Consider the following 166,709-nt stretch of genomic DNA (forward strand, 5'->3'; position numbering starts at 1 on the left):
AGATGTGTATAAGAGACAGGGGCTACTCGGTGACGATGAACTTGCCGTGCTGGCCCTTCTCCGCGTTAGTCATGATGTGATTGACAAAGGAATAAGTACCGGGCTCATTGAACGTCATCTCGACGAATCCTCCTTGTGCCGGGAGGAGGTCCAGGGCTTGCGAGCCGGTCGAGTCCTCATTTTTGATGAGGTAGGCGCCTTCCTTGTAGGCGGTATCGAATTGCTCGCCCACAACGTGGAAGCTCAGCGGCTGGTCGGGGCCTAAGTTGGTCAACCACAGGCGGACGGTATCGCCTACCTTGGCTTTGATGGGCTCTGCGTCATATTGGCCAGGGTAGTAATTGAAGGCCATGAGGTCGAAACGGCCGTCGGCAACGCGCTGGGCGTCGGCACCGGTGGATTCCTCGCCCAGGAAGACATCGGTAGCCATGAAGTTATACTCCGCGTCAACGGGCTTGAGGTTCGGCGGATCGATGATGACATTGCCGGCCATGCCGTTGGCGATGTGAAGGGACATGGGCATCGTGGAGCAGTGATACATCCAGATGCCGGAGCGGTTCGCGGTGAACTTGTAGGTCAATTCCTCGCCCGGCTGGATAGATTTCATGGTCTTATTTGGGTTGACCTCGCCGGCGTGGAAGTCAATGGAGTGGGCCATGGAGCCCTCGTTCTTGATGGTGATTTCGAACTTATCGCCCACCTTGCCACGCAGGGTGGGCCCCGGGGCTTGGCCGTTGAAGAGCCAACGCATCTGCTTGATGCCGGGGGCGACCTCCACGACTTCCTCGGTCATCGTCCAGGTCTCTTTGTGTGTCTTCGTCTCAGCGGCCGGCTGCAAGGTGGCGTCAAAGGCGGAAAAATCGTCGCGCTGTGCGCCGAGTTCGGAGGCAGTTGGCACGTCTACGTGCGGATTGCTAGCTGAGGACACCGCATGGTCATGTCCTGCAGCGGCGCCGTCTCCCACGTTGACCTGGAAGGTCATGCCCTGCATCTTGTGGCCGGCGATGGTGCAATAGCCTTCCTCGGAGGAGTCGATGACTCCGGCGTCGAGTTGGACGGTCTCGCCTGGGTCAACGCGGCCGGTTTCGGCGTCGCCAATCTTAAGGTCATGGACTTGGTCCCCGGAGTTGGTGAAGTTGACCACCAGGTGGGTGCCGGGCTCGATGTCGATGGACGAGGGGGTAAAGGCCATACCATCCACGCCCACGTCAATGGTCTTCGTTTCGCCAGAGGATACCGGTGCGGCAGACTCCGTGCCCTTGCCGGTGGAATTGACCACCGCGAGCGCGATGACCGCCGCCAGCGCGATGCCGATGAGCAGCCACGAGGCCCACGATGAATCCTTCGGCGCGGGTTTTTCCGCAGGTTGTGAGGAAGAAACGCTCAGCATTTAACTCTCCAGTCTTTTCTGTAGGTAGATGGCTCGGCCGACGGCAATAACGTTGGTGGCAAGGCCTATCCCCATCATGATAAGCCCGGCCACGGTAGCGCCTAGCAATGTCAGCAGTCCGCCCACGTTGATGAGCAGCAAACGGGCGTAGCCGGTGCGCTCGGTGGTATCAGGGCGTGCGCCGGTAAGGATGGGTAGCAAGTGGTGAAGGACACCGGTGACCAACTGCAAGAGGCCGGCACCGAGGAAGGCGGGCAGCAAAACCAGCGTGATGGTGCGCGGGTAAGCGCCCACCGCTGCGGAAATGGCGTCACCGGCACACAGCGCCAACATCCACAGCAGTCCGGCGATGACGGCAACGGTGGCGGTGGTCAGCCGCGGCGAGCGGCCCATGACGGTGGCAAGCACCGGCTGGATGACGAGCACCGCCGCGAGGACCACGAGCAGTTGGGCCACGCCTGCGACGCGGGTAAGGCCCACCGCGTATAGCGCCATCGCCAAGGACAAGCCAACGCAGTGCACGATGAGCGCGCGAGTACACCGCGCGCGAGCGGTGGGTGAAATCGCGGTCGCCGATAGTGTGGGGAGCAACGTGACCACCGTGCCGATGACGGTAAGCCACGCGAAGCCCCAGATCATGCCGCGCGAGTGGGCGCCGACGAGGAGGGAATACTCGCCTACCCCATTACCGCTGAGGATGACAAGCACCACGGAGGCAATCATGAACACGGCCGCCGCGATATAAAAAGGCACGGTCACGGCAAAAGAACCAGACAATGAGCCGCGAAGGCGCCGCGCGACGAACCACAGGTGCCAGGTGAGGGCGGCGATGATGAGGGCAGAGGCGGCGTCGGCAAGCGGGCCCCAGTCATACCCCGCCCTATCAATGAGCAGCAGGATTAGCCCGAGCTGCACTAGGCCCACGCGACTGCCGACGCCCCGATAATCCCCACCCGCAGTCCGGGTCAACGCCTCAGTGAAATGGGTGGAAAAGACGATGATCGCCGTGGTCAGCGCGCCAATGGTAAAGGGGTGGATGATATCCCACCACACCACAGGTGCACCCAAGGATGCGACAATGAGAACGCCGAGGCCGATAAAGATCCACAAGCCAATAATGGCGGCGCTCAGGGTATGCCAGCGGCCGCGCGCGGCCAGGGATACGTCATGAATGCGCACGTCGCGCCTCCTTCGCAGTCAAGGCAATGCCGCAGGCGAGAAAAATTAACACTGCGAATATCGTAATCACCCCGCCGGTGTGGAGGGCAGTGGTGTGCTCAGCGCAATCGGCAAGGAGGCGCAACGCGAGGCCGCCATGTAAGAGCACCACCGGCACGTAGAGCACCGGGTGATACGGCAATCGGCGGCGGATAACGGAGGTGAAGATGATAGGAGCGTGCGCGAAAATCATGGACATGACAAAGCCCAAGAAGATGGCGTGCACTGAGGCATCATAGGCAAAGCCGGTGGACTGTCCGTGCAGCAGCCAGAGGTAACCGCCGAGGGCGAGCCAGCCATAGCCGGCCAACATGCACGTCGCCGAGTAGCGCGGCAGGCCGTGAGAGCGCACCAGATTCTTGGCCACGTCTACCCGCGCGGTGGCCGCAGCGATGGCGATGAGCACCAAGCCCATGGCGCGATATCCCACCGCCGGGGCAAGCACGTAGATGACGCTGGCCGCCGCCAGCCCCAGAACTAGGAGGGTCAGGTGGTTTTCGGCGCGGGTTCCGGCCATGGTGACGCGCGCTAGTTCCATGCGCTCGCCGATGATGGTGGCCACGGCGTAGAGGACACACAACGGCATCGCCGCAGCGAACCCCGGGCCCATGGCCCACAGTGCAGCGGCTGCTACTCCCCCGATTACGCCAGCTGCCTGCACCAGGATCGCGAGGCTCGCCTGGCGGCGATAGATGGTGGCGTAAATGAAGCCAAGCACAAGGAAGCTGGCGGCAAAACACACTGCGGGGACCGCTCGCGGCAGGCCGGCGAGAATGCCCAGCACGCCGGCAACGTGGCATACGGGCCCGGCCCATGCCCACGAGGTGCGCACAGCGACGGTGCGCTCCAGTCCGATGGCTCCGCCCACGAAGCCGAAGACCATGAGCGGTCCGTGGTCGGCGGCAAAGGACGCGCCGGGGGTGGCGGTCAACCCCAAAAGAGTGGCGCCCGCAGCTAGGCCTACCAGCAGCGATAGGCCTGCGAAGGCGAGGAAGATGAAGCGATGCGCCACGCTATTATTTTGCACGGGTTTTATCGTACTAATATTGCTAGCAGAGCGAAACTCGCACCCCTTTAGAAAGGACTACAAACCATGCAACTGCCCATTTCCGATGCCAATAAGCCGCACTCCATCCCGACCCTGAACGCCTCCGAAATTCCGCACGCCGTTCGCCACGGCGCCATCCATGGCGCGCTGGGCACCCTCAACGTGGGCGAATCCATGATCCTCATCGCTCCGCATAATCCAGTTCCACTGCTCAAGGAAGTCGAGGCTCGCGAGGAAAAATTCGAGCTGGACTACCTCAAGGAAGAAGAAAACGACTTCCACATCAAGTTCACCCGCGTGAGCTAAACCTTCGCAGAGCGGAGGGCTATCCTGGATAGGTCACACTACCGCTGTAGAAGGAGCCCTCCGCAGATGAAGAAGCGCGCCGCCGCACTCCTCGCCGCCATCGCATTCGCCCTTACATCCTGCGCTCCCCCAACGTCAACGACCTCCGCCCAGGACGCGGATGCTCCTACGCTTAATGTTCTGGCTGCGTCCTCCACCCGCGTCATCAATGAGAAACTCACTCAACGCGCAGGCCAGCTTGAGCCGCCAATGAATCTGAGCTTTGACAATGGCGGCTCCTCCGATCTCGTGAGCAAGCTGCGCGAGGGCGCCCCAGCAGATCTTCTCCTCACGGCGTCCAAGAAAACCATGGACCAAGCAGTAGAAGACGGCACCGTCACCAAACCTAAGGTGCTTGCCACCAACGTCATGGTCATGGTGGTGCCTAAGGGAAACCCGGCCAATATTCACTCGCTGCAGGATCTTTCCCGCGCCCGCCACTTTGTGCTCTGTGATCCGCAGGTACCGTGCGGCGATATCTCCTCTCAGATCATCGATGACAAGCAACTTGACGTCCATCCTTCCTCCCAAGAGCGCCAGGTAGCGGACGTTTTAGGAAAAGTGTCCGCGGGTGAAGCCGATGCCGGATGGGTGTATTCCACCGATGCCGCCGCAGCTGGCGATGATGTCGAAGTAATTGCCATTCCTGGGGCGGACAAATTCGCCAACCAGATCGTCGGCGCAGTCACTACCGAAGCCGAACACCCCAAGGAGGCGCAGGAAGTCCTAGATCTTTTGGCTACTGACTTTGCTTCCACCTGGCGCGACCGCGGCTTCACCCCGGCGGAGTAGGCTATGTCCGCACCCCAGCCCCTTCACCCCAAAGCCCCGCTTCTTATCGGCCTCATTGGCCTCATTGCGGTAGCCACCATCATTGTTCCGGTGGCGGCCCTCGGGCTGCGCGTGCCGTGGGATCGCATCGGCGACTACCTCGCGCGTGACGAGATCCGAGACATGCTACTCATCTCAGTGGCAGCCGCCTTCCAATCCATGGTCCTTGCGCTCGTGCTGGGTTTGGGGCTGGCCCTGTGGGTGCAGCAGCTCGGCCGCGGCAGCGCCGTAGTACGCCTCTTGGTCTACCTCCCTCTGGCCATGCCACCGGTGGTGGGCGGCTTGGCACTTACCGCAGCTTTCGGCCGCAAGGGGTATCTGGCCCCGCTTCTCGACGCCCTAGGTATCCACTTCGCTTTCGCCTTCCCCGGAGTCGTTATGGCACAGACTTTTGTGGCGCTGCCCTTTGTGGTGGTGGCGGTCGATTCGGCGCTGCGCCAGCTAGACCAGGAAATCCTCGCCTCTGCGCGCGGCGTGGGCTTGGGGCGCTGGGAGATACTCGGCAAAATCACCCTGCCTTCTATTGCGCCCGCTCTGGCGACCGGTGCCGGCTTAGCCTTCGCCCGATCCCTAGGCGAATTCGGCACGACCTTGACCTTTGCCGGCTCGCAGCCCGGTGTTACCCGCACCATCCCGCTGGGCATTTATTTAGAGCGCGAGGTCGACGCGGACGGCGCTTATGTACTTTCGGCGCTGCTCATCGGCCTGGCATTACTATGCCTGGCACTGGCAGGCTTGCCTGCCCTGCGGCGGCGAAGCTACCAGCCGCAGGCGCGGAAGTTGCACACCTTCGACGTCGACAAGCTGCGCGAGCTCACCCGACCCGCTGAGGTTCCGGCCGTCTCCGTGAAGGTCGATGGGGTGCGCACGGACTTTTCCCCACGCGCTATTACCGCCATAGTGGGCCCAAACGGCTCCGGTAAAACCACGCTCATGGGGCGCATTGCTGGGCGTCTGAGCGGCGGGGAGGTCTCCCCGGAGGGCGCCGACGTTGTCTTGCTCACCCAGCGGCCGGGGTTGCCGCCGCGCTCGACGGCCGTGGAGGCGGTTGCCATGGTCACCCGCGATAAGGTACGTGCGCAGGAGCTCCTGACGGCAGCGGGATTGCACGAGCTTGCCGACGTCCCCGTTCCCGCCCTCTCCGGCGGCCAAGCCGCCCACGTGGCGCTGGTGCGCGCGCTGGCCGCACGGCCGGCGGTGTTGATTGTGGACGAGCCCCTGGCCGCAGTCGACGTGAAATCGGCCGAGAGGTGGCGCCGCTTCTTGCACGCGGCGCGCAAAGACCGGACCACGCTGCTTGTGACCCATGATGCGCTCGACATTGCGAACCTGGCGCGGGACATGCTGGTCATGGAATCCGGCCAGGTGCGGGCGCACGGCGCAACCGCGCGTCTGCTTGAGGCACCGCCAACAGGATTCGTTGCGGCGCTAGCGGGTCTTAACCGCCTCGAAGGAACCGTAACCGAGATCGGCGCGTCCGCCGTAGAGGTCGCGTGCGGCGATATTACCGTTCTGGCGGCCACGGAGCATGCGTCTCTTGCGCCCGGCCAGAAGGTGGCGGTGACCTTTGACCCGCATGCGGCTACAATTGGCGCCGCGCAGGAAACGTGCAATCAGTGGACGGTGCGAGTCCTTGCAGTCGAGGCCACCAGCCTCGCGGCGATGCAGCTGCGCGTTGATCTGGGCGGCCACGAGGCGTGCGTACCGATAAACCGCGAGTTCGCTTTAGACGTTGGGGTGGGTAACATCGTATCCTTAACAGTGTCTAAAGCAAACGTTTTTGTCCACCCCAACTAATATTTCTGTTTTCGCAGATCCCAAGGCGGATTTCCACCATGCCTGATTCACTTCCCCGGCCCACCACCGAACTCTTTCCGGAGGCCCTCAACCTCTCGCCCAAGCAGCGCGAGGTGCTCACCGCTGTGCAGCGCCACCCCGAAGGCGCCAAGGCCGGCACCGTCGCCGAGGAACTAGGCATGCACGTCAACACCGCCCGCGGACACATCGATGAGCTAGTCAACGCTGGGGCCGTCAACGTAGTCTCCGCGCCGAGTAAGGGCCGCGGGCGCCCCTCCCTCATATTTCAAGCCCGCGTACCGGATAATAAAGCGGTAGCAGAGGAATACATCACCTTGGTGGAAGTGCTGACCACGATGCTGGCGGATAAGGAAGAGCTTGATGACGCCGCCTCGACCAAGGCCCTCGAGATCGGGCGACGCTGGGCGCGCGCCGCAGGTGCCGACGCCTCCGATGGCGCGCTCGATACGCTCTTTGCCACCCTGCGCGATATGGGCTTTGATCCTGCCACCAAGCCTGATTCAACCGACATCGAGCTCCATGCCTGCCCGTTTGTCTCTTCGGGGCTTAAGCCTTCGCCGTTCCTGTGCGCGGTACACGCTGGCTTCCTGCAAGAAACCAGCGATGAAGACACCACTATTAACTTGGTGCCGCGCCAGCCTCACAACGTGTGCAGGCTGGAAATTAAGCCTGCGTAAGCTCCACCCTGACGGGGCCGGCGACGGTGAGATCGATGACGCGGAGGTTCTGTTCGCGGGCGTCGGCAAGAATGCCCTCATCGATGTCGTCGGTGTGCAGCACCATCACGGTGGGGCCAGCGCCGGAGAGGTAGGCCGCATAGCCGCGATTGCGCAGGCGGTTCACCCACTCCGCGGTCACGGGAAGCACATCCGCGCGGTACGGCTGATGCAGGCGATCGCGAGTTCCCTCCCACAGGAGATCCGGGTAGTTCTGCAACGCCGCGACCTGGACCGCGGTGCGCGAGACGTTGAACGCCGCATCCGAATGCGTCACGTGCGACGGCAAGACGCGGCGCACCGCCTGGGTGGAGGCGTGGAAATCTGGCACGAGCGCGGTGGCGCGGATATCTTCGTGCACCTTGATGGACGCGGCGCGGTAGTCCGGCAAAGAATGGCCGTCGACGGGGACATTTGTCCACGACACCACGGCGTCGCCCAACACGGAGGCGGCGGCATTATCGGGATGACCCTCAAAGGCGGAAGAAAGCTGCACCACCTGCTCCTGGGTCAGGGGGCTTCCCGCCAGCGCATTGCCGGCGGCCACGCCTGCCACCGCGGCAGAAGCGGAAGAGCCTAGGCCGCGCGACTGCGGGATAGTATTATGCGAGACCACGCGCAGACCCGGCACGGTGGCGTCGGCTGCCGAGAGCGCGGAGCGAATCGCCTTGACCACCAAATGGGAGCCATCGCGCGGCAGGTCTTCTGCACCCTCGCCGAAAATCTCCACCACAAGGCCCGAGGTGGTGACCTCTACCTCAACCGTGTCATACAGACTCAGCGCCATGCCCAAGGTGTCATATCCCGGGCCAAGGTTCGCCGTAGAGGCAGGAACGGTCACGATTGCCTTGGTGCCGACTTCAACTTCAATACTCATAGCTGTCCAGTCTATTGCTCCGGGCTAGCTGCCGAGGCGGATTACGGAATGAACAGCCTTGACCTCTTCGAGCTCGCCCAAAGCAGCCACAATGGTATCCAAGGTGGCCTCCTTTGCGGCATGGGTGACCACGATGAGGCGGGCGGTGTCCGCGCCGTCTTCTTGGCGCACGGTGCGCAGGGAAACGTCATTGTCGGCAAAGACAGCGGAGATGGCGGCCAGCACACCGGTGCGGTCTTGGACTTCCATATCGATGTGGTAGCGGGTTTCTACCTCACCGAAGTCTGCGATAGGCAGGTTGGCATAGGTATTCTCGCCCGGTGCGCGACCGCCGTGGACGATATTGCGGGCTGCCCCGACGACGTCGCCAAGCACGGCAGACGCCGTAGGATTGCCGCCCGCGCCGTTGCCGTAGAACATCAGGGAACCTGCGGCCTCTGCCTCAACGAAGATGGCATTATAAGACTCGCTCACGGAAGCCAAGGGGTGCTCCTTAGGCACCAAGGTGGGGTGTACGCGGGCGTTGACGGCCTCGGAGCCATCGGCACGCTGGAGGCGCTCGCAAATGGCCAGTAGCTTGATGGAATAGCCGGCATCATTTGCCGCGGCGATATCCGCAGCGGTGACCTTGGTGATGCCCTCGCAGTGGACGTCCTCGAACTTCACTCGGGTGTGAAAGCCCAAAGACGCCATGATGGCGGCCTTAGAAGCGGCGTCGTGGCCCTCGACATCCGCGGTGGGATCGGCCTCGGCATAGCCTAGGCGGGTAGCCTCTGCCAGCGCCTCGTCATAGGAAGCGCCCGTGGACTCCATCGCGTCCAGGATAAAGTTGGTGGTGCCATTGACGATGCCGGAGATGCGCTCTACCTGATCGCCGGCCAAGGACCGGCGCAGCATGCCTACCACTGGGATGGCAGCGGCCACGGCAGCCTCGAAGTAAAGATCTACGCCGGCGCGGTCGGCGGCTTCCGCCAACTCGTCAGCATGCGCGGCCACTAGGGCCTTGTTGGCGGTCACCACGGACTTTCCCGAATTAAGTGCGGCGAGCACCAGCTCGCGCGGGAAGTCAATACCGCCGATTACCTCAACCACGAGGTCGATATCATCGCGGGCGACAAGCGCCTTGGCGTCATCGGTCAAAAGCTCTTGGGGCACGCCTGGGCGCAGCTTATTCTTATTTTGGATGGCTATGCCGCGAATCTCGGCTGGACCACCGATGCGATGAGCAAAGGCATCAGCATTTTCTCCCAGCAGACGGAAGACCTCAGCACCCACGGTGCCAAAGCCCAGCAGGGCGATGCCAACGGTCTCGCCCTCGCCCTTGCCGGAATGCTTGTGTGCCTGAAGCTCGCTAGTAGATGCAGCCATAATCCGTCTCCATTGTGCGGTTTGGGGGTAAAGGTGTTGTGCCCGCTAATTGCGGATACAGGACACTATACAGAACAAGCTGTCTACTTTCGCCGTAAATGGGTCTATAGATAGAAAATCCCCCGTCACAGGGCCTGAATTAAATTAGGCGCTGTGACGGGGACCGAGTAGCCGGGCTAGTCCACTTCGAGGGAAAGAAGATCCTCGATGGTCTCGCGGCGCAGCATAGGCTTGGTCTCGCCTACGCGCGTGGCGACGACCGCCGGGCGCACCGCACCGTTATAGCGCGAGGACATCATGTACTGGTAGCCGCCAGTCGCCGCAAAGGCGATCAAGTCTCCCGGCTGGATATCATTGGGTAGCTCGCCGTCCTCAAGGAGAATATCGCCGGACTCGCAATGGAAGCCCACCACGCGGGAGGGCACCTCTTCCCCATCGCTAAAGCGGTTGACCACCCGCACATCATAGGCCGAACCGTAGAGCGCTGGCCTGATATTATCTGACATTCCACCATCGACGGAGATATAGCGACGCAGCGGCAGATCTGACTTGCCAGTTTCTACATCCTTGACGGTACCCACGCGGTAGACGGTCACCGCAGAGCCGGCAACCAAGGAGCGACCAGGCTCAACCAAGAGGAAGGGCGCCTCAATGCCCAACTCCTCTGCGGTGTGCTTGACCGCGCCGAGCATATCGCCGGCCACGCGCTCGATATCCAGCGCCTCCTCATAAGGCATATAGGGAATACCAAAGCCGCCGCCCAGATCGAGCTCTTCCAACGTCACGCCCAGCTCGGTATAAATCTGGCGGTACAACCCCATGACGCGCTCCGCGGCAAGTTTGAAGCCCTCCGCATTAAAGACCTGGGATCCCACGTGGCAGTGCAGGCCGCTCAGGTGCAGGTTATCCGCCTCCAAGCAACGCTTGGCCGCAGCAAAGGCCGCGCCCGTGGCGAGCGAAATGCCGAACTTTTGGTCCTCATGCGCCGTGGCGATGAATTCGTGCGTATGCGCATCAACACCCGGCTTGACGCGGATCATCACCGGCTGGACCTTGCCGGCCTCGCCCGCAATGCGATTGAGTTCTTCCAGCTCGAGCTCGTTGTCAATGACCACGTGGCCCACACCGGCATCTACGCACAGGCGCAGATACTCTTCATCCTTATTATTGCCGTGCGTGGTGATGCGCTCGGCCGGAAACTCTGCGGCCAAGGCAATCTTGAGCTCATTGAGCGAGGCCGCGTCCAAGCACAGGCCTTCCTCATTGACCCAGTTCACGATCTTCTTTGAGATGAAGGCCTTGGAGGCATAGTGCACATGCTCGGGTCCACCGAACGCGCGGGCCATGTCCTGGCAGCGGGACCGGAAGTCATCTTCATCGAAGACATAAAGTGGGGTCTGGAATTCCTCCGCCAAATCCGGCAGCGGAACACCAGCAATGGTTACTACGCCGTCTTCCTCGCGCTTTGCATTGCGCGGCCAGACGTGGGCCGGCAGCTCATTGAAATCCGCCACTTACATCTTCTCCGGGGTGCTTACGCCCACCATGGTCAAGGCATTGGCCAAGACCACGCGGGAGGCTTGCGCCAACGCGAGGCGGGCGCCGTGAATAGGAGCTTCATCCTCGCCCGCCTTGGGCAAGACCTGGCAGGAGTCATAGAAACGGTGGAAGACCGCAGCGAGGTCCTCGGCATAGCGGGCGATGCGGTGCGGCTCGCGCAGCTGCGCGGCTTCTTCCACCACGGCCGGGAACTCGCCTAGGGTGCGGATGAGGTCACCCTCGCGATCATGGGTGAGCAAGGAGAGATCCGCACTTTCCGAATCGACGCCCAGCTCGGCTGCCTTGCGGCCGATGGAGCACAGGCGGGCGTGGCCGTATTGCACGTAATACACCGGATTATCCGAAGACTGGGATTCCCACAGACCCAAATCAATATCGATGCTCTGGTCCACAGAAGAGCGCACCAGCGAGTAACGCGCGGCATCTACGCCAATAGCCGAAACAAGATCTTCCATGGTGATGACTGTGCCCGCCCGCTTCGACATGCGCACCGGCTGGCCATCGCGCAGCAGGTTGACCAGCTGACCGATGAGTACCTCCACCGCATCGGCGTCATAGCCCAGCGCTGCTGCCGCAGCCTTCAGCCGCGGAACGTAGCCGTGATGGTCCGCGCCGAGCATATAGATATTCAAGTCATGACCGCGGTCAAACTTATCGGCCACATAAGCGATGTCGCCGGCAATATAGGCCGCATTGCCATCGGATTTCACCACTACGCGGTCCTTGGAGTCGCCATAGTCGGTGGACCTTAGCCACCAGGCATTCTCTGCCTCATACAGGTGGCCCTCTGCCTTGAGTTTATCCAAGGCGGCGTCAACGGCACCCGATTCAAAAAGTGAATTCTCGTGGAAGTACACATCGAAATCCACGCCAAACTCGTGCAGGGATTGCTTGATTTGCGCGAACATCATCTCCACGCCATCCGCACGGAAGGCCTCTTGAACCTCATCGGCAGTGCCCTCGAGCGCGGAAGGATTCTTTTCCACCACAGCGGCAGCAATGTCTTGAATATAGGCACCACCATAGCCGTCCTCTGGGGTCGGCTCCCCTTTAGCTGCGGCAACCAAGGATCGGGCAAAACGATCAATCTGGCCGCCGTGGTCGTTAAAGTAATACTCGCGGGTAACCTGCGCGCCGGATGCTTCCAATACGCGGCCGAGAGAATCGCCCACAGCCGCCCAGCGAGTACCGCCCAAGTGAATCGGCCCAGTCGGGTTAGCGGAAACAAACTCCAGATTTACTTTCTTGCCGGCAAAGGAGTCATTAGAGCCATAATCCTGGCCTGCCCGCAGGATTTGGGCAACGATCTCTCCCTGTGCATCGGCAGCAAGACGAATATTAATAAAGCCTGGGCCGGCAATATCTGCTTCAGAAATGGCCTCATCATCCGCGAGCGCCGCTGCCAGCCAGCCGCCTAGCTCGCGTGGGTGAGCACCGGCCTTCTTAGCTACCTGCAGCGCCACGTTGGTGGCATAGTCACCGTGCTCAGGGTTACGAGGTCGCTCTACAGTGACCGTTTCAGGCAAAACGGAGGAATCAAGGTCGTGGTCCGCCATAACCTTGGTGGCGGTTTCTTTGATTAGTGTGGCCAAATCAGCTGGAGTCATGTCGCACGATTCTAGTTCACTGAAAAGACGAGTGTGAAAAGGGCTATAGCAAAAAGTTCGCCTTTGCAGCGCAAACGGTTGATAGCAGTTTTCTGCAACACTAATATTGCGAAATAATTGCTGGTCAAGCGGGGGACACATTACGCACGTACTGCTTAAAAGGAGTAGAGTTATGGCTACCCCCATGTAAAAAATCAACGAGGAGCACCGTATGCGCATTGCGCTATTTTCCACTTGCATTGGTGACGCCCTTTTCCCGGACGTACAAAAGGCAACGGCACTGGTTCTCTCCCGCTTGGGCCACGAGGTGGTCTTCCCGGAGGAACAGACCTGCTGCGGCCAGATGCACATCAATACCGGCTACCAGAAGGAAACCCTGGGAATGATCCGCTCCTATGCGGACGCCTTTGCCGATCCCTCCATTGATTATGTCGTCGCGGCTTCCGGCTCCTGCGTCGGCGCCGTTCGCGAGCAGCACGAGCGCATCGCTGACCGATTTGGCAACTCCGCCGACGTTGACGGCGCGCGCAAGACCACCCAGAAGACCCTGGACCTGCCGGAATTCCTGGTAGACGTAGAAGGCGTTACCAACGTGGGGGCATTCTTCCCACACCGCGTGACCTACCACCCTTCCTGCCACGGCCTGCGCTTTCTGAAGCTGGGCGACCGCCCACTGCAGCTTCTCCAGGAAGTAGAAGGAATTGACCTAGTCACACTTCCCAATAAGGAAGAATGCTGTGGCTTCGGCGGTACCTTCGCCATCAAGAATGCAGAGGTATCCCGTGCGATGGTCACCGATAAGACCCGCCACATCAAGGAAACCGCGGCTGAATACGTCACCGGCGGTGACTCTTCCTGCCTGATGAACATCGGTGGTGCCCTGAGCCGCCAGCGTTCCGGTATCCGCGCCGTTCACATGGCTGAGATCTTGGCTTCTACCAAGGAGCACCCATGGACTCCTACCTCCGCCGCCTACTCCAAGGAGACGATGCTCTAATGACCTCTTTCCTCGATACCACCCCACCGCGCGCGCCGGAAGGCTACGGCAATTTGCGCGGCAGCAAGGCTTTCGTCCCACTGGCTCACGTTGGCCTTAATAACGCCACCCAGCGCCACAACCTGCAGCACGCTACCACCACCATTCGTGAAAAGCGCTCCAACGCTGTAGAAGAGCTGGATGATTGGCAGGAGCTGCGCGCTGCAGGTTCCGCCATCAAAGAAGATGTTGCAGCCCGCATGCCTGAACTGCTCGAGCAGTTCGAAGAGGCAGTCAAGGCTCGCGGCGGCATCGTCCACTGGGCACGCGATGCCAAGGAAGCCAACCAGATCATCGAAGGTCTGATTCGCGCCACCGGCGAGACCGATGTGGTCAAGGTTAAGTCCATGGCCACCCAGGAAATCGGCATGAACGAGCACCTGGAGGCAGCGGGCATCAACGCTCGCGAGACCGACCTCGCAGAGCTCATCGTGCAGTTGGGCGAAGATAAGCCGTCCCACATTCTGGTTCCGGCAATCCACCGCAACCGCGCGGAGATTCGCGATATCTTCGTCAACAAGATGCCAAATACCGATGACACCCTGCAGGCAGAGCCGGCGGAGTTGGCTGAGGCTTCCCGCCAGTTCCTGCGCGAGCAGTTCATGCAGGCAAAGGTCGCCATCTCCGGCGCTAACTTCGGTGTGGCAGAAACCGGCACCATCAACATCGTGGAGTCCGAGGGCAATGGCCGTATGTGCCTAACCCTGCCGGAGACCCTCATTACCGTGATGGGCATTGAAAAGCTGGTTCCTACCTTCCAGGACTTGGAGGTCTTCCTCCAGCTGCTGCCGCGTTCTTCCACCGCGGAGCGTATGAACCCGTACACCTCCATGTGGTCCGGCGTTACTGAGGGCGATGGCCCGCAGAACTTCCACTTGGTCCTGCTGGATAACGGCCGTACCGCGGCCCTGTCCTCCCCGATTGGTCATCAGGCTCTCAAGTGCATCCGTTGCTCGGCTTGCCTGAATGTCTGCCCGGTTTACGAGCGCGCCGGCGGCCACGCTTACGGCTCCGTCTACCCTGGCCCGATCGGCATTTCCCTGACGCCGCAGCTGACCGGCATGAAGGACCACAACGATCCTTCCGCCAGCCTGCCTTATGCGTGCTCCCTGTGCGGCCGCTGCGACGAGGTGTGCCCGGTGAAGATTCCGCTTTCCGACGTCATTTTGGAAAACCGCCACCAGAAGGTCACCCACGCCACCCCACCAATCGAGCCGAAGCTCTTCAAGACCATTCAGCTGCTGTGGAGCAACCCGAAGCTGTGGAACAAGGCAACCCACATGGTCGCCTTGGGCCGCATCTTGGGTGGCACCAACAAGACCATCGAATCCCTGCCACTGTTTATGTCCGGTTGGTCCGAAGGCCGCGATACCGCGGTTCCGCCAAAGAAGTCCTTCCGCCAGTGGTTCGAGTCCGAAGAAGGCAAGAAACTTCTTGCCGAGGCCCGTGAGGAGTCCAAAAAGTGAACGCAAAGCAGGAAATCCTAAGCCGCATCCGCTCCGCTCAGAAGCAGGCTGGTCTGCCCGACCACGTTGATGCCCCGCGCGACTACCACCACGAGGGCACCCTGAACGCGGACGAGCTGCGCGATATGCTCATTGACCGACTCGAGGATTACAAGGCCGAGGTGCACGTCACCGAGGAAGGCGAGCTCAAGCAGGCCATCGCCACGATCCTCAAGGACCGCGAGTGCAACGACATTCGTTACGCCGAAGGCATGGACGCCACCCTCTTCGAGGGCTTCGACGCCAAGCCAGACGATAAGTCTGTCGATCCGCGCACGCTGAATGAGACCGACGCTGTGGTCACTTATTCCCACGTCACCTCCGCCCAGACCGGCACCATCGTGCTCCAGTCTGATGAGCGTTGCGGCCGTCGCGCGCTCACCCTGGTTCCGGATCGCCACCTGTGCATCGTCCACCAGGATGAAATCGTCTACGGCATCCCCGAGGTCATCTCCCGTATGAACCCGGAGAAGCCGGCAACGTGGATCTCTGGCCCGTCCGCTACCTCTGATATCGAGCTCGCTCGCGTCGAGGGCGTACACGGCCCGCGTGACCTCATCGTTGTCATCGTCAAGTAGTACTGTGTAGCCCCTCTCCTGCCCCGGCCGGTGAGGGCACCCACCTACTGTGAATATGATGCCAGAGGCATCAAAAAGCATAGGCTAGGTCTACCAATCATTTTTATTCTGGAGACCTAACCTATGCTTTCTTTTTCTTCTAAGCTTGCGGCCACACTCGGCGCTGCCGCTCTCACCGTTGGCATCACTGCACCGATTGCCACGGCCGCACCTGCACCCGCACCGCAGGAAACCAAGCCCGCTATTTCCTGGGAAGACTGCCCCGAGCAGGTAGACATCGACAACGCCGAATGCGGGCGCATCGAAGTCCCCACGTACTACGACAACCCAAAGGCAGGCACGATTAGCGTCGGCTTCGTGCGCGTTCCCGCCGCCAACCCAGGCGCCCGCCGCGGCGCGTTGTTTACCAACCCCGGTGGCCCAAGCGGCGATGCTTATGGCTGGGCCGGCAATAGCACCATTCCGTGGCCACAGGCCGTGCGCGACGAATGGGAAACCATCGGCGTACAGCCACGCGGCCTGCCAGGCTCCACCCCAGTCAAGTGCGATGCTTCGGCTGCTAGTGACCCACTCCGAGATAGCCTGCAGGTAGGAAAACTCACTCGCGATGCCTGCGAGAAGAACACCCCGGGCTATACCAATTCTTTAACCACCGCCAATACCTTGGAAGACTGGGAGATGGTTCGCCGCGCCTTGGGCGAGGACAAGATTGATATCGCCGGTACTTCTTATGGCACCTACCTCGGTTCCGCTTATGCCACCAAATATCCGGAGCACACCGGCAAGGTCTTGTTGGACTCCGGTATGAGCCCCAAATTGGCATGGAATGGCATCTTTGCTTCGCAACAACGCGGCTATGAAAAGGCACTGCACGATCTCTTCGGGTTCATCGCCAAAAATGATGCCAAGTACCACCTCGGCACCACCCCGCTGCAGGTCTATGAAAAGTGGTCTCAAAAGGTAGCTCGTGAGGCAGGTGTACGCCCTACCGTTTTGCCACCGAACGCCAAGATTGGTGACCTACCTCCAGGACTCGAGTTTGCCGGTCAGCCTGGTGCGGACATCATGACCGCCACCGGCCCATTGCGCGTGCAGGCGGAGTTCCTCAGCCAGAAGATTCACAACCCCAACGCCGTGCAGGCAGCCTCCCCGTTACTGAACATGACTCGCCCCCTTGTTGTACCGACCCCTTCGCAATGGGATGCCTTTGCCAAGCACCTCAACGGTAGCGAACCTATGGATGCGGAGCAGGCCGATCCGGACGCCTTGCAGAAACAACAGGAGTCCCTCGCGCAAGCAATAAATATGCAAAACCTCATCGTTTGCAATGAAAACACCGTGCCCGGAAATCCGCTGCTGTACCCGAGCTACCTATGGTCCAACTTCGTCACCGCTGATCCCTTCACCCAAGTCAACTCTCTCTACGGCTCCGGCGCGGGCTGCGGTGGACGTGCGCCGGTCACGGGCCAGGCGCCTCTCGACGGTTCCAAGCTCGCCACCAAGCCCCTTCAGATTCAGGCAACGGGCGACCCGCAAACGCCGTACCAGTACCACACGAGCCTCTCGAAGCCGATGCACTCCCGCGTGGTCACCGTCCATGGCCCCGGCCATGCGCACTTTGCTTCTAAGAATAAGGTCGTTGATGACATTGGCGTGCACTACCTACGCACCGGCGAAGTCACTACTGCCGACGCCCCCGGGTTGATTTAGTCTCCCGCCAATCCATGCGCTAAAATCACATCGTTGGGAATTTTCCCAGCGATGTCTCCGTAGCTCAGCGGATTAGAGCATCGGTTTCCGGTACCGAAGGTCGCAGGTTCGATCCCTGTCGGGGACACGGTTAGAAGTGGGGTTTCACGAAACTGTTCCAATCTTTTCACGAAACCTCCTGCCGGCCGAAGGAAAACGGCCGCGAACACAAAAATGACCCGCTCCGTTCGTTCGGAGGGGTCATTTTTCTTTGTCTGAACGCCGTTGCTGCTCGGATTATAGCGCGGATTGTTTATGAGCGCGGACCGAGCCGCGGAAGAGTTTCCGTACTCATCTGGTGGCGCGGTTTTTTGCAGCGCTTCATAGCGGTCTTGTTGCTGTGATCCCACAGGACTGGCTACGGGTAGTTGTTGGGGTCTGAACCGAGAGGGGTGCGCCCGGTCGGGGCCGTTTGGAACACTGCTGCTCCGTCAGAGCCCGAAGGCTCCGCCACTGACGAGGATCACGATGCCGAGGCCGATGAGAACGATGTGAAAGAGGATACCCTCCCAGCGTTCGAGCACTTCCGCGATCGGGGGGCGGGTGGCGACGAACTTTGCCAGGGCCACCAGGACCGCAACGAGCGCGAGGAAGATAACGCAGTAGGCGACTACCGCGAGAGGTTCCACGCTGAGGAATACAGGGGTGTAGACACCGATGTTGTCGCCGCCATTGGCAAACGTGACGCCTGCGACTGTCCAAACGCCGACCTTCTTGCCGGCAACCTTGGCCTCGTCGTCATCGTCGTTATCGTCTCCGCGCCACGCCTGCCATGCGGCCCAGAGGCCGATGCACAGAGGGATGAGACCAAAGTATGGAATAGCGGCCGGGGGCAGAAATGCTCCGGCGCCGATGGTCACAAGGATCGCGGCGACGAGGATGCCGGCAAAACCGAGGTACTGGCCGGCCAAAATACGGGCGGTGGTTCCGTTCTGGCCTGCCCCTCGCGCGAAGAAGAGGGAGAGCACGATGATGTCGTCGATGTTGGTAGTTGCGAACAGGCCTATCGCCTGCAAGACCGTGGTGAGGATCATGCGCCCTCCCCAGCTACGTCGCATCCGGGAAGCGAGCAGGCGGAATCCATGCACGGGGCGTCTTCGTCTACTGCCAGGGTGGCATCGACCAGTGTCGTCAGCGCCTGCGCCAGGTGCGGATCGGCAATCTCGTATCGTGTCCGACGACCCTCGGGCTCGGAGACGACGATCCCGCAATCACGCAGGCATGCCAGGTGGTTGGACACATTCGGGCGTGTCAGGTCCAAAGCTCGAGCCAGTTCCGCCGGGTAAGCGGGATGGTCGAGCAGGGTCAAGATGATCCGCGATCGAGTGGGATCGGCCAGTGCACGACCCAGGCGGTTCATCACATCGAGACGTGAAGCAATAGTCAGCATGGACTGAACTATACAGCGATCACTGAACATGTCAAGTCCGATGTAGTGGTGTGTGCTGCTCAGAAGACAGTGGAAGTGGCAGAGATTCTGGCAAAGTTGCGAAACAGCGTCGCCAGCTCGAGATCCAAGTTGTGCGCGAGCCTGGCGTAGTTGGCGAGGTCTGTTTTCAGGCGCGAAGAAGAGACTCGAACGACCGAAACTCGATGATGTCGTCGTCTTGAACCGGGAAGGCTCAAACAAACTCATCGACCTCACCCGCAGCCTCGCCTCGATTCCCGTTACCGGCGAGAAAACCTCCAGGGTTGACGATGACGTCCTCAACCGCATCATCGCCGACCAAAGCGAACTTCAGCGGTTGTACAAGCGAGACCCTAAGGCGCTCCAGGCACTCGTAGAAACCGAGACCTCGGCCGCCGAGATCAAGGAACTGAAGAACCGTTGCGACGTCGTTAACACTATGCAATCGTGGCTCGACGACCACGAAGCGTTTGCCGAAGCGAAAAACGCGGCGGGTGGCGCTGAGAAGGCGTGGCAGAACCTTCTCGAAGCCAACCCATGGGCCCTCGGCGTTGGTCTCGGAGGTAGACTCTACACCACTTGGGACGAGGGAAAACTTGAGCAAACAGTTCGCGGAGCAAACCTGCACGCTTCCGGGAAACGCGCCGACGCCTTCTTAGTGTCCAACGGCCTGCTGCGTTCAGTGGCGCTGGCAGAGATTAAACACCCGGACACGCCTTTGCTGACATGGGACCAATACCGCAGTGATGTTTACGGGATCAGCCGCGATTTCTTCGGCGCAGTAGCCCAGGCCAAGAAACGGTTCTAGTCGCCAAAGAGAGCCACGCTAGCTGGATTGCCGAGAGGAACACCGAGGGAGGCAGCACTGGCGACGGTGCGAATTTGGTCGAGCCACGCTCGTTTTTGGTGATCGGCTACATGAGCGACTTGTGCAGCTCGCAAGGAAACCGGATTGACGCGAAGTTCCGTAGCTTTGAAAGTTTCCGCTCGAACCTTAAGTCACCGGAGGTGCTTACCTTTGACGAACTTGTCGAGCGGGCGCGGTGGAATGTGGAGCTTGCCGAGAAGCGAGAAGGCACGGAGACGGAGGTTCCTGACTTTGAGTTCTAAGACGAAGTTCCTCCTCGCGGCATTTGTTTGACTACTGTCGTGTAGCCGCGGATCTGATATAACTGGTCAGGGGTTTCGTGAAAGCCCCGAAGTCTTGATTCATCACCTTCTTGACTCATAGAGATATTCTGAACGCAAATTTTTCGCGCTAGCCAAACGCGCGATGATAGCGAACGGCCCCGCGGGGGTCTCGTGTCCAAAAGGCAGGACAGTGAAATACTCAGTCGGCGTGTCAGGAAAATACGGTCCTGGTATCTGCTTAAAGCCGAAGCGGCAGCAATATTCCGGCTCCTCTAAAATAACGGTGCCAGCAGCACCCGCCTGCTTTAACTGGTTTAGAGGGGCTTTGATGAGCGCACTGCCGATTCCATTTCCCTGCTGATCCGGCAAGCCTGATACGGGGCCAAGACCGAACCACCCTTCCGTAGAATCAAATGTGACTGGGGACGCTGCGATATGACCTACGCGGTGGTCGCCTTTATGCGCACCGAAACGAGGCTTCACCCGGGTAACAGATACACCACGCTAGTGGACGCAACCCTCGCGGACCGGGTCGAGCTACGAAACGGGTGCCGGAGCGCGGCAGTGACTTTCCAGATAAGCGTGGTGTCGTGGAACATTTCGGATGAGGCCGTGGAACACTGGGCGATAGGGGGTTGGGGTTGGAGCAGGTGGAGGAGTTTTTCGAACCCCCGCCGCTGGACACTAGGCTTTTCTAGAGGCCAGCGGTTTATTTGTTTTTATCGGACCGCGCAGTCTCGGATTTCTCTGAGGGCGCACGAGCCGCCTATCCCCACTCCGGGTTTGCGGTATCCACCCCTTGTGCCTTAGCTGCATGCTCAATCGCGTCTGCCAGCCACTGCGCCAACCCCTCCTGCTGAGTCTCATAGTGGGCACGGAAGCGTTCGTCAGCTACGTAGCCGCGCGAGATTAGGAAGTGCTTCGCTGGCGTGACGGGAAAGAAGGCGCTTAATGCTTCGCGGTGCTTTTCGACGATCCCCTGGGCCTCCTCCGACCCCGCAGCCACACCGCTCGCTACGGCCTGGGCCAGCTCTTTCTCTACCTCAGCCACTCCCGCCTGGGCATCGCTCCAGTTCTTCTCCGACCAGCCGGCAGTGCGCTGCTGATACATAGCCCAGTCCTCGCTCGATCCATAGGCCTCTTCGGCTTCTTGTTGATGCGCGGCGAAGTTAGCATCGCCGACAATCTGTCCGATTTCTTCCACAGTGAGCTTTCGGTTATCCATTGCATCCTCCATCAAGGTGTCAATCGCTGCCAGCATTTCAGTGAGGTTGTCGCGTTGAGCAAGCAAGCTTTGCCTTTGCCTCCGCAAATGTTCTATGTCTGAGGCACCGCCATCTAGCAGCTGTTTAATATCGGTCAATTTCATACCGGTGGCGCGGTAGATCAGAATCTTCTGCACACGGGCACAGTCCTGTTCGGTATAGAGCCGGTAATTGGACCAGCTGCGCCACGTGGGAGATAGCAAGCCTTGTGCCTCCCAGTGGTGCAAGGTGCGCACCGTAATGCGAAAAAGCGCTGCTACCTCGCCAACGGTATAAAGAACTTCATCGATGTCGTCCATGGCTACATTGTCGCGCCTAACGCCACGTCAGGGTCAACCTCAAAGAAAAATCTGCAGAAACTATTGCCAGAGTGTTGGGTTTATGCAACACTTGGGTGCATGACAGCAAACGACGCCCCAGTTTCAACAACGATCCGCGCCAAACGGTTCCGCCGTCCCGGCCCCACCCGTGGATTAATCGCGTCAATGTATGGCTGCGTAGCTGTATCCGTGATTTTCCTCATCCTCGCATTGGCACTTTCTTCTCACTGGGCACTGTTGGGAATGTCTATAACAATGGTGCTTTCTTGCATTCCATGGACCATTCTGCGGGTATCCATTGATTCCAAAGACCGCAAGCCGCTGTCCTCTCTTGATGAGTACGAGGCCCAGGTCCTCGACCAGTGGCGCCGCAGGGCCTTCAAGCTGTCTACTTCCCTGCTATTTGTCGGCGGTTTCGCCACGCTCCTCGTGGGAAATTGGTTTTTCGGAGGAGGGATTACCGGCACTATTGGTACCAAATACTTACTTGGGGCCGGCTATTTTCTGCTTTTTAGCTTCTTCATCTCTACCACCCTGCCCGCCGTCGGCTACGCACTAACCTTCAACCAGAACACGGAGCACTAATATGCCCACTTTGACCATTGACCACCTCAATAAATCCTTCGGGGAGACGCAAGCCCTGCGGGATATGACCTTTAGCGTTGGCGAGGGCGAAATCTTCGGGTTTGTCGGCTCCAACGGCGCCGGAAAGTCCACCACCATGCGCATTGCACTAGGTGTGCTGGCGAAAGACTCCGGCGAAGTCTACTTTGATGACGCCCCGATTAATGACGATAACCGCCGCCGCATTGGCTATATGCCGGAAGAGCGCGGCCTTTATGGCAAAGAGCCGCTGCTCAGCCAGTTGGTCTTCCTTGGCACGCTGCACGGTATGGACAAGTCTGCCGCCAAGCGCGCCGGCGCTGAGCTCCTTGAGCAGCTGGGCTTGGGCGAGCGCATGAACGATAAGCTCGATGACCTGTCTTTGGGCAACCAGCAGAGGGTGCAGCTGGCGGCCTCCCTTATCCATGATCCTGACATGCTGATTCTGGACGAGCCCTTCTCCGGCCTAGACCCGGTTGCGGTCAACGTCATGTCGGACATGCTGCGCGAGCGCGCCAATCGCGGCGTGCCCGTCATTTTCTCCTCGCACCAGTTGGACCTGGTGCAGCGCTTGTGTGACCGCGTGGGCATTGTGACGAAGGGGCATATGGTGGCTGAAGGGGGCGTCGATAAGCTGCGCAGCCAAGGCCCGCCTCGCTTCGAGGTCGCTACCCCAGCGCGCGGCTGGTACCCGGAAAGCACAGAGCTGGTGACAGAAACTGCCGATGCCGTAGTGCTCCAAGCCGATCCCGCCGTAGATGATCAGACAATCCTGCAGGCAGCCCTTGCCGCAGGCCCGGTGCATTCCTTCGGCCGCAAGATCCCAGACCTGACCGAGCTTTTCCAGGACGTCGTCACCAGCAACCAGAATGAGGAGGCCTAAGCCATGCAGTATTCTGCAATGAAGACCATCGGGGTTGTAGCCAAGCGTGAGATGGCAGTCGCACTGAAGTCGAAGATGGTAGTGGGCACAATGCTGCTACTCATCCTCGGCGCCATTATCGCACCCATTGCTATCAATTTCTTCAGCGGCGATGACGAACCGGATTCCGTAGCTATCGTGGGGATGGAAGCGTCTGCCTTTGATGATTCCGGTATCGATGCCACAGAGGCAAAAGACCGCGCGGAAGCCCAGCAATTGGTGGAAAATGACGAGGCCGATGCCGCCCTAGTACCGGCAGAGAACGACGGTTGGGATCTCCTCAGCAAGGGCGATACGCCTGCCGCGGTAACTACCACGGTCAACCAAATCGTTGCTTCTCAAGCACAAGCAACGGCGCTGGATAAGCTCAATATCGACCCGCAAGAGTTAGAAAAGGCTACCCCGTCCACCACGGTCAATCAGGTGAACCTAGAAGAAGAGGACGGCACTGAACAAAAGTTGGCCGGCGTTGCCACCGTCATGATCGGAGCCATGGTCGTAGTCTTTTCCGTCATGACTTTCGCTGGTCTGATTGGCGGCCGCGTCACCGAGGAAAAGTCCTCCCGCGTAGTGGAAATTATCCTATCTTCCGTGCGCCCAGCGGACTTCCTGGCCGGCAAGATTTTGGGCAATACCATCATCGGTTTCTTGGCCACCCTCCTCATCCTGGGCGGTGGCGCGATCTCGCTTGCTGCGTCCGGTTTGGCTAGTGACCTCGAGCTCGACTATGGCTTGGTAGCGGTCCTCCTTGTTGGCGAGATTCTAGGTCTGCTTTTCTTTGGCAGCCTCTACGCTGCAGCCGGCTCGATGGTGCAGCGCACCGAGGATCTCCAGTCCACGCAGACACCGATTCTGTTCCTTGTCTTTGCCACCATGTATGTACCGATGTTCGGCTGGATGCACCTGGATGCCACGTGGATGCAAGTCATGACCTGGTTGCCGCCGGTGTCCATGCTGGTCGCTCCGCTGCAGGTGGCCGGGGGCAACCTCAGCTGGTTGGGCTTGCTAGCTAGCTATGTGCTCATGGCTGTGGTGACCGCACTGATTATCGTGCTAGTCGGTCGCATCTACCGCCGCGCCATTTTGAATAATGGACGCAAAATGACCTGGCGCCAAGCCTTGGGCAAATAAAAATAATCCGGCTCCCCGCCGATTGTGCGGGAGCCGGATTCTTCTATGTGCCGAAGCTACTGAGTGATGAACTCATTGGTGATCGGCTGGGTGATGTCCAAGGTGCCGTGCTCGATGTAGTACATGCCGAGGAACATGGCTGCCAGCATCACTACGGATAGCAGCATGGAAGGAATCCACTGAAGGAATACTGGAACCCAGCCATTGCCCTTATCGCGAGCTGCTGCTTCGCGCTGTTCCTGAGCCTCACGCTCGTTCATAATGATAAAACCTTTCGATCCACCGAGGATTAACTACGGATATCTTAACAGTTAAGTGATTACAAGGCCGCATTCCTCGCACTTTTGATTGACGCCGAAGTCCGAACTCTAGATCCCCGGGTCCTCGTTATTAAGCAGCGCCTCTACGAAAGACTCGCGATCCGCGAGCATGCGCTCGATGTCTTCCTCCGCACCTACGATCCACAGCTCGGTGTCTTGGTCGTAGGTCAGCGCGGAGTCTGGGTACGCCTCTAACACCTCTTCCATTGCGGCGACTTGTTCTGCGCTAGCCGTATCCTCCAAGTGCGCCTCGGGGTCGCCGATTCGTGGGCTAAGCTCCTCCAGCGCGGTGATGCCGTAGGTTTTATATTGCTTTTTTGGGTGCTCAAAGAGCTCTTGGCCCATCATGGAGCTTAATCCTTTCCGTGTAGTAGTGAATCCGGCACATACCCCTCGTAGCCTGGCAGGTTAGTCACCTGCACAACTCCGGTGAAAAAGCGCTTAAGCGCCGGGATATCCTCGGGCTGCAAGTGATCAAAGACCATGCGCCGCACCGATTCCACGTGTTCGGGGGCGGCGCGGCGTAGGTGTTCTAAACCGGCGTGCGTTACGCACACATTGATACCGCGGGCATCGTCCTCGTCCGGTTCCTTAAACAATAGGCCGCGCTTTTCCATTCGGGTTACCTGGTGCGAGGCCCTAGAGCGGCCCCACTCTAGCTGCGTGCACAACTCACGCAGGCGCAGGCGCTGTTCGGGCGCCTCTGAAAGAGCGACCAAGACGGCAAACTCGGAGGCAGAGACTTCCCCGCCGGCTTTCAGCGTTTCATCCATTCCCCTATCTATTTTGCGCACAGCGGCAAGCAACAGGCGCCATAGCTCCTGTTCTTCGTCGTTTAACCAGCGAGTTTGATAAGGCATGGGGCCTAGATTACCCCTTTGAGGGAAGCTATGTCGCGCTCGTCGCGTCCCGGCACCCGAGAGTAGCGCTCCGGCATGCAGGTAAAGACCAATACCTGATTGTCCCGGCCGACATGGGAAAAGAGCGTGGCCATAAGTTGCAGACGGTGCGCGTCAGTAGAACCCAGCGCATCGTCGACGATGACCGGTACCGACTCCGCCCCCACTAATTGCACAATGGCAAAGCGGGTGAGGATGGCCAATTGCTCGCGGGCACCACCAGAAAGACTAGCCAAACTTACCGTCTCATTGTCCTGAGTGCGAGCGATCACACGTAGATCTTCATCCAGCTCAAAGGTGATTTCTCCACCATAAACGGTGCGCGCCAACTGTGAGAGCGCAGCCACGAAGGGCGCGGCGTAGCGCTGGCGGGCGGCATCGCGGTGCTTGAGCAATATTTCGCGCAGGTAACGGGCTGCTTGGGCGCGCTTGTCGACGCTCTCGTACACCGCCCGAGCCATATCTACCGCCGCGGTGGCCTGCTGTGCGCGCTCGGCGGCACCGGAGTGGAAGTTCACCTCGCTAGAGAGCCGGCCGAGGTCCACCTCGCAGCGCTGTATGCGTTCGGTGAGGTAATCCAGATGGGATTGCGCGCCTTCCACCAAGGAGTTGGCGGTCTTAAGGTCCACAGCTTCCATCTGATCCAGTTGCCCACGCAGGTCCGCCACTACGGATTCTAGGCGGATGACCTCGGCACGCAGGTCCTCGTCGGCGGCGCGTTCACGCGCAGAGGAAAGGTCTCGAGTCACGCGCTGCGCATTTTCGCGGGCGGCCTCCAGCTCGGCATCTAGGCGCACCACCTCGTGAGCAAGGCGGCTTTCGCGATACGGCATAAGCTCACGGTCGAGCGCATCGACTTTTTCGCTCGCGGCTTCCTCTGCGGCTTCGGCGGCAGGAAGGTCTACCTCGGCGGTATCTTCAAGGTCCGCGACCTTTTCAGCCAGCGCGGAATGCTGGGAGCGCAAGCCGGCCAAGTCATCTGGACCCAGCTCGGCACTAAGCGCACGGGTAGCGGCATCGAGGGCATCGTTCTGCGCACGGTGCGTCTCATGAGCTTCTTCAGCCACAGCTACTGAACCTACGCCCAGATTATCGAGCAGCTCGTGCAGCCGGGTGCGGGCCTGTTCCACATCGCGCTGGGTGTCCTCCGCGGAATAGGAACCGGCCGAGAAGCGGGCGGTGATATCGCCGATGGTGATTACGCGGGAATCGACAAGCTCGACGGCGGTGTCCTCCCCCACCTCGATGTCCTCGCCATCGACGCGAATGGTAGAACCCGCCGGCCCAGAAAAATGTACCTTGGCGGCCGCGGCCTCGTGCAGGCGCTTGGCCACCGACAGCGCTGAGTCCGCCTTATGCAAACCGGTGATATCGGCCGCCGTCACCTCGCGGCCGCGCTGCGCAACGACGGCGCGGGCTTGATCCGCCTCGGCGGCAAGGGCGTCAAGCGATTCCAGCCGCGCGCTGAGCTGCTCAAACTTCTGCTTATCTTGCTGGCGGCGCGCTTGCTTAAGTGCGCTACGGGCCGCGGCATAGTCCTCTTTGGCCTCCGCTAGTTGCTTCTCCAGCGAGTCTTTGGCCGCGGCTTCTTCTTTCGCCTTGTCTTGAGCGGCGGTGAGCTTGTGCTGGGCCGCCTCGGTGGCCACGGCAGCTTCCTCGGCGGCGGTGACGAGCTCGGCGCGCTCGGTGACTGCGGATTGCGCACGAGCGAGATCGTCCGTGGCACGCTCAAGCGCGGCTTTATGGGAGTCCAGCTTGGCCTGCGCGGTCGCGGCTTCCTCGGCCCGCGACTGCTTGTCAGTGAGATCGGCCTGCGCAGCGGGAAGTTCGGATTGGGCGGCGGCTTGGTCGCGCTCGAGTTGCTCATAGCGCTCGACCACGGAGTCGAGCTCACGCAGTACGCGGGTAGCCTCTGCGTATTCTTCTTCGGCGCGGGACAGGGCTTCGGCAGATTCTTTGTACTCGCCGGCCGGATTCCCCTTCGCCGCGGTGAAGTAGCGCTGGTATTCCTTGTCCACGCGGGCCAAGAGCGCGGAATCATCGCCGGAGACCTCTTCTTCGGCAAGACCCGATTCGCGCTCTAAGGCGCGGGTGAGGCTAGGAATGCCGACGGCAGAAATGGCCTCGCCGGTGTCGTCTTGGCGCATAAAGAGGGCATCGACAAGCGAGCGATCCAAGTGCTCTGAAAGGATACGCTCCAGTTCATCGTCGGCCTGACTGCCGGTAAATTGCGCCGGCCGTGGTGCAGTGACATTAAGCTCGCACGACTTCTTAGATAGCCAGCGTTTGGCAATGCGGAAGCGGTACTCCCCTACGCTCAGCTCGGCCGTAACTTCCGGGGCAACGTCCTTGCCCACCGGCTGCAGGGCGCGAATTCGCTTGGAGCGGCCGCTATGTTTTTCGGTGAGCACCACGTCAAGCGCCTCCACGATGGTGGACTTGCCTGCCTCGTTCTCGCCGTGGATGACCACGACGCCGGTCTCAGGCAGCTCATCGAGGGCCAAGTGCTCAATACCGCGGACATTGGTGAGTTCTAGGCGGTGTATGCGCATTAGGACTGTCCCTCCAGGCGGAATAGCAGGTTGGCGGCATCGCGGGCGACGGGATCCTCACGGTTATCCAATAGTTCATGCAGCGCCTCGGCCGCGTAGCCGGAAATATCGAGGCTGGCCAATTCTTCTTCGCTGGGTTCCAGGTAAAGGTCCATGGTGCGCTCACGCGGACGCAGGGACGCAAACACAGCCTCGTACTCATCCAATCCGCGCTGCAGGCGGGCATGCGCCTCGACCCCGAGCGTACCGCGCAGACTATATTTCACGGCCGTGCGCACCTTATCCGGGTACTCGCCCAGGCGCGCGAGGAAGCGCTCCACGTCTTCGGCGGAGTCCACGGCAGCGTCGAGGGCTTCAAAGGTCCAGCGGCCGATGCGGCGCTTCTCGACGTCCACCTCATCCCCCACGCGCACCACCAGCGCATTGCCGGAATCAGATTCGCCGCCGCCAGTACTCGTTTCCTTATAGTCCGTGGTCTCCGGGCTACCAGAGAACCACACTCGGCCGGTGGTGCCGAGGCTCGCAGTGGAGTGGGTATCACCGAGCGCTAGGTAGTCGATGACCCCGCGGTCCAGGCAGTCCTCGACGAAGGCAAGGTCAATGGTATCGGCGTCATCCTCGCCGGAGCGGGAATCCACCTGGCCGTGGCCGACGGCGATGCGAATGCCCGCAGCCGGCTCCAACGGTTCGAGCGCTTGGCGGACCAAGTCGTGGTTCGCGCGCTTGGACAGGTACGGCGCACCGACCAACTCCACGCCGGGTGCGACCTCGATGGGCTCCGAGTCTGCTATGACGTGGACATTGTCCGCGCTGGCCTTATAAAAGACCGAATCCGCCACCAGCGGGTCGTGGTTGCCGGGCAGGACATAGACCGGCACCGGCAGGCGCTTGAACGTCTCCGTGGCGCGGGCGAGCATTTCGCGCGAGAGGGAATTATGCTCAAAGACGTCGCCGGCCACGATGATGAACTCCGCGCCGGTGTCCTCAGCCAGTTCTCCTAGCCGCACGATTGCGGCCTCGCGATCATCGTTAAAGCGGCCCTGGGCCTCACCCTTCAAAAACCACCGGGTCATGCCCAGCTGAAAATCGGAGGTATGGATAAACGTGGTAACAGTCATTAGTGCGAGAGGTGATAGTAGAGGTCTTCAATATCGGATACCGCGCGCAGGAGATCCAGATTGGTGTGTGAAACCGAGCGCATGGCCTTGCGCAACAGGTCCGGATCGGAGTCATCGATGGCTGGGGCTATCTTGGGCTGCGGCAGCTTCGGCAGCTCGCGGCCGTTCCAGAAGATGTCATTCTTTTCTTCCTCGGACAGGTCGCTCGGGGTAAAGCTTTCGCGGCTGACCGTCTTGGCCTGCTCTAAGACCATGCGCTCGAGACGGACAAAATCCAGACCACGCATATTAAAGATGACGGCTGGGTCCGCATCAGCACGGGTGGCGAGCTTATCGCCCACCGCCACGATGTGCTTGCACACGTACTCGCCGTCTGGGCAGTCGCAGGTCAGGCGGAGGTCTTCGGCTTCGGGGGCGAAGAGGGTGTCCAGGGCGGCGTCGGAAAGCATGCCCTTGCGCGCATTGGCCACAGAATTGGGGGTGCGGGCGAACTCGGTGGCCAGCTGGGCAATATCATCGTTATTGCGGTACGGCAGCTGGATGAGCACCGCAAAGGGCTCATTCTGGGAGCCAGCCACGCGGCCGTGGATGGCGCCGTTGCGCACCTCGAGGCCTACGACGTGTCCGCCCTCGGCATACTGACGGCCGCGGGTAATCCGGCCGCGGTCCGCACCGTGGGAGGTAAAGGCCGCGATTCGCGAAGCCGTAGTGGACAGGATGCGCCCGCTGCGGTCGACGTGATTGACTTCGGCCGGGGTGCTTACCCGCTTACGGGTTCCAAAATTGGCATAGATGACGTTGTCGTCGCCTTTGACGGCCATGGATTACTCCCTCCCCCGGTAGCTCATGAGTGCGGCCAGCTGATCTGGGTCCAGCTCGGTGAGCCAGCCCTCGCCTTCGCCCACCACGGCGCCGGCCAGCTGCGTCTTACCGTCCAAGATATCCTGGATGGATTCCTCCAGCGTACCTGCGGTGATCATCTTATATACCTGCACATTGCGACGCTGGCCAATACGGAAGGCACGGTCCGTCGCCTGGTTTTCCACCGCCGGATTCCACCAGCGGTCCATGTGCACGACGATAGAGGCGGCCGTCAGGTTCAGACCGGTGCCGCCGGCTTTGAGCGAAAGGATCATCGCCGGCGGTCCGTCCTCGGACTGGAAATCTTCCACCATCTGGTCGCGCTTATTCTTGGTTACCCCGCCGTGGAGGAAGGGGATATCGCGGCCCAGCTGGTCACTCAGATAGGGCTGCAGGATATCTCCAAAGGCCTTGTACTGGGTAAAGACGAGGAATCGCTCGCCGGATTCGGTGGCCTCGTCCACGATGCGCATGAGCTCTTTGACCTTGCCGGAGCGATGCTTGCCCTTCAGCGTCACCGATGAGTTATCGCCCAGGTAATGCGCGGGGTGATTACAAATCTGCTTAATGCGGGTTAGCGAGGCCAGCACCAAACCGCGCTTATTGATGCCCGTAGCCTCCTGCAGGTCCTTCTTTACCTGGTTGACCAGTGCCTTATACAGGGCAGCCTGCTCGGTGGTCATGGATACGGTGAGGATCTGCTCGGACTTTTCCGGCAAGTCATCGATGATATTCGGGTCCGTCTTGACGCGGCGGAGGATAAACGGCGCGGTGAGCTGGCGGAGGCGCTCAGACATCTCCTCGTCATTATTGCGCTCGATGGCCTTGGCAAAGTGATTGCGGAAAAACGAGGCGGTGCCCAGCACTCCGGGATTGCAAAAATCCAGGATGGAGCGCATCTCGGAGAGTCGGTTTTCCACCGGGGTGCCGGTCAGCGCCACGCGGTGCTCTGAGGGCAGCGAGCGCACGGCCTTGGACGAGCGAGTCGCGGAGTTCTTGATGGCCTGGGCCTCATCGAGAACAACGCGCTGCCAGGCCACCTCGCCCATGTCATTAAAGTCGCGGCCCACGGTGCCATAGGTGGTGATGACGAGGTCGCACTCGCTGGCCTCCTTAAAAAAGTCCTCGCCGCGCGGGCGGCTCGAGCCGTGCTGCACCATGACCTTAAAATCTGGAACGAAGCGCTGAGCCTCGCGGGCCCAGTTGCCCACCACGGACGTTGGTGCCACCACGAGCGTGGGGCCGGTCTGCTCGCCGCGCTCCTTCTCCACTGCAAGGAGGGAGAGTAGTTGGAGGGTTTTGCCGAGGCCCATGTCGTCGGCAAGCACGGCACCAATGCCACTGCGCGACATCCAATATAGCCAGTCGACGCCGCGGCGTTGGTACTCGCGCAGCTCCGCATGTACGGATGCGGGAATCTCCACGCGCTCTGGGGCAACCTTATCCACCCCGCCGAGCAGCGCCGTGTGCCAGGTGCTGCCGGTGAACTCGATGGGCTCTTGGGTCATGGACTCTAGCGCCAGCTCGCGCAGTTCGGCCACGGTGACCTGTTCGTGCTCCTCGCCGCCCTCGTTGAATTCTTGGCGGCGGCGCTCCACGTCCGCCATCAGGGCTTCCCCCCCTGGCTGGTCGAGCTGCTTGGCCATTTCCGCGGAGGCAGCTAGCTGCTCGAGCTCCTTCTTCTTGCGCGCGATGGACTTCTGCTTCAGCGCGTCCATATAACCGGAGACTTGGGAGACCACCTGCTTATCGGCCATGACCCACTTGCCGCGCAGCTGGATGAGGCCGGACTTGGAATTGACCAAGTCCTCCATCTCTTCCTCAGTCAGTTCCACATCGCCCACGGACATGCGCCAGTTATAGTCCACCAGCTTATTCATGCCGATGTGCTTCTTCGTGGCGGCTTCAGCCGGATCGCGGGCCTCGTGGGTTTCCAGCTTGGCCTTAGTTTCCATCTGGGCCCACGCCTTGGGCAGCATGACGGTCACGCCGCTGGCCTTGAGCTTATCCACCTCGTGGGTAATAAAATGAGTGAGCTGGTGGGTTTCAAGGTAGACGTCCCAGTCGCCGTCGCCAGGCTGCGGCAGCTGCGCGGTCTCCCCCAGCGTGGGTGCGATGCGCACGGCTTTGCGGTGGGCCTCGCGCAGCTTTTCCACACTCGCCCTATCCAAACTCTGCGCCGACACCGGCCGCGGAGAATCCGTGCCCGAGCGTACCCGCACGCGCACCGGCCACTTGGCTGCATCCGGGTCATCGTCAAGCGGTTCCTCCACGATGTAGACCAGCTGGAGTTCTACCTCGTAAATGGAATTCTTCCATTCATTGAGCCCGCGCAAAAGCTGCGCGCGTCCACGCCGGATCGGCCGCGTATCGAGCAACGCGCGGGCGAATTCGTGCCATGGCATTGGCCGCGGTGCTTCCGCCACCGGCCGCAGCTCGCGGAAGGCAATCCAATGCGTCAGCTCATCGGCCATATCATCCGACAGCGCCCGATTATTCACGTGCAAGATGCCCGGCGCAGCTGCCATCATCTCCGCAAGCCATCCGCGCTCACCCAGGCCGGAGGCCAGCTGCCACATGGGGAACCACTCATTGGCTTCGTAAGCAAGCCGGAAGGTCACGCGCCCGGCGCGCACGAACTTGCACAGCCCACTGTAAGCATGGATCAGCCATTGGAGATCCGGCGCGATGGTGGCGGGCGGCTTGTGATTCAGGTGTTCCATTTGAGCAAGCGCCGCCACAGCCTCTTCTGGGCCGAACATTGCCATCGGCACCATCAAGGACACATCCTTACCCTTGGGCGTGCGCAGCGATACCCGAGCTCGGTTGCGGAAGGATTTCTTCGCCAAGATGGACTCCACCGCTGGCGGGAAGGTGCCCTCAGGAACGGCGTTGGGCATGACAATCTTGTGCCCTTCTACCTGTTCAATCCATAGACTAAGTCCCGTAACGGGGAGCCACAGTCCATGCACGAGGTAAGAAGCCATAGCCGCCAGCATAGCAGCCCTTCCCATTTTGTTACATGCTCGTTATGTTCCCCCCTTTTCCCAGTTGAACGATAGAAAATCCATACGGAGACATGCGCCACACCTGTATTCTCGCTTGGGTTAACCTTGTGACCTCGTTAACGTGGGTATGTCCTACAGATCACTACAAGGAGTAATGTCCTACAGATCACTACAAGGAGTAAAACGTGCAAGATTCAACTTGGTACGTCATTGCGATGATCGTGTACCTCTTCGCAATGGCAGCCATTGGCTATTGGAGCTACAAACAAACCGACCAATATGACGATTATGTTTTGGGCGGCCGTGGCCTGCACCCATTCGTAGCGGCTCTTTCTGCTGGCGCATCCGATATGTCCGGCTGGCTACTGATGGGCCTGCCCGGCGCCCTATTCCTTTCCGGTATGTCCGAGCTGTGGATGGCCATCGGCCTGCTCGTCGGTTGCTGGGCTAACTGGAAGTGGGTCGCACCCCGCCTGCGTTCTTACTCAGAAATCGCGGCCAACTCCATCACCGTGCCGTCCTTCTTTGAAAACCGCCTGCACGATAAGTCCCGCCTGCTGCGCATCATCTCCGCGGCCATCATTATCTTCTTCTTTACCTTCTACGTCTCCTCGGGCATGGTTTCCGGTGGCCGCTACTTCGAGTCCACCTTCGGTGGTGACTACCTCACCGGTATGCTCGTCATCGCTGCGGTGACCATCTTCTACACCTTCGTCGGCGGCTTTTTGGCGGTGTCTTATACGGACGTCGTCCAGGGCGTTCTTATGTTCGTCGCCCTGATGATCGTGCCGATTATGGCCATTGTCTCTCTCAGCGATCCGTCTTCGATCTTCACGTTTGCCGCAGATAATCCTTATGGCACCGATGGCGTAGTGGAAAATGACAGCTACTTCTCTATGTTCGCGGGCGTTTCCGCTGGCGTCATCATCGGCAACCTGGCTTGGGGCCTGGGCTACTTTGGCCAGCCGCACATCGTGGTCCGCTTCATGGCGCTGCGTAAGCCTTCCGACGCCAGCCAAGGCCGCTTCTACGGCGTAACTTGGATGGGACTATCCGTCATCGGCGCTATCTTCGTCGCCCTATCCGGCACCGTTTACTTCACCCAGACCGGCCACAGCATCACCGACCAGGAAAACTTTGAAACCATCTTCCTGGATATGGCGCAGGCCATGATGCACCCACTGCCCGCAGGCTTCGTCCTGACCGCGGTTCTAGCCGCCATTATGTCCACCATGTCGTCCCAGATGCTCGTCGTCTCTACTTCCCTCATCGAGGACCTCTTCCTCATCTTTGCCAAGAAGAAGCCAGGCGAGCAGGTCCTCATCAACCTCTCCCGCACCGCCATCGTAGCTATCGCGGTCATTGCCGCCCTGCTGGCAATCAACCCATCTGACTCCATTTTGGGTCTGGTTGGATTCGCTTGGGCAGGCTTCGGCTCTGCCTTCGGCCCGATCATCTTGCTCTCCCTGTACTGGAAGCGCCTCAACTCCGCCGGTGCGATTGCCGGCATGCTTACCGGTGCCATCGTTGCTATTGGCTGGGGTATGTCTCCGCTTTCCGACGTCCTCTATGAAATCGTCCCAGGCTTCTTCCTGGCCCTCATCGTGGCAGTTATTGTCGCCAAGCTCACCAAGGAGCCTAAGCCAGAGGTTGTGGCCGAATTTGAAGAGTCCACCAAGCTGGCCAAGCTCGTGGAAAATAACTCCAACCTCGACTTCGAGGAAGCAGCAGAGAAGGTCACCGATAAATAGTCGGAACCAACGCGGACTCCGCGCAGTCCAATAGGACATGAAGTCCTATTACCTGGCCGCGCTATCATGCGTCACCGTCCTTATCGGCGCATGGTATGCGTGGCCTTTTCCACGTTTTGATGTAGCTACCCTCCCAGCCCGGCCCGAGGCCACCGGCTACAACCGCGAAGACTTCGGCATTTGGCAGCCCCACGGTGCCTGCACCACACGCGAGATCATTCTAGAAAGCCAGGCCAGCGATCCCCTCCACGGCTGCCATGCCCGTAGCGGAACTCTCTATGACCCTTATAGTGGCACCACTATTCCTGCTACCTCACCCATTGAGATCGACCACATTTTTCCCCTCTCCGCGGCCTATGACATGGGTGCTTCCGAGTGGGACCGCGAAACCAAGGTCCGCTTTGGCAACGATCCGCTCAACCTCGTAGCCACCAGCCGTGAGCTCAACCAAGAAAAGTCAGATTCCCTCCCTGCGGAATGGCTTCCCCCGGCCAACCGTTGCGACTACTCGCGCCGCCTCGCCGACATCGCCCGCAAGTACTCCCTTCCTCTACCCTCCAAGGATGTACGCGCGATGCAAAGGCAATGTCGGTTAGCCCTCCTGACTGGAAATTGATTAGGGTTGACGTGGCAACTTTCCGCGATTGAAGGGTTCTTTCAATGACTTCTTTCCTTGTATTCCTCCACGTGGCCGCGGCCATCCTCTTGATTGGCCCGGTGTGTGTATCCACTTCCTCCTACCAGACCCAAATGGCGAAGGCAGCACAAGGTGACCAAGCAGCCCTTGGCTCCGCCCGCGTCCTGCATAACATCACTAATACCTACGGCTATATTTCTGCCATCGTGCCTATCCTGGGCCTCGGCGTATTCCTTTCCGATATCGACGCCTACAAGTCCGCGGTCAATTTCCACATCGCTATCCTCGTGGCCATCATCGCGTGGTGCCTGTTGTTCTTCGTTATTCTGCCTAAGCAGAAGAAGGCAATGGCCGCCCTCGAGTCCACTGAATCCTTCGACTACGCGGCAGCAAAGAAGCCACTGTCCGCATTCGGCGGCGTGTTCAACCTGCTGTGGATTGTCTGCCTTATCCTGATGTACGTCAACTTCTAAGTGGCCTTCTAAGAAGCCATTTATTCCTCTGGGACAGTGTCTTCACTGTCCCTTTTCTCGTTTTTGAGCTCCTCCTTCAACTTTTGTGCATCTTCGTGCGCATTTTCTCGATGCCGCCGCGTCGCCTGCGCCACCGTCTGTGCCCACCGCCGGTTCTTCGGTGCAAGAGGACCGCTAGCCTCGTCATAGACCCAAGTGGAATCCTCAAAGAGCCAGACGACGTCCCCGCTAATCGGGTCCTTAATATAGAAGGCTCGTCCATCGGTCTTTATGTTGTGGTGGTGTTGACAAAGGCAGGTCAAATTTGCTGCAGAGGTAGGACCCCCTTCGGCAAAATCGTGTCGATGGTCCATCTGGGAAGCCATCGCCGGCCGCGTACATCCAGGCCACCGGCAGGTTCCATCGAGCCCTTCCACAAAGGCACGGATATGCGGCGGTGTGACGTAGTTTCCGCTTTCATCCTCCGCTGCTGCATCCATGTCGCGCACGGTCGTGGCGCGCGACTGCATGTCATCCGCAACCTCCGGCGAAACCCAACCCAGGTTTTGGACGAAAGCAGGCGCATCCGGCAGGTCGCAGCGGTACATATTAAGCACCACTTTTGCCTTGGCCTCAGCCGCGCCAGTAAGCAACTCGACCGCCGCTTGCGCCAAAGGAATGTCCTTCTCCGCGGCCACACCGCGAATATTTCGGTCGATGATTTCGGCAGTCTCTAAGCCCACGTCGAGACAAACGGCGGCCCACTCCCCGCCCGTGGGCTCCAGGTGATAAGTCTCTTTGCGCCGCGGGTCGCGTGCGGCGATGGTTGGATCAAGGCGGACAATGAGCTCCCGCAGCTTTCGCCGCAGGTTGCGATGGGACGGTAATTTTTGGTTGGGGCGTTTGGGGGTGAGGTAGGTGGTTAATTCGGCGTCGATAAGCAGGCATTGTTCGGTACCAATCTCGCCCAACTTGGACAGCGTCTGGTCAATAGTAATTAACCGGTCTAAATCTAAGTGATAAAGCTCTTCCTGCCGGGCTTTAAGGCGCGGCAGCTCCTGTAATCGCTCAAAGGCGAAAATAATATTTCTAATTCGGGACTGCCGCGTTCCAGTGAGATCCGACAGTGATTGGCTAATTATTTCGATATCATCATCCGGGTCTGGATGCAGGCGCTTCCATAGGAGGTATTCGGCTTTGCGGATGTCTGTAGCTGCTTATGAGGTGGAATTTGCTGGATTGGTATTGGCAAAGTAAGGCGCATTCATGGACTTCCCCCGCAGAAGTTTCTCTAGAACATGTTTGCGCTTTCAGTATACAAAACCCCTCCGACACCCTACCCCCGTTTATAGTAAAACCACAGGTCAAAGGGCGCGAAAAAATGGGCCTCCGAAGAGGCCCATTGAGTCGAAAATGCTAGTCGCGCCAGCGTCCACCGCGCTTGCGTCCGCCGCCGTGATCACGGCGTGGCGGGCGGCCGGTGTCCTTTTGAATCTTGATCAGCTGGCCGGAAATGCGGGTATCCTTCAGTCGGTCCAGTACTGCCGGGTCAAGGTTCTTTGGCAGGTCAACCAGGGTATGGCCCACTGCGATGGTGATACGGCCGAAGTCCTTGGCAGACAGGCCACCCTCGTTGGCAATAGCACCCACGATGGCTCCCGGGCGCACATTTTGCCGCTTGCCGACGTCCAGTCGGTACGTCTCAAAGTCTCCGTCCGGCCGCTTAGGACCACGGCCCTTGCCGCCGCCCTTGAAATCGCGCTTGCGATCGTCGCGGCGGTCGCGGTCGCGCTTCGGCTTCGGCAGGGGCTTGTCTTCCATCAGGAAGTTCTTGCCGCCTTGAAGCATGACAGCGAGGGCCGCGGCAATGTCATCCATGGCCGCGTTATTGTCCTCGGAGTACTTGCGCACCAGGGTGCGGAAGAAGTCCGCCTGCTTATTGTCCATGGAGTTGGTAATGGACTGCGCGAACTTTTCCTTGCGCTTTTCATTGACTTCATCGACGGACGGCAGGTCCATCTCTTCCAGACGGGCGTTGGTCACGCGCTCGATGGAGCGCAGCATGCGACGCTCGCGCGGGGTGACGAACAGGATGGCTTCGCCAGAGCGGCCCGCGCGGCCGGTGCGGCCGATGCGGTGCACGTAGGACTCGGTATCGTTCGGGATATCGAAGTTGACCACGTGCGTGATGCGCTCGACGTCGAGGCCACGGGCGGCGACGTCGGTAGCCACGAGGATGTCTAGGCGGCCATCCTTGAGCTGATCGACGGTGCGCTCACGCTGCGCCTGCGCAATATCGCCGTTGATGGCGGCGGCGTTGAAACCGCGGTCACGCAGGGTCTGGGCTACCTCTTCGGTCTCGTGCTTGGTGCGGCAAAAGACGATAATGGCGTCGTAATTGATGACCTCAAGGATGCGGGTGAAGGCATCCATCTTTGCGCGGTGCGGAATGAGGAGGAAGCGCTGCGTGATGTTGTCATTGGTGCGGCGCTCGGACTTCACCGTGACCTCAGCGGGGTTATCGAGGTACTGCTTAGAGAGGCGCCGGATAGCGTTCGGCATCGTGGCCGAGAAAAGCGCCACCTGCTTGCGGTCCGGGGTGTCCTCCAAGATGCGCTCGACGTCTTCTTGGAAGCCCATGTTCAGCATCTCATCGGCCTCATCGAGGACGAGGAACTGCAGCTGGGACAGGTCCAGCGAGCCCTTCTCTAGGTGGTCGATGACGCGACCCGGGGTGCCCACGATGACCTGCGCACCGCGGCGCAGACCGGATAGCTGAATGCCGTAGGCTTGGCCGCCGTAGATAGGCAGCACCTCGACGCCTTTGAGAGACTCGGCGAAAGATTGGAAGGAGTCCGCCACCTGCAGGGCCAGCTCGCGGGTTGGGGCGAGCACGAGTGCCTGCGGATGGCGGGCCTTGGTGTCAATCTGTGACAGAACCGGCAGCGCGAAGGCTGCGGTTTTGCCGGTACCGGTCTGGGCAAGGCCGACTACGTCGCGGCCTTCCATCAAGATCGGGATGGTTTCTTCCTGAATGGGGGACGGCTTGGTGAAGCCTACTTTCGCAACGGCCTCCAGAATTTTCTCTGGCAGGCCAAGATGCGCGAACCCCTGGGAGTTGTCGTTGGCTGAATCTTGGGACTCAGCGCCGGTGTCCTCAGAAGTATTCGCAGCCCTGGTGTCCTTGGTGACACCTTGCGAGTTGTCCTGAGATTCCGACTTATTAAAATCTTCCGGCTCGTTGACGCCGCCGGTGGCGTTATCGGTAATGCTCATTGCTTCACCAACCCTACGCGATTGCCGCCCCAAACTCCATATCCTAAGCGCCCGCGACGAAAGTGCGGTAGCTCAGCGGCATGCCCGGGCGGTAGGCCAAGTGCACGGCGCTGGGGGCGTCGAGCACGTGCAGGTCCGCTGCGGCGCCCTCCACAATGGTGCCCTTAGCAGGGCGGCCCTGCGGGTCGAGGCCATTGCCAACGTTGTGGCGGCGCAGGGCGGTCGCCCCACCGGTGGTGGCGGCGTGAATGGCCTCATCGACGGAGAGGTGTTGCTGCAGGACCGCGGTGGTCACGCAGTAGTTCATCGAGGAGGTATAGGACGTGCCAGGGTTGAGGTTGGAGGCAATGGCGAGGGTGGCGCCGGCGTCGAGAAGCTTGCGGCCTGGGGCGAGCGGCTCGCGAGTCGACAGGTCACAGGCCGGCAGCATGGTGGCTACGGTATCGGAATTGGCCAGCAGCTCGACATCCTCGTCGCTCAAGTGATTAACGTGGTCTACCGAGGCGGCGCCCAGTTCGACGGCTAGGGCCACGCCCGGGCCCTCGCCCAGCTGGTTGCCGTGCACACGCAGGCCAAGGCCCAACTTCTTACCGGCTTCCAGCACGCGGCGGGATTGTTCCTCGTTGAAGGCACCGCGCTCACAGAAGACGTCGATCCACTGCACATAGGGGGCAACGCCTTCGAGCATGGGGCCAACGACCTCATCGAGATACTCCTCCGCGTCCGCTCCCGGCGGGACCAGGTGCGCGCCCAAGAAGGTCACGTCATCGACGTGGCGGGAGGCTACCTTGGCGGCCTCCACCTCGGACTCGGTGTTAAGGCCGTAGCCGGTCTTGGTCTCGAAGGTGGTGGTGCCACCGCGGCGGCCGGCGGCTACGCGGTCCGCCACCAGCTTGTCCAGGCGGTCGGTACCGGCTTGGCGGGTGGCGTCCATGGTCACCGCGATGCCGCCTGCTTCATAGGAACCGCCGGAGATGCGGGCCTCGAATTCGGCGGAGCGGTCACCATCGAAGACCATGTGGGTGTGCGAATCTACCCAGCCGGGCAGGACGGCACGGCCGCCCAGGTCCACCTTTTCGTCGGCCGCCGGCGCCTCGGAGGCTGGGCCGACCCAGGCGATGGTGCCGGATTGGGCGATAATTGCGGCGTCGTTAAGCGTGCCGCGCTCGCTGACCGTACGGAGTTCTGAAATGCCGGTAAAAAGTGTGCTCATCTAGTCCCTTGCCTTGAATTCCATTGGAATGCGGACGCCGCGTTCGTCGGCGACCTCCTTCGCGCGAGTGTAGCCGGAATCGACGTGGCGGATAACGCCCATGCCCGGGTCATTGGTGAGCACCGCGCGCAACTTGGCCGCGGCGAGCTCGGTGCCGTCTGCAACGGTGACCTGGCCTGCGTGGATGGAGCGGCCCATACCCACGCCACCGCCGTGGTGGAGGGAAACCCAGGTAGCGCCGGAAGATACGGCAGTCATGGCATTGAGCAGCGGCCAGTCAGCCACGGCATCGGTGCCATCGAGCATGGCCTCGGTTTCGCGGTATGGGGATGCCACGGAGCCAGAATCCAGGTGATCGCGGCCGATGACGATCGGCGCCTTGATCTTGCCCTCGCGCACAAGGTCGTTGAAGAGCAGGCCGGCCTTGTGGCGCTCGTTGTAGCCCAGCCAGCAAATGCGTGCTGGCAGGCCCTCGAACTCGACGTACTCTTCGGCGGCATCGAGCCAGTTGTGCAGGTGCTCGTTGTCTGGGAAAAGCTCCTTGAGCGCCTGGTCGGTGACCTTGATGTCCTCTGGGTCGCCGGAGAGCGCGGCCCAGCGGAAGGGGCCTAGGCCCTCGCAGAAGAGCGGGCGGATATAGGCCGGAACGAAGCCAGGGAACTCGAAGGCGCGCTGGTAGCCGGCCTTGCGAGCCTCATCGCGGATGGAGTTGCCGTAGTCAAAGACCTCGGCGCCCTCATCCTGGAATTCGACCATGGCCTGGACCTGAGCGGCCATGGATTCGCGGGCCTTCTTGGTAAAGGTGGTTGGGTCTGCCTTGGCCTCGTTATGCCAGTCCTCCACGGTGATTTCAGAAGGCAGGTAGGACAGCGGATCGTGTGCGGAGGTCTGATCGGTGACGATGTCGACGGTAAATTCCCCGGCGCGCTGGCGGCGCAAAACCTCTGGGAAGACCTCGGCGGCGTTGCCTACCAGGCCGACAGACAGGGCCTTCTTGTTTTCCTTGGCATCCAGGACCAGCTTGAGGGCCTCATCGAGGTCGGTGACCACCTCATCGAGGTAGCGCTTATGCTGGCGGCGCTTGAGACGAGTCTCGTCCACGTCCACGATGAGGCAGGCGCCGCCGTTGAGGGTGACAGACAGCGGCTGTGCGCCGCCCATGCCACCGCAGCCGCCGGTCAGGGTGAAAGTACCGGCCAGGCTGCCGCCAAAGCGCTTCTTAGCCACGGCCGCAAAGGTCTCGAAGGTGCCCTGCAGGATGCCCTGGGTGGCGATGTAGATCCAAGAGCCGGCCGTCATCTGGCCGTACATCATCAGGCCTTCATCCTCGAGCTTGCGGAAGTGCTCCCAGTTAGCCCAGTCTCCCACCAGGTTGGAGTTAGCAATAAGTACACGCGGTGCCCACTCATTGGTCTTCCAGATGCCCACCGGCTTGCCGGACTGCACCAGCAGGGTTTCATCAGATTCCAGATCCTTAAGGGATTCTACGATGGCATCAAAAGCTTCCCAGCTGCGCGCTGCACGGCCGGTGCCGCCGTAGACCACGAGGTCCTCGGGGCGCTCGGCAACCTCGGGGTCGAGGTTATTCATGAGCATGCGCAAGGGCGCTTCGGTCTGCCAAGACTTGGCGGACAATTCGGTTCCGCGCGGCGCGCGTACTTCGCGTGGTTGAGACATGGCTTCCTTTCGTCGTGCTTTTCGACACCCTCCCAAGCCCCCTAGGCCGGTTTCCCGGGGCTGTCCCCGAGGACTTGCTCGGTGTCACATGTCATAAGGTACTGTGACCCAGCTCTGTGTACCATGACACATAAGCCCTAACTGTCTCGTATATGAGACACCCGCGGAATGATCTACGATGGCCTGCATGCGCCGGTTCATCCCCCTCCTTTCCGCGGCCCTCCTCGCCGCTTGTTCCACCCCTGCCGAGGAACCGCAGCCACCCCACTATGTAGCGCTGGGAGATTCCTATGCGGCCATGGGATCGACCACGCTGCCACTAGATCCGCCCAATACCTGCGTACGCGCACAAGATTCCTACCCCGAGCTCGCGGCCAAGGAGATAGATGCGAAGCTCACCAATGTTGCCTGCCAGGGCGCTAGCACCCTCGACGTACTCTCCTCGGCCGGCGAGCACCCCGCCCAGGTGGACGCCCTACGCGAGGACACCGATCTGGTCAGCCTATCCATCGGCGGCAATGACGCCAGCTTCGTGCGCCTTACCCAGTGCGCTACGGACGATATCTGCCAGGCGGAATCCGGCGCGCAGATTGACTTGGAAATCCGCGATCTGCCCCGCCGGCTCGACAAGGTCTATGAGGAAATCCACCACCGCTCCCCTAATGCGAAGGTCCTCGCCACCGGCTATCTGCCATTGATTAAGCCTGGAGAGACCTGCCCCTACATAGAAAAAATCCCGGCCACTGACCGGGAATGGTTGGCAGAGTCCATCGAGCGCATCAACCAGGCGGTGCGCGAGGCCGCCGAGCGCAACGGGGCTACTTACGTGCTTGCCGACGCCGCCCTAGACCACACCGCCTGCTCCCCCTCACCGTGGGTGGATTTCACAGGCCAGGAGACTGATTCCTTTCCCATGCATCCCACCCACGCGGGACAGGTGGCAATGGCCCAGGCGCTACGCGCTGCCCTCTAGTCCGGCGCGCGCGGCCTCGTCGGAACCGGGCACGCGCATCTCGAACCGCTCTGTGACCACGGTGTAGTCAAAGTAGCCCATGCGCGCGATGGGCTTAATTTTGAGGATGTCCAGTTTGCCGTCCTCGTCAATGACGGATTCATCGATGTGAATGGTCTTGACATCCGCCACCACGAGGTCGATGCTGCCCACCTTGGAATTGCCAGGCACGCGCAGCGTGGTCTTGTACTGACACTCGAACTTCACCGGCGATTCTTTCACCATGGGAATGCGGTAATTGTCCGCATATTCCTTGGTAACGGACAGGCGGTCCCACTCGCTGTCGCCATAGTCGAGCACCTGGGCGGATTTATTAACTTCCTCGCGTAGGCCATAGGTGGCCATATTCCACACGAACCAGCCGGTCTCCTCCGCGTTAAGCACCGTGTCCTTGCGGCGACCATCCGGGTACTGGTTGGCCGAAAACATCACCATGGGCGGATCGAAGGTGAGGTTTTGCCACTGGCTATAGGGAGCGATATTTTCACGGCCTTGGGTGTCGACACTAGAGAGCCAACCAATAGGTCGTGGCACCGTGCTCGCCTTAAAGGGCGAAAATGGCAAGGGGTTAGGTTCGGTCTGCGGATGCCAGGAAATGGTCGACATATTAACCACGCAGCTTTCCAGTAGCGTCCTCGACGGCGTCGATAAGAGCGCCTTCCTTGACTAGGCGTACAGTCTCCTCGATTTCCGGAGACAGGTAGCGGTCCACACCTGGACCCTCGACGGTTTCACGCAGCTTCTCAATCACCGCGCCGGTTCCCTTGGCCGGGGTGCCCTCGCGCATGTCGATGGCGCGGGCGGCGGTGAGGATCTCTACAGCGAGCACGCGCTGTAGGCCATCCACGGCCTTGCGCAGCTTGCGGGCGGCGGACCATCCCATAGACACATGGTCTTCCTGCATGGCCGAAGACGGAATGGAATCGGCCGAAGATGGGTTGGCTAGGCGCTTCATTTCGCTCACGATGCCAGCCTGGGCGTACTGGGCAATCATGTGGCCGGAGTCAACACCGGGGTCGTCGGCAAGAAAGGCATTCAGCCCGCGGTTGCGCGCCGGGTCCAGAAAGCGGTCGGTGCGGCGCTCAGAAATGGAAGCCAAGTCCGCGGTGACAATAGCCAGAAAATCGAGCGCATAGGCAACTGGCGCGCCATGGAAGTTACCATTGGAGACCACGCGACCTTCCTTGGTTACCACCGGGTTATCCACCGCGGCGGCGAGCTCGCGCTCCGCCACCTGGGTGGTATGCGCCAAGGTATCGCGGAAGCCTCCGGCTACCTGCGGGGCGCACCGCACGGAATACGCATCCTGCACCTGGTTCTTCTTGAACTCCTCGAGCGCGGCCTCCAAGATCTCAGAGCCTTCGGCCACTTGAAGAATATTCGCCGCGGCATCGGCCTGGCCTGGGTGCGGGCGCAGCTGCTGCAGGTCATCGGCAAAGACCACGAGGGTGCCCAGCAGACCCTCCACGGTCATGGCGGTGGCAATATCGGCGGTCTTTGCGGCCGCGCGCAGGTCAGTAATGGCCAAACAGAGCTGGCCGAGCATGCCATCGGTGCCGTTGATAAGCGCTAGGCCTTCCTTCTCGCGCAGCTGCAGCGGCTCGATCCCGGCCGCGGCCAAGGCTGCACCCGCATCCTGCAGCTCGCCGCTTACACGCACCTCGCCTTCTCCCAGCAGGGCGAGCGCGCAGTGAGCAAGCGGCGCCAAATCGCCGGAGCAGCCCAGTGAACCATACTCTCGCACCACCGGCACAATGCCGGCGTTAAGGGCCTTGGCATAGGTTTCCACCACCACGGGGCGCACGCCGGTGCGGCCGGTGCACAGGGTGGACAGGCGCAGCAGCATCAGTGCGCGGATAACTTCTTCTTCTACCTCTGGGCCGGTGCCTGCAGCGTGCGAACGCACAAGGGAAAGCTGCAACTGGGCGCGCATCTCTTCTGGGATATGGCGGCGAGCGAGCGCACCAAAGCCGGTGGAAATGCCATAGACCGGGGTGGGATCCTGCGCGAGTTCTTCTACGCGCTCGCGGGTGGCGGCCACCTCTTCTAAGGCTTCGGGCGCAATCTCCACCTTCGCCCCATAGCGGGCAACGGCAACGACATCCTCGATGCTCAGTGCGCCGACATTTACAGTCACGGTGGTTGGGTAGGCGCTAGGCATGGCAAAAACTCCTTGGAGTAGGGATCAATAATCAAAAATGTGTCGCGCGACAACCCAACGCGATAGATGTATGCTACATCATATTTTCACCATGCGAGGGCTCGGTCGTTAATCCGCCGCCTTCTTGCCATAAATGCGACGCGAAAGTTCTGCTGCCAAGAGCGCCAGCCGGTCAACCACCGCGGCTTCCCTGGCAAGGTTCTCCTCGTTGATGGAAAACGTGACCGCCAATGCCGCCGACGGCCGGGCGAGGTGATCCTTGACTGCCACCGCAACCGTGGCCTGCCCCTTAGATACCTCTTCCCTCTCCTCCGCCCAACCGCGCGCACGCAAGGTGCTCACCTGCTTTTTATACGGAGCGAAATAGGCAGATGCCCCCTTATCCGAAAATGCAGCGCGCACTTCACTCTCCGATTGAAAAGCCATCATGATCTTGCCGGAAGCAGTTTTATAGGCCGGCAATCGAACCCCCTTATCCGTCACCAGAGACACAGCGCCCGGCGCGCGAACCTCTTGCAGGTAGACAATTTCAGCACCAGACATGCGGGCGATGTGACCGGAGCCAGCCACGAAAGTGGCAATCTCGCGCAGCTGGCTTGTCGCCAAGCGTACGAGGGGCTGCTGGGTCGAATAAGCCGAAGCCATGGAATATGCCGCGAGACCAAGTCCGTAGGTTTGATTTTCCTCAATATGCACCACGAATCCGGATTCGACCATTTCATTAAGCAAGTGATAAGTGGACGAGCGGGGAAGGTCCAGTTCAGAACGGATGCGACTGGCAGAGATTGGGACATCAATAGTGGAAAGCAGCCGCAAGATAGCGAGCACGTTTCTCGCCGCTGGAACATGAGATTTAACCACGGTCACCCGCCTCCACTATGGAAATAACTATTACTGTACAGAAATAACTTACTTCTTAACGGTCTCACATACAAGACTTTCCGCCCGATTCGACTAGTGCTTTCCCATTCCACTCACCGTAGCCTATCCCACACAGAGTGTTACAGATTACATTCTGTCACCGAATGTGTTTCGCCTAACTTATCGGATTGGAGAACCCTATGCCCGGCCGCTACCCAGACGGAGACTTTTACGGATTCGAACAGGACCTACCCGCGGAAGAACTTGAGATTCTCCACAAGGTCCGCGATTGGACCCACGACAAGGTTCGCCCCATCGCCACCGACTACTGGAATCGCTGCGAATTCCCCCACGAGCTACTCCCCTCTATCCAAGAACTCGACATCATCAGCTTGGTTCGCCACCAGGGCCGCTCCCATCTGCTGGCTGGCCTAGTCACGGCGGAAATTCACCGCGCCGATGCCTCCGTCGGAACGTTTTTCAGTGGCCAGGATGGTCTGTTCACGGGATCCATTGAGCTTCTCGCCTCCGAGGAACAAAAGGAGCGGTGGCTCCCAGACATCTACGCGGTAAAGAAAACCGGCGTCTTCGCCATCACCGAGCCGGATGCCGGTTCCGACGTCGCGCAAGATATGTCCACCACCGCCACGAAGGTCGACGGCGGGTGGATCCTCAACGGTGCGAAACGCTGGATTGGCAACGCCACCTGGTCCGATTACGTCGTAGTTTGGGCACGCGATCCTGAAGACAACCACGTCAAGGGGTTCCTCGTCGATACCTCCTGGGAAGGCTACAAAGCCACCCTCATGCACAACCGCATTGCGCTTCGCGCTGTGCAAAATGCCGATATCACGCTTAACGACGTCTTTGTTCCAGATGATTACAAGCTGGCCCACGCCAATACTTTTAAAGACACCAACAAGGTGTTGAAGTCCGCCCGCTCCACAGTGGGCTGGCAAGCAGTAGGACTGCAAATGGGTGTACTGGATACTGCCTTGGACTACACCGGCAAGCGCAATCAATTTGGAAAGCCACTGGCTAGCTTCCAGATTAACCAGTCCAAACTTTCCACCATTTTGGGTAACCTCATCGCTTCCGAATCCATGATGGCGGCCCTTACTCGCCTGGAGGCCCGGGGAGGCACCCGCGGCGAGCACTCTGCACTAGCTAAGGCACACGTATCCAAGTTGATGCGCGAGTCCGCCGCACTTGGCCGCGAACTCCTCGGCGGAAACGGCATCATTTCTGACTACACCGCCGCCAAGCACTTCTGCGATGCCGAAGCAATCTACTCCTACGAAGGCACCTTCGATATCAACCAACTCGTTGCTGCCCGTTCCATCACCGGCATTTCCGCCTTTGTCTAAACCACTTCCCTGGAAAGGAGCTCCCCCATGGTCGATACTGGACACCCACACTCCCTCGAAGGCCTGCGTGTGCTGGATATGTCACGCGTGCTGGCAGGTCCCTTTTGCTCGATGATTCTGGCTGACTTAGGGGCCGAGGTCATCAAAATCGAAACCCCCTGGGGTGATGACTCCCGCAATTTTGGCCCAGATTTCAAAGGTGACTCAGCCTACTACCGGCTATTTAACCGGTCTAAGAAGGGCATCACCTTGAACCTCAAAGAAGAGGCAGACTTGAACACGTTGCGCGAGTTGGTGCAGCGTGCCGACGTACTGGTAGAAAACTTCCGGCCCGGCGTAATGGAAAAACTGGGCATTTCTCCAGAATCCCTTATGGAACTCAACCCGCAGCTCATCGTCACCAGCATCAGTGGCTTTGGCCAAAGCGGTTCTATGAGCAAGGCCCCTGCCTATGACCTTGTGGCACAAGCGATGAGCGGAATCATGTCTGTAACCGGCTGGCCAGGCGGGCGCCCCACCCGTGTAGGCATCAGTCTGGGAGATCTGATCCCCGGACTCTATGGTGCTATCGGCACGCTCGGCGCCTTGCAGGAGCGCCATCGCACCGGCCATGGACAGCACGTTGACGTCGCCATGTTTGATTCCTTGGTATCCATCCTGGAATCAGTGGCCATGCGAGACCTGTATGAAGAAGAGGTACCCACGGCCGTTGGTAGCGACCACGCCATGACCGTCCCCTTCAGTACTTACCGTGTGGATGACGGTGAGGTGGTCATCGCTATCTTGAATGAGAAGCTCTTCGGATGCCTGACTCGCGCCTTGGGCTTGGAATACATGGTCGATGATCCGCGGTACAACTCCAATCCCGCCCGCAAAGAGCGCCGCGAAGAAGTCCGCTCCATTATTGAGGACGCCCTGCGGGGCAAGACCGTCGAGCAAGCGCTCGCCCTCTTCCAAGAACACGGGGTTCCCACCGCGCCGGTCCATTCCGTTGACGAAGCCCTGCACGGAGATGTAGGCACTGAACGCGAAGTTCTCTTTACCGAATCCGATGGATTTACTACCTTAAGCTCTCCCCTGCGTCTGACTGGCTCCCGCCAGCCGGAGCCAGCACCGCAACTAGGAGAGCACAACGCCCATATCCCCGAATGGCTCGCTGAGCCGGTGCGCGGATGATTCTGAAATGGAAACACCATGACTGACACCACAAATCCTCGCACTAAAACCTCCACCCCTCCAGTGAAAAACACCTGGCGATTCTTTGTATATAGCGGACTCGGCATCTTCGCCTTCTTCGTCCCCTTTCCCTTCGGAGGAGAAAACACCATCCTGCTCGATCACCTGGTGGGTTGGATTTCTGACACCCTAGGTAGCGGCTCCAAGTACGTAGTGCTGCTGCTCATCGTTGCCGGTGCCATCGCCCCATTTGCCACGGGCACATGGAAGTCCTCTGCCGCACGCATGGTCTTCGCCTTCTTGAATATCTTGGCGGTGCTCATCACGGCCATGCTGGTGTTTAATTTCGGCCCCGCCTTCGTCTTTGAAGAAGACCTCGGTCCATTTCTCCTCAATAAACTAGTCATCCCCGTAGGCCTCTTAATCCCTGTGGGTGCCATTTTCCTCGCCCTACTGGTTGGATTCGGCCTCATGGAGTACATGGGCGTGTGGGTACAGCCCATCATGCGGCCGCTGTACAAAACGCCTGGGCGCTCAGCTATTGATGCAGTGGCCTCCTTCGTCGGCAGCTACTCGCTAGGCCTGCTCGTGACTAACCGCGTGTATAGGGCCGGTGGATATACCGGGAAAGAAGCGGCCATCATCGCTGCTGGATTTTCTACCGCCTCCGCCACATTCATGGTGGTCATCGCCCGCGCCCTTGACCTTATGAGTGTGTGGGGAATGTATTTCGGAGCCACCCTTATCGTCACCTTCCTGGTGACAGTAATAATGGTGCGCATTCCACCCATCGCTACCATCCCGGAGGATTACTACCCCGGCGCGGAACCCAACCCGGAATCCGAGGTCAATGACAGCCGTGCGCACACTGCCTGGGAAGAAGCAAAGGCAGTTCTCCGTGATTCGCCACCGCTTTGGAAGGTACTGTGGCACAACTTCCGCGATGGCCTGCTCATGACCATGCAGGTTCTACCAGGCATCATGTCCGTGGGCTTCCTTGGCTTGGTAGTGGCCTTCTACACCCCGTTCTTTACTTATTTTGGCTACCTGTTCTACCCAGTGCTGTGGATCTTGGGAGTACCGGATCCGGGCCTTGGCTCCGAAGCCCTCGCCATTGGCCTATCTGAGCTCTTCCTACCAGCCACCTTGGTTGCCGGCGCGGAATCCGACGTCCTAAGGCTTATTATCGCTATGGTGTCAGTCTCCCAGGTATTCTTCTTCTCCTCTATGGTGCCTTCCGTGCTGGCCACGGACATTCCACTGAGCATTAAGAACATCATCATAATCTGGTTCGAGCGCGTCATTTTGTCCACCATCATCGCCGCACCGTTTGCCTACGGCATCGCTGCGCTGATGTAACTCACCGCCTAACATCGAAAACCATGAACACCGAAAAAGCTGAACTTTTCACCCCCGCCCCCGAATGGTCTGGCCGCTCCGATGGCCCAGGCCCAGAGCATGCCCGCTGGCATAGCGTTATCAATCAATCCACCGAATCCCCCGCCCCAGTAACCCTCCTAGGCTTTGCGTCTGATGAAGGCGTGCTGCGCAACGGTGGCCGCCAGGGTGCAGCCGCAGGCCCAGCCGCGCTGCGTTCCGCGCTGGGTTCCTTGGCAGTCCACCATGGGCATGCGCTTGCCGACGCCGGCACGATCACCACCCAGGCCGATGACCTCGATGGCGCCCACGACGCGCTTTCTAACAAGGTGCAGGAACTCGTCGAGGCCGGCACCCTCCCCATCATTTTGGGCGGCGGGCACGAGACTGCCTTTGGCTCCCACCGCGGCCTCTACCGCGCTGTAGGCGCCACCAAAATCATCAACCTGGACGCCCACTTCGATCTGCGCCGCGCGGACCACGCCACCTCCGGCACCCCGTTCAAACAGATTTCGGAGCTCACCGAGGACTTCGACTACACCGTGCTGGGTATCTCCCGCCCCAATAACACCGCAGTGCTTTTCGACGAAGCCGAGTCCCTCGGCGTGGCGATCACCCTAGACGAAGAGCTGGTCAACCTAACCCCAGCCGAGTGCGGCGAGCTCGCTGCCCGCGCCACGGAGGGCAAGGATAAGATCCACCTGTCTATCGACCTCGACGTTTTGCCAGCGTCCACCGCGCCGGGCGTATCCGCCCCGGCGTCTCTGGGCGTGAGCTATGAGCGCATCCGCGCCATGGCCGTAGCTATTGCGCGGACTGGAAAGCTGGCCTTGGTGGACGTCGTCGAGCTCAACCCCACCTTTGACATAGATAACCGCACCGCCAAGGCAGCGGCGCGGCTCATCGACGACATCGCCACGGCGCACCTCACTAGCTAAACGCCAACGGCCTTGGGGTTTACCCGGGCCGTGCAGTTTATCGGGTAGCTTTCTTACTCATCCAACGTTGGACTCCCCACCACATAGCGGGAGTAAAGGCAACGGCGATGAGCCAGTAGACAAGCCAGAAGCTACCCGCTAAGCCAGTCACCACAATGCCTATGAGCAGCAAAAGCGCTGCGCCAACACTTGCGAGGACACATTGTGTGAAACTGCGCTGGTTATCTTTGGGCCCTGTGCGAGTGCTGCCACCAGAAACTTTCTGGTCAACGAATCCAATAATGTCTTTGCCAAAGACAACCGAGAAAGCAATATAAAAGGCCGCGAAGCCGTGCATGAATTCGGCCGTACCGCCTTGGCTCAGGCTCACATAGAAAAATACCAAGAGCAGCAGGTCGATGATTGGGGTCGCGGCCATAAGTATCAAGCCAAGTTTGCGCAGATTAAAGACGTAGCGCAAGAGACAGCCAGCCACTAAGCAAAGCCAAAAAGCTACCTCAGCTGCGATAGTGGCTATAAGCATCATTGCCCTCCAGCGATATCGATCCTCTTATCCATCTTGGGTTCAACTTATCAAAACAGCAGGTGGGCAATCGGCGTGGCGATAAGAATGGTCAGCGCTACACGCTCAAACCAAATGATGACCAGGTGGGTCAGTTTCACCGGAATCTTGGTGGCCAGAATGCACGGCACCAGAGCGGAGAAGAAAATGATGGCAGAAACTGCCACCACGCCGATGACGAACTTGAGGACCATGCTGTCGCTGCCTGCCACTGCAGTGGCGGGCAGGAACATCTCCGCAATACCCATGGCCGCGCCCTTTCCGGCCTGGACCGGCTCCGGCAGCTGCACTACCCACGCGAATGGGTAGAACAGGTAGCCAATCCACTCAAAGATGGGCGTAAAGCGCGCAAGCAATAGGCCAATGAGGCCCACCGACATAATGGAAGGCACGATGGCCGCCGCCATGCGCACTCCATCGCGCAGATTCTCCCAGATGGACGCCCACAGGGACGGCGCGCGCTGCAGTGCCAGCATTGCTTCGCGCCACGCGTTCTTGACGCGCGAGCCCTCCACCGGCTTTTCCGGGTCTGGGTGCGCGTCTGCAAAGTACTCATCCGGAATGGTGCGCAGCGGCGGAATGCGCACGGTAATGGCCGTCACTACAAAGGTCACGATGAGCGTGACAATAAAATAGGTGCCCCAGATCTTCATCAGGTCAAGCTGCTTGGCCACGATAACCATGAAGGCCGCAGAGACCGTCGAAAAGCCAGTGGCAATGATGGCCGCCTCGCGCCCGGTATAGCCGCCCTTTTGGTAGACGCGGTCCGTCACCAAAATGCCCAGCGAATACGAGCCCACAAACGAGGCCACCGCGTCAATGGCGGAGCGCCCCGGCGTCTTCCACAGCGGCCGCATGATGGGCTGCATGAGCACGCCGACAAATTCCAGCAAACCAAAGCCAATGAGAAACGCCAGGAATGCCCCACCGATAGGCACAATGAGACCAACCGGAATCGCGATGGAGTTCCACAGGAACGGCACTAGGTCTTCATCGCCCAGCACCCACGGCAGCGCCTCGATGACCATAAGGAAGGAGACCACCGCACCCACAATGTTGAGCACCGCAAAGACCGCCTGCAGCGCGCTTTCCTTAAACGCCCCGGTGGTAAAGCTACGCACCGTGCCATAGACGGCAAGGGCAAAAATAATCCACGGCACTAGCGCCGGAATCCCTTCGCGCACCATGGTGACCATGTGGTCCAAAGGAATGGAGCGCTTATCCTGATACGTCACCGGCAGGAAGAATACGAACGCGCCGATGGCGCTATATAAAAAGAGTTTCCACCGTCCGCCAGGCTGCGGGATTTCCCCGTCATGGCTCTGAATGGAGGAATAGACCGATTCGGTAGAAGTCACAGTAAAACCGTCCCCTCAAGCTTGCCTACAAAAATCAAGCCCGCGTGACAGCCTTACGCGAACATTGGGGATATGTTAGCTAAGTAACAGCTCACTGTCTAGACGTTTTCGAGATCTAAGGCACAATAAAGTCATGTCTAAACCCATTCGCGTCGTCGGCGCCGTCTTCCATGATGGCCAGCGTTTCCTCGCCTGCCGAAAGAAACCGGGCAAACCACTAGAAGGCCACTGGGAATTTCCAGGTGGAAAAATTGAGCCTGGTGAAACACCTCAGCAAGCTCTAGCTCGGGAAATACGCGAAGAACTTAACCTCAAAGCCGAGGTGGGAGCCATGGTCGCGACAACAACCTACGAGTACGCATTCGGGACCATTGAACTAACGACGTTCTATTGCACGCTTGTCGACGGCGACCTACGCCTGACCGACCACGACGAGGCGAAGTGGGTTACCCCCGCAGAGGCCGCTAGTTTGAACTGGGCTCCCGCTGATATTCCGGCGGTAGAAGCATTAGCTTCTACTCACAACTAAGGAACGAGAGATCCCTTCTTTCGTAGTGTCCTTTCGCCAGCATTCAGCGGATATCCTCCGCTAAACGCAACACCAATTGCGGACCAGACTCCGCCAATGCGGCGATTTCCTGCGTTGCTTTTCCTCCGTTGGTCGCTTTCCCCTCATATGAAGGCCGCGCTGAATAGAGGTCAAAGTATTTTCGGCTCACGCCATTGACATTCCTAAACTTTGGTCCGGGTAGGAACTCCTCTCCATGCATGGTGCCGCTTGCCAGAAGGCTGGAGACCCGAGATACTTCTTCTGTCGGACCGGTAGTTGGCCAACCTAAAAGGATGCCCACCTCAGCCACTAAAAGAATTTCATCACGTAACCATTTCGGGCTTCTCAATCCGGGCTCCAATCAAAAGGGAATATAGGGTTCGGAATCTGTACACGCTTTTCTTCAAAGAGTTCACACTCTCGGGAAATCGATGCAGAACAAAATCAGCGGGAGAAAATTACTTCGCTAATCCTCTTATAGGCCAATTAAAAGTGCAAAGCCTTTAGAATTTGGTCATTATGAGCACCAGTCCCGATTCTTCCCTACCTTTTGGCGTATACGAAACCCCCATTACGACCCGGATTCGCGAGCGAATGGAGGAAACGCTAAACCAACACCCTGCTGCAGGATTCGGTATTGGAAGAAGTTCCGATCAGGAAGCTCAAGGCCGCTACACCTCGGCGATTGCTCAGCACATCGGCTCACTCTTAGAGCACCGTCTCCTCGGATTGAAGTCACCCGAAGACCGAGTTGCTCTGATTAACAACATTGCGCTTCTACTGGGCGATGATGAGGGAATCGATTCCGAGGAGCTTCTTTACGCTGTCTACAACTCGGGGTTAGCAGATCCGCCCCTCCTTCCAGACGTTTCACTCACCAAGAGCGCACTATTTACCAACGCCCTGGGAGAGTCTAGTTTAACCAGCGAAATCGAGAGAGAAATCAAGACGGCCGATTCGGTAGACCTGCTGTGCGCCTTCATTAAGAATTCCGGCATTAGCGTCCTTGATAGACAGCTCGAGTATCTCCGAGACAATAAGATCCCCTTCCGCCTTCTTACTTCTACGTACTGCGGTGCGTCTGACGCAGCCGCTCTCAAGCGATTGGTTGAGAAGTATCAGGCAGACGTGAAAATTTGCTACGAGCACAAATCCACTCGCCTTCATGCCAAGGCTTGGCTGTTCCGCCGAAAGTCCGGTTTCGACACTGCATTTATTGGTAGTTCTAACCTGTCAAGGTCCGCTCTAGTCGATGGTTGGGAGTGGAACGTCCGCGGATCTAACACCGCAACACCAGAAGTAATCAATAAATTCATCAAGACTTTTGAAAGTTACTGGCACGACAGCCATTTTAAAACCTTCGACCCTATTAGTGACATGGAGCGCCTGGAACGGTCTCTGCGCATTGCCAAAGGCGGTGAATCGTCCGGAGCGCTTCGCCAATTGGAGCTTTCTGGCCTAGAGGTAACGCCCTACCCATACCAAGAAGAAATGCTCGAGGCGTTGAGGTCAGAGCGCGAGATAAAGCATCGACATCGAAACCTCCTGGTAGCAGCGACAGGAACTGGAAAGACCGTAGTGGCTGCACTGGATTATCGAAATCTTTGCGAACAATGGAAGCGACGTCCCCAATTGCTCTTCGTGGCTCACCGAAAGGAAATTCTTCACCAGGCCCGACGGACTTTCCGGGAAGTTCTCAAAGACGCAGATTTTGGAGAGCTGCTTGTCGACGGCGCTGCGCCCCACCGTTGGGATTTTGTTTTTGCAAGCGTGCAATCTCTACACGCTTCTCGTCTACACAAGCTAGATCCCAAACGCTTTGATGTCGTAATAATTGACGAGTTCCATCACGCACAAGCTCCCACCTATAACGCGCTTTTAGACCACTTCCAACCACGAGAGCTCGTAGGCTTAACAGCAACCCCAGAACGTGGTGATGGCGAAAACGTTCAAAAATACTTTGACTACCGCGTAGCCCATGAACTGCGCTTGTGGGATGCTTTGCGTTTACAGCTCTTAGTTCCTATGCATTACTACGGGATTGCTGATGGAACGGACCTTTCTTCGTTGACCTGGAGCCGAGGCAGGAGAGACTACAACTCCAGAGAGCTCTCTGAGTTCTACATCAAAGCAGGAGAAAAGCGCACCCGCTTCATTATTAACGAGCTTAACCGACGCGTTTTCGATCTCTCAGAGATGAAAGCTATCGGGTTTTGCGTCACTATTGCTCACGCAAAATATATGGCAACACAGTTCCAACAATGTGGAATCCCAGCGCGCGCTGTAACGAACGAGCTCTCTGCCGTAGAGCGAGCCCAGGCCATTAGAGAGCTGGAGGCTGGCGAGATCAAAGTTTTGTTCTCTGTAGATATATTTAACGAGGGAATAGACATCCCGGCTGTTAACACCCTACTTTTGCTCCGCCCGACACAAAGCCCCGTGGTCTTTCTGCAACAACTAGGTCGCGGTCTCCGTCTATCTCCAGGTAAAGACTCCTGCGTCATTTTCGATTTCATTGGCCAACAGCATGCAGATTTTGATTTCGAGCGAAAGTTCCATGCCCTAACCCGGAAACGGGGCAAGCGCTTGACCGAAGAAATTGAACAGGGGTTTCCCACGACTCCGCCTGGGTCACATATTCAGCTCGACCAAACGACAACCGAGCAGGTTCTTCACAATGTCAAGAAGATCTCGCGAAATTCCCTACGCAAAGTACGGGCATTGCTCTCTGAAATTCGAACTACAGATCTCAAAGAGTTCCTTGAGGAAGCAAATCTCCAATTAGAAGACATCTATCGCCCCTCAAAATATTCATGGACGCGGTTACTTCGTGAAGAAGGCCTCATTCAGCAGAACGCCAGTGAGACCGAGGCGTTTCTACTTAATCGGGTTCGGGTTTTCCTCCACGTCAACGATCCGCACCGAATCGATGCCTACCTGCGCATCCTTTCCACCCCAGATCTCCGCTATGCCGACATGGAACCATCCGATCAAGCTTTCACCCGGATGCTCGTTCTCGGGTTCTGGGCAAACTCAAATTCTCCGCATCCCGGTTCTTATGACGAGGCACTGATGATATTGCGCCAGCACCCGCAGGTTGCTTGGGAATTGCAACAGGTTATGCAAATGTGCAGCGACTCCTCTCGCATTATTCCGCAGCATAGCGAGACCTCTGTGTTGGAGACGCACGCGGACTATTCATTGGCTGAACTAATTGGTGCTTTGGAGACTGGAAGCCTTGCACGACTTGTGAACCTTCCCCGCGAGGGCGTGAAATACTTCCCCGATATCAATACAGACCTGTTCTTGGTGACGTTCCAAAAAGACGAACAAGTAAGTTCCTCTACGAATTACCGAGACTATCCAATTTCACCTGATCTGTTGCACTGGGAATCTCAATCAACAACGACGCTGAAGTCGAAGGCGGCTAAACGCTACATCGGCCATCAGAACCGTGATGGCAAGATTCTCATAGCCTCGCGTTTTAACAAGAAGAACGAAGTCGGTACAGCGAGCGCTTATACCTATTTAGGCGCTGTGGATTATGTGTCACATCATGGAGAAAAGCCGATCCAATTCGAATGGAAGCTCCAGCGAGCAATGCCCAAGGCTCTCTACGCTGCGGGAAGAACGGTGGCCTAGACGGCCGATCGAAAAATTGAAATCCGCGTTTTCCTGATAGAAAAGCACCACCCTCCCTATAGTGATTAGAAACACAATCAATCGAGAGGGTGCCATGAGTCAGACCAGCGAATCGAGTTCTGCACGGCCTGCAGGCAGCAGACACAACGTAGACACTACCAACCAAGCTAGAGTGAAATGGACCTTAGTCGGTCCTGGATTAGTGGCCGCAGCGACAGGCGTTGGTGCGGCCGACCTAGTGGCCACCATGATCGCTGGCCAGCGCTATGGCTACGCGCTCCTTTGGGCGGTCATCATCGGCACAATTATGAAGATTGTACTGGTCGAAGGTGTCGGTCGGTATAGCCTTGCTACCGGAAACACTATGTTCCATGGCTGGCGCGAGTTGGGACGGTGGACCTCCTGGTATTTTGCCCCATATATCGTTATTTGGGGTCTCGTCTACGGCGCTGCATCGATGTCCGGCGCTGGCCTCGCTCTTAGCGCCCTTTTCCCAGGTACCAGTCTCGAAATGTGGGCAATTATTGCTGGAATATCCTGCTTCACTCTAACTTGGCTTGGGCGATATCAGCTTTTCGAGAAGCTATCAGCCATCTTGGTCGGAATCATGTTTGTCACCGTGGTGGGCATCGCCGCCATTACAGCTCCGAACCTTCCCGAAGTCATCGGTGGTTTGGTACCACAGATTCCAGATGGCTCCTTCGTCTATGTGTTGTCCATCGCTGGCGGAGTGGGCGGCACAATCACGCTTGCCGCTTACGGCTACTGGCTGAGAGAAAAGGAATGGTACACACCAACATGGATGCAAGTTATGCGCATGGACAATGCAGTGGCATACGCAGTTACCGGTATTTTTGTCTTAGCCACACTCGCGCTGGGTGCTGAACTCCTCTACAGCGCCAATGTCGCGGTCTCTGATAATGACCAGGGTCTCGTTGATATGGCAGACGTTCTCGAGGACCGCTACGGAGCCTTCATGTCCAAATTGTTCATCGTCGGGTTCTTCTCTGCCGCATTCTCTTCCTGCCTCGGTGTGTGGAACGGTGTGTCTCTGATGTTTGCCGACTACATCGGCCACCTCAAAAAGATCCCGCAAGGCGATCCCCGAACCAGTACTGGTGGAAAGTACTACCGCGCTTACCTCATCTGGCTGACCTTCCCACCAATGCTGCTTTTGCTCCTTGGAAAGCCAACCGGACTCATCATCGCCTACGGCGTTCTGGGCGCTTTGTTTATGCCGTTCTTAGGCCTTACGCTTTTGGTCCTGCTGAATACCAAACACACCCCAAAGCAATGGAGAAACGGCTGGATCGTCAACACGTTGATGGCGGTAATCTCCGTTGCCTTCGTTTATCTATGTGCTTCCCAACTGGGTGAAATTCTCTAGCCGAGAATACGTGCCTACTTCCCCTGCGGCACCCGCTTCGGCTTATTCCCCACCGCGGCGTGCGGGTCGCGGCCGAATGCCCAGGCAATGATGCCGATGAAGGCGATGGCGCCGCAGACGGTGAAGGCGAGGGGGAAGCCGGAGGCGTCGGCAAGCAGGCCAATGAGCATGGGCCCCAAGATTTGGCCGAAGTCTCCTGCCATCTGGAAGGTGGATAGCACCTTGCCGCCGGAGCGGTCATTGCCCACGATGTCTCCCACCGCGGCCTGCTGGGAGGGGTTAATGAGCCCGGAGGAGGCGCCGGCGAAGGCGGAAATAAGCAGGAGAAACCACACGCTGGTAGCCATGCCCATCAGCACCATGAAGATGGCTGAGCCGATAAGGCCGATGAGAATGAGTGGCTTGCGGCCGTGAATATCAGACCATTTGCCGGAAAATTGCAAGACGATGGCGTTGCCGGCCGCGAAGACTGCGAGCGCCAGGCCGGAGGCGGCCGCGCCATTGTGGAAGATGGAGGCAGCAAAAAGCGGCAGGACGGATACGCGCACGCCCATGTTGATCCAGCTATGGGCAAAGTTAGAGGTCAGCACCGCGCGGTAGGCGGTATCGCTCCAGGCCTCCTGCAGGCGCATGGGCGGCAACTTATCCTTGCTGGCTTGTTTGTGGTTCACGCGGGGCATTTGCCACCAGACGACGAACGCGGCCAGCGCCACGCCCACACCGTAGATGAAAAATGGCCACCGAAACCCCAGGAAGGACAGGCTGGCACCAAGAACGGGGCCGGCGACGTTACCGAGCAGGAAGGCCGTGGCGTAGGTGGCAGAACACTTGCCACGAATCGTCGGCGGGGACATGCGCACGATAAGGCCCATGGCGGAGACGGTGAACATAGTAGAGCCAATGCCGGCCAAGGCACGCAGGGCCACGATGTGCCAGTAGCTTTGTGCAATGGAGACTAGCCCCGTGGTTACCGCGACGGTCATGAGCCCGATGAGGTAAACGCGGCGCGAGCCGACGCGATCCACCAAAGAACCGGACATGGGCGCAAAGATAAGGCGCGAGGCGGCAAAGATGGAGACCACTAGGCCTGCGGCGGCCATGGAGACATCGAAGCTAACCACAAACTGCGGAAGGAGCGGGGCAATGAGGCCGTAGCCCAAAGCGATAATAAAGGCGGCGGTAACCATGACCCAGATTTCGCGTGGGATCTTTGGCGCTTCCTCGTGTTCTACTTCCCCGCTGTGTGTATTCATCATATCGGCTGCAACTCTAATCCTTGGCATCAGGGAAAGCCATTTGCAGGTTGTGTTCGAACATGCGTTTGCTTTTACTGGGGCTGTGTCCGCGTTGGGTTCTAGTGTGATGGCCATGCACAACGTACAAAAGAAGTTTCCCCAGCCCACCGCAATGAACCTGCCCCAGTCCGCCTCCGAGATTGCGGCGGACTTGCTCTACCACGAATATGACACCATCAATTCTATCGCCGCCATCATGCATCACCCACGCTCCCTCGCGCGCCCCACGCCCACGTGGCGCCCACCGATAAAGCAACTACCGACGCCCGCCGGTGGACCGAGCGGAGAGTATTGCATGAGCATCACCCGCCACCGCGTGGGCGCACGCGTGAAAGCTCGCGTGCGCGGCTTTGGGCAAGACCGCATTCCGGCCTATCTGATTACCATCCGCATTACCGAGAACTTTGGTCAGCCGGTAGAACCAGCCGTGGCCGAGGGCTGGGTGCGCACGCTCGTGCCGGCAGAGATGGTGGGTGCAGTCCACGAGGTCTCCCGTGGCCCGAATGCCACTTATGTCTGGCTCGTGGATAGCTCCTATCAGCCGGTCCACTCCCCCGAGTCACTCTTCGCCGGCTTCAGCCAAGCCGCCTAGGCGGTCGCGCGCTGTTTCGTTGACTGCGCAGATGTGTCTGGCCCTGCATGCGGGTCAGGCGCGTGGAGCACCTTCCTCAACACCTCATGGTTGAAGGTCACCGTGTAGTGCCGGGCGATTGCCTTTGGCATAAAGCGCAGGACCAGGCAGGCGATGAGGACGGTAAAGACCTTATCCAAAATGTCCGTGGTAAGTCCCTGCAAGATGATGGCCAGGCGCTCGTCTTGGAAAATCATCTCGTAGAACTTGGTGAGGTTTTGTGGCCCCTTGCGCGGTAGTCCGCTGAAGGAAAAGATAAGCACGTACACGCTCATCACGCCGGAGCCGATGCCCATTCCGAGGCCAGAGAAAATGATCCACGACAGCCTGTTGAATACCCCGCGGCGCGCCAGAATGCCTACGGCAGCGCCGATAAAGATACCTACGGGCGCAAAGGCGAGATCATAGGCAAAGTACACTCCGCCCAATACGGTGGTGGTAAGCCCCGTGGCCATGCCGAGCACGGGACCGGCGATGATGGCGACGATGGCGGTGCCGACGGTGTCGAAGAACATCGGCACCTGCGAGCGCACCGTCAACGAGCCCAACAGCAGGTTGATGGAGGCACCGAAGATGGGATACAGGAGGATGCAGTTAGGCACCAACCCATACTGCGAGGTATATAGCAGCACCGCGGCCACCAGGAGGAGGACCCAGACGCTGGCGGTCAGGTAGGACTCGAAAGTCACATTTACCGTGGAGTACACCCCAAGGACGGTACAAAGCCACGCGGCGAGCGAGAGTGCCACGGCTACTACAACAAGGACGTAGCGCCACGTGGTGTCGCGGGTCATCGCCATGGTCTCCTCCTCAGAAGGCTAGGTTTAGGGCGAATTCCCAGCTGCACGCTGGGATTGTCCTAAAGCCTAATTGGCGGCGCGCGAAAGTAGCAACACAAAAGGGCCTCTAAAATGGGGAAGGCCGGGACTACTTTTCGTCAGCTTCGGGGGCGTCGGATTCGTCGTCCAAGTCGGCATCGTCGCCGTCCAGGTAATCCTCGTCTTCGTCCTCGTCGTCTTCGCCGAAGATGTCGTAGACGTCAGGCTCTTCGTAGTCTTCGTCATCAAAGGAGACGAGCTGTGCTTCCCAGTCCAGGGCCTGCTCGGAGACGAGGCCTAGGACATCGAAGAGGCGATCGAAGTCGGTGTAGGTGCCAAGCTCAAGGGCCTCGGCCGGAACCTCCACGATGGGAACGTCATCAAACTCGGCGTTATCAAAGAGGGCGAGGCGATCAGCCTCATCGAGGTCCTCATCCTCTTCATCCACTTCCCACGCGAGGGCGACTGCCTCATCCTCCATGTCATCGAGATCGTCTTCGTCGAAGTCGAAGGCAAGGAAGCGCACGATGGCGGACGGGACGCCGTCGATGGTTTCCACGAGCACGCGCAACTCCGAGTCGTTGGCCACTTCAGCCACGACGAGGTGCGGGTTGAGCTCATCTTGGGCAAATTCTAGTTCCGCGATGCGCTCATCGGTGCCCTCCAGCAGGTCCCGCAGGACGGTGACGACCTGGTCGGTAGCGATGTGGCGGGATACCGCCTCCACGGCATCATCTACCGAGAAGGCAACGGAGACGAGGACTGCCTCGAATTCCTCATCGTCTTCATCGACATCCGCCGCGGCAATGTAGACGTTCGCGGCGGGAAGCAGCGGATCGATTTCAATAAATTGGATTTCCAGATCAGAGGTAATCGGAACAAACATGACGTCATCATTGACGCGGGACTCGATGCCCTCGGCATCCAATGCAGAAGCAATATCTTCGAAAAAGCTCATGGTGGTTTAAAATCCATCCTTCGGAAGCAGAGGTTCCCACGGTAGGCAAGCCGCCGCCCGCGGTCACTGTGGAGTCTACCGTTATTCCCACCCGGATGGTTGGAAGCCCAAAGATCTCACCAGCTCCGGGCGTCCGCTTCCCCACTCCAACATGTGGTATCCCTCCCAGGCTTGCCGCTTGAGCTCGTGCGGCGCGTGCTCAATATAGGCCTCGGCATCGAAGATCATGGTGGCGCGCTGAGTGGACCCGTAGCGCGGCCAACTCATCTCAGGGCGGCCGCCATGAATGAAGGCGGACCAGTGTTGCTGCATGGTGGCGGTAAGTTCTTCCATCTCCGCGCGCGAGCCCCAATTGGTAAGGAAAGATGCGCGCGAGGAGTAAGGGTCACCGAATACATTGCCCAGCTCCATCGAATGCATGGCGCCGAGGCCCAGCCACTTGAGCACGGCAGAGGCGAAGTCGAAGCGATACATCCACGTTGGTGCCACCTGCGCATGGGCGGTGGCGATGCGGGTGGAGGGTGCCCAAAAGAGGGCGTCGGCAAGCAGGTGCGCAAAGTCCTCCCGGGCCACCGCGCCGTCATAGGCGGCGACGACTTCGGGGGCGTGCTGGGGATCGAAGGAAGCCAGGAGGCGCAAGGCGGCGCGCTCGCGGGAGCTTTGGCGCTGGAAGAGGAATTTACCAAAGCTAGCCTCGTCCGAGTTCGTGCCGATGAGCAGCGGAACCTGGTGCTGGTGCCCATTTTCAAAGGCAGCTATGGGGTGTTCCGGAATGAGCTCATCATCCACCGTGGGTGCGTAGCAGGAGTTGAGGTGAATGAGCTCGCCGGCCCGCCACATCATGGATTGGCCCGAGCGCACTAAATCGGCAAAATTTTCCTGGCGCAGGTCCTCCACCGAGGTGCGCCGGGGCAAGGCCATGCGGTGGACTAACTCGCGCGCCCACAAGGTGGACTGGGCGCGGGAATGGATCATGGCAATCGGCGGGGACTGGGCAATGGCACGGTGGAAGAGGCCTTCCGCGGCCGGGCTCGTCATGAGGGTGAGAACCGCCGCGCCACCGGCCGATTCGCCCATGAGGGTGACGGATTCAGGATCGCCGCCAAAGGCCGCAATATTGTCACGCACCCACTGCAACGCCAGGATCTGATCGGCCACCGCCGGGTTAGCGCTGCAGTCTCCGCCCAGGCTGCGCAGATCCAAATAGCCCAGGGAGTTGAGGCGGAAGTTAATGGATACGTAGACCACGTCCATGCGGGTGGCCAGCTCAAAACCGCGGAGCATGAGCATGTGGGACGAGCCCATGATGAAGCTGCCGCCGTGTAGGTAGACCACCACAGGAAGCTTCTCTTCGGTGCGCGGGCGCACGATGTCGAGGTGCAGGCAGTCCTCGGAGCCGATAATGCGGTCAGTCCAGGAGTACGTGGGTTGCGGGGCCGGTGGGCCGAATTGGCTGCAATCGCGCACTCCCTCCCAAGCCGGTGCAGGCTGCGGGGCGCGGAAGCGGTTGTCCCCGGCGGTGGTATCGCCAAAGGGGATGCCGCGCCAGGTGAGCACCGGCCCGGCGCTAATGGGGCGATCGGTGCGCAGGTCCTCCTCTATAACGCCGCGCACCCACCCGGAGGTAGTGCGGACGGTGAGCTCATCTGCCAGGGCGTTTTGGGCCTCTTCGTGCGCGCGGCGGGCGCGTTCGTGGGCCTGCTCCGCTTTCAGGCGCGCCGCCGCGGAAGACTCCTCCGGAGGGAAGTTCCCGGAATCGCGGGTGTTCTCGTGCGGCGTAACCATGCCTTCTAGCTTAGGTGCCTTGCACGCCCTCGGCGATCTCTTTGCGGCGCTGCGGCGTATTAATAGAGCCTTTACTATGCTGGACACAGATAAGTTTTAGCGAAAGAGAAGGACACATGGGTTTCTTTACTAAAGACAAGAAGGACAACTCCACCGAGGTCGACAGCGTCGATACCTATGACATCGATCCGGAAGATACCAACCGCTTTACCTTCGCGCTCCTCAATTCCCTGGACCGCGCAGTAGCCGTGCAGTCCGGTGTCATCATCAAGTACGTCGAGAACCTGAAAAAGCGCAATAAGGACGCGAGCCCGCAGCAGCTACAGGAGCTCATTGACAAGCACTTCCTCAATATCACCTCCGGCACCGGTGCGGCCGCGGGCGCTTCCGCTGCCATCCCTGGTGTCGGTTTGGTAACCGGCGCAGCTACCATCGCCGGCGAATCCGTAGTCTTCTTGGAGGCGGCCGCGTGGTACATCTTGGCTTCGGCCTACCTGCGTGGCGATGACATCAAGTCCCCCGAGCGCCGCCGCGCCCTTGTACTTTTGGTGCTGACCGGCTCGAAGGGCTCCGCTTTGGTGGATACCTTTGTGGGCGATCTCAATAGCGTGGCGGGCATGCGCTCGGCCGCTAGCCTCTCCCGCTTCTCCGGCCCGACGCTGTCTGGCATCAACGGCCGCCTGACCAAGCTTTTTACCAAGCAGATCACCAAGCGCCTGAAGTGGGCGTGGATCAGCAAGCTCATGCCCATGGGTATCGGCGCCGTGCTGGGCACCACCGCCAACCGCAAGCTGGCCAAGCAGGTCATCGAGCACGCCAGCGAGCAGCTTTCTCCCCTCACCCAAGCCTAGGGGTAACCGGAAACCACTAAGCGGGGCTATTGATACCCCTAACATAGTGAGTTTAGGGGGATGACCCGTATCATGTAGGCAGACTCTTTGGCGAGTGACGCATGCGCTCGTGCAAAGGCCGCACTAAAGTCGAATAAACGACCATTTTATAGCAGAGAAATGAGGCGAATACCTGCCGTGAGCACATCGAATATCTTCGGCCCCAATGCGTGGCTGATAGACGAGCAGTTCCAGCAGTACTCCAAGGACCCTAGCTCCGTAGATAAGGAGTGGCGCGATTACTTCGAGGCAAACGGCGCGCCTAAGTCTAAGGCACCAGCCAAGGAGGCCACGAAGAAGCCGTCTAAGCCTGCCGCGAAGAAGACTGAGGGTACTACTACCGCCCGCAAGCAGGAGGCCCGCGAGACTAACGTGGAAAAGTCCGTGGCTAAGGCGCAGGAAAAGTCCGCTAAGGCCAAGCAGTCCGTAAAGAAGTCCGAGTCCCCGCTCGACCGCATCGCGGACTATAAGGGCGGCGAAGAGCGCCAGCTCAAGGGCATGTTCAAGGCCATTGCGAAGAACATGGAAGAATCCCTGGAGATTCCTACCGCTACCACCGTGCGCGATATGCCGGTCAAGCTCATGTGGGAAAACCGCTCCATGATCAATGACCACCTCAAGCGCACTCGCGGTGGCAAGATCTCCTTTACCCACATCATCGGCTACGCCATGGTTAAGGCCGTTCAGCTGCACCCAGACATGAACGTGCGCTACGAGCTCAAGGACGGCAAGCCCTATGTCATCCAGCCTGAGCACATTAACCTGGGCCTGGCCATTGACCTGCCGCAGAAGGATGGCTCCCGCGCTTTGGTCGTCGCCGCCATCAAGGAGTGTGAGACCAAGTCCTTCTCCGAATTTGTTGAGGCCTACGAGGACATCGTTACCCGTTCTCGCAAGAACAAGCTCACCATGGATGATTTCTCTGGTGTGACCATTAACCTCACCAACCCTGGCGGCATCGGCACCCGCCACTCCATCGCCCGCCTGACCAAGGGCGCCGGCTCCATCATCGGCGTGGGCTCCATGGATTACCCGGCCGAGTTCGCTGGCGCTTCCGCGGACCGCTTGGCAGACTTGGGCGTCGGCCGCCTAGTTACCCTGACCTCCACCTATGACCACCGCGTCATCCAGGGTGCAGAGTCCGGTGAATTCTTGCGCACCATTGGCCAGCTGCTTGTCGACGGCGCCTTTTGGGACGACCTCTTCTCCTCCATGGGCGTGCCTTATGAGCCGTTCCGCTGGGCGCAGGACGTGCCGAACTCCGGCGTGGACAAGAACACCCGCGTCATGCAGCTCATCGAGTCCTACCGCTCCCGCGGCCACCTGCTGGCCGATACCAACCCGCTGGGCTGGATCCAGCCGGGCCTGCCTAACCCAGATCACCGCGACCTCGACATCGCAACCCACGGTCTGACCATCTGGGATCTGGACCGCACCTTCAATGTTGGTGGCTTTGGCGGCAAGGAGCAGATGACCCTGCGCGAGGTGCTCTCTCGCCTGCGCGCCGCCTACACCTTGAAGGTCGGCTCCGAATACACCCACATCCTCGACCGCGATGAGCGCGGCTGGCTGCAGGACCGCCTGGAGGCGGGCATGCCGAAGCCGACCAACGCGGAGCAGAAGTACATCCTGCAGAAGGTCAATGCCGCCGAAGCATTCGAGAACTTCCTGCAGACCAAGTACGTGGGCCAGAAGCGCTTCTCTCTCGAGGGCGCCGAGACCCTCATCCCGCTGCTGGATTCCATCATTGATACCGCCGCCGGCCAGGATCTGGACGAGGTCGTCATCGGCATGCCACACCGCGGCCGCCTAAACGTCCTGTTCAATATCGTGGGCAAGCCACTGGCCGATATCTTTGGCGAGTTTGACGGCAACTACAAGGGCGGCCAGCTCGGCGGCTCCGGTGACGTGAAGTACCACCTGGGTTCCGAGGGCCACCACCTGCAGATGTTTGGCGATGGCGAAATCAAGGTCACCCTTGCCGCCAACCCATCCCACCTCGAGGCCGTCGATCCGGTCATGGAGGGCATCGCCCGCGCTAAGCAGGACATCTTGGACAAGGGCCCAGAGGGCCACACCGTTGTTCCAGTCATGCTCCACGGCGATGCTTCCTTCACGGGCCTGGGCATTGTCCAAGAGACCATCAACCTGTCTCAGCTGCGCGGTTACACTAACGGCGGCACCGTCCACATCGTGGTTAACAACCAGGTGGGCTTCACCACCACTCCGGACTCCGGCCGCTCCACCCACTACGCCACCGACCTGGCCAAGGGCTTCGACTGCCCGGTCTTCCACGTCAACGGCGATGACCCAGAGGCAGTTGTCTGGGTTGGTCAGATGGCAGCCGAGTACCGCCGCCAGTTTGGCAAGGACGTCTTCATTGACCTCATGGTCTACCGCCTACGCGGTCACAACGAGGCCGATGACCCGTCCATGACCCAGCCGGAGCTCTACTCCGTCATCGACGAGCACCAGGCAGTGCGCGAACACTACACCAACGACCTCATCGGCCGTGGGGACCTTTCCGCCGAGGACGCCGAGGCAGCCGCTCGCGACTTCCACGACCAGATGGAATCCGTCTTTACTGAGCATAAGGAAGCCGGCAAGGCTCGCCCGAAGGAGCAGACCGGTATCACCTCCTCCCAGGAGCTTACCCGCGGCCTGGACACCTCGATTACCGCCGAGGAACTCGCCGAGCTGGGTGCCGCCTATGGCAACCCACCAGAGGACTTCGAGTACCACAAGCGCGTGGGCAAGGTAGCCAAGGAGCGCGAGAAGTCCTCCCGTGAGGGCGGCATCGACTGGGGCTGGGGCGAGCTCATCGCCTTCGGTTCCCTGGCCGGCGAGGGCAAGGTTGTCCGCCTGGCTGGTGAGGATTCCCGTCGCGGTACCTTCACCCAGCGCCACGCCGTTACCTTCGATCCACGCAACGGCAACGAGTACAACCCGATGCACGCCCTCGCTACCTCCAAGGGCAACGGCGGCAAGTTCATGGTTTACAACTCCGCTCTGACCGAGTTCGCCGGCATGGGCTTCGAGTACGGCTACACCGTGGGCAACCCAGACGCTCTCGTGGCCTGGGAGGCACAGTTCGGTGACTTCGCCAACGGCGCCCAGACCATCATCGACGAGTACATCTCCTCCGGTGAGGCGAAGTGGGGCCAGCTGTCCAGCCTGGTACTCCTCCTGCCACATGGCTACGAGGGCCAGGGCCCGGACCACTCCTCCGCCCGCATCGAGCGCTACCTGCAGCTGTGCGCTGAGGGTTCCATGACCGTGGCTCAGCCTTCCACCCCGGCTAACCACTTCCACCTGCTGCGCCGCCAGGCACTCGGTGAGATGAAGCGCCCGCTGGTCGTCTTCACTCCGAAGTCCATGCTGCGCAACAAGGCAGCTACCTCCGCTGTGGAAGACTTCACCGAGGTCAAGCGCTTCCAGTCCGTTATCAATGACCCGAACTACGTCGACATCGACGGCAATAAGGTCGGCGATACCGACAAGGTCAAGACCATCATGCTGGTCTCCGGCAAGCTGTACTGGGATCTGGAAAAGAAGCGCGAGGCCGACGGCCGCGATGACATCGCCATCGTCCGCGTGGAAATGCTCCACCCGATTCCGTTCAACCGCCTGCGCGAGGCATTCGAGGCTTACCCGAACGCCACCCAGGTCCGCTTCGTTCAGGACGAGCCGGCCAACCAGGGCCCATGGCCGTTCTACAACGAGCACCTGCGCACCCTGATTCCGGATATGCCGGAGCTGGTTCGCGTTTCCCGCCGCGCACAGTCCTCGACTGCCACCGGTAACGCCAAGGTGCACCAGATTGAGCAGAAGAACCTACTGGAAGAGGCCTTCGACATCTAGTCGCCTCTACCCCGTTTAAACCCCAGTGAGGAGGTCCTCACTGGGGTTTATTCACGCCGAAGCCAGCACTTATAGAGCTTCTGCTCTTGCTTCTGCCAGAGCACTCCTTCGGCGTTCTTGCTCTCTCATGTTTTTCTCATCTCCCATTCCTTCGCGCTCACCAGCGGAACACTATTGTCTTGGCGGTCGCTTTCCCATGAGCGCCAAGGGCGCGGGTTAAGAATTAGCGCCTTACTCGATATGTCTAATCGTGTCGCGGATGCTTGTCGCTCAAACCAGGCTGCAATGAAAAAGCACTAACGTCGGTATTCACAAGCCCAGAATTGCTCCACATCGAGTCACGAATGAGTTTGCGGGGTCAACTCCTGTGGAGGTGTTGGTCTGCCGGTTTACCCACCGTCAGCAGCTCCGAGTTGCCAACGATCAAATATTAAGAACCAGTGAGATTCGACCCGCCGGAAGAATCGGAGTCGCCCTCTTCATGGGCGATGTCGCCGCCGGAGGAATTCATCCAGGAACGCACGACCTTCTCCGCGCTGGTGTCGTCGTTTTCTACCTCTTCGGCCATGTCAGAGAGGTCTTTTTGGGTTATGAACTTGGTCAGCGAGGCCACAGCCTGGCGCTCTTCGCGGTCGAAGAGATCGTCTTGAAAGAGCACCACGAAATTCTCTGGCAATTCGGGATCGGAACCCTCGCAGCCACTGGCACCGGAAGGCTCAACCGTGGAGGTATCCGTGGGCAAGCTCGACATGAGCGCAATGTGGGTACGGGCCAAGTAATCCTCGCCTCCGGGCTCAGAGGCTTTCTGTGCCTTCTTGTAGTCCTTCGAAATAGCCCGCGCCTCACCGGGGTTGAGGATATTGAGGAACGCGCCGGTGCAACCCACATAGAAATTGCCACCCGGGTTCATGGAACGCCCACCCTTGGTGTCGTGGAAGATGTCTCCCTTCACAATGGACGCCTCGCGGCCCTGCCCCATCAGCTCCTGACGGTAGATCTCTGCGAGGACCAGCTGGTCGGTCTTATTGGCATCGACCACAATGCCGATGGGCTCGCTCTGGGGGTTCTTAGCAAAGGGGTTGGTATCGAACTGGGAGGAACAACCGGAAAGCAGCGTTGCGGACAGCACCACACCGGCAATGACACGAGTGGGGCGGGCAAAGCTGCGCATGGCGATACTCTTCTCCTTTTGGTTGGCGGCGCGTGAGCGTCTAGCTGATTCTACACCGAGGGTGTGTTTACCTCCTGTTGCGGCGTGACTAAGATGGCAAGGGTTATGTCTAGCGTTATTACTGAATCCGCCGTACGCGAGGCACTCTCCCGCGTCGAAGACCCAGAAATTGGCCGCCCCATCACCGAACTCAACATGGTGAAGTCCGTTACCGTCACCGGTAATGACGTGGCCGTGGAAATTTACCTCACCATCGCCGGCTGCCCCATGAAGTCCACCATTGAGTCCAATACCCGCGCTGCGGTAGAGGATATTGAGGGCGTTGGAAACGTCACGGTGACGATGAAAGCCATGAGCGATGAACAGCGTCGCGAGCTCAAGAAGAAGCTCCGCGGCGGCCAAGCCGAGCCCGAAATCCCGTTTGCAAAGCCGGATTCCACCACTCGCGTTTTCGCGGTAGCCTCCGGAAAGGGCGGCGTAGGCAAATCCTCCATGACCGTAAACCTGGCCGCGGCGCTGGTCCAGAAGGGCCTCAAGGTCGGCATCGTGGACGCCGATATTTACGGCCACTCCGTTCCCAACCTACTGGGCTGCACTGATGGACCGACCGTGCTCGATGATGAAATGCTGCTGCCGCCGATTTCCCATGGCATTAAGCACATTTCCATCGGACAGTTTGTGGAGGGCAATGCCCCGGTGGTCTGGCGCGGGCCCATGCTCCACCGCGCGCTACAGCAATTCCTGGCTGACGTTTTCTGGGGCGACCTCGACGTGCTGCTCTTGGATCTGCCTCCGGGCACTGGCGACGTCGCCCTATCCGTAGCCCAGCTCATTCCCAATGCAGAGCTACTCATTGTCACCACCCCGCAGGCCGCGGCCGCCGAGGTGGCAGAGCGCGCCGGTTCCATCTCCCAGCAGACCCGCCAGCGCGTGGCCGGCGTAATTGAAAACATGGGCGCCATGGTGATGCCGGATGGCTCCACCATGGATGTCTTTGGCACCGGCGGCGGACAGATTGTGGCCGATCGCCTAGGCGTCATCTTGGGCCATGAGGTGCCGCTGCTGGCTTCCGTGCCGCTGGATCCCACCTTGCGCAGCGGTGGCGATGCCGGCACGCCGATTGTCCTCGATTCCCCCGAGTCCCCCGCCGCCCAGCAGATCCAGGCGGTGGCCGATAAGCTGGCCATCCGCTCCGATTCCCTGGTGGGCAAAAACCTCAACTTGGGCGTGAACTAACGCCCTAGGTTACATCGCCCCACATGCCGCCGCCGGTGGATTCTTCCCCACCGCGTGGCGGCTTTTTCTCGGGCGCGGGCTGCTCCGTCGGCTTGGGGGCTTCGGTGCATTGCTGCGGCCGGGGCTCTGGCTGCGGCTGCTCAGCGTAGATCTGGGAGTAGTCGAAGCTCGGGCGCTGCTGCTGCGGTTGAGACTGCGGCTGCTCCTCCGGCTCCTGTGGAGCGGTAGCGGTCTTGACGTTTTCTGCCATTTTCTTGGGGTTGAAATCGTCCCAGGCGGAATCGTCGCCATCGAAAAGCGCCTTGGTAATTGCCCCCTTCGGACCGAGGCGAGTCCACTGGGCAGCTTGGGTGAGCGGGCCGCGGATATCATCGAATTCCGAGGTAATCGAGCTCATCTCGCCGTTGAGCTCCGCCTTGGCGTTATTGATGGCCTTGCGGGCCGCGTAAATGGCCGCGCGCACATCCTTAATCACCTCGGGCATGCGCTCCGGGCCGATTACGATGATGCCCAAAAGCACGATGACGAAAATCTCGGGCCAACCAATGGAAGAAAACACGGTTAAATACTAGTCCCTCACTCTTAGCCGCGCTGATTGTGCTTGATTGCGCGAACCACCATTTCCACCTTGTCCAAGAAATCCTGCTGCGGCCGGTGCGCAGGCGTTGCCGCATCCGGCCCGGGCGTCACCCCTTCGGTGGCAATGCCCGCGAGCTTTGCCAGCAGGGATTGCGGCGCCTTGACTTTAGCGGAATCCGCGCAGTGGCGAACCCACTCTGAGGCATGGCGCTGCTGGTGAACATCCGCCCGGCACTCGGCGCAGTGCACCAAGTGGATGCGCACGCGGTGCATGAATTTCGGCTCCATCTCCCCGTCTACGAAGGCAACGACAGCCTCCGGGCCAAGGTGCCCGATGGTATCGCTGCGCCGCGCCTTAGCCTTCGCCTTATCGCGGGCCTTGGCCTGGGCGGCATCGAATCCGCCGCGCACGCTCAGCGTGGACAAGGTTCGACGTCCCCGCAGCGAGTCCATCAACACCCTCCTCCAGTAGTTGCTTGGCCTTCAGTGACACGGAAAGTCCCCGCCGGTAGCGGGGACTATGCAGTTTCTTTAAAGTTTAGCGCGCGGTGGTTTAACGCGTGCGCAGCAGCATGCGGGTTTCCGCATTGGTTTGCGCTTCTTTTTCGAGTGCCGCACGCAGCTGCGAGCGGCCACGGTGGATGCGGGAGCGCACCGTACCCATCTTGACGCCCAGGGTCTCCGCAATCTCGTCATAGCTCATACCTACGACATCACATAGCACCACGGCCACGCGGAAATCGGGAGCCAGGCCATCGAGCGCGGATTGCAGCGCCGGGTCCAGGTTGGCCACGGTATAGGCCTGCTCCGGGGTCATATCCGTGCCGGGCACGCGTTCATAATCCTCCGGCAAGGCCTCCATGCGGATCTTGGAGCGATGGCGAACCATGTCCAAGAAGAGGTTGGTGGTAATGCGGTGCAGCCACCCCTCAAACGTACCGGCCTGGTATCTATCCAGGGAGCGGAAGACACGCATGAAGGTTTCCTGGGTGAGGTCCTCTGCATCGTGCTGGTTGCCGGAGAGGCGATACGCTAAGCGGTAGACGCCATCAGCATGTTCGGCCACTAGGTCACCCCAGGCGGGCATGTCAGCTTCGCCGGCATCGAACGCCGCGGTACCGGTCAACTCCGCCTCAGGGGTGGCGGGCTGAAGAGATTCGGCATCGCGCTTCGTTGTTGTCATGCATGTCATCTTTCTACACTTCAAAGTGAAACTCCAGCCACAGTGCTGATAATTTCCTGTGAGTCCGTCACATTATCCCCACCCACCACAACCTCGCTGGCTAAGCGCGTTTTTGCCACATTTGCGGACACTTTTCCCTAAGGTTCATTGTGTGACTACTACCGCATATGAAGCACTGCGTTCTTATATCGAGACCACCAGCGAGCCCTCCGCAGCCCTGCGTGGGGCGCGCGACCACGCCGATGAGTACGGTCTGCCCGTTCCAGATGAATCAACGGGCCAACTGCTCACCACGCTGACGGCCGCCTCGGCCGGCTCTACCGAACGCCCCCAGTCCGTGGCGATCACCCCAGCCGCCAATGTGGTAGGCCTCTACCTGCTTGCCGGCATGCCCGATAATGGCATCTTGACCTGCATCGACCCCGAGGCTGAGCACCAGCGCAGCGCCAAGACCGCCTTCCGCGAGGCGGGCTATGCACCTTCGCGCGGCCGCTTCCTGCCGTCTCGCCCACTCGAGGTCATGGGCCGCCTGGCTAATGATGCCTACCAGGTCATCTACGCCGACGTCGCCGCGCTCGAGCTCCCCGCCATCATCAAGGCAGCGTGGCCACTGCTGCACCAAGGCGGCACCCTGGTCTTGGCTAATTCTTTGCTCGATGGCACGCTTGCCGACGTCTCCCGGACCGACCGCGACACCGCCGCCGCCCGCGAAGCAGACGAGTACCTTCGCGAGCTGGAGGGCGCAAACGTCACCCGCTTGCCGCTGGGTTCCGGGGTCACGCTCGTGACGAAGCTCTAGACCTTCTGGTTTTTGCCGACGACAACCACGCCGCCGTCAGAAACCTTGAAGCGCTCCTCATCGCGCTCGCGGTCCACACCGATAATTGCGCCATCGCTGACGACGACGTTCTTATCGAGGATCGCGCGGCGTACCACCGCACCACGACCGATGCGCACGCCCGGCAGGATGACCGATCCTTCGACCGTGGCACCATCGGCCACGTGGACATCGGACGCCAGCACGGAATTGCGCACCGTGCCGCCGGAAACAATACAGCCCGGCGCCACCATCGAGGATTGCGCGATGCCATTTTGCACGAACTTCGCCGGCGGGAAATTGGAGTCATCCGTGGAGTGAATCGGCCAATTCTGGTTATAGAGGTTAAAGATCGGGTGCACCGAAATCATGTCCATGTGCGCTTCATAGAAGGAATCGATGGTGCCCACGTCACGCCAGTAGCCGTGATCGCGTTCGGTAGATCCCGGCACCTCATTTGCCATGAAGTCATAGACATGCGCTTGCCCACGCTTCACAAAGTACGGAATAATATCGCCGCCCATATCGTGGGCGGAGTCCTCGTTCTTTTCGTCCTCCAAGAGGGCGTCAATAAGCGCCTGCGCCGTAAAGACATAGTTTCCCATCGAGGCATAGCTCATATTCGGGTCATCCGGAGTGGCCGGTGGGTCCGCAGGCTTTTCCACGAACTCCGTGATGGTTCCCATGCCATCGGCCTCGATGCAACCAAAGGCCGTTGCCTCCGCGCGCGGCACGCGAATGCCGGCCACCGAACAATCCAGTCCCGCAGCGATGTGTTCTTCTACCATCTGCGCCGGATCCATGCGGTAAACGTGGTCCGCGCCGAAGACAATGACATAGTCCGGTTTTTCGTCATAGATGAGGTTGAGCGATTGCACAATGGCATCCGCCGAGCCGTTGTACCAACGCTTACCGCGGCGCTGCTGGGCAGGCACCGAAGCAATGTATTGCGGCGTCGGCCCCGCCAAATTCCACGCCTGGGAAATGTGACGGTCCAAGGAGTGGGACTTGTACTGGGTCAACACCGCAATCTTGAGGTAGCCAGCGTTGACCAGGTTGGACAGGACAAAGTCAATGAGGCGGTAGTATCCGCCAAAAGGCACGGCGGGTTTGGCGCGGTCTTCGGTCAGGGGAAAAAGGCGCTTTCCCTCGCCGCCGGCAAGGACAATGGCTAGGACATTTGGCAGGCTTCTCACGTTTTCAAACCTATCTGCAAATCCCACATTTCGCAGCAGATATATGCACATTTCTACCCCCATCCCGTATTTCTGCACGCGGCACCAGAGATACGTATTCTGGGTGGGCATGAGAGCCGGAATCTTTTCCAAAGAATACCCGCCGGAAATCTACGGCGGGGCCGGAGTTCACGTAGCTGAACTCACCCGTTTTATGCGCGATATCATCGATGTCTCCGTGCACTGCATGGGCTCGCCGCGCGAAGAAAAGGACGTTTTTGTGCACGGCGTGGACCCCGCACTCGAGGGTGCCAATGGAGCGCTCAGGACCTTGTCTACCGGGCTTCGCATGGCCGATGCCGCCTCCGATATCGACATCGCCCATTCGCACACGTGGTACACGGGCCTTGCCGGCCACCTCTCCGCCCAGCTATACGATATTCCGCACGTGGTCACCGCCCACTCCCTGGAGCCACACCGCCCATGGAAGCGCGAGCAGCTCGGCGGCGGCTATGACGTCTCCTCGTGGTCCGAGAAGAACGCCATGGAATATGCCGACGCCGTCATCGCTGTCTCTGCTGGCATGAAGGACTCCATCCTGGATGCCTATCCGCGCATCGACGCCTCCAAGGTCCACGTTGTCCTCAACGGCATCGACACCGACCTGTGGCAGCCGCGAGAGGGAGATGTGTTGGACAAGCTGGGCGTCGATAAGCAACGCCCCATCGCCGCCTTCGTTGGCCGCATTACCCGGCAAAAAGGCGTGAAACACCTGCTGCAGGCAGTGCAGAAGTTCGACCCGGATATCCAGCTGGTGCTGTGCGCCGGCGCGCCCGATACGCCCGAAATCGCGGCGGAGACCGAGGCGCTGGTAGATGAGTTACGCACCCAGCGCGATGGCATTTTCTGGGTCAAGGATATGCTCCCGCGCAACGAGGTACAGCAGATTTACTCCGGCGCGGATGTGTTTGTCTGCCCGTCTATCTACGAGCCGCTCGGCATCGTCAACCTAGAAGCTATGGCCTGCGGCACGGCCGTTGTTGCCTCCAACGTGGGCGGCATTCCGGAGGTTGTGGTCGATGGCGAGACCGGCGTACTGGTGCCTTACGACGCCGCCGATACCGCTGCCTTCGAAGCCGACCTCGCTGCCGCCGTCAATGACGTCGCCGCCGATAAAGAGCGCGCCGCGGAATTTGGCCGCGCCGGCCGCGAGCGCGCCATTCGCGATTTCTCTTGGGCTACGATTGCCGCCCAGACCGTCGATATCTACCGCAGCTTGATTTAAGGAAGGATAGCCGTGACAACTCACCGCCCCGAACTGCATTTTGTCCCTGAAGACGGCGTCCTCGACGCCCCCGCTGGTATCCTGCGCGACGGCGATACCTGGCACCTGTTCTACCAGTACCGCCCCACCGCGGACTCCCCTGCCCGCTGGGGACACACCTACTCCGAAGAGTCTCCCTTTGACTGGTTGGACTGCGACGATGTCCTCGCCCCCGTCGGCGGCGAGCTCTCCCTGCGCGCAGGATCCGTAGCCCAAGGTCCGGACGATATCCATCTCTATTTCACCTCCGTGACCGCCGCCGGAATCGCCGTTCACCTCGCCCGCTACGCTGACGTGGACGAGATCTGCGAGGTCTCCGATGACCCCCAGGCCCTCGACCCCAATGTCGTCCGTTTTGGCGAGGTCGTAGGCAATACCCGCAACTTCGATCACTTCCGCTCCCCCTGCGTGGTGCCCGATTGGGCCTCCGAGGACCGCGATAACGGCCACGACGGCTGGCTCATGCTCGCGCTCACCGGCCACTCCGACGCCCCGGTTCCCGTCATCCTCGAATCCACCGATGGTGTGTCTTGGCGCCTGCGCGGCAGCCTCAAGTTCGACGGCGACCCTGGCTTCCTAAAGGGCGAGGTCCCCGCTACCTCGCCCATTCCGCCGGTCGTCTCCCCGCGCCTAGTCCGACTGCGCGACGAGGTTGACGGCAATATCTACGACGTCCTCTTTGTCACCTTGGAGCGCGGCGGCCGAGACGTCTCCGGCTACCTCGTCGGCCGGCTGGAGGGCACCACCTTTACCGTGGTCTCCGGCTTCCGCCGCGTAGACTTCGGCCACGATTTCTCCCGCCCACGCAGTACCAACACCACCACCGGCACGCTCACTCCGGAGCAGCGCTACGAGCGCGCCGTCATCGTCGGTCTCCTCAACGGCAACGGCCGCGGCGATGATGCCACCGCACACGCCTCCTGGGAGGCCGAAGGCTGGGCCAATGCCCTCTCCCTGCCTCGCCGGGTCACCCTCGAAGGAGGCGTCCTCTATCAAGCACCCGCCCGCGGCCTGCCCGATGCCGTCAAGCTCTCCGATTACGCCCGTTCCTGGACCGGCGTCATGGAGGTCCCTTCCGGTTCCTGCGTAACGGTCACGCTTCTCGACGGCGCCGGTGACCCCGCCGCCACCATCTGCCACTCCGGCGATGACATCAGCCTCGATCGCTCCATGAACAAGGCCTTCGACCACTGTTTCGCCGATTCCGAGCCCGCCACGGCCACGCTTGCCGAAGGCGATTCCGATACCCTCACCATCATCCAAGACGGCTCCACAGTCGAGGTTTTCGTCGACGGTGGCCTCATCGCCATGGCATCCCGCGTCTACTTCGAGGGTGGCTGCTCCGGCCTGCGAGTCGAGACCTCCGGCGATGCCGTCATCGAGCAGGACTGGCAGCGCTCCGGCTCCAAGCTTTAATCCTCTAGGCTCGCCACACCGCCCCCTCCTCACCCCCGCCCTTCGCGCTCACCGGCGCAGCCGCCCACCGCGGTTCCGCTTCCCTCAGTGAGCGGCAAGGGCGGGGTTGCGCGTTTTCGGCCTCACTCCGCTGGGCCGCGTCTCCCCCTCGCTCCCTCACACGCGTCCTTCGCGCTCACGGGAAGATGCTGGGACGTCGGAAAGCGTGTGCCGGTGAGCGGCAAGGGGGGAAACCTCCCATCGCGCTCACTGGGGAGACGAAAAGAACCACCCCACGCGCTTCCGGTGAGCGCGAAGGGCGGTGGAGGTGGCTGTGGCCGGCCCGGAGCTAGACGGTGCGGAGGCGGTCCAAGCGGGCGCGGGCGGTGACCGTGAGCGTCGGGGGCAGCGCGGCCATGCGCTCGGCGAGTTCGCCGGCGCTGATGTGGCGCGCGGACGGGCTCATGCCCACCTGAGCGGCGACGGAGGCCTTATCAAGCTCGATGGGGAACGAGATATCGACCGGGTCGGCCGCCTGCTCGAGGAAGCCCTCGGCCTGCTCATACATGCGCTCGACCTTGCCTTCTTCCACGCCGAGGATGCCGAGCGGCTCGCGCAGCTCATCCAGGTGTCCAGCGCCGGGCGTCAAGACGATGACCTGGCCGCCCGGGGCGAGCACGCGTTGGAATTCGGCGGGATTGCGCGGGGCGAAGACTACGGAGATTGCGTCGACGGACTCATCCCGGATGGGCAGGCGCTCCCATACATCGGCCACGACGGCGCCGACGCGCGGGTGGCACTTGGCCAAGTGTTTCGCGGCGTGCGGGGAAATGTCGAGACCGACGCCGCGGGCCTCCGCGATGGAGTCCAGAGTATGGGCCAGGTAGTAGCCGGTGCCGGCGCCCACCTCGAGGAGGGAGGCGGGCTTGGACTCAGCCAAGGAGGCGGAATCCAGTGCGTCCTGGACGGCCCCGGTTACCGCCTCAACGAAGGGCGCGAAGTGGCCCATGGCCAGATAGGTCTCACGGGCGTTGACCATATCCATGTCATCGCCCTTGTGCTTGAGCCCGGCTCCGGCGGCAAGGGTGACATAGCCCTTCTTGGCCACATCAAAGGAGTGGCCGGATTCCGAGACGAGTCGAGAGAAATCATCGGCACCAGAAAGCGCGGTGCCATCGTTGGGATCGGCCAGAATGTCGACGATATGAGAAAGCATGTACCTAGACTAGCTAGAAACCTCGGTCAACAGGGAACCGAGCTCGGCGGCTTCGTCTTTGCTCAGCTCGATGACGATGCGTCCGCCGCCATCCGAGGGGATGCGCATTACAATTTTGCGGGACTCCTCTACTGCTTCCATTTCTCCGCCCGTGGTGCGCGGCTTCATTGCTGCCATAGTGAGTCTCCTTTAGTTAACTTCTTTTCCTTCCAGCTTAGACCTTTTCTGCGCGGAAGATAGTTGTTCCTCCAGTTGCGCGAGGAGATCGTCCACCTGATCCTGGCGGTATCCACGGGGAACAACCTCAAATTTTACCTGGTCAAGGCGGCCTTCGCGGAGGGCGGCGCGGTTATTTTCCCGCACCTTCTGCGGCTCGTCGAGCGGGTACATGACCTCGCCGCGGCCAAAAATGGAGCCCCAAACCCAGGTACCGATGACGGTCAGGGCGATCAGGACGAGAAGGAGCATAATCCAAGACAGCATGGCTTAAACCATACCTTTTAGCGGCGGGCGTTGAGCAACGGGCGCGAGGACCCCGGCGCGGGCGAGCAGCGTGCGCGCGACTACCTCGGCCATCGGCGCCAGCTCGTGCAGCGGCCGGTTACGGTGCACCCGCGTGCCCAGGTCTACCTGTGCGACTATGCCCCGCTTGCCGACGTCCACCATTAGCCCCGCTTCCACCCCATACCCCTCCACGAAGGGCAGTTCTAGGGCGGTGGCGCGGCGCAGGGCGTATTCGCCTCCGAGGGGCTGATCGATGTGGGCCAGCTCGGGAAAGAACTGCTTGATGAGCGGCTTGGCAGTCAGTTCAGTCACGCGGCCGCCGCCGGTGGGCTGGCCATTGAGGCTGCGGCGGTAGCGGGCTTTGACCATCTCCACCGCGGGGTCGGCGAAGGGCGCGGCCAAGGCCGAGACCATGCCGGGCGCGGCGGATTCGAGGTCGGCGTCGACAAAGACGACGATATCTCCCTTCGCCGCGGCAACCCCGCGCCAGAGGGATTCGCCCTTACCGGGTCGCGGTTTCTCTGGGAGGATATCGCGCCAATTGCGCACATCCGCTCCGGCGGCGGCAGCGTGGGAGGCGGTGGCGTCGGTGGAATCGGCGTCGATGACGAGCACCTCGAGAGGTTCATCGGCGAGGCAGGCGCGCACGACGTCTGCGACGGTGCCCTCCTCGTTGAGCGCTGGAATGATCACGGAGACGCTCATGCAAGGCCTCGCGTGGTTGCTAGCGGGGCTACCTCGCCTTGGATGGCGGCGGTCATGCGGATGACATCGGCGGTCTCGGCCACCTCGTGCACGCGAAAGGCGGCCACACCGCGGGCGGCAGACCACGCGGTGGCGGCCAGGGTGCCGGCCACGCGCTCGCCTACCCCGCGGTCGAGCGTCTCGCCCACGAAGTCCTTATTGGATAGCGCCATGAGCACCGGCCAACCGGTGGCCACAACCTCGTCGATACGCCGCAGGAGCTCGAGCCCGTGGAAGGTGTTCTTGCCAAAGTCATGCGTCGGATCGATGAAGGTCAGTTCCTCCGGGCAGCCGAGAGTGGCGGCGCGCTCGGCCAGTTGGGTGGTTTCCGCGATGACATCGGCCACCACGTCGTCGAAGTGGACGCGATGCGGCCTGGTGCGCGGGGTGATGCCGCCGGTGTGCGAACAGACGTAGCCTACACGGTGGTGGCCGGCGACCTCGATGAGCCCGGGGTCCCAGCCGGCCCACGTGTCATTGACTAGGCCGGCGCCGGCTGCGATGGCGGCCTCTGCCACCTCGCTGCGCCAGGTATCGACGGAGATGAGCACATCCGGGTGGCGCTGGTGCACCTTCTCGATGATCGGCACCACGCGGTCGATTTCCTCCGCCGCGTCCACAGCCTTGCCCGGACCAGCCTTCACGCCACCAATATCGACGATCGAAGCACCGGCCGCAATCACCTCATCGCAGCGGCGCAGCGCCGGGTCAAGGTCAAAGGTTGCGCCCTTGTCGTAGAAGGAATCCGGGGTGCGATTGACAATCGCCATCACACGCGCGAGGCTCAACGCGGCTCCCTGATGCGCTTATCGCTCATGACTTGGTGGCGCTGGATGATGTGGGAGAGGGCCTCATCGGGGTCGTCGGTAAGCAGGAAAAGCTCCCGGTCGCCCTCGTTGATATACCCGCTGGCCGCGAGCGTGTTGTCCATCCATTCCAGCAGGCCGGACCAGTACTCGGTGCCCATGAGCACGATGGGGTAATTGGTCACCTTGCCGGTCTGCACCATGCACATGACCTCGAAGAACTCATCCATCGTGCCCATGCCGCCAGGCAAGCAAATGAAGGCCTGCGAGTACTTCAAGAACATCGTCTTGCGGGCAAAGAAGTAGCGGAAATTCAGGCCCAGATCCACATACTCGTTAAGCCCCTGCTCATGGGGAAGCTCGATGCCCAAGCCCACGGACAGCCCGCCGGCTTCGTGGGCGCCACGGTTGGCTGCCTCCATGATGCCGGGGCCGCCACCGGTGATGACGGCATAGGAGTGCTCGGCCAGCTTGCGGCCGACCTCGACGCCCAGCTGGTAGCTCGCGTCCTCGGGCGTGGTGCGTGCGGAGCCGAAGACGGTGACGGCCTTCGGCAACTTGGATAACGCATCGAAGCCGGCGACGAATTCGCCTTGGATGCGCAGCACGCGCCACGGATCGGCATGCTGCCACTCGTGGTCTGCACCGGACTCCAAGAGCCGCTGGTCAAAGGTGGAGGCCTGTTCGCCTTCGGTGCGCAGCAGCATCGGGCCGCGCAGAGTGCGCATCTGCTCAGGAGTCATGTCTATCCCTTCAGGTATTTCAGGAGGGCGGTGGATACTTCACTAATCTGCGCGGTGGGGACCTGCTCGTCCTTTTTATGCGCAAACCCTGGGTCACCGGCGCCGAAGTTCACGGCCGGGGTGCCCATTTCGGAGAAGCGGGCGACGTCGGTCCAGCCAAACTTGGCGCGGACGTTGCCCCCGACGGCGTCGATAAGAGCTTTGGCTGCAGGCTGGCCCAACCCAGGCTGGGCGGCCGGGGCAATGTCGTCGATGTCGATGGTGACGTCTTCTTCCTCACCGATGATGGACTTCATATACTCCAGCGCCTCGTCGCTCGTGCGGTCCGGGGCGAAGCGGAAGTTTACAAACATCCATGCCTCATCCGGCAGCGTATTGGTGGCCACGCCGGACTCGAGGTGGACGATGTTGAGGCCCTCGCGGTAGGTGCAGCCATCGATGGTGACATCGCGGGACTCATAGGCGGCGATGCGGCTCATGATGGGCGCGAGCTTGTGTGCTGCGTTGGAGCCGAGCCAGGCGCGGGCCGAGTGTGCGCGGGTGCCGTGGGCGGTAACGCGCAGGCGGATGGAGCCCTGGCAGCCAGCCTCCACCATGGCGCCGGAGGGCTCACCCAGCAGCGCGAAATCGCCCTCGAGCCACTCCGGGTGGTCCTTTTGCAGGTGGCCCAGGCCATTAAATTCAGTGGCTACTTCTTCGCCCTCATAGGCGATGACGGTGAGGTCATGCTTTAGCTCGTCCGCTTCGTGCAGCTGGGCAAAGGCATTGAGGTAGACGGCCATGCCAGACTTCATATCCACGGTGCCGCAGCCCCACATAATCTCTACCCCGTCTTCAGAGGTTTCCGTGTGATGCGGTACATTTTCTGCCAACGGAACGGTATCAATGTGGCCGGCGAGTACTACGCGGGAATCTAGCCCGCGGTTCGTCCGGGCGCACACGGTATTGCCGTAGCGGGCAACCTCGACGTCCAATCCGCGCAGCGCTTCTTCGATGGCGTCTGCGATGGCCTCCTCATGGTGGGAGGGGCTCGGAATATCCACGAGCGCCTTGGTTAGTTCGATGGGGTCTGCATATAGATCTAAAGTCACAAAGCGCCATGCTAGCGCTCCGCGCAGCTCACCGCATTGTGTAAAGTTCACTTCACTGCAAATAATTCGTCCTCCCTAAGGTGATAACAATGGCCGAAGGCACTCAATTGAAATCCCGCCATCTCACGATGATGGGCCTTGGCTCCGCCGTAGGCGCCGGCCTCTTCCTCGGCGTGGGCCTCGGCATCCAGATTTCCGGCACCTCCGTCCTCATCTCCTATGCCGTAGCCGGCGCGCTCATCGCACTAGTGATGTGGATGCTTGGTGAAATGGCCGCCGCCCGCCCCTCTTTGGGGTCATTTTCCACCTACGCCGGCCAGGCCTTCGGTCACTGGGCGCGCTTTACCATGGGGTGGATTTACTGGTTCATGCTGATCATGGTCATGGGCGCCGAAATCACCGGCGCGGCCGCCATCGTTTCCAATTGGTTCGATATTGCCCCGTGGATTCCGGCACTTATCGCCGTGGCCTTCTTCGCGGTGGTCAACTTCGCGGCCGTGGGCGGTTTTGGTGAGTTCGAGTTCTGGTTCGCCATCATCAAGGTCGGAGTCATCGTCGCCTTCCTCGTCATCGGCGCACTCATGGCGCTGGGCATCCTGCCGGGCATGGATGTCTCCTTGGCCGGTACCAATTTCACCGATAACTTCCTACCCAATGGCATGCCTGGCTTCGCCGCCGGATTGCTGGCCGTCGCCTTTGCCTTCGGCGGCATCGAGCTGGTGACCATCGCGGCCGCCGAGTCCGAGGATCCGGCACATAACGTCGCCACCGCGGTGCGCGCCATCATCGTGCGCATCATGATTTTCTACATCGGCTCTATCGTGGTGATCACCATGGCGCTGCCGTTTAGCTCCATCCAGGACGCCGATGTCGCGGCCGATTCCCCCTTCACCCTAGTGCTCGCGGCCGCCAAGATTCCCTTCGCGGCAGGCTTCATGGAGGCCATTATCGCCCTCGCCCTGCTCTCCGCCTTCAACGCGCAGATTTACGCCACCTCCCGCCTGGTCTTTGATATGGCCAAGGACCACTGCGCCCCGGGATTTTTCCTCAAACAAAATCGCGCCGGTTCCCCCATCAACGCAGTCATCTTGTCCATGGTCTTCGCCTTCGCTTCGGTGGGGCTACAGTTCTGGAACCCGCCGGGACTCCTGGCATTCCTCTTCAACGCCGTCGGCGGGTGCCTGCTGGTCATCTGGGCATTCATCGTGGCTTCCTTTATTAAGCTGCACCCCGTGCTGCGCAAGAACGGCGAGCTAACGGAAATCCACGTACCCGGTTTCCCCTGGCTGCCCTGGATCACGGCCGCCGCCCTGGGCGGACTAACCCTGCTGATGCTCTTTGATCCGGCCGCACGCAACCAGGTCATCTCGGTTCTCATCCTGGCTGCGGTGCTCGTCATCTTGTCCTTTGTACTTCCCACTGGCCAGCGCGCGGGGGCGCAGAAATAGTTGCTAAGCTAGCGGGCATGACTTCTGCATCCGCACGCGGCCTAGCAACCATCACCCATGACGGCACCGTCTTGGACGTATGGTTCCCGGCCGTATACACCGATAAGAACGTAGAGACCACCGAAACCAAGCGCTTGGAGGAGGTCCCCCAGCAGTTCTCCGCGCTGGCAGGCCCAGACGAGGAGCGTGGCGTGGCCCGCGTTGCCATTGAGACCTCCATCAAGGATCTGGATGACGCCCCCGTCGATACCTACGATGCTTACCTGCGCCTGCACCTCCTGTCCCACCGCGCGGTCAAGCCACACGGCCTGAATATGGACGGTATCTTCGGCCACCTCAATAATGTGGTCTGGACCAACTACGGTCCGTGCGCCGTGTCCGATTTCCAGATGGTGCGCGGCCGCCTGGCCTCCCGCGGCCCGGTCGTTGTTTACTCCGTGGACAAGTTCCCCCGCATGGTGGACTACGTTGTGCCGTCCGGCGTCCGCATTGGTGACGCAGACCGCGTGCGCTTGGGCGCCCACCTGGCTGAGGGCACCACCGTCATGCACGAGGGCTTCGTCAACTTCAACGCCGGCACCTTGGGCGCCTCCATGGTGGAGGGCCGCATCTCCGCGGGCGTCGTCGTGGGCGATGGCTCCGATATCGGCGGCGGCGCGTCCATCATGGGCACCCTATCCGGCGGCGGCAAGGAGGTCATCTCCATCGGCGAGCGCTGCCTCCTCGGCGCCAACTCCGGCATTGGCATTTCGCTTGGCGACGACGCCGTGGTCGAAGCCGGCCTCTACGTCACCGCCGGCACCAAGGTAACCGTCTTTGGCAAGGTCGCGGAAGCACTCGGCGTCGGCAATGGCGAGAACGTCAAGGGCTCCCAGCTCTCCGGCGCCTCCGGCATGCTGCTGCGCCGCAACTCCGTCTCCGGTGCGGTTGAGGCCGTGGAGTGGAAGTCCGAGGCCGTCGCGCTTAACGACGAGCTGCACAAGAATTAATACCCCCGATTCCTATAGACCAATCGGGCAAAATAAGATGGAGGGGTGACTGATAACTCCTCCACTCTCGGTTCTGGCCTGAAGGTCCGCCACCTGACGATGATGGGGCTAGGCTCCACCATCGGTGCCGGACTTTTCTTGGGCACCGGCGTTGGCATCTCCGCCGCCGGCCCCGCTGTGCTCCTCGCTTACGTCATCGCTGGCTTTCTGGCCATTTTGGTGATGCAAATGCTGGGCGAGATGGGCACCGTTATCCCCGCCTCCGGCTCCTTTTCCGAATACGCCGAACACGGCATCGGCCGCTGGGCGGGCTTTACCCAGGGCTGGATTTATTGGCTAGCTACCGTCGCCGTCCTTGGCGCCGAAATCACCGGCGCGGCCGGCTTCATTGGCTCTTGGTTCAACGTCTCGCCGTGGATCCCCGCCGCCGTCTGCGTGGTCCTCTTCGGCATCGTCAATCTGCTGCGCGTGCGCAGCTTCGGCGAATTCGAGTATTGGTTCGCCCTCATCAAGGTCATCGTAATCGTGGCCTTTCTCATTATCGGCGCGCTGCTCATCCTAGGCCTCCTGCCCGGCCATTCCTTCATCGGAACCTCCGTCTTCCTAGAGGACGGCTTCATGCCCAATGGCCTCGGCGGCGTCGCGGCCGGCCTGCTCGCAGTAGCCTTCGCCTTCGGCGGCATCGAGGTGGTCGCCATCGCCTCCGCCGAATCCGAAGACCCAGAAAAGTCCCTGGTCAATGCCGTGCGCTCGACCATCTTGCGCATTTCCGTGTTCTACTTGGGCTCCGTCCTCGTCATCACGTTCCTCCTGCCCTATTCCATCCTGGGCGGTGCCTCCACGGCCGCGGAATCGCCCTTCACCATGGTTCTCGAACGTGCTGGCATCCCGGGCGCGGCCGGCATCATGGAAGTCGTCATCGTGCTCGCGCTACTCTCCGCCTTCAACTCTCAGATCTACGCCTCCTCCCGCATGATGCACTCTCTAGCCTCCCGCGGTGAGGCCCCGCGCGTCTTCACCACCACCAATAAGGACGGCGTTCCCACCACCGCCATCGGCCTGTCCGTCCTCCTCTCGGCCGTCATGGTCGTGCTCAACTACGCCGATACCGGTTGGCTTCTTACCTTCATGCTCAACGCCGCCGGCGCCTCCCTGCTCATCGTCTGGGTCTTCATCGCCGTCAGCCAGCTGCGCCTGCGCCGCCAGCTCGAGGCCCTCCATCCCCTCCCCATCCGCATGTGGGCCTTCCCCTACCTCACTTGGTTCGCCCTCGCCCTCTTTGCGGCCATCGCGGTGCTCATGCTTACCGACGCCACCGCCCGCACCCAACTCCTCTCCGCCGCCGCCATGTTCGCAGTGCTCGCCCTCGCCGGCGTCATCAATTCCAAGGTTCGCGGCATCAACCCGACCTCGACGCTGCCTCTGACCTAGCCCAGGGGCTCACCTCGCCCCTTCCCTCCACCCTCGGCCACGCCCCACCCTTGCACACCCCCGCCTTTGGCCACTCCCCGCCCTTCGCGCTCACCGGCACAAGGCGGGGTCTCTCTTTTTCATCACCTGGTGAGCGCCAAGGGCGAACTCTGCCCACACCCCTCCCGCCGCGCTCACGGGGGAGCACAGATCAGGCCCACCCGGGGCCGCCAGTGAGCGCGAAGGGCAGTTATCCACAGCTATCCGGACCACGCAGCGGAAAATCGCCCCCTAACCCCGGGTTATCCACAGGATGCTGCGACGCGCATAGCTCCAGCCCAACACGACTGCTTAGGTTAAGCCCCATGGGGGAATAGACTACCACGGAACTACGCGGGCAAGGTTTGAGCAAGGATGCGATTCGTCGCAAGGTACGCGAGGGGAAGCTCTTTCGCGTGCATCGGGGGATTTATACCGATGAATGGACGCCCTGGGCGGTGGCGCGGGCGCTGGCGCATGGGCTCAGCCGCATCCATTTCACGGGAAAGACGGCGCAGGAGATTTACCTCGGCCGGCAGCTGACATTTCCTCTGGAAGCGGAGGGACCACGCACTTTGAAGGGAAAGAACTTTCGCGTTTCACACTCGCGACTTCAAGCCACGCACAAGGTCAACGGCCTTCCGGTGGTGCAACCCTTGTGGGCCGCGCGAAGGATTTCGCGGGCCTGCACACCTCTTTTGGAAGAACACTACCGGGGAAAGCACGGACCCGGCCGTCTAGAAATGGACCGTCGGCGAATGCGACGCGTCCCGAATTCTCTAAAGGAGACGATCCAGCACGCTGCGATTGGAGCGGATAGCCCGCCGGAGCGCACTTTAAGCAGAAAGCTGCGCACTGTAGGAATTTTCCCAGAACACAATGCTCTCATTGCTGGGTACCGCTTTGATCTCAGGATTGGAAGGCTCCTGGTGGAGGTCGATGGCTGGGAATACCACAAACACAGCGTGGCCTTTCAGGCTGACCGCTCCAAACAAAACGCGGCCGTCGCCCACGGGTATACGGTCTTGCGCTTTACTGCCGACGACATTAACTACCACCTCAGCGAAGCCATCCTGCTTATAAAAGCCACTATTGAGGTGCTAAAAGGCCGCAACCCTGAGCTTCCGTACTCAGCAACTCAGCCCTACTGGACATGGCACCTATGCGTACAACCCTTGCCGCATTGACAATTATTCTTTACATTAGGACATGTAAGCAAGACACACAGTAAAGGAGTCCAGATGGCCGACCACCCCAACATGGTCCGCAAATGGCGCCGCTGGCTCGAACTATCACAAGCCGAACTCGCTAAAAAAGCCGGCGTCTCCCGCCAGACCATCGCCAATATCGAACGGGGCAATTACTCCCCTTCCGTGCACCTCGCGCTGGACATTTGCCACGAACTAGGTAAATCCGTCGAAGAAATCTTTGGAGCCGAACAACATGATTAACGCCATCGCCAACTACACCCAAACTGAAATTGAACGCGCCACTCGCGATGAATTCGAACGCGATACGCTCTACAAAGCCAGCGCAATTAGCATCACTCTCATCCCATTCCTCGAGCTCGTCGTCGCCGCAATCCTCGCCTGGGTCCTCCCCGGCCGAATGAGCATGCTGTGTTTCCTCGCACTCGTACCGTCCATCCTGGGCAACACGATCGGCACCGCGTGGATGCGCCAACGCGTCGCCACCCCACCAGTGGGCCGAAATTGGACCGCAATGGCCGTCTACTTCATCCCGCTCATCGCCATGTTCACCGGCATTGCCTATAACGCCTACGCGCCTGCCGACGGCCACAGCCCCGCCTCTTACCTCCTCGGCACCGCCGTCGGTGTCATCGCCGTACTCATCCTCACCCCCTTCATTCGTCGCCGCCAGCACCGCCGCGACCAGGCTCGCCTGGATGCCGAGCTCGAAGACTAATCCCCCTCCCTTCCACCTGCCCTTCGCGCTCACCGAGGACGGCGGGTTCCCGCGTTTTCTGCCCCAGTGAGCGCGTGGGGAGGTACCGCCCCTTCACGCTCACCGAGAGGCTCACCCACCGTCGTCGAAGGCATGCCGGTGACCGCGACAGGAGCTTTGTTTACCGACGCCCCCTTCGCGCTCACTAGCAAGCAAGAAAAAGCCCCATAGCCGTGCGCTGGTGAGCGCCAAGGGCGATGGAGCCAAAGGGTGTTGGGGAGTTGGGGCGGATCGGAACGAGGCGGGTGAGGCCGGCCCGGGGCCTGGCTAGGCAGGTTCAGTTTCGTGGACAACCTGCGGGGCCTTAGGCTTGGAACGGAAGGTCCACAGCTTGTTAATAACGAAGTTAATAGGCATCGCCACGATGATAGAAATCGCATTTGCCCAGTAATACATAGTGCGCAGGCCGGTGGAATCATCCAAAATATCGGCCGGCAGATGCAGCGAAGAGGTGGGATTCATCAGCAGGTGCTGAATCGCCATCGACACCAAAAAAGCACCAATACCGGCGAGCAAGAAGGGGAAGAATCCGCGAATCCAGGACACCTTAGACACTGACTTGAAGGTCCACATGCGGTTGAGTTGGTAGTTCCACGTATTCGCGACCAAGAAAGCGATGGTGGAATACAGCATGAACCAGCGCAGGTGAAATTGGGTTCCGAAGAGGTTGACCAGCGGGTCATTGGGCATCGCTTCGAAGAACGCCCAGCCGCATTTTTTGGCGATGACTGAAGCAACCAAGTTCACTAGGGTTCCCGAACCGCCGACGATGCCGAATTTGAGAAACTGCCCAAAATTGGACACAAAGCGCGCCACGCTGAGGTCTGCCATGGGCCGCCTTTCTAGCCAGTGATTAAATAACTACTCGATTGTAGTTCTTAAGGCCTGGGAACTGAAAAATTGACGCTCGGAATGTGATAGAGGATCTATAAAAGTTATAGCCTCGTGGAGCAGGGCGAGCGGGGTTCGGAAGTCATAGAGGTCGAGCTTGCGCGGGGTGGGATAGGTATCATCGCCGAGCAGCGGGTGGCCGAGGTAATTGAGCAGCACTCGCAGTTGGTGGGTATGGCCGGTGCGCGGCCACATGGTCACCTCCCGGCCGGCCGCGCGCACATACGTAGAGGTGGGCGTGCCATCGGAAGCAACGAGCACCTGGCGCGAGCCACGGGGCTTGCGCATACGCAGGGCAATTTCCCGGTCCACATAAAGCGGCCGCTTGACGACGCCCCGATACCTCTTCACCGCACTCCCCTCCAGGAAGATGCGCTGGTAGGCGGCGCGGGTTTCGGGATTGCGGGAGCAGATGACGAGGCCAGCGGTCAGGCGATCCAGGCGGTGCAGAGGTACGATGTCGTCTTCGCCAAAATCTACGCGCAGGCGGGTTTGCAGCGTTTCGCGCTGGAGGCGGCCGTTAGTGGTCGTGGGCAGGAAGTGCGGCTTATCGGCCACGATGAGGTCGCGGTCGGCGTGGACCACGGAGTAGTCGAAAGGAATCGGGCGCTCCGGCGGCACCGCAGGGTGGTACCAGGCGGGCACGGGGTGCGGGAGCGCGGCGCCGGGCAGCAGCGCGGTGCCGGGCGAAAAGGGAGAGTCGCCGGCACGGGCAGCGAAGTACTCCCCTTCCTCGGGCACGCGGCCGCGCAGGACCGTTTTGCGCGGCGAAATGCCCGCGCGGGCGGGAGGCCTACCGGAATTAGGCACCGGCGAGGCGGTCCACGGCGGCATCGATGCGCTCATCGGTGCCATTGAGGCCGATGCGCACGTGCTTCTCGCCGGCTGGGCCGTAAAAGTCACCCGGGGCCGCGAGGATGCCCCGCTCGGCAAGCCAGTCGATGGTCTCGCGGCAATTCTCGCCCCGGGTGGCCCACAGGTACATGCCGGCATCGGAGTGGTCGATGGTAAAGCCGGCGTCGACAAGCGCGTGCATGAGCACCGCACGGCGGGAAGCGTAGCGGTTGCGCTGGAGTGCTTCGGTGTCGTCGTCGTTTAGCGCGGCGACCATGGCGGCCTGGATGGGACCTGGAACGATGAGGCCGGCGTGCTTGCGCAGCTGGAGCAGCTCGGCAATGAGGTCATTATCACCCGCGAAGAAGCCGGCGCGGTAAGAGGCCATATTCGCGGTCTTGGACAGCGAATGCATGGCGATGAGCCCGGTGTTATCGCCATCGGTCACGCGCGGATCCAGGATGGATACCGGCGGGTTATCGTCATTCCAGCCCAAGCTCATATAGCACTCATCGGAGGCGATGATGGCGCCGGTCTCCCGCGCCCACGCCACGATGCGGCGCAGCTCCTCCACGCCGAGCACGCGGCCGGTGGGATTGGACGGCGAATTCAAAAAGACCAGGGAGGCATCCTGGAAATCGGAATCCGCGCGCAGCGGCGTGGCGCCAGCGAGCAGGGCGCCCACCTCGTAGGTGGGATAGGCCACCGAGGGAAAGGCGACGGTCTCGCCGCGCATGCCCAGAAGCGTGGGCAGCCAAGCGATGGCCTCCTTGGTGCCGACCACCGGCAGGACGCGGTCAACCTGCATGTTATAGCGGCGAGTGAGCGCGGCGGCGATGGCCTCGCGCAGCTCCGGGGTGCCGGCGGTCTGCGGGTAACCAGGGTTCTGCGCGGCTGCGGTCAACGCAAGCTGCACGCCTGGGGATACAGGGTCAACGGGGTTGCCCACCGAGAGGTCAACGATTCCACCCGGGTGGGCCTGGGCCTTCTTCTTGGCGCCGGCCAGCGAATCCCAGGGGAAGTCTGGAAGCGTCTTTCCTAGCGGTGTGCGTGCCATGTCTTACTCCTGATTCTGTGGCGGAAGCGCGGCAATCATCGGGACGTCAAAGTCCTGTGGCCCAAGGGCCGCCGCTCCGCCCGGGGAGCCTAGGTCATCGAAGAAGGCCGCGTTGGCGTCGTTGTAGTCCAGCCACTGATCGGGAACGTCATCCTCGTAGAAGATGGCCTCGACCGGGCAAGCCGGCTCGCAGGCGCCGCAGTCCACGCACTCATCCGGGTGGATGTAGAGCATGCGCTTGCCCTCGTAGATGCAGTCAACAGGGCATTCCTCAACGCAGCCGCGGTCCATTACGTCAACGCAAGGCTGTGCGATCGTATAAGTCATGGAGATTCCTTGAAACTTCCTGATGTCACGGATTTGGGATGTTTAACAGTATGTCACTTCTGCTTGAAAAATGGCCAAACGCCCCCGCCTATCCCGGCCAAAAGCAGGAGCAGGCTGAGAATATTATTGGCCAAGAGCATGTCTCCTGTCATCGGTACGAGGAGCATGAAGGCAAAAAAGCCCAGGCACCAGACGATGAGCGGGATGGCGCCGACCATCGGTGCGAGGCTCCATAGCCGGGCGGTGCGGGTGAGCACGGAGTTAAACCACCACGCAAGCAGGATGGTGATGGGAAAGGCCACGCTCGCGCCGTTAGACAGCGGAATGCGCGCAGTGAGGTAGATGACCTCGAGGAAGACCGAGAGTAAGGCACCGATAGCCAGCCACACTAGGCCGGTGACCTGCTCGCCGCGGCTATAATCCGTGCGCATTACAGGCCGCCCAGCAGGTCATCGGCCGGCTCGCCCTGGCCCAGCTGGAAGTACTCGGCGCGCAGCAACGGCATGACCAGCAGGTTGGATAGACCATAGGCCCCGGGCACGTGCTCGGGTTCATGCAGCGCGGCCACGGCGGCCTCGGGGTTGGTGCGGGTGGTGGAGCCATCGGCCACCCAGATTTGGGAGGCGTGGGCGCGCATGGCGCTGCGCTTGGCGTCAAGGGCGGCGTCGGAAAGAGCGACGGTGACATCAGCGCCCTCGTTGGTGAAATTGTCTAGGTACTCCTGGCTGGGCTTGGTCCACCCTGCCGGCGCATCGAGGGTGTCCAAACCGGCATAGTTTGCGGCGCGTTCAAAAATGCCGTACCAAATGCGCGTGCTTGGCGACGCCGCCTTCATCACCGCTTTATGCACCGCAATGTGGTCGGGGTGGCCGTAACCACCATCGGGCCCGTAGGTGAGGATGGCGTGGGGTTGGATGGCTTCGAGCTCGTCGCTGAGAAATTCGGCCGCCTCCTCGATGCGATTGACCAACGCACGGGGGTTATCGTGCGAGGGAGAGCCCGCCATACCGGAGTCGCGGAAATGCCCGAAACCGCCCAATTGAACTCCCTTGACGCCCAGGGCATCGAGGGCATTGGCCAATTCGCGGGCGCGGAAACCACCGAGCTGATCATGATCGGCTAGGTCCTGGTAAGGCTCGCCGATGACCTCGCCATCCTCGCCCAAAGTGAGCGTGATGACGGTAACCTCAGCGCCACGTGCAGCTAGAGTTGCCAGGGTGCCACCCATAAAGAGGGTTTCATCATCCGGGTGGGCGTGCACTGCCACCACGCGGTAGCCGGTTAAGTCCTTAGTCTTCATCTATCCTCCAGCGGGGCGCGGTGATAAGCCCCTCGTCCCAATCATCAATGCTTTGGCCGGGGCCTACAATACCCTCCCCGAGCGCGTGGATACGCGTCTCATCCACCAAAGGCACGTAGAGGGCCTCCTTAGAGTTCACGTCGCGAATGCGTGCGAGCGCTTCCTTCGGGCTCATGGCGCCGGACAAAATCTCCTCGCGAATCTCATCCGCGTTCTCCGGGCAGATTCCGGACAGGTCGCCGGCGAGCGGCTGCTTGTCAGCACAGCTGAAGATATTTGCCGCGGCCACCGAGTTCAGGGAGATATCCTCCCAAGTCACCACGGCATCCACCTCCCCTTCTGGCAAGAGCTTGGAGGTGATCGTGGTAAGGCGCTCGGACACCACCTCGGCAGCGATCCCGTGTGCTTCGAGGACGTCATAAAGCGTATTGGCCGCGGCCAAGGCGGTGGGGCTGGTGGGGTCTACCGCAAAGCGAATCGGCTTCTTACTAGCGCGGGTGCGCAGCGCAGTGAGATCCGCGTCCTTACTTATAGGGTTGTTCCCGGGCTCAAGGTTGGAAGCGCGGCCGGTGGCTAAACGCGCGACCTGGTCCGTGTCAATCAGCGAGGCCAATCCGCGGCGTGCTGCCCTTTCTTCTAGTGCTCCATCCGCGGTAGACATGTGCAGGCGCAGTTGGCGCGGGCGGGTCAGGGCTTTATCGGAAACATGCCCTAAAAGGCCCAGTGCCTCCTGGGAGGTTTGATCCGGGGTAAAGTCCGCGAAACCAATCTGCCCGGAGCGCAGCATATTGAGCGCCTGGTTGCTATCGCGCACTTCGCGCAGCTGAATGACGTCCACCTGCGCCGGATTAGCGCCCCAGAAGCGGTCGTTCCGGTTCAAGGTAATGACTCCGCGGCCGCGGTCCACGCTATCGACGAGGAAGCGCCCGGCCGATGCTGGAATCTTATCGGCTAAGGCAGAGCCAAAGTTATCGTCTTGCAGCAGGTGGGAAGGCAGCAAATTATGGAAAAGCAGGTGCCAATCTTTCACCTTCTGGGAAAAGTCCACGGTGACTACGCGGCCGCCATCGGAGGTATTGACGGCCGATATGGCGTGGTAGCCGGCAGGATCGCGCACACCGGCGGTAGTGGTCATCTGCTTCCACAGGTAGCTGAAGTCCGCACCGGAAATGGGTGTGCCATCGGACCATTGTGCGGGCGAGGCAATGACGTAGCGCACCCGTTGCGCCACGCCCTTTGGAGCGGTGACCTCAGAGGCAGATTCGAGGATATCGGCATCCCTTTGCCCGTGGTGGAACGCCGAGGGCAGCACCAGTTCTGCAATCTGGTCGACCAGCTCGGAGTTATTGGCCACTAGGTGCGGGTTCAATCCCGCGCGCAGAGGGTCCACGCCCACCGAGATGGTCGGGCGCTTGGCGGAGTCGGCATCCTGCGGCTGCTCTTCTTCCGGGGTAGCCGTGGTGGTGGTCTGATCTTCTTGCAGCGCGGAGGCATTATCCTCCACCACCGGTGGTGGGCCGGGGTTGGCCGCGCAGGCGCTGAGGAAGGCAAGGCTGGCGGTGCTGAGTACCGCAGCGATTGCCGACGCCGCGCGCCTTGGTGAAGCCGGATTCTTTTTCATCGCGGACTACTTTAGTCCCTCTACCCCGCCGAAACGAAGATTATTGGCGCTAGACTCGGCCATAGACCGCTACTTTCGAGAAGGCCCCAATGCTCATCTGCCAAGAAATGTTCCTTCTACTGACCAAGGACAACGGCAAGAAGGAAGACTGGGTGTCCAATAATGAGGCCGCGCTGCGCGCCACCGTACTCGCGGACCTGCTGCTGGGCGGGCACGTAGAGCTCGGTGAGAAGAAAAGGGTGGAGACTACTCCACAGCGCCCGGAGCACCCCGTGTTGGCTTGAGCTTGGGAGGAGCTGCAGCAGCACAAGGCCGCCCGCATGAAGGACCTATTGGAAGCCTCGTGGTTTACCCTGCGGGAAATCATCGCTTTGGATTTCCACGCGAATGGACTGCTCGATGTGGAAAAGGCCAAGTGGTGGCAGATAAGCGGCGACCGCTACATCATGACGGACCTAGAGCTGGAAAAGGAACTGCGCGAGCGGTTGGTTGCAGTCCTGGAGGCGCAGCGCCCAGCCACGGTCAATGACGTCGTTATTCTCGATATTCTCCGCGAGATCAGCGGTGCCTATACCCTGCTGAAAAACGATGCGGAGGGAATGAAGCGCCGGGAGATGCGGGCACGCATTCAGGAAATCAAAAAAGAGGTCGAGTATGACAAAACCGCCTCCTCTGCGGTCAAGGCCGTAGTTGAGGAGGCGGCAGCGGTTGCGGCGATGGTGGCCACGTCAGCGGCAATCACCACCACCTAGGGTGCGGCTTTTTACTTATTCATCTGCTTGGCGCGGGCGGCGGCACGCTTGCGGTCGGTAGCGGAAAGCTCTACCTTGCGCACGCGCAGGACGTCCGGGGCGACCTCGACGCACTCGTCGTTGCCACAGAATTCCAGTGCTTCTTCCAAGGAGAGGGTGTGTGCCTTGGCTAGGGTGACCGTGGCATCCGCAGTAGCGGAGCGCATATTGGTCAGCTTCTTTTCCTTGGTGATGTTGATGTCGATATCCTCATCACGGTTATTGGCACCAACGACCATGCCCTCATAAGCCTCGGCGCCCGGCTCGACGAAGAAGTTGCCGCGGTCAGCCAGCTGCATCAGCGCGTACTGGGTGATCTGGCCGGTACGGTCAGCCACCAGGGAACCGGTCGGGCGGGACTTGATCTCGCCGGCCCAGACATCCAGGCCGTCAGAGATGGAGTTAGCGATACCGGCACCGCGGGTCTCGGTCATGAACTGGGTGCGGAAGCCGATGAGACCGCGGGCAGGAACGCGGAAGACCATACGTACCCAGTCGCCCTCGCGCACGTCCATGGCCTGCATCTGGCCCTTGCGGGAGGCCAGCAGCTGGGTGATAGCACCTTGGTGCTCAGACGGGGAGTCAATGGTGAGGATCTCGTATGGCTCGTAGGTCTTGCCGTCGATCTCCTTGGTCACAACCTGCGGCTTACCAACCGTCAGCTCGAAGCCTTCGCGGCGCATGGACTCAATAAGCACGGACAGCGCCATCTCGCCACGGCCCTGGACCTCCCAAGCGTCGGGGCGCTCGGTGGGCAGCACGCGCAGGGAAACGTTACCGATGAGCTCTTGCTCCAAGCGAGCCTTGACCATACGCGCGGTGAGCTTATCGCCGCCGCCCTGGCCTGCCATCGGGGAGGTGTTCACGCCGATGGTCATGGAGATGGCCGGCTCGTCTACGGTGATGCGCGGCAAAGCCTCCGGGTGCTCCGGATCGGCGATGGTGTCACCGATCATGACGTCAGAAATGCCGGAGATCGCCACGATGTCACCGGCGATGGCTTCCTCGGCCGGCTGACGCTCAAAGCCGACGGTACGCAGCAGCTCGGCGACCTTCACGGTCTTGGTGTGCTGGTTGCCATCCTCGTCGTAGTGGATCCAGGCCACCTGCTGGCCCTTCTTAATGCGGCCGGCGTAGATACGCAGCAGCGCGATACGGCCTAGGAAGTCGGAGGCGTCCAGGTTGGTCACGTGCGCCTGCAGTGGGGCGTCGACGGTAGCGGAAGGCTCTGGGAGGACGTTATAGATGACGTCGAAAAGCGGCTGCAGATCCTCGCCCTCAGGGACGTTGCCATCGCCCGGGTTCTCGGTGGAGGCAACGCCGGCGCGGCCGGAAGCGTAGAGAACCGGCAGGTCCAGCAGCTCCTCGGCGGCGGCTGCAGCTTCCTCATCCTCCAGGCCGGCGGCGATTTCCAGCAGGAGGTCTTGGGATTCGGAGACAACCTCGTCGATGCGGGCATCCGGGCGGTCAGTCTTGTTCACGCAGATGATAACCGGCAGCTTGGCTTCCAGTGCCTTGGTGAGCACGAAGCGGGTCTGCGGCAGCGGTCCCTCGGAGGCATCGACGAGCAAGACAACGCCATCCACCATGGAAATACCGCGCTCGACCTCGCCACCGAAGTCGGCGTGGCCTGGGGTGTCGATGACGTTAATAATCAGGTCCTGGCCGTCCTTGCCTAGGCCCTTGCGGTGGATGGCCGTGTTCTTGGCCAGAATGGTAATGCCGCGCTCGCGCTCCTGATCATTGGAGTCCATGACGCGGTCCGTGTGTTCACCGTGGTCACCAAAGGCGCCGGACTGCTCCAGCATGCCGTTGACCAGGGTGGTCTTGCCATGGTCAACGTGCGCGACGATGGCAACATTACGGAACTCGGTATTACTCACTAGTGGGGTTCTCCTTCGGAGGATCTACAGCGCTTGCGCGCGCGAAATTGATCTTGAACGAGCTCCCACGATACCCCCTTAAAGGGCCAAGTGCAGCATTGGGGTTGGCTTTACCCCGTAACGCACCGTATAGGGAGAGCGAAAATTCTTATAGATTGCCAAAGTACTTGACACCGCCCTTGCCATCACTATCGTTACTGTAGGTAATATTGTTACAGATGTGACAACTGGGGTTTAACTCCCCTTTCCGAGACCGCACCCAAGGAATTGATAACGTGAGCTACGCCCGCACCACCTGGCGCCTGTCCGGCCGTACCGGTTATATCGCCGCCGCCACGGCCGCGCTCATCGGCCTCGCTTCTCCGCTCGTCGCCCCTGCGCAGGCATCCGCACCGGATCTTTCTTCCTTAGTGCAGCAGGCATCCTCCCATAGCCCGCTGGACGAGCTCGGCCGCCCCAATCAGGAAACCCAGGACCGCATCCGCGCTTTTGCGGCACAACCTTGGATTCCCGAGGATGTTCGCAACGCTATCCTCTCGGGCCTCGCGTTCTTCGCCGGCGGCGGCGATGGCAAGGGCGGCGTAGCCATGCCGGAGGGCAATAACCCGAACTTCCGCCAGTTCTACTGGCCCACAGTCTCCGCACAGTGCATTGGCGGCACTAGCGATGCCATGGGCTCGGCCATCGCCGTTCCTGGCCCCACCGAAATGCCGGCACCGGGCGCAAAGTCCGGCGAAACCGTCTTCCTCTTCACCGCCCTCGGCACCCCACCGGCCGCACGCGAACAAGGCGGGATGAACGTGCAGTGGTTCAACCTTGACACCCTGCGCAGCGGCATCACCCCACTAAATAACAATGGCATCAATCAGGACGGACCTACCACCTTGTCCGGTACCGCCCAGACCGGCAAGGGCACCGTCATCGCGCTGCTTTCTGGCGGCGTGAACACCCAGGAATCCCGCTGCAATTTTGCCCCGACCGCCGCCTTCCTTGAGGTGAAGTAAATGCCGGTGGACCTCCATCCGGTCAAGCGCGAGACCTTTAATACCGCCGAGTACACCAATATCGACCCCAAGGGGTTCCGGCGAGAGGTCGACACGTACACCGAGACGGATTTCGGCCTCTACATGGCGCGCGGGGCCGATCATCCGCGCTTCGGGTACCTGGAATCGTGGCTTCTGCCCGATCTCAACCTGCGTGCGAATATCTTCCATTTCCGCCCCGGTGTAGACGTCCACCAAGACTTTTATATTGATGTGGCCGAAATCCAGCGCGATGGCACGGTGTGGACCACCCGCGATCTTTATGTGGATCTTGTTGCCACCCGCAGCGAGCCCATTTCCGTGCTCGATATTGATGAGCTCTCTGCCGCTACCTCCGCCGGCTTGATTTCTGCCGAGGACGCAGAGAAAGCGATCGACACTACACTTACCGCGGTCGAGGGCATTACTCGCAGCGGTGATGATGCGATGGCTTGGTTGGCGCATCAGGGGATACACTTAACGTGGTCCGATAACATCACCCTAACCCCAGAAGGATAATTTATGGCCGGTGGCCTTTTTGCCCTGCTTGACGACGTCGCCCTGATCGCCCGCTCCGCTGCCTCTAGCGTTGACGATGTGGCCGCCCTTGCAGGCAAGACCTCCGTGAAGGCCGCAGGCGTGGTGGTCGACGACGCTGCCGTAACCCCACAATACGTGGAGGGAATTAAGCCCCAGCGCGAGTTGCCGATGATCTGGCGCATTACCAAGGGCTCGCTCATCAATAAGCTCGTAATCATCTTGCCCATCGCCATGATCCTCTCTTGGATCGCGCCGTGGGCGCTCACGCCCATCTTAATGTGCGGCGGTACCTATCTATGCTTTGAAGGCGCGGAAAAAATCCTGCATCACCTTCTTCCCCACCGAGAGAAGGAAACTGAATCAGTCCAGGAAAAGGGCGCAGACGCCGAAGATAGCTTGGTCAAGTCCGCGATTACCACTGACCTCATCTTGTCATCTGAGATCATGGTTATCTCCTTAAACGAGGTCATCGACCAGCCATTCTGGATGCGCCTGGCAGCCCTCATTTTCGTCGGCATCTTACTGACCCTGGGTGTCTACGGCGCCGTTGGCCTCTTGGTCAAGATGGACGATATTGGCATGGCCCTTAATAAGCGCCACAATGGCAAGTCCACGGTGGGCAACGCCTTGGTCAAGGGCATGCCGATCGTTCTCGATATCATCGGCGTCATCGGTACCGCCGCCATGCTGTGGGTAGGCGGCCACATCGTGGTCAAGGGCCTGCACGAATTCGGTATGGATCAGCCCCACGAGTTCATTGCGTCCGTGACCGACAAGATCTCCAATGGCGCCTTGGCGTGGCTGGCAGATACCGGCATGTCCATGGTCTGCGGCCTGGTGCTTGGCGTAGTGGTTGCCACCATCGTGATGGCGGTCAAGGCCTCCTTTGGCAAGACCTCGGCCACCTCCGCCCAGCCGGCGGAGGCTTAAAACGCCGTAGCCCGGCTGCATAGCCGGCTACATAAATAGCATCAGCGAAACCGCCATCACGGCCATGCCGGCAATCAAGCCGTAGATAGCGTGATGGTGCTCGCCGGTTTCCTCAGCAGTGGGCAATAGCTCATCCAGCGAGATGAAGACCATAATGCCGGCGATGGCGGCGAAGCTAATGCCCATCGTCGCCGGCCCAATAACCGGCAAGAGAAGGCCGAAGCCGATGAGCGCGCCGAGCGGCTCGGCCAGGCCAGACAAGGTGGCCCACCAAAAGGCCTTCTTGCGGGAGCCAGTGGCCTCGCGCAGCGGAACAGCCACCGCAATGCCTTCCGGGATATTGTGAATGGCGATGGCCACCGCCACCGGCACCGCAACTTCCTTAGATTCCAGGCCGGATAGGAAGGTGGCAAACCCCTCGGGGAAATTGTGCAGGCCCAGCGCGCAGGCGGTAAATACGCCGGTCTTCATTAGCTTCTTGCGGCGGGCTTCTTCGGCCGTGGTGGCCGGCTCATGGGGGTTAATCTCCTCCGGCACGAGCCGGTCAATGATGGCGATGACGGCGATGCCAGCAAAGAACGCCCCGACGGCGGCCCAGGTGCCGGTGGTTTCCTCGCCGAGGGCGTCGGAAAGCTGCGCAATGCCTTCCGGCAGGATCTCCATAAAGGAGACATACAGCATCACGCCGGCCGAAAGCCCCAGTGCAGCGGCCATAAAAGCCGGCCCCGGCTGGCGCCTTCCCACCGCCAAAGCGCCGCCAATCGAGGTCGATAGACCCGACAGCAGCACCAAGGCGAAGGCAAAGGCAAAGGTACTAAAAGTCATAGCTGGCATCCTACCTGCCAATAATTGTCAAGTATTAATTTTCTTCCTTATCTTCCGGTACCGGAGAGATGAACTCGCCATTCTTGATAGATGGATCGTTGTCCACATACTCGCCCGCCTCGTAGTCATAGCCCACGGCGCGGCCCTCTTCGTCCGTGCGCGCGTACCAATCGGTCACCTCTGCTGCAGTGGAGTTAAAGTGCGCGCCCGTTGCGTAGTCGCCGTCTGTCGGCTCGATAGACAGGGCAAAGTTATCGCCATAATCGCGCACGCCCCGCACGATCGCATTAGAGACCGCTTCGTCCTCGTAGAAATGACGGATGGAGGCAGGATCATGGCGCAGCTCGCGCACCAACGCGATGCACATGAGCACGATGATGACCGCGAAAGGCAGGGCCGTCACCGTAATAAGGTTCTGCAGGCCCTGCAGCGCATTACGGCCACCGGCAAGCAAAATGACCACGGCAATGCCAGCCATACATACCACCCAAAAGACCGTTACTGCCGGGTTGGGCTTGGGGTTGCCGCGCTGGGTGAGCTGCGAATTCACAATGGACGCGGAGTCAGCCGTGGTAATGAAGAAGACCACCAGCATGATGATGACGATGGGCGCCATCCACTCCGCTCCCGGGAAATGGTCCAAGACCTTGAAAAAGATGTCTTCTGCCGCCGGCATGGAATCAATAGTGCCATCTGGGGCGATATCGCCATCGCGGCGCTGCAGCCAAATGGTGGTACCGCCCAGGATGGTAAAAGCGGCAACAATGATGGCGGAGGGAATAAGCAGCACGCCAAGCACGAACTGGCGGATGGTACGCCCGCGGGAAATCTTGGCTACGAAAACACCCACAAACGGCGACCAAGATACCCACCAGGCCCAGTAGAAGGTGGTCCAAGAGGACAGGAAGGCCACCATATCTTCCCCCTCGCCCATATTGGCAGAGAGCATCTGCGGCATTTCATCGAGATATTCAATCACCACGGCCGGCAGCATATTGGCCAAGAAGGCGGTCGGTCCCACAACGAAAAAGAACAAGGCCAGCGCCATGGCCAGCACCAGGTTGATATTAGAGAGCCACCGAATGCCCTTGGCCACGCCGGAGACGGCCGAGAAGATCGTTCCGATGGACAGCACCACGATGATCACCAGCGCCGCAGCATTGCCGGTGGTAGACCAGCCGCTAACCAATTCCACGCCGCGGCCGATCTGCAGCGCACCGATGCCCAGCGTGGCGGCGGTGCCGAAGAGAGTGGCAATAATGGCCAGGCCATCGATGATGCGCGCGGGCAGGGAATCAGGCCAGGCCATCGATGATGCGCGCGGGCAGGGAATCAGAGGAGCGATTGCCAAAGAGCGGCATCAGGATGGAGCTCATCAGCGGCACGCGGCCGCGGCGGAAGGACACGTAGGCCACGCACAGGCCCACGATGGCGTAAATTGCCCAGGCGTTAAAGCCCCAGTGCATGGCTGCCTGCGCCATGGCGCCCAGCACCGCTTCATCGCTCGCAGCCTCATAGGCACCAGGGCGCGGCGAAAGGTAGTAGCTCAGCGGCTCGAAGGGGCCGAAGAAGATAATGCCGATGCCAATGCCGGCGCCAAAGAGCATCGCAGCCCAGCTCACCGTGGAAAATTCCGGCTTCTCCCCATCTAGTCCGAGAGGGATTTTGCCGTACTTTGAAAAGGCCAAAATGATGAGCAAAAACATCAGGAACGTCGCCAGGGCGGTAAAGATCCAGCCCAAGTTACGCATCACCCAATCGAGCGCTACCGAAGAAGCATCGAAGACCTGCTCGGGCGCAATCACACCCCAGATTACGAAGGCGACGACCAGTCCGCCGACCACAAAGAGGATCGGCTTGTCTACTCCATACTTGACCTTCTGGTCCTCAATGGCAACGCCCGGTACCAGCGCGGGGTGGATATTATGCGGGTACATAATGTCTTTGAGAATGCGCTTGGCGTTGCGGGTGCGCTTTTTGCTTTCCTCCGAATTATTCACCCCACGCACAGGGCGGGATGAGGAAGACGGTGAAGAAGAGATGTTTCTACTCCTATTCTGTTTTCCGGGTTTCACTTTTAAGAGAGCTGTCTACACATTAATAGAAACTCGCGGGATATAAAGCTGGCGCCAGCCCTATCCCCCATATGCGTAAAATGAGCTACGCATTGTTTACCGGCCTTTAACCTTGGGAGTGACTTTCTATGGCGCTATACCCGCTCGCGACTAGTTACTTCGGCGTGGAGCATGTTGCGGTCCTCGAGCACCCAGTGCTGGGCACCGCATTGAGTATCCCCGGCGTGGCGAAGCACGCTGCGCTTGTCGATGTCTCCCTAGAACCCGATACCTACACCAACGGCTGGAGCGTTCGCTCGGACTTCGGCTTCTTAGGGTTTCTGGACGAGGTCGAGGCGGCGGAGTATCCCGCCTTGGAGCGATTGAAGGCCTCCTCTGCACAGCCGCAGACGATCGCCACCGTGGAGGTAGTTGACGGCCAGGTCGAGGTCGCCGTGTCACTGGGCCTGTGGCCGTGGATGGTGCCGGTCAATGACCAACCGCAAGGAACCGCGCTGCTCTCCGGCGGACGAGGCGTGCTGATCGATGCCGCCGCCGGCGACCTATCGCCCGCCCAGCTTGAGCAGATGGGCACGCAGCAATTTTTCGTCACACTGGACGACCTCGCCGGCACCGCGGTGGCGACCTGCGACGATACGGTTCTCGGTCCCCTCGGCGACAGTGCCGCGCTCCCTGGACTGCGCGCCGCATTCGCTGCGGCACACGGTTCTGGAGCGGGGCTTTCTGCCCGCGCCTACGCGAGCCACGGCATGCTTGCCGTCGATATCCCCGCCGATGAGGCCACCACCGCGGAGCTCTTCTCCCCCGCTGTTCCACCGCTGCGCGTACCCGCGCCACAACCTGCGATTCCCGCCGCCGCGCGCGCAGCCACGCCGGCTCAGCCCGAGGTCTGGGAGCACACGCTCTCCTGCGAGGCCGTCGTGACGGCGCTGCCCACCGGTTCGCGCCGCCCGAAAGGGCCACAGGCCCAGCCGGCTGCACCCGCTAAGCCAGATGCGTCAGCTCAGCAGCACAATGAGCAAGCACAACAACCGCAGGCCAGCGCCAAGCTGGCGGAGTTGGTCTCCTCCATCCCAGGAGAGCAGAATTTCAGCTGGCGTGCGCTGCCGGTAGCCGAAGAACCGGGCCGCTTTTCCTCCGAATCCGCGCGCGTGCGGGCCCTGCGCGTCGCGCGCGACACGTCCCACCACCGCGGGGGCAATCACCGCAAATAGGTGCGATGCTCAGCCACAGAGGCCACGCTAGCGCAATGTGCGTTGGCCCCCGTCGCCGCGGCGAGTAATCCGCTGGGCGTCGAGGTATTCCAGCAGCGGGATGGCTACCCGCCGCGTGGTGCCCAGCGCTTTACGGGCTGCCGAAAGCGTAAAGGGTTGCTCCAGTTCGCTAAGGCGCCGGCGCGCTTCCTCCGGTGCCGAGGGCAAGAGCACGACTCCCTGCTTGAGGCGCAGGAGGCGCCCGGCGCGCTCGGCGGCGGCAAGTTCCTTTGGGCCCAGGCCCAGCTCCGTTAGGTCATCTGCCTCGGGTGCTGCAAAGGGTTCTGCCTTAAGCCTTTCCTCGATGGCAGCGACCCCGCGCTCCGCCGGGCCAAGGTCCGCCCGCTGCCCGGGAAGGCGCAACACTCCCTCACTGCTTTCCGCCTTCGCAGCGGCGATGGCTAGGCCCAGCAAGCCTTCTTCTTGCAGGCCAAGGGCGTCCATGGCCACCTTGCGCGGCAGTCCCGGCGCTAGGGGATGTGCGGCGGTGTGGGCATGCAGGGCGTCGGTAAGCGCGTGCTTCCACCGAGTTACCTGGGAAGCCGCAATCCACCAGTCGCGGAAAGCGATGATTCCTGCGGGCGTCGCGGCAGTATCGAAGCCATCGCGGTCGAGGTCATCTAAGCGAGCGTAGCCGACGCGACGCAGATAGCAGGCAGGATCCCTAAATGACTCTTGGGCACTGAGCTCTTCTGCGCGGCGGCGGGCGGCACCGCGCCGATTAAGCTCCGGCGGCCGCAGATCTACTGCCTCTACCCCAGCGACGACGTGCCGGCCGCCAGGGCTGCGCACTACGAAACGATCAAGGAGCCGCAGCGGCAGCGGGTGTGCCAGGCTGATGCGCGCGAAATCGGCAGACAAGGGACGCAGGTGGGCCTCCACCCCGGCGGTACCGGTGTGCACGACGAGGTTATCGGGCAGCCCATCGAGATCCGCGCCAAAGGTGCGGCGGACATCGAGGTGGTCCACCAGGCGCCACGCACCCGGGGTAAGCAGCACGTCGCCGCGGTGGATATCGGCGGCATCCGCCCCACGCAGGTTGACGGCCGCACGAGTGACGGGGCCGAGTGCATCCTGCGCGCGATTTTCACTATGCAGGCCACGGATCTCCACGGCCCTTTCCCCACCAGCCGTGGCCACCTTAAGGCTATCGCCCACGCGCAGGGTGCCCGCGGCAAGCGTTCCGGTAACCACGGTGCCCGCGCCCTTCACGCTAAAGGCGCGGTCCACCCACAAGCGCACGGGTGCCTGCGCATCGGGAGCGGGCACAGTGGCAAGGACCTCATCGAGCGCCTGCCGCAGCGCCGCAATGCCGTCGCCGGTAGGGGCGGATACGGGGATAATGGGGGCGTCGGCAAGCGGGGTGCCGGCCAGCTGCGTTCGGATTTCTGCGGTGCGGTCCACGGTGGCGCGGTCGCTGCGAGTTAGCGCAATAATGCCGTGCTCTACTCCCAGCGCGCGCAGAGCATCGCGGTGGTCGGTGGACTGGGCCTGCCATCCCTCATCGGCCGCCACAACAAAGAGGACGACCGGGGCCGGGCCCACGCCAGCGAGCATATTGCCTAGGAATTTTTCATGACCGGGCACATCTACGAAAGCCACATCCGCGCCAGAAGGGAGCGTGGTCCAGGCAAACCCCAGATCAATGGTAAGGCCGCGGCGCTTTTCTTCCTCCCACCGGTCCGGGTCCATCTCCGTAAGAGCCCGCACCAGGGTGGACTTGCCGTGGTCCACATGACCGGCAGTAGCGACGACGTACACCTAGCCCACCGCCTTAATAGCGGAAATAACCGCGGCGTCGTGGTCGGCAGGGACGCAGCGAATATCCACCAAGCAGCGGCCCTGATGCACGCGGCCTACTACGGGCGGGTCCTGGCGGCGCAGCGCGTCCGCATAGGGCTCGGGCAGGCTCACCGCGAAGCCGGGCAGCGGGTACTCCGGCGCCCCGCCACCGCCCACGCGGCCATCGTGAGGTACCACTTCTGCCCCGACTGCCTGCGCGATGGCTTCCGTGCGCTCGCGGTGGGTCTGGGGATCAAGGTGGAGGGCATCCTGCACCGCATTCGAGGGCGTCGAAATGGCCGCCTCCAGCGCGTTGAGGCGCAGCTTATCTATGCGCACCGCACGCGCCAGCGGGTGCTTCTTCACCGCGGCAATCGCGTTCTTGGTGCCGAGCAAGATTCCTGCCTGCGGACCACCAAGCAGCTTATCGCCGGAGGCTATGACGATATCGGCGCCGGCGCGCAGCTGGGCCTGGATATCTGGTTCTTCTGGCAGCGCCGGGTCATGGGTGAGCAGGCCGGAGCCCAAGTCCACAATGAGTCGCGTATCGTGCTCCACCGCTAGGCGGTGCAGTTCCTCTACCCCGACTGCGGAGGTAAACCCCTCGATGCGGAAATTGGAAGGATGCACCTTCAAGATGGCGCCGGTGTTATCTCCCAGAGCGAGTTCATAATCGGCCAGGTGCGTGCGGTTAGTCGCCCCTATTTCTTTGAGGCGCGTGGCCGTGGACTCGATGAGCTCGGGCAGGCGAAAGCCAGCTCCGATCTCGATGAGCTCGCCGCGCGAGATGATGACCTCTTTGCCGGGAGCGAGCGCGGCGGTGGCCAAGAGCAAGGCGCTGGCGCCGTTATTGACCACGAGGGCATCTTCTGCACCGGGGCAGGCTGCGAGCAGCGCGGCCGTGGCTCCGGCACCGCGATTTCTGGATCGCTTGCCCGAGCCCAAGTCCATTTCCACATCTGTATAGGAGGCAGCGGCGTGCAGGGCCTCTACCGCGGCGCTGGGAAGCGGGGCACGCCCTAAGTTCGTATGAATGATGACGCCGGTGGCGTTAATGACTGGGTGCAGGGAATGCGTATTCTTTTGTTCTAGGCGCTGCGCAATTTCTGCGGGTATATCGCTAACCGGCAACTGACCGCGGCGCGCTTGGGTGACTGCGCCCTGGATTATCGCGCGGATGGTGTGCTCGGCTAGGCGCTGACGCGCGGATTCTACTTCCGGCAGCTGGAGCAGCTCGTCCATGCGGGGAATATTCCTGCGGGGGTCCGGGCTGGCAGCAGGCGTGGGCGTGGGCACTGTGGCATTCCTCCTTGCGCGCGGGTGGCGGAGACGGACAGGAATCGAACCTGCCAGACCGAGATACTCGGCCTCACCGGTTTTGAAGACCGGGGCGCCCACCAGGACACGTACGCCTCCGTGTGCTCACCTTACACGGGCATTCCCCGGTGCCGGCACACCTGTCACGCAATACATCCACCATGCCGCTCCGAGGTGGAAACCTCGGCGCCCTATGTCCTATCGCCACACACAGGTTCCCTACCTTGCTGTGCAGCCAAATAGTTCCTCGGGATGAGTAAAATGGCGATATGACCGAAGATATTAAACTCACCTCTTTCGCCGCAGGCGGCGGTTGCGCCTGCAAGATTCCCGCTGGCCAACTTGAGTCTGCCGTCGAGGGCCTGATAGGCAAGGCCGACCCTAACGTGCTGGTTGGCCTAGATGATGGCGATGATGCCGCGGCCGTCAAAATCCAGGACGGTTTAGCGGTAATTTCCACCGCGGACTTTTTCACCCCCATGCTCAATGACCCCTACGATTGGGGGCGAGTGGCTGCGGCCAACGCGCTGTCTGATGTCTATGCCATGGGCGGCACCCCGGTTACCGCCATTAACCTGGTGGGCTGGCCCAATGAAAAGCTGGGCCTGGATGTGCTGCGTGAGGTCCTGCGCGGCGGCATGGATATAGCCACCGAGGCCGGCATCTCCGTCACAGGTGGGCACTCCATCACCGCGCCCGAGCCACTGTACGGCATGGCCGCCACCGGTATCGTCGCCCCCGACAAGCTCATGCGCAATGACGCCGCCGAACCTGGCCTGCCCATCACCCTAACCAAGCCCATTGGCGTAGGCATCCTCAACAACAAGCACAAGGCCACCGGCGAGGTCTCCCAGGCCGCGGTCGATTCCATGACCACCTTGAACCGTGAGGCCGCCCGCACCGCGGTGGAGGCGGGCGTGCGTGCCGCCACGGACGTCACCGGCTTCGGGTTGCTCGGCCACCTGTACAAGATGTGCCGGGCCTCCGGCATCGCCGCGGAGCTCGACTTTTCCGCCGTGCCCACCGTCGAAGGCGCAAAGGAGGCGCTGGCGGAGGGCTTCATCCCCGGTGGCTCTCGCCGCAATCTCGACTGGGTGCGCCCACACCTCGATACCTCCTTGAACGAGGAAGAGCTGGTGCTGCTTGCCGACGCCCAAACTTCCGGCGGCCTCCTCCTCATCGGCGAGGTCCCCGGCTACCCCGTCATCGGCCATACCACCGAGCGCACCGGCGATGCCTATATCAAAGCCTAAGATGCAGCGACAGGTCCCTTTTCTCCTCGCCCTTTCCTCCACCACCCTTGCCGCGGCGGGGCTGGTGGGGTGCTCGTCCGAGGAGGCATCGACAAGCGAGTGCTCCCCAGTCGATCCCGCCGCGGTGCGCGAGGCCCTGCCGGATTCACTCGGTGAAGCTAAGCTCGACCCCCAGTCAGCTGAAAGCGATGATCATTCCTTTTCCGCGCTCTACCGCGCAGAGGATAAAGAGCAGGTCAGCTTGCTAGGAACCAAGTATGAGGACGAAGGAATGCCCATTTGTCCCTCTGACCCCGATGAAGCCGCCCGGCGCTATTTGGAGCTGCTACAAGATGACCTCAACGAGCAAAACGCCGCCCAGCAGCGCCCAGCCAATGACTACTCCCCCTTCGAGTTCACCTCCGATGACCAGCACTTTTATTGCAGCGCTTGGCCGGTGAAGGATTCGGTATCTACCACCTGCGTGACCACCGTGGGCGATGTGGCGCTGAACTACTACCTCCACCGTGATGGCCGCGACTCCGCAGCCGAGCAACAACGCATGGAAGACATCGGCGCGGAGCTCGCCCCCGCCCTGCAGGACCTAGACTAGTCCGAGCTCACCACATCGTGGTCGAGGCCCTGCTCGCGCCGGCGCCTTTCCGCTCGGCGCTTCTGCGGCCCGATTGTGGTCTCCGGATTCTTCACCGCTTCCAGCCCGGCGTTAAGCACGCCAAAGCGCGTGCACGCCGAACCTGCCAGGAGCGATAGCCCCGCAGCCACAGAGACTGCCCGCGACTTCGTCACCGCAGCCACTGCACTACCGACACCGCCGGCCGCGATGAAGCATTCCGAGGCCTTCATCAGCGTGCCTGGCTTTCCCTCGTGCAGAGCCTCGCGCGGTTCTGGCTCCATGCCTGCCTCAAGCACCTTGGTCGCTGCCAGATCGCTGGCCGCCGCGGCCATACCCAACACACGGGCCGGTCCCGCGTGCTCGACCGGAGTGGTCACCATAGCCAGGCCTGACGACGCCGCACCCGCCGAGGAAACGAAAACATACGGCAGGTGCTTTTTCATGTCATTCCACACCGGGTTCGAGGTGTTGGACAGCAATACCGCGGTATAGCCCGCTAGCGGGCCGCCAAGCACGCCCGTGACCGCGCCCGCCGGCCTAGCCGACTTCTTAAGCACCGTACGTACAAACTTCGGCAGCGGCAGCTTGTGGCCAGTCGCCGCATCGACTTCCGCGGCGGCAGGCAGCGCAGCCGCGCTGGCAAAGCCCGACAAAATCCACGAGCCCATGGACATTGGCGAGGTCACCTTGAAGACGCGGAACATGTTCAATGCGCGTTCCGGGCGGCCCAAATCCAGAATCAAAAAGACCGATCCCACGGCCGCCGCGCCAAAGGCAGAAAGGCGCGTGGTACGACGCAGCGGCGCATTGCCCACGGCCTGCGCGCCGGCGGCCAAGAGCCCCGAGCCACCACTCACGCCGCCCAAGAAGAGGTAGGCGCCGATAGGCCATTCCCACGGCGGGGCCTTCACCACTGGTCGGCCATAGTAAGACGAGAACTCGAAGTCCTGCGCCATGCGCTCCTCTTTGGAGCCGTCCTGCGCACCCGCGCCTGGACGCTTCCGCTTCTTCTTCGGTTTCGTACCGTCGAACTTCCGGTAGCGATTGCGACGCTCCGGCTGTGGCGGGCGATACTCATCAAAGTTGCTCATTTGCGTCCCCCAATCAGGAAGGAACCGGCCACGGCAAGCGCCATACCACCGATAGCCTTGGCTACGGTCTTATACATCTGCGGCAAATCGGCCGTCGGCACGCGCGGGTCCGGCGGCAAACCGTAGACCTCAGGTGAATCTAAAAGCAGGAAGATGGAGCCGGTTCCGCCCACGCCATCGTCCTGGTTGGCACCGTAAAGGCGGGCCTCGGTAAGGCCTTGCTCGTGCAATACGCGCACGCGTTCCTTGGCTGCGGCCACCATCTCCTCGTACGGGCCGAACTGAATGGAATCAGTAGGACAGGTCTTAGAACATGCTGGCTGTTCGCCCTGCTTCAGGCGGTCGTAGCACATGGTGCACTTCTGGGCCACGCCCAAGTTCTTAATCGGCATCGCCTCGCCCGGCGTATGGTCCGGGCCCTGCGGGGCAAGTTGCTTGAGTTTTTTCAACACGTTGACACCGGCATGGGAATTATCCACGTAATCCACCGTGGCCGTCTTGTCATACTTCAGCGCCACACCACCGTCATCGCGGCGTTCGATGACGCCAAACGGGCAGCCGGCCACGCAAGTGCCGCAGCCATTGCACACATCATCCTGGACCACAACGGTGCCAAACTCGGTGCGGAACAGCGCGCCCGTAGGACACACGTCCAAGCAGCCTGCATGCGTGCAGTGCTTACACACGTCCGAGGACATGAGCCACCGGAACGTATCCGTATCCGGCGGGGTGGTATCAACCTCTGGGGCCTGCGCGCCTACCGAAGGCATACCCAGGGAAATGAGATTCTTTCCTTCCTCGCGGGCCTGCTCGATGCGGTCATTGTTTTGCTCCACAAAGGCCACGTGGCGCCAGGTATTTGCACCCAGTGCGCCGGTGTTGTCATAGGAATCTCCCGTGACGTCATAGCCTTCTACCGGGTTGCGGTTCCACTCCTTACACGCCACCTCGCAGGCTTTACACCCGATACACACGGAAGTGTCGGTGAAAAAGGCCATGCGGCGGTACTTGTCATAGCCGTGCCGGCTAGCGTTTTCGGTCAGAAGATTTGTCATTTACTTACCTTCTTCGCTTTCCTCGCCCTTCTCGCCGTGCTCATCCGCGTCCGCGGGCTGCTGCGGCTCTGGGTTATAGGTGAAGGAATCATCCACGGTGAGCAGATCATTACCGGAATCCAGGTTCAGGTGCGCGCGCTTCTGATACTCCTTGAGCATCTCCACACGGGCTTCACCGCGCGGGCGACGCCCCGGCTGGATATCGCAAGCGCCGATCTTGGAATTCTGGATGAATACGTTCGGCTCCAAGGTAAGGCCCAGCAGATCATTGGCGCCATCGCCTGCAACGGCCGTGGAATCGGACTCGCCGTAGTGATACGGCAAACCGATCTGGTGGAACTCCTCACCATTGATCTTCATCATTTGCATACGGTCAGTGACCAAGACCTGTGCCTCAATTACGCCGCGCGGCGAGATGATCGTGGCCCACTTGCCGTTTTCCAAGCCACGCTTTTCTGCCAAGGCCTTATCGACCTCGCAGAAAAGGCCTGGCTGCAACTCCGCCAGATACGGCAGGCGGCGCGACATCGCACCCGAGGTATACATCTCGGTGAGGCGATAGGTGGAAAAGACAAACGGGAACACCTCCGAACCCGGCTCACCAGGTTCTGGGCGCGACAGGTTGTCTGGGCGCTTAATGGTCAGGCGCGTCGGCGATTGCTGTTGCTTGTACAGCACGTTGTGCACCGGGGACTCGTGCGGCTCATAGTGGGTGGGCAATGGGCCGTCGGAAAGCCCGGTCGGCGCAAAGAGCCAACCGCGACCATCCGCCTGCATGATGAAGGCATCGGTGCCGTCGAGGGCATCCGGGCCCACTGCGTCGATCGGAGCCTTGTAGTCCGGGGACTTGGTAGCCGGGAAGTCCGGCACGTCATCGCCAACCCATTTACCCTGTTCGGCATCCCACCACACATACTTCTTGCGCTCCGACCACGGAGTGCCGTCCGGCTTCGCCGAAGCACGGTTGTAGAGCAGGCGGCGGTTGGCCGGCCATACCCAACCCCACTCGGGAGCAACCTCGTTTTGCTCCGAACCCGGAACCTTGCGCGCGGACTGATTAATGCCGTCCTTAAACACACCGGTATAGATCCAGCAACCACCCGAGGTACTGCCATCGTTCTTCATCTCCACGAAGGCAGGCAAAAGTTCGCCCTTTTTCGGGCCCTCTAGGTAGTAGCCGTTGATCTCCTTGAGGACGTCCTCAGAATTCGGCTCGCCTTCCTCGGTTTCCACATAGTCCCACGTGACTTTCTGCAGAGGAATATCTCGCGGATCCGTGGAATCGCGCAGGCGCTCCTTGATCTTCTTGCCCAGTTGGTAGAAGAACCACAGGTCACTTTTCGCATCGCCTGGCGGCGGTGCTGCCTGGAAACGCCATTGCAGCATGCGCTGCGTCTGGGTAAAGGTTCCCGCCTTTTCCACGTGGGTAGCCGCCGGCATCAAGAAAACCTCAGTGCCGATGTCTTCGGTCTTAAGCTCGCCGTTTTTAATCTCCGGCGAATCCTTCCAGAAGGAGGCGGTCTCAATCTCCTGGAAATCGCGTACGACCAGCCACTTTAGCGCCGCCAAGCCACGGCGCTGCATACCGCCGTTGGACTGCGCCACGGCCGGGTTCTGGCCAAAGACAAAGTAGCCTTCCACCTGCTCATCCAGCATGGCCATGAGCGTTTCATAGGTCGAATGCGCACCAGAAATGCGCGGCATGAGGTCATAGCCCCATCCGTTGTCCTTGGTGGCTGCATCGCCCCAGTAGGACTTCATGAGCGAGACCGCATAGTTCTCACCGATCTGCCAAAAGCCCTTCTGTGACTCATTACGGATTCCATCAACGAACTCTGGCCAGCTTTGCTTATCGACGCTCGGCATCGGCAAATATCCCGGCAAGGAGTGGAACAGAGTCGGGATATCGGTAGAACCCTGAATTGAGGCGTGGCCGCGCAGCGCCATAATGCCCGAACCTGGGCGCCCCACATTGCCGGTGAGCAGCTGCAAGATGGCCGCGGTACGAATAAACTGCGCACCCAGGGTGTGCTGGGTAAAGCCCAACGCATAAGCAAAGCAGGTGGTGCGATCCGGCGTGGAATTCCGCGCGATCGACTCCGCTAGGTAATAAAAGTCCTCCTGCGCAATACCGCAGGTCTCCTCCACTACCTCGGGCGTATAGCGCGCGTAGTGCCGCTTGAGAATCTGGAAGACAGAATTCGGATGCTCTAGCGTCTCATCGCGTTCCACATTCCACGACGCACCCTGCGGCTTCTGCACGTATTGCCACGAATCCGTGACGTACTTACCGGTCTCTGGGTCATAACCAGAGAACAGACCGTCCAGATCTTCGGTGTCCTGGTAGTCCTCCGAAATGATCATCGGCGCATTGGTATACGCCACCACGTAGTCATGGAAATACAGGTCATTGTCCAGCAGGTAGTTAATGACTGCGCCCAAAAGCACCACGTCCGTACCGCCGCGAATGCCAATGTGGCGATTCGCAAAGGCAGACGTGCGCGTATAACGCGGATCCACGTGAATGATGCGGGCACCACGCTTCTTGGCTTCCACCACCCACTGGAACCCCACGGGGTGGCACTCGGCCATATTAGAACCCTCAATGACGATGCAGTCCGCATTCGCCATATCCTGCAGCGGTTGGGTTGCGCCGCCGCGGCCAAACGAAGTTCCTAGACTAGGAACAGTGGCGGAGTGTCATATACGCGCCTGGTTCTCGAGCTGAATCGCACCAGCGGCGGTAAATAGCTTCTTGATGAGGTAATTTTCCTCATTATCCAAGGTCGCACCGCCCAAACCGGCAATGCCCATCGTGCGGTTGAGCGTACGACCTTCATCATCCACATCCTGCCAACCGTTCCGGCGGGCTTCCAAGAAACGATCCGCAATCATCTCCATCGCGGTATCTTCATCAAGATCCTGCCACTCCGTCGAGTACGGGGCACGATACTTAATCTTGGTAAGGCGCGTAGCGGAGTTAATCAACTGCTCCGACGCAGATCCCTTCGGGCACAGGCGTCCACGAGAAATGGGCGAATCCGGATCGCCCTCCACCTGAATGACGCGGTCATCTTTGACATATACGCGCTGCGAGCAACCAACCGCGCAGTACGGGCACACCGACTGCACTACGCGGTCCGCTTCCACGGTGCGCCCATGCTTATCTTTACTCTTTTGAGACTGCGTATTGACGTCCCTTCCGAAGGGATCGCCACTGCGCAGCTGGCGCACAACCGGCCAGTTGAGAGGGCTAAAGCGAGACATATCCTTTAATCTATATTTCACCGATTAAAAAAGCCACAAAGGCTACCCTAACTAGCTTGCACCGCCCAGAGTGCCCGCTTAATCCCCTCAACGATGTCCGCCAGCTCCATCATGGGCTTATCCGTTTTCTCCTGCTCTGTAATGAACGGGACGTGGACAAATCCTGCGCGTACCTTCGCCCCTGCGAAGTGATGCAAGAGACCATAGAGCAGCTGGTTACACACGAAAGTCCCGGCCGTATTCGACAACCGCGCCGGAATATCCTCCATTGCCGCAACCATTTCTTTTACCGGCAGTGTAGAGAAATATGCCGCCGGGCCACCTTCCACAACCGGTACATCCACCGGCTGATAACCCGCATTATCAGGAATATCGGCATCCATAACGTTAATCGCGACCCGCTCTGGGGTGATATGCGCTCGCCCACCGGCCTGGCCCAAACATACAATTGCATCGACCGCCGAGCCCTCCGCCGCCTCAATCGCCCGACGCAGCGATTCCCCGAACTTCGTCGGGATCACCAGCTTGATGAGCTCCGCGTCTCCAATGCGATCCGGTAGTTGCTTAAGAGCTCGTTCCGTGGGGTTTATGCTCTCTCCGCCGAAGGCGTCGAATGCGGTTACGAGGATTTTCATGCTGCCAGTATTCCAGATATCCCCGGGCCCTCCCACCCTTCGCGCTCGCCGGCAGCACCTGAATGGCGCTTCCCCCTAGTCTTGGTGAGCGGCAAGGGTGTATGCCAGATTCTCCCCCTCCCCTCACGCTCACCGGGAATGGTGGTCCAAGCACTCGGGAGCCGGCCCATGAGCGCGAAGGACGAGGGCACCTAACCGATTTGTTGCTTGGTAGTGCAGTCGATCTTCGCGTATGAACGTCCATTCTTATCTACTGACGTCATGGCATAGTTCCCGCCATAAGCTCGGCACCCAGTGTAGTTATCGACGACCGGCGCCGGCTGGGGTGCGGGCTGCTGCTCGGGGGCTTTATAGTCAGCCACCTCGTCATGTGTTGGCTGCTCCGCTACCTCTACTTCCGGCGCGTCGTGCTCCTGCTGGCGAATCTCTTCTTGCCGCTGCTCTGCACGGCGGCGTTCTTCTTCCTGGCGCTCCTTTTCGCGCCTCTCTTCCTCCCGCTCTTTCTCCTCCAATTTCTCGAGCTCTTCGCGGGTTTGTTTCTCCTTCCCCTCAAGGTCGCGTTCCTTCTTCGCGGCAATCTCCTTGGGAGCATCCGGATACGCTGCTTTCTGGAAGGTGCTTCGATCATCCTTGTGGCGAGTCAGAACCGCTAATCCGGCCTTCGCAGCTGCTGACTTGTCCAGTACATCCTCGTACCCTGCAATATCAGCTTCCCCGGAAGCTGCAAATGCTGCCGCCGCAGCTTCAGCGCCGCTAAGCGCCTCGGCCATGCCCTTATCGCTGGAAACCTTGCACTCGTCCGAGACCCCAAAGATCCCTTCGCCGGCCTCTTTAGGGCCGCGTTCGGCATTGTGCACTTCGTCGTAGAACTTGTCATTTCCGCCAAATACAACCGCCGTGGCCAGCCCTTCGGCCGCGATATCCGCGTTAATGAAGTCATCGTCAATAAAGACACCGGCAAGAGTGCGGCCATACTTATCAGTCCGCTCGGAGTCATATTCCAACCGAACCTCCGTCCCCTTTGGCAGCCGTCCTTCCAAGTACTGCTTCGCTTCCTCCGCGAGGCACTCACTCGGTTCGCCGTTATGACCGATTTCCGGCGTATCAATATTAAGTAGCCGAACGCGGGTATTTTCGCCGTCTATGTCGACGTCAATGGTGTCGCCATCGATCACTCGATTGACCACCACAGTATCTTCGTCACCGCCGCCTAAAGCAACGGAAGCCACTGCGCCAACTGCGAAAATGCCAAGGAGAGGTTTAACCCAGCCCATGAATGTTCCTCCTGAGAAAGATAGAGAGAGTAGCTACTTAAAGTTAGCAATGGGACACGCGTGGCAGCTTAGGCTCCCCTCCCTTCGCGCTCACCAGCACCATAAAGCCAGCGCAAATCCACCTTTCCGTGAGCGCGAAAGGTGAGGTTGCGGCCACGGCAAAGCACTCGCACTTTGTGCCTACAGACGTAGAAGGAATAAGCTGAACGATGTTGAAGTTGAACAGGACAGTATCTGGAAAATAGTCCGATCTGTCCATTTTTATTTTCAAAGGAATCTTTATGTCCCAACAAGAATCTTCGCGCTCCAAGCTTCCCGGCTGGGCCACGGGATTCGGTGCTCAGGTCATCGCGGGCCTCATCATCGGCCTTATCCTAGGCTTCATTGCCTCCGGCATGGATACCGACCCAGATAACCCGGGCTGGTTGACCACCCTGCTCACGGGCGTCGGCAGCGCCTACGTCCAGCTGCTCAAGGTGATGATCCCGCCACTGATCTTCGCCGCTGTTGTTACCTCCGTCGCTAATCTGCGCAAGGTCGCCAACGCCGCGTCCCTGGCAATTTCCACGCTTGTATGGTTCGCCATCACCGCATTCTTCTCCGTCCTGACGGGCATCATCGTCGCCGTCGTGATGAAGCCGGGCATCGGCACGAGCATCGATGCTGCCACCGCGCAGGATCCTGCCCACGTCGGCTCGTGGACCGCGTTCTTTGAGCAACTTCTGCCCCAGAACTTCATGGGCCTTACCGCCTCGCTTTCCGACGGCGAAGTATCCCTCAGCTTTGGCGCCCTCCAGCTCCTCGTCATCTCACTGGCCATTGGTATCGCCGCCGTCAAGACCGGCAAGTCTGCTGAGCCTTTCCTGCGCTTTACCGAGTCCTTCCTGAAGGTCATTCAGGTCATCCTGTGGTGGATTATCCGCCTTGCCCCGATTGGCACCGCGGCCCTCATCGGTAAGGCGGTAGCTACCTACGGCTGGGATGCACTGGGCTCGCTGGGCAAGTTCGTCTTGGCCATGTACGTCGGCATGGGCCTGGTATTTGCCGTGGTCTACCCGGCAGTACTGAAGTTCAACAAGATCCCGGTCATCGGCTTCTTCAAGCGCGTATGGCCCGTGACCTCCCTGGGATTTGTCACCCGTTCCTCGATGGGCGTCATGCCAGCTACCGAGCGATTCAGTGAAAAGGCTATGGGCGTTCCGTCCGAGTACGCTTCCTTTGCCATTCCGCTGGGCGCAACTACCAAGATGGATGGCTGCGCTTCTGTATACCCAGCCATCGCTGCCATCTTCGTCTCCCAGTTCTACGGCATCGACCTTGACTTCACCCAGTACCTGCTCATCATCTTCGTGTCCGTTATCGGTTCCGCCGCTACCGCAGGCACCACTGGCGCAACGGTAATGCTCACCCTGACGCTTTCTACGCTCGGCCTGCCACTGGCCGGTGTTGGTCTCCTGCTTGCCATCGAGCCAATCATTGACATGGGCCGTACCGCACTCAACGTCACCGGACAGGTGCTGTGCGCCACCATCGTGGCTAAGCGCGCCGGCATCCAGGACAAAGCAACCTGGGATGCTGCCGAGAACGGCGTCAAACACATTATGGATTCTGACTCGGCCGAGACCATCGGAGTCAAGGCTTAAACCAGTCTCCTAAAAGGCAAAAGAAACGCCCGCAAGGTAATCCTTGCGGGCGTTTAGCTATGCGCTTTTACTTCTTGAGGCCGTCAACACCATCGGTGTCGATCTGCTCCTTGCGCAGCTCCTCGGTGTGAGTCTCGGTGTCGCGAACGGTGTCCTTCTTCAGGTTGATCTTCTCAACCGGAACGGTTTCCTTGTTCACGTTTACGCGCTCCTCGTGCAGGGTGACGGAAGCTTCCTCGGAGTCACCGGAGATGGTGCCGTTGTAGTTCTTGGCATCCTCAGCGTTGATCGGGGTGCGCTCGACGCTAACCTCTTCACGCTCAACCGGAACCTCAACGGTCTCGGTGTCAGTCACAACGTACTTGCGCAGGCGAGCCTCACCGGTAGCCACGCGCTCCTTGTTGACGTTGAGCTGTTCCTCGGAACGGATGAGCTCGCCATCGTTGTTGGTGCGTGCAGCTGCAGCGTCATCAGCCACGCCAGCCTTGCGCTCGGTAGCAGCAGCGTCGGTGGTGTGGGTGTCTGCCTTCTTCTCGTCAGCATGTGCACCTGCAACACCTGCGCCAGCACCAGCAGCGCCAGCACCTGCGGTCAGGTTGTGATCCTTGTCAGCGCCAGCCTGAGCGTCGCGCTTGGAGTCAAGGTTGGAATCCTTGTAGTCGGTAACGTCGTGTGCGTTATCCAGACCGTAGTGCTTGAAGATATCGGACTGTGCCTCAGGGGTCAGCGGCTTCTCGGAGTCAAAGTCCGGAGCATCCTTGATGCGGTCCTTGGAGAAGCCCAGCTTCAGGTCATCGCCGGAGAAGTCGTGCCCACGCAGCGGAACCAGGCTGGAGTTCATGCCGAACAGGCCGTGGTTAACCTCAACGAAGGTAGGCTGGCCGGACTGGTCATCAACGAATACCTCGTTAACGTCGCCCAGCTTCTCGCCGTTCTTGTCGTATGCGGTTGCGTTAAAGAGGTCCTTAATGTTCTTACCCATTGTCAGTAAATCCTTTCTGCTATTTGTATAGCTATCTCCAACCAAACAAAAGGACATTTTTTAACCCCGCCACGTGGAGTGTGGGGTGAAAATCTCCAATTGATTGCTGTAACAACCACCATACGGAGAATTCAAAATTTTTCGACCGATAGCGGAGATTTTTTTCGATTTCGTTCACCAAAGCCAAGCTTCATGCAGCTAAGAACGGTTGGTAACAGTTCTATAACATTGGAAAATCTGCACCATAAGTACCCGAATCGCGGAAACCGAATGTCGATTCTCTCGCCCGCAGCGCCCTAGACGCACCCCTTCACGATCTCCAAATCGTCCACTGTTCAACACACCCCCGAAATGCGGTGACAGCGGCACCACAGGATTCTCTCAAAAGAGTGTACCTTTTCTCCGAGTATCCACAGTGGTCGGCAGAAAGCTGAGAAGACTAAGCCTTAGCGGAATAAGTACGGACGCCGATTTTCCAGGCCGGCTGGTTCCACATGAATGAAAGCACTGCAGCCTGGGTACAGCTCGTCGAGGGCAATTTCCACTGCGTCTGCAACCTCGTGGGAGTGCATGACACTCCATTCCCCTGGCACCTCCATGGTCAGGTACACCAACCGCTGGCGGCCAGAGGCCACGGTGCGACGCTCCGTGAAGTTTACCGAGTGTTCCTGCTCCAGCCGAGCTAGGAGCTGCCTAATGTTCTGACGCTCGTCGTCGGGAAGCGCCTCAGAAAGCAGGCTACTTACCGAATCGCGCAGGAGGCTATAGCCTGTCCACAAAATATTGATGCCCACTGCGAGCGCCACTACAGGATCCAGCCACCACCAACCAGTAAGGAATACGGCGGCGATGCCTATAAGGACGCCGACGGAAGTCCAGACGTCGGTAAGCAAATGGTGCCCATCCGCATCCAAGGTGGCGGACCGGTAGCGCTTACCTGCACGGATGAGCGCGATGCCCACCGCGCCGTTAAGCACGGACGAAAGCGTTGACAACGCCAAGCCCCAGCCCGGTTCTTCAATCGGCTGTGGAACAAAGAAGCGTTGGATCGCCGTGTACACGATCATGCCGGCCGCAATAAAAATCATTGCGCCCTCTACCAAGGCGGAGACGTACTCGGCTTTGCCGTGGCCAAACTGGTGGTTATCGTCGGCCGGCTTAGAGGCAATCCGGAGGGCATAAAAGCCGGCGACGGCCGCGACTAGGTTCACGATTGATTCGAGCGCATCCGAAAGAAATCCTACCGAGCCGGTGAACCACGCGGCAAAGGCCTTGAGGAGGATGGTAGCCACTGCGGCGGCGATTGATAGCTGTATGAAGCGCTCAAGAATGCGCTGCTCTGATCCTATGGAGGACAAAGTCACTTCTCCCTTCGGTTCGGTTGCGGACCGAAGGTCTCGTTCACGGCCGCGGGCACTGCGGGCGCTGGCTGGCCGGGCTAAACGCCAGTATGTCGACCAGTCATCTCGGAATTAACCGAGGGAACTACTCCCCTTCAGGAAATCCTAACTTTATAGGGCAGGTGACACCGGCGCAAGATCGAAAAAGCCACGGGAAACTCCCGTGGCTTAAATTCGTGAAGCTTTAGTGCTGGCCCTCTGCAAACTCTTCTACCAGCTTGGCGTTAAAGGCTGGCAGGTCATCTGGAGTGCGGGAGGAGACCAAGCCCTGGTCGCAGTGGACTTCCTCATCTACCCAGGTGGCACCTGCATTGCGCAGGTCGGTCTGCAGGGACGGGAAGGACGTCAGGGTGCGGCCCTTGAGGGCTTCAGCATCAGCCAGGATCCATGCGCCGTGGCAGATGGCACCAAGCGGCAAATCCTTGCTCATGTGGTTGCGCACGATTTCTACTGCGGCCTTGTCCAAGCGGATGAGGTCAGCATTCTCGGTACCGCCAGGCAGAATGATGCCATCGAAAGACTCGCCAGTGGAGTCAGCGGTAGCGGCGTCAACGGAAATCTCCGTACCGTTCTTGCCGGTAATGGTGCCGGCCTTTGGGGCGAGGACACGCACGGTAGCGCCAGCGTTCTTCACGGCCTCTAGCGGGGAGGTCAACTCGGAGTCTTCGAAGCCATCGGTAGCGATGATGGCAATGGTTTTGTTATCTAGTTCAGCCATGTTGCAGCCTCCTTTGTTCGGGTACGCCGCCCACAGTAACGCGGAAGTTTCGTCTTCGCTACCTTCTTTTCGCTTCTACGGACAAGCCCCTCGCCCGCAGCCAAAACCAAGCTCAGACCGGCTGGAATTAGCCGCCGATCTTAAAGTCGCACACATCGCCGTCCTGCATGATGTAGTCCTTACCCTCTTGGCGGACCTTGCCATGCGCACGGGCCTCAGCCATGGAGCCAGCGGCTACAAGGTCATCGAAGGAAACGATCTCGGCCTTAATGAACTTCTTTTCAAAATCGGTGTGGATGACTCCAGCTGCCTGCGGTGCGGCAGAGCCCTGCTTAATGGTCCACGCACGGGCCTCCTTCTCCCCGGCGGTGAGGTAGGTCTGCAGACCCAAGGTGGCAAAACCTGCCTTAGCCAGGGTGGCTAGGCCCGGCTCATCTTGGCCTACGGCCTCGAGCAACTCGCGGGCTTCGTCTTCTTCCAACTCGAGCAGCTCGGTTTCGGTCTGCGCATCGAGGAATACGGCCTCAGCCGGGGCGACGAGCTGGCGGAGTTCTTCCTTCTTAGCGTCGTCGGTAAGCACTGCTTCATCCGAATTGAAGACATAGAGGAAGGGCTTAGCCGTCATCAGATGCAGATCGCGCACGAGGGCGAGGTCAATCTCGCCCTCCTTCGCCGCGGCGAAGAGGGTGCGATCATCTTCCAGAATCTCCTGGGCCTTCTTGGTTGCTTCCACCTCGGCGGCCAAATCCTTATTCTTGCGCGCATCCTTTTCCAGGCGCGGCAGGGCCTTTTCGATGGTCTGGAGATCCGCAAGAATGAGCTCGGTATTAATAACGGAGATATCATTGCGCGGGTCCACCTTGCCATCGACGTGAATGACATTGTCATCAGAGAAGGCGCGTACTACCTGGCAAATGGCGTCTGCCTCACGGATATTGGCTAGGAAGGCGTTGCCCATACCTTCACCCTGCGAAGCGCCGGAGACGATGCCGGCGATGTCCACGAAGGACACGGTGGCAGGAAGGATGCGCTCAGAGTTAAACATCTCCGCCAGTTGGGTCAAGCGGGAATCCGGCAGTTCCACCAGGCCCACGTTGGGCTCGATGGTGGCAAACGGGTAGTTCGCCGCCAGGATCTCGGAACGGGTCAGGGCATTAAACAAAGTGGACTTGCCCACATTGGGCAGGCCGACGATTCCTAGTGTAAGACTCACGGGGCCAATCCTAACGCACCCGCCTTCTTTTAAGGCAAGATGGTGGGGTGAATTCTGATAGCCAACCGCTGCCCGATGACCCTCAAGCGGGCTTGGGCGATAAGTTTGATGAAAGCTTCGACACCAGCAAGCTGGAAGATGTATCCCCACATCCACCGGGTGATCAGGTAGACCGCTCCGTCATCGCCGGCGAGGTGGTTAAGTCCGCCTCCCTATGGGCCGTTCGGCTGCTCATCATCTGCGTTTTCCTCTACGCCCTCTACCGTTTGCTAGGTAACTTCTGGCAGGGGCTTTTGCCGGTGCTTTTGGCCCTTATTATTTGCACCGTTCTGGCGCCGGTGGCGAAGAAGCTGCGCAATATTGGCCTGCCCGCCGCGTTGGCGGCCGCCGTAACCATTTTGGTTTCTTTCACGGCTGTTGGCGGCCTCATTGCGTTTGTTGCCCCAGATTTCATGCGGCAATCCCGGTCACTGTATTTGCAGACGGTCTCCGGCATCCAAAGCCTGCAGCTCTGGGCCCAGGGTCCACCACTTAACCTCGATAGCGATGACATGAGTAGCTATATCGATGAGGCGGCGTCCTGGCTGCAGCAGCGCGCCGGTGCCATCGCCGGATCGGTCTTTACCGGCATCGGCACCGCCACCTCCATCTTGGTCACGCTCTTCATCGTGTTGGTGCTGACCTTCTTCTTTCTGAAGGACGGCGCTAAGTTCCTTCCCTGGCTGCGCGATGCCACGGGCAAGCGCGCCGGCTGGCACCTCACTGAGCTACTTACTCGCGCCTGGAATACGCTGGGCGGCTTCATTCGCGCGCAGGCGGTTGTCTCGCTTGTCGACGCCGTCTTTATCGGCGTCGGCCTCGCGCTTATCGGCGTTCCGCTGGCCATGGCTTTGGCGATCATCACCTTTATCGCGGGCTTCATCCCTTTCGTCGGCGCGATCGTGGCCGGCGCTCTCTCCGTCACCATCGCGTTGGTCTCCCTTGGCGTAACCAAGGCTCTTCTCGTCCTAGGCTTGGTGTTGCTGGTCCAGCAGTTGGAAGGCAATGTTCTCTCGCCCTGGCTGCAGTCCAAGGCCATGGACCTGCACCCGGTCATCGTCCTGGTTTCCGTAACGGTAGGCTCAGCTCTCTTTGGCCTGATAGGTGGCTTCCTCGCGGTTCCGGCGGCCGCGATGTTTGCGGTGGCCTACCGCTACGGCCAAGACATGATGAAGCTGCAGTCGGGCGAAAAAACCGCCGCGGATCTGGACTTTTCTACCGTAGCTGGTTATCTCATCGGCCGCTACACCGAAGACCAAGGGCGTTATAAGCGCGAGGCATGGCTCAAGATGCCGGACTATGCAGCCCCAGAAGGCGCGTTTGCCGACGTCTCCGCGGACGGCGATTCCACTTCCCTCGACGCTGCCCTCAATGTGGAATCCACCCCCAAGGAGCATGAAAAGCCCGGCATGCGCACAAACCTGCGCCGCGCCCGCGATGCCTTCGAAGGCCTGTTGAACGGAGATTCGAAAAAATAGTGAGTCGCGTCGGCGGCGCGTGCCATGCTGGAAGCCATGACTTCCACTTTGCCCGTGCTGCTACTTTTTATCGGCCTCATCCTCGGCGCGGTAATGGGCTGGTTAGCCCATTATTACTCCGCTACGCGCTCCGCGCCGAGCGCCGAGCACCGCGCGCTGCAAGACTCGCAGCGTCGCCAAGCCGAGCTCCAACCGCTAGAAAAGGCCATGGACCGCTTGGGATTTCAGCTCCAAGAAATTGAGGAAGACCGCACCGCGCTGCTCGCCTCCCTCTCCAGCCAGGTGCAAGCGGTGACCCGCACCTCCTCCCGCTTGACCGAACGCACCGACAAACTAGTGACCGCTTTGCGCTCACCCAATGTGCGTGGCCGTTGGGGCGAGGTGCAATTGGAGCGCGTGGTTGAGCTCGGCGGTATGACCAAACACGTGGACTTTGATTGCCAAGTCTCCGCCCCATTGGGCGGGCGCGTCGTCCGCCCTGACATGCTCATCAATTTAGCCGGTGGCCGCCACATCATCGTCGATGCCAAGGTTCCTTTTACCTCTTACCTTGACGCCCTAGAAACCGATGACCCGGAAGAGCACGCCGGCTTCCTCCGCCGCCACGCGCATTTAATGCGCGGCCACGTCCAAGCACTATCGCAGAAGGACTATATTGAGGCCTTTCAACCAACGCCCGAGTTTGTCATCCTCTTCGTTCCCGCAGACCCCTTCCTTGATGCTGCATTATCGGTGGACCCAGAACTTATCGAGTACGCCTTTGAACGCAATGTAGTGATCGCCACCCCCAGCTCGCTTTTTGCGCTCTTGCGCACGGTGGCCATGGGGTGGCACCAGGAAGATATTTCCGCCAAGGCAAAGGAGGTCCAGCGCTTGGGGCGCGAACTGTATACGCGCCTGAATACGCTTTCTGATCACTACGGAAAGGTGGGCCATAACCTGGAAAAGGCAGTCGAAGCTTATAACGCCACGCTTTCCTCGCTCGATTCCCGCGTGGGCGTCACCGCCCGCAAATTGCATGAGATGGATATCCCGGGCCGCACGGATCGCACCCCGCGGGAGCCCTTGCCTATTGATACGTGGCCTCGCGGAAATTCGGCACTATAAATCCGCCGCTTTCGTGCGTGGAAATAGCCATGGGCCGGCGGCAACCGGTAGGATCTTCCGACGTGTCACAAGCCAAGCAAAGAAAGTCCTCCGCCGCCCAAAGCTCCGGTCTCCCCAGCATCCCGCTGGGCAAGGGCCTTGGGCTGCTCGCGGCACTCTTGCTCACCGGCGCGTTTATTTCCATTCTGATGGGTTCCATCGGGTGGGCCTACCTCGCGTTCCTTGTCATCGGCTCACTGCTGGTGGCGCTCATCGTAGAAGAGCGGGGTCTTTTCCTCACCGTGGCTTCTATCCCCATTGTGTATGCCATAACGGTGGTCGTGGCCGGTTTCTTTATCACCAAGGCCAACTTGCCAGAGGGCGCATCGGCTTTTTCCAAGACGGCGACCATCACCGCGGCTTTCCCCCTTGTCCAGAGGTTCCTGTGGCTCCTCATTGCCCTGGTGGGCGCGGCAATCATCGCCTGGCTGCGCTGGGTACGCTTCCGCAAGACGGCCAAGCGCACCGCCGAAATGGAAACCGCTTCCCGCCGTGCCGACGCCAAACAAGACCGGCGCAACCGCGAGGAGCGCCTATCGGTTGCAGACTTGATGGCGCGCGATAAACCGGCAAGGAACTTCAAGCAGTCTCAAGCCGCTCCGCAGCGCGCCCGCGCCTCGCACACGTTGAAGAAGTCACGCCCCGCGCCCAAGGATCGCCTCCGTGGTCGCGACCGTGAAGAGCGTCGCCGAATGCAACAAGAGGAACGCGACAATCCACTGCGCCCGGATCCAGCCCGGCGCGCTGGCGATTCCGTTCCGGCATCTCAGCAGCAGAAGGAACAGCCCAAGCAAGGTTGGGACGATAACCTCTACGACGAGGACTAAAGCAAAAAGAAAGGCCCGTTTCTGGGCCTTTCTTCCGTTTTAGCTGCCGTATAGGCAAACGCTACTTAGGTGCGTGCTGGGCGCAGGTCGCGCGGTAGGGCGAAGGTAATCGTCTCGGTAGAGGTCGTTACCTGTTCTACGTCGCTATAACCGCGCTCGTCCAGGAACTCCAGTACTTCGCGTACCAGCAACTCAGGTACCGAAGCACCGCAGGTTACGCCGACTGTCTGGACGCCTTCCAACCAAGATTCGTCGATTTCCTTGGCAAAATCCACGAGGTGGGAAGTCTTGGCGCCTGCCTCAAGCGCCACCTCAACCAAGCGCACCGAGTTAGAAGAGTTCTTAGAGCCCACCACAATCATCAGGTCACACTGTGGGGCGATGGCCTTGACGGATTCTTGGCGGTTTTGGGTGGCGTAGCAAATATCGTCTGAAGGCGGGTTCTCCAAGTGCGGGAAGCGCTCGCGCAGCTTATTGACGATGGTGATGGTCTCATCCACCGATAGCGTGGTTTGGGACAGCCAGATAAGCTTCTCATCCTGCAGGAACTCTGGCAGCTTGGCGACGCCCCCGATGCCATCCACGAGGTGGGTGACCTCAGGTGCCTCGCCGGCAGTGCCTTCTACTTCTTCGTGGCCTTCGTGGCCAACCAAGAGGATATGGTAGCCATCGCGCTGGAAGCGCTGGGCTTCCTTGTGCACCTTGGTAACCAATGGGCAGGTGGCGTCCAAAGTAAGCTGCTTGCGCTGCGTTGCTTCTGCGCGCACGGCAGGGGAAATACCATGGGCGGAGAAGACTAGGTGGGCGCCTTCTGGTGCCTCAGAGGCCTCGTCGACGAAGATGACGCCGCGGTCTGCCAGAGATTCTACGACGTAACGGTTGTGCACGATTTGTTTGCGTACATAAATGGGCGCGCCGTACTTTTCCAGCGCCTTTTCTACGGTCTCGACCGCGCGGTCCACGCCTGCGCAGTATCCGCGCGGGGCCGCGAGGAGAACATTTTTACCATCAGTCATGGCTCCCAGAGTATCGAAACACTACGCAAAACAATAGTGGGACCTAACGTCACCTTTCTGGCTACCCCGAGCGGGGCAATAGACCACGCTGGCCCCTAAACTAGACGGAAGAACACGGCAGACTGAAGAAAGGGAGGCTGTGTGAATCAACCGGCAAATACTCCGGATACTCCCTGGCCCGTTGGCAAGGTCAATGACCAAGTCAAGGGCTGGATCGAGCGCCTGGGTTACCTGTGGGTAGAGGGTCAGTTGACCCAAATTAACTTCAAGCCCACCTGGAAGCTGTCCTACCTCACTCTGCGTGACGTACAGCAGGAAAAGTCCGTGCAATTGACTTGCCCCTCATCGATGTTGCAGTCATTGTCAGCACCGCTGAAAGACGGCGATCGCGTCATTGTCCACGCTAAGCCCGCCTTTTACGCTGGACGCGGATCCTTTTCACTGTGGACCACCGAAATTCGTCATGTGGGCATTGGCGATCTGCTTGCTCGCATTGAAAAGCTGCGCCAACAGCTAGCTGCTGAAGGCCTTTTCGATCCCGCACGCAAGCGACCTCTCCCCTACCTGCCGCACAAAATTGGGCTGATTACCGGCCGTGGTTCTGCTGCAGAGCGGGATGTAATGGCGGTAGCCCATGACCGCTGGCCGGCGGTGCAATTCCGCGTCCTCAATACCGCGGTTCAGGGTGCGAATACCGTACCTGAGGTTATTGATGCGCTCCAGCGGCTTGATGCGGATCCCGAGGTGGACGTCATCATCATCGCCCGTGGCGGCGGCTCCGTGGAAGATCTGCTGCCCTTCTCGGAAGAAGCACTGCAGCGCGCAGTGGCAGCGGCCGGCACCCCGGTAGTCTCTGCCATTGGCCACGAGCCGGATAGCCCAGTGCTCGATAACGTCGCCGACCTGCGCGCCGCCACGCCTACCGACGCCGCAAAACGCGTCGTGCCCTCTGTGGCCGAGGAACGCGCCATCGTCGCAGAGGCTCGCTCTCGCATGGCGGCCGCGCTGCGCGGCTGGGTGGAAAGGGAACGTCGCGGCCTCGATAATATTCGTTCCCGGCCTGTCATGGCAGACCCGATGACCCCTATCCGTGCGCGCCGCGAGGAGGTGGAGCGAACCCGCGCCACCATGCGGCGAGAAATTGAAGTCATGGTGGAGCGGGAAACCCGCCACGTGGAATCGCTGCGCGCCCGCGTATCGGCGTTGGGACCGTCGGCGACTCTCGCCCGCGGATACTCCATTGTCCAGGTAGTGCCCAAGGACGGTTCCGGACCCGAGGTTGTCACCTCTTATAAGCAATCCCCGCCTGGCGCTCAACTGCGCATTCGAGTGGGCGATGGCTCTATTACCGCAGTTTCTATGGCCTCCCAGGCCGCCGATTAATCAACAACCGAGGAGAAAATCATGTCCGATGACACCATTGGTACCGGCCAGCCAGGCCAGGATGCTTTTACCCCAGTAGAAGAATTGAGCTATGAGCAAGCCCGCGATGAGCTTATTGAGACCGTGAAGATTCTCGAGCTTGGGCAGATGGGCTTGGATGAGTCACTAAAATATTGGGAGCGCGGCGAGGCCCTTGCGCGTGCGTGCGAGGCGCACCTCGACGGCGCGGCGAAGCGTGTGGAAGACGCGCTCGATAAGGCCGAGGACGCAGACGCTGAAGGAGACGAGTAGTGCACATCTATGGTTATCCAGGCGAGCGCGTGGATTTTGTGTCGAAATCCGCGGCCGCCGGTTCCATCATGGCGGGCGATTCCCGAGATTTCGTAGAAGAATTCTTCGGTCCTGCACACACCCGCGACGATAATGAGGTGAGCTACTTCTCCCGATCCGTGGTGCTGCGCTTTACGGACGACAAAGTACGCGAGATTGCTATTTATCCGCAGCGCTCGCAGCGTGAGCGCATCGATGTCTTTGCCGGAAAGACACGCCTCAGCGGCCTAGACGCGGAGGCTTTGGCGGAGGTTATTGCCCAGGCCGGCGACGGTCTTAGCGCTACCGCCGCGGAAGAAGGCTTGGGCGAGGTTATTTTTCGGCTATAGGTGCGGCGTCGATAAACGCAGCGGTAGCAGCCTCAAAGTCACTGTCGTCCGCGGCGCCGGAAATGATGAGGCGGGCATCGCCCAAATCCGTAACCCACAGGCGGCGCACGGAATCATCGTCGCTTTCTAGCACCCGCACTTGGTGCCCCTTGACCTCGCGGGCGGATTCAATGCCGCGGTAGTTGGCGTCGTACGTCTCGCCTGCCTTATCGGCCGCGACCTGCGTTTGAGTAGACTCCACAAACCCTTGGTCAGCGGTCACCCAACTGACCACGGTGGCGTTCTCGCCGCCCATATCTACACGGCGGGCAGCATTGGCCTCCCAACCCTCTGGCATTTCGGGATTGCGAATTGCACCGACCCCTGCGCGGGCTTGGGTGTCTAGGAAGGTTTGTTCATCCACTTCCTGCACCGCTCCCTGCTGGGTTTCGGAGTTAATTGAACACAGGCCGGTCGCTCCCACGGCGAGCAGCATCATAATCACCACGACAGCGAGGGACAGGGAGATGTCCTTCGCGCCTTCAAAAATCTTTGGTCTTTCTTCTGCAGCCACGCGCCTTAGTATCGCACGGCCAGCTTTCAAAAAGCCACACGGCCCCTTTTCCCAAAAAAGATCTGTCAACCCCCACAAATGGGGCGCAAAATCGAACCCATTAGAGCAAAAAAGTGCGAGAATGGAAAGGTAGAGCATCAAGGGGAACACCCCTCGATGAGAAAACTATGGAAGGCAACCACTACACATGTCCGAAAATACGTCTTATCTTCCTGACCGCAACCTGGCAATGGAACTGGTTCGTGTCACCGAGGCAGCAGCACTCGCTTCCGGCCGTTGGGTAGGCCGCGGCCAGAAGAATGAGGGCGATGGCGCGGCGGTCGACGCCATGCGCAAGCTCATCAATTCCGTAGCGATGAACGGCGTCGTTGTCATTGGTGAGGGCGAAAAGGATGAGGCCCCCATGCTCTTTAACGGCGAAGAGGTAGGCACCGGCGAGGGTGCCGCCATGGATATCGCCGTAGACCCAGTCGACGGTACCCGTTTGATGGCAGAAGGCCGCCCCAACGCTATCTCCGTCATCGCAGCCGCAGAGCGCGGAACCATGTATGACCCTTCCGCAGTCTTCTACATGGAAAAGATTGCTGTTGGCCCAGAAGCAGTCGGCGCTATCGACATCAACGAGTCCGTGGAGTGGAACATCAACTCCGTGGCCAAAGCGAAGAATATTCGCCCCGAAGATCTGACCGTGGTGGTCCTTGACCGCCCGCGCCACGAGCAGCTCATCTCTGAAATTCGCGCCGCTGGGGCCAAGGTACGCCTCATCATGGATGGCGACGTAGCCGGCGCCATCGCCACCTGCCAGGATTCGAACTCCATCGACATGATGATGGGCATCGGCGGCACTCCAGAAGGCATCATCACCGCCTGCGCTATGCGCTGCATGGGCGGCGAAATCCAGGGCAAGCTGTGGCCGAAGGATGAAGAGGAAGCAGAAAAGGCCCGTGCAGCTGGCCATGATTTGGACCGTGTTCTCAAGACCACTGACTTGGTCTCCTCCGAAAACTGCTACTTCGCTGCCACCGGCGTGACCAATGGTGACATGCTGCGCGGTGTTTCCTACCGCAATTCCGGCGCTACTACCCGCTCCCTGGTTATGCGTTCCAAGTCCGGCACCATCCGCTACATCGACTCCATCCATAAGCTATCTAAGCTGCAGGAGTATTCCGTAGTGGATTACACCGCCCCGACCAAAAACTAGGGTTCACCCCCGAAGGCGGCCCTCTTGGTAGTTCTCCGCCATACTGGATAGCACACACTCCCCAATTAACTGAGGTGATCTTCACATGACTGAATACCGCATTGAACATGACACAATGGGCGAAGTAAAGGTTCCCGCAGATGCCCTGTGGCGTGCACAGACCCAGCGCGCAGTGGACAACTTCCCTATTTCCGGCCGTGGCCTGGAAAATGCGCAGATTCGCGCTCTTGGCCTGCTCAAGGCTGCTTGCGCCCAGGTAAATAAGGATTCGGGCAAGCTGGATGCCGATAAGGCCGATGCCATTATTGCCGCCGCTACCGAAATCGCCGAGGGCAAGCATAACGATGCCTTCCCTATCGACGTTTTCCAGACCGGTTCCGGCACCTCGTCCAATATGAACACCAATGAGGTCATCGCCTCCTTGGCGCATAACAATGGCGTGGAAATTCACCCGAATGACCACGTAAACATGGGCCAGTCTTCCAATGACACCTTCCCCACCGCTACGCACGTGGCTGCTACGGAAGCTGCCGTTAATGACCTTATCCCGGGCCTGAAGGTTCTCCACGAGTCCTTGACCAAGAAGGCCAAGGAATTCGCTGATGTGGTCAAGGCCGGCCGCACCCACCTGATGGATGCCACCCCGGTTACCCTGGGCCAGGAATTCGGCGGCTACGCCCGTCAGATCGAGCTGGGCATCGAACGCATCGAGGCCACCCTGCCGCGTCTGGGTGAGCTGGCCATCGGCGGCACCGCCACCGGTACCGGCCTGAATACCTCCGCTGACTTCGGCGCCAAGGTCACCGAGGAACTTAAGAAGCTCACCGGCGTAAAGGAACTGAAGGAAGCGGAAAACCACTTCGAGGCACAGGCTGCCCGCGATGGCTTGGTGGAATTCTCCGGCGCCATGCGCTCGGTTGCCGTATCCCTCAATAAGATTGCCAATGACCTGCGCATGATGGGATCCGGCCCCCTGACCGGCCTGGCAGAAATTCACCTGAAGGACCTGCAGCCAGGTTCTTCCATCATGCCGGGTAAGGTCAACCCCGTCATTCCGGAGGCCGTCACCATGGTGGCTGGCCAGGTGGTGGGCAATGATGCCGCAGTTGCCTTCGGCGGCGCCCAGGGCCACTTCGAGCTCAACGTCTTCATCCCGATGATGGCGCGCAACGTACTCGAGTCCGCTCGTCTGCTGGCTAATGCTTCCCGCGTCTTCGCTGATAAGTGCATTGATCACATCGAGGCCAACGAAGAGCGCATGAAGCACTTTGCGGAGTCTTCCACCTCCATCGTGACCCCGCTCAACTCTGCCATCGGCTACGAGAACGCAGCAAAGGCAGCAAAGCACGCCCTGCACGAGAAGATCACCGTCCGCCAAGCCGTTATTGACTTGGGTTTCGTCGACGGCGAAAACCTCACCGAGGAAGAGCTGGATAAGCGCCTCAACGTGCTGAGCATGACTAACCGCGACCGCGATAACTTCTAAGTAATCGCCGGACCGCTTCCCCGCCCGGGCAGGACTCGGGCGGGGTTTTGCATGCCTGGGGTAAGGGGGGGCGTCAGCAAGCGCTATGACATAGCACACATTAGAGGAAACGCACCTCTAAAATCACCACTTCTGCACTTGGTGCAAGTTTGCACCGAGTGTAAAGTTGCATGGCGTGCAAGAAGAACTATCACTACGCGAGCAGAAACGCCTCGAGACGCGCCTGCGCATAGAGGATGCCGCCACAAAGCTGGTGGATGAACAATCCTTCAGCGCGGTTACCATTGAGCGTATCTGCGAAGTAGCCGGTATTTCTCGGCGCACCTTCTTCAATTACTTCGATTCCAAGGAATCCGCCGTTTTGGGCGCTCCAAGCACCGAGTTTACGGAAGAGATGCGGGAGTTCTTCCTCAATGAGCCAACGACCAGCATGGTAGAACTCGTCCTCCAGCTGGTCAGACAGCATATGGAAGGCCACCACATCAACCCGACCATCCGGGATCGCCGCAAGCGCATCTCCAATGATCCAGATGCAGCTGCAGCGGCAATCAGCCGGAAGCGAGCAAAATCCATTGAGCTCATCGATCTCGTTGAAGAGCGCCTTAACAAAGAACCGGAGCTTCGCGTCCTCGACAGCTGCTCTTCCAGCACCGAGGCGATGCTCATCGCCGGCCTCGTCCGTGAGGCACTGTGGTTGGCGATGGCCTCCCCGGATGCAGATTGCAGCCTAGACCTCGGCGCGCGTCTCGATACTTCCCTCACGCTAATAACAGACTTTATGAAAGGAATGCGATGGTAGATACGGCTGCTGAGGCCCCTTCCCAGGGCAAAACCCGCGCCGATAACCTCGGGCTTATTTTCTCGGCCCTGATGCTCACCATGCTGATGAGCTCCTTGGGCCAAATGATCTTCTCTTCCGCTCTCCCCACCATCGTTGGTGAGCTCGGCGGCGTCGACCACATGAGCTGGGTCATCTCCGCCTTCCTTGTCACCATGACCATCGCCATGCCTATCTCCGGCAAGCTGGGTGACATGCTGGGCCGCAAGTGGCTCTACATCGGCGGTATCGCCATCTTCGTCGTGGGCTCCACCCTCGGTGGCTTTGCTAACTCCATGGCGCTGCTGATTATCGCCCGCGCTGTACAGGGCTTTGGCGCAGGTTTTATGATGATTTCCTCCCAGTCCATCATCGCCGAGGTGACCTCCTCCCGTGAGCGCGGCAAGTTCATGGGCATCATGGGCGGCGTCTTTGGCCTGTCCTCGGTTCTCGGCCCCGTCCTCGGCGGCTGGTTCACCGACGGCCCAGGCTGGCGCTGGGGAATGTGGATGAACATCCCGCTGGGTATCCTCGCCATTATCGTGTGCACCCTAGTGCTGCACTTGCGCGTGGGTGATGCCGATATGAAGCGCTTTGACTGGCTCGGCGCCACCTTCATCGCGATTACTACCGCTTCACTTATCCTCATGACCACCTGGGGTGGCACCGAGTACGAATGGGGCTCTTCCATGATCCTCACCTTGGGTGCCATCACCATCATTGGCGCCATCATCACCATCCTGGTGGAGCTACGCGCTAAAGAACCTCTCATCCCGGTCCGTCTGTTCAAGAACCGCAACATGGCCCTAACCACCCTCTCCGGCGTGGTACTTGGCCTGGCAATGTTCGGCGTTCTGGGCTACATGCCAACCTATCTGCAGATGGTGCACACCCTGACCCCAACCAAGGCGGGTCTCATGATGATCCCGATGATGGTGGGCCTTATCGGTACCTCCACTGGCGTAGGCTTTATCATCGCCCGCACCGGTCACTACAAGGTCTACCCCATCATCGGCCTGGCAATTACTGCTGGTGCATTGTTCTGGATGTCTCACCTAACCGTGGAGACTTCCCTGAAGCAGCTGGGCTGCGAGTTCCTGGTCTTCGGCATCGGCTTGGGCATGGTTATCCAGGTCCTCGTGCTCATCGTCCAGAACTCCTTCCCACTGTCCCAGGTGGGTACAGCTACCGCAGCGAATAACTTCTTCCGCCAGATCGGTTCTGCACTGGGCGCTTCCCTGGTTGGCTCCATGTTCATCCACAATATGAAGGATGAGATGGCCACCCGCATGCCGGAGGCTTTCCAGAAGATGGGCCCGGAGGGTGCCGTCTATGCAGAGAAATTCGGCGATGCTGACGGCGGTGCCAATAGCCTCACCCCGGATTTGGTTGCCTCCTTCCCTCAGCCCATCGAGGAAGCAATCCTCAACTCCTATAATGACGGCCTGACCCCGGTCATCGCCCTGATGGTTCCGCTGGTTATCGTCGCCCTCGTCCTCCTCCTACCGCTGCGCGAGGAGCGACTGAAGGAAACGATTGACTAATGTTACTGTCACCTGCAGAAATATAGACCACTAGCCGGGAGCTGCATGCCCTGCGCGATGCACTCCCGCTTGCCGACGCCCCCATAGAATCCGCCCTCGGCTATGCCCCCGGCGGCCTTCAGGCGGCGTTGGATATTCAAGCCGACCCCATCGAGGTGTGCCGCACAAGGGACTATCTAGTTTCCCTAGCCCGCGCGCACGGCACCCCGATCCCGCGCTTTAGCTGGTTTAGTTCCGGATACGTTCCTGCAGTGTAGCGCCCAAAATGCCCCTGCCATCGTTACCACGAGTGTGGTACGAGCAGGGGCTTGCATGCGCTGGGAAACTACCGCTTCTTTTCCTCCGGCTTGGGCAAAAGCAACTCATATACGTCGGTATCGCGCCACTGGCCCGCAAGCTCGCCGTAGGTCATCTTCGCCATATGCGAGTAGGTGCCCACCTTCACGAAGCCGCGCGACTTATGCAGCCCCGCAGAACCTGCATTTTCAGGGAAAATCCATGAGTGGATAGCCCACTTGTGTAGGTCCTGACACACCTCAATCAGACGATCCAGAAGTGCGCCGCCGATGCCGCGGCCCTGTGCCTCGGCACCTAGGTAGATGGAATCCTCCACCACTCCGTGGAATACGGTGCGGGTAGATACCGGTGCTGCGGAAACCCACCCCAGGACCTTAGAATCATCATCTGCTTCAACGGCCACATGCACCGAAGGCATGATCTTGCCGGCTTTGAATTCCTCAAAGGTCAGGGATCGGGTCTCATAAGTAGCGTGCCCAGTATTGAGCCCCTGTTCATAGATCTCTCGCATCTGCGGGTAATCCGCCGCGGTAAAGGGGCGGATGCGGAAATCTTTCTTCTTGTCGTCCGAAGACGTCTGCTTAGCGTTCTCGCTCATATACAACATTATTACTGGGCCATGCCCAGCTTCGCCACGCTGTACACATAAAGATCGCCAAACGCGAACGAATTTGGCCTAGTTGCTGCCTTCCAACAGGTCAGTAACGAGCTCCGCAATGGCAGAGCGCTCGGAACGCTGCAGCGTAATATGCGCAAAAAGCTCGTGTCCCTTGAGCTTTTCAATCACTGCCTGTACTCCGTCGTGCCGGCCCACACGCAGGTTATCGCGCTGTGCCACATCGTGAGTAAGAACTACTCGCGAGCCCTTCCCCAACCGAGAAAGCACAGTAAGCAAGACGTTTCGCTCCAAGGACTGCGCCTCATCCACGATGACAAAAGCATCATGCAGCGAGCGCCCGCGAATATGCGTCAGCGGCAAGACTTCGATAAGGCCACGCTCGTGTACCTCTTCCATGACATTGTCAGACACCAAGCCCTCCAAGGTGTCATAGACCGCCTGCGCCCACGGGTTCATCTTGTCCGATTCAGTGCCCGGTAGGTATCCCAGCGACTGCCCGCCAACCGCATACATCGGGCGAAAGACCACAATGCGCCGGTGCTCCCCGCGCTCGAGCACCGCCTCCAAACCGGCGCACAGCGCAAGTGCCGACTTGCCGGTGCCGGCGCGGCCACCGATGGAGACAATTCCCACGTTTGGGTCCATCAGCAAATCCAAAGCGATACGCTGCTCTGCGGAGCGCCCCTGAAGGCCAAAGGCATTGATATCACCACGTACGAGCTCGACCACGCCATCAGCACTCATGCGCCCCAGCGCGGATTGCGCACCCGCCGCCAAGGTCAAGCCGCAGTGCACCGGCAGTTCCTCCACCGCGGTACCCTTTTCAGTTTCGACGCCGTCTAGCATGACTTCCCCATTACGATAGAGGGTATCGATGACATCCGAGCTGGTTTGCACCGTCGCCATTCCGGTATAGCCGGTCAAGACTACGTCCTGGGCGTGATACTCATCCGCCTGCACGCCTACCGCACCGGCCTTCACACGCAGTGGCACGTCCTTCGTGACGAGCACGGTATCCTTCCCCTCGTGCGCAAGGTTGAGAGCGCACGCCAAGATGCGGTGGTCGCCCTCGGGCCCGCGGAACGCGGTAGGTAGCAAGGATTGGTCTTGATGGTTCAATTCCACGCGCAGGGTGCCGCCATCCACATTGACAGGAACCGGCTGGTCTAAGGCCTCATAAGTAGCGCGCAGCTCCTCCAAAAAGCGAAGAGCTTGGCGGGCGAACCAGCCAAGCTCCGGGTGATGTCGTTTTCCTTCCAGTTCAGAAATAACTACAACGGGAAGGACCACATCGTGTTCTGCAAATTTACGCAGGGCCCAAGGGTCAGAAAGCAAGACCGAGGTATCCACTACATAGGTCTTGGTAGCGACGGTGTCATCAGTAGTGGCAAGCGGAGTAGAAAGTACAGAGGGACGAGACATGATGGCAGGGTTCTCCCTTAGTGTGCGGTAGATCAGACTTCTTCCGAATCACCCCGAATCCCCGGGGTTGCCACCCAAAGTAGGCACCGAAGGTTGAAATTACATGGGTGCAAGATGAACATTAAGAAAACGAAAAATCCCTCCGCAGCAGAAGCTGCAGAGGGAGAAGCTCTAAAAGAGCTATTTACTTCTCTACGGAAGAGGTGAACTTGCCGCTCTCGTCCTGGATCCAAGAGATAACGCCATCGTCGAACTGCTGGGTCCAGCCCTTGCCCTGAGCAGCCTTTTCCTCAGCAGCCTTAGGCAGGCCTACCTCAGAGTCCAGGCCACCCTGCTCCTTCCAGGTTTCAGCAATCTTGCCAACGATAGGCTGAGCGCCCTCATCGTCGTCGAAGGTCAGCAGGTTGCCGTTGTCGAAGTTAGCGAGGAACTCATCATCGTCACCCTGCTCGATGCTCTTTACGTCGCCCCACTCAGCCTTCTTCTCTTCAATAGCGGAAGCGAAATCAGCCGGAACCTCTACGTCGCCGTTAGCGGTAGCGATGGACTTGGTAGCGCCGTCCTTGTCGTCAGCGTCATCCTGGTCGTCCGCATCTTCAGAGTCAGATGCTTCTGCATCCTCGGAATCGTCCGCGTCGTCAGCGTCATCCTTAGAGGTGGCCTCAGCGGCAGCGGAGCCAGCAGCGTCGGTAGCGTCTGCAGCTACGGAGCCGGCAGTGTCCTTGGCGTCTTCAGCTGCATCCTCAGCATCGGAGCAAGCTACGAGAGCAACGGACAGGGTTGCTGCTGCGAAGCCACCTGCGATACGACGGGTCATTTTCTGCATTACTGCATCATCCTTTCAACGAGAAAGTAAGTTAATTCTAAATTTTTGTTTAATCGTCCTTAATGACGAACAACGCCCACCGTAATGGCAACCCCCAGCTAACGCCACCCGCACTGACAGGAAGCGGACAGCGAACAGTAAAGGACTACCTACGTTTGCGCTGCTTAGAGGCCTTCTTTTTCTTTTGTAACGAATTGTTAACGTTTCTCCGCACCTGCTTCGCCTTCGTCTTCTCCCTGGCGCTGCGTTTCGGCTTCTCCTGCCGCGAAGACCGCGCGGTGCGGCCCTTGGCGACGCCCACGAAGTCCTGAATTGCTTCCCCGTCATCGTCCTTGCGCCACACCAATGCGATCTCCGTTACCGGCACGGACTCATCCTTTAGCCCGAGTGGCACCACCTGTTTCTTGCTCAGCACCTTGAGCAGGGGGCGCGGCGCAATAGCGATGCCCACATTGGCCGCCACTACCTGCAGGGCGTTGCGGACTGCGGGGACATCGACAAGCCCGGAGTCGGCGAGGCGGTAGTTAAGGTGTTCATCGGCGACGTCGGCAAGCGTAAGCTCCTCGCCTACCTCCGCATAGACCGAGTCCTTGGGAACGGCAATGCCAGGGGCCTCTTGATAAAGTCGCACGACATGAAAAGTGTCGTCCACCCGCGTATCCGGCAGGCGTGCGAGGGCTAGGTCGACCTTGCCGGCTGCCAGCGGGGCGAGCGCATCGTCCGCATCAACGGTGTACAAGCCACCATGAGCAGTATTTTCTTCGAATCGGCGGAACCACTTTCCAGGCTCTGTACCGGTGGCAAAAGCTAAGCGCAGCATAGAGGACAGTCTACTGAAAGTGCTACGGTAAAAGCGTGACTGAAGAACAAAAGCAACCATCCGGCACCGCTATGCGTGCCCAAACCGCGGCGAAGAAGCTAGGCATTTACCTACCCGCCGCGCCGGACGAGTTTCAAAATAGTGCCATTAGCCACGAAGAGCTGCGCGAATTGCAGCATAACCCGCCCGAGTGGCTGCAAACCTTGCGCCGCGAAGGCCCCCATCCCCGGCCTGAGGTTGCCCATAAGCTAGGCATCTCGGTTACCGCACTCAAGAAGAACGATATGGATAAGCCGCTGACCACGGCGAAAATCAATCAGCTCCTCCAAGAGCAGCCGGAATGGCTCCAGCAGGCCCGCGCAACCATGGCGCAGGCCCGTGGCCATGAGGTGAAGGACTAGACCAGCTTCCAGTCCTCGAGGCCCTCATACAGCGGGTAGTGCTGGGCAATCTTGTCCACACGAGCGCGCAGGGCCTCCACATCGGCATTCTTGCCCTGTACCAAAGCGGTACCGATAATATCTGCAACCTCGGTGAAGGCCTCGACATCGAGACCGCGGGTTGCCAGCGCAGAAGTACCAATGCGCAGGCCAGAGGTGACCATCGGCGGACGCGGGTCATTCGGTACGGCATTGCGGTTAACAGTGATGCCTACCTCGTGCAGCAGATCCTCTGCCTGCTGTCCATCCAATTCGGAATTGCGCAGGTCCGCCAAGACCAAGTGCACATCGGTGCCGCCGGTCAGTACGTCCACGCCAGCTGCCTTGGCATCTTCGGCGGTAAGGCGCTCTGCCAGAATACGAGCCCCCTCCAAGGTGCGTTCTTGGCGCTCCTTGAATTCCTCTGTCGCGGCAATCTTCATGGCGATGGCCTTGGCTGCGACCACGTGCATCAGCGGTCCGCCCTGCTGGCCCGGGAAGACGTTAGAATTGATCTTCTTGGCGTAATCCTGCTTGGCCAAAATCATGCCGGAGCGCGGGCCACCCAGGGTCTTATGCACGGTGGTGGACACGATATCCGCGTGAGGCACTGGGCTCGGGTGCAGGCCGGCCGCCACGAGACCAGCAAAGTGGGCCATATCTACCCACAGGTAAGCGCCGACCTCATCAGCAATTTCACGGAAGGCCGCGAAATCCATGGTGCGCGGGTAGGCAGACCAGCCTCCGATAATGACCTTCGGCTTTTCCTTCAGCGCCTGCTCGCGCAGCTTATCCATGTCCACACGCATGGTCTCTGGATCCACCTCGTAGGCAGCGACATCATAAAGCTTGCCAGAGAAGTTCAACTTCATGCCGTGGGTAAGGTGGCCGCCGTGAGCCAGGGACAGGCCCAAAATCTTGTCGCCCGGCTCAGCGATGGTGGAAAGCACCGCTGCGTTCGCCTGCGCACCGGAGTGCGGCTGAACGTTGGCGAATTCCGCACCAAAGAGCTCCTTAGCGCGGCTGCGAGCTAAGTCTTCCACGACGTCGACATGCTCGCAGCCACCGTAGTAGCGGCGCCCCGGGTAGCCCTCGGCGTACTTGTTGGTAAGCACGGAGCCCTGTGCCTGGAGCACGGCGCGAGGCACAAAGTTCTCAGAGGCGATCATTTCCAGGGTTTCGCGCTGGCGGGAAATCTCTCCCTGAATTGCGCCGAATACGTCCGGATCGAGGTCGCGGAGGTCAGAGGTAAAAGAAGCCATAAAGGTGTGGTCCCCTTCTCAAAATCAAGCGGTATGGGATGCTGCATATCTTATCGTGCCATGCTCCCTAAGGGGGCGTACTTTTACCCACAGATCATGCAAGTGCAACAATGGAGCCATGGCGCGCACATTGGATTCGAGTCCCTACCTAGATTTTGACCGCGAGACCTGGCGTGAACTTCGTAAATCCATGCCTCAGGTGCTCACGGAAACCGAGGTGGAAAAGCTTCGCGGCCTAGGAGACCGCATCGACTTGGATGAGGTGGCTGATGTCTACCTCCCCCTCTCCCGCCTTATCCATATGCAGGTCATGGCACGCCAGCAGCTCACCACGGCTACCGAATCCTTCTTAGGCAACCCTCCGACGCACGTTCCCTTTGTCATCGGTGTGGCCGGCTCCGTGGCAGTGGGAAAATCCACCACTGCCCGCCTCCTTCAGGTGCTCCTGCAACGCTGGGACTCCCACCCCAAGGTCGCGCTCGTTACTACCGACGGCTTCCTCTTCCCCACCGAAACCCTCAAGAAACGCGGCCTCATGCAACGCAAGGGATTTCCAGAATCCTATGACCGGCGTGCACTCCTTCGCTTTGTCACGGACGTAAAATCAGGAAAGCCTCTGGTCAAGGCGCCACTTTATTCTCATATCTCCTATGACATCGTGGACGGGGAATACCAGGAAGTAAACCAGCCCGACATCCTTATTCTGGAAGGGCTCAACGTACTGCAGACGAGTCCCACGTTGACCGTGGCGGACCTCTTTGATTTCTCGGTATATGTTGATGCCCGCACCGACGATATCGAGCAGTGGTATATCGACCGCTTCCTTACTCTGCGCCACACCGCTTTCCGCGAGCCCAACGCCCACTTCTCTGCCTTCGCAGACATGAACGATGAGGAAGCCCGCGCTCAAGCTCGCGAAATTTGGCAGTCCATTAACCTGCCGAATTTGGTGGAAAATATCTTGCCGACCCGTGTGCGAGCCTCCCTTGTGCTGAAAAAGGGCTCGCATCACCTGGTAGAACAGGTGCGGATGCGCAAGCTCTAGAGCCTATTTGCCAAAGCGGCGCGAACGTTGGGAGTAGTCCCGCAAGGCACGGAGGAAGTCCACCTTGCGGAATGCTGGCCAGTAAGTATCCGTGAACCAGATCTCGGAGTACGCGGCCTGCCACAGGAGGAAGCCCGACAGGCGTTGTTCACCAGAGGTGCGGATGACCAAATCCGGGTCCGGAAGTCCCTTGGTGTACAGGTGTTCCCCAATGGATTCTGCGGTGACGCGGTCCGCCATCTCCGCTGCGGTAGTTCCCTTCTCTGCTTCCGCACGCACCAAGTACTGCACGGCGTCCACAATTTCTTGGCGCCCGCCATAGCCCACCGCCACATTGACGATGACACCCGTATTGTCTTTGGTTTCTGCCGCTGCCGTCACCATTCGCTGGCGAATATCATCTGGGAGTAGGTCGAGGTGGCCAACCAAGCGCACCTGACAGCCGACGTCGCTATGGGATAGGTGCGTGACAACGTCCGAGATGATGTCAAAGAGCAGCTCTACTTCCTGCTCGCTGCGCTTCAGGTTCTCTGTGGACAGCAAATAAATGGTGACCACCTCGATATCAGTATCGCGGCACCACGAGATCATCTCTCCGATCTTCTTCGCGCCTTGGCGGTGACCATGGCTGATATCGGTAAACCCAGCCTCACGCGCCCACCGACGATTGCCGTCGGCCATAATGGCTATGTGCTTAGGCTGCGGCTTTCCCTTGATCAGGCGCGCCAGACGGGCTTCATAAGCTGGGTAGGCCAGCTGCTTGAGAGAACTCACGCTCATTAGTCTATCCGCCTAGAAAATGGACTTCTTGCGGTTATCGTAAATGCCGGCTTCCTTCATCGCCTTATCCACGGCTTCCTCATCGAATGGATCGATTCCGTGATCCTCCGCAAACATCATGCGGCGGCGAAAGCGTGAGTAACGGCGATGGAAATTCCAACCCGCAAACAACACCGCAACTCCCATAAGCGCCAGGATCAGCAGGCCAATGGGCGAAGCTTTGCCAAATTCAGGGCCCATTGGGCCACCTTCGGCGCCCTCAGTTCCTTGGGCGAGTACAAATACGTCATGTGCGGCCAGAACGAAAGAGCCATACATACTCATGTCTTAGGCCTCCTCTTTCTTTTCGATGCCGGCAAAAAGGTCGTTTTCTGGCAGGGAGGTAGAAACGTGGGTCTTCGCCAGCTCAAACTCCTCGGTGGGCCAAAGGCGCTGCTGTACCTCCACCGACGTCGCCAAGAAGGCACCCGCCGGATCGATCTGCGTGGCGTGCGCCCGCAAGGCCTCCTCGCGATTGCTGAAGTAATCCGCGCATTCCACCTGGGTGGTTACACGCGCCATGATATCGCCAAAAGCGGTGTCCCAACGCGCCAACATTGGCCCATAAGGACTGGTATTACCTTCTTCTAGGAGCAGATCATGGAACATCTTCATGCGCTGATAAACAAAGCCGTGCGAATAGTACAGCTTCAGCGGCTCCCACGGCTTACCCAGCTCTGGGTGGTACTCGGCATCGCCTGCCTTCTCCCACGCGATCATGGAAGCCCGGTGCACCATCAAATGGTCTGGGTGCGGGTAGCCACCATTTTCGTCATAAGTGACAATGACGTGTGGTCGAAATTCACGGATAACCTGGACGTATTCCTGCGCGACGGTGTCATCCCCCAGCAACGCGAAACAGCCTTCCGGCAGCAATTCCTCCATAGTCTTGCCTTCAACCGGGTCCGGCAATCCGGAATCAACGTGGCCCAGCCAGCGATGGTGTACGCCCAGTGCCCGCGCAGCGTTAGCCATTTCTTCCCGGCGGACCTCGCCCATCTTTTCCTTGATTCCCGGGCGGTCCATGGCGGGGTTAATCACATCGCCGCGCTCACCACCGGTACAGGTCAGTACCAAGACCTCATTGCCTTCTGCGGCATAGCGCGCGGTGGTTGCAGCACCCTTGGAAGATTCATCGTCTGGGTGCGCGTGGATAGCTAGTAGGCGAAAACCGCTCACTGAAAATCCATCCCCTTATTAATCTAGGTTCTCTGAACAGATGATTATCCTAGTAGATAATTGGAAAACCGTGGTCCTCGACTAGAGTGGAAGCCATGACTTCCGCCGGAAACTCTCGCTCAGCCGCCCGCTACGGCTCCCGCGGCTCCTCTGAAAAGAACTCTGGTAGCTGGACTAATAAGGCGCTGGTGCTCATCTTTGTCGCCATTTTTATCGCGCTTATTTTCTTCGGATTCCGGTATTTCCAGGAAAAGGAGCGGGTGAACGCACAGGTGTCCATCGTGACCCAGGAGGTTTTGAGCGATGATTCCACCCGCGTTTGGGTCGATGTCACCCGCAATCACACCGATGAAGATGCCTACTGCATTGTCCAAGCCTATGACTATTCCAAGTCCGAAGTAGGCCGCCGTGAATTCCCTGTTCCCGCGGGCGGAAACGAAACCCAGCGCATCGCTGTCGACGTCCCAACCAACGCTCGTGCCGTAGCTGGCGGGGCCTATGGTTGTTCCGGCAATATCCCCGAATACTTGGATATGGATAACCCTGACTACGCGGAAAGCCGTTAGCCGCGTGTGCTAGGATTTGTAGCGCCTAGAACCGGGTATATGCCCGGTTCCACTTTTACCTATAGCCCCAGGGATTAGCAGGGGCTTTGACCACAATTCCTATCTACGGAAGGTTGCAGAATGGCTGAGCAGCAAAAGCAGTACATCACCCCAGAAACCAAGGCGAAGCTCGAGGCCGAGCTGCAGGAGCTCATCGACCACCGCCCAGTAGTCGCGGCTGAAATCAACGAGCGCCGTGAGGAAGGCGACCTCAAAGAGAACGCCGGTTACGACGCCGCACGTGAGATGCAGGACCAGGAAGAGGCCCGCATTAAGCAGATTTCTGAGGTTCTTGCGAATGCCACCACCGAGCGCGGTGCTGTTCAGGAGGGCGTTGCCCACACCGGTTCCGTAGTTCACGTTTACTACAACGGTGACAAGGACGATAAGGAGACCTTCCTCATCGGTACCCGCGCCGCTGCTTCCGATAACAAGGACCTAGAAACCTATTCCGAGCAGTCCCCGCTGGGCGCTGCCATCCTTGGCGCACAAGAGGGCGAGACCCGCGAGTACACCGCTCCGAATGGCAAGACCATTTCGGTCACCATCGAGTCCGCAGCGCCGTATGATTCTGCTAAGGCCGCTACTCCACGCGAGTCCTAAACTTTTAACCACTTACCACTCTGGAGAAAGAGCACATCCCCATGAAGAAGTTCTCCCGTTTCGCTGCCGCTGGCTTGGTCTTCACTGCTGGCCTCTCCCTCGCTGCTTGCCACCCACCGAACCAGCAGGATTCTGATTCCAAGGTAGAAAATGCCTCCACCTTCACCGGTGAGGCCCCGATGCAGAAAGATGCTGAGACCAGCTCTTCCGCACCCGAGACCGTTGTTGAAGAGGAAGCACCTGTAGTCGAGTCCGGTGTTCCAGAAGAACCAGCGCAGCCGCACTTGAACGGTACCGCCACCGAACTGCCACAGCAGTAATAAGGCTTGAAGGGCCGAGGGATATCCTCGGCCCTTTTTCATGCTATTTTTCTGGGTTCACTTCCCGCACCCAATCCCCGATGACACCGGGCACGACAGCGGGCGGCTCCCCCAAGAGGTCGCGCTTATTCGGGTCTCTTTCGACCTGCGTGGTGACGGACTTTACGCGCTTTTTCTCACTGTCTTTGCCTCCGCGCATCCCCATCATTGGACCATAGGCTCGCGCCCCTCCGGTTGAGCGGCCTGCATTGCCACCGCGCGCTGCCGCGGCACTTTCACTGCCGCCTACGCCGGGCCGCATGCCCGCACCAGCACCGTTTCCTGCACCACTGCCAAGACCAGCGCGCATGCTCGAACCGCCGCCGAGTGCATTGCTATGGCCAGCGCGCATGCCTGCACCGACACCAGCGTAGGGCGCTCCGGCTCCGCGTCCAAGGTGCAGGCCCGACTGCGCTCCTCTTCCGGCGCGCGCCACATCGGCGCTGCCACTTACATTTCCTGCAGCGGATCCAATTCCGCCTCGTAGCGACTGACCGATGCGTACGCCGCGTCCCGCATCCCCGGGCCGTCCGGCTGCCATCACCGGCGCCATCCCAGAATTGGCGGATTGCGCTGTAGCTACCGGCGCCATCGCACCGCTGTTATTAAGCGCGCCTCCATATGCTCCTGCGGCAACCGGATGCGCTGTACCACTAGGAACCTGCCCCATCGCCCCGTTCGGCGAAGCGACACTCGGCACGGACGCCCCTTGGGTGGACACTTCATTCCCACCGATGGCTACTTGTTCTCCCAGACCAAGCCTTTCCAGCGCATTCCTGCCGCTAGTATGCATCTGCTGGTGAAAATCATTAATTTCCTGTGGGCTCATCCCCACCGCTTCCAGCCCGTTTACATTGCCATTGACGACGTCAAAGTTCCCCGGCCCCAAATCACCTCGCGCAATCGCTTCCGCAATCTTCTTTGGCCACACCACGGCATCGGTGGTGTAGCGCTGCCCATCACCATCAACTCCAGCGAGGCCGGCGTCGACACCGCCGCCTCCCGACGCCGGCGATTGTTCCATCAGAGCGTGCTGGTACGGCATTGCTTCTACCGCGAAGCGCTGCAGGTCAGGTTGCAATGCGGCCAATGCGGCCTTTTCCGCAAATTCGCGCTCGACCGGTTCTGGAATGGCCATCACTTCCATCGCCATGGCCATCGCAGTCGGCTGCATACCCATCAACTTGGCGTGGAACCCGGTAAGTTTCTCCCCCATGACCTTGGCATTTGCTACAAAGTGGCTTCCCGATGCCGCCACTTCCCTAATCTTGGCCGCCGCCCTCGACGTGGCTTCGCTGTCGTTCTCGCCTTCCAAAGACCCAGCTGCTTCCTGCAACCCGCTAACGATATCGTCGACTTCCGACGCCAACGAGCTCCACCGCGCATTCGCCTCCGACACATTCCAAATCTGCGTCGACATCAGGTCCGTAGCCAGCTTCACAATGTCCGTACCGACATTCACCACCGGCATAGAAAACCCAAATGGGCTGTACCCCGGCTCCGGCTGGTTCATAATCGGCATCGCCTCAATACCGATACCCCCACCTGCATCCGCGATCTCCATTCCCCGACTATTCGCGTCCTCTTGCGCCTGAAAACCTCGAGCCTCCCGCCCGAGACTGTCGTACAACCATTCCAATTGCTCTGAAAAGTTCTTGATCGATTCACACGCAGATCCCGGGTCAGTCTCAAGAACCCTCTGATGAACCGCGCCTACATGATCAATTCCATTAACTGAAGAAAAGCCTGCATTAAGTGGAGAATTTATCCCCGCTCCTACTACACTAATTCTTGATTGAAACTCATTAATTGCCATAGAATTCAGCTCAAGATTCTGACTACTCAGTTTCATTGCTCCCCCGATTTTTAATTACATTGTAAGGTCTTCAAAAATTTGCTCGGCATTTCCGCAGGAAGTCTCTACAGCCCCTTCTTGAAGATTGGAAAAGCTAACTTTCACTGTTCCACCTTTAGTCTCTAGAAATGCCGAACAATATCGGCCCAAAGGACCATCTTCCGGATATGCTACGAGAGGTAGATTCTCGCCTGTCAATATTGGTTCACCGGTAAATTTGATTGTTTCTTGGTCGAGCCCCAAATTCTTTGACGCCAAAGTGATAGAGGCTTCTCCATACCTCGCCTCAGAACCACGAAAGCCACAAAAACTCCATCCTGACTCCCGATGAACCGAAATAGGCTCAGGATGTATACCAGAAGCTTCTAATCTGTCGTACGGAATCTCCGTACACGGATCAAAAAGCTCGAAGCTCGGGTCTGCCGGATCGAATTCCCCCAGTGGCGGTAGGACGCCGGAAGTGTCTCCCGATCCCGTGGCGCCGGCCTCCCCCGGTTGGCCGGCGCCGCCCGCATTCTTCCCGCCATTAGTGTGTGCCGTTTCCCCCTGATTGCCTTCCGCGTCATCCCCCGGGTCCCCGTTGGCTCCCCCTGCACCGTCGGTCGAACTAATGCCGCCAGACTCCTCCACCTTGGTGGGTTCCTCTGACGCGCTCCTCGTGCCGATGTCCGCAACGCAGCTACTCAGCATAACGGTGCTGCTGACCATCAACGTTGCTACGGTGACCTGACGCTTCACAACAATCCTTCGCGCACTCACTTCCTGACGAGAGGAACAGGAAAAGTGAAACAGAGAACTTTTCACTTCGCATTTCCCGTTCCGGTACACAGCATGCATGAGGCACCCAGAATTTTCTACGCAACCGCAAAGGTTAACGGCAATTTAACAAAATTATTTGTCCCATACGTCACACCCGTCACGTCCAAAAGGCGAAATTTCCTGCTCATGAGCTGTATCACCGCTGGTAGTGGTTTTGTAGACCAAATGAAGGTTAAACCCGCACTTTATCCCCCAGCACTACCCCAGAAATTACACGTTTGTAAGCGAATTTTCGGCAACAAAAAGGCCCGCACCGAAGTGCGGGCCGGTACAAAAGAATCAGTTAGTCACGCTGGAAATAGCTCAGCAGACGGAGAATTTCAGTGTAGAGCCAGACCAAGGTCACAGCGAGGCCCAGAGCAACGCCCCACGCGTTCTTAGCGGGAGCACCAGCGCGGATCATGCGGTCAGCCTGATCAAAGTCGGTCAGGAAGGACAGGGCACCAAGAACAATGCAGACCAGCGAGAAGATGATGGCAATCGGACCACCATCGCGCAACGGGTTGAAATCAAAGAAAATCGCGCCCAAGAAGTTAACAAGCGCCATGACAGCGACGCCAGCGATCAAGCCGAAAAGGATCTTGGTGAACTTCGGGGTCACCTTCACTGCGCCAGTCTTATACACAATCAGCATGCCGATAAAGACACCGATGGTGCCGACAATCGCTTGACCAATGATGGCCATGCCGCCCTCGCCCTGGAAGTTGACATTGGCGAACATCAAGGAGAAGCCGCCGACAAATAGGCCTTCAAATACGGCATAAATCAGGGTGACTGCAGCAGAACCCCACTTCTTACCAAAAGAGGCAACGAGCACGGTAATGAAGCCGCCGATACCACCGACCAGAGTCAAGGCCATGGCGATACCTGGGCTCACTAGCATTCCCAAGACGAAGTTGATGGCTGCGGCGACAATGATGACGCCGAGGGTAATGCCCGTCTTAGTCACTACATCATCCACGGTCATGGGACGAGTAGATACGTCCGCATAACCAGGATTTTGGCGGCTACTATTTTCGGTCAGAGAACTCATTACCGGATTGCTTGAACGCACGGTTGTCCTTTCTAAGAGAGGTGCAAATTAGCTATCTCACCCCATTCAACGAAACACCGCCCCATAAAGTTCCACATTCTTACCATTTAGCTAGAAGTTTTGTGTGAAGCTTCCGCATAGATGCTGTGGAGACATGCTGACGCAAAAAGTCTCGAGGCGCTTCCAAGAAAGATGTCTCGAGACTTCACATGGTGCCCCCAGTGGGACTCGAACCCACACTGAATCGATTTTAAGTCGACTGCCTCTGCCGATTGGGCTATGGGGGCAAGGCCAAGGAATATTTTAGGCCACCTCACCCTGCGGGAGTTAACGAGGGGTACCCTCTGCAGCCAGACCAGCGATAATGCCATCGAGAATGTCCTTTTCACTGATGAAAAACCTGCGCGCATCGCAATTGCGCTCGATGAGCTGCATGATGCCTTCGACGGCTACGGCCCCACCGCCGATGACATCGGCACGGCCGGGGTGAATGACGGGGTTGAGGGCGCGGACGTCGGAAGGCAGGCTAATAAGCTGCTGCAAAAGCACGCGCAGGGCATCGAAGCGGAGCTCAGACCCGTGAATGGCATCGGCGTCGTAGCGCTCAAGGCCCTGAGCCAATGCAGAAAGAGTGGTAAAAGTGCCTGCGCAGCCGACGATAGTACGGGCCTTAGAAATAGGTACTATCTTCTCTACTTCCGCCGTGCGCTCGCCGACATACTCGGAAGCGATCTCAATCTCCGACTCGGTTGGCGGATCGGTACGCATGATGCGTTCGGTTAGCCTGACGCATCCCATGCGGGCCGAGTGGGTGCCCAAGATATCGCCATCTGCGGTGCCTACGACGAACTCGGTCGAACCGCCACCCAAATCGATAACACAGAATGGCCCCCGGTCTGGCTCCACATCGGCCACGGCGCCGTTAAAGGACAACAAAGCCTCTTCCTCACCTGAGACGACCTCGGCCTGTGCGCCAGGCTGAATTTGGCCGAGCAACTCAGCGGTCATGTCGAAGAATTCCTGTTGGTTCTTGGCATCGCGGGTAGCGGAGGTAGCAACCATCCGCACGCGGGTGACCTTCTCAAACTTCATCTGGCGTACGTAGCCTTCCAAGGCCACGCGGGCGCGGTCTAGAGCCGCAGGGGCGATTTCGCCAGTGGCATCGACTCCCTCTCCCAGGCGGATGATTTCCATGGTGCGGGTAATATCGCGGACCTTGCCGTCATCCTGAATTTCAGAGATGAGCAAGCGAATCGAATTGGTACCGCAATCAATCGCAGCAACGCGAGTCATAGCAGCCCTCCTATTCCGCGTTAGAGAAATCGAACTGGGCCAAGTCAATCCCCAGTTCCTCTACGCTGGGCCAATCCTGCGGGATAGCAGAGCCTCGAAGCTTGCCGTGGTCGGCGGCCATGGCCACCGCCTCAGTTCCCAAACGGAAATGCTGTGGGCCTTCAGCAAGCGCGTACGCGATGAGCACATGCAGACACTTCACCCGATCGGGCATGCCGCCACCGGAGAAATCGGTGCCAAGGTCTTCGATGTCATTGCGCTTGGCCAAAAAGTATTCGTGGGCACGCTGATAGTCGGCAGCCAATTCCTCGTCCTCGCCCAAGCGGGCTTCCATCCACTTCATAACGTGAGCAACCTCCAAGCGTGAGGCTTCTGCCGTAAGCCGTGGGTCGGTGAGGTAGTAGAGGGTGGGGAATGGGGTGCCGTCGGCAAGCTTAGGCGCCGTCTTAATTACCGCGGGCTGCCCATCCGGCGTGCGATATGAAACCTCTAGGACCCCGCGTGGAGTGCGGCCCAATTGCTCAGTTACTACAGCGATATCTGCATCAGTGACGGTCATGCGGACAATTATCGCACATCTGGATTCTCTTCCGGCGCCGGCTCAATCGGAAGATGATTTACCTGCTCGGACGGAGCTTCTTCCTCCGGCGGCTCGGCTACAGAATCCCACAGAACTTCGTACCATTCGCGGGAATCTTCTTCCTTCTGACCATCTGTAGTGAGCTGGTCATCCGGCTTAATCTGCGGATCAATGATGCGGTAGGCGGTCTCGCCCTCATCAACAACGCCGAATCGGCGCCGCGCCTCCTGCTTGATGTACTCATCGGACTTATATCTATCAATCTTCTCCAGCAAAGCAGCTTTCTCATCCTGCTTGGCGGCGATTGACTCATTGAGGCGAGCAATTTCGGATCGGCCGTGGTAGTAATTGCGCAGCGGAATGGCGATAGCAAACAAAACAACGAGCACTATAGCTACGATTACGCCTACTCCGGCAATACTCATCCGATCCGGCTTCTGTTTCTGCTTCAGTTGTGCACGCTGCGCCTTGCGGATATCCGCAGCACGCGAGGCTACCGGAACCCTAGTACGGCTCCGGTTTCGCTGCGTCTTCTTTTCGCGTGCCATAGGCCTCTAATCCTAGCGCCGTCACTTCTGTAACAGGGACGTGGCACGCGCAATTTGGATACACTAAAAGAAATTCTCCCGCCCAGGAAGGAACTTTCATGTCCCTCAAACGCCTCCTGCCCGTTCTCACCGCAACCTTATTCCTCGCCAGCTGCAGCCCCTCCGCCCAAGACGGCGAATACCCCGTCTACGGTGACGGCTACGACCTAAACACTAAAGACGGCATGGCCGACTACCTCAAGGAGTATAAGACCCTGCCGGATGATTACATCAACCATGATGCTGACCAGCTCGAGGGAGACGATCAGCCCGAAAGCTTTGAAACCAACGCAGACTCTGTCAAGAAGGCCGGCGAAGCTGCCTGCAAGAATGATGAATTGCTCGACATTTCGAAGGAATATTTCCGAGGAAACACCGACAAATTTGGGGAAGCAGTAATGTCATCGGTCGACGGCTCTGATGACAAATATCGTGATGTTTTTGAAGCGCTAAACATCCCCGATGATGCACCGGACACTGACAAGATCATGGCTGCAGCGATGAGCTCACTCGGCGCCGTGATGTCTTGCGGTGATGAATTCAGCGATGAAGAACTGGAAAAGGTCGCTGAGTCGATCCATTCCAGCTAGAGCTTCGAACCAAATTCCCTGCCTAAGGAATAATAATGCCACTCAAGCGTCTCCTCCTCCTAGCCGCCGTAGGCGCCCTACTTGCTGGGTGCAGCTCGACCGGCCACAAAGAAGAAGTCGCCACCGAAGCGGAGTCCCCCACTAGCAAAAGCACTACCAGCAGCGAAGCTCCTACCACTACCACCAGCAGAAACCATGATCTCAACACCAAAAGCGGCTTCATTTATCACATAAAAGAACACGGCACGATCCCGGACTTTTACCTGGACGTATTCGGCGCGGGCGCTTCCGATACCGATGACGGCCCCACCAGCTACGAGGTCAACGCCACGACCCTGAAGAAGGCTGGAGCTGTTGCCTGCGAGAATGATCAGATTCTAGACGATGCCAAATATCTGCTAGCCCATGGCGACAGCGGATTTGAGGAGCTCGTTCCCGATTTAGAAGAGTTTGACAGGAAATACGCTCCCGTCTTCGAAAAGCTTGAAATGTCAGCGGCCTCTCCCCTCCCAGACAAGCTATTTACCATGTACATGGCTGGAGTGGGTTCCCTCGCCACCTGCGGTGACAAATATGACGATAAGGAACTCGAGGCAGTGGCTGACAAAATTTTCAGCTACTAGATCCCTCCTAAAGTTCGCACAATTTTTCGCTTCAAGCCTTGCGCAAGCCAGCAAGGCGGCTTATACTGAGGGTAGAAATTCGATTGGGTGTGCGATTTATTCCAGAGGGGGAACTTTCCGTGACGGCCAGCGACGCACCACCAAAGAAAGCTTATTTTTCTACCAATAACCTCGACGATACGGTTTGCATTTTGGGTATGCTCCAACGCATTCAATCTTGGCAGCTATACCAATCCGTACTTCCGCGATTAGAAGACGATGTCGAATGCACTACTGCTGCTTTAGCTAAGCGGGTGGGCTTGAGCTACTGGCGCGTTTTATCCGCACTGCGCTCTCACCTGCGCATGCTTGAGTTGCCGTTAACCACGTCGGTACAGACCGAACATTGGATTCTTGACCTCCCGCGGCTGCACGTCATTGATGCCGAGCTTGCCCCGCTTGGCGACGACGCCGAGGGCATCCAACTAGTCGATGCCGCCCTTGCAGACTTCCTCACCCCGAAGGAACCTGCTCAGCATGTCCCCACGGAATCTGAAATCCGTAGATTCTTGCGCGATTACATCGATGGCATTCTCAAGCCAGATATTGAGAAGGAAATCGAGCGCTCTGTTTCCATTTCTTATTCCAAAGGCCAAGCCACCATCACCCTGAAAACGGATAAAGCAACCGCCAGTGCTATTTCACGGCACATCGATAAAGCAGCGCGAAAGAAGAACATCACAAAGCCAGAGGCTTTGGAGGCGCTGATCTTTAATCGCACCCAGACAAAAGTAGTTATCAATACCTATGCAGCGGGTGAGGATGCTTCTCGGGTATATATCCCGTCGGCGGGATGGTGCGTTCTTACCGAACGCTTGAGCACTTACTCGATGACTCGCGAGTTGTGCCCAGAAGAAACATCCTCCTACGTCCCCACCGAGCAAATCAGGACATGGGTCCACGGTCGCGATGCCACGTGCCGTTGGCCGGGGTGTTCCATGCCGGCACATTACTGCCAGCTTGATCATCGGGTGGAGTATGCCGACGGCGGACCGACGAGTATCGATAATCTTGTCACCCTTTGTCAGCACCACCACAATGTTAAGACCGATGGTAGGGCCCGCTACATCATGGATCCCATCACTGGGGACGTCGCCTGGCTCTTTTCGGACGGCACTTTCGAAATTGACCGTGCTCAAGGACCTTTAGCACCGCGAACCATGAATTGGAAGCAAACCTGGCAACAATACCTAGACATGCGAAAGCGCCCCCGCGGCAATGCAAGGGCGCTACGAAAGGAGGCGATTAAGCCTTAAAGCGCGGGAAAGCGGAGCGGCCGGCGTAGACTGCGCCGTCGCCAAGCTCCTGCTCGATGCGCAGAAGCTGGTTGTACTTAGCTACGCGCTCGGAACGAGCCGGTGCACCGGTCTTGATCTGGCCGCAGTTCAGAGCAACAGCCAGGTCTGCAATGGTGGTGTCCTCGGTCTCACCGGAGCGGTGGGACATCATGGTGCGGTAACCATTGCGGTGAGCCAGCTCGACTGCGTCGAAGGTCTCGGTCAGGGTGCCGATCTGGTTGACCTTTACCAGCAGAGCGTTAGCGGCCTTCTTATCAATGCCTTCCTGCAGGCGAGCAGGGTTGGTGACGAAGAAGTCATCGCCGACGATCTGCACCTTTTCGCCAATAGCGGCGGTCAGGGTGGTGTAGCCATCCCAGTCGTCTTCCTGCAGTGGGTCCTCGATGGAGACGATCGGGTACTCGTCAATGAGGCCCTCGTAAACCTTGCACATTTCTTCAGCGGTGTGCTCGCCACCCTCGAAGTGATACTTGCCGTCCTTGAAAAACTCAGAGGAAGCAACGTCGAGTGCCAGGGCTACGTCCTTGCCAGGCTCGAAGCCGGCCTTCTTGATGGCGTCCACGATGACATCGAGAGCAGCCTTGGTGGAGTCAACGGACGGTGCAAAGCCACCCTCGTCGCCCAGACCAGTGGACAAGCCCTTGTCCTTTAGCACTGCCTTCAGTGCGTGGTAGACCTCGGCGCCCATGCGAAGAGCCTCGGCGAAAGACTCCGCACCAATCGGAGCGATCATGAATTCCTGGACGTCTACGCCGGAGTCAGCGTGTGCGCCGCCGTTGAGGATGTTCATCATTGGCACTGGCAGTACGTGTGCATTCGGGCCGCCAATGTAGCGGTACAGAGGCAGTGCAGCGGACTCTGCGGCGGCCTTGGCTGCGGCGATGGAAACGCCCAAGATAGCATTAGCGCCGAGCTCGGACTTGTTATCGGTACCGTCCAGCTTAATCAGTGCCTGGTCAATGAGGCGCTGGTCGTCAGCTTCGAAGCCAGCAATTTCATCGGCAATCTTCTCGTTGATATTCTCAACAGCCTTCAGAACGCCCTTACCCTGGTAGCGCTCGCCACCGTCGCGCAGCTCGTGAGCCTCGTGCACACCGGTAGAAGCACCGGACGGAACGCCGGCAACACCGCGGGCGCCGTCATCAAGGAAGACCTCGGCCTCGACGGTTGGGTTGCCACGGGAATCAAGAATTTCGCGGGCGAAAGTGTGGATGATATCAGCCATGCTGTTTTTCACTCCTCATAAATAAGTTCGCTCTGGACCAGCCGGCCCAGATACGTTGTCAATTGTTGCAGAAAACTTTACTGTGTGACACTACTTGGCACTTTGCGGAACCGAGTAGGCATTAGCGGCGTGTGCAACTTTATGCAAATACTCGCTGGACTGGTTGTAATTCAGGACTGCTTCCTCCCACTGTTCTGGGTTAGAGAGATCTCTATCACCAAAGCATAAAAGTCCGGCGGCGCCGACTGCAGCGTCGTCAATTTGATTGGGATCCGCCTTCCCATCGCCGTTAGCATCAGCGCCCACCGATTTCCATGTGGTCGGGATAAATTGCATCGGGCCGACGGCGCGGTCATATTCGGAATCCCCATCGATGTCGCCATTATCGGTATCTGGGGTGTGCGCTGTATTGTTCAGGCCATCGAGGGCAATGCCATTGATGGGTGGTTGGGGGTAGCCGGCGTCGTCAAGCTTGGAGGACTTAAACCAATTGCCGTTGTAGGTGCCATGGCGTGTTTCCACGTAGCCCAGGCCGGCAAGGGTATTCCAGCGCAGATGGCAATTCGGCCATTTTTGCTGAGCGATGAGTTCGGCGTTGCCATAAGCGCGCAGTGCGGCCGGCGGGATGCCCGTCTGCTCGGCTAGGTCAGAGGCCCAGTAAGTAAGCTTATCCGCAGTGCGGCCGGGAGCATTGACGTCAATATGCGCGACCTCTTTGCCTCCAACGGGCGGAATGTTCTCCGGTACGGGCTCCTGGGAAGTGCCGTGCCCCGTCAACAGCCATGCCACCAACGCGATGATCACGGCTACGGCCACCCCGCAGCCCCCGAATATCTGCAGGAGCCTCTTCATGAGAAGCCATCCTACATTCCCTTACCTTCGCGCCATAGCCTCTCTTGCGTGTCAACGTCGACGATCTCCGTGGTGCCATCAAAGAGGTATGGGGCGCGGGCGCGCATTTTGGTGAGGAAGCTCTGGGCGACGTCGTCAAGCGAAAAGGTGGAGATTTCCGCATGGAAGAGTACTTGGAGGAAGATATCGCCCAATTCTTTGAGCATCTCGCTTTCCGGTTCGCGGTTGCGCACGGCCGCGGCGAATTCGGCAGACTCCTCCTCAAGATAGGGCAAGAGCGAGGTATGGGTTTGCTCGCGCTCCCACTCCCCAATGCGCCGCGCCGTGGCCATGGTCTGGCGCGCCTGCATGATGGGGTCCGCAAGGGATTCGGCGCGAATGACGGACTCGCCGCTAGCGAGGCGGGCGCGAGTTTCCGGATCGTGTTCGTCGGTGCTGACCAAGGTTCCGGTGGCGTCCTCGCCTACCAGCAGATCGGAGAAATTCCACCGTACGGACACGGGTACCTCACCCGTGAAGTGGACAGGGCCACGCAGCTTCCCGTGCGCCTGCATGGGGATCATGGTGGGCCAGCGTTCATCGAGCAACAGCACAGTCATGTGCACAAAGTCTAGCCCGAGTTCCCATTATGGGGCTATTCAAGGTATTTTAGGCCAATGACCTCCAGCCAGAATAAATCCCACTCCGTGACGTTGTGGACCCTCGTCGCGCTGATCATCGGTTCCACCGTGGGCGCGGGCATTTTCTCGCTGCCCCAAAACATTGCCTCCGTTGCCGGCCCAGGCGCGATGCTCATTGGCTGGCTGGTAGCGGGCATCGGCATGCTGTCTGTGGCGTTTGTTTTTCAAATTCTGGCCCGCCGCAAGCCGCACCTTGATTCTGGCGTTTATTCCTACGTGCGTGCCGGCCTCGGCGATTTTATTGGTTTTACCTCCGGCTGGGGCTACTGGCTGGGCTCCGTGATGGCGCAGGTGGGTTATGCCACCCTCTTTTTCAATACTTTGGGCCATTACCTTCCGCTTTTCGACGCCGACCATTACTGGTCCTCCGCCATCGCCGTCTCCCTCCTATCCTGGGGCATTTTCGCGGTGCTCGCTCGCGGTATTAAGCAGGCCGCGTTCATGAACCTCATCACCACGATTGCCAAGATCGTGCCCATCTTGGCCTTTATCGTCTTAGTCGCGTTCATCGGCTTCAGCTGGGACAAATTCACCTTGGATTTCTGGGGACGCGCTTCGGAGGCCAGCGTTTTCGAGCAGGTCCAGGGAATCATGCTCTTTACCGTGTGGGTCTTCATCGGCGTGGAGGGCGCCTCCGTTTATTCCAAGCAGGCTTCTAAGCGCACCGATGTTGGTCGCGCCACCGTCATTGGCTTCTTCTCCGTGCTGGCGCTCTTGGTCTCCGTTTCCACGTTGAGCTTTGGCGTGATGACCAAGGAAGAACTGGCCGCACTGCCAGATAATTCCATGGCCTCGGTGCTCACAGAGGTCATTGGACCCTGGGGCGGCGCGCTGATTTCCATCGGCCTGTGCCTCTCGGTCCTCGGCGCCTACGTTTCCTGGCAAATGCTGTGCGCTGAGCCCATCGTCATGATGGCCATCGACGGCCTCATTCCTCGCCGCATTGGCACCATCAATGTGGCCGGCGCCCCGTGGGTAGCACAGCTGATTTCCACGATGGCCATCCAGCTGTTCATCATCGTCTTCTACGTCAACGAGGCTTCTTATGCCGCGATGGTGCAGCTCGCCACCATCATGTACCTCCTGCCCTATATCTTCTCTTCGCTGTATCTGCTGCTGCTAGCGATACGGGGCAAGGGCGTGACCCACCCGCACGCCGGAACGCGGTTCGATCTCTCTGGGCCGGATATTCCCAAACGCGAAAACCGGCGCCACTTTGGCATCGCACTGGTGGCCTTCGTGTACTCGCTGTGGCTCATTTATGCCGCCGACCCGGTTTATATTCTCTTCGGTGCTCTCGCCGTCGTGCCGGGAATTATCCCGTACGTGCTCACCCGGCTATCGCGCCGCGAGAAGCTTTTTAATGGATTTGAGTGGTCAATCGTCATCGTGGTGCTGGTGGCCGCCACCATCGCCGCGGTCGGCCTCACCCAAGGATCGCTGGAGCTCTAATCACCTGCCCCGCCAGCCGGGCCAGGTCGGTACCCTCACCCCGCCATCGCAAGTGGTCTTGAACACAGACAGTTTAGTACAGTTATAACACCCCACTAATTCTTGTGACTATCACTTTTGGAGCACTTGTGACTCAAACCAATGTTAGCGTCATGCCATCTTCCACTCCCGCTGGTTCGGACCCCGCGGCAGGCAAGGCTTGGGCAGAGCGGATTAAAGAGTTGGCGGAGCAGCGCAATGCGGTGATCCTGGCACATAATTACCAGATCCCGGAGATCCAGGACGTTGCCCACCACACCGGCGATTCCTTGGCGCTGTCCCGCAAGGCGGCGGAAACCGATGCAGATATCATCGTCTTTTGCGGTGTGCACTTCATGGCGGAATCCGCCAAGATTCTTTCGCCGAATAAGAAGGTCCTCATCCCCGATGAGCGCGCTGGGTGTTCCCTGGCGGATTCCATTACCGCCGATGAGCTGCGCGCCTGGAAGGCTGAGCACCCCGACGCCCTTGTGGTCAGCTACGTGAATACCACCGCAGAGGTCAAGGCGCTGACCGATGTCTGCTGTACATCCTCTAATGCCGTCGACGTGGTCAACTCGCTGCCGACGGATAAAGAGATCCTCTTTTGCCCAGACCAGTTCTTGGGCGCCTACGTGAAGCGCGAGACCGGCCGGGAAAATATATACATCTGGGCCGGTGAGTGCCACGTGCACGCGGGCATCAGTTCCCAGCAGCTGACCCAACAGACCCAAGATAACCCAGACGCGGACCTGTATATCCACCCGGAATGCGGGTGCTCCAATTCCGCGTTGTACCTGGCCAACGAGGGCTTGGTGCCACAAGAGCGCGTGCACATGCTCTCAACCGGGCAAATGATCACCCAGTCCCAGAAGCAGCCCCAAAACAAGGTACTCGTCGCCACCGAGACCGGCATGTTGCACCAGCTGCGCCAGGCCGCGCCGGACGTCGATTTCCAGGCCGTCAACGAACACGCCGAGTGCAAGTACATGAAGATGATTACCCCACAGGCCCTGGAGCACTGCCTGATGGAAGAGACCGATGAGGTTACGGTTCCAGAAGACATCTCGAATGCGGCGCGCAAGTCCCTCGAGGCCATGATTTCCATCGGCAACCCCGGCGGGGGCGAGTAAATGGAATCCGTGCGCCTGCCTGATTGCTCCGCTCTTATCGCCACGGCCTTGGATGAGGATTTCGCTTATGGGCCGGATTACACCTCGCTTGCCACGGTGCCGGGTGAGGCCCGCTGCACGGCGGAGTTCACCGCGCGCGAGGCCGGCACCATCGCAGGCTTGGGCCTTATCGAAGAGGTCCTTGGGGCCACCGCCCAGCACTTAGCCCAGTGGGGCGTGGATACTGCGGGCTCCGCGCTTGCCGATGCCCCAGCCCCTAGCATCACCCTCCACTCCACCGACGGCGATCGCGTTTCCCCAGGCCAGGTCATCGCCACGGTGCAGGCGCCTACCCTCCTCGTGCTGGCCGCTGAGCGCACCATGCTCAATATGGTCTCGCACGTAAGCGGCATCGCTACGCAGACCCGGCGTTGGGTCGATGCCATCGCAGCAGCAGCGGCGGACGCAGGGACCCCGGATAGCGTTAAGCAAGCCCAAGTGCGCGATACCCGCAAGACCCTACCTGGCCTGCGCGCGCTGCAGAAATACGCCGTGCGCGCCGGTGGCGGGGCAAACCACCGCATGGGCTTGGGCGACGCCGCCATGATTAAGGACAATCATGTGCTCGCCGTAGGTGGCAGCGTGGCAACGGCCCTGCGCCGCGTGCGCGAGCATGCCCCTGACATTGCCTGCGAGGTCGAGGTCGATACCTTAGATCAGCTCGACGAGGTGCTCCCGCTGCACCCGGATATGGTGCTGTTGGATAACTTCGCGCTTGCCGATGTCCACACCGCCGTCCACTGCTGCCAAGCCCTAAGCCCAACCACGGCGCTGGAGGTCTCCGGCGGATTGCAGCTGGAGAACGCCGGTGAGTACGGCACCTCGGGCGTGGACTATATCGCCGTCGGCGCCCTCACCCACTCGGTGCGCGTGCTGGATATCGGCTTGGACTTCTCCTAATCGCCGATCGGCTACTCACCAACGGGGAGTTATCCCATCAGCTACTCGCCCACACTGATGACCGACCCGGCGCCGGCTTCCTCACCGGACACGTTGATGGGTTGGACATCAAAAAGCGCGCTCAAAAAGTCCGCGGCCCACTGGATGAGCTCCTCGTCGCGCAGCTTAGGCGAGGTGACATTGCGCCCCGCCTTGGGGAACGGCACGTTGATAGCCTTCGCGGCCGCGCGGAAGCTAGAGCCCGGATATAGGCGCTTGAGGCGCACCTGCTTGGAATCCGGCAGCTCCACTGGGTGGAACTTGATGCGGGTGCCCTGCACAGTGATATCGGAAATGCCGGCGCGGCGGGCCTGGTGGCGCAGGCGAGCAACGGAGAGCAGGCGCAGCACCTCTTGCGGCAATGGGCCGAAACGATCTTCCATTTCCTCGATGACGGCCTTGAGATCATCATTGTTTTGCGAGGCCGCAAGCTTGCGGTAGACCTCCAGGCGCAGGCGCTCGGAATCGATATAGGCCTCCGGGATATGCGCATCCACGGGGAGATCGATGCGGATTTCCTTCGGGCCTTCATCGGTAACGGTGGGAGCCTCGCCGCGGGCGAGGGATTTGAAAGTTTCTACTGCCTCGCCAACGAGGCGCACGTAGAGATCGAAGCCCACACCGGCAATGTGGCCGGACTGTTGGGCGCCAAGGACGTTGCCGGCACCGCGCATCTCCAAGTCCTTCATGGCTACGGCCATGCCCGCACCAAGGTCATTATTTTGGGCGATGGTGGCTAGGCGGTCGTAGGAGGTTTCCGTGAGCGTAGCGCCCTTGGGGTACAAAAAGTAGGCATAGCCGCGCTCGCGGGAACGACCTACTCGCCCGCGCAGCTGGTGCAGCTGCGATAGGCCCATGTGGTGGGCGTTTTCCACAATGAGGGTATTCGCATTAGCGATATCCAGGCCGGTTTCCACGATGGTGGTACATACCAAAACGTCATACTCGCGGTCCCAGAAGCCCTGGACGGTCTGTTCCAGCACGTCCTCGTTCATCTGGCCGTGCGCGACGACGACGCGGGCTTCCGGTACCAGGTCACGCAGCTCGCGGGCCTTCTTTTCGATATCAGAGACTTTGTTGTGGATGAAAAAGGTTTGACCATCGCGCAGCAGCTCGCGGCGGATGGCCGCGGCTACCTGCTTGTCCTCGTAAGCGCCGACGTAGGTCAGCACTGGGTGGCGGTCTTCCGGTGGGGTCAGAATGGTGGACATCTCGCGGATGCCAGCCATAGACATCTCTAAGGTGCGCGGGATAGGTGTTGCGGACATGGTGAGCACATCCACGCTGGCTTTAAGGGCCTTAATGTGTTCCTTGTGCTCCACGCCGAAGCGCTGCTCCTCGTCCACGACGATGAGGCCGAGGTTCTTCCAATGCACGCCGGTCTGGAGGAGGCGGTGGGTGCCGACTACGATATCGACGCTGCCATCGGCCAGCCCCTTAAAGATGTCCTTGGCTTCCTTCTTCGAGGTAAAGCGCGAAAGCACCTCAATCTTGACCGGGAAGCCGGTCATGCGCTCGCTGAAGGTATCAAAGTGCTGCTGCGCCAGCAGCGTGGTGGGCACGAGGACGGCCACCTGCATGCCGTCTTGCACGGCCTTGAAGGCAGCGCGGATGGCCACCTCGGTCTTGCCGTAGCCCACATCGCCGACGATGACGCGGTCCATCGGCACCGTGGACTCCATATCGTGCTTGACGGCGTCGATAGCCAACATCTGGTCTTCGGTTTCGACGAAAGGGAAATTATCCTCCATCTCCGCCTGCCACGGATTATCCGGGGAGAATTGGTGCCCCGGCGCGGCCTGGCGCTTGGCGTAGAGCTCGACCAGCTCGCCGGCGATTTCGCGCACGGCGGCGCGCGCCTTCTTCTTGGTATTCTTCCAGTCGGAACCGCCCATCTTGGACAGGTGCGGCGATTCGCCACCGGTGTACTTGCTGAGCAGATCCAGCGAGTCCATGGGAACCCAGAGCTGATCGGCGGGCTGACCACGCTTGGAGGGCGCGTACTCGAGCACGATGTATTCGCGGCGGCTGGTTTCATCGCCAGACTGGATGGTGCGCTCGGCCATCTTGAGGAACTTGCCGATGCCGTGGGTCTCGTGCACCACAAAATCGCCCTGCTTGAGGGCGAGCGGGTCAACCTTGTTGCGGCGCTTGGCGGGCCGGCGCTTCGCTTCGGCGATATCGCCTACGCGGTTACCGGTCAGATCCGTCTCGGTTACGACGACCAGTGGGAGGGCCTCGGCGTCCTTGGGCTTTTTCACCTTTGGAAATACCAGGCCGGCGTGACTTAGTGCTTGGTAGAGGGTGACTTCGCCGGCGGTCGGTTCCCAGCCAGGGGTAGCCACCTTGGTGCGGATGCCCTTTTCTGCAAAGCGATCCACCATGCGTTTGATGGCACCTTGTGCCGGCGCGATGAAGGCTGCCCGGCCGCCGGCGTTGGTGTGCGCGAGAAGCTGGGCCATCATGGCGTCGATTTCTTCGATATTGCCGCGCGGGGTGGGCCCTGGTTCGAATTCGAGTGGGAGGGTCTCCTCTTCCGGTGCGGCGAGCATTCCCGGTGGGGAGAAAGTCCACAAAGGCAGGCCGGACTCGCTAATGGAGACCTCGAGCGACTCATAGGAACGGTAGCTGGATGCCTCGGTATCGAGTCCTTCGGTAGCCAGCGGGCCATCGGCACCCATGGCTGCGGCCTCCCAGCCGGCAGCGAGGAATTCCGCATCGGTCTTTTCTAGATCTGCCACGCGGCGGCGAATCTTTTCCGGACCGACCATCACCACGTGGGTGGTGGGGCGCAGAATTTCGGGGAGGGTGATCATGGGGGCGTCGGAAAGCGCGGGCAGGAGCGCCTCCATACCTTCGGCCGGGATGTGCTCGCTTACTTTGGTCAATAGCTCCACCAAGGCGGGATTGCCGGGATGCTTGACGGCGAGATCGGCCGCACGCTTGGCAATGGCGTCCGTAATAGGCAGCTCCCGGGCAGGGAAAATGTCTACGCGGCCCACCTCGATTTCCGGAATGGTGCGCTGGTCAGCCACGGAGAATTGGCGGATATCGGTAATCTCATCGCCCCAAAACTCCACGCGGACCGGATAATCCAGCGTCGTAGGGAAAATATCGATGATGCCGCCGCGCGTAGCGTACTCGCCACGCTTAGCCACCATGTCTACGTGCTTATAGGCGCGGAACTCGAGCTCGCGGACTACCGCATCAAAGTCATATTCATGATCTTCTTCGAGGTGGACAGGAGCGCGGCCCTCCACCTCTTGCAGGATGGGCTGAGACAGACCGCGGGCAGCCGTGACGATGACCTGCAGGCTATCGAGATTGTGCAGAACTTCAGCGCGGCGGCCGATGATGTCTACGCCGGGGCTCAGGCGCTCGTGCGGCAGAGTCTCCCATGCGGGGAACATGGCCACCTTCTCCCCCAGCATCGCCGTAAGCTCCGCCGTGAGATCCTCGGCCTCGCGACTCGTAGCGGTTACCACGAGCACTGGGGCATGATGGGCCAAGGTGCCCAAGGCCCACGGCCAGGACTGATCCAAGCCTGTGATGTGGAGGTCTTCGCCCACATGAGAAATCATGCCCTTGAGTTTGGGATCTGAGGCCGCCACTTTGAGCAGGCCGGCCAGCATTGGGGTAGCCATCTATTTGCCTCCTAGCTTGGGCTTTACTTCCATACCGGACAAACCATTCCAGCATAGATTGACAATGTGCGTGGCGACGACTTCCTTGTCCGGGTTGCGCTCATCCAGCCACCATTGCGCGGTGGTCGATACCATCCCCACCAACGCTTGGCCGTAAATATCTGCCAAATCTGGGTCGATGCCACGGTGCTCGAATGCTTCTCGCAGGATATAGGAAACCTGGCCCACCGCGGAATTCAACAGCGTGGAAAAGCTGCGTTCGTCGCCGGGCTTGGCATCGCGCACCAGGATGAGAAAGCCATCAGTTTCTTCCTCGACATAGGTCAAAATGGCCATGACGGCCTGCTCGATGCGCTCGCGCCAGCTTCCGGTCTCCAAGGAATCAGTAATAACCTTTTCCAGTGCTAGCATCTCGCGGTCCACGACCACCGCGTAGAGGCCTTCCTTGCCCCCGAAGTGCTCATAAACAACGGGTTTGGATACCCCGGCGCGTGCCGCGATCTCTTCGACGCTGGTTCCTTCAAAGCCTAGTTCCGCGAATGCGGCGCGTCCGATGGAAATGAGTTGTTCGCGGCGTTCCCGGCCGGTCATCCTTTGTCGAGCCATGCCCTCTACCCTATCCTTTGCCCCGCAATTTGTGATTTACCCGGGGGTGTCAGGTAGGCTATGCCTACAGCTTTTGCTGTGTTTCCCCATGGTGTAATCGGCAACACTACGGTTTTTGGTACCGTCATTCTAGGTTCGAGTCCTGGTGGGGAAGCTTTTCCGTGCCCCCTCTACCAGCAAACGGGGCTTAACGGACATTTCGTGTGGATTTGCGGCGTGCCGCGTTAAGGGACACTTCGTGTGGATTTAGGAGCGTCCGGCCCAGCCTTTTCTTATACCTAATCTGGTGTTCCATTCGTTGTCGATGTGGGTGTCGTATGTGGCTGGTCGCCCGTCTGGGTGGCCGCGTCTTTCAAGTTCTTCTTTTGCCCAGGCGGCCCGTGCGGCTTTTCTCCTTGGTGCCCGAAGTCTTGTTGCTTGGCCAACTCCAGCGGCGCTACCAGGTCTTCGGTGTGGGTGAAAAGCCACCAGTCCATGGTGATGCGCTGATGTTCTTCGAACATGCCACGATGGTTTCCGGCTAAGTCTTTGAGTTGTTTGTTGATGCCACCTTCCAGCAGGTTTGTGGTGGCTTTTTAGTCCTGCGAGACACCTTCAGGCGGGTCAAGGATGATAAATAATTGTCCTGTGTGGGTGAGTTTTTCTAGTCGCTTTAATGCTCTGCGGACGTTGCGGTGGGTGTACCACCATTTCTGGTTGGGCTAACCCATTTCGGTACTTGGCCTGCCGGTATAGCACTGCGGTAGGTTCGCTCTTTAAGCCAATCACCAAACGTGATGCGGGTGTGGTGGACTGCAGCAGTAAACAGTGCAGCTTCCTCGGGACTGTGTACCTGGACGACGCCTGAAGGCGGTGGACTAAACCCATGCCTTTTAAACCCCGAGAACTCGGAGAATTCCCCTCACTTGGTTGGGAATGTTTAGCATGGATTGAAGAAAATCTAGTTCAACCGGACTGCGCCGAGTACCACCCCTAGTGCTCGCACCTGAACAAGCTCGCTTTGTTCTTCGCTACTACAAGCTCGATCCTGAAACTGGACAGCGTGTTTATACACGTGGCATTCTCTCGCGCCCCAAAGGCTGGGGTAGATCACCTATCATGGGCGCTATTGGCGCGCTCGAAGCCCTAGGCCCAGTGTGCTTCGGCGGGTGGGATACATCCGGGCAGCCCGTAGGAAGTCCATGGTCTGAATTCACCACACCAAAAGTACAGTTTGCCGCGGTCAACGAGGACCAATCCAAGAATGCCTATGGACCATTGCTTGAAATGCTACGGGATGGTCCAGCTATGCGAAATTATGACATTGACTCTATGGAAACGTTTGTCGCCCTTCCTAAAGGCCGCATAGAGCTCATCATCGCAGGTGCGCTGTCAAAGGTGGGCGGCCGGCCTGTATGGTTTTCCGCCGACCAGACCGAAGCGTGGACTCAGAGCAACGGTGGAGTGAAGCTAGCTGCTGTGTTACGCCGCAACACAGGCAAGCTGGCCATTCTATCGAGACCCCTAACGCCTATAGGCCCGGTAGCGGCTCAGTTGCTGAGGAAACGTTTAAAGCACTCGAGCTGCAGCAGCAAGGGCGGCTTAAACGAGAAACGATTCTGGTAGACTACCGAGAAGCTCCAGAGGATACGGACTTAGCCGACCATGATTCCCTTTACCGCGGGCTGGTTCATGCTTATGGCGATTGCACTAGAGACAATGGCGGCTGGGTGGATATCGAACACATCATTACCGAGATTTGGCCCCCCTCAACGGACCCTGCAGATGCGCGCCAATTTTATTTGAACCAGATTGTCTCATCATCAGATGCCTACCTTTCTCACCTGGAGATGGATGCCATTGAGGATAGGGATAAGGCTGTACAGCCAGGCGACAAGATTGTGTTGGGCTTTGACGGCTCAAGAGGCCGTGTACGAGGTAATGCGGATGCAACTGTGCTAATTGGCACGCGAGTAACAGACGGGCACCTGTTCGTAGTTGCAGTATGACAGTCGAAGAACCCACGAGACCCGGACTGTGAACCAGATACACGACAGGTTGATGCAGTAGTGCGCAACTGTTTTTCTCGCTACAGTGTCGTGGGCATGTACTGCGACCCAGCCGGCTGGGCAGAACATGTCTCCGCGTGGGAAGCAGAATTCGCCCCGAAGCTAAAAGTTAAGGCCACCTCGTCGCATCCGCTGATGGCGTCGCCGAGGGGCAAAAGCGCCGCGGTGTGCCAATCACTAAGCGAGTTTAGGCAAGCGTTAGTCAACCGCGACATTACCTACGACGGTGGACCGTATCTGCGCGCACACTTGTTGAACGCGATGCACAGGGGAAACACGAACCGGGTATTTGCTGCATAAGGCATCACCAGAATCCGCTGATAGAATGGACCCGAGCTTTCTCTTCGTCGAGCAAGAACACTACCACCATCCACCCCAGTCAATGGCCCCGCTAACACCATGGACAATCTAAAGCCATCACAAACCCTGTACATTTCAGCACAAAACCTGACTTTTCCTTTAATGCAGACTAATATACCGTTTTGTCCGTAAAGAAATCCCTTAAGAATTCACCCAAGGAGACGCCATGCTACGTAAGGCAACCATCGGCCTAACCACCCTCGCAATCACCACTACCACCGCCATCGCACCAGCAATGGCAGACAACACCATCACCTCCGAAACCGTCCCAGCAGACGCCATCGCCACCACCGAGACCGCCCCAGAGCCGGAGACCGCCCCAGAGC

At 59.6% G+C, this 166,709-nt stretch carries 151 protein-coding genes, 3 tRNA genes and 3 pseudogenes; 68 read left to right on the plus strand and 89 right to left on the minus strand.

What is annotated here, in order from left to right:
• Nucleotides 1-22: 22 nt before the first annotated feature.
• The 3 genes from QP934_RS01140 to QP934_RS01150 are packed head-to-tail and all read right to left on the minus strand — an operon-like array spanning nt 23 to nt 3,635.
• Nucleotides 23-1,390: a multicopper oxidase domain-containing protein gene (locus QP934_RS01140; RefSeq protein ID WP_419126573.1), complete on the minus strand. Its 1,368-nt coding sequence runs from the start codon at nt 1,388-1,390 to the stop codon at nt 23-25.
• Nucleotides 1,391-2,569 (minus strand): beta-carotene 15,15'-monooxygenase, encoded by a 1,179-nt coding sequence (locus QP934_RS01145; protein WP_419126574.1) that lies wholly within the window; start codon nt 2,567-2,569, stop codon nt 1,391-1,393.
• Complete coding sequence (locus QP934_RS01150; protein ID WP_419126575.1) at nt 2,556-3,635, minus strand: hypothetical protein; 1,080 nt, start codon at nt 3,633-3,635, stop codon at nt 2,556-2,558. Before QP934_RS01150 ends, QP934_RS01145 begins: the two co-directional genes overlap by 14 nt.
• A gap of 66 nt (nt 3,636-3,701) precedes the next feature.
• Here QP934_RS01150 and QP934_RS01155 point away from each other — a divergent pair, with 66 nt between their 5' ends.
• The 4 genes from QP934_RS01155 (at nt 3,702) to QP934_RS01170 (ending at nt 7,327) form a co-directional block, all read left to right on the plus strand.
• On the plus strand, nt 3,702-3,962 hold the full coding sequence (locus tag QP934_RS01155; protein WP_049378366.1) for a DUF2249 domain-containing protein: 261 nt from the start codon (nt 3,702-3,704) through the stop codon (nt 3,960-3,962).
• A gap of 66 nt (nt 3,963-4,028) precedes the next feature.
• Nucleotides 4,029-4,793 (plus strand): molybdate ABC transporter substrate-binding protein, encoded by a 765-nt coding sequence (gene modA, locus QP934_RS01160; RefSeq protein ID WP_419126576.1) that lies wholly within the window; start codon nt 4,029-4,031, stop codon nt 4,791-4,793.
• A 3-nt stretch (nt 4,794-4,796) separates the two neighbouring features.
• Nucleotides 4,797-6,629: an ATP-binding cassette domain-containing protein gene (locus tag QP934_RS01165; protein WP_419126577.1), complete on the plus strand. Its 1,833-nt coding sequence runs from the start codon at nt 4,797-4,799 to the stop codon at nt 6,627-6,629.
• Between the two features lie 38 nt (nt 6,630-6,667).
• Nucleotides 6,668-7,327 (plus strand): helix-turn-helix transcriptional regulator, encoded by a 660-nt coding sequence (locus QP934_RS01170; RefSeq protein ID WP_340419711.1) that lies wholly within the window; start codon nt 6,668-6,670, stop codon nt 7,325-7,327.
• Here the strand turns inward: QP934_RS01170 and thrB are convergent.
• From thrB to argS, 4 genes are all read right to left on the minus strand, one after another.
• Nucleotides 7,314-8,243: a homoserine kinase gene (thrB, locus tag QP934_RS01175; RefSeq protein ID WP_419126578.1), complete on the minus strand. Its 930-nt coding sequence runs from the start codon at nt 8,241-8,243 to the stop codon at nt 7,314-7,316. The genes QP934_RS01170 and thrB overlap by 14 nt on opposite strands.
• Nucleotides 8,244-8,267: 24 nt before the next feature.
• Nucleotides 8,268-9,611, minus strand: coding sequence for a homoserine dehydrogenase (locus QP934_RS01180; protein ID WP_225747109.1), 1,344 nt, complete (start codon nt 9,609-9,611; stop codon nt 8,268-8,270).
• Nucleotides 9,612-9,787: 176 nt separating this feature from the next.
• Nucleotides 9,788-11,125 (minus strand): diaminopimelate decarboxylase, encoded by a 1,338-nt coding sequence (lysA, locus tag QP934_RS01185; protein WP_337888510.1) that lies wholly within the window; start codon nt 11,123-11,125, stop codon nt 9,788-9,790.
• On the minus strand, nt 11,126-12,778 hold the full coding sequence (gene argS / locus QP934_RS01190) for an arginine--tRNA ligase (protein WP_419126579.1): 1,653 nt from the start codon (nt 12,776-12,778) through the stop codon (nt 11,126-11,128).
• Nucleotides 12,779-12,989: 211 nt separating this feature from the next.
• On the opposite strand from argS, the gene QP934_RS01195 reads away from it, so the two are divergent.
• From QP934_RS01195 to QP934_RS01215, 5 genes are all read left to right on the plus strand, one after another.
• Nucleotides 12,990-13,775 (plus strand): (Fe-S)-binding protein, encoded by a 786-nt coding sequence (locus QP934_RS01195; protein WP_340419715.1) that lies wholly within the window; start codon nt 12,990-12,992, stop codon nt 13,773-13,775.
• On the plus strand, nt 13,775-15,280 hold the full coding sequence (locus QP934_RS01200) for a lactate utilization protein B (protein WP_337887272.1): 1,506 nt from the start codon (nt 13,775-13,777) through the stop codon (nt 15,278-15,280). The genes QP934_RS01195 and QP934_RS01200 overlap by 1 nt, the downstream gene beginning before the upstream one ends.
• Nucleotides 15,277-15,897, plus strand: a complete 621-nt coding sequence (locus QP934_RS01205) for a LutC/YkgG family protein (protein ID WP_337887242.1) — start codon at nt 15,277-15,279, stop codon at nt 15,895-15,897. Before QP934_RS01200 ends, QP934_RS01205 begins: the two co-directional genes overlap by 4 nt.
• 123 nt (nt 15,898-16,020) lie before the next feature.
• Nucleotides 16,021-17,607 (plus strand): alpha/beta fold hydrolase, encoded by a 1,587-nt coding sequence (locus tag QP934_RS01210; RefSeq protein ID WP_337887241.1) that lies wholly within the window; start codon nt 16,021-16,023, stop codon nt 17,605-17,607.
• Nucleotides 17,608-17,660: 53 nt separating this feature from the next.
• Nucleotides 17,661-17,734 (plus strand) — tRNA-Arg (locus QP934_RS01215).
• 343 nt (nt 17,735-18,077) lie between these two features.
• On the opposite strand, the gene QP934_RS01220 is transcribed toward QP934_RS01215, so the two are convergent.
• Together QP934_RS01220 and cmtR are read right to left on the minus strand one after the other, a co-directional pair.
• Entirely contained in the window at nt 18,078-18,680 is a 603-nt protein-coding gene (locus QP934_RS01220; RefSeq protein ID WP_419126580.1) for a cadmium resistance transporter, read from the minus strand.
• A complete protein-coding gene (gene cmtR / locus QP934_RS01225; RefSeq protein WP_239228077.1) occupies nt 18,677-19,036 on the minus strand; it encodes a Cd(II)/Pb(II)-sensing metalloregulatory transcriptional regulator CmtR in 360 nt (119 codons plus the stop codon). Before cmtR ends, QP934_RS01220 begins: the two co-directional genes overlap by 4 nt.
• 217 nt (nt 19,037-19,253) lie before the next feature.
• Here cmtR and QP934_RS01230 point away from each other — a divergent pair, with 217 nt between their 5' ends.
• Both QP934_RS01230 and QP934_RS01235 read left to right on the plus strand, forming a co-directional pair.
• Nucleotides 19,254-19,862 (plus strand): Shedu anti-phage system protein SduA domain-containing protein, encoded by a 609-nt coding sequence (locus tag QP934_RS01230; RefSeq protein ID WP_337887239.1) that lies wholly within the window; start codon nt 19,254-19,256, stop codon nt 19,860-19,862.
• A gap of 74 nt (nt 19,863-19,936) precedes the next feature.
• Complete coding sequence (locus tag QP934_RS01235) at nt 19,937-20,164, plus strand: Shedu anti-phage system protein SduA domain-containing protein (protein ID WP_337887238.1); 228 nt, start codon at nt 19,937-19,939, stop codon at nt 20,162-20,164.
• Between the two features lie 102 nt (nt 20,165-20,266).
• On the opposite strand, the gene QP934_RS01240 is transcribed toward QP934_RS01235, so the two are convergent.
• Both QP934_RS01240 and QP934_RS01245 read right to left on the minus strand, forming a co-directional pair.
• Nucleotides 20,267-20,668, minus strand: coding sequence for an N-acetyltransferase (locus QP934_RS01240; RefSeq protein WP_349819239.1), 402 nt, complete (start codon nt 20,666-20,668; stop codon nt 20,267-20,269).
• 283 nt (nt 20,669-20,951) lie between these two features.
• Complete coding sequence (locus QP934_RS01245; RefSeq protein WP_337887237.1) at nt 20,952-21,749, minus strand: MerR family transcriptional regulator; 798 nt, start codon at nt 21,747-21,749, stop codon at nt 20,952-20,954.
• Between the two features lie 99 nt (nt 21,750-21,848).
• Between QP934_RS01245 and QP934_RS01250 the strand changes: the two genes are divergently transcribed.
• The 3 genes from QP934_RS01250 to QP934_RS01260 are packed head-to-tail and all read left to right on the plus strand — an operon-like array spanning nt 21,849 to nt 24,426.
• Nucleotides 21,849-22,355, plus strand: coding sequence for a hypothetical protein (locus tag QP934_RS01250; protein ID WP_419126581.1), 507 nt, complete (start codon nt 21,849-21,851; stop codon nt 22,353-22,355).
• Between the two features lies 1 nt (nt 22,356).
• Complete coding sequence (locus QP934_RS01255; protein WP_337887235.1) at nt 22,357-23,256, plus strand: ATP-binding cassette domain-containing protein; 900 nt, start codon at nt 22,357-22,359, stop codon at nt 23,254-23,256.
• Nucleotides 23,257-23,259: 3 nt separating this feature from the next.
• Nucleotides 23,260-24,426 (plus strand): ABC transporter permease, encoded by a 1,167-nt coding sequence (locus QP934_RS01260; RefSeq protein ID WP_284838925.1) that lies wholly within the window; start codon nt 23,260-23,262, stop codon nt 24,424-24,426.
• 56 nt (nt 24,427-24,482) lie between these two features.
• Here the strand turns inward: QP934_RS01260 and QP934_RS01265 are convergent, their stop codons facing one another.
• The 7 genes from QP934_RS01265 to QP934_RS01295 all read right to left on the minus strand — a co-directional run bounded on the left by QP934_RS01265 (nt 24,483) and on the right by QP934_RS01295 (nt 33,175).
• Nucleotides 24,483-24,686: a hypothetical protein gene (locus tag QP934_RS01265; protein ID WP_239272888.1), complete on the minus strand. Its 204-nt coding sequence runs from the start codon at nt 24,684-24,686 to the stop codon at nt 24,483-24,485.
• A 108-nt stretch (nt 24,687-24,794) separates the two neighbouring features.
• Nucleotides 24,795-25,094, minus strand: a complete 300-nt coding sequence (locus QP934_RS01270) for a molecular chaperone GrpE (protein ID WP_419126582.1) — start codon at nt 25,092-25,094, stop codon at nt 24,795-24,797.
• A 5-nt stretch (nt 25,095-25,099) separates the two neighbouring features.
• A complete protein-coding gene (locus tag QP934_RS01275) occupies nt 25,100-25,606 on the minus strand; it encodes a MarR family winged helix-turn-helix transcriptional regulator (protein WP_419126583.1) in 507 nt (168 codons plus the stop codon).
• Between the two features lie 5 nt (nt 25,607-25,611).
• Nucleotides 25,612-28,197 carry an AAA family ATPase gene (locus tag QP934_RS01280; protein ID WP_419126584.1) on the minus strand — a complete coding sequence of 862 codons (2,586 nt, stop codon included), beginning with the start codon at nt 28,195-28,197 and terminating at the stop codon, nt 25,612-25,614.
• Nucleotides 28,197-29,315: a metallophosphoesterase family protein gene (locus QP934_RS01285; RefSeq protein ID WP_419126585.1), complete on the minus strand. Its 1,119-nt coding sequence runs from the start codon at nt 29,313-29,315 to the stop codon at nt 28,197-28,199. Before QP934_RS01285 ends, QP934_RS01280 begins: the two co-directional genes overlap by 1 nt.
• Nucleotides 29,315-30,136: an SWIM zinc finger family protein gene (locus QP934_RS01290; protein ID WP_408926931.1), complete on the minus strand. Its 822-nt coding sequence runs from the start codon at nt 30,134-30,136 to the stop codon at nt 29,315-29,317. Before QP934_RS01290 ends, QP934_RS01285 begins: the two co-directional genes overlap by 1 nt.
• A 3-nt stretch (nt 30,137-30,139) precedes the next feature.
• A complete protein-coding gene (locus QP934_RS01295; RefSeq protein ID WP_419126653.1) occupies nt 30,140-33,175 on the minus strand; it encodes a DEAD/DEAH box helicase in 3,036 nt (1,011 codons plus the stop codon).
• Between the two features lie 194 nt (nt 33,176-33,369).
• On the opposite strand from QP934_RS01295, the gene putP reads away from it, so the two are divergent.
• Genes putP through QP934_RS01310 form a run of 3 tightly spaced genes read left to right on the plus strand, consistent with a single transcriptional unit; the run spans nt 33,370 to nt 36,045 of the window.
• Nucleotides 33,370-34,935, plus strand: coding sequence for a sodium/proline symporter PutP (putP, locus tag QP934_RS01300; RefSeq protein WP_269953355.1), 1,566 nt, complete (start codon nt 33,370-33,372; stop codon nt 34,933-34,935).
• Nucleotides 34,936-34,972: 37 nt separating this feature from the next.
• On the plus strand, nt 34,973-35,551 hold the full coding sequence (locus QP934_RS01305) for an HNH endonuclease family protein (protein WP_419126586.1): 579 nt from the start codon (nt 34,973-34,975) through the stop codon (nt 35,549-35,551).
• Nucleotides 35,552-35,595: 44 nt separating this feature from the next.
• Complete coding sequence (locus QP934_RS01310; RefSeq protein ID WP_419126587.1) at nt 35,596-36,045, plus strand: DUF2269 domain-containing protein; 450 nt, start codon at nt 35,596-35,598, stop codon at nt 36,043-36,045.
• Between the two features lie 20 nt (nt 36,046-36,065).
• Here QP934_RS01310 and QP934_RS01315 read toward each other — a convergent pair whose 3' ends face one another.
• The 4 genes from QP934_RS01315 to hutU all read right to left on the minus strand — a co-directional run bounded on the left by QP934_RS01315 (nt 36,066) and on the right by hutU (nt 42,190).
• Entirely contained in the window at nt 36,066-36,995 is a 930-nt protein-coding gene (locus QP934_RS01315) for an HNH endonuclease signature motif containing protein (RefSeq protein ID WP_419126588.1), read from the minus strand.
• 445 nt (nt 36,996-37,440) lie between these two features.
• Entirely contained in the window at nt 37,441-39,300 is a 1,860-nt protein-coding gene (locus QP934_RS01320) for a DEAD/DEAH box helicase (protein WP_419126589.1), read from the minus strand.
• 43 nt (nt 39,301-39,343) lie between these two features.
• Complete coding sequence (hutI, locus tag QP934_RS01325) at nt 39,344-40,513, minus strand: imidazolonepropionase (protein WP_419126590.1); 1,170 nt, start codon at nt 40,511-40,513, stop codon at nt 39,344-39,346.
• Nucleotides 40,514-42,190: a urocanate hydratase gene (gene hutU, locus QP934_RS01330; protein ID WP_337887227.1), complete on the minus strand. Its 1,677-nt coding sequence runs from the start codon at nt 42,188-42,190 to the stop codon at nt 40,514-40,516. It abuts the gene before it with no gap.
• Between the two features lie 187 nt (nt 42,191-42,377).
• Between hutU and QP934_RS01335 the strand changes: the two genes are divergently transcribed.
• On the plus strand, nt 42,378-43,163 hold the full coding sequence (locus QP934_RS01335; RefSeq protein ID WP_419126591.1) for an SGNH/GDSL hydrolase family protein: 786 nt from the start codon (nt 42,378-42,380) through the stop codon (nt 43,161-43,163).
• Here QP934_RS01335 and QP934_RS01340 read toward each other — a convergent pair.
• The 3 genes from QP934_RS01340 to QP934_RS01350 all read right to left on the minus strand — a co-directional run bounded on the left by QP934_RS01340 (nt 43,146) and on the right by QP934_RS01350 (nt 46,224).
• A complete protein-coding gene (locus tag QP934_RS01340; RefSeq protein ID WP_419126592.1) occupies nt 43,146-43,736 on the minus strand; it encodes a flavin reductase family protein in 591 nt (196 codons plus the stop codon). The genes QP934_RS01335 and QP934_RS01340 overlap by 18 nt on opposite strands.
• Nucleotides 43,737-43,809: 73 nt before the next feature.
• Nucleotides 43,810-45,363, minus strand: coding sequence for a histidine ammonia-lyase (gene hutH, locus QP934_RS01345; RefSeq protein WP_419126593.1), 1,554 nt, complete (start codon nt 45,361-45,363; stop codon nt 43,810-43,812).
• Between the two features lie 108 nt (nt 45,364-45,471).
• Nucleotides 45,472-46,224, minus strand: coding sequence for an IclR family transcriptional regulator (locus QP934_RS01350; RefSeq protein WP_419126594.1), 753 nt, complete (start codon nt 46,222-46,224; stop codon nt 45,472-45,474).
• 200 nt (nt 46,225-46,424) lie between these two features.
• Here QP934_RS01350 and QP934_RS01355 point away from each other — a divergent pair, with 200 nt between their 5' ends.
• From QP934_RS01355 to hutG, 4 genes are read left to right on the plus strand one after another with little or no spacing between them, the layout of a single operon-like run.
• Entirely contained in the window at nt 46,425-47,591 is a 1,167-nt protein-coding gene (locus QP934_RS01355) for an acyl-CoA dehydrogenase family protein (protein WP_419126595.1), read from the plus strand.
• A 27-nt stretch (nt 47,592-47,618) separates the two neighbouring features.
• The gene (locus tag QP934_RS01360; protein WP_316981017.1) at nt 47,619-48,767 is read left to right on the plus strand and encodes a CoA transferase; all 1,149 of its coding nucleotides are present in this window, start codon (nt 47,619-47,621) and stop codon (nt 48,765-48,767) included.
• 18 nt (nt 48,768-48,785) lie between these two features.
• A complete protein-coding gene (locus QP934_RS01365) occupies nt 48,786-50,126 on the plus strand; it encodes a YjiH family protein (protein WP_349821965.1) in 1,341 nt (446 codons plus the stop codon).
• A 23-nt stretch (nt 50,127-50,149) separates the two neighbouring features.
• Entirely contained in the window at nt 50,150-51,082 is a 933-nt protein-coding gene (gene hutG, locus QP934_RS01370) for a formimidoylglutamase (RefSeq protein ID WP_419126597.1), read from the plus strand.
• Nucleotides 51,083-51,119: 37 nt separating this feature from the next.
• On the opposite strand, the gene QP934_RS01375 is transcribed toward hutG, so the two are convergent.
• Nucleotides 51,120-51,608 (minus strand): hypothetical protein, encoded by a 489-nt coding sequence (locus QP934_RS01375; RefSeq protein WP_349821963.1) that lies wholly within the window; start codon nt 51,606-51,608, stop codon nt 51,120-51,122.
• Between the two features lie 47 nt (nt 51,609-51,655).
• Entirely contained in the window at nt 51,656-53,002 is a 1,347-nt protein-coding gene (locus QP934_RS01380; RefSeq protein WP_419126599.1) for a YjiH family protein, read from the minus strand.
• A 133-nt stretch (nt 53,003-53,135) separates the two neighbouring features.
• Between QP934_RS01380 and QP934_RS01385 the strand changes: the two genes are divergently transcribed.
• Complete coding sequence (locus QP934_RS01385; protein ID WP_419126601.1) at nt 53,136-53,531, plus strand: (deoxy)nucleoside triphosphate pyrophosphohydrolase; 396 nt, start codon at nt 53,136-53,138, stop codon at nt 53,529-53,531.
• A 43-nt stretch (nt 53,532-53,574) separates the two neighbouring features.
• Here the strand turns inward: QP934_RS01385 and QP934_RS01390 are convergent, their stop codons facing one another.
• Nucleotides 53,575-53,901 (minus strand): hypothetical protein, encoded by a 327-nt coding sequence (locus QP934_RS01390; protein ID WP_419126603.1) that lies wholly within the window; start codon nt 53,899-53,901, stop codon nt 53,575-53,577.
• A 170-nt stretch (nt 53,902-54,071) separates the two neighbouring features.
• Here QP934_RS01390 and QP934_RS01395 point away from each other — a divergent pair, with 170 nt between their 5' ends.
• Nucleotides 54,072-57,194, plus strand: coding sequence for a DUF3427 domain-containing protein (locus tag QP934_RS01395; RefSeq protein WP_419126605.1), 3,123 nt, complete (start codon nt 54,072-54,074; stop codon nt 57,192-57,194).
• Nucleotides 57,195-57,396: 202 nt separating this feature from the next.
• The gene (locus QP934_RS01400) at nt 57,397-58,581 is read left to right on the plus strand and encodes an Nramp family divalent metal transporter (protein ID WP_419126607.1); all 1,185 of its coding nucleotides are present in this window, start codon (nt 57,397-57,399) and stop codon (nt 58,579-58,581) included.
• Between the two features lie 14 nt (nt 58,582-58,595).
• Here the strand turns inward: QP934_RS01400 and QP934_RS01405 are convergent, their stop codons facing one another.
• A complete protein-coding gene (locus tag QP934_RS01405; RefSeq protein WP_419126608.1) occupies nt 58,596-59,837 on the minus strand; it encodes an MFS transporter in 1,242 nt (413 codons plus the stop codon).
• Nucleotides 59,838-59,949: 112 nt separating this feature from the next.
• Here QP934_RS01405 and QP934_RS01410 point away from each other — a divergent pair, with 112 nt between their 5' ends.
• Nucleotides 59,950-60,468 (plus strand): hypothetical protein, encoded by a 519-nt coding sequence (locus QP934_RS01410; protein ID WP_225747137.1) that lies wholly within the window; start codon nt 59,950-59,952, stop codon nt 60,466-60,468.
• Here QP934_RS01410 and QP934_RS01415 read toward each other — a convergent pair.
• The 3 genes from QP934_RS01415 to QP934_RS01425 all read right to left on the minus strand — a co-directional run bounded on the left by QP934_RS01415 (nt 60,465) and on the right by QP934_RS01425 (nt 64,068).
• Nucleotides 60,465-61,307: a hypothetical protein gene (locus tag QP934_RS01415; protein WP_340419606.1), complete on the minus strand. Its 843-nt coding sequence runs from the start codon at nt 61,305-61,307 to the stop codon at nt 60,465-60,467. The genes QP934_RS01410 and QP934_RS01415 overlap by 4 nt on opposite strands.
• A gap of 127 nt (nt 61,308-61,434) precedes the next feature.
• Nucleotides 61,435-62,283 carry a DNA primase gene (locus QP934_RS01420; protein WP_198492851.1) on the minus strand — a complete coding sequence of 283 codons (849 nt, stop codon included), beginning with the start codon at nt 62,281-62,283 and terminating at the stop codon, nt 61,435-61,437.
• Between the two features lie 81 nt (nt 62,284-62,364).
• Complete coding sequence (locus tag QP934_RS01425; protein ID WP_419126609.1) at nt 62,365-64,068, minus strand: carboxylesterase/lipase family protein; 1,704 nt, start codon at nt 64,066-64,068, stop codon at nt 62,365-62,367.
• Nucleotides 64,069-64,184: 116 nt separating this feature from the next.
• Here QP934_RS01425 and QP934_RS01430 point away from each other — a divergent pair, with 116 nt between their 5' ends.
• Both QP934_RS01430 and QP934_RS01435 read left to right on the plus strand, forming a co-directional pair.
• Nucleotides 64,185-64,919, plus strand: coding sequence for a hypothetical protein (locus QP934_RS01430; RefSeq protein WP_419126610.1), 735 nt, complete (start codon nt 64,185-64,187; stop codon nt 64,917-64,919).
• A gap of 177 nt (nt 64,920-65,096) precedes the next feature.
• Nucleotides 65,097-68,819: a multifunctional oxoglutarate decarboxylase/oxoglutarate dehydrogenase thiamine pyrophosphate-binding subunit/dihydrolipoyllysine-residue succinyltransferase subunit gene (locus tag QP934_RS01435; RefSeq protein ID WP_419126611.1), complete on the plus strand. Its 3,723-nt coding sequence runs from the start codon at nt 65,097-65,099 to the stop codon at nt 68,817-68,819.
• A 430-nt stretch (nt 68,820-69,249) separates the two neighbouring features.
• Here QP934_RS01435 and QP934_RS01440 read toward each other — a convergent pair whose 3' ends face one another.
• Complete coding sequence (locus tag QP934_RS01440) at nt 69,250-69,990, minus strand: hypothetical protein (protein ID WP_337887209.1); 741 nt, start codon at nt 69,988-69,990, stop codon at nt 69,250-69,252.
• Nucleotides 69,991-70,095: 105 nt separating this feature from the next.
• Between QP934_RS01440 and QP934_RS01445 the strand changes: the two genes are divergently transcribed.
• Nucleotides 70,096-71,226 (plus strand): Mrp/NBP35 family ATP-binding protein, encoded by a 1,131-nt coding sequence (locus tag QP934_RS01445; RefSeq protein ID WP_419126612.1) that lies wholly within the window; start codon nt 70,096-70,098, stop codon nt 71,224-71,226.
• 4 nt (nt 71,227-71,230) lie between these two features.
• Here the strand turns inward: QP934_RS01445 and QP934_RS01450 are convergent, their stop codons facing one another.
• The 3 genes from QP934_RS01450 to sigE all read right to left on the minus strand — a co-directional run bounded on the left by QP934_RS01450 (nt 71,231) and on the right by sigE (nt 72,988).
• Complete coding sequence (locus tag QP934_RS01450) at nt 71,231-71,785, minus strand: twin-arginine translocase TatA/TatE family subunit (RefSeq protein WP_419126613.1); 555 nt, start codon at nt 71,783-71,785, stop codon at nt 71,231-71,233.
• 23 nt (nt 71,786-71,808) lie between these two features.
• Entirely contained in the window at nt 71,809-72,258 is a 450-nt protein-coding gene (locus tag QP934_RS01455) for an anti-sigma factor family protein (protein ID WP_340419612.1), read from the minus strand.
• Between the two features lie 100 nt (nt 72,259-72,358).
• Nucleotides 72,359-72,988, minus strand: coding sequence for an RNA polymerase sigma factor SigE (sigE, locus tag QP934_RS01460; protein WP_340419613.1), 630 nt, complete (start codon nt 72,986-72,988; stop codon nt 72,359-72,361).
• Nucleotides 72,989-73,139: 151 nt separating this feature from the next.
• Here sigE and QP934_RS01465 point away from each other — a divergent pair, with 151 nt between their 5' ends.
• Nucleotides 73,140-73,787, plus strand: coding sequence for an O-methyltransferase (locus QP934_RS01465; protein WP_284786606.1), 648 nt, complete (start codon nt 73,140-73,142; stop codon nt 73,785-73,787).
• On the opposite strand, the gene glgC is transcribed toward QP934_RS01465, so the two are convergent.
• Nucleotides 73,784-75,001: a glucose-1-phosphate adenylyltransferase gene (gene glgC, locus QP934_RS01470; protein ID WP_419126614.1), complete on the minus strand. Its 1,218-nt coding sequence runs from the start codon at nt 74,999-75,001 to the stop codon at nt 73,784-73,786. The genes QP934_RS01465 and glgC overlap by 4 nt on opposite strands.
• Nucleotides 75,002-75,110: 109 nt before the next feature.
• Here glgC and glgA point away from each other — a divergent pair, with 109 nt between their 5' ends.
• Together glgA and QP934_RS01480 are read left to right on the plus strand one after the other, a co-directional pair.
• Nucleotides 75,111-76,265 carry a glycogen synthase gene (glgA, locus tag QP934_RS01475; protein WP_419126615.1) on the plus strand — a complete coding sequence of 385 codons (1,155 nt, stop codon included), beginning with the start codon at nt 75,111-75,113 and terminating at the stop codon, nt 76,263-76,265.
• 12 nt (nt 76,266-76,277) lie between these two features.
• Nucleotides 76,278-77,720 carry a GH32 C-terminal domain-containing protein gene (locus QP934_RS01480; RefSeq protein WP_419126616.1) on the plus strand — a complete coding sequence of 481 codons (1,443 nt, stop codon included), beginning with the start codon at nt 76,278-76,280 and terminating at the stop codon, nt 77,718-77,720.
• Between the two features lie 328 nt (nt 77,721-78,048).
• On the opposite strand, the gene QP934_RS01485 is transcribed toward QP934_RS01480, so the two are convergent.
• The 7 genes from QP934_RS01485 to dapE are packed head-to-tail and all read right to left on the minus strand — an operon-like array spanning nt 78,049 to nt 82,803.
• Complete coding sequence (locus QP934_RS01485) at nt 78,049-78,915, minus strand: methyltransferase domain-containing protein (RefSeq protein ID WP_419126617.1); 867 nt, start codon at nt 78,913-78,915, stop codon at nt 78,049-78,051.
• Between the two features lie 9 nt (nt 78,916-78,924).
• Nucleotides 78,925-79,092: a DUF3117 domain-containing protein gene (locus QP934_RS01490; RefSeq protein ID WP_005323535.1), complete on the minus strand. Its 168-nt coding sequence runs from the start codon at nt 79,090-79,092 to the stop codon at nt 78,925-78,927.
• 12 nt (nt 79,093-79,104) lie between these two features.
• The gene (locus QP934_RS01495; RefSeq protein ID WP_198492840.1) at nt 79,105-79,398 is read right to left on the minus strand and encodes a DivIVA domain-containing protein; all 294 of its coding nucleotides are present in this window, start codon (nt 79,396-79,398) and stop codon (nt 79,105-79,107) included.
• Between the two features lie 3 nt (nt 79,399-79,401).
• Nucleotides 79,402-80,124, minus strand: coding sequence for a glucosyl-3-phosphoglycerate synthase (locus QP934_RS01500; protein ID WP_419126618.1), 723 nt, complete (start codon nt 80,122-80,124; stop codon nt 79,402-79,404).
• Nucleotides 80,121-80,933 carry a dihydropteroate synthase gene (folP, locus tag QP934_RS01505; RefSeq protein ID WP_419126654.1) on the minus strand — a complete coding sequence of 271 codons (813 nt, stop codon included), beginning with the start codon at nt 80,931-80,933 and terminating at the stop codon, nt 80,121-80,123. The genes QP934_RS01500 and folP overlap by 4 nt, the downstream gene beginning before the upstream one ends.
• A 14-nt stretch (nt 80,934-80,947) precedes the next feature.
• Nucleotides 80,948-81,712, minus strand: a complete 765-nt coding sequence (locus QP934_RS01510; protein ID WP_198492838.1) for a TIGR00730 family Rossman fold protein — start codon at nt 81,710-81,712, stop codon at nt 80,948-80,950.
• 2 nt (nt 81,713-81,714) lie between these two features.
• On the minus strand, nt 81,715-82,803 hold the full coding sequence (gene dapE, locus QP934_RS01515) for a succinyl-diaminopimelate desuccinylase (RefSeq protein WP_419126619.1): 1,089 nt from the start codon (nt 82,801-82,803) through the stop codon (nt 81,715-81,717).
• Between the two features lie 89 nt (nt 82,804-82,892).
• On the opposite strand from dapE, the gene QP934_RS01520 reads away from it, so the two are divergent.
• The 6 genes from QP934_RS01520 to QP934_RS01545 all read left to right on the plus strand — a co-directional run bounded on the left by QP934_RS01520 (nt 82,893) and on the right by QP934_RS01545 (nt 88,615).
• On the plus strand, nt 82,893-84,251 hold the full coding sequence (locus QP934_RS01520) for an amino acid permease (protein ID WP_419126620.1): 1,359 nt from the start codon (nt 82,893-82,895) through the stop codon (nt 84,249-84,251).
• 17 nt (nt 84,252-84,268) lie between these two features.
• Entirely contained in the window at nt 84,269-85,240 is a 972-nt protein-coding gene (dapD, locus tag QP934_RS01525) for a 2,3,4,5-tetrahydropyridine-2,6-dicarboxylate N-succinyltransferase (RefSeq protein WP_419126621.1), read from the plus strand.
• Nucleotides 85,241-85,339: 99 nt separating this feature from the next.
• Complete coding sequence (locus tag QP934_RS01530) at nt 85,340-86,671, plus strand: amino acid permease (protein WP_419126655.1); 1,332 nt, start codon at nt 85,340-85,342, stop codon at nt 86,669-86,671.
• Between the two features lie 383 nt (nt 86,672-87,054).
• Nucleotides 87,055-87,876, plus strand: coding sequence for an endonuclease domain-containing protein (locus QP934_RS01535; protein ID WP_419126622.1), 822 nt, complete (start codon nt 87,055-87,057; stop codon nt 87,874-87,876).
• 54 nt (nt 87,877-87,930) lie between these two features.
• Nucleotides 87,931-88,140, plus strand: coding sequence for a helix-turn-helix transcriptional regulator (locus tag QP934_RS01540; RefSeq protein ID WP_297553455.1), 210 nt, complete (start codon nt 87,931-87,933; stop codon nt 88,138-88,140).
• A complete protein-coding gene (locus QP934_RS01545) occupies nt 88,133-88,615 on the plus strand; it encodes a transcriptional regulator (RefSeq protein ID WP_419126623.1) in 483 nt (160 codons plus the stop codon). Before QP934_RS01540 ends, QP934_RS01545 begins: the two co-directional genes overlap by 8 nt.
• Before the next feature lie 306 nt (nt 88,616-88,921).
• Here QP934_RS01545 and QP934_RS01550 read toward each other — a convergent pair whose 3' ends face one another.
• Genes QP934_RS01550 through QP934_RS01580 form a run of 7 tightly spaced genes read right to left on the minus strand, consistent with a single transcriptional unit; the run spans nt 88,922 to nt 94,684 of the window.
• Nucleotides 88,922-89,485: a GtrA family protein gene (locus tag QP934_RS01550; RefSeq protein WP_340419821.1), complete on the minus strand. Its 564-nt coding sequence runs from the start codon at nt 89,483-89,485 to the stop codon at nt 88,922-88,924.
• A 30-nt stretch (nt 89,486-89,515) separates the two neighbouring features.
• Nucleotides 89,516-90,391, minus strand: coding sequence for a pseudouridine synthase (locus QP934_RS01555; protein WP_419126624.1), 876 nt, complete (start codon nt 90,389-90,391; stop codon nt 89,516-89,518).
• Nucleotides 90,348-91,436 carry a succinyldiaminopimelate transaminase gene (gene dapC, locus QP934_RS01560; protein WP_337887199.1) on the minus strand — a complete coding sequence of 363 codons (1,089 nt, stop codon included), beginning with the start codon at nt 91,434-91,436 and terminating at the stop codon, nt 90,348-90,350. Before dapC ends, QP934_RS01555 begins: the two co-directional genes overlap by 44 nt.
• 3 nt (nt 91,437-91,439) lie before the next feature.
• Nucleotides 91,440-91,763, minus strand: a complete 324-nt coding sequence (fdxA, locus tag QP934_RS01565; RefSeq protein WP_340419823.1) for a ferredoxin — start codon at nt 91,761-91,763, stop codon at nt 91,440-91,442.
• A 53-nt stretch (nt 91,764-91,816) separates the two neighbouring features.
• A complete protein-coding gene (locus tag QP934_RS01570) occupies nt 91,817-92,194 on the minus strand; it encodes a hypothetical protein (RefSeq protein WP_340419824.1) in 378 nt (125 codons plus the stop codon).
• A complete protein-coding gene (locus QP934_RS01575) occupies nt 92,194-93,063 on the minus strand; it encodes a PIG-L family deacetylase (RefSeq protein ID WP_340419825.1) in 870 nt (289 codons plus the stop codon). The genes QP934_RS01570 and QP934_RS01575 overlap by 1 nt, the downstream gene beginning before the upstream one ends.
• Entirely contained in the window at nt 93,053-94,684 is a 1,632-nt protein-coding gene (locus QP934_RS01580; RefSeq protein ID WP_419126625.1) for an ABC transporter family substrate-binding protein, read from the minus strand. Before QP934_RS01580 ends, QP934_RS01575 begins: the two co-directional genes overlap by 11 nt.
• 107 nt (nt 94,685-94,791) lie before the next feature.
• Here QP934_RS01580 and QP934_RS01585 point away from each other — a divergent pair.
• Nucleotides 94,792-95,436, plus strand: a pseudogene (locus tag QP934_RS01585) (GOLPH3/VPS74 family protein).
• An 11-nt stretch (nt 95,437-95,447) separates the two neighbouring features.
• Here QP934_RS01585 and typA read toward each other — a convergent pair.
• The gene (gene typA, locus QP934_RS01590; protein ID WP_049377965.1) at nt 95,448-97,358 is read right to left on the minus strand and encodes a translational GTPase TypA; all 1,911 of its coding nucleotides are present in this window, start codon (nt 97,356-97,358) and stop codon (nt 95,448-95,450) included.
• 275 nt (nt 97,359-97,633) lie between these two features.
• Between typA and QP934_RS01595 the strand changes: the two genes are divergently transcribed.
• From QP934_RS01595 to QP934_RS01605, 3 genes are read left to right on the plus strand one after another with little or no spacing between them, the layout of a single operon-like run.
• Complete coding sequence (locus tag QP934_RS01595) at nt 97,634-98,362, plus strand: hypothetical protein (protein WP_193393068.1); 729 nt, start codon at nt 97,634-97,636, stop codon at nt 98,360-98,362.
• Nucleotides 98,363-98,899: a DUF402 domain-containing protein gene (locus QP934_RS01600; protein WP_419126626.1), complete on the plus strand. Its 537-nt coding sequence runs from the start codon at nt 98,363-98,365 to the stop codon at nt 98,897-98,899.
• A gap of 3 nt (nt 98,900-98,902) precedes the next feature.
• Entirely contained in the window at nt 98,903-99,850 is a 948-nt protein-coding gene (locus QP934_RS01605) for a DUF808 domain-containing protein (RefSeq protein WP_049361468.1), read from the plus strand.
• Between the two features lie 27 nt (nt 99,851-99,877).
• Here the strand turns inward: QP934_RS01605 and zupT are convergent, their stop codons facing one another.
• On the minus strand, nt 99,878-100,675 hold the full coding sequence (gene zupT, locus QP934_RS01610) for a zinc transporter ZupT (protein ID WP_337888693.1): 798 nt from the start codon (nt 100,673-100,675) through the stop codon (nt 99,878-99,880).
• 34 nt (nt 100,676-100,709) lie between these two features.
• Nucleotides 100,710-102,684 (minus strand): annotated as a pseudogene (locus QP934_RS01615) (BCCT family transporter).
• Nucleotides 102,685-102,878: 194 nt separating this feature from the next.
• Between QP934_RS01615 and QP934_RS01620 the strand changes: the two are divergent.
• Nucleotides 102,879-103,964, plus strand: a complete 1,086-nt coding sequence (locus QP934_RS01620; protein ID WP_419126627.1) for a hypothetical protein — start codon at nt 102,879-102,881, stop codon at nt 103,962-103,964.
• A gap of 27 nt (nt 103,965-103,991) precedes the next feature.
• Here the strand turns inward: QP934_RS01620 and selB are convergent, their stop codons facing one another.
• The 3 genes from selB to QP934_RS01635 all read right to left on the minus strand — a co-directional run bounded on the left by selB (nt 103,992) and on the right by QP934_RS01635 (nt 107,201).
• Nucleotides 103,992-105,764: a selenocysteine-specific translation elongation factor gene (gene selB / locus QP934_RS01625; RefSeq protein ID WP_419126628.1), complete on the minus strand. Its 1,773-nt coding sequence runs from the start codon at nt 105,762-105,764 to the stop codon at nt 103,992-103,994.
• Nucleotides 105,765-107,081, minus strand: a complete 1,317-nt coding sequence (gene selA / locus QP934_RS01630) for an L-seryl-tRNA(Sec) selenium transferase (protein ID WP_419126629.1) — start codon at nt 107,079-107,081, stop codon at nt 105,765-105,767.
• A 25-nt stretch (nt 107,082-107,106) separates the two neighbouring features.
• Nucleotides 107,107-107,201 (minus strand) — tRNA-Sec (locus QP934_RS01635).
• A gap of 170 nt (nt 107,202-107,371) precedes the next feature.
• Here QP934_RS01635 and selD point away from each other — a divergent pair.
• Both selD and QP934_RS01645 read left to right on the plus strand, forming a co-directional pair.
• The gene (gene selD / locus QP934_RS01640) at nt 107,372-108,355 is read left to right on the plus strand and encodes a selenide, water dikinase SelD (RefSeq protein WP_284838999.1); all 984 of its coding nucleotides are present in this window, start codon (nt 107,372-107,374) and stop codon (nt 108,353-108,355) included.
• Between the two features lies 1 nt (nt 108,356).
• Nucleotides 108,357-108,947 carry a hypothetical protein gene (locus tag QP934_RS01645; RefSeq protein WP_419126630.1) on the plus strand — a complete coding sequence of 197 codons (591 nt, stop codon included), beginning with the start codon at nt 108,357-108,359 and terminating at the stop codon, nt 108,945-108,947.
• Here QP934_RS01645 and nrfD read toward each other — a convergent pair.
• The 5 genes from nrfD to QP934_RS01670 form a co-directional block, all read right to left on the minus strand.
• Nucleotides 108,944-110,059 (minus strand): NrfD/PsrC family molybdoenzyme membrane anchor subunit, encoded by a 1,116-nt coding sequence (gene nrfD / locus QP934_RS01650; protein WP_419126631.1) that lies wholly within the window; start codon nt 110,057-110,059, stop codon nt 108,944-108,946. The two genes, QP934_RS01645 and nrfD, sit on opposite strands and share 4 nt — an antisense overlap.
• The gene (locus tag QP934_RS01655; protein ID WP_419126632.1) at nt 110,056-111,114 is read right to left on the minus strand and encodes a 4Fe-4S dicluster domain-containing protein; all 1,059 of its coding nucleotides are present in this window, start codon (nt 111,112-111,114) and stop codon (nt 110,056-110,058) included. Before QP934_RS01655 ends, nrfD begins: the two co-directional genes overlap by 4 nt.
• The gene (fdnG, locus tag QP934_RS01660) at nt 111,115-114,381 is read right to left on the minus strand and encodes a formate dehydrogenase-N subunit alpha (protein WP_340419835.1); all 3,267 of its coding nucleotides are present in this window, start codon (nt 114,379-114,381) and stop codon (nt 111,115-111,117) included.
• Nucleotides 114,382-114,428: 47 nt separating this feature from the next.
• A complete protein-coding gene (gene pcp, locus QP934_RS01665) occupies nt 114,429-115,016 on the minus strand; it encodes a pyroglutamyl-peptidase I (RefSeq protein WP_419126633.1) in 588 nt (195 codons plus the stop codon).
• A 191-nt stretch (nt 115,017-115,207) separates the two neighbouring features.
• Complete coding sequence (locus QP934_RS01670; protein ID WP_419126634.1) at nt 115,208-116,290, minus strand: thermonuclease family protein; 1,083 nt, start codon at nt 116,288-116,290, stop codon at nt 115,208-115,210.
• Between the two features lie 281 nt (nt 116,291-116,571).
• Between QP934_RS01670 and QP934_RS01675 the strand changes: the two genes are divergently transcribed.
• Nucleotides 116,572-117,933, plus strand: coding sequence for a dicarboxylate/amino acid:cation symporter (locus QP934_RS01675; protein ID WP_337887179.1), 1,362 nt, complete (start codon nt 116,572-116,574; stop codon nt 117,931-117,933).
• Nucleotides 117,934-118,000: 67 nt separating this feature from the next.
• On the opposite strand, the gene QP934_RS01680 is transcribed toward QP934_RS01675, so the two are convergent.
• From QP934_RS01680 to ychF, 4 genes are all read right to left on the minus strand, one after another.
• The gene (locus QP934_RS01680; RefSeq protein WP_419126635.1) at nt 118,001-118,915 is read right to left on the minus strand and encodes a PRC and DUF2382 domain-containing protein; all 915 of its coding nucleotides are present in this window, start codon (nt 118,913-118,915) and stop codon (nt 118,001-118,003) included.
• Between the two features lie 446 nt (nt 118,916-119,361).
• Nucleotides 119,362-120,273 (minus strand): cation diffusion facilitator family transporter, encoded by a 912-nt coding sequence (locus QP934_RS01685; protein WP_419126636.1) that lies wholly within the window; start codon nt 120,271-120,273, stop codon nt 119,362-119,364.
• Nucleotides 120,274-120,499: 226 nt separating this feature from the next.
• Complete coding sequence (locus QP934_RS01690; RefSeq protein ID WP_337887176.1) at nt 120,500-121,033, minus strand: type 1 glutamine amidotransferase domain-containing protein; 534 nt, start codon at nt 121,031-121,033, stop codon at nt 120,500-120,502.
• Nucleotides 121,034-121,160: 127 nt separating this feature from the next.
• A complete protein-coding gene (ychF, locus tag QP934_RS01695; protein ID WP_179386300.1) occupies nt 121,161-122,246 on the minus strand; it encodes a redox-regulated ATPase YchF in 1,086 nt (361 codons plus the stop codon).
• A gap of 47 nt (nt 122,247-122,293) precedes the next feature.
• Here ychF and QP934_RS01700 point away from each other — a divergent pair, with 47 nt between their 5' ends.
• The 3 genes from QP934_RS01700 to QP934_RS01710 all read left to right on the plus strand — a co-directional run bounded on the left by QP934_RS01700 (nt 122,294) and on the right by QP934_RS01710 (nt 125,736).
• Nucleotides 122,294-123,763: an AI-2E family transporter gene (locus tag QP934_RS01700; protein ID WP_419126637.1), complete on the plus strand. Its 1,470-nt coding sequence runs from the start codon at nt 122,294-122,296 to the stop codon at nt 123,761-123,763.
• Nucleotides 123,764-123,799: 36 nt separating this feature from the next.
• Nucleotides 123,800-124,870 (plus strand): DNA recombination protein RmuC, encoded by a 1,071-nt coding sequence (locus QP934_RS01705; protein WP_419126638.1) that lies wholly within the window; start codon nt 123,800-123,802, stop codon nt 124,868-124,870.
• Between the two features lie 62 nt (nt 124,871-124,932).
• Entirely contained in the window at nt 124,933-125,736 is an 804-nt protein-coding gene (locus tag QP934_RS01710; RefSeq protein WP_419126639.1) for a DUF6542 domain-containing protein, read from the plus strand.
• Between the two features lie 65 nt (nt 125,737-125,801).
• On the opposite strand, the gene QP934_RS01715 is transcribed toward QP934_RS01710, so the two are convergent.
• On the minus strand, nt 125,802-126,752 hold the full coding sequence (locus tag QP934_RS01715; protein WP_049378468.1) for a 4-hydroxy-3-methylbut-2-enyl diphosphate reductase: 951 nt from the start codon (nt 126,750-126,752) through the stop codon (nt 125,802-125,804).
• A gap of 141 nt (nt 126,753-126,893) precedes the next feature.
• Between QP934_RS01715 and xseA the strand changes: the two genes are divergently transcribed.
• The 3 genes from xseA to QP934_RS01730 are packed head-to-tail and all read left to right on the plus strand — an operon-like array spanning nt 126,894 to nt 128,794.
• On the plus strand, nt 126,894-128,135 hold the full coding sequence (gene xseA / locus QP934_RS01720; protein WP_419126640.1) for an exodeoxyribonuclease VII large subunit: 1,242 nt from the start codon (nt 126,894-126,896) through the stop codon (nt 128,133-128,135).
• Between the two features lie 21 nt (nt 128,136-128,156).
• Nucleotides 128,157-128,426, plus strand: a complete 270-nt coding sequence (locus tag QP934_RS01725) for an exodeoxyribonuclease VII small subunit (RefSeq protein ID WP_005327444.1) — start codon at nt 128,157-128,159, stop codon at nt 128,424-128,426.
• On the plus strand, nt 128,426-128,794 hold the full coding sequence (locus QP934_RS01730; protein ID WP_419126641.1) for a hypothetical protein: 369 nt from the start codon (nt 128,426-128,428) through the stop codon (nt 128,792-128,794). Before QP934_RS01725 ends, QP934_RS01730 begins: the two co-directional genes overlap by 1 nt.
• Here the strand turns inward: QP934_RS01730 and QP934_RS01735 are convergent.
• A complete protein-coding gene (locus QP934_RS01735; protein ID WP_049378465.1) occupies nt 128,778-129,347 on the minus strand; it encodes a DUF4245 domain-containing protein in 570 nt (189 codons plus the stop codon). The genes QP934_RS01730 and QP934_RS01735 overlap by 17 nt on opposite strands.
• A 187-nt stretch (nt 129,348-129,534) precedes the next feature.
• Between QP934_RS01735 and glpX the strand changes: the two genes are divergently transcribed.
• The 4 genes from glpX to QP934_RS01755 all read left to right on the plus strand — a co-directional run bounded on the left by glpX (nt 129,535) and on the right by QP934_RS01755 (nt 134,395).
• On the plus strand, nt 129,535-130,548 hold the full coding sequence (gene glpX / locus QP934_RS01740) for a class II fructose-bisphosphatase (protein WP_419126642.1): 1,014 nt from the start codon (nt 129,535-129,537) through the stop codon (nt 130,546-130,548).
• An 85-nt stretch (nt 130,549-130,633) separates the two neighbouring features.
• Nucleotides 130,634-132,034 (plus strand): class II fumarate hydratase, encoded by a 1,401-nt coding sequence (locus QP934_RS01745; protein WP_005323592.1) that lies wholly within the window; start codon nt 130,634-130,636, stop codon nt 132,032-132,034.
• 175 nt (nt 132,035-132,209) lie between these two features.
• Nucleotides 132,210-132,833, plus strand: a complete 624-nt coding sequence (locus QP934_RS01750; protein ID WP_049378462.1) for a TetR/AcrR family transcriptional regulator — start codon at nt 132,210-132,212, stop codon at nt 132,831-132,833.
• Nucleotides 132,827-134,395 (plus strand): MDR family MFS transporter, encoded by a 1,569-nt coding sequence (locus tag QP934_RS01755; protein WP_419126643.1) that lies wholly within the window; start codon nt 132,827-132,829, stop codon nt 134,393-134,395. The genes QP934_RS01750 and QP934_RS01755 overlap by 7 nt, the downstream gene beginning before the upstream one ends.
• A gap of 325 nt (nt 134,396-134,720) precedes the next feature.
• Here QP934_RS01755 and QP934_RS01760 read toward each other — a convergent pair whose 3' ends face one another.
• From QP934_RS01760 to QP934_RS01775, 4 genes are all read right to left on the minus strand, one after another.
• Complete coding sequence (locus QP934_RS01760) at nt 134,721-135,290, minus strand: GNAT family N-acetyltransferase (RefSeq protein WP_049378460.1); 570 nt, start codon at nt 135,288-135,290, stop codon at nt 134,721-134,723.
• A gap of 78 nt (nt 135,291-135,368) precedes the next feature.
• Nucleotides 135,369-136,733, minus strand: a complete 1,365-nt coding sequence (locus QP934_RS01765; RefSeq protein ID WP_419126644.1) for a PhoH family protein — start codon at nt 136,731-136,733, stop codon at nt 135,369-135,371.
• 184 nt (nt 136,734-136,917) lie between these two features.
• The gene (locus QP934_RS01770; protein ID WP_340419837.1) at nt 136,918-137,559 is read right to left on the minus strand and encodes a hypothetical protein; all 642 of its coding nucleotides are present in this window, start codon (nt 137,557-137,559) and stop codon (nt 136,918-136,920) included.
• A gap of 145 nt (nt 137,560-137,704) precedes the next feature.
• Nucleotides 137,705-138,379 carry a LysR family transcriptional regulator substrate-binding protein gene (locus QP934_RS01775; protein WP_340419838.1) on the minus strand — a complete coding sequence of 225 codons (675 nt, stop codon included), beginning with the start codon at nt 138,377-138,379 and terminating at the stop codon, nt 137,705-137,707.
• A gap of 71 nt (nt 138,380-138,450) precedes the next feature.
• On the opposite strand from QP934_RS01775, the gene QP934_RS01780 reads away from it, so the two are divergent.
• Nucleotides 138,451-138,780, plus strand: coding sequence for a DUF5997 family protein (locus QP934_RS01780; protein ID WP_419126656.1), 330 nt, complete (start codon nt 138,451-138,453; stop codon nt 138,778-138,780).
• Here the strand turns inward: QP934_RS01780 and glyA are convergent.
• Nucleotides 138,777-140,060 (minus strand): serine hydroxymethyltransferase, encoded by a 1,284-nt coding sequence (gene glyA / locus QP934_RS01785; protein WP_340419839.1) that lies wholly within the window; start codon nt 140,058-140,060, stop codon nt 138,777-138,779. The genes QP934_RS01780 and glyA overlap by 4 nt on opposite strands.
• 118 nt (nt 140,061-140,178) lie before the next feature.
• On the opposite strand from glyA, the gene coaA reads away from it, so the two are divergent.
• The gene (coaA, locus tag QP934_RS01790) at nt 140,179-141,105 is read left to right on the plus strand and encodes a type I pantothenate kinase (protein WP_049378455.1); all 927 of its coding nucleotides are present in this window, start codon (nt 140,179-140,181) and stop codon (nt 141,103-141,105) included.
• A gap of 3 nt (nt 141,106-141,108) precedes the next feature.
• On the opposite strand, the gene QP934_RS01795 is transcribed toward coaA, so the two are convergent.
• Genes QP934_RS01795 through mca form a run of 3 tightly spaced genes read right to left on the minus strand, consistent with a single transcriptional unit; the run spans nt 141,109 to nt 143,103 of the window.
• Nucleotides 141,109-141,885, minus strand: coding sequence for an isoprenyl transferase (locus QP934_RS01795; RefSeq protein WP_337888678.1), 777 nt, complete (start codon nt 141,883-141,885; stop codon nt 141,109-141,111).
• Between the two features lie 12 nt (nt 141,886-141,897).
• On the minus strand, nt 141,898-142,209 hold the full coding sequence (locus tag QP934_RS01800) for a hypothetical protein (protein WP_005323610.1): 312 nt from the start codon (nt 142,207-142,209) through the stop codon (nt 141,898-141,900).
• A 3-nt stretch (nt 142,210-142,212) separates the two neighbouring features.
• Nucleotides 142,213-143,103 carry a mycothiol conjugate amidase Mca gene (gene mca / locus QP934_RS01805; RefSeq protein ID WP_419126645.1) on the minus strand — a complete coding sequence of 297 codons (891 nt, stop codon included), beginning with the start codon at nt 143,101-143,103 and terminating at the stop codon, nt 142,213-142,215.
• 95 nt (nt 143,104-143,198) lie between these two features.
• Between mca and QP934_RS01810 the strand changes: the two genes are divergently transcribed.
• The 3 genes from QP934_RS01810 to QP934_RS01820 all read left to right on the plus strand — a co-directional run bounded on the left by QP934_RS01810 (nt 143,199) and on the right by QP934_RS01820 (nt 144,631).
• Nucleotides 143,199-143,669, plus strand: coding sequence for a DUF4307 domain-containing protein (locus QP934_RS01810; protein WP_239274463.1), 471 nt, complete (start codon nt 143,199-143,201; stop codon nt 143,667-143,669).
• A 120-nt stretch (nt 143,670-143,789) separates the two neighbouring features.
• Nucleotides 143,790-144,311: a transcription elongation factor GreA gene (greA, locus tag QP934_RS01815; protein WP_023021898.1), complete on the plus strand. Its 522-nt coding sequence runs from the start codon at nt 143,790-143,792 to the stop codon at nt 144,309-144,311.
• Between the two features lie 41 nt (nt 144,312-144,352).
• Nucleotides 144,353-144,631 (plus strand): hypothetical protein, encoded by a 279-nt coding sequence (locus QP934_RS01820; RefSeq protein ID WP_005323615.1) that lies wholly within the window; start codon nt 144,353-144,355, stop codon nt 144,629-144,631.
• A 43-nt stretch (nt 144,632-144,674) separates the two neighbouring features.
• On the opposite strand, the gene QP934_RS01825 is transcribed toward QP934_RS01820, so the two are convergent.
• From QP934_RS01825 to QP934_RS01855, 7 genes are all read right to left on the minus strand, one after another.
• Nucleotides 144,675-146,522, minus strand: a complete 1,848-nt coding sequence (locus tag QP934_RS01825; RefSeq protein WP_419126646.1) for a hypothetical protein — start codon at nt 146,520-146,522, stop codon at nt 144,675-144,677.
• A gap of 18 nt (nt 146,523-146,540) precedes the next feature.
• Nucleotides 146,541-147,155 carry a DUF3558 family protein gene (locus QP934_RS01830; protein WP_349822360.1) on the minus strand — a complete coding sequence of 205 codons (615 nt, stop codon included), beginning with the start codon at nt 147,153-147,155 and terminating at the stop codon, nt 146,541-146,543.
• Nucleotides 147,156-147,627: 472 nt separating this feature from the next.
• Nucleotides 147,628-148,398: a Bax inhibitor-1/YccA family membrane protein gene (locus QP934_RS01835; RefSeq protein ID WP_337887162.1), complete on the minus strand. Its 771-nt coding sequence runs from the start codon at nt 148,396-148,398 to the stop codon at nt 147,628-147,630.
• Nucleotides 148,399-148,587: 189 nt separating this feature from the next.
• Nucleotides 148,588-148,664: transfer RNA gene (locus tag QP934_RS01840), tRNA-Leu, on the minus strand.
• A gap of 40 nt (nt 148,665-148,704) precedes the next feature.
• A complete protein-coding gene (locus QP934_RS01845; protein WP_419126647.1) occupies nt 148,705-149,670 on the minus strand; it encodes an exopolyphosphatase in 966 nt (321 codons plus the stop codon).
• A gap of 10 nt (nt 149,671-149,680) precedes the next feature.
• Nucleotides 149,681-150,229 carry a DUF501 domain-containing protein gene (locus QP934_RS01850; protein ID WP_284766909.1) on the minus strand — a complete coding sequence of 183 codons (549 nt, stop codon included), beginning with the start codon at nt 150,227-150,229 and terminating at the stop codon, nt 149,681-149,683.
• 8 nt (nt 150,230-150,237) lie between these two features.
• On the minus strand, nt 150,238-150,798 hold the full coding sequence (locus QP934_RS01855; RefSeq protein ID WP_150850942.1) for an FtsB family cell division protein: 561 nt from the start codon (nt 150,796-150,798) through the stop codon (nt 150,238-150,240).
• A gap of 98 nt (nt 150,799-150,896) precedes the next feature.
• Between QP934_RS01855 and QP934_RS01860 the strand changes: the two genes are divergently transcribed.
• The 3 genes from QP934_RS01860 (at nt 150,897) to QP934_RS01870 (ending at nt 153,345) form a co-directional block, all read left to right on the plus strand.
• The gene (locus QP934_RS01860) at nt 150,897-151,427 is read left to right on the plus strand and encodes a ribonuclease (protein ID WP_284792292.1); all 531 of its coding nucleotides are present in this window, start codon (nt 150,897-150,899) and stop codon (nt 151,425-151,427) included.
• 35 nt (nt 151,428-151,462) lie between these two features.
• Nucleotides 151,463-152,050 (plus strand): hypothetical protein, encoded by a 588-nt coding sequence (locus QP934_RS01865; protein ID WP_284792290.1) that lies wholly within the window; start codon nt 151,463-151,465, stop codon nt 152,048-152,050.
• A 119-nt stretch (nt 152,051-152,169) separates the two neighbouring features.
• Complete coding sequence (locus QP934_RS01870; RefSeq protein WP_284786546.1) at nt 152,170-153,345, plus strand: HNH endonuclease signature motif containing protein; 1,176 nt, start codon at nt 152,170-152,172, stop codon at nt 153,343-153,345.
• On the opposite strand, the gene eno is transcribed toward QP934_RS01870, so the two are convergent.
• The 3 genes from eno to QP934_RS01885 form a co-directional block, all read right to left on the minus strand.
• Nucleotides 153,335-154,612: a phosphopyruvate hydratase gene (gene eno / locus QP934_RS01875; protein WP_349822355.1), complete on the minus strand. Its 1,278-nt coding sequence runs from the start codon at nt 154,610-154,612 to the stop codon at nt 153,335-153,337. The two genes, QP934_RS01870 and eno, sit on opposite strands and share 11 nt — an antisense overlap.
• Before the next feature lie 90 nt (nt 154,613-154,702).
• Complete coding sequence (locus QP934_RS01880; protein WP_419126648.1) at nt 154,703-155,464, minus strand: lytic transglycosylase domain-containing protein; 762 nt, start codon at nt 155,462-155,464, stop codon at nt 154,703-154,705.
• 11 nt (nt 155,465-155,475) lie between these two features.
• Nucleotides 155,476-156,063 (minus strand): MazG nucleotide pyrophosphohydrolase domain-containing protein, encoded by a 588-nt coding sequence (locus QP934_RS01885; protein WP_198492789.1) that lies wholly within the window; start codon nt 156,061-156,063, stop codon nt 155,476-155,478.
• A gap of 57 nt (nt 156,064-156,120) precedes the next feature.
• Here QP934_RS01885 and QP934_RS01890 point away from each other — a divergent pair, with 57 nt between their 5' ends.
• From QP934_RS01890 to nadC, 3 genes are all read left to right on the plus strand, one after another.
• Nucleotides 156,121-157,596 (plus strand): amino acid permease, encoded by a 1,476-nt coding sequence (locus QP934_RS01890; protein ID WP_419126649.1) that lies wholly within the window; start codon nt 156,121-156,123, stop codon nt 157,594-157,596.
• 152 nt (nt 157,597-157,748) lie between these two features.
• Entirely contained in the window at nt 157,749-158,747 is a 999-nt protein-coding gene (gene nadA, locus QP934_RS01895) for a quinolinate synthase NadA (RefSeq protein WP_419126650.1), read from the plus strand.
• Nucleotides 158,748-159,686, plus strand: coding sequence for a carboxylating nicotinate-nucleotide diphosphorylase (gene nadC / locus QP934_RS01900; protein ID WP_419126651.1), 939 nt, complete (start codon nt 158,748-158,750; stop codon nt 159,684-159,686). It abuts the gene before it with no gap.
• A gap of 41 nt (nt 159,687-159,727) precedes the next feature.
• Here nadC and mfd read toward each other — a convergent pair whose 3' ends face one another.
• From mfd to QP934_RS01915, 3 genes and pseudogenes are all read right to left on the minus strand, one after another.
• Complete coding sequence (mfd, locus tag QP934_RS01905) at nt 159,728-163,369, minus strand: transcription-repair coupling factor (protein WP_419126652.1); 3,642 nt, start codon at nt 163,367-163,369, stop codon at nt 159,728-159,730.
• Nucleotides 163,370-163,975 carry a TetR/AcrR family transcriptional regulator gene (locus tag QP934_RS01910; protein ID WP_040425065.1) on the minus strand — a complete coding sequence of 202 codons (606 nt, stop codon included), beginning with the start codon at nt 163,973-163,975 and terminating at the stop codon, nt 163,370-163,372.
• A 246-nt stretch (nt 163,976-164,221) separates the two neighbouring features.
• A pseudogene (locus QP934_RS01915) lies at nt 164,222-164,816 on the minus strand (IS256 family transposase); the annotation flags it as partial.
• Nucleotides 164,817-164,950: 134 nt separating this feature from the next.
• Here QP934_RS01915 and QP934_RS01920 point away from each other — a divergent pair.
• Nucleotides 164,951-165,580: a hypothetical protein gene (locus tag QP934_RS01920; RefSeq protein ID WP_340419157.1), complete on the plus strand. Its 630-nt coding sequence runs from the start codon at nt 164,951-164,953 to the stop codon at nt 165,578-165,580.
• The last annotated feature ends 1,129 nt before the right edge of the window (nt 165,581-166,709 follow it).

The organism is Corynebacterium sp. MSK122 (genome assembly GCF_030229435.2).
In the GTDB taxonomy this organism is placed as follows: Bacteria; Actinomycetota; Actinomycetes; order Mycobacteriales; family Mycobacteriaceae; genus Corynebacterium; species Corynebacterium marquesiae.

Coding starts and splice junctions, on each gene's coding strand:
- QP934_RS01320 (WP_419126589.1), bottom strand. CDS start 39,300: ATGAGCATTACCGATAACGCCACCGGCGGCGTCAACGAGCCGGAAGAT.
- QP934_RS01540 (WP_297553455.1), top strand. CDS start 87,931: ATGGCCGACCACCCCAACATGGTCCGCAAATGGCGCCGCTGGCTCGAA.
- QP934_RS01845 (WP_419126647.1), bottom strand. CDS start 149,670: ATGACTCGCGTTGCTGCGATTGATTGCGGTACCAATTCGATTCGCTTG.
- QP934_RS01500 (WP_419126618.1), bottom strand. CDS start 80,124: ATGAGCGTCTCCGTGATCATTCCAGCGCTCAACGAGGAGGGCACCGTC.
- glpX (WP_419126642.1), top strand. CDS start 129,535: ATGTCCGAAAATACGTCTTATCTTCCTGACCGCAACCTGGCAATGGAA.
- QP934_RS01220 (WP_419126580.1), bottom strand. CDS start 18,680: ATGATCCTCACCACGGTCTTGCAGGCGATAGGCCTGTTCGCAACTACC.
- QP934_RS01395 (WP_419126605.1), top strand. CDS start 54,072: ATGAGCACCAGTCCCGATTCTTCCCTACCTTTTGGCGTATACGAAACC.
- QP934_RS01265 (WP_239272888.1), bottom strand. CDS start 24,686: ATGAACGAGCGTGAGGCTCAGGAACAGCGCGAAGCAGCAGCTCGCGAT.
- QP934_RS01745 (WP_005323592.1), top strand. CDS start 130,634: ATGACTGAATACCGCATTGAACATGACACAATGGGCGAAGTAAAGGTT.
- QP934_RS01155 (WP_049378366.1), top strand. CDS start 3,702: ATGCAACTGCCCATTTCCGATGCCAATAAGCCGCACTCCATCCCGACC.
- QP934_RS01485 (WP_419126617.1), bottom strand. CDS start 78,915: ATGCTTTCTCATATCGTCGACATTCTGGCCGATCCCAACGATGGCACC.
- QP934_RS01620 (WP_419126627.1), top strand. CDS start 102,879: ATGGCGCTATACCCGCTCGCGACTAGTTACTTCGGCGTGGAGCATGTT.
- QP934_RS01885 (WP_198492789.1), bottom strand. CDS start 156,063: ATGACTGTGCTGTTGCTCGATGAACGCTGGCCCACCATGATCCCCATG.
- selD (WP_284838999.1), top strand. CDS start 107,372: ATGACCGAAGATATTAAACTCACCTCTTTCGCCGCAGGCGGCGGTTGC.
- QP934_RS01520 (WP_419126620.1), top strand. CDS start 82,893: ATGGCCGAAGGCACTCAATTGAAATCCCGCCATCTCACGATGATGGGC.
- QP934_RS01775 (WP_340419838.1), bottom strand. CDS start 138,379: ATGCTGCGCTTAGCTTTTGCCACCGGTACAGAGCCTGGAAAGTGGTTC.
- hutI (WP_419126590.1), bottom strand. CDS start 40,513: ATGAGCACACTTTTTACCGGCATTTCAGAACTCCGTACGGTCAGCGAG.
- QP934_RS01440 (WP_337887209.1), bottom strand. CDS start 69,990: ATGCGCAGCTTTGCCCGCCCCACTCGTGTCATTGCCGGTGTGGTGCTG.
- QP934_RS01455 (WP_340419612.1), bottom strand. CDS start 72,258: ATGGACTCGCTGCGGGGACGTCGAACCTTGTCCACGCTGAGCGTGCGC.
- QP934_RS01760 (WP_049378460.1), bottom strand. CDS start 135,290: ATGAGCGAGAACGCTAAGCAGACGTCTTCGGACGACAAGAAGAAAGAT.
- hutU (WP_337887227.1), bottom strand. CDS start 42,190: ATGTCTCAACCACGCGAAGTACGCGCGCCGCGCGGAACCGAATTGTCC.
- QP934_RS01355 (WP_419126595.1), top strand. CDS start 46,425: ATGCCCGGCCGCTACCCAGACGGAGACTTTTACGGATTCGAACAGGAC.
- QP934_RS01285 (WP_419126585.1), bottom strand. CDS start 29,315: ATGACTGTTACCACGTTTATCCATACCTCCGATTTTCAGCTGGGCATG.
- QP934_RS01295 (WP_419126653.1), bottom strand. CDS start 33,175: ATGCTGGCGGCTATGGCTTCTTACCTCGTGCATGGACTGTGGCTCCCC.
- QP934_RS01865 (WP_284792290.1), top strand. CDS start 151,463: ATGCCACTCAAGCGTCTCCTCCTCCTAGCCGCCGTAGGCGCCCTACTT.
- QP934_RS01250 (WP_419126581.1), top strand. CDS start 21,849: ATGACAGCAAACGACGCCCCAGTTTCAACAACGATCCGCGCCAAACGG.
- QP934_RS01800 (WP_005323610.1), bottom strand. CDS start 142,209: ATGAGTATGTATGGCTCTTTCGTTCTGGCCGCACATGACGTATTTGTA.
- QP934_RS01310 (WP_419126587.1), top strand. CDS start 35,596: ATGACTTCTTTCCTTGTATTCCTCCACGTGGCCGCGGCCATCCTCTTG.
- QP934_RS01405 (WP_419126608.1), bottom strand. CDS start 59,837: ATGATGAATACACACAGCGGGGAAGTAGAACACGAGGAAGCGCCAAAG.
- QP934_RS01430 (WP_419126610.1), top strand. CDS start 64,185: ATGGGTTTCTTTACTAAAGACAAGAAGGACAACTCCACCGAGGTCGAC.
- QP934_RS01770 (WP_340419837.1), bottom strand. CDS start 137,559: ATGCAGAAAATGACCCGTCGTATCGCAGGTGGCTTCGCAGCAGCAACC.
- fdxA (WP_340419823.1), bottom strand. CDS start 91,763: ATGACTTATACGATCGCACAGCCTTGCGTTGACGTAATGGACCGCGGC.
- QP934_RS01860 (WP_284792292.1), top strand. CDS start 150,897: ATGTCCCTCAAACGCCTCCTGCCCGTTCTCACCGCAACCTTATTCCTC.
- coaA (WP_049378455.1), top strand. CDS start 140,179: ATGGCGCGCACATTGGATTCGAGTCCCTACCTAGATTTTGACCGCGAG.
- QP934_RS01890 (WP_419126649.1), top strand. CDS start 156,121: ATGACCTCCAGCCAGAATAAATCCCACTCCGTGACGTTGTGGACCCTC.
- dapC (WP_337887199.1), bottom strand. CDS start 91,436: ATGGCACGCACACCGCTAGGAAAGACGCTTCCAGACTTCCCCTGGGAT.
- QP934_RS01275 (WP_419126583.1), bottom strand. CDS start 25,606: ATGCCTTATCAAACTCGCTGGTTAAACGACGAAGAACAGGAGCTATGG.
- QP934_RS01880 (WP_419126648.1), bottom strand. CDS start 155,464: ATGAAGAGGCTCCTGCAGATATTCGGGGGCTGCGGGGTGGCCGTAGCC.
- QP934_RS01570 (WP_340419824.1), bottom strand. CDS start 92,194: ATGCGCACGGATTATAGCCGCGGCGAGCAGGTCACCGGCCTAGTGTGG.
- glyA (WP_340419839.1), bottom strand. CDS start 140,060: ATGGCTTCTTTTACCTCTGACCTCCGCGACCTCGATCCGGACGTATTC.
- QP934_RS01210 (WP_337887241.1), top strand. CDS start 16,021: ATGCTTTCTTTTTCTTCTAAGCTTGCGGCCACACTCGGCGCTGCCGCT.
- QP934_RS01555 (WP_419126624.1), bottom strand. CDS start 90,391: ATGAGCGCATCGATGCCGCCGTGGACCGCCTCGCCGGTGCCTAATTCC.
- QP934_RS01810 (WP_239274463.1), top strand. CDS start 143,199: ATGACTTCCGCCGGAAACTCTCGCTCAGCCGCCCGCTACGGCTCCCGC.
- mfd (WP_419126652.1), bottom strand. CDS start 163,369: ATGGCTACCCCAATGCTGGCCGGCCTGCTCAAAGTGGCGGCCTCAGAT.
- QP934_RS01375 (WP_349821963.1), bottom strand. CDS start 51,608: ATGATGCTTATAGCCACTATCGCAGCTGAGGTAGCTTTTTGGCTTTGC.
- modA (WP_419126576.1), top strand. CDS start 4,029: ATGAAGAAGCGCGCCGCCGCACTCCTCGCCGCCATCGCATTCGCCCTT.
- QP934_RS01645 (WP_419126630.1), top strand. CDS start 108,357: ATGCAGCGACAGGTCCCTTTTCTCCTCGCCCTTTCCTCCACCACCCTT.
- QP934_RS01510 (WP_198492838.1), bottom strand. CDS start 81,712: ATGACTCCTGAGCAGATGCGCACTCTGCGCGGCCCGATGCTGCTGCGC.
- QP934_RS01820 (WP_005323615.1), top strand. CDS start 144,353: ATGAAGAAGTTCTCCCGTTTCGCTGCCGCTGGCTTGGTCTTCACTGCT.
- argS (WP_419126579.1), bottom strand. CDS start 12,778: ATGACTCCAGCTGATTTGGCCACACTAATCAAAGAAACCGCCACCAAG.
- sigE (WP_340419613.1), bottom strand. CDS start 72,988: ATGACAACAACGAAGCGCGATGCCGAATCTCTTCAGCCCGCCACCCCT.
- QP934_RS01255 (WP_337887235.1), top strand. CDS start 22,357: ATGCCCACTTTGACCATTGACCACCTCAATAAATCCTTCGGGGAGACG.
- QP934_RS01725 (WP_005327444.1), top strand. CDS start 128,157: ATGTCCGATGACACCATTGGTACCGGCCAGCCAGGCCAGGATGCTTTT.
- QP934_RS01550 (WP_340419821.1), bottom strand. CDS start 89,485: ATGGCAGACCTCAGCGTGGCGCGCTTTGTGTCCAATTTTGGGCAGTTT.
- QP934_RS01260 (WP_284838925.1), top strand. CDS start 23,260: ATGCAGTATTCTGCAATGAAGACCATCGGGGTTGTAGCCAAGCGTGAG.
- QP934_RS01200 (WP_337887272.1), top strand. CDS start 13,775: ATGACCTCTTTCCTCGATACCACCCCACCGCGCGCGCCGGAAGGCTAC.
- QP934_RS01855 (WP_150850942.1), bottom strand. CDS start 150,798: ATGGCACGCGAAAAGAAGACGCAGCGAAACCGGAGCCGTACTAGGGTT.
- cmtR (WP_239228077.1), bottom strand. CDS start 19,036: ATGCTGACTATTGCTTCACGTCTCGATGTGATGAACCGCCTGGGTCGT.
- QP934_RS01690 (WP_337887176.1), bottom strand. CDS start 121,033: ATGGCTGAACTAGATAACAAAACCATTGCCATCATCGCTACCGATGGC.
- hutG (WP_419126597.1), top strand. CDS start 50,150: ATGAACACCGAAAAAGCTGAACTTTTCACCCCCGCCCCCGAATGGTCT.
- folP (WP_419126654.1), bottom strand. CDS start 80,933: ATGGCGATTGTCAATCGCACCCCGGATTCCTTCTACGACAAGGGCGCA.
- pcp (WP_419126633.1), bottom strand. CDS start 115,016: ATGAAAATCCTCGTAACCGCATTCGACGCCTTCGGCGGAGAGAGCATA.
- QP934_RS01305 (WP_419126586.1), top strand. CDS start 34,973: ATGAAGTCCTATTACCTGGCCGCGCTATCATGCGTCACCGTCCTTATC.
- QP934_RS01425 (WP_419126609.1), bottom strand. CDS start 64,068: ATGGTTACGCCGCACGAGAACACCCGCGATTCCGGGAACTTCCCTCCG.
- QP934_RS01415 (WP_340419606.1), bottom strand. CDS start 61,307: ATGGCGATGACCCGCGACACCACGTGGCGCTACGTCCTTGTTGTAGTA.
- QP934_RS01360 (WP_316981017.1), top strand. CDS start 47,619: ATGGTCGATACTGGACACCCACACTCCCTCGAAGGCCTGCGTGTGCTG.
- QP934_RS01605 (WP_049361468.1), top strand. CDS start 98,903: ATGGCCGGTGGCCTTTTTGCCCTGCTTGACGACGTCGCCCTGATCGCC.
- zupT (WP_337888693.1), bottom strand. CDS start 100,675: ATGACTTTTAGTACCTTTGCCTTTGCCTTCGCCTTGGTGCTGCTGTCG.
- QP934_RS01245 (WP_337887237.1), bottom strand. CDS start 21,749: ATGGACGACATCGATGAAGTTCTTTATACCGTTGGCGAGGTAGCAGCG.
- QP934_RS01530 (WP_419126655.1), top strand. CDS start 85,340: ATGATGGGGCTAGGCTCCACCATCGGTGCCGGACTTTTCTTGGGCACC.
- QP934_RS01670 (WP_419126634.1), bottom strand. CDS start 116,290: ATGGGCTGGGTTAAACCTCTCCTTGGCATTTTCGCAGTTGGCGCAGTG.
- QP934_RS01655 (WP_419126632.1), bottom strand. CDS start 111,114: ATGACAAATCTTCTGACCGAAAACGCTAGCCGGCACGGCTATGACAAG.
- eno (WP_349822355.1), bottom strand. CDS start 154,612: ATGGCTGATATCATCCACACTTTCGCCCGCGAAATTCTTGATTCCCGT.
- QP934_RS01825 (WP_419126646.1), bottom strand. CDS start 146,522: ATGAAACTGAGTAGTCAGAATCTTGAGCTGAATTCTATGGCAATTAAT.
- QP934_RS01780 (WP_419126656.1), top strand. CDS start 138,451: ATGCGTGCCCAAACCGCGGCGAAGAAGCTAGGCATTTACCTACCCGCC.
- QP934_RS01755 (WP_419126643.1), top strand. CDS start 132,827: ATGGTAGATACGGCTGCTGAGGCCCCTTCCCAGGGCAAAACCCGCGCC.
- QP934_RS01365 (WP_349821965.1), top strand. CDS start 48,786: ATGACTGACACCACAAATCCTCGCACTAAAACCTCCACCCCTCCAGTG.
- QP934_RS01715 (WP_049378468.1), bottom strand. CDS start 126,752: ATGACTGATGGTAAAAATGTTCTCCTCGCGGCCCCGCGCGGATACTGC.
- nadA (WP_419126650.1), top strand. CDS start 157,749: ATGCCATCTTCCACTCCCGCTGGTTCGGACCCCGCGGCAGGCAAGGCT.
- QP934_RS01675 (WP_337887179.1), top strand. CDS start 116,572: ATGTCCCAACAAGAATCTTCGCGCTCCAAGCTTCCCGGCTGGGCCACG.
- QP934_RS01795 (WP_337888678.1), bottom strand. CDS start 141,885: ATGAGCGTGAGTTCTCTCAAGCAGCTGGCCTACCCAGCTTATGAAGCC.
- QP934_RS01165 (WP_419126577.1), top strand. CDS start 4,797: ATGTCCGCACCCCAGCCCCTTCACCCCAAAGCCCCGCTTCTTATCGGC.
- QP934_RS01910 (WP_040425065.1), bottom strand. CDS start 163,975: ATGGCTCGACAAAGGATGACCGGCCGGGAACGCCGCGAACAACTCATT.
- QP934_RS01335 (WP_419126591.1), top strand. CDS start 42,378: ATGCGCCGGTTCATCCCCCTCCTTTCCGCGGCCCTCCTCGCCGCTTGT.
- QP934_RS01270 (WP_419126582.1), bottom strand. CDS start 25,094: ATGATGGGCCAAGAGCTCTTTGAGCACCCAAAAAAGCAATATAAAACC.
- QP934_RS01180 (WP_225747109.1), bottom strand. CDS start 9,611: ATGGCTGCATCTACTAGCGAGCTTCAGGCACACAAGCATTCCGGCAAG.
- QP934_RS01290 (WP_408926931.1), bottom strand. CDS start 30,136: ATGGCCGTCAAAGGCGACGACAACGTCATCTATGCCAATTTTGGAACC.
- nadC (WP_419126651.1), top strand. CDS start 158,748: ATGGAATCCGTGCGCCTGCCTGATTGCTCCGCTCTTATCGCCACGGCC.
- QP934_RS01600 (WP_419126626.1), top strand. CDS start 98,363: ATGCCGGTGGACCTCCATCCGGTCAAGCGCGAGACCTTTAATACCGCC.
- glgA (WP_419126615.1), top strand. CDS start 75,111: ATGAGAGCCGGAATCTTTTCCAAAGAATACCCGCCGGAAATCTACGGC.
- QP934_RS01850 (WP_284766909.1), bottom strand. CDS start 150,229: ATGACCGTCACTGATGCAGATATCGCTGTAGTAACTGAGCAATTGGGC.
- QP934_RS01765 (WP_419126644.1), bottom strand. CDS start 136,733: ATGTCTCGTCCCTCTGTACTTTCTACTCCGCTTGCCACTACTGATGAC.
- QP934_RS01280 (WP_419126584.1), bottom strand. CDS start 28,197: ATGCGCATACACCGCCTAGAACTCACCAATGTCCGCGGTATTGAGCAC.
- QP934_RS01140 (WP_419126573.1), bottom strand. CDS start 1,390: ATGCTGAGCGTTTCTTCCTCACAACCTGCGGAAAAACCCGCGCCGAAG.
- thrB (WP_419126578.1), bottom strand. CDS start 8,243: ATGAGTATTGAAGTTGAAGTCGGCACCAAGGCAATCGTGACCGTTCCT.
- QP934_RS01385 (WP_419126601.1), top strand. CDS start 53,136: ATGTCTAAACCCATTCGCGTCGTCGGCGCCGTCTTCCATGATGGCCAG.
- QP934_RS01420 (WP_198492851.1), bottom strand. CDS start 62,283: ATGAGCTTTTTCGAAGATATTGCTTCTGCATTGGATGCCGAGGGCATC.
- QP934_RS01545 (WP_419126623.1), top strand. CDS start 88,133: ATGATTAACGCCATCGCCAACTACACCCAAACTGAAATTGAACGCGCC.
- QP934_RS01490 (WP_005323535.1), bottom strand. CDS start 79,092: ATGGCAGCAATGAAGCCGCGCACCACGGGCGGAGAAATGGAAGCAGTA.
- greA (WP_023021898.1), top strand. CDS start 143,790: ATGGCTGAGCAGCAAAAGCAGTACATCACCCCAGAAACCAAGGCGAAG.
- QP934_RS01705 (WP_419126638.1), top strand. CDS start 123,800: ATGACTTCCACTTTGCCCGTGCTGCTACTTTTTATCGGCCTCATCCTC.
- QP934_RS01410 (WP_225747137.1), top strand. CDS start 59,950: ATGCACAACGTACAAAAGAAGTTTCCCCAGCCCACCGCAATGAACCTG.
- QP934_RS01445 (WP_419126612.1), top strand. CDS start 70,096: ATGTCTAGCGTTATTACTGAATCCGCCGTACGCGAGGCACTCTCCCGC.
- QP934_RS01575 (WP_340419825.1), bottom strand. CDS start 93,063: ATGAAGACTAAGGACTTAACCGGCTACCGCGTGGTGGCAGTGCACGCC.
- QP934_RS01495 (WP_198492840.1), bottom strand. CDS start 79,398: ATGCTGTCTTGGATTATGCTCCTTCTCGTCCTGATCGCCCTGACCGTC.
- QP934_RS01680 (WP_419126635.1), bottom strand. CDS start 118,915: ATGGGTAAGAACATTAAGGACCTCTTTAACGCAACCGCATACGACAAG.
- nrfD (WP_419126631.1), bottom strand. CDS start 110,059: ATGAGCAACTTTGATGAGTATCGCCCGCCACAGCCGGAGCGTCGCAAT.
- hutH (WP_419126593.1), bottom strand. CDS start 45,363: ATGCCTAGCGCCTACCCAACCACCGTGACTGTAAATGTCGGCGCACTG.
- QP934_RS01170 (WP_340419711.1), top strand. CDS start 6,668: ATGCCTGATTCACTTCCCCGGCCCACCACCGAACTCTTTCCGGAGGCC.
- dapD (WP_419126621.1), top strand. CDS start 84,269: ATGACTTCTGCATCCGCACGCGGCCTAGCAACCATCACCCATGACGGC.
- QP934_RS01580 (WP_419126625.1), bottom strand. CDS start 94,684: ATGAAAAAGAATCCGGCTTCACCAAGGCGCGCGGCGTCGGCAATCGCT.
- QP934_RS01195 (WP_340419715.1), top strand. CDS start 12,990: ATGCGCATTGCGCTATTTTCCACTTGCATTGGTGACGCCCTTTTCCCG.